The sequence below is a fragment of the Pseudomonas marginalis genome (genome assembly GCF_024169655.1).
Taxonomy (GTDB): domain Bacteria; phylum Pseudomonadota; class Gammaproteobacteria; order Pseudomonadales; family Pseudomonadaceae; genus Aquipseudomonas; species Aquipseudomonas paraveronii.
Map to the genome: position 1 here is coordinate 5,800,548 of NZ_JALJWV010000001.1, position 224,462 is coordinate 6,025,009.

General features: G+C 61.8%; 222 protein-coding genes, 1 other RNA gene, 3 pseudogenes and 1 riboswitch (2 of these 227 cut by a window edge). Of the genes and pseudogenes, 95 read left to right on the forward strand and 131 right to left on the reverse strand.

The features are described 5' to 3' along the window. A protein-coding gene (locus tag J2Y83_RS26825) for a c-type cytochrome (RefSeq protein ID WP_253399858.1) crosses the window boundary here: on the reverse strand, positions 1–138 show its start. The gene continues 312 nt to the left of window position 1, outside the view; the window shows 138 of its 450 coding nt (coding positions 1–138); it begins with the start codon at positions 136–138; its stop codon lies off the left edge, out of view. Positions 139–268: 130 nt separating this feature from the next. On the opposite strand from J2Y83_RS26825, the gene mltA reads away from it, so the two are divergent. Continuing rightward, entirely contained in the window at positions 269–1,453 is a 1,185-nt protein-coding gene (gene mltA, locus J2Y83_RS26830; protein ID WP_253399859.1) for a murein transglycosylase A, read from the forward strand. A 53-nt stretch (positions 1,454–1,506) separates the two neighbouring features. Here mltA and J2Y83_RS26835 read toward each other — a convergent pair whose 3' ends face one another. The 4 genes from J2Y83_RS26835 to J2Y83_RS26850 form a co-directional block, all read right to left on the reverse strand. Beyond that, positions 1,507–1,893 carry an MAPEG family protein gene (locus J2Y83_RS26835; protein ID WP_253399860.1) on the reverse strand — a complete coding sequence of 129 codons (387 nt, stop codon included), beginning with the start codon at positions 1,891–1,893 and terminating at the stop codon, positions 1,507–1,509. 160 nt (positions 1,894–2,053) lie between these two features. Then, on the reverse strand, positions 2,054–2,941 hold the full coding sequence (locus tag J2Y83_RS26840; protein WP_253399861.1) for a formate/nitrite transporter family protein: 888 nt from the start codon (positions 2,939–2,941) through the stop codon (positions 2,054–2,056). 71 nt (positions 2,942–3,012) lie between these two features. Then, entirely contained in the window at positions 3,013–4,947 is a 1,935-nt protein-coding gene (locus J2Y83_RS26845) for a patatin-like phospholipase family protein (RefSeq protein ID WP_253399862.1), read from the reverse strand. Between the two features lie 98 nt (positions 4,948–5,045). Further along, entirely contained in the window at positions 5,046–5,450 is a 405-nt protein-coding gene (locus tag J2Y83_RS26850; protein ID WP_282598561.1) for an acyl-CoA thioesterase, read from the reverse strand. A gap of 198 nt (positions 5,451–5,648) precedes the next feature. Then, positions 5,649–5,755: riboswitch (S-adenosyl-L-homocysteine riboswitch) on the forward strand. Positions 5,756–5,776: 21 nt separating this feature from the next. Here J2Y83_RS26850 and ahcY point away from each other — a divergent pair. The 4 genes from ahcY to J2Y83_RS26870 all read left to right on the forward strand — a co-directional run bounded on the left by ahcY (position 5,777) and on the right by J2Y83_RS26870 (position 11,358). After that, positions 5,777–7,186, forward strand: a complete 1,410-nt coding sequence (gene ahcY / locus J2Y83_RS26855; RefSeq protein WP_253399863.1) for an adenosylhomocysteinase — start codon at positions 5,777–5,779, stop codon at positions 7,184–7,186. A gap of 172 nt (positions 7,187–7,358) precedes the next feature. Beyond that, positions 7,359–8,204 (forward strand): methylenetetrahydrofolate reductase [NAD(P)H], encoded by an 846-nt coding sequence (gene metF / locus J2Y83_RS26860; protein ID WP_253399864.1) that lies wholly within the window; start codon positions 7,359–7,361, stop codon positions 8,202–8,204. A 232-nt stretch (positions 8,205–8,436) separates the two neighbouring features. Beyond that, positions 8,437–9,240 (forward strand): substrate-binding periplasmic protein, encoded by an 804-nt coding sequence (locus tag J2Y83_RS26865; RefSeq protein WP_253399865.1) that lies wholly within the window; start codon positions 8,437–8,439, stop codon positions 9,238–9,240. A gap of 222 nt (positions 9,241–9,462) precedes the next feature. Continuing rightward, positions 9,463–11,358, forward strand: a complete 1,896-nt coding sequence (locus tag J2Y83_RS26870; protein WP_253399867.1) for a DEAD/DEAH box helicase — start codon at positions 9,463–9,465, stop codon at positions 11,356–11,358. Positions 11,359–11,426: 68 nt separating this feature from the next. Here J2Y83_RS26870 and J2Y83_RS26875 read toward each other — a convergent pair whose 3' ends face one another. Continuing rightward, positions 11,427–12,023 carry a YceI family protein gene (locus tag J2Y83_RS26875; protein ID WP_247407210.1) on the reverse strand — a complete coding sequence of 199 codons (597 nt, stop codon included), beginning with the start codon at positions 12,021–12,023 and terminating at the stop codon, positions 11,427–11,429. 32 nt (positions 12,024–12,055) lie between these two features. Further along, the gene (locus J2Y83_RS26880) at positions 12,056–12,607 is read right to left on the reverse strand and encodes a cytochrome b (protein WP_253399869.1); all 552 of its coding nucleotides are present in this window, start codon (positions 12,605–12,607) and stop codon (positions 12,056–12,058) included. A 270-nt stretch (positions 12,608–12,877) separates the two neighbouring features. Between J2Y83_RS26880 and J2Y83_RS26885 the strand changes: the two genes are divergently transcribed. Further along, the gene (locus tag J2Y83_RS26885) at positions 12,878–14,284 is read left to right on the forward strand and encodes an adenosylmethionine--8-amino-7-oxononanoate transaminase (RefSeq protein ID WP_253399870.1); all 1,407 of its coding nucleotides are present in this window, start codon (positions 12,878–12,880) and stop codon (positions 14,282–14,284) included. Positions 14,285–14,323: 39 nt separating this feature from the next. Next, positions 14,324–15,043 carry a 16S rRNA (uracil(1498)-N(3))-methyltransferase gene (locus J2Y83_RS26890; protein ID WP_253399871.1) on the forward strand — a complete coding sequence of 240 codons (720 nt, stop codon included), beginning with the start codon at positions 14,324–14,326 and terminating at the stop codon, positions 15,041–15,043. Between the two features lie 18 nt (positions 15,044–15,061). On the opposite strand, the gene J2Y83_RS26895 is transcribed toward J2Y83_RS26890, so the two are convergent. Continuing rightward, on the reverse strand, positions 15,062–15,964 hold the full coding sequence (locus J2Y83_RS26895) for a transporter substrate-binding domain-containing protein (protein ID WP_253399872.1): 903 nt from the start codon (positions 15,962–15,964) through the stop codon (positions 15,062–15,064). Between the two features lie 34 nt (positions 15,965–15,998). Next, on the reverse strand, positions 15,999–17,240 hold the full coding sequence (locus tag J2Y83_RS26900) for a D-amino acid dehydrogenase (RefSeq protein ID WP_253399873.1): 1,242 nt from the start codon (positions 17,238–17,240) through the stop codon (positions 15,999–16,001). 107 nt (positions 17,241–17,347) lie between these two features. Here J2Y83_RS26900 and J2Y83_RS26905 point away from each other — a divergent pair, with 107 nt between their 5' ends. Next, entirely contained in the window at positions 17,348–18,250 is a 903-nt protein-coding gene (locus J2Y83_RS26905) for a LysR family transcriptional regulator (protein WP_253399874.1), read from the forward strand. 127 nt (positions 18,251–18,377) lie between these two features. Here the strand turns inward: J2Y83_RS26905 and trhA are convergent, their stop codons facing one another. After that, positions 18,378–18,995 carry a PAQR family membrane homeostasis protein TrhA gene (gene trhA, locus J2Y83_RS26910; RefSeq protein ID WP_253399876.1) on the reverse strand — a complete coding sequence of 206 codons (618 nt, stop codon included), beginning with the start codon at positions 18,993–18,995 and terminating at the stop codon, positions 18,378–18,380. 144 nt (positions 18,996–19,139) lie between these two features. Here trhA and J2Y83_RS26915 point away from each other — a divergent pair, with 144 nt between their 5' ends. Then, the gene (locus tag J2Y83_RS26915; protein WP_253399878.1) at positions 19,140–20,060 is read left to right on the forward strand and encodes a LysR family transcriptional regulator; all 921 of its coding nucleotides are present in this window, start codon (positions 19,140–19,142) and stop codon (positions 20,058–20,060) included. A gap of 105 nt (positions 20,061–20,165) precedes the next feature. Here the strand turns inward: J2Y83_RS26915 and madM are convergent, their stop codons facing one another. The 11 genes from madM to J2Y83_RS26970 form a co-directional block, all read right to left on the reverse strand. Continuing rightward, positions 20,166–20,930, reverse strand: coding sequence for a malonate transporter subunit MadM (madM, locus tag J2Y83_RS26920; RefSeq protein ID WP_253399880.1), 765 nt, complete (start codon positions 20,928–20,930; stop codon positions 20,166–20,168). A gap of 1 nt (position 20,931) precedes the next feature. After that, the gene (gene madL, locus J2Y83_RS26925; protein WP_064454526.1) at positions 20,932–21,345 is read right to left on the reverse strand and encodes a malonate transporter subunit MadL; all 414 of its coding nucleotides are present in this window, start codon (positions 21,343–21,345) and stop codon (positions 20,932–20,934) included. A 66-nt stretch (positions 21,346–21,411) separates the two neighbouring features. Continuing rightward, positions 21,412–22,311: a malonate decarboxylase subunit epsilon gene (mdcH, locus tag J2Y83_RS26930; RefSeq protein WP_253399882.1), complete on the reverse strand. Its 900-nt coding sequence runs from the start codon at positions 22,309–22,311 to the stop codon at positions 21,412–21,414. After that, on the reverse strand, positions 22,308–22,904 hold the full coding sequence (locus J2Y83_RS26935) for a malonate decarboxylase holo-ACP synthase (protein ID WP_253399885.1): 597 nt from the start codon (positions 22,902–22,904) through the stop codon (positions 22,308–22,310). Before J2Y83_RS26935 ends, mdcH begins: the two co-directional genes overlap by 4 nt. Beyond that, positions 22,898–23,668 carry a biotin-independent malonate decarboxylase subunit gamma gene (mdcE, locus tag J2Y83_RS26940; RefSeq protein ID WP_253399887.1) on the reverse strand — a complete coding sequence of 257 codons (771 nt, stop codon included), beginning with the start codon at positions 23,666–23,668 and terminating at the stop codon, positions 22,898–22,900. Before mdcE ends, J2Y83_RS26935 begins: the two co-directional genes overlap by 7 nt. Then, positions 23,665–24,507 (reverse strand): biotin-independent malonate decarboxylase subunit beta, encoded by an 843-nt coding sequence (locus J2Y83_RS26945; protein WP_253399889.1) that lies wholly within the window; start codon positions 24,505–24,507, stop codon positions 23,665–23,667. The genes mdcE and J2Y83_RS26945 overlap by 4 nt, the downstream gene beginning before the upstream one ends. Next, complete coding sequence (locus J2Y83_RS26950; protein ID WP_253399891.1) at positions 24,500–24,799, reverse strand: malonate decarboxylase subunit delta; 300 nt, start codon at positions 24,797–24,799, stop codon at positions 24,500–24,502. Before J2Y83_RS26950 ends, J2Y83_RS26945 begins: the two co-directional genes overlap by 8 nt. Continuing rightward, complete coding sequence (locus tag J2Y83_RS26955; RefSeq protein ID WP_253399893.1) at positions 24,799–25,647, reverse strand: triphosphoribosyl-dephospho-CoA synthase; 849 nt, start codon at positions 25,645–25,647, stop codon at positions 24,799–24,801. The genes J2Y83_RS26950 and J2Y83_RS26955 overlap by 1 nt, the downstream gene beginning before the upstream one ends. Further along, positions 25,648–27,318 carry a malonate decarboxylase subunit alpha gene (mdcA, locus tag J2Y83_RS26960; RefSeq protein ID WP_253399895.1) on the reverse strand — a complete coding sequence of 557 codons (1,671 nt, stop codon included), beginning with the start codon at positions 27,316–27,318 and terminating at the stop codon, positions 25,648–25,650. Positions 27,319–27,482: 164 nt separating this feature from the next. After that, positions 27,483–27,863 carry a rhodanese-like domain-containing protein gene (locus tag J2Y83_RS26965; RefSeq protein ID WP_253400451.1) on the reverse strand — a complete coding sequence of 127 codons (381 nt, stop codon included), beginning with the start codon at positions 27,861–27,863 and terminating at the stop codon, positions 27,483–27,485. A 42-nt stretch (positions 27,864–27,905) separates the two neighbouring features. Next, positions 27,906–28,346: a group II truncated hemoglobin gene (locus J2Y83_RS26970; RefSeq protein ID WP_253399897.1), complete on the reverse strand. Its 441-nt coding sequence runs from the start codon at positions 28,344–28,346 to the stop codon at positions 27,906–27,908. Between the two features lie 103 nt (positions 28,347–28,449). On the opposite strand from J2Y83_RS26970, the gene J2Y83_RS26975 reads away from it, so the two are divergent. Then, complete coding sequence (locus J2Y83_RS26975; protein ID WP_253399899.1) at positions 28,450–28,668, forward strand: hypothetical protein; 219 nt, start codon at positions 28,450–28,452, stop codon at positions 28,666–28,668. Positions 28,669–28,787: 119 nt separating this feature from the next. Then, positions 28,788–29,880, forward strand: a pseudogene (locus tag J2Y83_RS26980) (helix-turn-helix domain-containing protein). Positions 29,881–30,039: 159 nt separating this feature from the next. Here J2Y83_RS26980 and J2Y83_RS29950 read toward each other — a convergent pair. Together J2Y83_RS29950 and J2Y83_RS26985 are read right to left on the reverse strand one after the other, a co-directional pair. Continuing rightward, positions 30,040–30,179, reverse strand: a pseudogene (locus J2Y83_RS29950) (DUF6124 family protein); the annotation flags it as partial. Between the two features lie 73 nt (positions 30,180–30,252). After that, on the reverse strand, positions 30,253–30,945 hold the full coding sequence (locus tag J2Y83_RS26985; RefSeq protein WP_253399903.1) for an NBR1-Ig-like domain-containing protein: 693 nt from the start codon (positions 30,943–30,945) through the stop codon (positions 30,253–30,255). Between the two features lie 231 nt (positions 30,946–31,176). On the opposite strand from J2Y83_RS26985, the gene J2Y83_RS26990 reads away from it, so the two are divergent. Further along, complete coding sequence (locus J2Y83_RS26990) at positions 31,177–31,983, forward strand: 2OG-Fe(II) oxygenase (protein WP_253399905.1); 807 nt, start codon at positions 31,177–31,179, stop codon at positions 31,981–31,983. Between the two features lie 22 nt (positions 31,984–32,005). After that, positions 32,006–32,635, forward strand: a complete 630-nt coding sequence (locus J2Y83_RS26995) for a LysE/ArgO family amino acid transporter (protein ID WP_253399907.1) — start codon at positions 32,006–32,008, stop codon at positions 32,633–32,635. 3 nt (positions 32,636–32,638) lie between these two features. Here the strand turns inward: J2Y83_RS26995 and J2Y83_RS27000 are convergent, their stop codons facing one another. The 6 genes from J2Y83_RS27000 to pilG form a co-directional block, all read right to left on the reverse strand. Continuing rightward, positions 32,639–33,094, reverse strand: coding sequence for a chemotaxis protein CheW (locus J2Y83_RS27000; protein ID WP_247403045.1), 456 nt, complete (start codon positions 33,092–33,094; stop codon positions 32,639–32,641). Then, positions 33,087–38,906: an Hpt domain-containing protein gene (locus tag J2Y83_RS27005; protein WP_253399909.1), complete on the reverse strand. Its 5,820-nt coding sequence runs from the start codon at positions 38,904–38,906 to the stop codon at positions 33,087–33,089. Before J2Y83_RS27005 ends, J2Y83_RS27000 begins: the two co-directional genes overlap by 8 nt. A gap of 163 nt (positions 38,907–39,069) precedes the next feature. Then, positions 39,070–41,121, reverse strand: a complete 2,052-nt coding sequence (locus J2Y83_RS27010) for a methyl-accepting chemotaxis protein (RefSeq protein WP_253399911.1) — start codon at positions 41,119–41,121, stop codon at positions 39,070–39,072. Beyond that, positions 41,118–41,642, reverse strand: a complete 525-nt coding sequence (locus tag J2Y83_RS27015) for a chemotaxis protein CheW (RefSeq protein WP_247403676.1) — start codon at positions 41,640–41,642, stop codon at positions 41,118–41,120. Before J2Y83_RS27015 ends, J2Y83_RS27010 begins: the two co-directional genes overlap by 4 nt. A 12-nt stretch (positions 41,643–41,654) precedes the next feature. Then, complete coding sequence (gene pilH, locus J2Y83_RS27020; RefSeq protein WP_253399913.1) at positions 41,655–42,026, reverse strand: twitching motility response regulator PilH; 372 nt, start codon at positions 42,024–42,026, stop codon at positions 41,655–41,657. Between the two features lie 46 nt (positions 42,027–42,072). Next, positions 42,073–42,480 carry a twitching motility response regulator PilG gene (pilG, locus tag J2Y83_RS27025; RefSeq protein WP_003176671.1) on the reverse strand — a complete coding sequence of 136 codons (408 nt, stop codon included), beginning with the start codon at positions 42,478–42,480 and terminating at the stop codon, positions 42,073–42,075. A 239-nt stretch (positions 42,481–42,719) separates the two neighbouring features. On the opposite strand from pilG, the gene gshB reads away from it, so the two are divergent. The 7 genes from gshB (at position 42,720) to J2Y83_RS27060 (ending at position 48,748) form a co-directional block, all read left to right on the forward strand. Beyond that, the gene (gshB, locus tag J2Y83_RS27030) at positions 42,720–43,673 is read left to right on the forward strand and encodes a glutathione synthase (protein ID WP_253399915.1); all 954 of its coding nucleotides are present in this window, start codon (positions 42,720–42,722) and stop codon (positions 43,671–43,673) included. 77 nt (positions 43,674–43,750) lie between these two features. Then, positions 43,751–44,656 (forward strand): energy transducer TonB, encoded by a 906-nt coding sequence (locus J2Y83_RS27035; RefSeq protein ID WP_253399917.1) that lies wholly within the window; start codon positions 43,751–43,753, stop codon positions 44,654–44,656. 197 nt (positions 44,657–44,853) lie between these two features. Next, entirely contained in the window at positions 44,854–45,423 is a 570-nt protein-coding gene (locus tag J2Y83_RS27040) for a YqgE/AlgH family protein (protein ID WP_253399919.1), read from the forward strand. Then, positions 45,423–45,860, forward strand: a complete 438-nt coding sequence (gene ruvX, locus J2Y83_RS27045; protein ID WP_005792259.1) for a Holliday junction resolvase RuvX — start codon at positions 45,423–45,425, stop codon at positions 45,858–45,860. Before J2Y83_RS27040 ends, ruvX begins: the two co-directional genes overlap by 1 nt. A gap of 84 nt (positions 45,861–45,944) precedes the next feature. Beyond that, on the forward strand, positions 45,945–46,451 hold the full coding sequence (gene pyrR / locus J2Y83_RS27050) for a bifunctional pyr operon transcriptional regulator/uracil phosphoribosyltransferase PyrR (protein ID WP_253399921.1): 507 nt from the start codon (positions 45,945–45,947) through the stop codon (positions 46,449–46,451). A 24-nt stretch (positions 46,452–46,475) separates the two neighbouring features. Next, positions 46,476–47,480: an aspartate carbamoyltransferase catalytic subunit gene (locus J2Y83_RS27055; RefSeq protein ID WP_247403688.1), complete on the forward strand. Its 1,005-nt coding sequence runs from the start codon at positions 46,476–46,478 to the stop codon at positions 47,478–47,480. Continuing rightward, the gene (locus J2Y83_RS27060) at positions 47,477–48,748 is read left to right on the forward strand and encodes a dihydroorotase (protein ID WP_253399923.1); all 1,272 of its coding nucleotides are present in this window, start codon (positions 47,477–47,479) and stop codon (positions 48,746–48,748) included. The genes J2Y83_RS27055 and J2Y83_RS27060 overlap by 4 nt, the downstream gene beginning before the upstream one ends. 133 nt (positions 48,749–48,881) lie before the next feature. Here J2Y83_RS27060 and J2Y83_RS27065 read toward each other — a convergent pair whose 3' ends face one another. Continuing rightward, positions 48,882–49,310 (reverse strand): TM2 domain-containing protein, encoded by a 429-nt coding sequence (locus J2Y83_RS27065; RefSeq protein ID WP_253399925.1) that lies wholly within the window; start codon positions 49,308–49,310, stop codon positions 48,882–48,884. Between the two features lie 250 nt (positions 49,311–49,560). Between J2Y83_RS27065 and J2Y83_RS27070 the strand changes: the two genes are divergently transcribed. Continuing rightward, positions 49,561–50,193 carry a C40 family peptidase gene (locus J2Y83_RS27070; protein ID WP_253399927.1) on the forward strand — a complete coding sequence of 211 codons (633 nt, stop codon included), beginning with the start codon at positions 49,561–49,563 and terminating at the stop codon, positions 50,191–50,193. A gap of 76 nt (positions 50,194–50,269) precedes the next feature. Here the strand turns inward: J2Y83_RS27070 and J2Y83_RS27075 are convergent, their stop codons facing one another. Next, positions 50,270–51,304, reverse strand: coding sequence for a type IV pilus twitching motility protein PilT (locus J2Y83_RS27075; protein WP_253399928.1), 1,035 nt, complete (start codon positions 51,302–51,304; stop codon positions 50,270–50,272). A 57-nt stretch (positions 51,305–51,361) separates the two neighbouring features. On the opposite strand from J2Y83_RS27075, the gene J2Y83_RS27080 reads away from it, so the two are divergent. The 9 genes from J2Y83_RS27080 (at position 51,362) to J2Y83_RS27120 (ending at position 57,990) form a co-directional block, all read left to right on the forward strand. Further along, positions 51,362–52,048 (forward strand): YggS family pyridoxal phosphate-dependent enzyme, encoded by a 687-nt coding sequence (locus J2Y83_RS27080; protein ID WP_253399929.1) that lies wholly within the window; start codon positions 51,362–51,364, stop codon positions 52,046–52,048. 33 nt (positions 52,049–52,081) lie between these two features. After that, entirely contained in the window at positions 52,082–52,900 is an 819-nt protein-coding gene (gene proC / locus J2Y83_RS27085; RefSeq protein ID WP_253399931.1) for a pyrroline-5-carboxylate reductase, read from the forward strand. A gap of 39 nt (positions 52,901–52,939) precedes the next feature. Continuing rightward, positions 52,940–53,527 carry a YggT family protein gene (locus tag J2Y83_RS27090; RefSeq protein ID WP_247407939.1) on the forward strand — a complete coding sequence of 196 codons (588 nt, stop codon included), beginning with the start codon at positions 52,940–52,942 and terminating at the stop codon, positions 53,525–53,527. Positions 53,528–53,631: 104 nt separating this feature from the next. Then, positions 53,632–54,771 carry a homoserine O-succinyltransferase MetX gene (metX, locus tag J2Y83_RS27095; RefSeq protein ID WP_253399933.1) on the forward strand — a complete coding sequence of 380 codons (1,140 nt, stop codon included), beginning with the start codon at positions 53,632–53,634 and terminating at the stop codon, positions 54,769–54,771. 7 nt (positions 54,772–54,778) lie between these two features. Continuing rightward, positions 54,779–55,399: a methionine biosynthesis protein MetW gene (metW, locus tag J2Y83_RS27100; protein ID WP_247407941.1), complete on the forward strand. Its 621-nt coding sequence runs from the start codon at positions 54,779–54,781 to the stop codon at positions 55,397–55,399. Positions 55,400–55,420: 21 nt separating this feature from the next. After that, the gene (locus J2Y83_RS27105; RefSeq protein ID WP_253399936.1) at positions 55,421–55,855 is read left to right on the forward strand and encodes a DUF4426 domain-containing protein; all 435 of its coding nucleotides are present in this window, start codon (positions 55,421–55,423) and stop codon (positions 55,853–55,855) included. Next, entirely contained in the window at positions 55,852–56,448 is a 597-nt protein-coding gene (gene rdgB, locus J2Y83_RS27110; RefSeq protein ID WP_253399938.1) for an RdgB/HAM1 family non-canonical purine NTP pyrophosphatase, read from the forward strand. Before J2Y83_RS27105 ends, rdgB begins: the two co-directional genes overlap by 4 nt. Continuing rightward, entirely contained in the window at positions 56,445–57,647 is a 1,203-nt protein-coding gene (gene hemW / locus J2Y83_RS27115; protein WP_253399939.1) for a radical SAM family heme chaperone HemW, read from the forward strand. Before rdgB ends, hemW begins: the two co-directional genes overlap by 4 nt. Positions 57,648–57,666: 19 nt before the next feature. Further along, the gene (locus tag J2Y83_RS27120; protein WP_003176691.1) at positions 57,667–57,990 is read left to right on the forward strand and encodes a DUF3392 domain-containing protein; all 324 of its coding nucleotides are present in this window, start codon (positions 57,667–57,669) and stop codon (positions 57,988–57,990) included. A 157-nt stretch (positions 57,991–58,147) separates the two neighbouring features. Here J2Y83_RS27120 and trmB read toward each other — a convergent pair whose 3' ends face one another. The 4 genes from trmB to J2Y83_RS27140 form a co-directional block, all read right to left on the reverse strand. Further along, positions 58,148–58,873, reverse strand: a complete 726-nt coding sequence (trmB, locus tag J2Y83_RS27125; protein WP_253399940.1) for a tRNA (guanosine(46)-N7)-methyltransferase TrmB — start codon at positions 58,871–58,873, stop codon at positions 58,148–58,150. A gap of 9 nt (positions 58,874–58,882) precedes the next feature. After that, positions 58,883–59,677, reverse strand: coding sequence for a thiazole synthase (locus J2Y83_RS27130; protein WP_017845016.1), 795 nt, complete (start codon positions 59,675–59,677; stop codon positions 58,883–58,885). Positions 59,678–59,726: 49 nt separating this feature from the next. Beyond that, entirely contained in the window at positions 59,727–59,927 is a 201-nt protein-coding gene (thiS, locus tag J2Y83_RS27135) for a sulfur carrier protein ThiS (protein ID WP_253399942.1), read from the reverse strand. Positions 59,928–59,997: 70 nt separating this feature from the next. Further along, complete coding sequence (locus J2Y83_RS27140) at positions 59,998–60,378, reverse strand: DUF423 domain-containing protein (RefSeq protein WP_017845018.1); 381 nt, start codon at positions 60,376–60,378, stop codon at positions 59,998–60,000. Positions 60,379–60,452: 74 nt separating this feature from the next. Between J2Y83_RS27140 and mtgA the strand changes: the two genes are divergently transcribed. Further along, positions 60,453–61,175 carry a monofunctional biosynthetic peptidoglycan transglycosylase gene (gene mtgA, locus J2Y83_RS27145; RefSeq protein WP_253399944.1) on the forward strand — a complete coding sequence of 241 codons (723 nt, stop codon included), beginning with the start codon at positions 60,453–60,455 and terminating at the stop codon, positions 61,173–61,175. A 109-nt stretch (positions 61,176–61,284) separates the two neighbouring features. Here mtgA and rpoH read toward each other — a convergent pair whose 3' ends face one another. The 4 genes from rpoH to ftsY all read right to left on the reverse strand — a co-directional run bounded on the left by rpoH (position 61,285) and on the right by ftsY (position 65,266). Beyond that, entirely contained in the window at positions 61,285–62,139 is an 855-nt protein-coding gene (gene rpoH / locus J2Y83_RS27150; RefSeq protein ID WP_169376087.1) for an RNA polymerase sigma factor RpoH, read from the reverse strand. 129 nt (positions 62,140–62,268) lie between these two features. Continuing rightward, a complete protein-coding gene (gene ftsX / locus J2Y83_RS27155; protein WP_253399946.1) occupies positions 62,269–63,291 on the reverse strand; it encodes a permease-like cell division protein FtsX in 1,023 nt (340 codons plus the stop codon). Further along, positions 63,288–63,959, reverse strand: a complete 672-nt coding sequence (ftsE, locus tag J2Y83_RS27160) for a cell division ATP-binding protein FtsE (RefSeq protein WP_247400282.1) — start codon at positions 63,957–63,959, stop codon at positions 63,288–63,290. Before ftsE ends, ftsX begins: the two co-directional genes overlap by 4 nt. Continuing rightward, a complete protein-coding gene (gene ftsY, locus J2Y83_RS27165; RefSeq protein ID WP_253399947.1) occupies positions 63,956–65,266 on the reverse strand; it encodes a signal recognition particle-docking protein FtsY in 1,311 nt (436 codons plus the stop codon). Before ftsY ends, ftsE begins: the two co-directional genes overlap by 4 nt. Positions 65,267–65,607: 341 nt before the next feature. Between ftsY and J2Y83_RS27170 the strand changes: the two genes are divergently transcribed. The 4 genes from J2Y83_RS27170 to J2Y83_RS27185 are packed head-to-tail and all read left to right on the forward strand — an operon-like array spanning position 65,608 to position 70,116. Then, entirely contained in the window at positions 65,608–66,963 is a 1,356-nt protein-coding gene (locus J2Y83_RS27170; protein WP_253399949.1) for a M16 family metallopeptidase, read from the forward strand. Further along, on the forward strand, positions 66,956–68,443 hold the full coding sequence (locus J2Y83_RS27175; protein ID WP_253399951.1) for a M16 family metallopeptidase: 1,488 nt from the start codon (positions 66,956–66,958) through the stop codon (positions 68,441–68,443). Before J2Y83_RS27170 ends, J2Y83_RS27175 begins: the two co-directional genes overlap by 8 nt. Further along, positions 68,443–69,060: a 16S rRNA (guanine(966)-N(2))-methyltransferase RsmD gene (gene rsmD / locus J2Y83_RS27180; RefSeq protein WP_253399953.1), complete on the forward strand. Its 618-nt coding sequence runs from the start codon at positions 68,443–68,445 to the stop codon at positions 69,058–69,060. Before J2Y83_RS27175 ends, rsmD begins: the two co-directional genes overlap by 1 nt. A gap of 60 nt (positions 69,061–69,120) precedes the next feature. Then, a complete protein-coding gene (locus J2Y83_RS27185) occupies positions 69,121–70,116 on the forward strand; it encodes a hydrolase (protein ID WP_253399955.1) in 996 nt (331 codons plus the stop codon). A 27-nt stretch (positions 70,117–70,143) separates the two neighbouring features. Here J2Y83_RS27185 and J2Y83_RS27190 read toward each other — a convergent pair whose 3' ends face one another. Then, complete coding sequence (locus J2Y83_RS27190; protein ID WP_253399957.1) at positions 70,144–70,998, reverse strand: sulfurtransferase; 855 nt, start codon at positions 70,996–70,998, stop codon at positions 70,144–70,146. 33 nt (positions 70,999–71,031) lie between these two features. Continuing rightward, positions 71,032–71,703: a TetR/AcrR family transcriptional regulator gene (locus tag J2Y83_RS27195; RefSeq protein ID WP_253399958.1), complete on the reverse strand. Its 672-nt coding sequence runs from the start codon at positions 71,701–71,703 to the stop codon at positions 71,032–71,034. A gap of 131 nt (positions 71,704–71,834) precedes the next feature. Here J2Y83_RS27195 and J2Y83_RS27200 point away from each other — a divergent pair, with 131 nt between their 5' ends. The 5 genes from J2Y83_RS27200 to J2Y83_RS27220 all read left to right on the forward strand — a co-directional run bounded on the left by J2Y83_RS27200 (position 71,835) and on the right by J2Y83_RS27220 (position 76,421). Beyond that, positions 71,835–73,277: a coniferyl aldehyde dehydrogenase gene (locus J2Y83_RS27200; RefSeq protein ID WP_307513704.1), complete on the forward strand. Its 1,443-nt coding sequence runs from the start codon at positions 71,835–71,837 to the stop codon at positions 73,275–73,277. 28 nt (positions 73,278–73,305) lie between these two features. Then, positions 73,306–73,851, forward strand: coding sequence for a twin-arginine translocation pathway signal protein (locus J2Y83_RS27205; protein ID WP_253399960.1), 546 nt, complete (start codon positions 73,306–73,308; stop codon positions 73,849–73,851). A 36-nt stretch (positions 73,852–73,887) separates the two neighbouring features. Beyond that, a complete protein-coding gene (locus J2Y83_RS27210; RefSeq protein ID WP_253399961.1) occupies positions 73,888–75,483 on the forward strand; it encodes a GMC family oxidoreductase in 1,596 nt (531 codons plus the stop codon). Positions 75,484–75,586: 103 nt separating this feature from the next. Continuing rightward, positions 75,587–76,066 (forward strand): pantetheine-phosphate adenylyltransferase, encoded by a 480-nt coding sequence (coaD, locus tag J2Y83_RS27215; RefSeq protein ID WP_022641651.1) that lies wholly within the window; start codon positions 75,587–75,589, stop codon positions 76,064–76,066. Between the two features lie 103 nt (positions 76,067–76,169). Next, on the forward strand, positions 76,170–76,421 hold the full coding sequence (locus tag J2Y83_RS27220; protein ID WP_247403809.1) for a YfhL family 4Fe-4S dicluster ferredoxin: 252 nt from the start codon (positions 76,170–76,172) through the stop codon (positions 76,419–76,421). Between the two features lie 122 nt (positions 76,422–76,543). On the opposite strand, the gene mutM is transcribed toward J2Y83_RS27220, so the two are convergent. Together mutM and J2Y83_RS27230 are read right to left on the reverse strand one after the other, a co-directional pair. Next, entirely contained in the window at positions 76,544–77,356 is an 813-nt protein-coding gene (mutM, locus tag J2Y83_RS27225) for a bifunctional DNA-formamidopyrimidine glycosylase/DNA-(apurinic or apyrimidinic site) lyase (RefSeq protein ID WP_253399962.1), read from the reverse strand. A gap of 21 nt (positions 77,357–77,377) precedes the next feature. Continuing rightward, positions 77,378–78,190 (reverse strand): HDOD domain-containing protein, encoded by an 813-nt coding sequence (locus tag J2Y83_RS27230; protein ID WP_253400452.1) that lies wholly within the window; start codon positions 78,188–78,190, stop codon positions 77,378–77,380. A gap of 259 nt (positions 78,191–78,449) precedes the next feature. Between J2Y83_RS27230 and J2Y83_RS27235 the strand changes: the two genes are divergently transcribed. Next, a complete protein-coding gene (locus J2Y83_RS27235) occupies positions 78,450–79,646 on the forward strand; it encodes a class I SAM-dependent rRNA methyltransferase (RefSeq protein WP_253399964.1) in 1,197 nt (398 codons plus the stop codon). A 225-nt stretch (positions 79,647–79,871) separates the two neighbouring features. Then, entirely contained in the window at positions 79,872–81,071 is a 1,200-nt protein-coding gene (locus J2Y83_RS27240; RefSeq protein ID WP_253399966.1) for an MFS transporter, read from the forward strand. Positions 81,072–81,196: 125 nt separating this feature from the next. On the opposite strand, the gene J2Y83_RS27245 is transcribed toward J2Y83_RS27240, so the two are convergent. Beyond that, complete coding sequence (locus J2Y83_RS27245; protein ID WP_253399968.1) at positions 81,197–81,655, reverse strand: REP-associated tyrosine transposase; 459 nt, start codon at positions 81,653–81,655, stop codon at positions 81,197–81,199. Positions 81,656–82,095: 440 nt separating this feature from the next. Between J2Y83_RS27245 and ilvD the strand changes: the two genes are divergently transcribed. Then, positions 82,096–83,937 carry a dihydroxy-acid dehydratase gene (ilvD, locus tag J2Y83_RS27250; RefSeq protein ID WP_057003962.1) on the forward strand — a complete coding sequence of 614 codons (1,842 nt, stop codon included), beginning with the start codon at positions 82,096–82,098 and terminating at the stop codon, positions 83,935–83,937. A gap of 169 nt (positions 83,938–84,106) precedes the next feature. Here ilvD and J2Y83_RS27255 read toward each other — a convergent pair whose 3' ends face one another. Further along, a complete protein-coding gene (locus tag J2Y83_RS27255; protein ID WP_253399969.1) occupies positions 84,107–85,168 on the reverse strand; it encodes a haloacid dehalogenase-like hydrolase in 1,062 nt (353 codons plus the stop codon). A gap of 225 nt (positions 85,169–85,393) precedes the next feature. Between J2Y83_RS27255 and J2Y83_RS27260 the strand changes: the two are divergent. Next, positions 85,394–85,840 (forward strand): annotated as a pseudogene (locus J2Y83_RS27260) (cation:dicarboxylate symporter family transporter); the annotation flags it as partial. Between the two features lie 84 nt (positions 85,841–85,924). Here the strand turns inward: J2Y83_RS27260 and J2Y83_RS27265 are convergent. Continuing rightward, positions 85,925–86,437, reverse strand: coding sequence for a dihydrofolate reductase (locus tag J2Y83_RS27265; protein WP_253399970.1), 513 nt, complete (start codon positions 86,435–86,437; stop codon positions 85,925–85,927). Between the two features lie 90 nt (positions 86,438–86,527). Between J2Y83_RS27265 and J2Y83_RS27270 the strand changes: the two genes are divergently transcribed. Beyond that, positions 86,528–87,907, forward strand: coding sequence for a DUF2868 domain-containing protein (locus J2Y83_RS27270; RefSeq protein WP_253399971.1), 1,380 nt, complete (start codon positions 86,528–86,530; stop codon positions 87,905–87,907). Beyond that, the gene (locus tag J2Y83_RS27275; RefSeq protein ID WP_253399972.1) at positions 87,900–89,267 is read left to right on the forward strand and encodes a DUF3482 domain-containing protein; all 1,368 of its coding nucleotides are present in this window, start codon (positions 87,900–87,902) and stop codon (positions 89,265–89,267) included. The genes J2Y83_RS27270 and J2Y83_RS27275 overlap by 8 nt, the downstream gene beginning before the upstream one ends. Before the next feature lie 9 nt (positions 89,268–89,276). Here the strand turns inward: J2Y83_RS27275 and J2Y83_RS27280 are convergent, their stop codons facing one another. From J2Y83_RS27280 to J2Y83_RS27315, 8 genes are all read right to left on the reverse strand, one after another. Then, positions 89,277–89,816 carry a hypothetical protein gene (locus tag J2Y83_RS27280; RefSeq protein WP_253399973.1) on the reverse strand — a complete coding sequence of 180 codons (540 nt, stop codon included), beginning with the start codon at positions 89,814–89,816 and terminating at the stop codon, positions 89,277–89,279. 92 nt (positions 89,817–89,908) lie between these two features. Further along, positions 89,909–90,466: a phosphonate degradation HD-domain oxygenase gene (locus tag J2Y83_RS27285; RefSeq protein ID WP_253399975.1), complete on the reverse strand. Its 558-nt coding sequence runs from the start codon at positions 90,464–90,466 to the stop codon at positions 89,909–89,911. Further along, positions 90,463–91,596: a TIGR03364 family FAD-dependent oxidoreductase gene (locus tag J2Y83_RS27290; RefSeq protein WP_253399976.1), complete on the reverse strand. Its 1,134-nt coding sequence runs from the start codon at positions 91,594–91,596 to the stop codon at positions 90,463–90,465. Before J2Y83_RS27290 ends, J2Y83_RS27285 begins: the two co-directional genes overlap by 4 nt. Before the next feature lie 126 nt (positions 91,597–91,722). Continuing rightward, positions 91,723–92,745 carry a putative 2-aminoethylphosphonate ABC transporter substrate-binding protein gene (locus J2Y83_RS27295; protein WP_253399977.1) on the reverse strand — a complete coding sequence of 341 codons (1,023 nt, stop codon included), beginning with the start codon at positions 92,743–92,745 and terminating at the stop codon, positions 91,723–91,725. Between the two features lie 18 nt (positions 92,746–92,763). Beyond that, positions 92,764–94,476: a putative 2-aminoethylphosphonate ABC transporter permease subunit gene (locus J2Y83_RS27300; protein WP_253399978.1), complete on the reverse strand. Its 1,713-nt coding sequence runs from the start codon at positions 94,474–94,476 to the stop codon at positions 92,764–92,766. A 1-nt stretch (position 94,477) separates the two neighbouring features. Then, positions 94,478–95,542: a putative 2-aminoethylphosphonate ABC transporter ATP-binding protein gene (locus J2Y83_RS27305; protein WP_253399979.1), complete on the reverse strand. Its 1,065-nt coding sequence runs from the start codon at positions 95,540–95,542 to the stop codon at positions 94,478–94,480. A gap of 235 nt (positions 95,543–95,777) precedes the next feature. Then, complete coding sequence (locus J2Y83_RS27310) at positions 95,778–96,641, reverse strand: LysR family transcriptional regulator (protein WP_253399980.1); 864 nt, start codon at positions 96,639–96,641, stop codon at positions 95,778–95,780. A gap of 16 nt (positions 96,642–96,657) precedes the next feature. After that, complete coding sequence (locus J2Y83_RS27315) at positions 96,658–98,904, reverse strand: heavy metal translocating P-type ATPase (RefSeq protein ID WP_253399982.1); 2,247 nt, start codon at positions 98,902–98,904, stop codon at positions 96,658–96,660. Between the two features lie 85 nt (positions 98,905–98,989). Between J2Y83_RS27315 and cadR the strand changes: the two genes are divergently transcribed. Then, entirely contained in the window at positions 98,990–99,439 is a 450-nt protein-coding gene (gene cadR, locus J2Y83_RS27320) for a Cd(II)/Pb(II)-responsive transcriptional regulator (protein WP_247396859.1), read from the forward strand. A gap of 47 nt (positions 99,440–99,486) precedes the next feature. On the opposite strand, the gene J2Y83_RS27325 is transcribed toward cadR, so the two are convergent. The 3 genes from J2Y83_RS27325 to J2Y83_RS27335 all read right to left on the reverse strand — a co-directional run bounded on the left by J2Y83_RS27325 (position 99,487) and on the right by J2Y83_RS27335 (position 102,033). After that, positions 99,487–100,320: a thymidylate synthase gene (locus J2Y83_RS27325; RefSeq protein ID WP_253399984.1), complete on the reverse strand. Its 834-nt coding sequence runs from the start codon at positions 100,318–100,320 to the stop codon at positions 99,487–99,489. A gap of 52 nt (positions 100,321–100,372) precedes the next feature. After that, positions 100,373–101,185 carry a prolipoprotein diacylglyceryl transferase gene (gene lgt / locus J2Y83_RS27330; RefSeq protein WP_253399987.1) on the reverse strand — a complete coding sequence of 271 codons (813 nt, stop codon included), beginning with the start codon at positions 101,183–101,185 and terminating at the stop codon, positions 100,373–100,375. 65 nt (positions 101,186–101,250) lie between these two features. Then, a complete protein-coding gene (locus J2Y83_RS27335) occupies positions 101,251–102,033 on the reverse strand; it encodes a sulfite exporter TauE/SafE family protein (RefSeq protein ID WP_253399989.1) in 783 nt (260 codons plus the stop codon). Positions 102,034–102,154: 121 nt separating this feature from the next. On the opposite strand from J2Y83_RS27335, the gene J2Y83_RS27340 reads away from it, so the two are divergent. Next, on the forward strand, positions 102,155–102,901 hold the full coding sequence (locus J2Y83_RS27340) for an NRDE family protein (protein WP_253399990.1): 747 nt from the start codon (positions 102,155–102,157) through the stop codon (positions 102,899–102,901). Between the two features lie 167 nt (positions 102,902–103,068). Here J2Y83_RS27340 and ptsP read toward each other — a convergent pair whose 3' ends face one another. Together ptsP and J2Y83_RS27350 are read right to left on the reverse strand one after the other, a co-directional pair. Continuing rightward, complete coding sequence (gene ptsP, locus J2Y83_RS27345) at positions 103,069–105,348, reverse strand: phosphoenolpyruvate--protein phosphotransferase (RefSeq protein ID WP_247396870.1); 2,280 nt, start codon at positions 105,346–105,348, stop codon at positions 103,069–103,071. A 22-nt stretch (positions 105,349–105,370) separates the two neighbouring features. Then, positions 105,371–105,850, reverse strand: a complete 480-nt coding sequence (locus J2Y83_RS27350) for an RNA pyrophosphohydrolase (protein WP_026139795.1) — start codon at positions 105,848–105,850, stop codon at positions 105,371–105,373. Positions 105,851–105,993: 143 nt separating this feature from the next. Here J2Y83_RS27350 and J2Y83_RS27355 point away from each other — a divergent pair, with 143 nt between their 5' ends. Then, positions 105,994–106,650 carry an HAD family hydrolase gene (locus J2Y83_RS27355; protein ID WP_253399991.1) on the forward strand — a complete coding sequence of 219 codons (657 nt, stop codon included), beginning with the start codon at positions 105,994–105,996 and terminating at the stop codon, positions 106,648–106,650. 79 nt (positions 106,651–106,729) lie between these two features. Here J2Y83_RS27355 and J2Y83_RS27360 read toward each other — a convergent pair whose 3' ends face one another. Next, positions 106,730–107,143 carry a DUF2269 family protein gene (locus J2Y83_RS27360; protein WP_253399992.1) on the reverse strand — a complete coding sequence of 138 codons (414 nt, stop codon included), beginning with the start codon at positions 107,141–107,143 and terminating at the stop codon, positions 106,730–106,732. Between the two features lie 40 nt (positions 107,144–107,183). Next, on the reverse strand, positions 107,184–108,698 hold the full coding sequence (gene ilvA, locus J2Y83_RS27365) for a threonine ammonia-lyase, biosynthetic (protein ID WP_253399993.1): 1,515 nt from the start codon (positions 108,696–108,698) through the stop codon (positions 107,184–107,186). Between the two features lie 135 nt (positions 108,699–108,833). Between ilvA and rpiA the strand changes: the two genes are divergently transcribed. Continuing rightward, positions 108,834–109,505, forward strand: coding sequence for a ribose-5-phosphate isomerase RpiA (gene rpiA, locus J2Y83_RS27370; RefSeq protein WP_253399994.1), 672 nt, complete (start codon positions 108,834–108,836; stop codon positions 109,503–109,505). A gap of 31 nt (positions 109,506–109,536) precedes the next feature. Here rpiA and J2Y83_RS27375 read toward each other — a convergent pair whose 3' ends face one another. The 4 genes from J2Y83_RS27375 to J2Y83_RS27390 form a co-directional block, all read right to left on the reverse strand. Beyond that, positions 109,537–110,451 (reverse strand): SdiA-regulated domain-containing protein, encoded by a 915-nt coding sequence (locus J2Y83_RS27375; RefSeq protein ID WP_253399995.1) that lies wholly within the window; start codon positions 110,449–110,451, stop codon positions 109,537–109,539. Between the two features lie 108 nt (positions 110,452–110,559). Next, complete coding sequence (locus J2Y83_RS27380) at positions 110,560–111,498, reverse strand: SdiA-regulated domain-containing protein (RefSeq protein WP_253399997.1); 939 nt, start codon at positions 111,496–111,498, stop codon at positions 110,560–110,562. Between the two features lie 223 nt (positions 111,499–111,721). Continuing rightward, positions 111,722–112,387, reverse strand: a complete 666-nt coding sequence (locus tag J2Y83_RS27385; RefSeq protein ID WP_253399998.1) for a fumarylacetoacetate hydrolase family protein — start codon at positions 112,385–112,387, stop codon at positions 111,722–111,724. A 22-nt stretch (positions 112,388–112,409) separates the two neighbouring features. Continuing rightward, positions 112,410–113,804, reverse strand: coding sequence for an FAD-binding oxidoreductase (locus J2Y83_RS27390; RefSeq protein ID WP_253399999.1), 1,395 nt, complete (start codon positions 113,802–113,804; stop codon positions 112,410–112,412). A 204-nt stretch (positions 113,805–114,008) separates the two neighbouring features. Between J2Y83_RS27390 and serA the strand changes: the two genes are divergently transcribed. Continuing rightward, on the forward strand, positions 114,009–115,238 hold the full coding sequence (serA, locus tag J2Y83_RS27395) for a phosphoglycerate dehydrogenase (RefSeq protein ID WP_247396884.1): 1,230 nt from the start codon (positions 114,009–114,011) through the stop codon (positions 115,236–115,238). 67 nt (positions 115,239–115,305) lie between these two features. Here serA and J2Y83_RS27400 read toward each other — a convergent pair whose 3' ends face one another. Beyond that, entirely contained in the window at positions 115,306–115,746 is a 441-nt protein-coding gene (locus J2Y83_RS27400) for a DUF4399 domain-containing protein (protein ID WP_247396887.1), read from the reverse strand. 133 nt (positions 115,747–115,879) lie between these two features. On the opposite strand from J2Y83_RS27400, the gene J2Y83_RS27405 reads away from it, so the two are divergent. After that, positions 115,880–116,374 (forward strand): transporter substrate-binding domain-containing protein, encoded by a 495-nt coding sequence (locus J2Y83_RS27405; protein ID WP_253400000.1) that lies wholly within the window; start codon positions 115,880–115,882, stop codon positions 116,372–116,374. A gap of 1 nt (position 116,375) precedes the next feature. On the opposite strand, the gene J2Y83_RS27410 is transcribed toward J2Y83_RS27405, so the two are convergent. Both J2Y83_RS27410 and J2Y83_RS27415 read right to left on the reverse strand, forming a co-directional pair. Further along, complete coding sequence (locus J2Y83_RS27410) at positions 116,376–116,876, reverse strand: DUF523 domain-containing protein (protein WP_253400001.1); 501 nt, start codon at positions 116,874–116,876, stop codon at positions 116,376–116,378. Between the two features lie 2 nt (positions 116,877–116,878). After that, entirely contained in the window at positions 116,879–117,511 is a 633-nt protein-coding gene (locus J2Y83_RS27415; RefSeq protein ID WP_253400453.1) for a 2OG-Fe(II) oxygenase, read from the reverse strand. Positions 117,512–117,642: 131 nt separating this feature from the next. On the opposite strand from J2Y83_RS27415, the gene J2Y83_RS27420 reads away from it, so the two are divergent. Then, positions 117,643–118,395, forward strand: a complete 753-nt coding sequence (locus tag J2Y83_RS27420; protein ID WP_253400002.1) for a DUF2059 domain-containing protein — start codon at positions 117,643–117,645, stop codon at positions 118,393–118,395. Positions 118,396–118,500: 105 nt separating this feature from the next. Here J2Y83_RS27420 and J2Y83_RS27425 read toward each other — a convergent pair whose 3' ends face one another. Continuing rightward, the gene (locus J2Y83_RS27425) at positions 118,501–119,442 is read right to left on the reverse strand and encodes an alpha/beta hydrolase (protein ID WP_253400004.1); all 942 of its coding nucleotides are present in this window, start codon (positions 119,440–119,442) and stop codon (positions 118,501–118,503) included. Positions 119,443–119,554: 112 nt separating this feature from the next. Here J2Y83_RS27425 and J2Y83_RS27430 point away from each other — a divergent pair, with 112 nt between their 5' ends. Then, positions 119,555–120,130 (forward strand): DUF6436 domain-containing protein, encoded by a 576-nt coding sequence (locus J2Y83_RS27430; RefSeq protein WP_253400006.1) that lies wholly within the window; start codon positions 119,555–119,557, stop codon positions 120,128–120,130. Between the two features lie 31 nt (positions 120,131–120,161). Continuing rightward, a complete protein-coding gene (locus J2Y83_RS27435; protein ID WP_253400008.1) occupies positions 120,162–122,516 on the forward strand; it encodes a penicillin acylase family protein in 2,355 nt (784 codons plus the stop codon). A 130-nt stretch (positions 122,517–122,646) separates the two neighbouring features. Here the strand turns inward: J2Y83_RS27435 and J2Y83_RS27440 are convergent, their stop codons facing one another. Beyond that, positions 122,647–123,612, reverse strand: a complete 966-nt coding sequence (locus J2Y83_RS27440; RefSeq protein ID WP_253400010.1) for a GlxA family transcriptional regulator — start codon at positions 123,610–123,612, stop codon at positions 122,647–122,649. A gap of 229 nt (positions 123,613–123,841) precedes the next feature. Here J2Y83_RS27440 and J2Y83_RS27445 point away from each other — a divergent pair, with 229 nt between their 5' ends. Continuing rightward, positions 123,842–124,483: an HD domain-containing protein gene (locus J2Y83_RS27445; RefSeq protein ID WP_253400012.1), complete on the forward strand. Its 642-nt coding sequence runs from the start codon at positions 123,842–123,844 to the stop codon at positions 124,481–124,483. 144 nt (positions 124,484–124,627) lie between these two features. Here the strand turns inward: J2Y83_RS27445 and J2Y83_RS27450 are convergent, their stop codons facing one another. From J2Y83_RS27450 to J2Y83_RS27485, 8 genes are all read right to left on the reverse strand, one after another. Further along, positions 124,628–125,512, reverse strand: a complete 885-nt coding sequence (locus J2Y83_RS27450; protein WP_253400014.1) for an ABC transporter permease subunit — start codon at positions 125,510–125,512, stop codon at positions 124,628–124,630. Beyond that, positions 125,509–126,429 carry an ABC transporter permease subunit gene (locus tag J2Y83_RS27455; protein WP_253400015.1) on the reverse strand — a complete coding sequence of 307 codons (921 nt, stop codon included), beginning with the start codon at positions 126,427–126,429 and terminating at the stop codon, positions 125,509–125,511. Before J2Y83_RS27455 ends, J2Y83_RS27450 begins: the two co-directional genes overlap by 4 nt. After that, positions 126,426–127,568, reverse strand: coding sequence for an ABC transporter ATP-binding protein (locus tag J2Y83_RS27460; RefSeq protein WP_253400016.1), 1,143 nt, complete (start codon positions 127,566–127,568; stop codon positions 126,426–126,428). The genes J2Y83_RS27455 and J2Y83_RS27460 overlap by 4 nt, the downstream gene beginning before the upstream one ends. Positions 127,569–127,635: 67 nt before the next feature. After that, positions 127,636–128,730, reverse strand: coding sequence for a polyamine ABC transporter substrate-binding protein (locus J2Y83_RS27465; RefSeq protein ID WP_253400017.1), 1,095 nt, complete (start codon positions 128,728–128,730; stop codon positions 127,636–127,638). Between the two features lie 239 nt (positions 128,731–128,969). Next, on the reverse strand, positions 128,970–130,064 hold the full coding sequence (locus J2Y83_RS27470) for a polyamine ABC transporter substrate-binding protein (protein ID WP_301295230.1): 1,095 nt from the start codon (positions 130,062–130,064) through the stop codon (positions 128,970–128,972). 206 nt (positions 130,065–130,270) lie between these two features. Next, positions 130,271–131,635, reverse strand: a complete 1,365-nt coding sequence (locus tag J2Y83_RS27475) for an aspartate aminotransferase family protein (RefSeq protein WP_253400021.1) — start codon at positions 131,633–131,635, stop codon at positions 130,271–130,273. A gap of 58 nt (positions 131,636–131,693) precedes the next feature. Further along, positions 131,694–133,052, reverse strand: a complete 1,359-nt coding sequence (locus J2Y83_RS27480; RefSeq protein WP_253400023.1) for a glutamine synthetase family protein — start codon at positions 133,050–133,052, stop codon at positions 131,694–131,696. A gap of 88 nt (positions 133,053–133,140) precedes the next feature. Further along, positions 133,141–133,443 (reverse strand): glutamine amidotransferase, encoded by a 303-nt coding sequence (locus J2Y83_RS27485; RefSeq protein WP_253400025.1) that lies wholly within the window; start codon positions 133,441–133,443, stop codon positions 133,141–133,143. Between the two features lie 278 nt (positions 133,444–133,721). On the opposite strand from J2Y83_RS27485, the gene J2Y83_RS27490 reads away from it, so the two are divergent. Next, positions 133,722–135,098 (forward strand): glutamine synthetase family protein, encoded by a 1,377-nt coding sequence (locus J2Y83_RS27490; RefSeq protein WP_253400028.1) that lies wholly within the window; start codon positions 133,722–133,724, stop codon positions 135,096–135,098. Positions 135,099–135,330: 232 nt separating this feature from the next. Further along, positions 135,331–135,972 (forward strand): TetR/AcrR family transcriptional regulator, encoded by a 642-nt coding sequence (locus J2Y83_RS27495; RefSeq protein WP_253400030.1) that lies wholly within the window; start codon positions 135,331–135,333, stop codon positions 135,970–135,972. Between the two features lie 113 nt (positions 135,973–136,085). Here J2Y83_RS27495 and J2Y83_RS27500 read toward each other — a convergent pair whose 3' ends face one another. From J2Y83_RS27500 to argE, 10 genes are all read right to left on the reverse strand, one after another. Next, a complete protein-coding gene (locus tag J2Y83_RS27500; protein WP_003213899.1) occupies positions 136,086–136,301 on the reverse strand; it encodes a TOBE domain-containing protein in 216 nt (71 codons plus the stop codon). 28 nt (positions 136,302–136,329) lie between these two features. Further along, entirely contained in the window at positions 136,330–137,136 is an 807-nt protein-coding gene (ssuB, locus tag J2Y83_RS27505; RefSeq protein ID WP_253400032.1) for an aliphatic sulfonates ABC transporter ATP-binding protein, read from the reverse strand. Beyond that, positions 137,133–137,921, reverse strand: coding sequence for an aliphatic sulfonate ABC transporter permease SsuC (gene ssuC / locus J2Y83_RS27510; RefSeq protein WP_253400034.1), 789 nt, complete (start codon positions 137,919–137,921; stop codon positions 137,133–137,135). The genes ssuB and ssuC overlap by 4 nt, the downstream gene beginning before the upstream one ends. A gap of 9 nt (positions 137,922–137,930) precedes the next feature. Then, complete coding sequence (ssuD, locus tag J2Y83_RS27515) at positions 137,931–139,079, reverse strand: FMNH2-dependent alkanesulfonate monooxygenase (RefSeq protein WP_253400036.1); 1,149 nt, start codon at positions 139,077–139,079, stop codon at positions 137,931–137,933. Positions 139,080–139,104: 25 nt separating this feature from the next. Beyond that, complete coding sequence (locus J2Y83_RS27520) at positions 139,105–140,073, reverse strand: sulfonate ABC transporter substrate-binding protein (protein WP_253400038.1); 969 nt, start codon at positions 140,071–140,073, stop codon at positions 139,105–139,107. Positions 140,074–140,166: 93 nt separating this feature from the next. Then, the gene (gene ssuE, locus J2Y83_RS27525; protein ID WP_247402575.1) at positions 140,167–140,760 is read right to left on the reverse strand and encodes an NADPH-dependent FMN reductase; all 594 of its coding nucleotides are present in this window, start codon (positions 140,758–140,760) and stop codon (positions 140,167–140,169) included. 319 nt (positions 140,761–141,079) lie between these two features. Continuing rightward, positions 141,080–141,718 carry a peroxiredoxin gene (locus J2Y83_RS27530; protein WP_253400040.1) on the reverse strand — a complete coding sequence of 213 codons (639 nt, stop codon included), beginning with the start codon at positions 141,716–141,718 and terminating at the stop codon, positions 141,080–141,082. Between the two features lie 273 nt (positions 141,719–141,991). After that, positions 141,992–143,350 (reverse strand): OprD family porin, encoded by a 1,359-nt coding sequence (locus J2Y83_RS27535; RefSeq protein ID WP_253400042.1) that lies wholly within the window; start codon positions 143,348–143,350, stop codon positions 141,992–141,994. 692 nt (positions 143,351–144,042) lie between these two features. After that, positions 144,043–145,341: an amino-acid N-acetyltransferase gene (gene argA, locus J2Y83_RS27540; RefSeq protein ID WP_253400044.1), complete on the reverse strand. Its 1,299-nt coding sequence runs from the start codon at positions 145,339–145,341 to the stop codon at positions 144,043–144,045. Positions 145,342–145,474: 133 nt separating this feature from the next. Beyond that, positions 145,475–146,623: an acetylornithine deacetylase gene (gene argE, locus J2Y83_RS27545; RefSeq protein WP_253400045.1), complete on the reverse strand. Its 1,149-nt coding sequence runs from the start codon at positions 146,621–146,623 to the stop codon at positions 145,475–145,477. A 158-nt stretch (positions 146,624–146,781) separates the two neighbouring features. On the opposite strand from argE, the gene J2Y83_RS27550 reads away from it, so the two are divergent. Continuing rightward, entirely contained in the window at positions 146,782–148,149 is a 1,368-nt protein-coding gene (locus J2Y83_RS27550) for a CYTH domain-containing protein (RefSeq protein ID WP_253400046.1), read from the forward strand. A gap of 72 nt (positions 148,150–148,221) precedes the next feature. Here the strand turns inward: J2Y83_RS27550 and J2Y83_RS27555 are convergent, their stop codons facing one another. Beyond that, positions 148,222–148,692, reverse strand: a complete 471-nt coding sequence (locus tag J2Y83_RS27555) for an Lrp/AsnC family transcriptional regulator (protein ID WP_253400047.1) — start codon at positions 148,690–148,692, stop codon at positions 148,222–148,224. 127 nt (positions 148,693–148,819) lie between these two features. Here J2Y83_RS27555 and J2Y83_RS27560 point away from each other — a divergent pair, with 127 nt between their 5' ends. From J2Y83_RS27560 to J2Y83_RS27590, 7 genes are all read left to right on the forward strand, one after another. Continuing rightward, complete coding sequence (locus J2Y83_RS27560) at positions 148,820–149,158, forward strand: hypothetical protein (RefSeq protein WP_253400048.1); 339 nt, start codon at positions 148,820–148,822, stop codon at positions 149,156–149,158. A gap of 82 nt (positions 149,159–149,240) precedes the next feature. Then, complete coding sequence (locus J2Y83_RS27565) at positions 149,241–150,923, forward strand: GspE/PulE family protein (RefSeq protein ID WP_253400049.1); 1,683 nt, start codon at positions 149,241–149,243, stop codon at positions 150,921–150,923. Between the two features lie 77 nt (positions 150,924–151,000). Continuing rightward, the gene (locus tag J2Y83_RS27570; RefSeq protein ID WP_046381704.1) at positions 151,001–151,921 is read left to right on the forward strand and encodes an SPFH domain-containing protein; all 921 of its coding nucleotides are present in this window, start codon (positions 151,001–151,003) and stop codon (positions 151,919–151,921) included. 10 nt (positions 151,922–151,931) lie between these two features. Further along, positions 151,932–152,378: an NfeD family protein gene (locus tag J2Y83_RS27575; protein WP_253400050.1), complete on the forward strand. Its 447-nt coding sequence runs from the start codon at positions 151,932–151,934 to the stop codon at positions 152,376–152,378. Positions 152,379–152,447: 69 nt separating this feature from the next. Continuing rightward, complete coding sequence (locus J2Y83_RS27580) at positions 152,448–152,762, forward strand: DUF2388 domain-containing protein (RefSeq protein ID WP_003176799.1); 315 nt, start codon at positions 152,448–152,450, stop codon at positions 152,760–152,762. A gap of 183 nt (positions 152,763–152,945) precedes the next feature. Beyond that, positions 152,946–153,611, forward strand: coding sequence for an outer membrane protein (locus J2Y83_RS27585; protein ID WP_253400051.1), 666 nt, complete (start codon positions 152,946–152,948; stop codon positions 153,609–153,611). A 155-nt stretch (positions 153,612–153,766) separates the two neighbouring features. Next, positions 153,767–154,906, forward strand: a complete 1,140-nt coding sequence (locus J2Y83_RS27590) for a DegT/DnrJ/EryC1/StrS family aminotransferase (protein WP_253400052.1) — start codon at positions 153,767–153,769, stop codon at positions 154,904–154,906. Between the two features lie 42 nt (positions 154,907–154,948). On the opposite strand, the gene gcvH is transcribed toward J2Y83_RS27590, so the two are convergent. The 9 genes from gcvH to J2Y83_RS27635 all read right to left on the reverse strand — a co-directional run bounded on the left by gcvH (position 154,949) and on the right by J2Y83_RS27635 (position 164,294). Beyond that, positions 154,949–155,335, reverse strand: coding sequence for a glycine cleavage system protein GcvH (gcvH, locus tag J2Y83_RS27595; RefSeq protein ID WP_253400053.1), 387 nt, complete (start codon positions 155,333–155,335; stop codon positions 154,949–154,951). Positions 155,336–155,386: 51 nt separating this feature from the next. Then, entirely contained in the window at positions 155,387–156,469 is a 1,083-nt protein-coding gene (gcvT, locus tag J2Y83_RS27600) for a glycine cleavage system aminomethyltransferase GcvT (RefSeq protein ID WP_253400054.1), read from the reverse strand. Between the two features lie 156 nt (positions 156,470–156,625). Then, positions 156,626–158,242 carry an ABC transporter permease gene (locus J2Y83_RS27605; RefSeq protein WP_253400055.1) on the reverse strand — a complete coding sequence of 539 codons (1,617 nt, stop codon included), beginning with the start codon at positions 158,240–158,242 and terminating at the stop codon, positions 156,626–156,628. Positions 158,243–158,324: 82 nt separating this feature from the next. Further along, positions 158,325–159,329 (reverse strand): extracellular solute-binding protein, encoded by a 1,005-nt coding sequence (locus J2Y83_RS27610; RefSeq protein ID WP_253400056.1) that lies wholly within the window; start codon positions 159,327–159,329, stop codon positions 158,325–158,327. 158 nt (positions 159,330–159,487) lie between these two features. After that, positions 159,488–160,705, reverse strand: a complete 1,218-nt coding sequence (locus J2Y83_RS27615; RefSeq protein WP_253400454.1) for a 2-octaprenyl-3-methyl-6-methoxy-1,4-benzoquinol hydroxylase — start codon at positions 160,703–160,705, stop codon at positions 159,488–159,490. Positions 160,706–160,714: 9 nt separating this feature from the next. Then, positions 160,715–161,200 (reverse strand): DUF4442 domain-containing protein, encoded by a 486-nt coding sequence (locus J2Y83_RS27620; protein ID WP_253400057.1) that lies wholly within the window; start codon positions 161,198–161,200, stop codon positions 160,715–160,717. Further along, the gene (ubiH, locus tag J2Y83_RS27625) at positions 161,193–162,380 is read right to left on the reverse strand and encodes a 2-octaprenyl-6-methoxyphenyl hydroxylase (RefSeq protein ID WP_253400058.1); all 1,188 of its coding nucleotides are present in this window, start codon (positions 162,378–162,380) and stop codon (positions 161,193–161,195) included. Before ubiH ends, J2Y83_RS27620 begins: the two co-directional genes overlap by 8 nt. Then, positions 162,377–163,699 carry a Xaa-Pro aminopeptidase gene (gene pepP / locus J2Y83_RS27630; RefSeq protein WP_253400059.1) on the reverse strand — a complete coding sequence of 441 codons (1,323 nt, stop codon included), beginning with the start codon at positions 163,697–163,699 and terminating at the stop codon, positions 162,377–162,379. The genes ubiH and pepP overlap by 4 nt, the downstream gene beginning before the upstream one ends. A gap of 37 nt (positions 163,700–163,736) precedes the next feature. Then, the gene (locus J2Y83_RS27635; protein WP_253400060.1) at positions 163,737–164,294 is read right to left on the reverse strand and encodes a YecA family protein; all 558 of its coding nucleotides are present in this window, start codon (positions 164,292–164,294) and stop codon (positions 163,737–163,739) included. Positions 164,295–164,432: 138 nt separating this feature from the next. Here J2Y83_RS27635 and J2Y83_RS27640 point away from each other — a divergent pair, with 138 nt between their 5' ends. The 4 genes from J2Y83_RS27640 (at position 164,433) to J2Y83_RS27655 (ending at position 165,852) form a co-directional block, all read left to right on the forward strand. After that, positions 164,433–164,642: a TIGR02449 family protein gene (locus tag J2Y83_RS27640; protein ID WP_247405660.1), complete on the forward strand. Its 210-nt coding sequence runs from the start codon at positions 164,433–164,435 to the stop codon at positions 164,640–164,642. After that, on the forward strand, positions 164,639–164,956 hold the full coding sequence (locus tag J2Y83_RS27645; RefSeq protein WP_247405663.1) for a cell division protein ZapA: 318 nt from the start codon (positions 164,639–164,641) through the stop codon (positions 164,954–164,956). The genes J2Y83_RS27640 and J2Y83_RS27645 overlap by 4 nt, the downstream gene beginning before the upstream one ends. Positions 164,957–164,986: 30 nt before the next feature. Continuing rightward, positions 164,987–165,165: non-coding RNA, 6S RNA (gene ssrS, locus J2Y83_RS27650), on the forward strand. A 57-nt stretch (positions 165,166–165,222) separates the two neighbouring features. Then, positions 165,223–165,852, forward strand: coding sequence for a 5-formyltetrahydrofolate cyclo-ligase (locus J2Y83_RS27655; RefSeq protein WP_253400455.1), 630 nt, complete (start codon positions 165,223–165,225; stop codon positions 165,850–165,852). 7 nt (positions 165,853–165,859) lie between these two features. Here the strand turns inward: J2Y83_RS27655 and J2Y83_RS27660 are convergent, their stop codons facing one another. Next, positions 165,860–166,009: a hypothetical protein gene (locus tag J2Y83_RS27660; RefSeq protein ID WP_247405666.1), complete on the reverse strand. Its 150-nt coding sequence runs from the start codon at positions 166,007–166,009 to the stop codon at positions 165,860–165,862. A 195-nt stretch (positions 166,010–166,204) separates the two neighbouring features. Between J2Y83_RS27660 and J2Y83_RS27665 the strand changes: the two genes are divergently transcribed. The 4 genes from J2Y83_RS27665 to J2Y83_RS27680 all read left to right on the forward strand — a co-directional run bounded on the left by J2Y83_RS27665 (position 166,205) and on the right by J2Y83_RS27680 (position 171,600). Then, positions 166,205–166,654: an EVE domain-containing protein gene (locus J2Y83_RS27665; RefSeq protein WP_253400061.1), complete on the forward strand. Its 450-nt coding sequence runs from the start codon at positions 166,205–166,207 to the stop codon at positions 166,652–166,654. A 139-nt stretch (positions 166,655–166,793) separates the two neighbouring features. Then, positions 166,794–167,759 carry an HlyD family secretion protein gene (locus J2Y83_RS27670; protein ID WP_253400062.1) on the forward strand — a complete coding sequence of 322 codons (966 nt, stop codon included), beginning with the start codon at positions 166,794–166,796 and terminating at the stop codon, positions 167,757–167,759. Then, positions 167,756–170,482: a ribosome-associated ATPase/putative transporter RbbA gene (rbbA, locus tag J2Y83_RS27675; protein ID WP_253400063.1), complete on the forward strand. Its 2,727-nt coding sequence runs from the start codon at positions 167,756–167,758 to the stop codon at positions 170,480–170,482. The genes J2Y83_RS27670 and rbbA overlap by 4 nt, the downstream gene beginning before the upstream one ends. After that, complete coding sequence (locus tag J2Y83_RS27680) at positions 170,482–171,600, forward strand: ABC transporter permease (RefSeq protein ID WP_253400064.1); 1,119 nt, start codon at positions 170,482–170,484, stop codon at positions 171,598–171,600. Before rbbA ends, J2Y83_RS27680 begins: the two co-directional genes overlap by 1 nt. A gap of 82 nt (positions 171,601–171,682) precedes the next feature. On the opposite strand, the gene J2Y83_RS27685 is transcribed toward J2Y83_RS27680, so the two are convergent. Further along, a complete protein-coding gene (locus J2Y83_RS27685) occupies positions 171,683–172,090 on the reverse strand; it encodes a flagellar basal body-associated protein FliL (RefSeq protein ID WP_253400065.1) in 408 nt (135 codons plus the stop codon). A gap of 150 nt (positions 172,091–172,240) precedes the next feature. Between J2Y83_RS27685 and J2Y83_RS27690 the strand changes: the two genes are divergently transcribed. After that, entirely contained in the window at positions 172,241–173,218 is a 978-nt protein-coding gene (locus J2Y83_RS27690) for an NADPH:quinone oxidoreductase family protein (protein WP_253400066.1), read from the forward strand. A 257-nt stretch (positions 173,219–173,475) separates the two neighbouring features. Here the strand turns inward: J2Y83_RS27690 and J2Y83_RS27695 are convergent, their stop codons facing one another. Next, positions 173,476–174,129 carry a gamma-glutamylcyclotransferase gene (locus J2Y83_RS27695; RefSeq protein ID WP_247406191.1) on the reverse strand — a complete coding sequence of 218 codons (654 nt, stop codon included), beginning with the start codon at positions 174,127–174,129 and terminating at the stop codon, positions 173,476–173,478. Between the two features lie 282 nt (positions 174,130–174,411). Between J2Y83_RS27695 and J2Y83_RS27700 the strand changes: the two genes are divergently transcribed. Continuing rightward, positions 174,412–174,894, forward strand: a complete 483-nt coding sequence (locus J2Y83_RS27700) for a sn-glycerol-3-phosphate transporter (RefSeq protein ID WP_253400067.1) — start codon at positions 174,412–174,414, stop codon at positions 174,892–174,894. A gap of 40 nt (positions 174,895–174,934) precedes the next feature. On the opposite strand, the gene J2Y83_RS27705 is transcribed toward J2Y83_RS27700, so the two are convergent. The 6 genes from J2Y83_RS27705 to J2Y83_RS27730 all read right to left on the reverse strand — a co-directional run bounded on the left by J2Y83_RS27705 (position 174,935) and on the right by J2Y83_RS27730 (position 182,209). Further along, complete coding sequence (locus J2Y83_RS27705; RefSeq protein WP_253400068.1) at positions 174,935–175,903, reverse strand: CDP-6-deoxy-delta-3,4-glucoseen reductase; 969 nt, start codon at positions 175,901–175,903, stop codon at positions 174,935–174,937. Next, positions 175,903–177,369: a 4-hydroxy-3-polyprenylbenzoate decarboxylase gene (gene ubiD, locus J2Y83_RS27710; RefSeq protein ID WP_253400069.1), complete on the reverse strand. Its 1,467-nt coding sequence runs from the start codon at positions 177,367–177,369 to the stop codon at positions 175,903–175,905. Before ubiD ends, J2Y83_RS27705 begins: the two co-directional genes overlap by 1 nt. A gap of 59 nt (positions 177,370–177,428) precedes the next feature. Next, a complete protein-coding gene (locus tag J2Y83_RS27715) occupies positions 177,429–179,411 on the reverse strand; it encodes an acyltransferase family protein (RefSeq protein ID WP_253400070.1) in 1,983 nt (660 codons plus the stop codon). A gap of 157 nt (positions 179,412–179,568) precedes the next feature. Next, positions 179,569–180,828, reverse strand: a complete 1,260-nt coding sequence (gene rho / locus J2Y83_RS27720; protein WP_003176825.1) for a transcription termination factor Rho — start codon at positions 180,826–180,828, stop codon at positions 179,569–179,571. Between the two features lie 234 nt (positions 180,829–181,062). Then, positions 181,063–181,392: a thioredoxin TrxA gene (trxA, locus tag J2Y83_RS27725; protein ID WP_253400071.1), complete on the reverse strand. Its 330-nt coding sequence runs from the start codon at positions 181,390–181,392 to the stop codon at positions 181,063–181,065. Positions 181,393–181,513: 121 nt separating this feature from the next. Beyond that, positions 181,514–182,209, reverse strand: coding sequence for a FadR/GntR family transcriptional regulator (locus tag J2Y83_RS27730; RefSeq protein ID WP_247398908.1), 696 nt, complete (start codon positions 182,207–182,209; stop codon positions 181,514–181,516). Between the two features lie 255 nt (positions 182,210–182,464). On the opposite strand from J2Y83_RS27730, the gene J2Y83_RS27735 reads away from it, so the two are divergent. Genes J2Y83_RS27735 through J2Y83_RS27750 form a run of 4 tightly spaced genes read left to right on the forward strand, consistent with a single transcriptional unit; the run spans position 182,465 to position 185,311 of the window. After that, entirely contained in the window at positions 182,465–183,250 is a 786-nt protein-coding gene (locus tag J2Y83_RS27735) for a transporter substrate-binding domain-containing protein (RefSeq protein ID WP_253400072.1), read from the forward strand. Between the two features lie 21 nt (positions 183,251–183,271). Then, the gene (locus J2Y83_RS27740; protein ID WP_017736949.1) at positions 183,272–183,940 is read left to right on the forward strand and encodes an amino acid ABC transporter permease; all 669 of its coding nucleotides are present in this window, start codon (positions 183,272–183,274) and stop codon (positions 183,938–183,940) included. Continuing rightward, entirely contained in the window at positions 183,937–184,587 is a 651-nt protein-coding gene (locus J2Y83_RS27745; RefSeq protein WP_253400073.1) for an amino acid ABC transporter permease, read from the forward strand. Before J2Y83_RS27740 ends, J2Y83_RS27745 begins: the two co-directional genes overlap by 4 nt. After that, positions 184,574–185,311, forward strand: coding sequence for an amino acid ABC transporter ATP-binding protein (locus J2Y83_RS27750; protein ID WP_017845136.1), 738 nt, complete (start codon positions 184,574–184,576; stop codon positions 185,309–185,311). The genes J2Y83_RS27745 and J2Y83_RS27750 overlap by 14 nt, the downstream gene beginning before the upstream one ends. On the opposite strand, the gene J2Y83_RS27755 is transcribed toward J2Y83_RS27750, so the two are convergent. From J2Y83_RS27755 to J2Y83_RS27770, 4 genes are all read right to left on the reverse strand, one after another. Next, complete coding sequence (locus tag J2Y83_RS27755) at positions 185,283–185,831, reverse strand: hypothetical protein (RefSeq protein WP_253400074.1); 549 nt, start codon at positions 185,829–185,831, stop codon at positions 185,283–185,285. The genes J2Y83_RS27750 and J2Y83_RS27755 overlap by 29 nt on opposite strands. After that, a complete protein-coding gene (locus J2Y83_RS27760) occupies positions 185,821–188,322 on the reverse strand; it encodes a fimbria/pilus outer membrane usher protein (RefSeq protein ID WP_253400075.1) in 2,502 nt (833 codons plus the stop codon). Before J2Y83_RS27760 ends, J2Y83_RS27755 begins: the two co-directional genes overlap by 11 nt. A 7-nt stretch (positions 188,323–188,329) precedes the next feature. Then, positions 188,330–189,019 carry a fimbria/pilus chaperone family protein gene (locus J2Y83_RS27765; RefSeq protein ID WP_253400456.1) on the reverse strand — a complete coding sequence of 230 codons (690 nt, stop codon included), beginning with the start codon at positions 189,017–189,019 and terminating at the stop codon, positions 188,330–188,332. A 133-nt stretch (positions 189,020–189,152) separates the two neighbouring features. Beyond that, positions 189,153–189,800, reverse strand: a complete 648-nt coding sequence (locus J2Y83_RS27770) for a DUF1120 domain-containing protein (protein WP_253400076.1) — start codon at positions 189,798–189,800, stop codon at positions 189,153–189,155. A 481-nt stretch (positions 189,801–190,281) separates the two neighbouring features. Between J2Y83_RS27770 and ppx the strand changes: the two genes are divergently transcribed. Beyond that, complete coding sequence (gene ppx, locus J2Y83_RS27775; protein ID WP_253400077.1) at positions 190,282–191,784, forward strand: exopolyphosphatase; 1,503 nt, start codon at positions 190,282–190,284, stop codon at positions 191,782–191,784. A gap of 139 nt (positions 191,785–191,923) precedes the next feature. On the opposite strand, the gene ppk1 is transcribed toward ppx, so the two are convergent. After that, a complete protein-coding gene (ppk1, locus tag J2Y83_RS27780; protein ID WP_247398886.1) occupies positions 191,924–194,143 on the reverse strand; it encodes a polyphosphate kinase 1 in 2,220 nt (739 codons plus the stop codon). A gap of 18 nt (positions 194,144–194,161) precedes the next feature. Continuing rightward, positions 194,162–195,175, reverse strand: coding sequence for a porphobilinogen synthase (hemB, locus tag J2Y83_RS27785; RefSeq protein WP_247398884.1), 1,014 nt, complete (start codon positions 195,173–195,175; stop codon positions 194,162–194,164). 207 nt (positions 195,176–195,382) lie between these two features. On the opposite strand from hemB, the gene J2Y83_RS27790 reads away from it, so the two are divergent. Beyond that, the gene (locus tag J2Y83_RS27790; RefSeq protein ID WP_253400078.1) at positions 195,383–196,030 is read left to right on the forward strand and encodes a DedA family protein; all 648 of its coding nucleotides are present in this window, start codon (positions 195,383–195,385) and stop codon (positions 196,028–196,030) included. Here the strand turns inward: J2Y83_RS27790 and J2Y83_RS27795 are convergent. Further along, the gene (locus J2Y83_RS27795) at positions 196,011–197,246 is read right to left on the reverse strand and encodes a sterol desaturase family protein (protein WP_253400079.1); all 1,236 of its coding nucleotides are present in this window, start codon (positions 197,244–197,246) and stop codon (positions 196,011–196,013) included. The genes J2Y83_RS27790 and J2Y83_RS27795 overlap by 20 nt on opposite strands. Positions 197,247–197,361: 115 nt before the next feature. On the opposite strand from J2Y83_RS27795, the gene elbB reads away from it, so the two are divergent. Continuing rightward, a complete protein-coding gene (gene elbB, locus J2Y83_RS27800) occupies positions 197,362–198,027 on the forward strand; it encodes an isoprenoid biosynthesis glyoxalase ElbB (protein ID WP_253400080.1) in 666 nt (221 codons plus the stop codon). Here elbB and J2Y83_RS27805 read toward each other — a convergent pair. The 5 genes from J2Y83_RS27805 to J2Y83_RS27825 form a co-directional block, all read right to left on the reverse strand. Then, a complete protein-coding gene (locus J2Y83_RS27805; RefSeq protein WP_247398861.1) occupies positions 198,024–198,479 on the reverse strand; it encodes a YaiI/YqxD family protein in 456 nt (151 codons plus the stop codon). The two genes, elbB and J2Y83_RS27805, sit on opposite strands and share 4 nt — an antisense overlap. A gap of 2 nt (positions 198,480–198,481) precedes the next feature. Continuing rightward, the gene (locus tag J2Y83_RS27810) at positions 198,482–200,377 is read right to left on the reverse strand and encodes an FTR1 family protein (protein ID WP_253400081.1); all 1,896 of its coding nucleotides are present in this window, start codon (positions 200,375–200,377) and stop codon (positions 198,482–198,484) included. 294 nt (positions 200,378–200,671) lie between these two features. Beyond that, on the reverse strand, positions 200,672–201,304 hold the full coding sequence (locus J2Y83_RS27815) for a LysE family transporter (protein ID WP_253400082.1): 633 nt from the start codon (positions 201,302–201,304) through the stop codon (positions 200,672–200,674). Between the two features lie 88 nt (positions 201,305–201,392). After that, positions 201,393–201,965 (reverse strand): mechanosensitive ion channel family protein, encoded by a 573-nt coding sequence (locus tag J2Y83_RS27820; protein ID WP_247406611.1) that lies wholly within the window; start codon positions 201,963–201,965, stop codon positions 201,393–201,395. Continuing rightward, positions 201,965–203,875: an ATP-binding cassette domain-containing protein gene (locus J2Y83_RS27825; RefSeq protein WP_253400083.1), complete on the reverse strand. Its 1,911-nt coding sequence runs from the start codon at positions 203,873–203,875 to the stop codon at positions 201,965–201,967. Before J2Y83_RS27825 ends, J2Y83_RS27820 begins: the two co-directional genes overlap by 1 nt. Positions 203,876–203,925: 50 nt before the next feature. On the opposite strand from J2Y83_RS27825, the gene J2Y83_RS27830 reads away from it, so the two are divergent. Beyond that, positions 203,926–204,390, forward strand: coding sequence for a TIGR02444 family protein (locus J2Y83_RS27830; protein ID WP_253400084.1), 465 nt, complete (start codon positions 203,926–203,928; stop codon positions 204,388–204,390). Here the strand turns inward: J2Y83_RS27830 and J2Y83_RS27835 are convergent. Further along, a complete protein-coding gene (locus tag J2Y83_RS27835; protein ID WP_253400085.1) occupies positions 204,387–205,463 on the reverse strand; it encodes an AlgP family protein in 1,077 nt (358 codons plus the stop codon). The genes J2Y83_RS27830 and J2Y83_RS27835 overlap by 4 nt on opposite strands. A gap of 192 nt (positions 205,464–205,655) precedes the next feature. On the opposite strand from J2Y83_RS27835, the gene J2Y83_RS27840 reads away from it, so the two are divergent. Continuing rightward, entirely contained in the window at positions 205,656–206,333 is a 678-nt protein-coding gene (locus J2Y83_RS27840) for an FKBP-type peptidyl-prolyl cis-trans isomerase (RefSeq protein ID WP_253400086.1), read from the forward strand. Between the two features lie 53 nt (positions 206,334–206,386). Here J2Y83_RS27840 and rsd read toward each other — a convergent pair whose 3' ends face one another. From rsd to J2Y83_RS27875, 7 genes are all read right to left on the reverse strand, one after another. Next, the gene (gene rsd, locus J2Y83_RS27845; RefSeq protein WP_247406450.1) at positions 206,387–206,845 is read right to left on the reverse strand and encodes a sigma D regulator; all 459 of its coding nucleotides are present in this window, start codon (positions 206,843–206,845) and stop codon (positions 206,387–206,389) included. A gap of 209 nt (positions 206,846–207,054) precedes the next feature. Then, the gene (locus J2Y83_RS27850; protein ID WP_253400087.1) at positions 207,055–207,576 is read right to left on the reverse strand and encodes a disulfide bond formation protein B; all 522 of its coding nucleotides are present in this window, start codon (positions 207,574–207,576) and stop codon (positions 207,055–207,057) included. A 237-nt stretch (positions 207,577–207,813) separates the two neighbouring features. Next, positions 207,814–209,055 carry a heme biosynthesis protein HemY gene (locus J2Y83_RS27855; RefSeq protein ID WP_253400088.1) on the reverse strand — a complete coding sequence of 414 codons (1,242 nt, stop codon included), beginning with the start codon at positions 209,053–209,055 and terminating at the stop codon, positions 207,814–207,816. Between the two features lie 5 nt (positions 209,056–209,060). Next, a complete protein-coding gene (locus J2Y83_RS27860) occupies positions 209,061–210,176 on the reverse strand; it encodes a uroporphyrinogen-III C-methyltransferase (RefSeq protein WP_253400089.1) in 1,116 nt (371 codons plus the stop codon). Positions 210,177–210,194: 18 nt separating this feature from the next. Next, entirely contained in the window at positions 210,195–210,953 is a 759-nt protein-coding gene (locus J2Y83_RS27865; RefSeq protein ID WP_253400090.1) for a uroporphyrinogen-III synthase, read from the reverse strand. Beyond that, positions 210,950–211,891, reverse strand: a complete 942-nt coding sequence (gene hemC, locus J2Y83_RS27870; protein WP_247401897.1) for a hydroxymethylbilane synthase — start codon at positions 211,889–211,891, stop codon at positions 210,950–210,952. Before hemC ends, J2Y83_RS27865 begins: the two co-directional genes overlap by 4 nt. A gap of 127 nt (positions 211,892–212,018) precedes the next feature. Next, on the reverse strand, positions 212,019–212,765 hold the full coding sequence (locus J2Y83_RS27875; protein ID WP_253400091.1) for a LytR/AlgR family response regulator transcription factor: 747 nt from the start codon (positions 212,763–212,765) through the stop codon (positions 212,019–212,021). Between the two features lie 501 nt (positions 212,766–213,266). Here J2Y83_RS27875 and argH point away from each other — a divergent pair. Further along, on the forward strand, positions 213,267–214,661 hold the full coding sequence (gene argH, locus J2Y83_RS27880; protein ID WP_253400092.1) for an argininosuccinate lyase: 1,395 nt from the start codon (positions 213,267–213,269) through the stop codon (positions 214,659–214,661). Between the two features lie 40 nt (positions 214,662–214,701). Here argH and J2Y83_RS27885 read toward each other — a convergent pair whose 3' ends face one another. Continuing rightward, positions 214,702–215,361 carry a glutathione S-transferase family protein gene (locus J2Y83_RS27885; RefSeq protein WP_253400093.1) on the reverse strand — a complete coding sequence of 220 codons (660 nt, stop codon included), beginning with the start codon at positions 215,359–215,361 and terminating at the stop codon, positions 214,702–214,704. Between the two features lie 125 nt (positions 215,362–215,486). Here J2Y83_RS27885 and J2Y83_RS27890 point away from each other — a divergent pair, with 125 nt between their 5' ends. The 3 genes from J2Y83_RS27890 to J2Y83_RS27900 all read left to right on the forward strand — a co-directional run bounded on the left by J2Y83_RS27890 (position 215,487) and on the right by J2Y83_RS27900 (position 219,188). Beyond that, entirely contained in the window at positions 215,487–215,771 is a 285-nt protein-coding gene (locus J2Y83_RS27890; RefSeq protein WP_247401884.1) for a hypothetical protein, read from the forward strand. A gap of 152 nt (positions 215,772–215,923) precedes the next feature. Continuing rightward, complete coding sequence (locus J2Y83_RS27895) at positions 215,924–216,178, forward strand: TIGR02647 family protein (RefSeq protein ID WP_247401881.1); 255 nt, start codon at positions 215,924–215,926, stop codon at positions 216,176–216,178. A 169-nt stretch (positions 216,179–216,347) separates the two neighbouring features. After that, complete coding sequence (locus tag J2Y83_RS27900; RefSeq protein ID WP_253400094.1) at positions 216,348–219,188, forward strand: class I adenylate cyclase; 2,841 nt, start codon at positions 216,348–216,350, stop codon at positions 219,186–219,188. On the opposite strand, the gene rnk is transcribed toward J2Y83_RS27900, so the two are convergent. The 3 genes from rnk to cyaY form a co-directional block, all read right to left on the reverse strand. Continuing rightward, positions 219,185–219,595 carry a nucleoside diphosphate kinase regulator gene (rnk, locus tag J2Y83_RS27905; protein WP_247401875.1) on the reverse strand — a complete coding sequence of 137 codons (411 nt, stop codon included), beginning with the start codon at positions 219,593–219,595 and terminating at the stop codon, positions 219,185–219,187. The genes J2Y83_RS27900 and rnk overlap by 4 nt on opposite strands. A gap of 131 nt (positions 219,596–219,726) precedes the next feature. After that, positions 219,727–219,945 (reverse strand): DUF1289 domain-containing protein, encoded by a 219-nt coding sequence (locus J2Y83_RS27910; protein ID WP_253400095.1) that lies wholly within the window; start codon positions 219,943–219,945, stop codon positions 219,727–219,729. Between the two features lie 2 nt (positions 219,946–219,947). Then, on the reverse strand, positions 219,948–220,295 hold the full coding sequence (gene cyaY, locus J2Y83_RS27915) for an iron donor protein CyaY (RefSeq protein WP_253400096.1): 348 nt from the start codon (positions 220,293–220,295) through the stop codon (positions 219,948–219,950). A 238-nt stretch (positions 220,296–220,533) separates the two neighbouring features. Between cyaY and lptM the strand changes: the two genes are divergently transcribed. The 6 genes in view from lptM to J2Y83_RS27945 are tightly spaced (at most 13 nt apart) and all read left to right on the forward strand, a layout consistent with a single transcriptional unit that may run on beyond the window. Beyond that, positions 220,534–220,701, forward strand: coding sequence for an LPS translocon maturation chaperone LptM (gene lptM, locus J2Y83_RS27920; protein ID WP_048723727.1), 168 nt, complete (start codon positions 220,534–220,536; stop codon positions 220,699–220,701). 9 nt (positions 220,702–220,710) lie between these two features. Next, positions 220,711–221,958 (forward strand): diaminopimelate decarboxylase, encoded by a 1,248-nt coding sequence (lysA, locus tag J2Y83_RS27925; RefSeq protein WP_253400097.1) that lies wholly within the window; start codon positions 220,711–220,713, stop codon positions 221,956–221,958. A gap of 3 nt (positions 221,959–221,961) precedes the next feature. Continuing rightward, positions 221,962–222,792, forward strand: a complete 831-nt coding sequence (gene dapF / locus J2Y83_RS27930) for a diaminopimelate epimerase (RefSeq protein ID WP_253400098.1) — start codon at positions 221,962–221,964, stop codon at positions 222,790–222,792. A gap of 13 nt (positions 222,793–222,805) precedes the next feature. Then, on the forward strand, positions 222,806–223,522 hold the full coding sequence (locus J2Y83_RS27935; RefSeq protein WP_253400099.1) for a DUF484 family protein: 717 nt from the start codon (positions 222,806–222,808) through the stop codon (positions 223,520–223,522). A gap of 2 nt (positions 223,523–223,524) precedes the next feature. Continuing rightward, complete coding sequence (xerC, locus tag J2Y83_RS27940; protein ID WP_046381665.1) at positions 223,525–224,424, forward strand: tyrosine recombinase XerC; 900 nt, start codon at positions 223,525–223,527, stop codon at positions 224,422–224,424. After that, positions 224,421–224,462 carry the 5' end (the start) of an HAD family hydrolase gene (locus J2Y83_RS27945; protein ID WP_253400100.1) on the forward strand. The gene runs 654 nt beyond the window's last position, so only the first 42 of its 696 coding nucleotides appear in the window; the start codon lies at positions 224,421–224,423; its stop codon lies off the right edge, out of view. Before xerC ends, J2Y83_RS27945 begins: the two co-directional genes overlap by 4 nt.

A 224,462-nucleotide genomic window follows, 5' to 3' on the forward strand; every position in this document is an offset into this window, starting at 1 on the left:
ACCCAGGTCTTCGCCGGTCTTGAGCATTTGCTTGAAGATAGCCTTGCGCTGGCCCAGGGGCGAATTCGGATCAACGCCGCCACAGGCGGACAGCGCCAGGCAGGCGAGCAGTACAACAGTCAGTTTTTTAAAAGTCATGGTGGCTTCGAGGTCACGGGAAAACGGCGGCCAGTATCCTCGCCCCACCCGTAAAGACCAATAGCCCTATTAACGATAAGGGTTGCCCAAACGCGTCGGCGCGCGGGCAATCGCTTCAGGAATTGCTTGTATGAATATCGCTTTGAAACCCTGGAGCCGCCGTCTGGCGTGGGCTCTACCGATGATCGCAGTGCTGGCCGGCTGCGATGTGGGCAAGGATGCGCACAAAGATGAAACTATCAAACCCCATGCGGTGGCCACCTATGTGAGCGCTCCGTGGGAAGCGCTGCCGGCGGTGTCCGATAGCGAACTGCTGGCCGGGTTTGAATCCTGGCGCAGCGCCTGCCAACGCCTCAAGGCCGACCCGGTGTGGGGCGCGACCTGCGCGGCGGCAACTGCAGTGCCAGGGGATGCGGCGGCGGTTCGCGGTTTTCTCAAGGAGCGCCTGGACGTATTCGGCCTGCGCTCGGCCGACAACACCCCGAACGGCCTGATCACCGGCTACTACGAGCCGGTCTACCCCGGCAGCCTGACCGAAACCCCTACCGCCCATGTGCCGGTGTACGGTGTGCCGGACGACCTGATCATCGTCAACCTCGAAAGCATCTACCCGGAACTCAAGGGCAAGCGCCTGCGCGGCCGCCTGGAAGGTCGTGTGCTCAAGCCGTATGACGACGCCAGCACGATCAACGGCCAAGGTTCCAGCGCCAAGCCGATCGCCTGGCTGACCGACCCGATGGACCTGCAATTCCTGCAGATCCAGGGTTCGGGCCGAATTCAACTGGCAGGCGGGCGCCAACTGCGCATCGGCTACGGCGACCAGAACGGCTACCCCTACCGCCCTATCGGCCGCTGGCTGGTGGAACAAGGCGAGCTGAAGAAAGAAGACGTGACCATGGGCGCCATCAGCGCCTGGGCCAAGGCGCATCCGCAGCGCATTCCGGAATTGCTGGCGAGCAACCCCAGCTACGTGTTCTTCAGCGCCCGCCCCGACAGCAACGAAGGCCCACGCGGCTCGCTGAACGTGCCGCTGACCGCCGGCTACAGCGTAGCGGTGGATCGCAAGGTGATTCCGCTGGGCAGCCTGTTGTGGCTGTCGACCACACGCCCGGATGGCGCACCGATCGTGCGCCCTGTCGCCGCGCAGGATACCGGCGGCGCAATCACCGGCGAAGTGCGCGCGGACTTGTTCTGGGGCACAGGGGAAGCAGCAGGCGAACTGGCAGGGAATATGAAGCAACAGGGGCAGATCTGGATGTTGTGGCCCAAGGGCGCCGTATTACCCCAGGTGCCGGATGCCCCAGCCGGCACCTGACCGACGCTGATCGACAATGTGGGAGCAAGCCGGCTCCCACACGGCGACAGGCGTTAGATCGAGACGAAGAAGAAACTCGCAATCAGCGCCATGCCCACCGCCCACACCAGCGAGCGCAGGATGGCCCAGTCCGCCAGGTAACAGATGATGTACAGCAGGCGACTGGTGATAAACAACACCGCGAGGACATTGATCGTGACCAGTTCGGCGTTGCCCGCCAGGTGCGCGATGATCACGGCGGCAGCAAACGCCGGGGTCACTTCAAAGCTGTTGAGCTGCGCGTTGTGGGCACGTTTGGCGAAGCCTTCCAGGGTATCGAGGAAGGCACGCGGGTCATGGTTCTGCCGTGGCCCGAACTTGCCGCCGCTGAATTTGGCCACACCTGTACACAGGTAGGGCAGAAAGATTGCGATCAATACACACCAGAAAGCGACAGTCATCACTCATTCCTTTTTTGGTTTTATCAAGACGGCTAGCGTTTTATCACGAACATGCTGGTCAGCCCGCATCCACAGGCGATGGGCCCAACGGCATGGCCCAAAGCACCAAAGCGTAGCTCATCAATACGCACACCCCGGTCGGCGACGGTAGCGCCTCCGTTCACTGATCCTTATTGATCCGCTGCGGATGCCTCGGGTCCGCTGTAGCCTTGCCCGGCAGGCTGCTTTCGCTGCGGATCTGCGCGTGGCTGATCAGCGCAAAGATACAGCTCCCGCCAATGATATTGCCGGCCAGGGTCGGCCCGGCGAATATCAGCCAGAAATCCTTCCATGGCAGTTCACCGGCAAATACCAGGTAAGACACTTCCGCCGAACCGACCACGATGTGGGTGAAATCCCCCAGCGCCATCAGGTAGGTGATCAGGATGATGATCCAGATCTTGGCGCTTTCCATCGACGGGATCATCCACACCATGGTGGCGATCATCCAGCCGGAAACGATGCCCTTGGCGAACATCTGACCGGGGTCGTTTTCCATGACTTTGCGTCCAATTTCAAGGAAGGCCAGGTCGGTCTTGGTATCGAAGATCGGCAGGTGCAGCATCACATAGGCCACCAGCAAAGTGCCGCACAGGTTACCCACCAGCACCACCGTCCACAGCCGCAACAGGCGCCCGGCGTTATTCAGGGTCGGTTTGCTCATCACCGGCAGCACTGCGGTCAGGGTGTTTTCAGTGAACAACTGCTGGCGCGCGAGAATCACCGCCAAAAAGCCCGCGCAATAGCCGAAGCTAGCGATGACTTTGAACCCTTCACCGTCCGGCAGGCGCGAGTTGAGCAGGCCCATGCCCATCAGTGACAGGCCCATAGTCAGGCCCGCCGCCAGCGCCGACCACCACAATGCCGCCACCGTGCGCTCCAGTTCCTGATCGCCCTGGGTGCGGATGATTTCATGCAGCACAGCCGCACGGGGCGGCTGGTTCTTGTCGACGTCGTGCTGCTCTTCCTTCGACAGGTTGGGGGTTTTGCCGTCGTCGTTCGTGTCCATGATGTTCCAGAGTCCAAGAGGTGTCTGTAGCTACGACAGGCTGGAGCAATGGCTGTTCAGTGGCGTGGCAACTAAACCGGTATGCGCCAGGCTTTGGCCATCTCCACCGTGGTCGAGCGGAACGGTTTTGACCAGGGTTTGTTGCGCGCGCCATAGCGCTCGATGATACCGTCGAGCACCCGGTTGAACTCTGCGGGGGTGCTCGCCTTGGCCAAATCCGCTGCAGCGCGTTGCAGCAGCTCGACGTTGGCGTCGGTCTGACCGGGTCGGTACAGCGATGGGTAGATGACCTCGCGGGTGAAGTTTTCGGCCTTTACCGCGATGTCGCGCCGTTTCATTTCGGCGACCGCACTGGCCATGACCTTGGACATCGGCGCGGCGCCCGACGCCTGCTTGGCCGCCACCTGCAACAACTGCTGGAAATTGCGCTGCCCAGCTGCATTCAGGCGCCGCCCCAGCCACTCGACGTGCTCAGGCCGGCTGGCGAGCGCATCCAGGTTACGCAGCGCGGCAGACAGCTCTGGCGTGAAGATCAGGGTGTCGTGGGCCTGGTTCACCTTGGCAATGGCACGGTCCAGGGTTTGCAATGCTTGTTGCGCGCTCTTTCTGAACATCAATACCGCCGTCGCAGCCGGCTCTTTCTGCAAGGTTTCCTGCACACTGGCCAACATCGCATCGTCCATCGCCAGCACCGCGTCATCCAATGAGGCAAACGTGTGACGCTCGCGCACCGTGTCGCGTTGTTCCAAATGCGCCGCCACGGTTTTGCGTGCCTGTGCCTGCAGATGCTGCTTGTCCTCCGCGCTCATGGTGAAATTCACAGTGCCGTTGAGCGTGCCGCGAAAGTCCCCCTTATCCGTCTTCAGCGGCAGGACCACGGTCTGCTCGGCAAACGCCTTGAGCCGCTCATTTTGATAAGCCTCGGCGGACGCATGGGGCGTTCCGGTCAGCTTGTCGACGAGGCTGCTGAAAAAACCGCCGCTTTTTTTCGGCGTTGCAGCGTCTTCGGCTTCAAATTTGACGATCAGAGACTCGTGCTGGCTCAACGGGCTTTCTGCAAACGAGGGCTCGATCACCCCGGGGGCAGGCGTATTGAGCAGCAAGCCACCGTCCTGGAACGCAGTGGCTTCGGCGGTTTCCTGGAAGGCATGCCCCTGCTCGGTAGGGCGCTTGAAAAGCACCGGCAACGACGCCGAAATGTGCGCGGCGCGGGCGATGTCCATGTCCGGGGTCAGGCTGGCGTTGAACGTCACCAGTTGCGGGCGACCGTCGAACATTCCGGTGCCGGTGATATTCAGCGGCTTGATCGCCGGGATGTGTCGGTTCAACACCTCAAGATCGCGAAACGTCGGCGCCCCGCCGGCGCTGAGCCGATCAGCGATTTTCATGACTTCGTCAGGCCGGGTCGCCCTTGGCGTGGCGGCGATATGGGCGAGGATCGATTCGCGTGACTCGTTGCGCAGCAATTGCTCCAGGGGCTGCGCCTCGGTTTGCAGGCGCGGCATCACGCTCAGCAACAATTGGGAGATATTGCCCGCCGGGCCTGGCAAGCGCCCGATGAGTTTGCCCAGACGGGAACTGGCCTCTTGCAGCCAGGCCGTCAACGGGTTGTCGCTATTCAACAGGCTCGGCAGGTCGATGCGGTTCGATAGCGTGCCGAAGGCCTCGGCGTTCATGCCGCTGGCGAGCAACGTGGCAGAGATCGCGCCAGCGGATGAGCCGGAAATAACCTGGATACCTTGCAGCTTCCCGCTGTCCTCCAGCGCCTGGACCATTCCCGGATAGGCAATGCCTTTGGCACCTCCGCCGCTGAGCACCAGATGGCTGGGCGGAGGCGGCGACAACACCACGTCCACCTGGCCGTTACTGTGGCGCGAAAGGCTCAACTTGCGCGGCCCCACCCCCTCAACCAAGGGTGTGTTGACGCCTTGGCTGAGGGAGGATTGCGATGACTGAAGCGAAGGCGGCTGCACCTGATGGGCAGCCGGATTGGAGGACACTTTCATACACAGGCTCTCAATACAGGATGTAGTCCTGAGTGATGAGAACGCCTGAGAAAGATCCACCTGGAATGATTTGGTAAAGCAATCAATCCGGTGAGCGGTTACGCAGGGAGGTTGTCTTCCTTGAACTGGTCCTTCACGTACTTGATCTCGGTCCGGCCGTGCGGCGCGGGCAAACCGTCTTCGCCGAGGTTGACGAAGACCATTTTTTCCACAGTCAGGATGCTTTTGCGGGTGATCTTGTTGCGCACTTCACAGGTCAGGGTGATGGAGGTGCGGCCGAAATCGGTGGCGGTGATGCCCAGCTCGATGATGTCGCCCTGGCGCGAGGCGCTGACGAAGTTGATTTCGGAGATGTACTTGGTCACCACCCGCTGGTTGCCCAATTGAACAATCGCGTAAATGGCCGCTTCCTCGTCGATCCAGCGCAGCAGGCTGCCACCGAACAGGGTGCCGTTGGGGTTGAGGTCTTCAGGTTTTACCCATTTGCGGGTGTGGAAGTTCATGGTCACTCCAAAACGTCTTGCCGAATGATGGGCAACATAATGGCAGAGCCCGGGCTCAAGCTCTATGCGCTATTGCCTATCAACCCCATGCGAGATCTTCATCCCGCCGACAGAAAGGCTTGGGAAGTGCCGCGTACACAGCTATAATCGCCCCCGCTTCAAAACGGTCATCTTCGGTTGATACCGTTCTCCCGCCACCTGTCCGAGGGGCGCTGCAGCAGGTTCAACCTGTCAGGCTCGGATGGGGCGTTGTCCGGCCTGGTTACCCTGGCCTGATACTAAACGCACAACGGCGCCCATTCGCACACTACGAATGGAGGCTCTTCATGAGCGCTGTAATTACGCCTGCAGATTTCAACGACTACAAAGTCGCCGACATGTCCCTCGCTGCCTGGGGCCGTCGCGAAACCTTTATCGCCGAATCCGAAATGCCTGCCCTGATGGGCCTGCGCAGCAAGTACGCCGCTGAGCAACCGCTCAAGGGTGCGAAGATTCTCGGCTGCATCCACATGACCATCCAGACTGCCGTGCTGATCGAAACCCTGGTTGCCCTGGGTGCCGAAGTGCGCTGGTCGTCCTGCAACATCTTCTCGACGCAAGACCAGGCCGCCGCCGCCATCGCTGCCGCCGGTATCCCGGTATTCGCCTGGAAAGGCGAGACCGAAGCAGAGTACGAGTGGTGCCTGGAGCAAACCATCCTGAAAGATGGCGCGCCATGGGATGCCAACATGATCCTCGACGACGGCGGCGACCTGACCGAGTTGCTGCACAAGAAGTACCCGCAGATCCTCGACCGCGTCCACGGCGTGACCGAAGAAACCACCACCGGCGTACACCGCCTGCTGGACATGCTGGCCAAGGGCGAGCTGAAAATCCCGGCCATCAACGTCAACGACTCGGTGACCAAGAGCAAGAACGACAACAAGTACGGCTGCCGTCACAGCCTGAACGATGCCATCAAGCGCGGTACCGACCACCTGCTGTCGGGCAAGCAAGCCCTGGTGATCGGCTACGGTGACGTGGGCAAGGGTTCGTCCCAGTCCCTGCGTCAGGAAGGCATGATCGTCAAGGTCTCCGAAGTTGACCCGATCTGCGCCATGCAAGCCTGCATGGACGGTTTCGAAGTGGTTTCGCCGTTCATCGATGGCATCAACGATGGCAGCGAAGCAAGCATCGACAAAGCCCTGCTGGGCAAGATCGACCTGATCGTGACCACCACCGGTAACGTGAATGTCTGCGATGCCAACATGCTCAAGGCCCTGAAAAAGCGCGCCGTGGTGTGCAACATCGGTCACTTCGACAACGAAATCGACACCGCTTTCATGCGCAAGAACTGGGCATGGGAAGAAGTGAAGCCACAGGTCCACAAGGTTCACCGTACCGGCTCGGGCGATTTCGACCCACAGAACGACGACTACCTGATCCTGCTGGCCGAAGGCCGCCTGGTGAACCTGGGTAACGCCACTGGCCACCCAAGCCGTATCATGGATGGCTCGTTCGCCAACCAGGTACTGGCGCAGATCTTCCTGTTCGGCCAGAAATACGCCGACCTGTCGCCGGCCCAGAAAGCCGAGCGCCTGACCGTGGAAGTGCTGCCGAAGAAACTCGACGAAGAAGTGGCCCTGGAAATGGTCCGCGGCTTCGGCGGCGTGGTGACTCAACTGACCAAGACCCAGGCCGACTACATCGGCGTGACCGTCGAAGGTCCGTTCAAGCCGCACGCTTACCGCTACTAAGTAACCAGCTCCACCTGCTCTAACCTGTAGGAGCGAGCTTGCTCGCGAAAAACCCAAGGGCACCGCGTACAGCCTGTTTGACGCGTTATCGTTGACGTTCTTCGCGAGCAAGCTCGCTCCTACAGGGCAGGTGGGTTGCACAGTCGGCTTCTGAGTTTCCAAGGGTATTACCATGTCCCAAGACCGTCGCTACAGCTTCGAGTTCTTCCCGACCAAGACCGATGCTGGGCATGAAAAACTGATGGCGACTGCCAAGCAGTTGGCCAGCTACCACCCCGACTTCTTCTCCTGCACTTACGGCGCCGGCGGTTCGACCCGTGACCGCACGATCAACACCGTGTTGCAGCTGGAAAGCGAAGTCAAAATTCCCGCCGCGCCGCACTTGTCGTGCGTGGGCGACAGCAAGGCCGACCTGCGCGCCCTGCTGACCCAATACAAGGCCGCCGGGATCAAGCGCATCGTCGCCCTGCGCGGTGACTTGCCATCCGGCATGGGCATCGCCAGCGGTGAGCTGCGCTACGCCAACGACCTGGTGAGCTTCATCCGCGAAGAAAGCGGCGATCACTTCCACATCGAAGTGGCCGCTTACCCGGAGATGCACCCACAGGCGCGCAACTTCGAAGACGATTTGCAGAACTTCGTGCGCAAGGCCAACGCCGGCGCTGACAGTGCAATCACCCAATACTTCTTCAACGCCGACAGCTACTTCTACTTCGTCGAGCGTGTACGGGCCTTGGGTGTGAACATCCCGATCGTGCCGGGCATCATGCCGATCACCAACTACAGCAAGCTGGCGCGCTTCTCCGACGCCTGCGGTGCTGAGATCCCACGCTGGGTGCGCAAACAACTGGAAGCCTATGGCGACGACGTCAAAAGCATCCAGGCGTTCGGCGAACAGGTTATCAGTGAGATGTGCGAACAATTGTTGCAAGGTGGCGCGCCAGGGTTGCACTTCTATACCCTGAACCAGGCTGAACCTAGCCTTGCCATCTGGAACAACCTGAAGCTGCCACGCTAACGCTTGTCCGGCGGTGCCAAGGCCCTCGTCTCTACGAGGGCCTTTGTCGTTTTACATGCTTCACACTGCACCACAATGTGGCGACAAAAAGGCGCAGCAGAATCAGGAACGTCGTCATCCCTGGCGCAGCCCCGCTGGCGCTCGGCAGTTACTACCACGATAAGGTTTCCAAGATGCGGGAATCACCGCGCCAGAGCTTCTCTTTAACCCAGGAGCGTCGTAACCTCAGGCCATGCCCGTGATTTTCAAGCTGTTGACCGCGACACTTTTCACTTGCCTGAGCCTGGCCGCTTACGGCGAGAAACTGCGCATTGTCACCGAGCCGTGGGCGCCCTATGTGTACGACGACAACGGCACCATGCGCGGGCTGGACTATGAAACCACGGTGATCGTGTTCCAGCGCCTGGGCGTCGATGTGGAATGGCAATTCCTGCCATGGAAACGCTGCCTGAACATGCTCGAACAAGGCCACGCCGACGGCGCGCTGGATATTTTCCACAGCCATGAGCGCGATGCCCTGCTGCTGTACCCCAGCGAACCGCTGTCGGAAGTGGAGTTCGTGCTGTTCTACGCCAATGAGCGGCCCCACCCGGTCCTGACCCTCGACGAGCTGCGCAACCTGACCGTCGGCACCTCGCCGGGCTACCTGTATGGCGCGCAATTCAGCGAATCCAGCCTGTTCCATCGCGAGCCGGCGCCGACTCATGAAGCGAACTTCGGCAAATTGATGCTTGGCCGCATCGATCTGCTGGTGACTGACCGCAGGGTCGCTCAGCATGTGATCAAGGCATTGGGCCTGGAAGGCAAGGTCAGCCAGGCGCCCGTCGTGATCAGCCGCCAGCAGCAGTTCCTCGCGGTGCGCCGTGGCGCAGGCATGGACCTGCTGGTGCAGCGCTTTGCCGCTGAACTCAAGCGTTTCAAGCACGAGCCGGCGTACACCGCCTTGAGCGCCAAATATGGTGGTATTCAAACCGCAGCTGTGCCGATTACACTGCCTGAACGCACCGTTGAGCAGCAGGAAAGCAGCGCGCCGTGATTGCTCTGTTATACTGCGGCCTTCCCGCTAGGCTTACGCCCGGCCGCTGAGGTCTTGAAAAAGGCACCCAACCCCGCTACTGCGCAGCTTTCAAGCCCGCGCGAGCCGGTGGAGTGCCCGCCAGACGCAGCAGGACCGGACGGGATTGCGCTCCCCTAAGCGCCATTCACGCCCGGCAAGATTATCCCTTTGGGCCAAGCCCTAACTAGAACAGGATTACTCATGTCCTTTGCTTCCCTCGGTCTCTCCGAGGCTTTAGTCCGCGCCATCGAGGCAGCGGGCTATACCGAGCCTACTCCGGTGCAACAGCGGGCCATTCCCGCCGTGTTGCAAGGTCGCGACCTGATGGTTGCGGCTCAGACAGGTACTGGTAAAACCGGCGGCTTCGCCCTCCCGATTCTGGAGCGGTTGTTCCCCAACGGTCACCCGGACAAGTCCCAGCGTCATGGCCCGCGCCAACCGCGCGTACTGGTCCTGACCCCAACCCGCGAACTCGCCGCCCAAGTGCATGACAGCTTCAAGCTGTATGCCCGCGACCTGAAGTTCGTCAGCGCCTGCATCTTCGGCGGCGTCGGCATGAACCCACAGGTTCAGGCCATGTCCCGTGGCGTTGACGTCCTCGTCGCCTGCCCGGGTCGTCTGCTCGACCTGTGCGGCCAAGGCAGCGTCGATTTGTCCCACGTAGAAATCCTCGTGCTGGACGAAGCCGACCGCATGCTCGACATGGGCTTTGTCCATGACGTGAAAAAGGTCCTCGCCCGCCTGCCGGCCAAACGTCAGAACCTGCTGTTCTCGGCAACGTTCTCCAACGACATCACGGCCCTGGCCGGCAAGTTGCTGCACAACCCGGAACGCATCGAAGTCACGCCGCCGAACACCACGGTCGAGCGTATCGAGCAACGCGTGTTCCGCCTGGCCGCCAGCCACAAACGTTCGCTGCTGGCGCACCTGATCACCGCCGGTGCCTGGGAACAGGTGCTGGTGTTCACCCGCACCAAGCACGGCGCCAACCGCCTGGCCGAGTACCTGGACAAGCACGGCCTCACCGCCGTCGCCATCCACGGCAACAAGAGCCAGAACGCGCGCACCAAAGCGCTGGCCGACTTCAAGGCCGGTGAAGTACGCATCATGGTGGCCACCGATATCGCCGCACGCGGCCTGGATATCGACCAACTGCCGCACGTGGTCAACTTCGAGCTGCCCAACGTCGACGAAGACTATGTACACCGTATCGGCCGTACCGGCCGCGCCGGTCGTTCGGGCGAAGCCATTTCCCTGGTAGCGCCGGACGAAGAAAAACTGCTGAAAAGCATCGAACGCATGACCAAGCAGAAAATCGCCGACGGCAACCTGATGGGCTTCGATTCCAGCGCCGTTGAGGCCGAGAAGCCTGAAGTGCGCGAGCGTCCGGACGTGCGTAACCCGCGCAACCCACGCGGTCCGAAGGGCGATGGCCCGAACGGCGGCGGTGGTGGCGGTGGTCGTCGCGACAAGGGCAAGGACAAGGGCGGCAAGGAAAAAGCGCCAACCAACGGCCGTGGCGAACGCCCGGCCCGCGAGCAGAAACCCCGTGAAGGCACCCCGGCCCGCGAACAGCGTCAGCCGAGCCAGCCAAGCCAGACCCCACGCGCCAGCGCCGACCGCGCGCCGGACGAGTTCCTCGACGACGATGTGGATAACTTCGGTAACCGCGTCGACTACGTGCCCCAGGCCAAACCGGCCCAGGGTCGCGGCCGTCGTCCAGGCGCTCCGGCTCCGGGCGCTGGCACTGGCGCACCCCGTGGCGGCCAGCCACAGGGCGCGCGCCAGAACGGCCCGCGCAACAGCAGCGGCGGCACCACCGGTACGCCACCGGCCAAGCGCAGCGGCCCGCGTAACGGCGCACCGCGTGATGGTCAGGCGCGTCGCGAAGACTCGCGCAGCAACAACCGCCGCCCAGCCCGTGACGACCAGCCACAGTTGTCCGAGCCAGCGGTGCAAAACCCGCGCGGCGGCCCGGCACCGAAAATCATCCACAAGGAGTCGAAAGCCGACCGCTTCCCGACACCCGAGCAGCTGGATCAGTTGCCAGGCCGTCCTCGTGGTGAAAAACCAGCGCTGCTGACCCGCAACCGCTGATTTTCAAAGCGCCAAAAAAAATGCCCCGGATCGTGAGATCCGGGGCATTTTTGTGTAGCGGGCGAAAATTACTTCGCTTTCACACCTTCAAACGTCACGTACAGCTCAACATTGTTGGACGCTGGGCCCAGGTCCATCTGCTTGCCGAAGTCCTGGCGATTGAAGCTGGTGGTGCCTTCAAAACCGGCACGGTAGCCGCCCCATGGATCTTTGCCTTCACCCAGGAAGGTGGCCTTGACAACGATCGGCTTGGTCACGCCGTGAAAGGTCAGGTCGCCGGTCACGTCGGCAGTGACTTGGCCCGCAGCATTTTTACCGGTGGTTTTAACACTGGTGGAGACGAACTTGGCATCGGCAAACTTGCCAACGTCCAGGAAGTCTTTGCTGGAGATGTGCTTGTCACGTTCGGCGTGGTTGGTGAACACGCTGGCGGTACGGACGTTGAACTCAATCTTGCTGTCTTCAGGCTTGGCGGCATCGAAGCTGAACTTGCCGTCCAGGTCCTTGAACGTACCGGTGATGAAGCTGTAGCCCAAGTGGCTGATCTTGAAATCGACGAAGGCGTGCTGGCCTTCTTTGTCGACAACATAGTCAGCGGCCATCACCTGACCTGCGGACAGCAGAGCAGAACCGATTGCCAGAGCGGCGAGTGTCTTTTTCAACATGCTTTCTATTCCTTGTGAGTCGAGGTTGAACATCAGGCTTTGCGCCCCAGCATTCGCGTGAGGGTCGCATCACGATCGATAAAGTGGTGTTTCAACGCGGCCACGCCGTGCAGGCCGGCGAAAACCACCAGCACCCAGGCGAGGTACAGATGCACCACGCCTGCGGTGTCTGCCTGGTCCGGCAAACCGGAAACCAAAGCAGGAATCTCAAACAGGCCAAACACCGGGATACCCACACCGTCTGCGGTGGAAATCAGGTAACCGGCAATCATCACGGCAAATAAGCCGACATAAAGGAACGCATGGCCAAAGGCAGCACCGATTCGCGTCAAGCGGCTGTAGCTGGCCAGCGCCGGCGGCGCCGGGCTGATCAGGCGCCAGACAATACGCACCAGCATCACCGCGAACAGCGTAATGCCGATGCTTTTGTGCAGGTCCGGCGCGTCTTTGCGCCACGTGCTGTAGTAGTCGAGACCGACCATCCACAAGCCCAGGGCGAACAGACCAAACACCACCAGGGCCACGCCCCAGTGCAACACCATGCTGACCCAGCCGTAGCGGGCTGGTGAGTTACGTAGCTGCATGTACTTAATCCCGTAAGAACTGTGCCCAAGACTAACGATTTACCTATCGAATTAAAGCGCAAATTTTTGCTTTGAAATATCGAGAAATATGATCATAAGCCTAGGCACGATACGTTAACGAGGGATTAAGACTATTCCCAAGAAACGTGACAGTCCGTCCTATGTTTACCGCGAATTCCCCACAATGGCTTGTGACACGGGCCTCCATTGCATAGGCTTGCGCGATTGTTTCGCCTGCGAAGATGCAGGACCGCTTCGAGGAGATAGACGATGGGCTTGAACAACCAGTGGATGCAACGCGACCTCGAGGTGCTGTGGCATCCCTGCACCCAGATGAAAGACCACCAGCAACTGCCGCTGATCCCGATCAAGCGGGGTGAAGGCGTATGGCTGGAAGACTTCGAAGGCAAGCGCTACCTCGACGCCGTCAGCTCCTGGTGGGTCAACGTATTCGGCCACGCCAACCCGCGCATCAACCAGCGCATCAAAGACCAGGTCGACCAACTGGAACACGTGATCCTCGCCGGCTTCAGCCACCAGCCGGTGATCGAACTGTCCGAGCGCCTGGTGGCGATGACGCCCGCAGGCCTGACCCGGTGCTTCTACGCCGATAACGGCTCGTCATGCATCGAAGTCGCGCTGAAGATGAGCTTTCACTATTGGCTCAACCGTGGCCTGCCGAACAAAAAACGCTTCGTCACCCTGACCAACAGCTACCACGGCGAAACCATCGCCGCGATGTCGGTGGGCGACGTGCCGCTGTTCACCGAAACCTACAAAGCGCTGCTGCTCGACACCATCAAAGTACCGAGCCCGGATTGCTACCTGCGCCCCGAGGGCATGAGCTGGGAAGAACACTCGCGCAACATGTTCCTGGCCATGGAACAGACCCTCGCCGACAACCACGACACGGTCGCCGCCGTGATCGTCGAACCGCTGATCCAGGGCGCCGGCGGCATGCGCATGTACCACCCGGTGTACCTCAAGCTGCTGCGCGAAGCCTGCGACCGCTACGGCGTACACCTGATCCATGACGAAATCGCGGTGGGCTTCGGCCGCACCGGCAGCATGTTCGCCTGTGAACAGGCCGGCATCCGCCCGGACTTCCTGTGCCTGTCCAAAGCCCTCACCGGCGGCTACCTGCCGCTGGCGGCGGTGGTCACTACCGAAGACGTCTACGGCGCCTTCTACGACGACTACAACACCCTGCGCGCCTTCCTGCATTCCCACAGCTACACCGGCAACCCGCTGGCGTGCGCGGCGGCCCTGGCGACCCTGGATATTTTCGAAGAAGACAACGTCATCGAAAACAACAAGGCCCTGGCCCAGCGCATGGCCACGGCCACCGCACACCTGGTGGACCACCCCCACGTGTCGGAAGTGCGCCAGACCGGTATGGTGCTGGCCATCGAGATGGTCCAGGACAAAGCCACCAAAACCGCCTATCCGTGGCAGGAACGCCGTGGCCTGAAGGTGTTCGAACACGCCCTGGAGCGCGGTGCGCTGCTGCGGCCGTTGGGCAGCGTGGTGTATTTCCTGCCGCCGTATGTGATTACGCCGGAGCAGATCGACTTTTTGGCGGAAGTGGCCAGCGAAGGGATCGATATCGCCACCAACAGCAAGGTGAGCGTTGCCGTGCCCAAAGACTTCCACCCAGGCTTTCGCGATCCAGGTTGATTTGCCCTTCAAGCGTTGTATTTTTTCCAGAGAACAGAAATGAGACTGTCCCGCTTTTTCACCGACACCCCGCTGAGCCTCGGCGAGCATGAATTGCCTGAAGCCCAGGCGCATTACATCAGCCGCGTGCTGCGCATGGGCGAAGGCGATGCCGTGCAACTGTTCGACGGTTCCGGCCAGGAATTTCGCGGCACGTTGCTGGAGGTCGGAAAAAAACGCGTCAGCGTGCAACTGACCGAGCAATTCGCCGGGCAGACCGAATCGCCGCTGCACATTCACCTCGGCCAGGGCCTGTCCCGGGGCGAGCGGATGGATTGGGCGATCCAGAAAGCCACCGAACTGGGCGTCAACGCCATCACGCCGATTTTCAGCGAACGCTGCGAAGTGCGCCTCAAGGACGAACGCGCCGACAAACGCCTGCAGCACTGGCGCCAGGTGGCGATCAGTGCCTGCGAGCAATGCGGGCGTTCGACGGTGCCGGTGATTCACCCGCCGCTGTTACTCGCCGATTGGCTGAAGCAGACCGAGGCGGACCTGAAGCTGGTGCTGCACCCGGTCGCCGAGCCGATGATCAGCCATGCCAAGCCGTCGAGCCTGGCCTTTCTGATCGGCCCCGAGGGCGGCTTGACCGATCCTGAAATCGACACCGCCCAAGGCGCCGGCTTCCATGCCGCCCGCCTCGGCCCGCGCGTGTTGCGCACCGAAACCGCACCGGTTGTCGCGCTGTCGGTCGCCCAACAACTGTGGGGCGACTTCTGACCAACCCGAGGAGAGGGTTTATTCCACCGGATCGCTCACTGGCGTAGCAAAGATCGCCTTCAACTCGGCGCTCATCGGAAACTCCAGGTTCAGGCCCTTCGGTGGGATCGGCTGTTCAAACCAGCGCCGGTAAATCCCATCGATCTCGCCGGTGCGGTACAGATCGCCCAAGGTGTCGTTGACCACCGCGAGAAACTGCGGATCGTCCTTGCGCACCATGCAACTGTAGATCTCCCGCGACTGCTCCTCGCCCACCACCACCCAGCGATGCGGGTCCTTGGCCTTGGCGCGCTCACCGTAGAGCAACGCATCGTCCATATAGAACGCGGCTGCGCGGCCGGTCTCAAGCATCTTGAAGGCTTCGCCGTGGTCCTTGGCGCTGATCACCGACAGGTTGCCGTTGTGCTCGGCGTTGTAACTTTTGAGAAAGCGCTCGTTGGTGGTGCCGGCGGTCGTCACCACGTTTTTGCCCTTGAGGTCGGCGAAGCCTTGGATGCCGCTGTCTTTTGCCGTCAGCAGTTGCCCTTTCACGTAGATAAACCCGTAGGAAAACGCCACTTGCTTCTGCCGCTCGGCGGTCACCCCGGTAGAGCCGCACTCCAGGTCGACGGTGCCGTTCTGCACCAGCGGGATGCGGGTTTGGGAGGTCACCAGGGTGTACTTCACCGCGAGGTTCGCCCCCCCGGTTTTCTGCTGGATGCGTTCGACAATCTTGTTGGCCAGGTCCACCGAATAGCCCATGGGCTTGCCGCTCTGGTCGCCCACGTAGGAAAACGGCACCGATGCATCGCGATAACCCAAGGTAATGGACCTGGCGCTGGCGATCTTGCTCAACGTGCCGTCCAGTGCGGCGTCTGTCGCCTGAACCGGTGTGCCGAACAAAAGCCCCAGGGTGCAGGCGGTCAACAGGATTTTTTTCATTGTTATTCTCCGTTGGTTCTCGGGTGATGACGATTCAAGCGGCGCGAGGCGCCAGGCCCTGCATATCTATCGATGGAACGTGCTCGCCGATCAGTTCGGCCAGCAGTTGGCCGCTGCCGCAGGCCAAGGTAAAACCGAGCGCGCCATGGCCCAGGTTCAGCCACAGGTTGCGATACACGCTGGCGCCGATCAGCGGCACCCCGGTCGGCGTGGCGGGACGCATACCGGCCCATTCGACCGCGTGGGCATAGTCGCCAGCCAGGGGGAGTGTCTCGACCGCCTGGCGTTTGATCAACGCGAGCCGCTTGGGCTCAAGGCCGGCGTCGAAGCCGACGATATCGACCATCGCCGCCACCCGCAATTGCTCGCCAATCCGGGCGTACACAATCTTGCGATCGTAGTCGGTGATGCTCACATTCGGCGCCCGATGCTGCGCGCCAATCGGCACGCTCAGGCTGTAGCCCTTGAGCGGATACAGCGGCAGCGATAACCCCGGCAACCCCAACCCAGCGCTGCGATGCCCGGCGGCAAGGACCAGTTGCTCGACCGGCATCACCGCCTCACCCAACTCGATCGCCTGCACCGCACCGGCGCTATGCCGAATCGCGGTGACCTTGCGCCCCAGCAAGAAGCGGCAACGCCCCGACGCTTGCAACCGCGCCGCCAGGCGTTGGCAGAAAGCGTGACAATCGGCCACTTCCTCGTTCGGCGTGTAGATCCCGCCGACAAACCCACCGCTCGCCAGCGCCGGCTCCAGGCGGGCGCAGTCGGCAGCCGAGAGCACCTGTTGTTGCAGGATGTCCGTGACCTTGCGACGCGCATGCTCGAAGGTCTCGGCGTTGCGAAACGTCACCAGCTTGCCGTTACGCCGCCAGTCGAAACCGTCCAGGCGGTCATCCTCGCGCCATTGCTGCAAGGTGGCCTGGCTCAGCGACGCCAAACGCAGCAAGTGGGCGGCATTGCGCTGGTTCACCGAACCCCGGCAGGCGCCGAGGAAAGCCGCCATCCAGCGCCATTGCTGCGGGTCGAGGCGCGGGCGCAGCTTCAATGGCGAATCACCGCGCAGCAGCCAGCCAAGCGCTTGCAGCGGCACCCCGGCATCGGCCAACGGCGCGACGTAGCGATACGACAACTGCCCACCGTTGGCGAAACTGGTTTCGCAGCCCAGGGTGTCGCGCGCGTCGATCAGCGTCACGTCATGCCCGGCGCGCACCAGCGCGTAGGCGCTCGTCAGGCCGATGACCCCACCACCGATGATACAAACCTGCCTGGCCATTCCCGCTCCTCGCCGTTGAATAAGAGGGCTCAAGCGTAGGGGCAGGTGACAGGCCAGCGACAATGAATAAAGATGGGCCACCTATAAACAAAGGTTATGGACTCGCCATGCGCTTGCGTCATATCGAAATCTTCCAGGCCATCCGTCAGACCGGCTCCATCAGCGCCGCTGCGCAATTGCTGCATGTCTCGCAACCGGCGGTGAGCAAAGTGTTGCAGCACGCCGAGTTGCAACTGGGCTTCCCGCTGTTTCTGCGCGTGCGCGGCAAATTGCAGCCCACGCCGGAAGCCCTGGCGTTGGAACACGAAGTCGAGAAAGTCAGCGAAAGCCTGCAAGGCGTAAGGCGCCTGGCCAAGAGTCTGCGCCGTGCGCCTGCGCAAAGTGTGCGGATCGGTGCGATCCCGGCGCTGGCGCTGTCGTTGCTGCCACCGGCGATTCTGCAGTGGCAACGCGCTTACCCGGACATTGCCTGCGAGCTGTCCAGCGACCATAGCCGCGAGTTGGTGCAGAAGCTGTTGATGCGCGAAATCGACCTGGCGCTGACCCTCAACTTCGCCGGCCACCCGGGGCTCACCACTCAAGTGCTGGCCAACGGAGCCTTGGTCGCGTTGGCGTCCAAGGGCTATTGGACCGAGGCGCAAACCCGCAAGCCGCTGCCGTTGGCGGAACTGGCGGGAGCGCCGTTGATTGGCCTGTCCAGCGCCGACCCCTTGGCGGCAAAGCTCGACAGCTACCTGGAAAAAGTCGACCCGCCGCCACGGGTGAGCCTCTCGGTGCAGACCTACGCCCTGGCCCGCGCGATGGTCGAATCCGGCGCCGGCCTGACCGTCATCGACCCCTTCACCGCCCTCGGCGCGTCGACGGCGACCACCCGCATCCGCACGCTCACGCCGCCGCTGCCGATCACCCTGTACGCCCTGACCCGCGCCAACGAACCGCCGCCGCACATGCTGGCCAACCTGCTGCAGATCTTCGGTGAGCGTGCACGGGAGCTGCTGGAACGCCTGTGAGAACACCGAGGACCATGTGGGAGGGGGCTTGCCCCCGATGGCGGTGGTTCAGCCAGCTTATTTGCCAACTGACACACCGCCATCGGGGGCAAGCCCCCTCCCACATTTTTTTAGACCGCGTCGTGCGTTAGAGCACGTAGTGCATGATCGCCACGAAATGCAGCAAACTGCCGCCGATCACAAACAAATGCCAGATCCCATGGGAATGCCGCAAACGATCCTCCAAGGCAAAAAAGATGATGCCAACGGTGTACAACACGCCGCCCGCCGCCAGCCAGATAAACCCCGCAGTGCCCAGCGCGGCAATCAGCGGCTTGACCGCCACCAGCACGATCCAACCCATCACCGCGTAGATCACGATCGACAGAATCCGCGCCTCGGAACGCGGCTTGATCTCCTGCAGAATGCCGATCACCGCCAGCCCCCACACGATCCCGAACAGCGTCCAGCCCCACGGTCCTCTTAAACTGACCAGGCAAAACGGCGTGTAACTGCCGGCGATCAACAGGTAGATCGAAAAGTGATCGACCTTCTGCATAATCGCTTTTCGCCGCCCCTGCACGCTGTGATACACCGTCGACGCGCTGTACAGCACCATCAGCGTAAAGCCATAAATCGCCACGCTGACGATCTTCCAGGGGCTGCCATCCAGGCTCGCCACCACCAACATCCACACGGCGCCCACACACGCCGCGACTGCGCCGAGCAAATGGCTCCAGGCGTTGAATCGTTCCCCGTGGTACATCTGTCACTGACCCCCTGTAACCGTTAACCGCTGCCTGACAAGCGTCCCGCCTTGCGCATAAGAGTGCAAGGGCCTTATGACGTTCCGGCGACGCCGCGCGGTTTTGCGGGCACAATCGGCCGTATTCGAACAAGAGCCACGGCCATGCTGATCGACGAAGAGTTCACCCTCAAAAAGCTGGAAATCTTCCTGGCGTTCATGCGCACCGGCAACCTGGCCCGCGCCGCCGCCGAGCTGCAAACCAGCAACGTCAGCGTACACCGCGCCATCCATTCCCTGGAAAACGCCCTGCGCTGCCCGCTGTTCAAGCATGAAGGCCGCAACCTCACCCCGCTGGAAAGCGCCTACGTGCTCGAAGAACGCGCGCAAAAGCTGATAGCCGACGTGATCGACAGCGTGCGTCTGACCCGCGAAGCCGCCGGCTTCTCCGCCGAACGCTTCAAGCTCGGCTCGCTGTATTCGCTGACGGTGAAAACCGTGCCGCAACTGATCATGGGCCTGAAAATCCGCCGCAGCGAACTCAACATCGACCTGATCCTCGGCTCCAACTTCGACCTGCTGTACAAGCTCAAAAACATGGAAGTCGACGCGATCCTCATCTCCCTCGACGAACAGGCCAACGATCCCGACTGTGCGCAGATTGCGCTGTTCTCCGACGACATCTTCCTCGCCACGCCTGCCGATTCGCCCTTCGACCGCGAGCAGCAAATCGACCTGGCCGACGTGCGCGACGCCACGTTCATCACCCTCACCCAGGGCTTCGCCACTCATCAGGACGGCAACCGCGTGTTCAAGCAAGCGGGGTTCGAGCCGAAGGTGGCGATGCAGGTCAATGACATCTTCACGCTGCTGAGCATGGTCAGTTCGGGGGTGGGTTATGCGCTGCTGCCGGGAAGGATTGCGGCGGTGTATGAGAACCGCGTGAAGCTGATACCGCTGCAACCCAGGTATCGGTTGCAGCAGCATATCGGGGTGGTGTTCTTGAAGGCCAAGGAGCGCGACCCGAATTTGCTGGCGTTGTTGGCGGAGTGTCGGATGTATGCCAATCGGCAGGTGACAGTCTGACAGACCGCTATCGGGGGCAAGCCCCCTCCCACATTGAAATGCATTCCAAATGTGGGAGGGGGCTTGCCCCCGATAGCGCCAGACCAATCACCGCAAATCCCAAAGTCAGCCGACCAACCCACGCACAATAAAGTACAGCAACGAAGGCCCGAGCAAACACCCAAGCCCGGTGTGGAACGTCGCGGTCAGCGCGCCATACGGCACCAGGCGCCGATCCGTCGCCGCCAGCCCTGCCGTCACGCCACTCACCGTACCGGCCAGTCCACCAAACACCATCGCCGAACGCGGGTTATCCAACCCCATCCAACGCGCCGCGACCGGTGTGCCGACCATCACCAGAATCGCCTTGATCAGGCCGGTGGCGATCGACAGCGCCATCACATCCGAGGTCGCGCCAATCGCCGCGCCGGTCACCGGGCCGACGATGTAGGTCACGGCGCCAGCGCCAATGGTGGTCATGCTGATTGCATCGCGATAACCAAACACCCAGGCCAGGCTCGCACCGACGATAAACGGCAGGATCGTGCCCAGCAGCAGCGCAATCACACCGATCATCCCGGCCTTGCGCGCTTCGGTGGCTTGCACTTCAAACGCGGTGGCGACGATGGCGAAGTCGCGCAGCATCGCGCCGCCCATCAGGCCGATGCCGGAGAACAGCGATAGATCCGCCAGGCCTTTTTGCCCGCCGGTCATGGTGCCGCCAACCCAGGCCAGCACCAGGCCGATCACGATGGCAATCGCCGAGCCGTGAACGCGCCCGAACGTCAGACGCTTGGACAGCACCACGGAAATCCACATCACCACGCCCACAAACGCAAAGGCAGTGACCAGGCCGTTATGTTCCAAGCCTTTTTCGATGAGATCCCACATATCAGCGGCCTCCCACGACAGGTGTCGGCGTGATCAGCGGCTCTTCATCGGGCAACGGTTCGCCCTTGTGCGTGCGGCTGATCAACGCGATGGTGCATCCACACACCACCACCGAACCGATGGCCGCGAGCACCGCGACCGGGCCGCCGTGCAGGGCGGTGACCACGTTTTGTTGCGCGGCCATCGCCACTACCACAGGGATGTACATGGCGCCCCAGAAGCCGACGCCCATTTCGCAGTCCTTGGTCATACCGCCGCGTTTTTGCATCCACAGCCGCGCGCAGATCAGCAGGATCATCGCGATACCCACCCCGCCCACGTTGGATTTAACGCCGAGCAATACGCCAAGCATGTCACCCATGATCACGCCCGCGAGCGTGCAGATCGCCAGCAATGCCACACCGTAAATAATCATTATTGTTGTCCTCAAAGTGCTCGATCGAATTTTTGTTGTTGTGCTTCGAAAGCCTTGGGTAGTGCTTTATCGGTGGCGGCGGTCCTCCTCTTCCAGCAGGGCCTGCAAGGTGTCCAGGCGCGCACCTTCGCAGGCGATCACCGTGCCTTGTTCGAACACGCGGCGTGACAGGCCGGTGAGTACGGCGCCGGGGGGCAGTTCGATTTGCAGGCGCACGCCGCGCTCATAGGCGCTTTGCACGGTGCCACGCCAGTCGACGACGCGGCACATGTTGAAGGCCAGGTCGTCGCGCAACTGCGCAGGGTCGCGGATCGGCCGCGCCCGTGTGCTGCTCAGGTAGGTGATGCGCGGTGCCTTGAGCGTGACGAACGCCTCAGCCAGCGTCTGGGCCGGCCGCTGCAGCAGCGCGCAATGGGACGGCACGCTGACGGCCAGACGCTTGGCGATGCCGTTGCCTTTGACGCGCTGGGCGACGCGCTGCATCGCTTCATCGCTGCCGGCGATCACCGTCTGGTTATCGGCGTTGATATTGGCCAGATACACCGGGGTTTCGGGGCGATGGATTTCGGCCAGCAGGGTTTCGACAGTGGATAAGTCCGGGCCGATCAAAGCGGTCATGCCGTAGCCCTGTGGATAAGCCTGCTGCATCAGTTCGCCACGCAGGCTGACCAGTCTGACCGCGTCGGCAAAGTCCAGGGCTCCGGCAATGACCGCCGCCGGGTAAGCGCCGATGGACAAGCCCGCCACATAGTCCGGCGTGCGCTCCAGCAGGCGCGCATGGGCCACGCCCGCGATCAACAGACACAACTGCACGGCGCGGGTACTGGCCAAGGCCCGCGCCGAATCGAGTTGGCGAACGTCTTCACCCAAGGCCGCGCTGGCTTCGTCCAGCACCGGCGCGGGCACATGCTCAAGCATGCCGGGGCGTTGCGCGCCCTGCCCCGGAAACACCAGCAGGCTGCTCATATCAGCGCCTGCCAAGGATCAATCACCAGATGCGCACCGCTGGCGGCTTTGAGCAGCACGCGGCGTGATGAGCCCGCCCATTCGCGCAAGGCGACGGCGCCAAACGGGGTTTGCAGTTGCAGGTCCACAACGCAGGCTGCCGTGTCCAAGATCGCCAGCAAGTCCCCGGCGTCGCGTCGTTCAAGCGGCTCTGGGGTACGCAGGATCAAATCCAGATCGCTGCTGTCATGCAGCGCTTCAATGCCCGTGGCCAATTCAAAACCCGCACTGCCGCTGACGCCCCAGTCCTTCTGCGCCAGCACTGGCCGCAGTTGAGCGAGGGCGCGCAATGCCGGTAAATCGCGTGGCGAGATCACCTCGCGCAACGCTTCCGGCATCACCCGCCGTTGCACCAGCGCCAGCGGCATTTCGGCGGCGAAACGCTGCTCGCGCAAGCGCCCACGCACGCCGACCGCCACATGACCCGGTTGCGCAATGGCGCGGCGAACCACCACCGGCTGCCCGGCACCGAGCGCCGCCAGCACCCAGGCCGGCGCATCGGCAGGGGCATGCGCCGGGGTCATGCCCCAGAGCAAGTCGTGAGCGTTCACCATTGCGCCCGCAGCAGTTGGCGGACATGGCTGGAGGCAGCACGATTGGTGGCGCCGAGGCGACCGCTCAAATCACGGCCATCGACATCCTTGATCGCATTGACCAGGCAATCGCTGACCCGCGCCACATCGTCCTTCGTCGGCTGTTCAATCTGGCTGACCGACAGGGTCTCCCAGAGCAAACCGAGGCTGGCATAACTGTCGATGTCATAGGCCATCGGCGGCACGCTGGCGGCCAGGGCTTCGAGCTCTTCGACGCTGCGCAGGGTCACCCGCGCCGCCGAGGCCTTGCCCATGGCGTGCACCATCACGCCGGGGTCGCGCAGGGCGATCAAGCGATTGGCCTGGTAACCGTGGGCGAGGAACGCACCGGACATGGCCTTGCCCACCAACAACCCGATCACCGGGTGCCCGGCCAGACGCGCACGGGCGTAGCTGTCGACGGCAGCCGCCAGGGCTTGATGGATGCCGAGGGCTTCTTCGCGACGGCCGTAGGCTTGGCTCGGCACATCGACGATGGCGATCAGTGGGCGTTTGTCGCCCGTCGCGATGGCTTCATCCACGGCTTTGGCCAAGCCCCAGCCTTCGAGCAGGCCGACTTCGCCGTTGCGTGCGCGGGGGAAGCGGTTTTGCACGTCGGGGACCACGGCGATAAAGCGCACCTGGTGTTCACCCAATACGCCATCGGCGACTTTCAGCGAGTTCGGCAACCCGTCCACAGGTTGGGCGCCGGCACTCAATGCGTTGAACCACTGCAAACCTCTCATGAGCGTTCTCCCTGATACAGATCGCGAACCGTCGCCGGGTCGATTTGCGGTTCGGCGTCCAGTTCAGCCAGGCGCGCCAGGTAGAAGTCGGCGCGGCGGCTGCGTTGTTGGGCGGGCAAGCCGAGCTGCAACAACGCGCTGACAGTCTGCTGAATCTGCTCGACATCGTCTGCCACGTAACGGTCGGCCAAGCCGCTGTTGAAGCGTTGCTCGCCGCCGGTCAGGCTCCAGATAAAGGGCCGGTCGCGGGAATCGTATTCGTCCAGGCCGGCTTCCTGCTCGATCACCTGCGGACCGTTCAGGCCCAGGCGCGCTTCGCGGGTCACCAGCAGATAGCTGCACAGCCCGGCGGCGATGGACATGCCGCCAAAGCAACCGACGCTGCCCGCCACCACGCCGATCACCGGCTGATACTGGCGCAGATCGACAATCGCGGCGTGGATATCAGCAATCGCCGCCAGGCCCAGGTTGGCTTCCTGCAGGCGCACGCCGCCGGTTTCCAGCAGCAGCACGGCGCAGGTCGGGATGCCGTTGCGGTTGTCTTCGGCCGCCAGCTCAAGGGCGCCGGCGATTTTTGCGCCGCCGACTTCACCGAGACTGCCGCCCTGGAAGTTGCCTTCGATCGCGGCGATCACCACCGGCTTGCCGGCGATGCGGCCTTTGCCGATCACCACGCCGTCATCGGCCTGGGGCACCACGCCCTGAAGGTCGAGCCAGGGCGACATGACTCGCTGAAACGGGTCGATCAGTTCACGGTAAGAGCCCGCATCCAACAAGGCCTTGGCCCGCTGCCGTGCGCCCAGTTCGACGAAGCTGTGTTTGCTGAGCAAGTCAGTCATGGCCGATCTCCTCGAAGCCCTGCTCCAGGCGCAGACGCACCACGCCGGGGGTGGCGCCGAAGTCGTGGATATCAATGTGCAAGGCTGGCGGCGTCTGCTCCAGAAAGATCCGCTCGAACAGGTGCTGCCAGCGTTGTTCGGCGCCATTCACCGAGGTCTGCACCTGAATGGTCAGGATGCCGGGCGTGCCCGGCTCCAGCAGCACTTCGAGGTCGCCCGAACCGACACACCCCACCAGCGCGCGACCTTTGGGCGGCTGCCCGGCGGGGAATTCAAAGGATAAAGTTTCCATCAAAACGCTCCGTCGAGGCGGTCGATAAACAGGCAGGCGGCCAACAGGTCGGCGGCGCCACCGGGGGAGGCATTCAGGGCCAATAGCTGTTGATCGAGTTCGTGCAGGTGGCGGCGCCCCGCAAGGGTGGCGCTGCCGCCGGCGTCGAGCACCGCTTGCGCGCCGTGTTGCATGGCGTGCAGGCCCGCAGTGCCGGCGCGGTAGAGCACGCAGGTGTCGGCCAGGTCGGTCATGATCGCGAGCAAGGCATCCAGGCGTGCGTTCTGCTCACCGGCCTGTTGCTGGCGGCTTTTGTGCAGTTGCGGCAGGCCGCGTAGCAGCACCGAAGGGAAACCCAGTTGGGCTTCTTCACGCGCACCGCGTGCGCCGTAACGCTGCGCCACCTGCGCGCCGTGGCTCATGGGTTGCGGGGCATAGCGATCGTTGAGCAGGGCCAGTTTTGCCGCGTTTAAGGTCACGGCATTCGGGCTGCAGGATTGCGGCTCCAGTGCCGCTGCGGCGGTGAGTAAGCCGAGGGCCCAGATCGCACCGCGATGGGTGTTCACACCGTGGGTGGTGACAAGCATCGCCTGCTCACCGTCGCGACCGATGCGGCCGAGGGCTTCGCGCAGGGGCAAGCCGACTTCGCCGATGTCGAGGGCGGCTTCGGCCATTGTCTTGAACATCGGCCACAAGGACAGCGCCGAGGCGTGCATCAGGCCCAGGTGCAAGTCGCGGTGGGCGCCGTTGCCACGGCGGTCCACCAGGGCCGGCTTGGGCGACAGGTCGGCTTCGTCGATCAGCGCGTCGACGGCCAGGTCCGCCAGGCGTTCGGCGAGGCTGAGTGGGTGCAGTTTGAGGGCGCGCATTTACCAGCTCCTGAACTTGGCGGGCGGGTTGTACAAACCACCGGACCACTCCACCAGATCGGCCACGCTCTTGGCGGCCAACAACTCGCGGGTGGCGTCGGTGCGGCGGATGCCGAGGTCTTCGGGCAAGGCAATCAGGCCTTCACGGCGCATGCGTGCGGTGTCCTTGGGGTTATGGCGCAGGCCGATGGCGGTCACCCCGGCGACGGCGGCGATCATCGCCTGGCGCTCTTCCAGGGAACGCGCTTTGTACAGGTAGGCGATGCCTTCTTCGGTGAGCAAGTGGGTGACGTCGTCGCCGTAGATCATGATCGGCGCCAGGGGCATGCCGCTTTTGCGCGCCACCTCCACCGCGTCGAGGGTGTTGACGAAGGTCGGTTTGCCGCCCTCCTGGAACGTCTCGACCATTTGCACCACGAGCTTTTTGCCGCGCTCCAAGAGTGCTTCGGGGGCGTCCTCGTGACGCATATCGAGCCAAGCCGGGGTGCCATGGCGGCGACCGCGCGGGTCGTGGCCCATGTTCGGCGCGCCGCCAAACCCGGCGAGGCGGCCACGGGTGACCGTGGAGGAATGCCCGTCGCCGTCCACTTGCAGGGTGGCGCCGATAAACAGGTCCACCGCGTATTGGCCGGCGAGTTGGCAGAACATCCGGTTGGAGCGCATGGAACCGTCGCGGCCGGTGAAGAACACATCCGGGCGGGCGGCGATGTAATTCTCCATGCCCAGCTCGGTGCCGAAACAATGCACGCTTTGCACCCAACCGCTTTCGATGGCGGGAATCAGCGTGGGGTGCGGGTTGAGGGTCCAGTTGCGGCAGATCTTGCCCTTCAGGCCCAGGGATTCGCCGTAGGTGGGCAGGATCAATTCGATGGCGGCAGTGTTGAAACCGATGCCGTGGTTGAGCGACTGCACGTTGTGTTTTTCGTAGATGCCACGGATCGCCATCATCGCCATCAGCACATGCACCGGCTTGATGTGGCGCGGGTCGCGGGTGAACAGCGGTTCGATGTAGAACGGCTTGTCGGCCACCACCACAAAATCCACCCAACTGGCCGGGATGTCGACGCGGGGCAAGTCAGTGACGTCGTCCACCAACTGATTGACCTGCACGATGACAATGCCGTCGCTGAACGCGGCAGGCTCGATCAACGCCGGGGTGTCTTCGGTACTGGCGCCGGTGTAGATATTACCGGCGCGGTCGGCCATGAACCCGGCGGAGAGCACGACGTTCGGGATCAGGTCCACCACCAGCCGGGCATAGAGTTCGATGTAGGTGTGGATCGCGCCGATTTCCAGCAGGCCGTCTTCCAGCAACTGGCTGATGCGCAGGGATTGGGTGCCGGCGAAGGAGAAGTCGAGCTTGCGTGCGATGCCCTTCTCAAACAGATCCAGGTGCTCGGACCGGCCGACACTGGGCATGATCATGTGCAAATCGTGGAGCTTGGCCGGGTCGGTCTTGGCCAGGGAGCGCGAGAGGAAATCCGCCTGCTTCTGGTTATTGCCTTCCAGCACCACGCGGTCGCCGGGGAGGATCAGGGCTTCGAGGGCCTCGACGATTTTGTCGCTGGGCAGCACGGCCCCATCCGCATACTGCTTGACCAGCCCGAGCCGCCGCTGCTTTTCATCGCGCCGCCGCGTCCAGCGCGAGTCGGGGGTAATTATTGTTGTCATGGTCGCTCCACGGGTTTGCTGTCGTGGGCTGTACCTTAGGAGTGATTCAGGGGGGCATCAATCAAGCTGGGCGGCGGATCGTTACGGCTGAAGTAATGAATCAGCAACAAACACGGGGTTAAGCCTAATGGGGAGCAACATGCCCCCCAAAGCAGCCCACGGTGCTACTCGAAGCGAGGTAAATGCGGAACCACAATCGGCTTTTTCGCACTCACCCATGCGTCGAACCCTCCGGTGATCGATGTTACGTGCAGGTAGCCCATATCAAGCAGCGATACAGCCGCGAGCGCAGCGCGACCACCTGTTTTGCAGTACAGCACGACCTTGAGGTCTCGCGAACTGAGCACGGTATCGTTGGTCAGTTTAAATTCCAGCATTCCGCGCGAAGCATGCACAGCGCCCGATATATGACCTGCGGCATACTCGTCGGCTTCACGTACATCAATCAGTACATCCGCATTCTGGATAGCCAGGTCAACGTCTTCGATGGCAACTTCTTCGATACGGGCTTTAGCATCTACTACAAGATCGTGGGCAGTTTTAATCATGGTATTTGGGAGCGTCCAGTTGGGAGAGTGGCCCGACGTTCAAAGCGGCGCCGCAACACCTGCGCGGCGCCCATCGGTATTAATCATGTGGTCGGCCATCTCGGAAAACATGCGCTGCAGCTTCGCATTCAGGGCTGCGTCATCCACCTGCTCGTTGATTGCCTGACGCATGCACAGCATCCATTCGTCGCGCTCGACAACACTGACTGCAAAAGGCGCATGTCGCATGCGCAAACGAGGGTGGCCACGTTCCTGATGGAACAGTGGCGGGCCGCCAAGCCAGCCACTCAGGAACTTGAATAGACTGTCGGCGCTGCCGGCGAGACTCGGTGGGTGCATCTGACGCACTATTCGCGCCTCGACCAGCACCTCCATCAGTTCGTAAAAGCGGTCGACCAGTTTATGGATACCCGCCTCTCCCCCTAACTGGAGATAAGTACTGGTGGTGTTCTTATGTGCGGTACTCAATAGTTCAGTCATATCGTCAGCACTCAATGTTGGAACTTTATCCCGCCGGCAAGCGCATGCGTCACCCAGCACTGCCATTGGCAGATGACGCCGCCGTCGCTTATCGGAACGGGCCATGACCAGGCAGTTAGCACGCGCCATGCCAAGAGCGGAAATGTGTTTTTTATTGATTGATAACAAATACTTAAATATTCGAGCAGGAAGATGGCAGATGCGTTGGCAGCTACATACTCTGCCAATCGGCGATGACGGCAGTGGTTGGCAGTCAGGGGTCGGGCTGAGCATCCAGAGCAACCGGTCATTGAGCGTTTTGCGCGGATTGATTGAGCTCTGAAGACGAGCGCTAACCTGTGTGGGAGGGGGCTTGCCCCGGTACAGACCGGAGACATCCTTTACGTTTGAAACCGGAGACATCGTTTACATGTATTAATCATGGCCAGGAGGTAACTGGCCATGTCATGGAATCGAGAGTCCCCGATGGATCAAAAAGTCAGATTGATAGGCGACTGGCTGTCCGGCGCCTATTCAAAACGTCAACTGGCATTGAGCTACGGCATTAGTCGACCGACCTTGGACAAGTGGCTGCAACGGTATGCCACTGCTGGCCTGGACGGGCTCAAGGACGCCTCACGCCGTCCACTCTCAAGCCCTTTTCAAACGTGCGATGCGCATATTGCTGCTCTAATCGAGCTCAAGCATCAACACCATGACTGGGGCCCCAAAAAGCTGGTCAAGGTCCTTTCCAATCGCTATCCGGAATGTCATTGGCCGGCACCCAGCACGGCAGGGGAATGGCTCAAACGAGCGGGACTGGTTCAAGAGCGGCGCAAGCGCAATCGCCCGCCTACCGGCCCCGTCAAACTTCGCCCGGCAGATCTCCCCAATCAAACGTGGGCCGCTGACTTCAAAGGCGACTTTTTAATGGCGGATGGCCGACGCTGTTACCCGCTGACGCTCACGGATCAGGCCAGCAGATTCATATTGTTGTGTCGTGCGCAGCCCAGTGTGGCTGGGGCCCGCGAGGGTTTTGACTGGGCTTTTCGCGAGTACGGTCTGCCTGATGTCATCCGGACTGACAACGGTTCACCCTTCGCCTCAACCGGTCTCAGCAGGCTCTCGAGTCTGGCCGTCTGGTGGATACGACTGGGTATCTACCCAGAGCGTATTCAGCCGGGGCGACCCGATGGCGTTTGAACGATTTCGACAGGAATTCAATCATGATCGGCCGCACGAGGCGTTAGACATGAAGGTGCCGAACGATCTGTACGATAAATCGCCAAGGATCTATACAGGCTGGGTACCTCCTGCCGAATATGGAGCGGATATGGAGGTACGCAAAGTCAGAACAGACGGGTCAATGAAGTGGAGGGGCAGGATGATCTTTTTGAGTGAGTCACTGGTAGGAGAGGCAGTTGGACTGCGAGAAGTGGACGACAACGTGTGGGACATGTACCTATGTAACTATCCACTGGGTAGGCTAGACAGCGGTGCAAACCGGCTATCCAGCACCCAGAAACGTAAAGGATGTCCCCGGTCTCGTTTGTAAAGGATGTCTCCGTCCGTACACCCGATGGCAGTGGCTCAGTTACAGATACTGAGACTGACACACCGCCATCGGGGGCAAGCCCCCTCCCACATTTGTTCGGTGGTGTCTTTTAAATAGTGGTTCCCAAAAGGGAGTGATCAGTCGCTGTTTGGGAACGTTTCAAGATGCTGGAGAAGGGCTGACTTGCTCCAGCGCTCCGTCGACCAGCAGCTGCCCCGCTGGATTCCGAGCATGATTGCACGCGGGGAAGCGTCCAGGTCGAAGACCAAATGGCAGGTGAGCGCGTTGAGGGAGGGAAGACTAGGCGCGCGGTCTGCGAGCGGCAAGTTCATGCACGGCGCAAAATCTTGCAGGAAAAATCCGACCGAGCGCTCAACGCGCCATGACGTTGACCAACACATGCAAAATGAATGCAGGCCCATAACAAGGTTTTCCCTGCGCATCCTCAATTCTCCAAATTGAAGCCAGCGTGCAGGTTTCCCTGGGTGCTGCAAACTCCACACTGATATGCACGGGCTGACCCGGCAGCGTATCGGCGATGGGAAGTTCACTGTGCAGGCTACGCAGGTGAGCGTCCATCACTACCTCCAACTGGCCCAGTGCATCAGCGCGGCGGGCAATCACATATTCCCCGTCAACACGCACCAGGCGTCGCCCGCGCCAGGGTCGTGTGCCCAGGTTCTGAATCTCCCAGGTTTTCTGAAAAACCTCCCCTGGCATCACGACAGTTTGATCAGGCGTCGTGACATCGGCATTGAACACCGCAACGTCCTCCGGATCATTTATACCGACAGCTCGATTGGTCGCCGCCATCGAGCAAGCATTTGCGGGCGCGCCTGTCAGGTCAGCAAAGTAGCGAAACAGCAACAGAGGAGAAACCTGCAACGCCTTGGCCAGCTTGATCAGCGTGCGTACCGACGGATCCTTAGACGCACCGCCCGCCAGACCGTACAGGTAGGTCCTGGAGATTCCCGCCTCCTTGGCCAACGTAGTCAGGGGCTTGCCCAACTCTCGGCCGCGCCGCGCAATCAGTGACTGGAGGGTATCTCGCGTTTTTATATTCATACGGAGTTTTCAGTTCCCACTTTTAGGTGAACGCCATTTCTTTGTCCGCCAAAAAAGACAACCTGTCCGCCGCCACGTGTCTTGAACCCTGCACAATCGCCACCTGCTGGCGATGTTGTGAAGGACATGGATGGGTCCCTTTTAATCGGTCATATCCAGTGTCGTAGTTTCTCGCATGCTTGCGAACCTAGTGTTTGTTGCATTCCTTTACATCTACCTTTGGATACATCCATGACCCACATCAAAGCGTGCTGTGAATCCATTGCTCGAACAGGCTTTGGCACCCTGCAAATATCAGAAGCGATGCTGCTGGATTACAAAAAAATCGTTGATGGATATTCCGCAATATCGCCAGCCATAAAGGCCTCGTTTTCCTTCGCAAAAGACACCGACGGATTTTTCCCCTTTGGCGCCGAGTACTCGAGCATTCAGGATCAGCCAGATCTGTGTGAGCGATTTTGTTACTGGCCTGCGCATTCATCAAAACGAAAGGCTTTTGAGTTCACACGAAGTGATTTTTTTGCTGCCGTTGATGCTTTTGAACGACAGATCAGCGAGCTTGCACAGGAACTGATGGACGGGGTTTGCGCGGAGTTTGGGGCCACTTCGTTGACCTCTTTGCGTGCAGCGTCCTATCTGCAACTGTGCGTCTATGGGGCTAATTCCGGGTCTGATAAGCGCCAGTTTGCTCAGGACCCTCACGAAGATGGTCATATGTTGTCGTTTATCAAGCCTACTCGTGACGGCCTCGTTCTGGTTCGAGGCAGCTCGCTGGAGCCGGTACGCCTGTTGGAGAACGAGATTGCAATCTTGGCCGGATCGTTACTGACGGAGCTCTCGGACTATGCGATTCCCGCTGCATACCACGCAGTTCTGACGCCTCGAACACCAATGCCACGCAGCTCCCTTATTTACTTCGTCAACCCTGATGCGGAGCAGCAACTGACAGGCTTTTTCCGCCACCAGCCGATCGACTTGAACGCCGCCGTCAATGCGCGCCACACCGGTTTCGGTAATCACCCCCTTCAATTGACCTGATACCCAGGCGACCGAGCACTTCATGACTCCTGACCTCAACGCCCTTTATCTCGAAGGTCTGCTATTGGGCATCGGACTGTTCGCCGCTCCTGGGCCAAAGGACACTCTGGTGATTCGCCAGGGTGTCAGTCGCGGTCCTATCTGGGGGGTGGTGGCGGTATGCGTGTTCGCCGATATCATTCTCATTGGTCTTGGGGTCATGGGGTTGGGTTCGTTGCTCGGCAGTCAGCCCGGTCTGGTGGCGTTCCTGCTGCTATCGGGAGCGGCCTATCTGTTGTGGTTTGGCTGGCAGCGGTTATTGGCTTGCTTGCGTAGCCAGTCGATGCCAGATACTCAAAACAACCTCACCTCACAACAGGGATTGCTGCGCACGGCGGTGATACTTGGATTTGCCAACCCGTATGCCTGGCTTGATACCGTGGTGCTGATTGGCTCTATTGGTGCGGCGAAGCCCGTCAGCCAACAAGCGTCCTTTGCCAGCGGAGCGATGACCGCGTCGCTGGTGTGGTTTGTGGTTTTGGCGTTGGGATGTCAACGGTTGACGGGGCTGTTTCGTTCAGCAAAGGTCTGGCGTTTATTGGACGCGGGTGTGGCGATTTTGATGGTGTACCTGGCGGGAATGCTGATTGCTGATTTTCTGGTGCTGCATTGATCGTCAGGCCAGCCCAGCCTCAACCAGCAGCGCTTCTAACCCCATCAAATCCGGCACCTTCGCCACATGTTCCCCCACTTGCACCGCCGCCAGCTCCAACGCGCACAGTGGCACATCCACATAACTCAACTGGCTATCGAGCTTGTATGAACGTGGAATCCCCTGGATCACCATCGCAATGAACTTCAATGACGGCCGCCCGCCCAGGGCGTTCAGCACGACGATGCGCGAACGCTCGCCGGTCACGCTGGCTTCGCCGCAGGCTGCTTCGAAGCTGATCAGCGGTAATTGCCGGTCCCGCCAGGTCACTTGTCGCAGATACCAGGGCGGTGCGTCACTGGCCGGTTCGCCGCGCTGGAAGTCGATCAGTTCAGCGATGGCGACGTTGGGCAGCACCAAGTGGCGGTCGGCCAGGGGCAGGAGCAGGCCGGTGAGTTGGCTGGTGCGGTGATCAAGCATGGGACTGGCTCCAATAGGCGATACTTTCCAGCAGCACCGACTCCTGATACGGCTTGCCGAGGTAGTCGTTGACGCCGATGGCCATGGCACGGTCGCGGTGTTTCTGGCCGGTGCGGGAGGTGATCATGATGATCGGCAGGCGCATCAGCCGTGGGTCGTTGCGCACCCGGATGGCCACTTCGAAACCGTCCATGCGCGGCATTTCGATGTCCAGCAGCATCAGGTCCGGGGTGTGTTCTTCCAGCACGGCCATGGCGTCGATACCGTCCTTGGCGGTGAGCACGTTCATGCCGTTGCGTTCGAGCAGGCGGCTGGTGACTTTGCGCACGGTGACCGAGTCGTCCACCACCAGCACCAGCAGCGGGCGCTTTTTCAGCGGGACGTTGAGCAGCAGCGGGACGTCCACCACCTGGGCCGGCAAGGCCGGTTGCCGGGCGCGGATGTGGGCGAGCAGGTCGATGATCAAGACCACCCGGCCATCGCCGAGAATGGTCGCCCCGGAGAGCCCCTTCACCCCGGCAAACTGCGGCCCCAGGCCCTTGACCACGATCTCCCGGGTGCCCGCCATGCTGTCCACCTGCACCGCCACGTGCCGTTCGTTGTACTGCACCAGCAGCACCGGCAACGGCTGGTACAGGCCCAGCAGTTTCGGGCGGGCGACGGTGTGCAGCAGGTCGCCGAGGTAAAACAGCTCATAGCGCTGGCCGGCGTATTCATACCGCGGCGGGTCCAGTTGATAGTGCCCTTCCAGCTCATGGGGCAGCACGCGCACCAGGCCTTCGATGGTGTTGAGCGGGATCGCGTATTGATCGTCCGCGCACTGCACCATCAGCGCGCGGTTGACCGAAACGGTGAACGGCAGGCGAATACGAAAATGCACGCCCGCCCCCGACGTCGAATCGATCGACATCGAGCCGCCGAGCTGGCGCACTTCTTCATGCACCACGTCCATGCCCACGCCACGCCCGGAAATCTGGGTGATCTTTTCCGCCGTGGAGAACCCCGGCTGCAGGATGAACTGCAACACGTCGCGGTCGCTGATCTCTTGATCCGGAGCGAGCAAGCCGCGCTTGATCGCCTTGCGCCGCACCGCCTCAAGGGGCACGCCGGCGCCGTCGTCGCGCAGATCGAAGACGATATCGCCGCCTTCGTGGGTCAGGTCCAGGGTGACCCGGCCCTTCTCGGGTTTGCCGGCCAACAGCCGCGCCTCGCGGGATTCCAGGCCGTGATCGACGGCGTTGCGCAGCATATGTTCCAGCGGCGCGACCATGCGTTCCAGCACGTTGCGGTCCATCTCGCCCTCGGCGTTGCCGACCACGAATTCCACGTCCTTACCCAACTCCTGCGCGACCTGGCGCACGATGCGCTTGAGGCGCGGCAGCATGCGTTCAAAGGGCACCATGCGCGTGCGCATCAGGCCTTCCTGCAATTCGGTGTTGATGCGCGCCTGTTGCTGCAACAGGTCGTGCGCATCCTGGTTGCGGCGCTCAAGGGTTTCCTTGAGGTCGAGCACGTCGGAGGCGGACTCGAACAGTGCGCGGGACAGTTGCTGCAACTGTGAATGGCGGTCCATTTCCAGCGGGTCGAATTCTTCGTAGTCCAGGCGCTCGGCTTCGGCCTGCTGACGGCTGAAGAGGCGGCCCTGGGTTTCGGTGTCGAGCCGACGCAGTTGGTCGCGCATGCGCTCGAGGGTGGTCTCCATCTCGTTGAGGGCAACCTGCGCGTCGTTGACCTGCTGTTCGATCCGGCCACGGAAGATCGAGGTTTCGCCGGCCAGGTTAACCAGATCGTCCAGCAGGTCGGCGGAGATTTTCACCATGTCGGCGGTCGGGTCGCTGGCTGTTTCGGCCTTGCCCGTCACTAATGCCACCGGCACCACCGGCTCTTTGCTCGGGTGGACCAGGCTTTTGATGCGCTCGATGAGTTTGTCCACCGAGCCCACCGGCAAGCCCGCCGCCACCGCGTCAATCATTTGCGCCAGGCGGTCGTGACAGCCTTGCAGCAAGGCGAACAACTCGGGGGACGCCACGAGCAAACCGGAGGACAAGCCTTCGTAGAGAAACTCCAGCTCATGGGCCAGATCGCCGATCGGGCCGATCTCGACCATGCGCGCACCGCCCTTGAGGGTGTGCAGGTCGCGCAGCAGGGTTTCGACTTCCTGGCGGTTGTTGGGCTCAGCCTGCCAGCGCAGCAACGCCGCCCCCGAGCTGTCGAGAATGTCGGCGGCTTCTTCGAGGAAGATATCCAGCAATTCCGGGTCGATGCCCAAAGTCTGCGCAGCAGCGGCCTGCGCCGCGGGCGGGCTGCTGTGGCGCAATCCCCGGACGCTGGCGATCAATTCGCTAGAGTCGCTCAACGGCTGATGCTGTTGCAGTTGGTCCAACTGCAACGCCAAGTGCTCATGGCTGGCCATCAGCACCTGGGACAGCTCATGGGAATAGCTGTAGCGACGGTCCACCAGGCCTTCGTAAAGGCCTTCCAGCTCGTAGGCCAGGTCGCCAACAGGCCCGATCTCGGCCATGCGTGCGCCGCCCTTGAGGGTGTGCATGTCGCGCTGCAACGAGGTTAACGGCGCCACGCCCTCGGGTTCCAGCAGCCAGCGTTTGAGGGACTGCCCGGCGCTGTCGAGGATATCCACGGCTTCTTCGAGGAAGATCTCGACGATCTCATCATCCACCACCGCGTGCCGGTCCAGCCGGGCCGTCGCGGCGCCCAGTTCGGAGATGCTCAGCGCACGGCTGCCGTCGCTTTTGATCAGGCCGGTGGCGGACGGATCAAGAGCGCCTTCCAGCAGCTCGCGCAAGGCTTGCATGCGCGCCGGGGCCGGGCTGATTTCCTGGCCGGCAGCCAGTTCGTCGAGCATGTTGATCAGCGCTTCGTGGGCCTGTTCGGCCTCCTGGAAAAACTGCTCGCTGACCGCCAGGCTGCTTTCTTCCACGGCGCCGTACAGGTCAAGCAAGGCTTCGCAGAGTTCGTCGATGGTGTGCAGGTCGGCGAGGTGCGCGCCCTGCCCTAGCGTGGTCAATTCATCCAGCAACGCGGTCAGTTCCTGGCGTTCGCCAGGGTGTTGTTGCCAGCGGCGCAGCAGGCTTTCGGCGTCGAGCAGAATGTCCATGCCCTGGGCCAGGAAGTTGGTGATCAGGTGCGGATCACGCTTGATCCGCAGGCCGGTGCTCGGCGCGTCGAGCTGGGCTTGAAGCTGATGATCGAGCAGGCTTTGGGTGCGGTCGATCAGGTCGGCGGCACCTTTGATCGGTACCAGCGGGTCGCCGTTCAACTGGCGCAAGCCACGTTGGAACAGATCCTCGGCCTCCAGCAGCAGTTCTACTTCATCCAGGTCCAGCGGCAGGCGGTGGGCCTTGTACTCGCGGGTCAGGTGATCGAGCGGGCGCGCCAGTTCGGCGATCGGCAGCACGCCGGCCATATAGGCGCTGCCTTTGAGGGTGTGCAAGGCGCGTTGCAGCTCATCGCTGACTTGCAGCGGCACATGCTCGGCGGCTTGGCGCAGGAAGTGGTTGAGGCTGTCGAGGTGGCTCTGGGCTTCGTTGCGGAAGATCTCCAGCAGCATCGGGTCATGGGGTTCGGCCGCCGGCACGGCGGTACCGCTGGCCAAGGCGTGGGCGCGCGCGGCCAGGGCGTCGACCGCATCCCGTTGGCGCTGGGCGCCGGCGGCGAAGTCGGCGATCAATTCCGGCAGCAGGGCCACCGCATCATCCAGCACGTGTTGCACCTCGGGGCCGGCGGCCACGCTGCATTCCAGCACGCGATTGAGCAGGTTCTCCACGGCCCAGGCCAGTTCCGCCAGCACCAGGGCGCGCACCATGCGGCCACTGCCTTTGAGGGTGTGGAAGGCACGGCGCATTTCGCCGAGGGCGGTTTTATCGACGCCGCTCGGCAGATGGTGGTGCAGCACCTCAAGGACCTCGGCGGTTTCTTCGAGGAACACTTCACGCAGTTCGTCGTCGATCGGCTCTTCACCGGCTGGCGGCGGCAGCAGGCTGCCGGGGCGTTGCAGGGCGGGCGGGTTCAAGCGCGAAGCAGGATTGGCCAGCGCGTCGAACTGGGATTGGCTCGGCGCGATCTCCGTCGACAACGCGCCGTCCGGCGCCACCAGCGCCTGGCGCCAGGGCTTTTCGGCCGGCAGGTAACCCAGCGCGGCCAGGCCCTCGGTGGCCAACTCCAGCACCCGTTCGCCAGCGGCGTCGGGGTCTTGGAGCATGCGTTCCAGGTAGTACTCCAGGCCGCTGATCACGTCGGCGAAATGCGCCAACTGCTCTTCGGACGGCACTGCGTCGTTGATCATCAGTTGTTCATCGACGTAATCGGTGCAACCGCGCATCAGGCTCGCCGCGCGTGGCAGTGGAATCATCGCCAGGGCGCCGCGCACCTGGCTCAACAGTTCCGGCAGGGATTCCAGGCGCTGGCGCTCCCACTGGGCGTCGATGCAGTCGATCACCAACTCTTTGGCTTGCTTGAGGCACTGGCAGGACTCGCGGATCACCAACTGATGAATCTGCGTCAGGTCGGTGGTGGGCAGGCGGCTTTCTTCACGGCCTTGCGGCTCGACCGTGCCGACCATCCCGGCCAACGTCGCTTCGACGTAGAGCAAGGCGCCGGCGACATCCATCAGCACCGCATCGTTAGGTTCGCGCTGGCCCTGGGCCAGGCTCAACACCACGGCAAGCTGGTCGATGATGACTTTGCGCGGCTGCCCAAAGCCCAGCACCGCGAGGGTGTCGGCGATTTGCCGCAGCGGCGCCAGCAGCGCTTCGAGGTCGCTGGTGTGTTGACGGTCGCTGCGCACGAACAGGTCGAGGCGTTCCTTGACCCGCACCAGCTCTTCGCACAACGCGCCGAGCACCGAGCCCATGGCATTGCGGTCCGGCCCGGCCAGGCGCGCGCGTTCGGCATCGACCACGGCGCTGTCGGGCAAGGCTTCATCGAGGCCGTAGCGTTCTTTCAGGCTTTGCATGCGCGGCGTTGGCCGGGTGACTTTGGCGACGTAGAACAGCAGGCTCTTGAGCAGTTCATCCGGCGCCGGCTGGTTGATGCCGCCAATGCCCTGGGCGAGCAGGCGCTTGAGTTGTTTGTCGCTGGCCTTGAGCAGGCTGCGCAGCGCCGGGCTGTTGGCGATCACGCCGGTCAGCATGCCCTCGACCAGCGCCGAGGTGACTTGCCACAGCGGCAACAGCGGCGCGCCCTGGCACAGCGCTTCGAGGCGGGCGAACACCCGCGCCATGTCCTCCAGGTTGCTCGGGCCGTGATCTTCACGCAGCAACCCGGCCAGGGCTTGTTGCAGCAGCAGATGCCACTGGCGCAACTGATCGCTCAGGTCGGGCGGCGCGCGTTGCGCCAGCGTCTCCTCGGGCAACGGCGCAATCGACAGCAATTGCGGGCTGAACAGGCTGGTTTCCGACAACAGGCTTTCACCGCGCGCACTGCGCAGGTCGTTGAGCAGTGGCAACACCACCAGCGGCAAGTCGCGGCGGGCACTGTGGATGCGGTCCAGGTACAGCGGCAATTGCCCGAGGGCCTGTTGCAGCAGGCGGATACTTTCATCGCGCTGGCTGACGCGCCCGGCCTGCAGGGCCAGGACCAGGGCTTCGATTTCTTCGGCGAGCAGCGCGGCACCGTAGAACTCGACCATTTGCAACGCGCCATGCACCTGGTGAATGCACGCCAGGCAGTCGCCGAGGGTCTCGTTGTCAGTGGTTTCGACAAACGCGTCCAGCGCCGAACGGGCCTGTTTCAGGGTTTCGGCAATGTCGCCCTTGACCCATTCGAGGGCCACGTAGTCGTGCCGATCAACCATAACTGCTCCGCTTAGAATTCATGAGTTGCTGGTGTTCTTGAAACAAAGAGAGAGATCACATGTGGGAGGGAGCTTGCTCCCGATGGCAGTGGGTCAGTCAATGAATCAGGTGACTGATACACCGTCATCGGGAGCAAGCTCCCTCCCACATTTGGATTGCATTTCAATCATCAGCCTGCTTGGGCGCCGGCAAGGTGAACCCCGACACCGAGCGGCGCAACTGGCTGGCCATTTTCGCCAGGTTGCCGATGCTCTCGGCGGTGGCGGTCGAGCCCGACGACGTCTGGGTGGTGATTTGCTGGATCACGTTCATGGTCAGCGAGATCTGCCCCGCCGACGACGTCTGTTGCTGCGCCGCGTTGGAAATACTCTGGATCAGCGCCGCCAGGGTTTTCGACACGCCTTCGATCTCTTCCAGCGCCACCCCGGCGTCCTGGGCCAGCCGCGCACCCCGCACCACTTCGGTGGTGGTCTGTTCCATGGAGATGACCGCTTCGTTGGTGTCGGCCTGGATCGCCCGCACCAGGGTTTCAATCTGCCGCGTGGCCGCCGACGAGCGCTCGGCCAGGCGTTGCACTTCATCGGCCACCACCGCAAAGCCGCGTCCGGCATCCCCGGCCATGCTCGCCTGGATCGCGGCGTTGAGCGCGAGGATGTTGGTTTGGTCGGCGATGTCATCGATCAGGCTGACGATGTCACCGATCTCCTGGGACGACTCGCCCAGGCGCTTGATGCGCTTGGCGGTGTCCTGGATCTGTTCGCGAATGTTGTCCATGCCGTGGATGGTGTTGTGCACCACTTCATTGCCCTTGTTGGCGATTTCCACCGAGCGCTCGGCCACCGCCGAGGACTCAGCGGCGTTCGCCGACACCTGGTCGATGGACTGGGCCATCTGTTCGATCGCGGTGGAGGCCTCGGCGATCTGCTGGGCCTGGTGTTCCGAGGCCTGCGCCAGGTGCATGGCGGTGGCCTGGGTGTCCTGCACCGCGCCGGCGACCTGGCCGGCGGTGAGGTTGATGGTGGCGACGAGGTCGCGCAGTTGGTCCACGGAATAGTTGATGGAGTCGGCGATGGTGCCGGTGAAGTCCTCGGTCACCGAGGCGGTGACGGTGAGGTCGCCGTCGGCGAGGTCCTCGATTTCATCCAGCAGGCGCATGATCGCGTTCTGGTTGCGCTCGTTCTTCTCGGCGGTTTCCCGCAGTTGCTGGTTGGTGGCGCGGACCATCACCAGGCCGATCAGGATGATCGAGGCCAGCGCCAGCAAGCCCAGCACATAGCCGCCGATCGTATCGAAACTGCGCCCACTGGCCAGGTTTTCAAAGCCGGTGGCCAGGAGCGAGGCTTCATCGAGCAGGGTTTGCGAGAGGTTGAAAATATTGTTCGCCGAGGCGCGGACCTGGAACAGTTGCGGCGAGGTTTCGAGGATCTCGTCCACGGAGCCTGAGACAAACTCGAACAGCTCGGCGATTTCTGTCAGGCGCGCCCGCGCATCGTGGTCCTCGACCTGGGTGATGCGCAGCCCGGGGTTGCCCTGGAGCATGCCGGTGAGCACCTGGCCGAAGCGGTTGGCATCGCGGCCAAAGGCATCGGCAGCCTGCACGGCAGTTTCGTCACCGGCCAGTACGGTGTTGACCGCCCCCAGGATACGCTCGGCCAGCAACGACTGACGCTGGGCCAGGGCCACCTGGCTGGCCGGGGCGCCGCGTTGCAGCAGGATATCCACGACCTTTTCCGATTCCATTTGCAGTTGCGGCACGGTTTCGGCCAGGGTCGCGGCAACTTGATGCAACGACAGCACGGTCTGTTCGCTGGCGAGGATCGCGTCGGTATTTTTCAGCAGCGCTTCCCAATCGGTCTGCACCGCCCGCATCTCTGTACGTACCGCACTCGGCGCGGCGGGCAGGCCGGTGTCCGGGTCGCCCTTCTTCAGGTAACCCCAGCGCCGGGCAAAGTCATTGCGCGCCTCCGCCAGCAACTTGAACGCGGCGGCCTTGCCGGCGGCCGCTTCGGTGGCGTTCTTGGCGATACGCTGGGACAGCACCCGCAACTCACCGGCGTGGCCGATGTACTGCTTGTCGTAGGTGGACTGGGTGTTGAGGTACGCGAAGTTGGCGAACAGCAACATGATGAATATGATCAGCGCAATAAACAGCACGATGATCTGCGAGCGGCTGCGCGAGACCGCCTGGGGTTTGGGCGTGGTAGCAGTGGTCATGCGGCAACATCCATGAAGCCAGGGGCCTGCGCCAGAGCGAAGGGGCTGAAGACCTGCCAGCGCTGATCAGCGTCGAACTGGCCGCGGATAAAGGACGCGCAGGCGGGGGCGCTGGGCAACAATGCGTCTTGTGCGAAATGCTGCATACCCACCACCTCGTCCACCAACAGCCCGATAAATATGTCTTGGTATTCCACGACCAATACCCGCCGTTGCTTACCTGTCTTGGGCAGCACATGGCCGAGGAAACCGCCGAGATCCATCACCGGCAGCAGGCGCCCACGCAGGTTAGCGACTCCTCTGATCCAGGTCTTGACCCCGGGCATTAAAGTGCAGCGCGGCTCATGCAGCACTTCGGCGACTTCGCCCATGGGCGCGACAAACCACTGTTCGCCCACGCGAAAGCCGATCCCGCTCCAGCCTTGCAGGCGGGTTTCCTGGGATGGCAGGTCGGCGGCCAGCAGGCGACAGCGGCGGTCGATGTCCAGCAGCAGCTCGAAGGCGGTCTGTGACTCGGTCATGATGGCGTGCCGTCAGCCGGCCAACACCTTGTTCAGGGTGGCGATCAGGGTTTCTTCGTCCACCGGCTTTGTCAGGTAATCCCTGGCGCCCTGGCGCTCGCCCCAGATCTTGTCGGTTTCCTGATCCTTGGTGGTAATGATGATGATCGGTATCGAGTTGATGCTCGGATCGTTGTGCTTGCTCAACTGGCGCGTGGCCTGGAAGCCGTTGAGGCCCGGCATGACGATATCCATCAACACCGCATCGGGCTTCTCCCGGGACGCAAGTGCCACGCCGTCGGCGCCATTTTCGGCCTTGAGGACCTGGTGCCCGTGCTTTTCCAGCATGCCGCTCAGCTTGTACATTTCGGTCGGCGAATCGTCGACGATCAGAACACGTGCCATGGTTTTCCCCACTACATTGGTAGACGCACGCCCTTGTGAGGTTGCGTCAGTGTGCTTGTTCTACTGCGGCGAAACCGGGCACGTAGGCCTTGATCGCACTCAGCAGTTCTTCCTTGCTGAAAGGCTTGGTCAAAAACTGATCGACACCGACGATGCGCCCCTTGGCCTTGTCGAACAGGCCGTCCTTGGAGGACAGCATGATCACCGGGATCGACTTGAACGCCGGGTTGTTCTTCACCAGGGCGCAAGTCTGATAGCCATCCAGGCGCGGCATCATGATGTCGACAAAGATAATGTGCGGGTGATGATCCACAATCCGGGCCAGGGCATCGAAACCATCGATGGCCGTGATGACATCGCACCCCACGTTCTTCAACAGGGTCTCGGCGGTGCGGCGGATCGTTTTCGAATCGTCGATCACCATCACTCTCAAGGCGTTGGAATGCTGTTCCATATCTGCTCTACCATCGCCACAGCGAATCGGTTTTCGGTGTGTACTGCCTGATACTGCCCAGAATGAGCGCCAGAAGCCTTGGAATTCAAGGGCCACTGCACCGTGGCAGTCTTTTTAGCACAGTCTCGTGGAGCAATCTATCGAGCGGCCCGCTAGGTGGTTTTTCCTTGACCCACAACAGCCGCAGCGCCACTCTGACGCCACTTTTATGCGCCCTAATTTGCTAGAGGAAATCCCCCATGAGCGTTCGCGTCGGCATTGTCATGGACCCTATCGCCAGCATTTCCTATAAAAAGGACAGCTCGCTGGCCATGCTCCTGGCCGCCCAGGCCCGCGGCTGGAGCCTGTTCTATATGGAACAGCGTGATCTTTACCAGGGCGACGGCCAGGCGCGTGCGCGGATGCGTCCGCTCGAGGTGTTTGCCAACCCTGAAAAGTGGTTCGAGCTGCAAGACGAAATCGACAGCCCCCTGAGCGACCTGGACGTGATCCTGATGCGCAAGGACCCGCCGTTCGACATGGAGTTCGTCTACTCCACCTACCTGCTCGAGCAGGCCGAGCGCGCCGGCGTGCTGATCGTCAACAAGCCGCAGAGCCTGCGCGACTGTAATGAAAAGCTGTTCGCCACGCTGTTCCCGCACTGCACGCCGCCGACCGTGGTCAGCCGCCGCGCCGATGTGCTGCGCGAATTCGCCGCCAAGCACGGCGATGTGATCCTCAAGCCGCTGGACGGCATGGGCGGCACCTCGATCTTCCGCCACCGCGCCGGCGACCCGAACCTGTCGGTGATCCTCGAAACCCTGACCGCCCTGGGCACCCAGCAGATCATGGGCCAGGCTTATCTGCCGGCGATCAAGGACGGCGACAAGCGCATCCTGATGATCGACGGCGAACCGGTGGATTATTGCCTGGCACGCATCCCGGCAGCCGGCGAGACCCGCGGCAACCTGGCGGCCGGCGGGCGTGGCGAAGCCCGGCCTTTGTCGGACAAGGACCGCTGGATTGCCTCCCAAGTCGGCCCGACGCTGCGGGAAAAAGGTTTGCTGTTTGTAGGCCTCGACGTAATTGGTGAACACCTCACCGAAATCAACGTCACCAGCCCGACCTGTATTCGCGAGATCGACAATGCATTTGGCACGAACATCGGCGAAATGCTGATGGCCGCGATTGAACGCAAGCTACAAGCCAAGTGACATAGAACAGCCGGACAGCCACCAACATTGCGTTATCATGCGCCACCTGTGAAACGCGCGATGTTGGTTTTCTTGTCATGACGCTCCCGTCCGATCTGCCCTTCGAACCCTCCCCAAGCGGCGTGCGCCCGGCTGATCGGCTCGGTTTTACCCTGTTTCTCGCGGCATTGATTCACCTGGTGCTGATTCTCGGCGTGGGTTTCACCATGGTCGAACCCAAGCAAATCACCAAGACCCTGGAAATTACCCTCGCCACGTTCAAGAGCGAAAAGAAGCCCGAGAAGGCCGATTTTCTCGCCCAGGACAATCAGCAAGGCAGCGGCACGCTGGACAAGAAAGCCGTGCCCAAGACCACTGAAGTGGCGCCGTTCCAGGACAACAAGGTCAATAAAGTCACCCCGCCGCCGGCCGCCAAGCCCGAAGTCAAGCAGACCGCGCCCAAGCCCGTGGTGACCACCGTCGCGCCGAAACCGCAAAAAGCCCCGACCCAACGCGAAAAATCCAAGACCGAGCCGCAACCCGAGCCCGTCAAGCCGGCGCCGACCTTCGACAGTTCGCAGCTCTCCGACCAGATTTCCAGCCTTGAAGCCGAACTGGCCAATGAGCAACAGCTCTACGCCAAGCGCCCGCGCATCTACCGCCTGAACGCGGCGTCCACCATGCGTGACAAAGGCGCCTGGTATAAGGACGAGTGGCGCAAGAAGGTCGAACGCATCGGCAACCTCAACTACCCGGACGAAGCCCGCCGCCAACAGATTTACGGCAATTTGCGCTTGTTGGTGTCGATCAACCGCGACGGCACGTTATATGAAGTGCAGGTGCTGGAATCGTCCGGCCAGCCGTTGCTGGACCAGGCCGCCCAGCGCATCGTGCGCCTGGCCGCGCCCTTCGCCCCGTTTACCGGCGACTTGAATGACGTGGACCGCCTGGAAATCATCCGCACCTGGCGGTTTGCCAAGGGCGATCGCCTGTCCAGCAACTGATAACCCCAATCAACACCAATCACTGTATGAGCGAGCTTGCTCGCGAAAAACCTCAACGATAACGAAGCGCTCCAGGCAGAACCGCGTCGCTTTCAAGTTTTTCGCGAGCAAGCTCGCTCCTACAGAAAAGCCGACGGCGCTGTATTCGGATCACTCCCAGCTTGTCAGTTCGCCCCTCCAACGCCACACTAGCGGACATGAAAAATGTCAGCCCGACCTACCTCAAGCACCAATTCCTGATCGCCATGCCCCATATGGCCGACCCGAACTTTGCGCAGACCTTGACCTACATCGTCGAGCACACGGCCAATGGTGCCATGGGGTTGGTGGTGAACCGCCCGCAGGAGCTGAACCTGGCCGATATCCTTGAGCAACTGCGCCCGGAGATCGACCCGCCGGCCCGTTGCCAGGGCGTGCCGATCTATATCGGCGGGCCGGTGCAGACCGATCGCGGTTTTGTACTGCACCCAACCGGGCCGAAATTCCAGGCCACGGTGGACCTCGACGGCGTGTCGCTGTCCACGTCCCAGGATGTGTTGTTCGCCATCGCCGACGGCGTCGGCCCCGAGCAGAGCGTGATCGCCCTCGGCTACGCCGGTTGGGAAGCCGGGCAGTTGGAGGCCGAACTGGCCAGCAACGCCTGGCTGACCTGCCCCTACGATGCCGACATTCTGTTCAACACCGCCTGCGAACTGCGCCTGGACGCAGCGGCTGCCAAGCTGCGGGTCAACCTCAGCCTGCTGACCAGCCAGGCGGGGCACGCCTGATGGCCTTGCGTCTGATCCTCGGCTTTGACTACGGCACCAAACAGATCGGCGTGGCAGTCGGCCAGGTCATCACCGGCCAGGCCCGCGAGCTGTGTACCCTCAAAGCCCAGAACGGCATACCGGACTGGAATCAGGTCGAAGCCCTGATCAAGGAGTGGAAGCCCGACGCGGTGGTGGTCGGCCTGCCCTTGAACATGGACGGCACCCCCAGCGACATGTGCCTGCGCGCCGAAAAGTTCGCGCGCCGCCTCAACGGCCGCTACAACCTGCCCTTTTATACCCACGATGAGCGCCTGACGACCTTCGAGGCCAAGGGTGAGCGCCGCGACCGTGGCGGGCAGAAAGGCAGCTACCGCGACAACCCGGTAGACGCCATCGCCGCCGCATTGCTGTTGCAGGGTTGGCTGGATGAAAACACCGCGTTATTTGAATCCTGACTGACGCGGCTTGCCGCGTCTTTTTACGTTTGAGCCCGGACCTTGCAGGCAACCCCTGCCGCGCAAGGCCTTGAAGGAGCGACCATGAGCCTGCCAAACCCCGCCGAACTGATCAGCCAGATGGCGATTCGCCTCAAGGCCCACCTGAAACACCGTGCCATCAGCGAGCCGCGCTTCATCGGCATCCGCACCGGCGGCGTGTGGGTGGCCCAGGCGCTGCTGGAAGAGTTGGGCAGCGATTCGCCGTTGGGTACGCTGGATGTGTCTTTCTACCGCGACGACTTCAGCCAGAACGGCCTGCACCCGCAAGTACGCCCGTCGGCCCTGCCGTTCGAGATCGAAGGCCAGCACCTGGTGCTGATCGACGACGTACTGATGAGCGGCCGCACCATCCGCGCCGCGCTGAACGAGTTGTTCGACTACGGCCGCCCCGCCAGCGTGACCCTGGTCTGCCTGCTGGACCTGGACGCCGGCGAACTGCCGATCAGCCCGGATGTGGTCGGCGCCACCCTGTCGCTTTCAGCCCAGCAGCGGGTAAAATTGTCCGGTCCCACGCCGCTCGTACTCGAACTGCAAGACCTTGCCCTTTAAACCGCCTTGTAAAGAGTCCCCGCGATGACGCCTCTAGATGCCAAGCGCCCGCTGCAGCTCAATGCTCAGGGCCAACTGCAACACTTCTTGTCCCTCGACGGTTTGCCCCGTGAGCTGCTCACCGAAATCCTCGACACCGCCGACTCGTTCCTCGAAGTCGGCGGTCGCGCGGTTAAGAAAGTCCCGCTGCTGCGCGGCAAAACCATCTGCAACGTGTTCTTCGAGAACTCCACGCGCACCCGCACCACCTTCGAACTGGCGGCCCAGCGGTTGTCAGCCGACGTGATCACGCTGAACGTGTCCACTTCGTCGGCGAGCAAGGGCGAAACCCTGCTCGACACCCTGCGCAACCTCGAAGCGATGGCAGCCGACATGTTCGTGGTACGCCACGGCGACTCCGGCGCCGCGCACTTCATCGCCGAGCACGTGTGCCCGCAGGTAGCGATCATCAACGGCGGCGACGGCCGTCACGCCCACCCGACCCAGGGCATGCTCGACATGCTCACCATCCGTCGGCACAAGGGCAGCTTTGAAAACCTCTCGGTGGCCATCGTCGGCGACATCCTGCACTCGCGGGTCGCGCGCTCGAACATGCTGGCCCTGAAAACCCTGGGCTGCCCGGATATCCGCGTGATCGCGCCGAAAACCCTGCTGCCCGTCGGCATCGAGCAGTACGGCGTGAAGGTCTACACCGACATGACCGAAGGCCTCAAGGATGTGGACGTGGTCATCATGCTGCGCCTGCAACGCGAACGCATGTCCGGTGGCCTGTTGCCGAGCGAAGGCGAGTTCTACCGCCTGTTCGGCCTGACCACCACGCGCCTGGCCGGGGCCAAGCCGGATGCCATCGTGATGCACCCGGGGCCGATCAACCGAGGGGTGGAGATTGAGTCGGCAGTGGCCGACGGCAACCAGTCGGTGATTCTCAACCAGGTGACCTACGGCATCGCCGTGCGCATGGCAGTGCTGTCCATGGCCATGAGCGGGCAAACCGCGCAACGTCAATTCGAGCAGGAGAAGGCCCAGTGAAGCTCAGCATTCTCGGCGCCCGCGTCATCGATCCGGCCAGTGGCCTGGATCAAGTCACCGATCTTCATCTGGAAGCCGGCAAGATCATCGCCATCGGCGCCGCGCCCAGCGCTTTCAACGCCACTGAAACCATCGACGCCAAGGGCCTGGTGGCCGCGCCTGGGCTGGTCGATCTGAACGTCGCCCTGCGCGAGCCGGGTTACAGCCGCAAAGGCAACATCAGCAGCGAAACCCGCGCCGCCGCCGCCGGTGGCGTCACCAGCCTGTGCTGCCCACCGCACACCAAGCCGGTGCTGGACACCTCGGCGGTGACCGAGCTGATCCTCGACCGCGCCCGCGAAGCCGGCAATTGCAAAGTGTTCCCCATCGGCGCCCTGAGCAAAGGCCTGGAAGGCGAACAACTGGCCGAACTGATCGCGCTGCGCGATGCCGGTTGCGTGGCCTTCGGCAACGGCCTGGAGAGCTTCCGCAGCACCCGCACGCTGTGCCGTGCCCTGGAATACGCGGCCACCTTCGACCTGACCGTGATCTTCCACTCCCAGGACCACGACCTGGCCGAAGGCGGCCTGGCCCATGAAGGCGCCGTGGCCAGCTTCCTCGGCCTGCCGGGCATCCCGGAGACCGCTGAAACCGTGGCCCTGGCCCGCGACCTGCTGCTGGTGGAACAAAGCGGCGTGCGTGCGCACTTCAGCCAACTGACCAGCGCCCGCGGTGTGGCCCTGATCGCCCAGGCCCAGGCCCGCGGTTTGCCGGTGACGGCAGACGTGGCGTTGTATCAGTTGATCCTGACGGACGAGGCACTGATCGACTTCTCCAGCCTGTATCACGTACAACCTCCGCTGCGCACCCGTGCCGACCGCGACGGCTTGCGTGCCGCGGTGAAGTCCGGCGTGGTGTCGGCGATCTCCAGCCATCACCAACCCCACGAGCGCGATGCCAAACTGGCACCGTTTGGCGCGACCGAGCCGGGTATCAGCAGCGTCGAGCTGTTGCTGCCGCTGGCAATGACGCTGGTGGAGGATGGCTTGTTGGACCTGCCGACGCTGCTGGCACGCCTGAGCACCGGCCCTGCCGAAGCCTTGCGCCTACCGGCGGGCAAGTTGACTGTGGGCGCCGCCGCGGATCTGGTGCTGTTCGATCCAGCCAGCTCGACGATTGCCGGTGAGCACTGGCTGTCCAAGGGCGAGAACTGCCCGTTCATCGGCCATAGCCTGCCGGCGAGCGTGCGCTACACGCTGGTAGACGGACGCATCAGCTACCGGGCCTAAAGCGGGCTCGGTAAAAAATGTGGGAGGGGGCTTGCCCCCGATGGCGGTGGACCAGTCAGCTTATCTGTAGCTGACCCACTGCTATCGGGGGCAAGCCCCCTCCCACATTAGGTTCTCTATAGAGCTTGAGAGATCAGCGCCCGCCTCTTAGCTCGGCGTTACGGATCGAAATCTGCGTATTCAACGTCCAGAAGTCATACAGCACCCCCAGCAGAAACAGACCGCCGGTCAGCAGGTAGAGCAGGCCAGTGATCCATTTGCCCTGGTACATCCGGTGTACACCGAACACCCCGAGAAACGCCAACAGGATCCAGGCCACGTTGTATTCGATCGGGCCGGCGGTAAAACGCAGGTCGGCTTCACGGTCCATGGCCGGAATCAGGAACAAGTCGATCAGCCAGCCAATCCCCAACAAGCCCAACGTGAAAAACCAGATCGTCCCGGTGACGGGCTTGCCGTAATAGAAGCGATGCGCTCCGGTAAAACCGAAAATCCAGAGCAGGTAACCGATCACCTTGCTGTGGGTGTCTTGCTGCGAAACATCCTGTCGATAGGTGTTCATGGAGTACCTCTTTGGCTGCGATAGATAAATTTTTTCACTTTCTTTGTGACTTTTTTACATGCGCCCGACGTATGGCCGATGGTATCTTCCCTCCCCTGAAAGCCTTATGCCACCTGACTTGTGTAGGACAATTGCGGCGATTCGTCGCGCATTTCCTGAGTTTGACCCCAAGGTTCAGTCGACAAACGGCCTGAGAACGACACAAAAAGCTGTTATAAAGTTGCGCGCAAACCCATAAGAGCCACGCCTAATGCGACCATTTTTCAAGACATGGCTAACCATTTGCCTATTAATGCCACTGGCCGCCCACGCCACCAATCGTGAGCAACGACTTCCTAACGTCAACGGTTTCACCCCTAAAGTTCACAGCACGCCCAGCACGGCCAAATCCGTAAAGCCCACCGTCAGCCGCCCGACTCAACTGAGCAAGGCCCACGGTAAGGCAGCACCCGGCCTGATGGCAGGCAACACCAAGCAAAGCGCCGTGCTCAGCCGCGCCGTTAATGTGCTCGGTACACCTTATCGTTGGGGCGGCAGCAGCCCAAGTAAAGGTTTTGACTGCAGCGGCCTGGTGAAATATGCGTTCAACAACGTTGCCGCCGTGGATTTACCGCGCACCTCCAACGCCATGGCCGCCGGCCACGGGCAGAAGGTTGATCGCAAGGACTTGAAACCGGGCGACCTGCTGTTCTTCAAATTGAAGAGCCGCCAGGTTAACCACGTTGCCATCTACCTGGGCAACGACCGCTTTATCCACGCACCGCGTCGTGGCAAGTCGGTCAGCATCGATACGCTGAAGAAGCCGTTCTGGGACAAGAACTACGTGATCGCCAAGCGGGTTCTGCCGAAAGAACAGAACAACCTGCGGATCGTCCAACGCTGATCTGAAGCTGGAATACAGTACCAATGTGGGAGGGGGCTTGCCCCCTCCCACATTTGATTTCATTGCCCACAAGACCTCATATGTCTGTCGGCACCCTCGCCTTCTCCCGCGCCTCTTCCCGGCTGATCACGCCCTCCGTGACCAACGCCTTCAAACTCATATCCAGCGTCTTCATCCCCAACGCCCCGCCGGTCTGCATCGCCGAGACCATCTGCGCCACCTTGTCTTCGCGGATCAGGTTGCGAATGGCCGGTGTGCTCAGCATGACTTCATGGGCCGCCACACGCCCACCGCCGATCTTCTTGACCAGCACCTGGGACACCACCGCCTGCAGCGACTCCGAGAGCATCGAGCGGACCATGGGCTTTTCCCCCGCCGGGAACACGTCCACCAGGCGATCCACGGTCTTGGCCGCCGACGCGGTGTGCAGGGTGCCGAAGACCAGATGCCCGGTCTCAGCCGCCGTCAGGGCCAGGCGGATGGTTTCCAGGTCACGCAGCTCCCCCACCAGAATCACATCCGGGTCTTGCCGCAGCGCCGAGCGCAAGGCTGCCGAAAAACTCTGGGTGTCGCGATGCACCTGGCGCTGGTTGATCAGAGACCGGTTGGGTTGGTGGATAAATTCGATGGGGTCTTCCAGCGTGAGGATGTGCTGGCGCCGATGCTGGTTGAGGTGATCGACCATCGCCGCCAGGGTGGTGGACTTGCCCGACCCGGTGGGCCCGGTCACCAGCACCAGGCCGCGCGGCAACTGGGCGATACGCTGGAACACCGCGCCCAACCCGAGGCTTTCCAGGCTCTGGACCTGCGCGGGGATGCTGCGAAACACCGCGCCCATGCCGCGCGCCTGCTGGAACACATTCACCCGGAATCGCCCCACGCCGGGCAGTTCGAAGGCGAAATCGGTTTCAAGAGATGTTTCGAAATCCTTTTGTTGATAGCGGTTGAGCAAAGGGCTGAGCAAATCGGCCACGTGAGTGGCTGACAGCGCCGGCCCATCCAGGGGCCATACCTCGCCATCCACCCGCAGCATCGGCGCCAGGCCGGCCGACAGGTGCAGGTCGGAGGCGCCTCGGTGCACGCTTTGCGTGAGTAATTCAGTGATATCCATAGGGCTTTCCATTTCCAGTAGAATGCCGCGGACTCCATATCCACGGGCGCATCCTGAATGTCGACGATAGCAGACAACATTGGCCTGGTTAGCCAGCGCATCCGCGCCGCAGCCGACGCCGTGCAACGTGACGCAAACAGCATCCACCTGCTGGCCGTGAGCAAAACCAAGCCCGCGCAAGCCGTGCGCGAAGCCTATGCCGCCGGGATGTGTGATTTCGGCGAAAACTACCTGCAGGAAGCCTTGGGCAAACAGGCCGAATTAACCGACCTGCCCTTGAGTTGGCACTTCATCGGCCCCATTCAATCGAACAAGACTCGCGCGATCGCCGAGAACTTCGCTTGGGTGCACTCCGTGGACCGTCTGAAAATTGCACAACGCCTGTCCGAACAACGCCCGGCCGACCTGCCGCCGTTGAACATCTGCATCCAGGTCAACGTCAGCGGCGAAGCCAGCAAGTCCGGCTGCACGCCCGCCGACCTGCCGGCCCTGGCCCAAGCGATCAGCGCCCTGCCGCGCGTAAAACTGCGTGGCCTGATGGCGATCCCTGAGCCGACGGAAGACCGCGCCGCGCAGGACGCAGCCTTCGCCACCGTCCGCGACCTGCAGGCCAGCCTGAACCTGCCGCTCGACACACTTTCCATGGGCATGAGCCACGACCTTGAGTCGGCCATCGCCCAAGGCGCCACCTGGGTGCGGATCGGTACCGCCCTGTTTGGCGCCCGCGACTACGGCCAGCCGTGAAATGGCTGACCTCCCACTGAATAAGGACCTGTCATGAGCAACACGCGTATTGCCTTTATCGGCGCCGGCAACATGGCGGCCAGCCTGATCGGCGGCCTGCGGGCCAAGGGCCTGCAAGCCCAACAGATCCGTGCCAGTGACCCCGGCGCCGAAACCCGCGCCCGCGTCAGCGCCGAGCACGGTATCGACACCTTCGCCGACAACGCCGAGGCCATCCAGGGCGTCGACGTGATCGTGTTGGCGGTCAAGCCGCAAGCCATGAAGGCCGTGTGCGAAAGCCTGCGCCCGAGCCTGCAGCCGCACCAACTGGTGGTGTCCATTGCCGCCGGCATCACCTGCGCCAGCATGACCAACTGGCTCGGCGCCCAGCCCATCGTGCGCTGCATGCCCAACACCCCGGCGCTGCTGCGCAAAGGCGTGAGCGGTTTGTATGCAACCGCCGAAGTCAGCGCCGAACAGCGCGACCAGGCTCAGACGCTGCTGTCCGCCGTAGGCCTCGCCGTGTGGCTGGAACAGGAGCAGCAACTGGACGCAGTGACCGCCGTGTCCGGCAGCGGCCCGGCGTACTTCTTCCTGCTGATCGAAGCCATGACCGCCGCCGGCGTGAAACTGGGCCTGCCCCAGGACATCGCCGAGCAACTGGCCGCGCAAACCGCCCTGGGCGCCGCGCAGATGGCCGTGTCCAGCGATGTGGATGCCGCCGAGCTGCGCCGCCGCGTGACCTCCCCCGGCGGCACCACGCAAGCCGCCATCGAATCGTTCCAGGCCGGGGGCTTCGAAGCCCTGGTGGAAACAGCACTGGGTGCCGCGGCACATCGTTCGGCCGAGATGGCCGAGCAACTGGGCAAATAGTCGTCCCCAACCTGCAACAGGACTAGATAGGAATCGAACATGCTCGGAATCAATGACGCTGCCATTTTCATCATCCAGACCCTAGGCAGCCTGTACCTGCTGATCGTGCTGATGCGCTTTATCCTGCAATTGGTGCGGGCGAACTTCTACAACCCGCTGTGCCAGTTCGTGGTGAAAGCCACCCAGCCGTTGCTCAAGCCCCTGCGCCGGGTGATCCCTAGCCTGTTTGGGCTGGACATGTCCTCGCTGGTACTGGCGCTGCTGCTGCAGATCCTGCTGTTCGCGGTGATCCTGACGCTCAGTGGCTACCAGGCCTTGACCCTCCTGCTGTTGCCATGGGCGTTGATCGGGGTTTTCTCGCTGTTTTTAAAGATCATCTTCTGGTCGATGATCATCAGCGTGATCCTCTCGTGGGTCGCACCCGGCAGCCGCAGCCCCGGGGCCGAGCTGGTCGCCCAGATCACCGAACCCGTGCTGGCGCCGTTCCGCCGCTTGATCCCCAACCTGGGCGGCCTGGATATCTCGCCGATCTTCGCGTTTATCGCGATCCAGCTCCTGCAAAGCTGGGTGATCCCGCGCCTTGCGTTCTACGCGTTCATGCCCAAAGAGCTGTTCGGGCTGATCTGATTCAACCCCGCTGGTGTGTCAGGGCCGGATAACCTCCGGCCTTTGCTTGCCGCTAGGGGCAGCGGTCTTTAGACTTACGCCTCATTTAAACGAGAGCAGGGTCGATGCCAGCTGCCTTCCCCCCCGATTCTGTTGGACTGGTCGTGCCCCAAGTGGCGCACTTCAGCGAACCGCTGGCCCTGGCCTGCGGCCGTTCGCTGCCAGCCTACGACCTGATCTATGAAACCTACGGCCAGTTGAACGCCACGGCGAGCAACGCCGTGCTGATCTGCCACGCCTTGTCCGGCCATCATCATGCCGCCGGCTTCCACAGCGTCGACGAGCGCAAGCCCGGCTGGTGGGACAGCTGCATCGGCCCCGGCAAACCCATCGATACCAACAAATTCTTTGTGGTCAGCCTGAACAACCTCGGCGGCTGCAACGGCTCGACCGGCCCCAGCAGCCTCAACCCGGAAACCGGCAAGCCCTTCGGCGCCGACTTCCCGGTGCTGACCGTGGAAGACTGGGTACACAGCCAGGCGCGTCTGGCCGACCGGCTGGGCATCCGGCAATGGGCCGCCGTGATCGGCGGCAGCCTCGGCGGCATGCAGGCCCTGCAGTGGACCATCACTTACCCCGATCGCGTGCGCCATTGCCTGGCCATCGCCTCGGCCCCCAAGTTGTCGGCGCAGAACATCGCCTTCAACGAAGTGGCGCGCCAGGCGATCCTGACCGACCCGGACTTTCACGGCGGCTCGTTCCAGGAAGCGGGCGTGATCCCCAAGCGCGGCTTGATGCTGGCGCGGATGGTCGGGCATATCACCTACCTGTCCGACGACTCCATGGGCGAGAAATTCGGCCGTGGCCTCAAGAGCGAGAAGCTCAACTACGACTTCCACAGCGTCGAGTTCCAGGTGGAAAGCTACCTGCGGTATCAGGGCGAAGAGTTCTCCGGGCGGTTTGACGCCAACACCTACCTGCTGATGACCAAGGCCCTGGACTACTTCGACCCGGCGGCCAACTTCGACGACGACCTGGCGAAAACCTTCGCGGGCGCGTCGGCCAAGTTCTGCGTGATGTCGTTCACCACCGACTGGCGCTTCTCGCCAGCCCGCTCGCGGGAACTGGTGGATGCCTTGATGGCGGCGAAGAAAGACGTCTGCTACCTGGAAATCGATGCTCCGCAAGGCCATGACGCCTTCCTGATCCCGATCCCTCGTTATCTGCAGGCGTTCAGTAACTACATGAACCGCATAATTTTGTGAGAACGCCATGAGAGCCGACCTGGAAATCATCCAAGACTGGATACCCGCCGGCAGCCGCGTGCTCGACCTTGGCTGCGGCGATGGCGAACTGCTGAGCTGGCTGCGCGACCACAAGCAAGTCACCGGCTACGGCCTGGAAAACGACCCGGACAACATCGCCCAGTGCGTGGCCAAGGGCATCAACGTGATCGAGCAGGACCTGGACAAGGGCCTGGGCAACTTTGCCAGCAACAGCTTCGACGTCGTGGTGATGACCCAGGCCTTGCAAGCGGTGCATTACCCGGACCGCATCCTCGACGAAATGCTGCGCGTCGGCCGCCAGTGCATCATCACCTTCCCCAACTTCGGCCACTGGCGCTGCCGCTGGTACCTGGCCACCAAGGGCCGCATGCCGGTCTCGGATTTCCTGCCGTACACGTGGTACAACACACCGAACATCCACTTTTGCACCTTCGAAGACTTCGAAGCCCTGTGTAGCGAGCGGGAAGCCAAGGTGATCAACCGCCTTGCCGTCGATCAACAGCACCGCCACGGCTGGGCGAGTAAACTATGGCCCAACCTGTTGGGTGAAATCGGGATTTACCGGGTCAGCAGCCCGGGCCTGACGGACCACAAGATCGCCGTCTAACTATTTTCGAGGAAGACGAATATGAGACGCCTGGCTGTATTTCTACTCACCGCGTGCCTGGGCGTCAGCGCCATGGCCGCCGATGCCATCGACAGTAAGCGCCAGAAAGAATTTGGCGATATCACCGTGCACTACAACACCTTCACTTCCAGCTTCCTGCAACCCGAAACGGCCCAGGCTGTCGGCGTGGTACGCAGCAAGAACAAGGGATTGATCAACGTGGCCGTGGTCAAGGGCGTGACGCCCGTGGCCGCGCAAGTGACCGGCACGATCAAGGACCTGAGCGGTAGGAGCGAAATCCTGACGTTCAAACAGATTACCGAGAAAGGTGCGATCTATTACCTCGCGCCCTACAACGTACCGCAACAGGAAGTACGAGTTTTCACCATCAATGTTGAAACCGGCGGCAAGGCCCATGGTTTCCAATTCAACCAGGAACTGTTTCCGGCAGAATGATGAACCTGACTCAACTCGTGCTGGCCAGCCATAACGCCGGCAAACTCAAAGAACTCCAGGCCATGCTCGGCGAGTCCGTGCAACTGCGCTCGATCGGCGAGTTCAGCCAGGTCGAGCCGGAAGAGACCGGCCTGTCGTTCGTCGAAAACGCGATCCTCAAAGCGCGCAACGCCGCACGCCTCTCCGGCCTGCCGGCGCTGGCGGACGACTCGGGCCTGGCGGTGGACTTCCTCGGCGGCGCCCCCGGCATCTACTCGGCGCGTTATGCCGACGGTAAAGGCGACGCGGCGAACAACGCCAAGCTGCTCGACGCCCTCAAGGACGTGCCGGATGCCGAGCGCGGCGCGCAGTTCGTCTGTGTGCTGGCCCTGGTGCGGCATGCCGATGATCCGCTGCCGATCCTCTGCGAAGGCCTGTGGCACGGGCGCATCCTGCATGCGGCCAGCGGCGCGCATGGGTTTGGCTACGACCCGCTGTTTTGGGTGCCGGAGCGCAATGTCTCCAGCGCCGAACTGAGCCCGGCCGACAAAAACCAGATCAGCCACCGCGCCCGCGCCATGGCTTTGCTGCGCCAGCGCCTGAGCTTGAAATGACCGAGAACACCTCTGCGCAGCCGCTGATCCACGGCGGCGCGCAAACACCCCGTGCGGCCCTGCCCCAATTGCCGCCCCTGGCGCTGTACATCCACATCCCGTGGTGCGTGCGCAAATGCCCTTATTGCGACTTCAACTCCCACACCGCCAGCCCGGCGTTGCCGGAAGAAGAGTACGTCGACGCGCTGCTGGCCGACCTCGATCAGGACCTACACGCCGTTTATGGTCGGGAGCTGAGCTCGATCTTCTTCGGTGGCGGCACGCCGAGCCTGTTCAGTGCCGCCGCGCTGGGCCGCCTGCTCAAGGGTGTACAAGCGCGCATCCCGTTTGCCGACGACATCGAGATCACCCTGGAAGCCAACCCGGGGACGTTCGAGCAAGAGAAATTCGTGGCTTACCGCAAGCTGGGAATCAATCGCCTGTCCATCGGCATCCAGAGCTTCCAGCAGGAAAAACTCGAAGCCCTGGGCCGCATCCACAATGGCGATGAAGCCGTGCGCGCCGCCGGTATGGCGCGCCAGGCCGGGTTCGACAACTTCAACCTGGACCTGATGCACGGTTTGCCCGATCAGTCCCTGGACGACGCCCTGAGCGACCTGCGCCAGGCCATCGCGCTCAAGCCGACGCATTTATCGTGGTACCAACTGACCCTGGAACCCAACACCGTCTTCTGGAACCAACCGCCGACGCTGCCGGAAGACGACACCCTGTGGGATATCCAGGAAGCCGGTCAGGCGCTGCTGGCCGAACACGGTTACGCGCAATATGAAGTCTCGGCTTATGCGCAACCGGGGCGTGCGGCGCGACATAACCTCAATTACTGGAGTTTTGGGGACTTTATCGGCATCGGTGCCGGCGCCCACGGCAAACTCAGCCACCCGGACGGGCGCATCGTCCGTACCTGGAAGACCCGCGCACCGAAGGACTACCTAAACCCGGACAAAAGTTTCCTGGCCGGCGCGAAGGAACTGACCAACGAAGAGCTGCCGTTCGAGTTCCTGATGAACGCCCTGCGCCTCACCGAAGGCGTCGACGCCAGGCTCTACGCCGAACGCACCGGGCTGACCCCGACGAGCCTCGCGCAAGGCCGCACCGAAGCAGAACAAAGTGGCTTAATGCAGGTCGAACCGTCACGCCTGGCGGCGACCGGCCGCGGGCAACTCTTTCTCAATGACCTGCTGCAGAAGTTTTTGAGCTGATCGCTCTTAAGGAAATCGAATGGATTTGGTACTCGACCTGCTCGCCACCGTGTCCCGCTGGAGCCGCAGCAACCTGTCGGAAATCTCCCTGGCCCTCGTCGGCTGCCTGTTGGTGCTGTTCGGCGCCGATATCAAAGGCTGGGTCGAAGCCCGCCTGGGCAGCATCGCCGGCGCCTTGCGCGTACCGTTGATGGCCCTGCTGTGCATGATCGGCAGCGGCGCGGCGCTGATCTACGCCACCCCGTGGATTGTGCGGGGGTTGAGCCAGTTCAATAACTACAGCCTGGCGCCGGTATTGGTGGTGGTGCTGGTATTGATCGGCGTCGTCGCCGACCGCCGCTGATCCCAAACCCAACACAGATACAAATGTGGGAGGGGGCTTGCCCCCGATAGCGGTGGGTCAGCCATAGAGTGGTTGACTGACACTCTGCTATCGGGGGCAAGTCGAATCGTCGCACCGCCCCTCCCACATTTTTATCGCATTCCAAGCCAATGACTTGTCAGTCGACTTTCTCGAACTTCAAATCCCACACCCCATGCCCCAACCGCTCGCCGCGGCGTTCGAACTTGGTGATCGGGCGCTCCGTCGGGCGTGGCACGCATTTGCCGTCTTCGGCCAGGTTGCGGTAGCCGGGGGCGACGTTCATCACTTCCAGCATGTATTCCGCGTAGGGTTCCCAGTCGGTGGCCATGTGCAGGATGCCGCCGACTTTCAGCTTGCTACGCACCAACTCGGCGAAGGACGCCTGGACGATGCGGCGCTTGTGGTGACGGCTTTTGTGCCATGGGTCCGGGAAAAACAGCATCAGGCGGTCGAGGCTGTTGTCGGCGATGCAGCGGTTGAGCACTTCAATCGCGTCGCAGTCGTACACCCGCAGGTTGGTCAACCCCTGAGTCAGTACGCCATTGAGCAGCGCGCCGACACCCGGGCGGTGGACTTCCACACCGATGAAATCCTGTTCCGGTGCGGCGGCGGCCATTTCCAGCAGGGAGTGGCCCATGCCGAAGCCGATTTCCAGGGAGCGCGAGGCCGAACGGCCGAACACTTGGTCATAGTCCACCGGCGCATCGGCCAGGGGCAGGACGAACAGCGGCGTGCCTTGCTCCAGGCCCTTTTGCTGGCCTTCGGTCATGCGACCGGCGCGCATCACAAAACTCTTGATGCGGCGGTGCTTGGACTCGTCGCCCTGTTCCACGGTGTTCGGCGTTTCGTTTGATTCAGTCATCAATGGCTCTTACTTGATCAGACCATCCAGCGGCGAGGAGGCGCTGGCGTAGAGTTTTTTCGGCATGCGCCCGGCGAGGTAGGCCAGGCGGCCCGCGACGATGGCGTGTTTCATGGCTTCGGCCATCATGATCGGCTGTTGGGCATTGGCGATGGCCGAATTCATCAGCACCGCTTCGCAGCCCAGTTCCATGGCGATGGTGGCGTCGGAGGCAGTGCCCACGCCGGCATCCACCAGCACCGGGATCTTGGCTTCTTCGAGGATGATCTGCAGGTTGTACGGGTTGCAGATCCCAAGGCCAGTGCCGATCAGCCCGGCCAGCGGCATCACGGCAATGCAGCCGATTTCGGCCAGTTGGCGAGCGATGATCGGGTCATCGCTGGTGTAGACCATCACGTCGAAGCCTTCCTTGACCAGGGTTTCGGCGGCCTTGAGGGTTTCGATCACGTTGGGGAACAGGGTTTTCTGGTCGGCCAGCACTTCCAGCTTCACCAGGTTGTGGCCGTCAAGCAGCTCACGGGCCAGGCGGCAGGTGCGCACGGCTTCGATGGCGTCGTAGCAACCAGCGGTGTTCGGCAGGATGGTGTAGCGGTCCGGCGGCAAGATATCCAGCAGGTTCGGTTCGCCCGGGTTCTGGCCGATGTTGGTGCGGCGCACGGCCACGGTCACGATCTCGGCGCCCGAGGCTTCGATGGCCAGGCGGGTTTCTTCCATATCGCGATACTTGCCGGTGCCGACCAGCAGACGGGACTGGTAGGTACGACCGGCCAGGACGAAGGGCTTGTCGCTACGAACGATGCTCATGGGAAATCCTCGATAGGGGGATGAGGTTCTGCAGAATTCAGACGGGCGACTAGCCGCCGCCGATGGCTTGGACCACTTCGACCCGATCACCCTCGGTGAGCGCGGTCTCGGCGTGTTGGCTACGCGGGACGATATCCTGGTTGAGTTCCACTGCGACGCGACGCCCGGTCAGGTCCAGACGGGTCAGCAGGGCCGCGACTGTGCCGCCGTCGGGCAGTTCATAGGGTTCGCCGTTCAACTGAATGTGCATGCCATGGGCCGCCATCGTTTTTAGGGGCAAGCATTCTAGCCCGATTGGGGCCGGAGGTCAGCTCCAAGCGTCAGGCGGCCTGTTGCAAACGCCAGGCGGCCAGCCCCAACAAGAACCAGCCCAGCAGGAAGGCCAGGCCGCCAAATGGCGTGATGATACCGAGCTTGCTGATGCCGGTCATCGTCAGCACGTACAGGCTGCCGGAGAACAGCAGGATGCCGACGACAAACGACACACCCGCCCACGTGACCAGGCGCCCAGGCAGGTGCGCGGCGAGCAGCGCCACGCCGAACAGCGCCAGGGTGTGGACCAATTGGTAGGTCACGCCGGTATGGAAAATCGCCAGGTACTCGGCGCTCAGGCGGTTTTTCAGGCCGTGGGCGGCGAACGCACCGAGAGCGACACCGGTGAAGCCGAAAAAGGCAGCCAACATCAGAAAGCCACGCAGCATGAGGAACTCCAGTCAGACTCATTGGGCAGGGTCTGTATAATGGCCCGCTCAACGGGTTCGGCCAAGCCATCTCTATGCTGCGTGTCCTCTTCAATCGTTTTCTCAAAGCCGTGAAATGGTTTGCCATCGGCAGCGTGCTGCTGGTGCTGCTGTTTCGTGTCGTACCGCCGCCGTTCACCGCGCTGATGGTGGAGCGCAAGATCGAGTCCTGGTTTGACGGCGAGCCGATTGACCTGCAGCGCACCTGGGTGCCGTGGGATGAGATCTCCGACGACCTCAAAGTGGCGGTGATGGCGGGTGAAGACCAGCGCTTTCCCCAGCATTGGGGCTTCGATTTCGGCGCGATCCAGGCGGCGATCCTGCATAACGAGCGCGGCGGCTCGATCCGTGGCGCCAGTACGCTGAGCCAGCAGGTGTCGAAGAACCTGTTCCTGTGGGCCGGCCGCAGTTATCTGCGCAAAGGCCTGGAGGCCTGGTTTACCGGGCTGATCGAAGTACTGTGGCCCAAGCAGCGGATTCTTGAGGTGTACCTCAACAGCGTGGAATGGGATGAAGGGGTGTTCGGTGCGCAAGCGGCGGCGCAGCATCACTTTGGGGTGAGTGCCAAGGGACTTTCTCGGCAGCAGGCCAGCTACCTGGCGGCGGTGCTGCCCAATCCGCGAGTGTGGAGCGCTAGCCATCCGACGGCCTATGTGGCGCGGCGGGCAGCGTGGATTCGCCAGCAGATGGGCCAGCTAGGTGGGGATGGTTACTTGATGGAGCTGAACAACTCGCGCAAGGCGCCCTGGTCCAACTGACACAACACAGAAATAAATGTGGGAGGGGGCTTGCCCCCGATAGCTGAGTGTCAGTCGACATCAAGGTGACTGATCCATTGCTATCGGGGGCAAGCCCCCTCCCACAGTTTTAAGCGGCGATCGACAGCTTCAGCTTGTTCATCGCGCTTTTCTCAAGCTGACGAATCCGCTCGGCCGACACGTTGTACTTCTGCGCCAAGTCGTGCAGCGTGGCTTTTTCTTCGGCCAGCCAGCGCTGGTAGAGGATGTCACGGCTGCGGTCGTCCAGCACTTCCAGCGCTTCGTGCAGGTTGTGGTTGGAGTTGTCGCTCCAATCGGCATCTTCGAGTTGACGCGCCGGGTCGTACCGGTGGTCTTCCAGATAGTTGGCCGGCGATTGGAAGGCGCTGTCGTCGTCCGCTTCAGCGGCCGGGTCGAAGGCCATGTCATGGCCGGTCAGGCGGCTTTCCATCTCGCGCACTTCACGCGGTTCCACACCGAGGCTTTCGGCCACGCGGTGGACTTCCTCGTTGTTCAGCCACGCCAGGCGTTTTTTCTGGCTGCGCAGGTTGAAGAACAGCTTGCGCTGGGCCTTGGTGGTCGCGACTTTCACGATGCGCCAGTTGCGCAGGATGAACTCGTGGATTTCCGCCTTGATCCAATGCACGGCGAACGACACCAGGCGCACACCCATTTCCGGGTTGAAGCGCTTCACAGCCTTCATCAGGCCGACGTTGCCTTCCTGGATCAGGTCTGCCTGGGCCAGGCCGTAGCCGCTATAACTACGGGCGATATGTACGACAAAACGCAGGTGGGCGAGCACCATCTGCCGAGCCGCCCCCAAATCCTGCTCATAATAGAGACTCTCGGCCAGTTCACGCTCCTGCTCCGGCGTCAGCAATGGAATGCTGTTAACCGTATGCACATAAGCCTCAAGGTTCGCACCCGGGGCCAAGGCATAGACAGGTTGCAAAGAAGTGGTCATACGAAAAAACCTCCGACTCACATAACTCGTGCAGTTCAGCACTGCGAAAATTGACCGGGAACCGTAAGACAAGTTCCCTAAACCACTGATACGGTCAATACAAACGAAACCACATTAATCTGACATTAACTACTTCGGTGCCAGCTCACGTAAATGCCGTGCGACCGCAATCCAAGCACCGATATACCCCAACAAGACCGCGCCAAGCAAGAGCGACAGACCATCGGCGACCGGCACTCCGGCCAGGGCGAAATCACTGCCGTACAAGCCGGCCAGCCCGATGACTGCGTCGTTCAGCCAGTCCAGGCCGAACGCCAATAAACCCCAGGACAAAATCCCCGCACCGAAGCCATAAAGCGCGCCCATGTACAGAAAAGGCCGACGCACATAGCTGTCCGTGCCGCCGACCAGTTTAATCACTTCTATCTCGGTGCGGCGGTTTTCAATATGAAGACGAATGGTATTACCTATCACCAAAAGTAATGCAGACACCAACAATACCGTCAGGCCGAACACAAAGCGGTCACCCAGCTTGAGAATCGCCGCCAGGCGCTCCACCCAGACTAGATCAAGTTGCGCCTGTTGCACCTTGGGCATCTCTGCGAGTTTTTGTCGCAGGGCTTCCAGCGCTGGCTTGTCGACTTCATTGGGCGTCACCAGCACCACGCCCGGCAGTGGGTTCTGCGGCAGCTCTTTGAGCGCCTCACCCAAGCCCGACTGTTGCTGGAATTCCTCAAGGGCCTGATCGCGGCTGATGTACTCGGCATCCGCCACGCCCGGCAGGTTCTTGATCTCTTCGCGCAAGGCCTCGCCATCTTTGGCGCTGGCATCCAGGTTCAGGTACAGCGAAATCTGCGCTGCGCGCTGCCAGGAACCGCCAAGGCGCTCCACATTATTAAGCAGCAGTGACAAGCCCATCGGCAGGCTCAAGGCCACGGCCATCACCATGCAGGTGAAAAAGCTGCCGATTGGTTGCTTGCCCAGGCGGCGCAGGCTGTCGAGCAGGCTGGCACGGTGGTTTTCAACCCAGGCGCGCAGCAGCGTGGCGAAGTCCGGGCCATCGTCTTCGTCGTGTTTTTTCTTTTTCGGTTGCGGGTCGGCCGGTTTCGGCGCCACGCGCTCGGAAACCTTGGGGCTGCGTGTCGCACTCATACGCCGGCCTCCCCGTCACCGATCAGGCGACCGCGTTGCAGGGTCAGCATGCGATGGCGCATACGCGCGATCAGTGCCAGGTCGTGACTGGCGATCAGCACGCTGGTGCCCAGACGATTGATGTCTTCGAACACGCCCATGATCTCGGCCGCCAGGCGCGGGTCGAGGTTACCGGTGGGTTCGTCCGCCAGCAGCAAGGCCGGGCGGTGGACGATGGCGCGGGCAATGCCGACGCGCTGTTGCTGGCCGGTGGACAGGTCGCCGGGATAGAGGTCAGTCTTGTCCGACAGCGCCACGCGCTCCAGGGCCGAGTCCACACGCTTGATGATTTCGGCCTTGGACAGCCCGAGGATCTGCAACGGCAACGCAATGTTATTGAACACCGTGCGATCGAACAGCAACTGGTGGTTCTGGAACACCACGCCGATCTGGCGGCGCAGGAACGGAATCTGCGAATTGCTGATGGTGGCCAGGTCCTGGCCGGCCAGCAGCAGTTTGCCGGTGGTCGGGCGTTCCATGGCCAGCAGCAGGCGCAACAGGGTACTTTTGCCGGCACCCGAATGGCCGGTGACAAACAAGAATTCGCCGCGACGCACTCGAAAGCTCAGCTCATGCAAGCCGACATGCCCGTTGGCGTAGCGCTTACCGACCTGTTCGAATCGAATCATGAACGCTCCCGCTCGGCAAACAGTGCCTGGACAAAGGGTTCGGCTTCAAAGGTGCGCAGGTCGTCGATACCTTCACCGACGCCGATATACCGAATCGGCAACCCGAACTGCTTGGCCAGGGCGAAGATCACGCCGCCCTTGGCCGTGCCGTCGAGCTTAGTCAATGCCAGGCCGGTCAGTTGCACCGTCTGGTGGAATTGTTTGGCCTGGCTGATGGCGTTCTGGCCCGTACCGGCGTCGAGCACCAGCAAGACTTCGTGCGGAGCCTCGCCGTCGAGCTTGCCGATCACGCGGCGCACTTTCTTCAGTTCTTCCATCAGATTGTCTTTGGTGTGCAGGCGACCGGCGGTATCGGCGATCAGCACATCAATGTTACGGGCCTTGGCGGCTTGCACGGCATCGAAGATCACCGAAGCGGAATCGGCGCCGGTGTGCTGGGCGATGACCGGGATCTTGTTGCGCTCACCCCAGACCTGCAGCTGCTCGACGGCGGCGGCGCGGAAGGTGTCGCCGGCGGCGAGCATGACTTTCTTGCCTTCCAGTTGCAGCTTCTTGGCCAGTTTTCCGATGGTCGTGGTCTTGCCGGCGCCGTTGACGCCGACTACCAGGATCACGAACGGTTTTTTCGGAGTGATCACCAGCGGCGCTTCGACCGGCTTGAGCATCGCGGCCAGCTCGGCCTGCAGGGATTTGTACAGCGCATCGGCGTCGGTCAACTGCTTGCGCGCGACCTTCTGGGTCAGGCTCTGGATGATCACGGCGGTGGCTTCGACGCCCACGTCGGCGGTCAGCAGGCGAGTCTCGATGTCTTCCAGCAGTTCGTCATCGATGGTCTTTTTGCCCAGGAACAGGCTGGCCATGCCTTCGCCGATGGTCGCGCTGGTTTTGCTCAGGCCTTGCTTGAGGCGGGCGAAGAACCCGGTTTTGCTCGGTTCGGCGGCAACAACGGGCTCGGCAGGCGGCTCGATCACGGTGGGCGCGGCGACCACAACAGGCGCGGGAGTCGGCTCGACCGCCACCGGTTCAACCAGCGGAATCGGCGGCGTCACATGCTCGGCCTGCACATCGTCGACCAGTGCCACGGGCTCTTCGGCCACCGGCAGTTCCAGCCACGGCTTGTGCTCGGGCTCGGCTTGCACCACCGGCGCCGGCGGTGCGGCGTCTACGACGGGCTCAGGGATCGGCTCAGATTGAACCTGCGGCTGTTCGACGACGGTTTCCTGCGGCTTTTTGCGCAGCCATCCGAACAGGCCTTTTTTCTCGCCAGCCGCAGCTGGGCTCTTCTTGTCGTCGTTGGAACCAAACATGGAGGACGGCTATCTCAAGGTAGCGACGCGCCAAGGGCGCCTCGGTAAATAAAAATTCGATGCAGAACAGACTGTTTTAACGCCCGCTCGTTCATGCGCAACATTTTGTAAGGCGTAAATAAGCGCCTCAACAAATCGATTCAATATGGAATTGAAGCGACAACATCGGCGAAAAGCTGAAGATTGTCGGGGAAAACCGTAGCAAACCTCAAAATTCCTACAACTGAATCCAGAACGGTATGACGACCGCAGTGGCCGTCCCCAAATCGGATCAGTATCCTAGCACCTCCTCGCCCGCCGACGCTAAGACCAAGCGGGCAGCCCAACAGGTTTAAAAACGAATGAATGCTCTAGCCCGCCGCGCCGCAGGCCTGCTGCTCAGCACAGTTTGTCTGCCCCTCTCAGCCTTGGCTGCCGACCCACAACCCACCCATGAATTCACCCTGGATAACGGCCTCAAAGTGGTCGTGCGCGAAGATCATCGCGCGCCGGTGGTGGTTTCCCAGGTCTGGTACAAAGTCGGTTCGAGCTACGAAACCCCGGGCCAGACCGGCTTGTCCCACGCCCTGGAACACATGATGTTCAAGGGCAGCGCCAAGGTCGGCCCCGGCGAAGCCTCGCTGATCCTGCGCGACCTGGGCGCCGAAGAAAACGCCTTCACCAGCGACGACTACACCGCCTATTACCAGGTGCTGGCGCGTGACCGCCTGGGTGTCGCCTTCGAACTCGAAGCCGACCGCATGGCCAGCCTGCGCCTGCCGGCCGACGAGTTCAGCCGCGAGATCGAGGTAATCAAGGAAGAACGCCGCCTGCGCACCGACGACAACCCGATGTCCAAGGCCTTCGAGCGCTTCAAGGCCATGGCCTTCCCGGCCAGCGGCTACCACACGCCGACCATCGGCTGGATGGCCGACCTGGAACGCATGAAGGTCGAAGAGCTGCGCCACTGGTACCAGTCCTGGTATGTGCCGAACAACGCCACCCTGGTAGTCGTGGGCGACGTGACCCCGGACGAGGTGAAGAACCTGGCCCAGCGCTACTTCGGCCCAATCCCCAAGCGTGATGTGCCGCCGGCCAAGATCCCGCTGGAACTGGCCGAGCCCGGCGAGCGCTTGCTGACCATGCATGTGCAAACCCAACTGCCGAGCGTGATCCTGGGCTTCAACGTGCCCGGCCTGGCCACCGCGCCAGACAAACGCTCGGTACAAGCCCTGCGCCTGATCTCGGCCCTGCTCGATGGCGGCTACAGCGCCCGTATTTCGGAACAGTTGGAACGCGGTGAAGAGCTGGTATCCGCCGCCTCCACCCACTACGACGCCTACACCCGCGGTGACAGCCTGTTCACCCTGAGCGCCACGCCGAACCAGCAGAAGAAAAAGACCATCGCCCAAGCCGAAGCCGGCCTGTGGCGGCTGCTGGAGGAACTCAAAGCCAAGCCGCCGACCGCCGAAGAGCTGGAGCGTATCCGCGCTCAGGTCATCGCCGGCTTGGTCTACCAGCGTGATTCCATCACCAGCCAGGCCACCGCCATCGGCTCCCTGGAAACCGTCGGCCTGTCCTGGAAACTGATGGACACCGAACTGGCCGACCTGCAAAGCGTGACCCCGGACGATATCCAGAAGGCCGCACGTACTTACTTCACCCGCGAACGTCTCAGCGTCGCCCATGTCCTGCCTGAGGAGACCGCTCATGAGTGATCGCAAACGCAGCCTGATCCTGCCCGGCCTGATCGCCGTCACCTTGATCGCGGCGAGCGCCGTGTACTTCCTGCGCCCCAGCGAATCCGTCGCCAGCCCGGCCCTGGAAAAAGCCCAGTCGGCCAACACGCTGCAATCCCTGGCGGAACTGGACGGCAAGGCGCCGACCAACCGCAAGCTCGACGTGCAAACCTGGAACACCGCCGAAGGCGCCAAGGTGCTGTTCGTCGAAGCCCACGAATTGCCGATGTTCGACATGCGCATCCTGTTCGCCGCCGGCAGCAGCCAGGACGGCGACGTCCCGGGCGTGGCGCTGATGACCAACGCCATGCTCAACGAAGGCGTGCCAGGCAAGAATGTGAGCCAGATCGCCAGCGGCTTTGAAGGCCTCGGTGCAGACTTTGGCAATGGCGCTTTCCGCGACATGGCACTGGTCTCCCTGCGCGGTCTGAGCGACAGCGACAAGCGCGACGCCGCCCTGGCGCTGTTTGACCAGGTGATCGGCAAACCGACCTTCCCCGCCGACTCCCTGGCGCGCATCAAGAACCAGATCCTCGCCGGCTTTGAGTACCAGAAGCAGAACCCCGGCAAACTGGCGAGCCTGGAGCTGTTCAAGCGCCTGTACGGCGACCACCCGTATGCTCACCCGAGCGAAGGCACGGCCGAGAGCGTTCCGAAGATCACCCAGGCACAGTTGCAGGCATTCCACGCCAAGGCATATGCCGCGGGTAACGCGGTGATTGCTGTGGTGGGCGACCTGACCCGCGCCGAGGCCGAAGCCATGACCGCCAAGGTCTCTGCATCACTGCCCAAAGGCCCGGCCCTGGCGAAGATCGCCCAGCCGACCGAGCCCAAGGCCGGCTTGAGCCATATCGAGTTCCCATCCAAGCAGACGCACCTGCTGTTCGCCCAACTGGGCATCGATCGCACCGACCCGGACTACGCCGCCCTGTCCCTGGGCAACCAGATCCTCGGCGGCGGTGGCTTCGGCACCCGCTTGATGAGTGAAGTCCGCGAGAAGCGCGGCCTGACCTACGGCGTCTACTCCGGCTTCTCACCGATGCAGGTGCGCGGCCCGTTCATGATCAACCTGCAGACCCGCGCGGAAATGAGCGGCGGCACCCTGCGCCTGGTGGAAGAGGTGCTGGCCGACTACCTCAAGACCGGCCCGACGCAAAAGGAGCTGGATGACGCCAAGCGCGAGCTGAGCGGCAGCTTCCCGCTGTCCACCGCAAGCAACGCCGATATCGTCGGGCAGCTGGGCGCCATGGGTTTCTACAACCTGCCGCTGAGCTATCTGGAAGATTTCATGAAACAATCCCAGGCCCTGACCGTAGAACAGGTCAAAGCGGCTTTGAACAAACACCTGAGCGCCGACAAGATGGTCATCGTGACCGCCGGCCCGACGACTGCGCAAAAGCCACTACCGCCCCCCACTGATAAACCTGCCGAGCAGCCGCTCGGGGTTCCGGAGCATTAATGGCCAGTTCATCTCGCCCGAAAAAACCTGTCCACAACGTGCATAACGGTGTGGGCCAACTGCGCATCATTGGCGGTGAATGGGGCAGCCGCAAGCTCAGCTTCCCCGACGTCGTGGGCCTGCGCCCAACGCCGGATCGCGTGCGTGAAACCCTGTTCAACTGGCTGGCGCCGTACATCGCCGGGGCCAAGGTACTCGACCCGTTTGCCGGCAGCGGCGCGCTGTTCCTCGAGGCGTTGTCCCGTGGCGCGGCCCAGGCACAGGCGCTGGATGCCAGCAATGTGGCGGTGTCCAGCCTCAAGGAACACCTGGGCACCCTGCGCTGCACCAACGGCCAGGTGCAGACCGCCGACGCGTTGCGCTACCTGGAAACCCAGGCCGCCAGCGAATACGACGTGGTGTTCCTCGACCCGCCGTTCAACCAGAACCTGCTGCCGACCGTGTGCGCGTTGCTGGAAGAGCGCCAATGGCTGGCGCCGGACGCGTGGATCTACACTGAAAGCGAAAGTGCGCCATCCAGCCTGGGCCTGCCCGGGAGCTGGCGCCTGCACCGGGAACAGAAATCCGGGCGGGTGTATTACGCGCTGTGGCAGCGCTCGGTACAGCCAGCGGCCTAAACCTGTGGCGAGCGGGCTTGCTCGCTCGCCACAGTGTGTTCGCGTGCCACAGAGAGTGTCATGACCCCTTCTTCAGACCTGTTCAAACCCGCCTTCGGCCTCGGCAATCCACACCTGCAAACGCTGTGGGGCCCGCTGTGGCGCCCCACGACGCACCTTGAGCGCCCACGCGAACGCCTATGGCTGGACGACGGTGACTTTCTCGACCTCGACTGGCATGGCCCCCATGACGCACTTGCGCCGCTGGTACTGGTGCTGCATGGGCTGACCGGCTCGTCCAATTCGCCTTACGTGGCCGGCCTGCAAAAAGCCCTCGCCGCCCAAGGCTGGGCCAGTGCAGCCTTGAACTGGCGCGGTTGCTCAGGCGAGCCAAACCTGCTGGCGCGCAGCTACCACTCGGGCGCCAGCGAAGATTTGGCGGCAGCGATTGCCCATCTGCGCGCCACGCGGCCGTTGGCGCCGCTGTATGCGGTGGGTTATTCCCTCGGCGGCAATGTGCTGCTCAAGCATTTGGGCGAAACCGGCGCGAATTCGGGGCTGCAAGGTGCGGCGGCGGTGTCGGTGCCGTTTCGCCTGGATCAGTGCGCCGATCGCATCGGCCTGGGCTTTTCGCGGGTGTATCAGAAGCACTTCATGCGCGAGATGGTCGCGTATATCCGCGTCAAACAAAGCCGTTTTTTACAGGATGGTCGTGCTGAAGGGCTTAAAACCCTGGAGTCACTCGGGTCTCTGGAGAAGATGCGCACGTTCTGGGACTTCGACGGCCGGGTCACCGCGCCGCTGCATGGTTTCCTGAGTGCCGAAGACTATTACCGCCGCGCGTCGAGCCGTTACTACCTGGGCGATATCCGCACGCCAACCCTGATCATCCACGCGGCCGATGACCCGTTTGTGTTCACCCATAGCCTGCCCGAAGCCAGTGAATTGTCGGATTGCACTGAGTTCGAATTGCTGGCCAAGGGTGGGCATGTGGGGTTTGTCGACGGCTCCCTGAAGCGCCCCGGTTACTACCTGGAGCGGCGGATTCCGCAATGGTTGCTGACACAACCCCGTTAAACCATGTGGGTTTACGCGCCGAACAACTTAGTCGCCGGTCGCGATTTCCCGCGCCGGATCGGTAATCCACTCGCTCCACGATCCCGCATACAACTTGCCCAACGGGTAACCCGCCAGGCTCAGGGCGAACAGGTTATGGCACGCCGTCACGCCCGAACCGCAATACGCCACCAATTCATCCGGCGAACGGCCTTGCAACTGGGCGGCGAAGCGCTGCCTGAGCTGCTCGGCCGGCAGGAAACGCCCGTCGCTGCCGAGGTTTTCGGTGAACGCCGCACATTGCGCACCGGGAATGTGCCCGGCAATCGGATCGATAGGCTCGACATCGCCGCGAAAGCGCGGCTGGGCGCGGGCGTCGATCAGGGTCAGGCCCGGCTGGCCCAGGCGTTTTTGCAACTGCTCGGCATCCAGCAGCAGGCGATTGTCCGGCGCGCCGACCAAGGTGCCGCGCTCGATCACCGGCGCATCCAGACTTAACGGGAAACCGGCTGAATGCCAGGCCTTCAAGCCACCGTCCAGGATAAACACGCCGTCGCGCTTGCCCAGCCAGGCCAGCAACCACCAGGCGCGGGCCGCGTAGGCACCGGGGCCGTCGTCGTAGAGCACCACATCGGTATCGGCATTCACGCCCCAGGCGCGCAATTGCTCGGCCAACGCCTGCGCCTGCGGCAACGGGTGACGCCCGGTCACGCCCTTGGCCACCGGCCCGCTGAGATGACGCTCCAGGTCGGCATATTGCGCGCCCTCGATATGTCCTTCGGCATAGCTGCACAGCCCGTAGTCCGGGTCTTCCAGGGCAAAGCGGCAGTCAAGTAGCACCAGAGCCCCACGTTGTTGGCGCTCGGCCAGTTGCTGGGGGCTGATCAGTTGGGCAAGCGGCATGACGGACTCCTGTGAACAGATTCGGGAAAGACCCTACTTCACTTCTTCCAGTGCCTGGTTCAACGGCACATAAAACTCTTTGAACAGTGCATCCACCTCTTTTTTTGCCTGCGGCGTGACAAACCCCGCCTCCAGCACCAGCACCTGATACACCCCGCGCTTGATCGCTTCGGCGCTCAAATGCGTGGACTTTTCATTGGTGGTACACAAAAACCGCACCCAGGAGGTGAGGATGATCCAGGCATTGAGGGTCAGCGCCTCGGTTTGCACCGGGTCCATATTGAGAATGCCGGCATCGACAAACCCTTGGTAGATAGCACCACCCTGAATCAGGCAACGCTGGGAAAAACGCCGGTAGCCGGTGGCCAATTCCGGGTCGCTCTCCAGCAGGTGTTCGAGGTCACGGTGCAGGAAACGGTAGCGCCACATGCCGGCCAGGACCGCCTGCAGGTAGAAGCGCTTGTCATCCACCACCATGGCGCGACCTTGGGGCGGGCGCAGGAAACTGTCCACCAGGGCTTCGTATTCGCGAAACAGCATGGCGATGATCGCCTGCTTGTTGGGGAAGTGGTAGTACAGGTTGCCCGGCGAAATTTCCATATGGGCGGCAATATGGTTGGTGCTGACACTGCGCTCGCCCTGCTGGTTAAAAAGCTCCAGGCTGGTTTGCACAATGCGCTCGCTGGTCTTTACTCGTGGTGCCATAGGGGATCAGCTTCTGTACACGTGATCGGCCATCTTACGGCCTAACCTTGTCGGGATAAATCCAGTTGTTGCTGCAATGTTATTTGACAATTTAGAGCAATGACTCTAAAAACTCAGGCAGACCAATAACAATCTGGAACTGCGCCATGTCTGCCAACGTTGCTTACCTGCAAAATTCCCAGACACTGGATCAACTCCAGAGCCTGTTCGACGCCCAACGCCGCGCCTATGCCGCCAACCCGATGCCGCCGGCCGCGCAGCGCCAGCAATGGCTCAAGGCCTTGCGCGAAGTGCTCAGCGACGAACGCCAGGCGCTGATCAACGCGATCAGCCAGGACTTCAGCCACCGCAGCCCCGACGAAACCCTGTTCGCCGAACTGATGCCCAGCCTGCATGGCATTCACTATGCGAGCAAACACCTCAAGGGCTGGATGAAACCTTCCCGCCGCGCTGTAGGCATTGCCTTCCAGCCAGCCTCGGCCAAAGTCATCTACCAACCGCTGGGCGTGGTCGGGGTAATCGTGCCCTGGAACTACCCGCTGTACTTGGCCATCGGGCCATTGGTGGGTGCGTTGGCCGCGGGCAACCGGGTGATGCTCAAACTCAGCGAATCGACCCCGGCCACCGGCGAACTGCTCAAGACCCTGCTGGCGAAGGTTTTCCCCGAAGACCTGGTGTGCGTGGTGCTGGGCGAGGCCGAAGTCGGTATCGCGTTTTCCAGCCTGCGCTTCGACCACCTGCTGTTCACCGGCGCCACCAGCGTCGGTAAACATGTGATGCGCGCGGCCGCCGAGCATCTGACCCCGGTCACCCTGGAGCTGGGCGGCAAATCGCCAGCTATTGTTTCCGCCGATGTACCCCTCAAGGACGCCGCCGAACGCATCGCCTTCGGCAAAGCCTTGAACGCCGGGCAAACCTGTGTGGCGCCGGACTACGTGCTGGTGCCGGAAGATCGCGTCGAGGGTTTCGTCGAGGCCTACAGCAAAGCGCTTCGCGGGTTTTACCCGACGCTGGCCGACAACCCGGACTACACCGCCATCATCAACGAGCGGCAACTGGCCCGACTCAATGCCTACGTAAAAGACGCCACCGACAAGGGCGCCACCCTGATCCCTCTGTACGACCAGGGCCAGGCACGCCGCATGGCCCACAGCCTGCTGTTGAATGTCAGCGACGAAATGACGGTGATGCAGGACGAAATCTTCGGCCCGGTACTGCCGATCGTGCCTTATCGCGGCATCGATCAAGCCTTTGCCTACATCAATCAGCGGCCTCGCCCACTGGCCCTGTACTACTTCGGCTACAACAAGCGCGAACAGAACCGCGTACTCCACGAAACCCACTCCGGCGGCGTATGCCTGAACGACACGTTGCTGCATGTGGCTCAGGACGACATGCCCTTCGGCGGCATCGGCCCGTCGGGCATGGGCCACTACCACGGCCATGAAGGGTTCCTCACGTTCAGCAAGGCCAAGGGCGTGCTGGTCAAGCAACGCCTGAACGCCGCGAAGTTGATCTACCCGCCCTACGGCAAAGCAATCCAGAAGTTGATCCAGAAGCTGTTTATCCGCTGATACCGCCACCCTCGGGATAACCATAACAATGAACCCAAGCCTGACTGATTCACCCGCGCTGTCGCGGCGCGGCGTCCTGAAAATCGGCCTGTGCGCCAGCGCCTTCCTGGCCACCGCCGGGCTGGGCGCCAGCCTCAGCGGCTGCTCCAGCAGCACCCCGGCCAGCGGCTTTGCGTTGCTGCGGGCCAGCGATTTGCCGTTTCTGCGCGCGGTGATCCCGGTGTTGCTGGAAGGCGTGGCCAGCGCCCAGGAAGTCGCCAGCGGGATTGAAGACACCCTGAAAAAACTCGACTACAGCCTGCAGCACCTGTCGCCGGAGATGTTCAAGCTCACCCAGCAACTGTTCGACGTGCTGGGCATGGGCATCACCCGCGGCCCACTGACCGGGATCTGGGGCAGTTGGGAAAACGCCAGCGCTGAACAAATCCGCAACTTCCTGCACCGCTGGGAAAACAGCTACCTGAACCTGCTCCGCATGGGCCAGGGCTCGCTGCTCAAACTGGTGATCATGGCCTGGTACTTCCGGCCGGCGTCCTGGGCCCATTGCGGCTACCCCGGACCACCGAAGATCTGATTCGCATCCCCCCAATAAAAACAAGAGACGACCCTGATGCCCGTACCCGATCTGTTCCGCGACGGCCTGGCCCGTGGCTGGAAAACCCACAACGGCGCCGCCCTCGACCGCGACCTGACGCTGGAAGCCGACGTAGCGATCATCGGCAGCGGCGCCGGCGGCGGCACCACCGCCGAAATCCTCAGCGCCGCCGGCTACAAAGTGCTGCTGATCGAAGAAGGCCCGCTCAAGACCAGCAGCGATTTCAAGCTGCTCGAAGACGAGGCCTACGCCAGCCTGTATCAAGAAGGCATCGGCCGCATGAGCAAGGACGGCGCCATCACCATCCTGCAGGGCCGGGCGGTGGGCGGCACCACGCTGATCAACTGGACCTCCAGCTTCCGCACCCCGGACGCCACCCTCAGCCACTGGGCCAGCGAGTATGCGGTCAAGGGCCACAGCAGCGCGGACATGGCGCCGTGGTTCGAAAAAATGGAACAACGCCTGGGCATCGCCCCCTGGGCCATGCCGCCCAATGCCAACAACGACGTGATCCGCAAAGGCTGCGAACAGCTTGGCTACAGCTGGCATGTGATCCCGCGCAACGTGCGCGGCTGCTTCAACCTGGGCTATTGCGGCATGGGTTGCCCGGTCAACGCCAAGCAGTCGATGCTCGTGACCACCATCCCCTCCACCCTGGAGAAAGGCGGCGAGTTGTTGTACCTGGCCCGCGCCGAACGCCTGAAATACAGCGGCGACCGCATCAGCAGCCTGGAATGCGTAGCGATGGACGAACGCTGCGTCGCCCCCACCGGGCGCACCATCACGGTCAAGGCCAAACACTATGTGCTGGCCGGTGGCGGCATCAACAGCCCGGCGCTGCTGATGCGCTCGGCCGCCCCCGACCCGCATTCGCGGCTGGGCAAGCGCACCTTTTTGCATTTGGTGAATTTCTCCGCGGCGCTGTTCGACGAGGTGATCAACCCGTTCTATGGTGCGCCGCAGTCGATCTATTCCGATCACTTCCAATGGCAGGACGGCACCACCGGCAGAATGTCGTACAAGCTGGAGGCACCGCCGCTGCACCCGGCGCTCGCCAGTACGCTGCTCGGCGGCTACGGCACACAAAACGCCCTGGACATGAGCCAATTGCCGCATACCCACGCGATGCTCGCCCTGCTGCGCGACGGCTTCCACCCCGACAGCCCGGGCGGCAGCGTTGAGTTGCGCGGCGACGGCACGCCGGTGCTCGATTATCAGGTTTCGCCTTACGCCTGGGACGGCCTGCGCCGCGCGTTCCACAGCATGGCCGAGATCCAGTTCGCGGCGGGCGCCAAGTCGGTCAAGCCGCTGCATCACGATGCGCGCTACGTGAAGACCCTGGCCGAAGCGCGCAGCCTGATCGACGGCCTCAACCTGGAATTGCACCGCACCTGCCTGGGCAGCGCCCACGTGATGGGCGGCTGCGCCATGGGCGAAGAGCCGAAAAACGCCGTGGCCGACAGCCTCGGCCGCCATCATCAACTGCGCAATCTGTCGATTCATGACGGCTCGCTGTTCCCCACCAGCATTGGCGCCAACCCGCAATTGTCGGTGTACGGATTGACCGCGCAACTGGCGAGCGCATTGGCCGAACGTCTGAAAACAGCATGAAAAAACCGGGTATTTCGCGCGTCTATTCGTATAAGTCGACTTGGCCGACCGGGATGGCTGCGATACCATCCGGTTCCCCAACGGACTCCGCCAGGACGACGCGATGAACCGAGTGTTGTACCCAGGTACCTTCGACCCGATTACCAAAGGCCATGGCGATCTGGTCGAACGCGCCTCGCGCTTGTTCGACCATGTGATCATCGCGGTCGCGGCCAGCCCCAAGAAAAACCCGCTGTTTCCCCTGGAACAGCGCGTGGAGCTGGCGCGTGAGGTCACCAAGCACCTGCCCAACGTAGAAGTGGTGGGTTTCTCGACGCTGCTGGCGCATTTCGCCAAAGAGCAGAACGCCAATGTATTCCTGCGTGGCCTGCGCGCGGTGTCGGACTTCGAATACGAATTCCAACTGGCCAACATGAACCGCCAACTGGCGCCGGACGTGGAAAGCCTGTTCCTCACGCCGTCGGAACGTTATTCGTTCATTTCCTCGACGTTGGTCCGTGAAATCGCCGCTTTGGGCGGAGATATCACCAAGTTCGTGCACCCGGCCGTGGCCGAGGCGCTGACCCTGCGCTTCAAGAAGTAAGACCGCTCACTCGGCGCCCGCTCGCACTGCGGGCGCCAATGCGGCACAATTGCGCGCATTAGTTTTTCAGATGCCTTGGCTGACTGCCCTGGCAGGAGTTTCCATGTCCCTGATCATCACCGACGATTGCATCAACTGCGACGTCTGCGAACCCGAGTGCCCGAACGCCGCGATTTCCCAAGGCGAAGAGATCTACGTGATCGACCCCAACCTCTGCACCCAGTGCGTCGGTCACTACGACGAACCGCAGTGCCAGCAGGTGTGCCCGGTGGATTGCATTCCACTGGATGAAGCGCATCCGGAAACGCAAGAGCAATTGATGGTGAAGTACCGGAAGATTACCGGTAAGGCTTAAGTCTGGTGGCGCCTGTCAGGGCCTCATCGGGGGCAAGCCCCCTCCCACATTTGAATGTATTCACACATCAAAGTGTGGGAGGGGGCTTGCCCCCGATGGCGATATCAGCCATCACACAACAGTCAGCTCTGACACTTCGGGCAAAACACACTCGCCCGCTGCCCCAACACCACACTGCGCAACTCGCTCCCGCAGACCTTGCACGCCTCGCCCCCACGGCCGTAGACGAACAGCTCCTGCTGGAAATACCCCGGCTGCCCGTCGCCGCCGATAAAGTCGCGCAACGTGGTGCCGCCGCGTTCGATGGCGGCCGCCAGAATGCGTTTGATCTCGATCGCCAGCTTCAAATAGCGCCCGCGTGAAATGCCACCCGCCTCGCGGCGTGGATCGATCCCCGCCGCGAACAACGCTTCCGTCGCGTAGATATTGCCCACGCCCACCACCACCGCGTTGTCCATGATGAACGGCTTCACCGCCATCGAACGCCCACGGGACAGTTTGAACAGGCGCTCGCCATCGAACAGCTCGGTCAACGGCTCCGGCCCCAGGCGAATCAGCAATTCGTGGTTGTGCGGGTCCAGGCTCCAGAGCATCGCGCCGAAACGCCGAGGGTCGGTGTAGCGCAGGGCCAGGCCCGACTCCAACTCGATGTCCACATGCTCGTGCTTCGCCGCCGGCAGGCCGACTTCCAGCAGGCGCAGGTTGCCCGACATACCCAGGTGACTGATCAGGGTGCCCACTTCGGCATTGATCAACAGGTATTTGGCCCGCCGCTCCACCAGCACGATGCGCTGCCCGGACAGGCGCACATCGAGGTCTTCCGGGATCGGCCAGCGCAGGCGCCGCTCACGCACTACGACGCGGCTGACCCGCTGGCCTTCCAGGTGCGGCGCAATCCCGCGTCGAGTGGTTTCGACTTCTGGTAACTCGGGCATGTGTACCTCGTGAGAAAAGGGTCAGTGCGCGCCCAGTTCGCGGATCGACAACTTCATGCTTTGGAAGTCGTAATCCGACAGGCCCACGTAGTCCAGCACCAGATGGCCAATCGCATCCCACTCATGGTCAACCGCCTGGTTGCCCAGCACCCGGTACGACGAGCAGATGTGCTCGGCCATTTTCAGGATCGCCAGCAGGTTCTTGAGTTGCGAATTGCGCGACGACTCATCGCTGAAAATCGCCAGGGCGTTGTGGTGGTTGGCAATGGCGTCGGTCACATGCTCCGGCAGGCGCCAGGACTTGGCGGTGTAATAGCCGACCACCGCATGGTTGGTGTTGAACGCGTTGTTTTCGGTGTCGACCACACGGCAGTCGGCGCCGGCATTGGCGTAGGCCTCCTCGAGCACCTCCATGTAATTGGGGAAGCGCTTGAGCATCAGCGGTACGCCGCAATCGTGGAACAGCCCCAGGGCATAGGCTTCGTCTACCGCCTGGGCGCCGGTGCGCTTGGCCAGGGTCAGGCAGGTCATGGCCACATCCTGGGCGGTGTCCCAGAAACGGTTGAGGGTGACGATGGTGTCGTCGCTCATCTCGCCTTTGATCGACAGGGCGTTGATCAGGTTGATGATCGAGCGGCTGCCCAATAGGTTCACCGCGCGCTGGATCGAGGCGATCTTGTTACTCAGGCCGTAATACGACGAGTTGACGATCTTCAACAGCGCGCCGGACAGGCCCGGGTCCTGGGAGATCAAGCGCGCGATCACTTCCAGGTCCGGGTCGGGCATGTACTGCTCCATCTGCAAATCCACCATGATTTGCGGCTGGGGCGGCACGCTGATGCCTTGCAGGGCCTGCTGGATCTGTTCGGCGGAAAGCTCTTGGGACATAAGTACACACTCTGGGCGAGAAAGGGATTCTAACCCCGATGGGAAGCTGACCGACACCTCAAAAAGCCAATGGCACGCCCATCAAATGGGCACTGCTTGCTATGGCGAGGACGCTTGCTCCCGCTGACCCCTACAGCCCATCAGGCCAAGCCGCGAAATTTCATGTAACACGGTATACTCCCGCTCTTTTTTCCGGAGCGACGTCATGTCCCTGCCAAGCCTGCGTCTCAAAGCCAATGCCGATCGTCGTTTGCGCAACGGCCACCTGTGGGTCTACAGCAACGAAATCGACGTGGCCGCCACCCCACTTCACGGCTTCCAGGCAGGCGACCAAGCCATCCTGGAAGCGGCCGGCGGCAAGACCCTGGGCATCGTGGCCATGAGCCCGAACAACCTGATCTGCGCGCGCCTGCTGTCGCGCGACATCAAGTTGCCTTTGGACAAGTCGCTGCTGGTACACCGCCTGAACGTCGCCCTGTCCCTGCGTGATCGCCTGTTCGACAAGCCGTTCTACCGCCTGGTCTACGGCGATTCCGACCTGCTGCCGGGCCTGGTGGTCGACCGTTTCGGCGACATCCTAGTGGTACAGATCGCCTCGGCGACCATGGAAGCGCATAAAGAAGACGTGGTCGCCGCCCTGACCCAAGTGCTCAAGCCAAGCGGCATTCTGTTCAAGAATGACTCCGCCGCGCGTGACGCCGAAGGCCTCAACCGCTACGTCGAAACCGTGTTCGGCCTGGTGCCGGAGTGGGTCGCGCTGGAAGAAAACGGCGTGAAATTCGAAGCCCCGGTGATCCAGGGCCAGAAAACCGGCTGGTTCTACGACCACCGCATGAACCGCGCACGCCTGGCCCCGTATGCCAAAGGCAAGCGCGTCCTCGACCTGTACAGCTACATCGGCGGCTGGGGCGTGCAAGCGGCGGCCTTCGGCGCCACTGAAGTGTTCTGCGTCGACGCCTCGGCCTTCGCCCTCGACGGCGTCGAGCGCAACGCCGCGCTGAATGGCGTCGCCGAGAAAATGACCTGCATCGAAGGCGACGTCTTCGAAGCCCTGAAAGAACTGAAAGCCAGCGAAGAACGCTTCGACGTGATCGTCGCCGACCCACCGGCCTTCATCAAACGCAAAAAAGACATGAAAAACGGCGAAGGCGCCTACCGCCGCCTCAACGAGCAAGCCATGCGCCTGCTCAGCAAGGACGGCATCCTGGTCAGCGCCTCGTGCTCGATGCACCTGCCGGAAGACGACCTGCAAAACATCCTGCTGACCAGCGCCCGTCACCTGGACCGCAACATCCAGATGCTCGAACGCGGCGGCCAGGGGCCGGATCATCCGGTACACCCGGCGATTGCCGAGACGCGCTACATCAAGAGCATTACGTGCCGGTTGTTGCCAAATAGCTAAAGACCAAAACCGTCCCCCTGTAGGAGCGAGCTTGCTCGCGAAAAACGCATAGACGACGCGGGCTACCTGATAGCACTGCGTCATCGTTGACGTGCTTCGCGAGCAAGCTCGCTCCTACAGGGGCGGCGTACACCATTACGGGACGCTTCGCACAATAGATTTGATTGAATTCCATTTTTCGCAGACTAGTATCGGTTTCTGGTTTTACTCCGGAAATGACCACTCATGTCTGAGCCCTTCTGCTCTCCCGCCCTCAGTGGCGAGGTAAAACGCCAACAACTTTCCCGCTTCATCCTGATCACCTGCATTGCCCTGATCAGCTTCTTCCCGATCAATATTCTCCTGCCGTCGTTCCCCGCCCTGGCCGCCCAATTCGACACTCCGACGGCCGACGTCGCGCTCTCCATCAGCCTGTTCACACTGGTCTTCTCCATCTCCCAACTGATCGCCGGCCCGTTGTCGGACAAATGGGGGCGCAAGGAAGTGCTGCTCGGCTGCATCACGCTGTCGATTCTTGGCGCAATAGGCTGTGCACTGGCGTCGGACTACCTGACCTTCCTGCTGTTTCGCACGGTGCAGGCCATGGGCTGCGGCTTCTTCGTCCTGGGTCACGCCCTGGTGGAAGACCTGTTCGACGCACAGGACCGGGCCCGGGTGCGCCTGTACTACATGACCCTGAGCGGTTCGTTTGTCGCGCTATCCCCGCTGATAGGCTCCTGGCTGCAAACCACATTCGACTGGCAAGGCAGCTTCTATGGATTCGCGGCGATGGCGCTGGGCATGTTGATCCATGCGTTCTGCATCCTGCCGTCCAAATCCGCCAGCCCCCATCGCGCGCCAGTATCCATCATCGCCACACTGAAAGCCGTCGCCGGCAATCGCGATTTCCTGCGCTACTGGTGGATCGCCGCGCAGGTGTTCGCCTGCTACTTCGCCTTGATCAGCGTGACGCCGCTGATTTTCATGGACGCGCTGAAGCTTTCCGAATATCAGTACGCGCTGGTGCTGATGGTGTACGGCACGGCTTATCTCCTCGGCGGGGTGGCAGCCTCGTACCTGCAAAAACGTATCGCGCTGTCCCGGCAAATCAATATCGGTCTTGGGTTGTTGCTGGTCGCGGGTGTGCTGCTGGCGCTGATTATCATCTTTGACGCCATTACCACGGTGACCCTGCTCATCCCGATGCTGATCAGCGCACTGGCGGTCACCCTGGTTCGTCCCGCCGCAATTTCGGCGGCGATGCTGTTGTTTTCAAGCAGCGCGGGCACAGCAGCGTCAGCAGGAAATAGCATCATGTTCTTCACCGCCGCCGTCAGCAGCGCAGCGCTTGCACAAACCGGCAGTCATTTGCTGATGACGATTGCCGTGAGCTTTATCATTTTCAGCCTGTGGGGTTGGCTGACCAATGCGCGGGTCGGACACTGACCCTTCCCCCCTTGTAGGAGCGAGCTTGCTCGCGAAAAACGTCAACGATAACGCAGCGCTATCAGGTAGCCCGCGTCGTCTATGCGTTCTTCGCGAGCAAGCTCGCTCCTACAAGGGAGAAGAGGTTACAACCAGATGGCGTCCCATAGCGGGTACTGGCCGATATGCTCGACCAGCCCTGCACGCAAGGGATTGGCCACGATATAGCGGGCCATTGCTTTCAAATCTTCCTCCCGACGCAGCGCGCGGTCGAAGTAGCCTTTTTGCCATAGGGTCCCGAACGAACACCTGGCCTGGTTGATGGCACGGGCACTTCGCGACTTGGTGATTCGCATCAGCCTTGGCAAGTCGCCGTTATGCAACTCGACCAGCCAATGGAAATGGTCAGGCATGACCACCCAGGCCAGTGAAGTCGCCTCACCCTCGTCCTGAGCCTGCCTGAACTCACTGACAAGCAGGCGGCCGATGCGCCAGTCCTGAAAGACCGATTGCCGTTGATGGGTAACCGCAGTGATCAGGTAAATACGGCCCGACTCCGAACAGCGCCCGATGCGCAGCCGATGTGCATGTTGCTGGGTGGACATTCCTTCGTCCTCTTCTGTGAGTGGAAGAGAAACGGTAGGCGCAGCGACGTCAACCGGCCTCTAAACAGTGGTTCTGAATATGTCCCCCCTGTAGGAGCAAGCTTGCTCGCGAAAAGCGTCAACGATAACGCCGTACTATCAGGAGGCCCGAGTCGCCTGTTCGTTTTTCGCGAGCAAGCTCGTTCCTACATCAGATTGGTTGATCCGGGCGTGCGTCGCCACGGCGCTTTTCGCCATTCCCTCCAGCCGCCAGCGGTGTAGAATCGGCCTATTCATCGCCAGTCATCCCCCGGCGGGTTTATGAGCTCAAGGCCACTGCGCACGGCGATCCCGTAACGTTTGCGGCAACTTCCGGACACCAGTGCCATTTTTCGGGTGTTCCAGACGTCCATAGAAGCTCACTCCCCTTTGACATCTGATTAGCCGCCCGGAGTGCTCCAATGCCAGATTACCGCTCGAAAACATCCACCCACGGCCGCAACATGGCCGGCGCCCGCGCACTGTGGCGTGCCACGGGGATGAAAGATGACGACTTCAAGAAGCCGATCATCGCGATTGCCAACTCGTTCACCCAGTTCGTCCCCGGCCACGTCCACCTCAAGGACCTGGGCCAACTGGTCGCCCGCGAGATCGAACGCGCTGGCGGTGTCGCCAAAGAATTCAACACCATTGCCGTGGACGACGGCATCGCCATGGGCCATGACGGCATGCTGTATTCCCTGCCGAGCCGCGAGATCATCGCCGACTCCGTGGAGTACATGGTCAACGCCCACTGCGCCGACGCCATCGTGTGCATCTCGAACTGCGACAAGATCACCCCCGGCATGCTGATGGCCGCCCTGCGCCTGAATGTCCCGGTGATCTTCGTCTCCGGCGGCCCGATGGAAGCCGGCAAGACCAAACTCGCCTCCCACGGCCTGGACCTGGTCGACGCCATGGTCATCGCCGCCGATTCCAGCGCTTCTGACGAGAAGGTTGCGGAATACGAGCGCAGCGCCTGCCCGACCTGCGGTTCGTGCTCCGGCATGTTCACCGCCAACTCGATGAACTGCCTGGTGGAAGCCCTGGGCCTGGCCTTGCCGGGCAACGGTTCGACACTGGCCACCCACAGCGACCGCGAGCAGTTGTTCCTGCAGGCCGGTCGCACCATTGTCGAACTGTGCAAGCGCTACTACGGCGAGAACGATGAGTCGGTGTTGCCGCGCAACATCGCCAACTTCAAGGCGTTCGAAAACGCCATGACCCTGGACATCGCCATGGGCGGTTCCACCAACACCATCCTGCACTTGCTGGCCGCCGCCCAGGAAGCCGAGATCGATTTCGACCTGCGCGACATCGACCGTCTGTCCCGTCATGTGCCGCAACTGTGCAAAGTCGCGCCGAACATCCAGAAGTACCACATGGAAGACGTCCACCGCGCCGGCGGGATCTTCTCGATCTTAGGTTCCCTGGCCCGTGGCGGCCTGCTGCACACCGACCTGCCGACCGTACACAGCAAGTCCCTCGCCGAAGGCATCGCCAAGTGGGACATCACCCAGACTGACGACGAAGCCGTACACACCTTCTTCAAGGCCGGCCCGGCGGGCATCCCGACCCAGACCGCGTTCAGCCAGTCGACCCGTTGGGACACCCTCGACGCCGACCGTGAAAACGGCTGCATCCGCAGTGTCGAGCACGCCTATTCGAAAGAAGGCGGCCTGGCCGTGCTGTACGGCAACATTGCCCTCGACGGCTGCGTGGTGAAAACCGCCGGTGTGGATGAGTCGATCCACGTGTTCGAAGGTCGCGCCAAGATCTACGAAAGCCAGGACAGCTCGGTACGCGGCATCCTCGCCGACGAAGTCAAAGAAGGCGACATCGTGATCATCCGCTACGAAGGCCCGAAAGGCGGCCCGGGTATGCAGGAGATGCTCTACCCAACTTCGTACCTGAAATCCAAGGGCCTGGGCAAAGCCTGCGCCCTGCTGACCGACGGCCGTTTCTCCGGCGGCACCTCGGGCCTGTCCATCGGCCACGCTTCGCCTGAAGCCGCTGCCGGCGGCGCGATCGGCCTGGTACAGGACGGCGACAAGGTACTGATCGACATTCCGAACCGTTCGATCAACCTGTTGATCAGCGATGAAGAACTGGCTGCACGCCGGGTCGAGCAGGACAAGAAGGGCTGGAAGCCGGTGGAGAAGCGTCCACGCAAGGTGACGACTGCGTTGAAGGCTTATGCGTTGCTGGCGACCAGTGCCGACAAGGGTGCCGTGCGTAACAAGGCGATGCTGGACGGGCTGTAAGGCCTAATCCATACGCATAAAAATGCCCCGCCAAGTGCGGGGCATTTTTTTGCCTGGGACAAAACCTCAATAACCATGAGGATCAAATGTGGGAGGGGGCTTGCCCCCGATGGCAGAGTGTCAGTCAATACATCCACAGCTGACCCCCCGATAAGCAAGCGACTCGGTCTTACTGGATCTCATCCGGCTTGACGATCACCCAGTTCTTGTCCGCCGTCACCGGCAAGCCTTCCTTGGCCTGGGCGGCCGCGTGCTTGACCATCATGCCGTTGAGTTGGGTCATGTATTTGTCCTTGCGGTTGATCCACAGGTGGATGCCGCCCTTGGCCACGTCCACATCGTGGAACAGCATGTAGCCGTCGCTGGTAGGGGTATCGCCGCCGACGATTACCGGCTTTTTCCATTCGTCGATGTAGGTCAGGATCGCGGCGTGCTTGCCGGCCATCCAGGTCGCCGGGGTCCACAGGTAGGGGGTCAATTCCAAACCGAGGTTGGCTTTTTCGTCGTATTTACCGGCCGTGATCTGCTTGCGCGCGGTGGTCAACTCGCCGGTCTTGCGGTCCTTGAGCAGGGTGCTCACGCCGATGACGTTCTGCGGTTTGACGTTGTAGCCGTACTTCGGATCGGCGGCGACCATACGCACCAGCTCTTCCGACGCGGCGGTCATCACATACACCTCGATGCCGTTTTCCATCAGCTTGTTGTACAGCTCGGCCTGGCCGGTGAAGACCTTCGGCGGTTGCACCTCGGAGTTCTTCACCACGTCGCCTTCGAAATAGCTGACCGGCACCGGCTTGCCGGACGCCATCAGCTCATCGACCTGGACCTTGAGTTCCTTGAGGGTAAAACCTGCAAACACCTGGGCCACCCACGGGTAGCAGACCATGTCGTCCACTTCGCAGAGGCGATAGTAGTAACTGAACAGGCTTTCCTTATGCTCGGCGGTGTCTTTGAAGGGCATAAGCTTGAGCGACGGGTCGAGGCTGTCGCGGGTGATCAGGCCCTTGTTTTCCATGTAGGGCAGCAGGGATTCTTCGAGGTCGTAGCGGTAGCTGGTGTTGTCCATGTCGAACACCGCGAAGTTACCCTTGTTGGCGTTGGCGGTGATCATTTCGTTCAGTTGCTTGGCGGCCGGCGCCGGCCAGTGTTTCAACTCGGTGGCGGCGAACGCCTGGCTGGCGAGCCCGAGGCAGAATGCGGCGGATACGAGTAGTTTCGGCGCGAGCTTCATAGGCGTTGTCTCCCTGAGTGAAAGACATCGACGCTAACAAATCCCTGTGACAGTTTTCGCCCGGTCGCGACCGCTTGCGTTCTGATTCCGCCATTGCCATGCGCCAGAGCGCCAACCACTTATTCCAAAAACGACAGACACCATTCCATATCGGTATTAAATCAATATATATCAAGCTGTTAGGCTTTCCGGTTCGCAATCGCAGGCTCACGCGATTGGCAGCACTCTCAACGGAGCCAGACACGTCGCCTGGGCATCCCGCACGCCATCGCCGGTTTCGCCGCCTCGTTCGGCGCGACCATCGGCCAGAACGGTTGCGCCGGTCTCTACCCGGCAATGCTGGCGGTGATGGTCGCGCCGACGGTCGGCATCAACCCGCTGGACCCGCTGTGGATCGCGACCCTGGTGGCGATTGTGACCCTGAGTTCGGCGGGCGTTGCCGGCGTGGGCGGCGGTGCGACGTTTGCCGCGCTGATCGTGCTGCCGGCGATGGGCTTGCCGGTGTCACTGGTGGCGCTGCTGATTTCCGTGGAGCCGCTGATCGACATGGGCCGTACTGCGCTGAACGTGAACGGTTCGATGACGGCGGGGGCGATTACCAGCCAGATCATGCGGCAGACGGATAAAGAACGGCTGAATGCGGATGAGCATGCCGAATTAGCGCAGGCCTGATAGACCGCTATCGGGGGCAAGCCCCCTCCCACATTTGACCGAGTGAACGCGGTCAGTGTGGGAGGGGGCTTGCCCCCGATGCTTTTAGGCTTTTTCCCAGACTTCAAAGTTGTAGGCCGGCTTGTCACCTTCGGCCGGGTTCTGCAGATTGGAAACCAACTTCCACTGGTTCGCATCAAACGCCGGAAACCACGCATCCCCTTCCGGGCTCAGCGCCACCCGCGTCAGGTACAGGCGATCGGCCTGCTCCAGACCCTGTGCATACAGCTGCGCGCCGCCGATCAGCATCAGCTCGTCCACGCCCTGCTCCAGCGCCCAGGCTTCAGCCCGCGCCACGGCGGCATCGAGCGACGGAAAAACTTCCGCACCTTCCAGCGCAAGATCGGTCTGACGGCTAACCACAATGTTCAAGCGCCCCGGCAGCGGTCGGCCCAGGGAGTCCCAGGTCTTGCGCCCCATGATGATCGGCTTGCCGAGCGTGGTGGCCTTGAAATATTTGAAATCCCCCGGCAAATGCCAGGGCATGCTGTTGTCGACGCCGATCACACGGTTTTCACCGAGGGCTGCGATCAGGCTTAAAGGGAGAGTTTTTTTCATGGCGACGAGAATACCAGAGCCACGCGAAGCGTACCCCAACCGGCTGCACAGCGGTTATGCTCCAGGCTCACTGACACAACAGGACAGCGCGTGACCGCACTGAACCCCCTACACAAACTCTGGCTGACGGAAACCGTGCGCCTGCGCGAAGAACACGCCGGCCCGCTGGAAGACCTGGAAGCCAATCGCCTGGCCCGCACGGCCGGCGGCGACCTGCCGACGCGCATTCAACAGCGCGCCCTGCACCTGGCCGAGCGCGATGGGCTGACAACCGCCCTCATCCGCTGGCTGCAAGGTGCGCGTTTGGCCCTGATACTGCTGGCGATAGTCGCGGTGATCAGTGGCGCAGGCCTGGCCTTTGCTGCGCTGGGTAACGGCTTGACCCCGGTGAATGTGTTCTGGGCCCTGGGCAGCCTGCTCGGCTTGAACCTGATCCTGCTGATCAGTTGGGCATTGGGCCTGCTGTTTGCCGGAGAACACAGCGCCAGCCTCGGCCGGCTGTGGTTGTGGCTCAGCGAAAAACTCGCGCGTGACGCCAAGGCCGCGCAACTGGCGCCGGCGTTGCTGCTGCTATTGCAGCGCCAGAAGCTCAATCGCTGGGCCGTCGGGGTGCTGGTCAACAGCCTGTGGTTACTCGCATTGCTCAGCGCGCTGGCGATCCTGCTGACACTGCTCGCCACCCGGCGCTACGGTTTTGTGTGGGAAACCACCATCCTCGGCGCCGACACCTTCGTCGCCGTGACCCAAGCCCTCGGCGCCCTGCCCGCCCTGTTTGGTTTCAACGTCCCCACGGTGGAGATGATCCGCGCCAGCGGCGATTCCGCCCTGAACATCGACAGCGCCCGCCAGGCCTGGGCTGCCTGGCTGGTGGGCGTGCTGCTGATCTACGGCCTGTTGCCGCGGTTGATCCTCGCCCTGCTGTGCCTGTGGCGCTGGAAACGCGGACGCGCCGCCCTGCGCCTGGACCTCAACCTGCCCGGCTACAGCCAACTGCGCGAACGCCTGATGCCGAGCAGCGAGCGGCTTGGCGTCAACGATGCGGCACCGGAGCAGTTGCACGCCGTCAGCGGCGGCGTCAGCGAACAGCACAGCGACGGCGCGCTGTTGGTCGCCATCGAACTCGACGACCAGCACCCGTGGCCGCCGAAACTGCCGGGCAACGTGCAGAACGCCGGCATCCTCGACAGCCGCGAATCGCGCCACAAACTGCTGGAACAACTGACCCGCTTCCCGCCCGCACGCCTGGCCATCGCCTGCGACCCGCGCCGCTCACCCGACCGTGGCAGCCTGGCGCTGATCGCCGAACTGGCGCGCAGCGCCAGCGCCACCCGCGTGTGGCTGCTGCAAGCGCCGCCCGGCCAGGCGCTGGACGCCGAGCGCCTGGGCGATTGGCACGCGGCGCTGCAACAACTGGAGCTGCCCTTCGCCGATTGCGCGCCGTTGAACTGGCTGGAGAGCGGTCATGACTAAACCCCTGAAACTCGCCGTGGTCGGCCACACTAACGTCGGCAAAACCTCGCTGCTGCGCACGTTGACCCGCGATGTCGGTTTCGGCGAAGTCTCCCATCGCCCCAGCACCACGCGGCATGTCGAAGGCGCACGCTTGTCGGTCGAGGGCGAAGCCCTGCTGGAACTCTACGACACCCCCGGTCTGGAAGACGCCATCGCCCTGCTCGACTACCTGGAACGCCTGGATCGCCCCGGCGAACGCCTCGACGGCCCGGCACGCCTGGCGCGTGTTCTGGAGGGCAGCGAAGCCCGCCAGCGTTTCGAACAGGAAGCCAAGGTGCTGCGCCAACTGCTGGCCTCCGACGCCGGCCTGTATGTGATCGACGCCCGCGAGCCGGTGCTGGCCAAATACCGCGACGAACTGCAAGTGCTGGCCAGTTGCGGCAAGCCGTTATTGCCCGTGCTCAACTTCGTCAGCAGCAGCGAGCATCGCGAACCGGACTGGCGCGAAGCCCTGGCCCGCCTTGGCCTGCATGCCCTGGTACGGTTCGACAGCGTCGCGCCGCCGGAAGACGGCGAACGCCGCTTATATGAAAGCCTCGCCTTGCTGCTGGAAAATGCCCGGCCCCAACTGGAACGGCTGATCCTCGACCAGCACGCCCAACGCCAGGCCCGCCAGCAAAGCGCTGCGCGGCTGATCGCCGAACTGCTGATCGACTGCGCCGCGTGCCGGCGCAACGTGGTCACTGAAGAGGAACCGCAAGCCATCGGCGATTTGCGCAAGGCCGTGCGCCAGCGCGAGCAGCGTTGCGTGGAAGCCTTGCTCAAGCTGTTCGGCTTCCGCCCGCAGGACGCCGCCGCCAGCGACTTGCCATTGCTCGACGGGCGCTGGGGCGATGACCTGTTCAACCCGGAAACCCTCAAGCAACTCGGCGTGCGCGTCGGCGGCGGGATTGCCGCCGGCGCGGCCGCCGGTGCCGGGGTCGACCTGCTGGTGGGTGGGTTGACCCTTGGCGCCGCCGCGCTGGCGGGCGCCATTGCCGGTGGCGCGCTGCAAACCGCGCGCAGCTATGGCGGGCGCCTGCTGGGCAAGATCAAGGGCCAGCGCGAGCTGACCGTCGACGACAGCGTGCTGCGCCTGCTGGCCCTGCGCCAACGCCAATTGCTCAAAGCCCTGAACCTGCGCGGTCATGCGGCGATGCACAGCATCAAGGTCGACACGCCCCAGGACAAGACCTGGCGCGAAGGCAAGCTGCCCGATGCCCTGCACAAGGCCCGCGCCCATCCGCAATGGTCGTCCCTCAACCCCCACGCCAAATTGAGCCAGGCCGAGCGTCAGGAACAGGTCGAAGCCTTGGCCGCCCGGCTCGACGAAGCGTGACCGCGCTTATTAGTGTGCGTACCACTCAAAGCCCAGAAAGGTCGTACACAACGTGCGGATCAGCTCTTTATCGGCCTTGTCCGCAATACCGTCGCGGTCGATGTCACTGTTGGTAAACGATTCCAGCACCCCGTCGCCATCGCCGTCATAGGCGGCCGCCTTGTAGATCAGCGAACCCTTGCACTGCGGCGCCGTGCGCTCATGGAAGTCCAGCTTGACCGCGTTGGGCGTGCCTGTTTTGCCGTAATGATCGACGTACATCGTCAGCGTGCGCTGCCAGTGGCTGCGCCGATTGAACCAGTTCAACTTCAAAAAGCTGTCGGCGAAGGTGTCCACCCGGTGTTTTTCCAGCATGCCGGGCCGGGTGGCCGGGCTCAGATCGTCTGCCCATTGCAAGTCGACCTTGCCATCCGCGCTCATGTCCACGGCGAAAATCTCGTGGATCAGTTCATCGGGACAGCCAGCCCGCTGCTCATAGAAGTGCAGGATGACCGTGTCCGCCCGACCGTTGCCGCTCATGTCCTGGGCCGTCACTTTTAAGTAGCGCATCAGCGTTGCTCCTTGGATTGAAGAAGCAAGCACCTTAGTGATCCGAGCACCCAGGCTCTAGGCGGCGCATCTGCGTTTGGCGTAAGGCCAATCTACGCAGCCAGTAGCCGTGCGGCCTTGGCCTTGAGTGCCTGCAGATCGAGCACCGGCACATGTGGTTGCTTGGCCTGTTCGTCCCAGTGACGCAGACGCAGGCTGACCGCGTAGAGCGGGTCTTGCTCGAAAGCCCGCGCTTCGTCAGGCGTCATCACTCCACCTTGATAAGCCAGCGTGCGGCGGCTGGCTTCGCTCAACCGGGCGTAGTAGTCCGGCTGGCTGAAGGTCAGGTAGCGCTTGGCCTGGACGTGATATTCCACCAGCCTGGCCAGGCGCTCGCCGAAGCCGGCGCGGCGCAGGTAATCGGCGCCCAGCCGCTCATGGCTGACCACGCCATAACCCCCCATGTTCGCCCCGCCCTGGCCGCAGAGATGGCCGATATCGTGGAAAAACGCCGCCAGCACCACTTCATCGTCGAAGCCTTCGGCCATGGCCCACTGCGCGGCCTGGGACATGTGTTCGAGCTGCGATATCGCCTCGCCGATGTAATCCGTCGTGCCGTGCTGCTCGTACAGGCCGAAGACCTCGGCAATCACCTGTTCCGGGTTCTTCATGCCTCACCCCAGAGTGCGCTGATATTGCGCTCGGCCAACGCCGGGCCGACGCTCATGCCCACGCCGGTGTGCATCAAGGCGGCGCTGACGCCGGGCGCCACGCGCAGGCACGAGAACGGCGCCGGCCCGCGTGCGCCATAGACGCCCTGCCAGCGCTCGACCACCTGGACCTTGCAACCCAGGGTCTGCTCGGCCAGTTCGAGCATCCAGTCATCGACCTGCTCGGCATTGAACGGCGACGCCTCGCGGCCGTAGTCGTGGGAGTCGCCGATGATCAGTTCGCCATGGGGCGTCGGGCTGATCAGCAGGTGAATCCCGTGCTCATGCAGGTGCGGTGCCTCGTGCAGGATCTGCGCCTGCACCGCCACCGCTTCCGGCAGGTCGGCAAAGGCGCCATAATGCACGCAACTGAGGCCGGTGAGCAAGGCGTGTTGCAGGTTCAGGTTAACCGCCGGCCGCGCGCGCAGCATTTGCAGGCGGCAGACATGCGGGTTGAGTTCGGCAATCGCCTCGGCCAGCAGGGTTTGGTAGTCGTGGCCCGAGCAGACGATGATCTGCGCGCCCCGGAAACTGCCCGCCGTGCTGTGCAACTGGCCGGGCTCGACGTCGCGCACCAGGGTGGAAAAGTGAAACTCCACCTGCAATTCCTCGCGCAGGTAGTGGATCAGCGCCGGGATCGCCTCGCGCGAATACAGTTGCTGATCGTCCTTGCCGTGCAACGCCGCACGGTGATGACGGAACTGGCCGCCGTACAGATCCCTCAACGCTGCGCCTTGCAGCAACTCGACGTTGTAGCCGTGCTCCAACGCGCGGCCGGCGCAGAAGGCTTCCAGTAGATGTTCTTCGGCTTCGCTGCGGGCGAACAGGTACGAGCCGTTGCGCTTGAGCTGCAAGCCGGCCAGCCGCGCCCATTCGCCCCAGATATCGCGGCTTTGCCGCGCCAGGTCGAGCATCGGGCCTGGCGGTTGGCCGGTGACCAGGGCCTGGCCGAAGTTGCGTACCGAGGCGCCCAACGGCGTGGCGCTGCGCTCGAACACCTTGACCTTGAGCCCGCGCTTGGCTGCTGCGTAGGCGTGGGACAGGCCGAGGATGCCGGCGCCGATGATCAGCAGGTCGCTGTGGTGTGTCATTTAGTGATGTCCTGTTTTCAAGACCGCTATCGGGGGCAAGCCCCCTCCCACATTTGAATGTGTTCACAAACCAAACGTGTGGGAGGGGGCTTGCCCCCGATGAGGCCATCAGCCCAAACGGAGTACTTACTGACCCGCCACCTTCTCCGACTTGCCGTCATAGCGCTTGCGCCATTCAGTCAGAATGCTGTCGCGGTTTTTCGAGGCCCAGGTGAAGTCGTTCTTGATCAGCCGCTGCTCGTAGTCCGCCGGCAATTCGGTCTGCGGCTTGGCGATGCCCGGCTGGGCGAGCACGGCGAAGTTGTCCTTGTACAGGTCCATCGCGGCGGTGCTGGCGGAGAAGTCGGCGAGTTTCTTCGCCGCGTCAGCGTGGGCGCTGCCCTTGATCACGGCGGTCGCCTCGATGTCCCAGCCCAGGCCTTCTTTCGGCAGGATGATGTCCAGCGGCGCGCCCTGGCGCTTCAACTGCACGGCCGGGTATTCGAAGGAAATACCGATCGGGAACTCACCCGAAGCCGCCAGCTTGCATGGCTTGGAACCGGAGTGAACGTACTGGCCGATGTTCTGGTGCAGGTCGTCCATGTACTGCCAGCCCTGCTTCTCGCCGAAGGTCTGCAGCCAGGCACTCACATCCAGGAAACCGGTGCCCGACGACGCCGGGTTAGGCATCACGATCTTGCCCTTGTACTCAGGCTTGGTCAGGTCTTGCCAGCTCACCGGCTTGGTCAGCCCCTGCTTCTCGGCTTCGACGGTATTGAAGCAAATCGTCGCGGCCCAAACGTCCATGCCGACCCAGGCCGGTGGGTTGGCGGCGTCGCGGTAGTGTTTGCCGATCTTGTCCAGGTCCTTGGGCGCGTAACTCTCAAGCATGCCCTGCTGGTCGAGGATCGCCAGGCTCGAAGCCGCCAGGCCCCAGACCACGTCGGCTTGCGGGCGGTCTTTTTCCGCGAGCAGCTTGGCGGTGATGATGCCGGTGGAGTCACGTACCCATTTGATTTCGATATCGGGGTTGGCTTGTTCGAAGGCTTTTTTGTAGGTCTTCAATTGCTCGGCTTCGAGGGCCGTGTACACGGTCAGTTCGGTCTTGGCGAAGGCATTCAGGCTGAATGCAGTGAGTACGGCAGCGACCAGCGCCAGGGGCTTGAACATGGAATACCTCCTTCAGGGTTATTGGCCCGGCGCGGTCTGGCGCCAGGCTTGGGAGCGGCGCAACACGCCACGTGAGGCCCACGCCAGCAGCAGCGAGACGCTGGCCGAAGTGAACAGGATCAAGGTGGACATGGCCGCCGCACCGCCCACATTGCCGGCGTCGTCCATGTTCAACACGGCGACGGCGGCGAGGATGGTGTCGGGGCTGTAGAGGAAGATCGCGGCCGAGACGGTGGTCATCGCCGACACAAACAGGTAGCGCACGATGTCCAGCAGCGCCGGCAGGCAGATCGGCACGGTCACGCGCAGGTAGTGGCGGTACAGCGGCGCCTTCAGCGACAGTGCTGCGGCTTCGAACTCGGCGTCCAGTTGGCGCAGCGCGGTGGTGGCGGTCATCTGCGCGGTGGTCAAATAGTGCGCAATGGTGCACACCACCAACAACGTCATGGTGCCGTAGAACACATGCAGCGGGTTGCCGCGGAGGTTGAAGAAGAAGACGTAGCCCAGGCCCAACACCAGGCCCGGCACGGCCATTGGCACAAAGCTGAGCATGCGCAGCGCCAGGTTGAGGCCCTTCTGGCCCTGGGTCTTTTCCATCAGGTAGGCGCCGGTGAAGATCAGTACGCTGCCGATCAAGGCTGTAAACAGTGCCAGGGTCAGGCTGTTGCGGTACGCCAGCCAGCCGCCGCCGGCCGTGTCTTCGAACTGGTAGTGGTTGAGCGACAGCAACAGGTTGTAAGGCCAGAATTTCACCAGCGACGAGTACACCGCCATGCCGAACACCAGTAGCAACACCGCGCAGATCAGCAGCACGATGGCCAGGTAACAGGCATCGCGCCGCCGCGATGGGGCCGGCTGGAACACCTGGGCACGGCCGCCCATGGCATCGCCCTGACGCCGACGCAGCCAGGCGTCGACACCAAAGCTGAACAGCGCCGGTAGCAGCAACACCATGCCGATCAACGCCCCGCGCCCGAACTGTTGCTGGCCGACCACGGCCTTGTAGGCTTCCAGCGCCAGCACCTGATAATCGCCGCCGACCACCACGGGTACGCCGAAATCGGTGATGGTCAGGGTGAACACCAGGCAGAACGCGGCGAACACCGCCTGGCGTGTGGCCGGCCAGGTGATGCTGCGAAATGCCCGGGCCGGGCTGGCGCCCATGCTTGAGGCCGCATCGAACAAGCGCGCATCCGCCAGGGAAAGCGCCGACAACAGGATCATCAAGGCGTGTGGGAAGGTGTAGATCACTTCGCCGAGGACAATGCCCCAGAAGCCGTAGATGTTGTCCGACAGCAAACCGCGCAACAGGCCCTGGTTGCCGAACAGATAGACCAGCGCGATCCCCGGCAGCATCGACGGCGCCATCAGGGGCAGCAACGACAGCCCGCGCCAGATCGCCTTGGCCGGGATCAGCGTGCGTTGCAGTGCGTAGGCAAACAGATACGCCAGCGGTACGACGATGGTCGCCACGCTGAGGGAAACTTTCAGGCTGTTACCGAGCAGCCAGTGGAAGTTGGCGCTGCTGACCAGTTCCCGTGCCGCCACCAGCCCGCCGCCCTGCCCGGCTTCGCTGCTGAAGCCACGCCAGAAGATCGCCAGCAGCGGCAGCAACACCGCGACGCCCAGCAAGCACAGCCACAGCCATTTGCCGCCCAGCACAAAAAGGCGGTCGCCCAACTCGGCACGGGATGCCCGGCGCGCCATCGGCAGTGTCATGACCGCCGCCATCTCAGGCAAACACCTGCAGGCTGCGCGGCGGCAACGCGACCCAGATGTCCTGGGCGCCCAGGCGCGGCATGGCTTCCGGGGCCAGTTCGGCCAGCAGCGGATGACCGGGCAGTTGCGCCAGTTCAAAGCTCATGCGGCAACGGTTGCCGAGAAAGGTGATCTCGCGGACCTTGGCCGCAAACAGGTTCTCTTCATGCACCGGCGGGTTGACGCTGATCGCTTCCGGGCGGCAGAACAAGCGCCCGGAGGTGGCCGCGCCGGCATCCTCGGCCAGGCGCATGTGCATCCCGCCGACCTGGGCGTGGCTCGCGCTGCTGCGGCTGAACGGCAGCCAGTTGCCCTGGCCGACAAACTCCGCCACGAACGGCGTGGCCGGGCGGTCGTAAATCTCTTGGGGCGTGGCGTATTGCTCGACCTTGCCGTTGTTCATCACGGCAATGCGGTCGGCCATCAACATGGCTTCGTCCTGATTGTGGGTGACCATCAGCGTGGTGATGCCCAGGCGCCGCTGCAGTTGGCGCAGTTCGGTACACAGGTGCTCACGGACGCGGGCGTCGAGGGCCGACATCGGCTCATCGAGCAGCAACAGCGAGGGTGCCGGCGCCAGGGCGCGGGCCAGCGCGACCCGTTGTTGCTGGCCGCCGGAGAGTTGGCCGGGGTATTTCTTTTCGCTGCCGAGCAAGCCGACCAGTTCAAGCATCTGGCCGACGCGCTTGCGCACTTCATCGCGACCGCTGCCGGTGAGGCCGTAGCCGATATTCGCTTCGACGGTGAGATTGGGGAACAGCGCGTAGGACTGGAACAAAATGCCGTAGTCCCGCGCCTGGGGCGGCAGCAGGGAAACATCCCGTTCGCCCAGGTAAAGCTCACCGCTGTCCTGGCGCTCCAGGCCGGCGATGCAACGCAGCAGCGTGGTCTTGCCGCAACCGGACGGGCCCAGCAGGCACACCAGCTCGCCGGCGGCGACGTCCAGGGACACGTTGTCCAGCGCGGTAAAGGCGCCGAAACGTTTCTGGATACCGCGCACCTTCATTGGCGCGCCGGGTTGGGTCAGGGCTGTGTTCATGAAGGCACCTCATCAAACGAATGAGGGCCATGCTAGGCAGGCAATGCGTCCCTGGTGTGGCAGAAAGGCAAAACGTGGCGATAGTGGTATTGGTGGATTTGGGTAGTGGGGTGCCAGGTCTGGCGCTATCGGGGGCAAGCCCCCTCCCACATTTTGACCGCATTCTCATGTTGGAACTCGGTCAAGTGTGGGAGGGGGCTTGCCCCCGATTGGCCCTCAAGGTCACCACCAGATTTCAGATCGGCGACATTTCCTGCGCCAACCCAAGAAAAGCAGCCGGCAGGCGCGCGCCTTTTCTTTCCTTGAGGCAGTAGAGGTACTCAGCAATCTGCGGCGCATTCTCGATGCTCAGCACCCGCAACTGCGGATCATGGGGCACTTCCTGACGCGCAATGATGCTGATGCCGATATTGCGCAGCACCGCTTCACGAATCGACTCGCGGCTGCCGATTTCCAGCAGCGGCCCGTAACTCACGCCGGCGCCCTGCAGCATCTGTTCGGTCAGGCGTCGTGTGGTGGAGCCGGCTTCACGCATCAACAGCGTATGCCCGGCAAGCGCGGTCAACGGCACATGATCGAGCGTCGCCAGCGGGTGGTTGCGATGCACCGCCAGCACCAGCGGATCGGTGCCCAGCACACGGCGAATCAGGCGTGGGTCTTCCAGCAACTGCGAGGACGCCGCGACGTCGACGCGGTAATCATCCAGGGCTTCGAGCACCTGTTGGGAGTTGCCGATTTCCACCGACACCTCCACCTGGGGCAGGCGCTCGCGGAAGGCTTTGACCAGGTCGAGGATGTAATACGGCGCCGTCGCGGCAATCCGCAATGTGCCCTGGACCTGACCACTGTTACGCAGGAAAAACTCAATGTCCGCTTCCTGCTGTAACAGCGTCTTGACCATCGGCAGCAGGCGCGCGCCTTCGTCACTGACCGTCAAGCGGCGGCCACCGCGATAGAACAACTCGACGCCGTACTGGCTTTCCAGGTTGCGAATCTGCGTGGTGACGGTGGGCTGGCTCAGGCCGAGTTTTTTCGCCGCCTGGGTGATGCTGCCCAGGCGGGCGACCATAAAAAACGCCTTCAACTCGGCACTCAGCACACCACCCTCACATCATCTATTTGCGCAGCAGGCGCAGGCCATTGAACACCACCAGCAGGCTCACGCCCATGTCGGCGAACACCGCCATCCACATGGTGGCCATGCCCAGGAAGGTGACCGCGAGGAAGATCGCCTTGATCACCAGCGCCAGGGCGATGTTCTGCTTGAGGATACTCGAGGTTTGCCGCGACAACCGAATGAAAGCCGGAATCTTGCGCAAATCATCGTCCATCAAGGCCACGTCGGCGGTCTCGATGGCGGTGTCGGTGCCTGCGGCGGCCATGGCAAAACCGATCTCGGCGCGGGCCAACGCCGGGGCGTCGTTGATGCCGTCGCCGACCATGCCCACGCGCCGGCCTTGGCCGTAGAGCGCTTCAATGGCTTGCAGTTTGTCGGTGGGCAACAGGTCGCCCTGGGCCTGGTCGATACCGACCTGAGCCGCAATCGCCTGGGCGGTGTGGGTGTTGTCGCCGGTGAGCATCAGGGTTTTGATGCCCAGCTCGTGCAACTGCTGGATGGCTTCGCGGCTGCTGTCCTTGACCGTGTCGGCCACGGCGAACAGCGCCAGCGGGCCGGACTTGTCGAGCAGCAGCACCACGGATTTGCCTTGTTTCTCCAGGGCGAAGAGTTTGTCTTCGAGCTCGGGCGAGCACAGGCCGAGTTCTTCCACCAAGCGGTGGTTACCCAGGTGGTAGGTTGCGCCGTTGATATCACCGCGCACACCGCGACCGGTCAGGGCGGTGAAATTATCCACAGCGTGGCGCGCCAGGTTTTTATCCACCGCCGCGTTGGCGATGGCCAGCGATACCGGGTGGTCGGAACGCCCGGCGAGGGCGGCGGCCAGGGCCGGTGCGTGCTCTTCGATATTCGGGAACAGCGCCAGGTAATCGGTTTGCACCGGCTTGCCGTGGGTGATGGTGCCGGTCTTGTCGAGGGCCAGGTAGTCGAGTTTGTAACCGCCCTCCAGGTACACGCCGCCCTTGATCAGGATGCCTTTGCGCGCCGCCGCCGCCAGGCCGCTGACGATGGTCACCGGGGTGGAAATCACCAAGGCGCAGGGGCATGCCACTACCAGCAGCACCAGGGCGCGGTAGATCCAGTCGAACCACACACCGGCCATGAACAGCGGCGGGATCACCGCCACGCCCAGGGCAAACAGGAACACCGCCGGGGTGTAGATCTTCGCGAAGCGGTCGACAAAGCGCTGGGTCGGCGCGCGTGCGCCCTGGGCCTGTTCCACGGCGTGAATGATCCGCGCCAGGGTGGAATTGTTGGCGGCCGCCGTGACTGTGTATTCCAGGGAGCCGGCCTGGTTGATGGTGCCGGCGAAGACTTTATCGCCCACGGTTTTTTCGATCGGCAGGCTTTCACCGGTGATCGGCGCTTGGTCGATGGTCGACTGACCAGCGGTGACTTCGCCGTCCAGGCCGATGCGCTCGCCGGGACGAACCCGCACGATGGCGCCCAATTCGACACTTTTCACTTCTCGTTCGATCCAACTTCCGTCGGCCTGCTGCACCGTGGCCTGTTCCGGGGTCATCTGCATCAAGCCGCTGATGGCATTGCGCGCACGGTCGAGGGACTTGGCTTCGATCAATTCGGCCACGGTGAACAGGAACATCACCATCGCCGCTTCCGGCCATTGGCCAATCAGGATCGCGCCGGTCACGGCGATGCTCATCAGCGCATTGATGTTCAGGTTGAGGTTTTTCAGGGCGATCCAGCCCTTTTTATAAGTGGTCAGGCCGCCGCTGAGGATCGAAACCAGCGCCACCAGGGCAATCACCCAGGTCGGGGCCGCGTTGGTGAAGTGGATCACTTCAGCCGCCAGGGCGCCGACGCCGGACAACGCAAGCGGCCACCAGTGTTTCTTGGCCGGCGGCTCGGCGGCCGGGGTGCCCTCTTCGATCGGATCGGCCTGCATGCCCAGGGACTTGATGGCGTCGATGATCGGCGCAGTGCTCGGCAGGTCATGGGTGACGCCGAGGATGCGGTTGATCAGGTTGAATTCCAGTTGCTGCACACCGGCGAGCTTGCCCAGTTTGTTCTGGATCAGCGTCTGCTCGGTGGGGCAGTCCATGGCTTCGATGCGGAAGGTGCTCAGGCGCGAATCGGCGCTGGGCGCGGCGCTCAGTTGCACCAACGCCGGGGCTGGCGTGCCGGAGCAGCAGGCACCGGCGTGGCCGTGGTCATGCACCGGCGTCAGTTTTTTCGGCGCATGATCGTGGTCATGCGTGTGCGGGGTGTGATGGGAGTCGCTCATCGGGTTGCGTCCGTAAAGGTGCCTGTTGCCAAGTAAAGACCCTGTAGCCACTATAGGGTCAAGCACCCTTTTGGAGATTGCTGCAATGAAGATCGGCGAATTGGCCAAATTGACCGACTGCCCGGTGGAAACCATCCGTTATTACGAGAAGGAAGGCCTGCTGCCGCCACCGGCACGCACCGAGGCCAACTACCGCGTGTACACCCAGGCGCACACCGAGCGGCTGGTGTTTATCCGCAACTGCCGCAGCCTGGACATGACCCTGGAAGAAATCCGCAGCCTGCTCGACCTGCGCGACAGCCCGCAGGACCAATGCGAAAACGTCAACGCGTTGATCGATGAGCATATCCACCATGTCAAAGCGCGGATCGACGGGCTGTTGGCCTTGCAGGAACAGTTGATCGACCTGCGCCAGCGCTGTGGCAGCGGGCCGGAGCTGGATCAGTGCGGGATATTGCAGCGGCTGGAGGTCAGCGGCAGTGTTGCCGCCAGCGAGGCTGAGCCTTCGCATGTGGGCAGAAGCCATGGCCATTGATTCAGCCCCCTCCCACACAAGCCCACACATTGGGACCGAGACCGAGTTTAGATGGCGACGTCGGCCTTGATGCTTGGGTCGGCGTCGTAGCCCACGATCTCGAAATCTTCGAACTTGTAGTCATAGATCGACGCGGGCTTACGCTTGATCAGCAATTCCGGCAGTTTTTTCGGCGTGCGCGCCAACTGGGTCTGGATCTGTTCCATGTGGTTGCTGTAGGCGTGGGTGTCGCCGGTGGTGACGATGATCTCGTGGGGGATCAGGTCACACTGTTGGGCCAGCATATGGGTCAGCAACGCCAGCGCGGCGGTGTTGTATGGCAGGCCGAGGAACACGTCGGAGCTGCGGATATACAACTGCATCGACAGATGACCGTCATGCACGAACGCCTGGTACAGCAGGTGGCACGGCGGCAGGGCCTGCTTGCCGTTGCGCGCATTTTCCTGGGGGCTCTTGGTCTCGTCCGGCAGGTACTCGACGTTCCAGCCGTGGAACAGGATGCGGCGGCTGTTGGGGTTGGTCTTCAGCGTCTGGACCATATAGTCGATCTGATTGATCTTACCGCCGTCCTTGGTCGGCCAGGCAGTCCACTGCTCGCCGTACACCGGGCCCAGATCACCGTCTTCGGTGGCCCACTCGTCCCAGATGCGCACGCCGTTCTCGTTCAGCCACTTGATGTTGGTGTTGCCGCTCAACATCCAGATCAATTCGTTGGCGATGCTTTTGAAGTGAAGCTTCTTGGTGGTCAGCAGCGGGAAGCCGTCGGCCAAGTTATGCCGATACTGACGGGCAAACACGGCCTTGGTGCCGGTGCCGGTGCGATCGCCCTTGGTCAGGCCATTGGTCACGACGTCGTTCAGTAGTTCGAGATATTGCTTCATGTCATTACCCGTATCGTTGCAGCCGAGACCTTGCAGGCCTCGGCATTCGAATTTAAAGCGCGGTGTTCTTCAACGGTTGCGGACGGTTGTACGCCCACCACAGCAGGCCCAGGCCGGCGACGATCATCGGCAGGCTGAGGATCTGGCCCATGGTCACCCAACCGAACGCCAGGTAGCCCAGTTGCGCATCCGGTACGCGCACGAACTCGACGACAAAACGGAAGATCCCGTAGAACAACGCGAACATACCCGACACCGCCATGGTCGGCCGCGGTTTGCGCGAGAAGAGGTACAGAATGAGGAACAGTGCCACACCTTCCAGGGCGAACTGGTAGAGCTGCGACGGATGGCGCGGCAATTGCGCCGGGTCGCTGAACGGCGGGAACACCATCGCCCACGGCACGTCGGTCGGCTTGCCCCACAGTTCGGCGTTGATGAAATTACCGATACGCCCGGCGCCGAGGCCGATCGGCACGAACGGCGCAACGAAATCCATCAGTTGGAAGAATGACTTGCCGTTGCGGCGGCCAAACCACCAGGCGGCAATCATTACGCCGACAAAGCCACCGTGGAACGCCATGCCGCCCTTCCACACCTCGAAGATCAGCGTCGGGTTGGCGATGTAGGCCGACAGGTCGTAAAACAGCACATACCCCAGGCGCCCACCGACGATGACCCCCATCGACAACCAGAAAATCAGGTCGGAGAGCTTTTCCTTGGTCCAGGTCGGGTCGAAACGGTTCAGGCGCCGGGACGCCATAAACCAGGCACCGCCGATGCCGATCAGGTACATCAACCCGTACCAGTGGATTTTCAGCGGACCGATGGCCAGGGCCACCGGGTCGATCTGCGGGTAAGGCAGCATTGCGACTCCTCGTTAAATCATTCGTTATGGCGACCGGACCTTGCCCGGGCGCGATTAAGCCTTCGTTACAGCAAGAAATTCAAACCCACGCAAAACAGCAGCGCGGCAAACAGCCGTTTCAGCAAACGCGGCGACAAGCGGTGCGCCAGGCGTGCGCCGAAGCGGGCAAACACCATGCTGGTCAGGGCAATGCCCAGCAGCGCCGGCAAATACACGAACCCTAGACTATGAGCGGGCAGCAGCGGGTCATGCCAGCCCAGAATCATGAAACTTAATGCACTGGCCAGCGCAATCGGCAGCCCGCAGGCCGACGAGGTGGCCACCGCTTGCTGCATCGGCACGCTGCGCCAGGTCAAAAACGGTACGGTCAGCGAACCGCCGCCTATCCCGAAAATCGCCGAGGCCCAACCGATCACCGTGCCGGCCACGGTCAAACCAAGCTTGCCCGGCACCGTTCGACTGGCCTTGGGCTTGACCTCCAGCGCCAGTTGCACAGAGATGATCAGCGCGAACACGCCGATGATCTTCTGCAAGTGGGGGCCGGAAATCGCCTCGGCGGTCAGCGCGCCAAAGCCGGCGCCGATCAGGATGCCCACGGTCATCCACACAAAGATCGGCCAGCGCACCGCGCCTAGTCGGTGGTGCTCACGCACGGCATTGATCGAGGTAAAGATAATCGTCGCCAGGGACGTACCCACGGCCAGATGGGTCAGCACCTGCGGGTCGAAACCCTGCAAGGTGAAGCTGAACACCAGCACCGGCACGATAATGATCCCGCCACCCACGCCAAACAGCCCGGCGAGCACGCCAGCACAGGCGCCCAGCAGCAAATACAGCAGAAATTCCATGGGAGCCCCCAAACCAAGTCCGGCATGTTAACGGATGGAAGGCATGCGACCCAACTGGATACGATGGAACGCCCGCGCCAGTGTCGGTAGAGTGGCCAAACACACAAAAGGGGATCGCCTTATGTGCTTGATAGTTTTCGCCTGGCGGCCGGGCCATGCCCAACCGCTGATCGTCGCGGCCAACCGTGATGAGTTCTACGCCCGCCCCAGCCTGCCGCTGGCCCAGTGGCCGGATGCGCCTGCCGTCTATGCCGGCCGCGATCAGGAAGCGGGCGGCACCTGGCTGGGGGTGAATGCCGATGGGCGGTTTGCCGCCCTGACCAATATCCGCGACCCGCACCAGCCGCCGGCACGCAAGTCGCGCGGGGAACTGGTGGCGCGTTTTCTCAGCGGTTCGCTGCCGCTTGAGCAGTATTTGGCGGAGATCAACGGCCGTTCGCTTGAATATGCCGGGTTCAACCTGTTGGTGGGCACGCGGGAGCAGCTGTGGCACTACAACGCCCGCGACAGCATGCCTACGCAACTGCCCGCCGGGGTGTATGGCCTGTCCAATGCTGGGCTGGATACGCCGTGGCCGAAGCTGGTGAAGGCCAAGACGGCGTTGAGCGCGGTGCTGGAGAACCCGCAGCCGGAGGCGTTACTGGAGATTTTGAGCGACCCGCAGACGGCGCCGTTTGCCGAGTTGCCGGATACCGGCGTGGGCTTGGCGACCGAGAGTTTGCTATCAAGCGTATTTATCGCCAGCCCCAGTTATGGCACGCGGGCGAGTACGGCGCTGATTGTGAATGCCGATGGGACGCGGCGGATGGTGGAGCGCAGTTTTGGGCCGCATGGTGGGCGGCTCGGCGAAGTCGAACTCAACCTGTAGGAGCGAGCTTGCTCGCGAAAAACGCCAACGATGACGCGCCCCCCCTGAATGCACGCAGTACCCTCAGGTTTTTCGCGAGCAAGCTCGTGTGCTGACTGACACTCCGTAATCGGGGGCAAGTCGAATCGTCGCACCGCCCCTCCCACATTTTTGATCAGCGCCAGGCTTTAGAGGGTTTTGGCAGAGGCCGGATTGATCATCCGCGTCAACCCCAGGTTCTTCAGCGCCAGTTGCAGCGAGCTGTGGATAACTTGCGGGTTGTCGATGGTCATCAGCTCGGCCAGCAGTTCCTTGGCCATGCTCAGGTTGACCTGGCGCAGCAGCCACTTCACCTTCGGCAAGTTGGTGGCGTTCATCGACAAGCTGTCAAAGCCCATCGCCATCAGCAGCACCGCCGCCGCCGGGTCGCCGGCCATTTCACCGCAGATGCTCACCGGCTTGCCTTCGGCATGGGCGTCGCGCACCACATGTTGCAGCGCTTGCAGCACCGCCGGGTGCAGGTAGTCGTAGAGGTCGGCCACCCGTGGGTTGTTGCGGTCCACGGCCAGCAGGTATTGGGTCAGGTCGTTGGAGCCCACCGACAGGAAGTCCACCTGCCGCGCCAGTTCCTTGGCCTGGTACACCGCCGCCGGGATTTCGATCATCACGCCGATCGGCGGCATCGGAACGTCGGCACCTTCGTCGCGCACTTCGCCCCAGGCGCGGTGGATCAGGTGCAGGGCTTCTTCCAGCTCATGGGTGCCGGAGATCATCGGCAGCAGGATGCGCAGGTTGTTCAGGCCTTCGCTGGCCTTGAGCATGGCGCGGGTTTGTACGAGGAAAATTTCCGGGTGGTCGAGGGTCACGCGAATGCCACGCCAGCCGAGGAAGGGGTTGTCTTCCTTGATCGGGAAATACGACAGTGACTTATCGCCGCCAATGTCCAGGCTGCGCATTGTCACCGGCAACGGGTGGAAGGCGGACAGTTGCTCGCGATAAATCGCCAGTTGCTCCTTCTCACTCGGAAAACGCTGGTTGATCATGAACGGCACTTCGGTGCGGTACAGCCCGACCCCTTCGGCGCCGCGTTGTTGCGCGCGGGCCACATCGGCGAGCAGGCCGGTGTTGACCAGCAGTGGCACGCGATGCCCGTCGAGGGTCACGCAGGGCAGTTCGCGCAGGGCGTCGAGGCCCTGGGACAGCTGGCGTTCTTCTTCCACCACCTCGGCGTATTGCTTGCGCAGAATTTCACTGGGGTTGGTGAACACCTCACCACGGTTGCCGTCGACGATCATGGCGATGCCGTCGACCTTGGAGTACGGCAGGTCCACCAGGCCCATCACCGTCGGAATACCCATGGCCCGGGCCAGGATCGCGACGTGGGAGTTGCCCGAACCGAGCACCGAGATCAGGCCCACCAGTTTGCCTTCCGGCACTTCGCCGAGCATGGTGGCGGTCAGTTCTTCACTGATCAGGATGGTGTTGTCGGGGTAGACCAGGTTGGTGGAGCGGTCTTCCTGCAAGTAGGCGAGCAGACGGCGACCAAGGTCGCGCACATCCGAGGCCCGCTCACGCAGGTAGGCGTCGTCCATCAATTCGAAACGGTTGACGTGATCGGAAACCACCTGGCGCAGCGCGCCCTGGGCCCACTGGCCGGTCTTGATCACGGTCTTGACTTCGTTACCCAGCGACGCGTCATCCAGCATCATCTGGTACACCTCGAACAGCGCTCGCTCTTCGGGGCGCAGTTGGGTGGCGAGCTTGTTCGACAGGTTGCGCATGTCGGCGCGCACGCCTTCCAGGGCAGTCTTGAACAGTTTGATTTCGGCGTCGATGTCGCTGACCGTCTTGTCCGGCACCACATCGAGGTCGGCCGGCGGCAACATGACCACGGCCGTACCGACGGCAGCACCCGGCGAACCCGGTACGCCGACGAACTTGGCCTCCTGGATGCCTTTGCCCTGGCGCCCCAGGCCGCGAATCGAGCCGGTGGCTTCAGCGTGGGCGATAACCCCGGCCAACTGCGCGCTCATGGTCACGAGGAAGGCTTCTTCACCTTCGTCGAACTGGCGCCGCTCTTTCTGTTGGATGACCAACACGCCGACAACGCGGCGGTGGTGAATGATCGGTGCGCCGAGGAACGAGGCGTAGCGCTCTTCGCCGGTTTCGGCAAAGTAGCGATAACGCGGGTGATCAGCCGCGTGCTCAAGGTTCAGGGGTTCTTCACGCGTCCCTACCAAGCCCACCAGACCTTCATTGGGCGCCATGCTGACCTTGCCGATGGAGCGCTTGTTCAAGCCCTCGGTCGCCATCAGCACAAAACGGTTGGTCTCGGGGTCCAGCAGGTAAACCGAGCAGACCTGGCTGCCCATGGCTTCCTTGACGCGCAACACAATAATCCCCAACGCCGCCTTGAGATCCTTGGCGGAGTTAACTTCCTGGACGATCTTGCGCAGCGTATTGAGCATGGCTCGGGGTCGAACTCCGTCGTCAGTCGCGCGTTAAAAGGCGCGGGGCAAGCTCTTTGAGAGCGCGACGATAAACTTCGCGCTTGAATGTCACCACCTGGCCCAACGGATACCAATAACTGACCCAGCGCCAGCCATCGAACTCCGGTTTACCGGTCAAATCCATCCGCACCCGCTGCTCGTTGGAGATCAGGCGCAGGAGAAACCATTTCTGCTTCTGGCCGATACACAGCGGTTGGCTGTGGGTACGCACCAGGCGTTGCGGCAAACGATAACGCAACCAGCCACGGGTACAGGCCAGAATTTGTACATCTTCGCGCTCAAGTCCGACTTCTTCGTTCAACTCGCGGTACAAGGCGTCTTCAGGGGTTTCGTCAGGGTTGATGCCACCTTGAGGAAACTGCCAGGCGTCTTGGTTGATTCGGCGAGCCCATAGGACCTGTCCAGAATCATTCGTAAGAATAATCCCGACATTAGGACGGAAACCATCGGGGTCGATCACGGCAACAACCTCGCAAACGCATGTCGTCGCATTGTTCCACAAAGGTTGTTCCAGCGGCAACGAGGCTTCTTAGCTTATGTGCACTCTTGTGAAAAGACCGTATTCTGGACGCCTTTTTACAGACTTTTCAGCGGGTAACTGTAATGCGCCTGGCTTTATTCGACTTGGACAACACGCTTCTTGGGGGTGACAGCGATCACGCCTGGGGTGATTACCTCTGTGAACGCGGGATTCTCGACCCGGTGGCCTACAAGGCTCGCAACGACGAGTTCTACCAAGACTACCTGGCCGGCCGGCTGGATAACGCGGCCTACCTGAATTTTTGCCTGGAAATCCTCGGCCGCACCGAGATGGCCCAACTGGACGCGTGGCACAACGACTATATGCGCGACTGCATCGAGCCGATCATGCTGCCGCAGGCCGCGGAACTGCTGGCCAAGCACCGCGCCGCCGGCGACAAGCTGGTGATCATCACCGCGACCAACCGTTTCGTCACCGCGCCAATTGCCGCACGTCTGGGCGTGGACGCCCTGATTGCCACCGAATGCGAGATGGAAAACGGCCGCTACACCGGGCGCAGTACGGATGTACCGTGCTTTCGCGAGGGCAAGGTAACGCGCCTGAACCGCTGGCTGGAAGAAACCGGGCATAGCCTGGAAGACAGCTACTTCTATAGCGATTCGATGAATGACTTGTCGCTGTTGGAGCAGGTGACGCATGCGATCGCGGTAGATCCGGATCCGAATCTGCGGGCTGAGGCTGAAAAACGCGGCTGGCCGGTGATTACGCTGCGTGGCTGATGGCCCTATCGGGGGCAAGCCCCCTCCCACCAATGTGGGAGGGGGCTTGCCCCCGATGCAGACAACTCGGTGTAACGCCTTAAACCGGCTTGGCCCCCATCAACCCCGCAATCGCCACAAACCCCACCAGGCTGACCACCGCCAATGCCAAGGTGAAATTCAGGCTACCGCCCTCGCCCTTGCGCAGGCGATTGAGCCGCGCCACCAGCCAGAACCAGCACAGCGCCGCAACGGTGTAGAGCAGGCTGGAACCCAGGATCCAGGCTTGCCCCAGCGGCCAGCCGACCAGATGCACCAGCCACCAGCCGGTAAACGGCATGCTGATCAGGCAGATCCCCATCAACAACCACACGAACACCCACGGGCGCTGCACGGTGATCGCCGGGCCGGCGCTGCGTTTGCGCCAGGCCAGCAGCGCCAGGCCGAGGCCACTGAGCAGCAACAATACAGTGGCCGCCATGTGGATAACTTTGAGGGTGGTCAGGGTTTCCATGTGTCGTCTTCCTTAAAGGTCGCCCAATCAGCGTAGTCGCTCAACCGAGGAACAGTTTGTAAGCCGGGTTATCGCTTTCATCCCAGTATGGGTAGCCAATGGCTTCAAGGGCTGCCGACACCAGGTGACGCTCGTCCGCCGGAACCTGCAGGCCGGCGACCACACGGCCGTCGGCTGCGCCGTGGTTGCGATAGTGGAACATCGAGATGTTCCAGCGCCCGCCTAATTTGTTAAGAAAGTTGAACAAAGCGCCTGGCCGCTCCGGGAATTCGAAGCGAAACACCACTTCATCGCTGACCTTCGCCGCGTGCCCGCCGACCATGTGGCGGATGTGCAACTTGGCCAGTTCGTTCTCGGTCAGGTCGAGCACCGGGAAACCCTGGCTGGTCAGGCTGGCGATCAACGCGCTGCGCGGATCGTTTTCCGGATGGGTCTGCACGCCAACGAAAATGTGCGCCTCCCGGCCGGAGTGGTAGCGGTAGTTGAATTCGGTGATCTGACGCTTGCCCACAGCCTCGCAGAACGCCTTGAAGCTGCCCGGTTTCTCGGGGATGGTCACGGCGATGATGGCTTCGCGCCCTTCACCCAGCTCGGCGCGCTCGGCCACATGGCGCAGACGGTCGAAGTTGACGTTGGCGCCCGAGTCGATGGCCACCAGGGTTTGCCCGGTAACACCACGGGTTTCCACGTATTTCTTGATGCCCGCCACACCCAAGGCGCCCGCAGGCTCGGTGATGGAGCGGGTGTCGTCATAGATGTCCTTGATCGCCGCACAGATTTCATCGGTGCTGACGGTAATCACTTCATCCACATAGTCCTTGCAGATGTCGAAGGTGTACTGGCCGATCTGCGCGACCGCCACGCCATCGGCAAAAAGGCCCACGGTCGGTAGTACCACGCGCTCGCCAGCGGCCATGGCGGCCTGCAGGCAGTTGGAGTCGTCCGGCTCGACACCGATGATCTTGATCTCCGGGCGCAAGTACTTCACATAGGCGGCGATGCCGGCGATCAGCCCGCCGCCGCCGACCGGCACGAAAATCGCGTCCAGCGGCCCCGGATGCTGGCGCAGGATCTCCATCGCCACGGTGCCCTGCCCGGCAATGGTGTGCGGATCATCGTAGGGGTGAATGTAGACGTAGCCTTTTTCGTCGACCAGTTTCAGCGAATAGGCCAGGGCTTCCGGGAAAGAATCACCGTGTAGCACCACTTTGCCGCCACGGGAACGCACGCCTTCGACCTTGATCTCCGGAGTGGTCTTGGGCATCACGATAGTGGCCTTGACCCCCAGCACCTTGGCCGCCAGGGCCAGGCCCTGGGCATGGTTGCCCGCCGAAGCGGTGACCACGCCGCACGCGCGCTCTTGCGCCGTCAACTGGGTCAGCTTGTTATACGCACCGCGAATCTTGAACGAGAACACCGGCTGTAAGTCTTCCCGCTTGAGCAAGACCTTGTTGCCCAGCCGCTCGGAGAGCTGGCGGGCGGGCTGCAATGGGGTTTCTACGGCAACGTCGTAAACGCGCGAGGTGAGGATCTTTTTGACGTACTGTTCAAGCATCGGCAGGCATCACTGGGCGGGTTGGGCAGGGCCAACGAGTCTAACTCAGCGTTTGGCCGGGCGACCACACGAATCCAAAGGTTTTGATGGGTTATACTCGCGCCCTCTCTACTCCCCGCCCGTTCCGGAGCCCGCATGACCCAGGATCAACTCAAACAGGCAGTGGCCCAGGCCGCCGTCGATTTAATCCTTCCTAAACTCGATGACAAGAGCATCGTCGGCGTCGGCACCGGCTCCACCGCCAACTGCTTCATCGATGCGCTGGCCAAGCACAAGGGCGCATTCGACGGCGCCGTGGCCAGCTCCGAAGCCACCGCTGCGCGCCTCAAGGGCCATGGCATTCCGGTGTACGAGCTCAATACCGTGAGCGACCTGGAGTTCTACGTCGACGGCGCCGATGAAAGCGACGAGCACCTGAACCTGATCAAAGGCGGTGGCGCCGCCCTGACCCGCGAGAAGATCGTCGCGGCCGTGGCCAAGACCTTTATCTGCATCGCCGACGCCAGCAAGTTGGTGCCAGTACTCGGCACCTTCCCGCTGCCGGTGGAAGTGATCCCGATGGCCCGTAGCCACGTGGCCCGCGAGCTGGTGAAACTGGGCGGCGACCCGGTGTACCGCGAAGGTGTGCTGACCGACAACGGCAACATCATCCTCGACGTGTACAACATGCAGATCACCAACCCGGTGGAGCTTGAAACCCGGATCAACGCCATCGTCGGCGTGGTCACCAACGGCCTGTTCGCCGCGCGCCCGGCTGACGTGTTGCTGCTGGGCACCCCGGAAGGCGTGAAAACCCTCAAGGCCTGATGCACAACCAAATGTGGGAGGGGCGGCGTTTTCAGGATTCTGCTTTCTTGAACACGTAGAACAGGTTCGGCTCACTGACCAGGTACAAGTTGCCCGCGTCATCCATGGCAACTCCCTCGGCCTGAGGCACACGCCTGCTCAGGCCATGGCGCCCGCCCAGCAGGGACAGACTGCTCAGCGGGCGACCGTCGATATCCAGTTCCAACACCAGGAACGACTCATCCGACAACGCCAGTAAATGGCCGCTGCGCTCGTCGTATTGCAGGCTCGACAGGTCGCGCACGAATAGCCCGGCATCGCGCTTGGGGTTGTTGATGACGTGGACCGAGTAGGTTTTTTCCGGTTTGAAATGGGGAAAGCCGTGGACCTCGTAGATCACCATCGGGTCGCGTTCCTTCGCCACGAACAGGCGCTTGCCCACCGAGTCGTAGGCAAGGCCTTCAAACCCCTTGTTGCCCCCCACATGCACACCCAGGGTCATCTGCTCCGCATCGGCGGCGTCGAGGAATTGGGTATCGTCATCCACATGCACCTTGATCAGGCGCTGTTGGCGTTCATCGCTGATGACGTAGATGTTGTCGCTGATGAACTCCACAGCCTCGGCGTCACCGAAGCCGACCAGGGGAATCCGTCGCAGGATCTTGCCTTCAAGGGACAGCTCGACCAGCTCGGCGTTTTTGTTGGTGACGGTAAACAGGCTTTTACGCACCGGGTCGTAGGTCAGCGCGGAAACGTCATCATCCAGCCCTTCGATCACCCGGCCCTCCACGCTGACCCGGTAATCCGCCAGGCCAATGGAGCGTTCGTCGGCAGGCTGGCCCCACGCCTGCCAGTTGAACCAGGCACGTTCGAACAGGCGAAACTGTTGCGCGACAACGCCCGCGCCGATCAAGGCGATCAGCACCAGTATGAAAAAAGCAGGCTTGGGGCGGGCAAGTCGACGCATCGGGCGGGCTCAAAGTCAAAAGTGGCGAATAAATATCACGCCCATCTGAATCTAAACTTAAACGCGCCCGGTGTGTGGCGTATGCCGCGGATAGCAACGTATCCGACGTTATCGGTCTGCTATGGCTGTTTTTTCGAAACGATAGAACAGGTTCGGCTCACTGACCATGTACAGGTTGCCGTTCTCGTCCAGGGTCACGCCTTCGGCACGGGGGATCGTGTTCTTGAGGCCGTTGAAGCCGCCGAGCAAGGTCATGAAGCTGACTTGTTCGCCATTTTCATCCAGTTCCAGCAGCAGGTGGGAGTCGGCCGACAGCGCCAACAGGTGCCCGGTACGCGGGTCGATGGCCAGGGCCGAGAGGTTGCGCATGTCCAGCCTGGTATCGGCGAGCTTTTGCTTGTCACCGACCAGGGTCTGGCTGCCGTCGCTTTTCCAGGTGAACAGCGCCGCCGGGCGTTCTTCGCCGAGCACGAGCTGCTGATTGCGCTTGTCCCAGGTGATGGCTTCAAAGGCTTTGTTCTGGTCTTTGGACGGGCCCAGGTCGTAACTCGGGAAGTCGGCCTTGTTCAACGCCGTGGTGCCGGCATCGATCTTGATGAGGGTCAGGCTGTGCAGGCGCTCGTCGACCACGGCCATCAGGCCGTTTTCCATCACCGTCACACCTTCCGGGTTGCTCCAACCGTTAAGGGGCATCTTGCGCAGCACATCGCCTTGCAGGCTCAACTCGACGAGGAAGGCATTTTTGCCCATGACGGAAAACAGGGTTTTCGTCTGTGGGTTGTAGGACAGGTCCGAGGCCTCGTCCTTCTCCATGCCGGGCAGCAACTTGGCATCAATGACCACGAGATAGTCCGGCAGCCAGACGCTCTCCTGGCGTTCGACCGGGCTTTCAAAGCGCTCCGCCACCCACAACACAGCGCGGTCGTCCCAGTGCATGGCCCAGGCAACGCCATACACAATCGCCCCGACCAGAAACAACCAGGAATACCAGCGCAGAGCAAAACGAGAGCGTGGCTTGGGCGTGTGGGCAGGCAGGGGGAGGGCCATTGGGCACGTTTTTCCGAGAAGTCAGCATTGGGTGATAGCGCAGGAATAACCGGCCCGTGCGCTGGAGGCTGAAGATTATCCGGATGGAGTGTGAAAAAAATGCAAACAACCGAAACCTGTGGCGAGGGCGCTTGCTCCCGCTGGGCCGCGAAGCAGCCCTGAAAATCGGACTGCTACGCTGTCCAGCGGGAGCAAGCTCACTCGCCACAGGGTTCTGCTGACGTTAGCGGACGCTGCTTTCGAAACGGTTCACACCGGACAATTCCAGCACCAGCTCGTCACCGACATTCAGCGGGCCCACGCCGGCAGGGGTGCCGGTGAGGATCACGTCGCCGGCTTGCAGCGAGAAGCAGCCGGCCATGTACTGGATCATCGGGATGATCGGGTTGAGCATGACCGCGCTGTTGCCATCCTGGCGCACTTCGCCGTTGATGGTCAGGCGAATGCCGATATCGGTCAGGTCCGGGAAGGTGCTGCCGACCACGAACGGCGCGATCACCGCCGCGCCGTCGAAGGACTTGGCGATTTCCCACGGCAAGCCCTTGGCTTTCAACTCGGCCTGTTTGTCGCGCAGGGTCAGGTCGAGGGCCGGGGCGAAGCCGGAGATGGCGTCGAGTACTTCTTCACGGCTGGGCTTGGTCGACAGGGGTTTGCCAATCAGCACCGCGATTTCCGCTTCGTAATGCACCGAACCGCGTTCGGTCGGAATGCTGAAACCGCCTTCCAGCGCCACCACGCAGCTGCCCGGCTTGATGAACAGCAACGGTTCGGTCGGTACCGGGTTATCCAGTTCCTTGGCATGTTCGGCGTAGTTACGCCCGATACACACCACTTTTCCCACAGGGAAGTGGATGTTGGTGCCGTCGACATACTTGTGCTGGTAGCTCATGGAACGACTCCTTCAGGGGCGGTTAAACAGCGAAGATCTTGCCGGGGTTCATGATCCCGTTCGGGTCGAACACCGCTTTGACGGCCTTCATGTATTCGATTTCAACCGGCGAGCGGCTATAGGTCAGGTAATCGCGCTTGGTCATGCCCACGCCGTGTTCGGCGGAGATCGAGCCGTTGTACTTCGCGACGGTTTCGAACACCCACTTGTTCACGGTGGAGCACTTGGCGAAGAACTCGTCCTTGCTCAGGTTTTCCGGCTTGAGGATGTTCAGGTGCAGGTTGCCGTCGCCGATATGGCCGAACCAGACGATTTCGAAGTCGGGGTAGTGTTCGCCGACGATCGCGTCAATTTCCTTCAAGAATGCCGGCACTTTCGATACCGTCACCGAAATGTCGTTCTTGTACGGCGTCCAGTGGGAAATGGTCTCGGAGATGTACTCGCGCAGCTTCCACAGGTTGTGCAGCTGGGTTTCGCTCTGGCTCATCACACCGTCCAGCACCCAGCCCTGCTCGACGCAGTGCTCGAAGGTTTCCAGGGCGTGGTTGGCGACTTCTTCGGTGGTGGCTTCGAATTCCAGCAGTGCGTAGAACGGGCATTCGGTCTCGAACGGCGCCGGCACGTCACCACGGCCGAGGACTTTGGCCAGGGCCTTGTCGGAGAAAAACTCGAAAGCGGTCAGGTCCAGCTTGCTCTGGAACGCGTGCAGCACCGGCATGATCGCGTCGAAGTCGGTGGTGCCGAGCACCATGGCGGTGAGGTTTTTCGGCGCACGGTCCAGGCGCATGGTGGCTTCCACGACAAAACCCAGGGTGCCTTCGGCGCCGATGAACAACTGGCGCATGTCGTAGCCGGTGGCGTTCTTGATCAGGTCGCGGTTCAGTTCCAGCACGTCGCCTTTGCCGGTGACGACCTTCATGCCGGCGACCCAGTTACGCGTCATGCCGTAGCGAATTACCTTGATCCCGCCGGCATTGGTGCCGATATTGCCGCCAATCTGGCTAGAACCGGACGAAGCGAAGTCCACCGGGTAGTACAAACCGTGCTCTTCGGCGGCGTTCTGCAATTGCTTGGTGACCACGCCCGGCTGGCACTTGGCGGTGCGGTCGGTGAGGTTCACGTCCAGGATCTGGTTCATATAGTCGAACGAGACGACCACTTCACCATTGGCCGCAACGGCGGCGGCCGACAGGCCGGTACGCCCACCGGACGGCACCAGCGCGACCTTGCGCTCATTGGCCCAGCGCACGATCGCCTGCACTTGCTCAATCGTCTTGGGAAACACGATGGCAGTCGGGGCCGGCGCGAAGTGCTTGGTCCAATCCTTGCCGTAAGCCTCCAGGGAGTCGGCGTCGGTCAGCACTTTGCCGGGCTCAACCAGGGTCTTTAGCTCATCAATCAGGGCAGGATGGGTCATCGACAGAACTCTCGAACAATTCATGGTCATCCTGAGAACGCTTCACGTCGCAGGAATAGGTGTTTAGCGGGGCGCATATGCTAGCATACCGCCCCCGCAGGACAGAGCCCAAGGGCGTTCTGCGGTGACGGCTTTCCTGCCGTCCGGGTCAGCTTAAGCGATCCGATTCCCTGCCATTTTTCTCCGGGATACAGGTTTACGCAGATGAGCAAGACTTCTCTCGATAAGAGCAAGATCAAGTTCCTTCTTCTGGAAGGCGTCCACCCATCGGCCGTCGAGGTTCTGAAGGCCGCCGGGTATACCAGCATTGAGTACATCACCAGCTCTCTGCCAGACGCCCAGCTCAAGGAAAAGATCGCCGACGCGCACTTCATCGGCATTCGCTCCCGCACTCAGTTGACCGAAGAGGTCTTCGATCACGCCAAGAAACTCGTGGCGGTCGGCTGTTTCTGCATCGGCACCAACCAGGTCGACCTTAATGCAGCGCGCGAGCGCGGCATCGCGGTGTTCAACGCACCGTACTCCAACACCCGTTCCGTCGCGGAGTTGGTGCTGGCCGAGGCCATCCTGCTGCTGCGCGGCATTCCGGAGAAAAACGCCTCCTGCCACCGTGGCGGCTGGATCAAGAGCGCGGCCAACTCCTTCGAAATCCGCGGCAAGAAGCTGGGTATCGTCGGTTACGGCTCGATCGGCACTCAACTGTCGGTCCTGGCCGAAAGCCTGGGCATGCAGGTGTTCTTCTACGACACCCTGACCAAGCTGCCACTGGGCAACGCCACGCAAGTGTCGAGCCTGACCGAGCTGCTGGGCATGTCCGACATCGTCACCCTGCACGTGCCGGAAACCGCTGAAACCCAGTGGATGATCGGCGAGAAGGAAATCCGCTCGATCAAGAAAGGCGGCATCCTGATCAACGCCGCACGCGGCACCGTGGTCGAGCTGGACGCCCTGGCTGACGCGATCAAGGACAAACACCTGATCGGCGCCGCCATCGACGTGTTCCCGGTGGAGCCACGCTCCAACGACGACATCTTCGAAAGCCCGCTGCGTGGCCTGGACAACGTGATCCTGACCCCGCACATCGGCGGCTCCACCGCTGAAGCCCAGGCCAACATTGGCCTGGAAGTCTCGGAAAAGCTGGTCAAGTACAGCGACAACGGTACGTCGGTGTCCTCGGTCAACTTCCCGGAAGTGGCCCTGCCGGCTCACCCTGGCAAGCACCGCCTGCTGCACATCCACCAGAACATCCCGGGTGTGATGATGGAGATCAACAAGGTCTTCGCGGAAAACGGCATCAACATCTCCGGTCAGTTCCTGCAGACCAACGAGAAGGTCGGCTACGTGGTAATCGACGTCGACGCCGAGTACTCGGACCTGGCGCAACAGAAGCTGCAGCACATCAACGGCACGATTCGTTGCCGCGTGTTGTTCTAACGCTTCAAACGCCCTACGAAAAATGGGAGACCCACAGGGGTCTCCCATTTTTTTGTCTGAACAAATCTTACTTGACGTTAACCGTGATCACTTTCGAGGCTACAGTCGGGTTGAACTGCATGTGCAACTTGTCGCCGGCGACCAGTTGCAAGGTGTGCTTGCCAGGGGTGAGGGTCAGTTCGGTTTCGGTCTGGGCCTTGCCGTAGTGGATCACGGTGTCAGTGGCCGGGATCGGCACGCTGGCGTCCGGCAACGCTTTCTGGTCGACCAGCAGGTGATGGTGGCCGGTGCCTGGGGCCTGTTCGGTGGCCGGAGCCAGCTTCAGGCCTTCCATGCCGAATTTGACGGTGAAGGTTTTATCGACGGTGGCGCCGTCTTTCGGCGAAACGATAAACACTTTCGCACCTTCAGGTGGCGCGCTGCGCGGGATGCCGTCTGCGGCAGTCACCAACATCGAAGCACCCAGCAGCACGCTGGCAATCGTTGCACGAGACAAAAGGGCTTTCATTCGTTTCTCCACTTATCTATGAAATGTGTAGGGTTATGACAACTTAGCGACAAATTGCTGTCCAAGGCACTCAACACCATAACAAAGCGATGCTGAACCGCGCCTCGCACATTCGAATTCTTTAGGAGTGACCATGCGCTTTTCGCCTGGCCTGTTACTGCTGCTTCCCCTGATCAGCCCTATGGCTCACGCCGAACTGATCGATGACGTGTTTGATCGCGGCGAGCTGCGCATCGCCCTCGAGGCCAACACCCCGCCCTTCAACTTCAAGGACGGCGAGAAACTCAGCGGTTTTGAAGTTGAGCTGGGTGAACAACTGGCCAAAGAGATGGATGTGCGCCCCTCGTTCATCACCACCGACGACAGCGACATGCTACCCGGCGTGGCAACCGGCAAGTACGACGTGGCCATCAACCATATCGCTATGACTGCCGAGTTGCAGGATCGGTTCGATTTCAGTGAACCTTATCGCGACAATCCGGAGTTGGCCATTCCGTTCCAGAAGGGCAACCCGGCGTTCAAGGCGAGCCTGGACAAGGCGCTGCAACGGGTGAAGGCCGATGGACGGTTGAAGGCGCTGGCGCAGAAGTGGTTCGAAAGCGACACGGCGGAAGTCAAAGCACAGTAAATCAAAATGTGGGAGGGCTTGGGAGACGGGCCAGGGCTTGCGCCGCCTCAAGCAACTCCAGCTCACTGAACACCAACACCCCATGGCGTTTGAGCAGCGCCGCCGTGACGCCCTCGCCGCTCACCTTCACACCGCTGAAGCTGCCGTCATAGGTCAGCACATTGCCGCAGGACGGGCTATTGGCCTTGAGCACGGCGACGCGGATATTGTGACGCTGCACCAGCGCCAACGCCTGGCGGGCGCCGTCGAGGAAGGCGGCGCTGAAGTCCTCGCCCGCTGCGGTCAGCACCTGGGCGCGGCCCTCCCACACGTCGATACCCTGCCCGCCTGGAATCTCGGCGGAAGGCCTAGGCGTGGGCAAACCGCCCGACACTTCCGGGCAAATCGCAACCACACGGCCTTCGGCCTGCCACGCCGCCAGTTGATCGAACGGCCCGCTGGCGCCGCCGTCGTAGCGTACTTTGTGCCCGAGCAGGCAGCGGCTGACGAGAATTTTTTGCATGCTTAAAACGGCTCGTTACCGCGCCGACGAAACCAGCCGGTCAGCGACAGGCGCTCGCGGGTGGCGGGCAGGACTTCGTGGGGCACTTCTCCAGACAGGAACACCACCAGGCAACCGCCGCTGGGCACCACGTCATGTTCGACGCCATCCTTGAGGTACATGCGCAACTGGCCGCCGTGTTCCGGCAGCCACTCGTCGTTCAGGTAGATCACCGCCGAGACCGAGCGCCGGTCATCGTCGCGAAACCGGTCCAGGTGCCTGAGGTAAAACGCCCCCGGCGGGTACATCGCGAAGTGGCCTTCAAAATCTTCCAGGCCGAGGAACAAGCTGCGGTTTATCGCCAGGCGCAAGCTATCCAATACCGCCATATAGCGGTCACAGACGGCGGAGTCGCCCTGCTCCAACCACTGGATATGGTCGCCGCGAATGCCCTCGCGAATCTCCTGGGCCGGCCCGCGCCCGACCGCCGCCGGCGCCAGCTCACCTTCAGCCGCACGTTTACGGCACTCAGCCGCCAGTTCCAGGGTCAGAGCCTGGGGCAGGAAGCCGTTCTGCTGCGACCAGCCCTTTTCGGCCAGGTCGTCGACAATGCGTTGCAGCGATGGGTGTTCGAGGGGTATTTGCATGGCCCGCATAGTATCCATACGCCTGTGAATCCAACAGGGCCGTTGAGCATCTGAACGCACTTTAGTCAGGTGACTGATAGGATTTCTCGACAAATCCTACGCCCGACACGGACAATAGTGGCCGACTGACAGGAGTCCATATGCGTCGTTTGTTTTTTTCCTTGCTGATGTTCTGCGTTTTGCCCGCCTGGGCAGACGGCCATGACCAGTTGTACAAGGTCGCCGGCTGGGCCGAACAACGTGCGCATTTCAATGACGCCCTCAGTGCCGCCCAGCAACGCTACCGCAATAGCCTGCCGCCGGCGGTGTACCAGGCGCTGGTCGACAACAGCAACAAACGCTTCGCCGCCCAGGCCATGGACCGGCGCGCCGAAGCCCAATTGCGCAAGCGCCTGGCGGACCCAGCGCCAGCCCTGGCGTTTTTTCAATCGCCGCTGGGGCGCAAGATCGTCGCCGCCGAACTGCTGGCCACCCGCCGCGACCAGTTGGCAAAAAATGCCCAAGGCCTGCCGCACATCGAAGCCGACGCCACCCGCAGCCTGATCATCGGCCACCTGGCCCAGGCCCTGCCTGCCCGTGAAGCCGGCGCCGAAGTCAGCCTGGCAATCGCCGGCGTGGCGGCCGACAGCTTGAGCCAGATGATCCCCGGCCTGTTGGGCGGCGGCCAGGCCCAGGGCATGTTGGATGGGCAACGCGAGCGGCTGATGCAACAGATCGGCAATGACCTGAACAACACGCTGCTGTACGTCTATCGGGATTTGTCCGACCCGGAGCTGGAAGAATTCGCTACGTTTGCCGAGTCGCCGCAGGGGAAGGCGTATTACCAGGCGGCGTTGGCCGCGGTCCGCGCAGGCTTGGCGGTCGGCCAAAGCACCTCAAGCCTGGCGCAGTAACAAAATGTGGGAGGGGGCTTGCCCCCGATGGCGGTGGGTCAGTATCAGATGTGCTGACTGACACCCTGCTATCGGGGGCAAGCCCCCTCCCACATTTGGTCTGTGTTATTTCAGGTGGTCGGTGAGGTACTTGAAGTATTCCTGGCGAATCTCCGGGATCTCATTGGCCAGATGATGCCGGCCACGCTTGAGCATCAACACCTCAGGCTGATCGAATTTGCCCCGCAGCATCTTCAGGTTGTGCTGCCAATCCACCGTCATATCCTCTTCGCCCTGCACAATCAGCGGCCGCCGCGGGCTGCGCGGTGCGGCTTCGATTTGCTTGATCCAGCGCGCCAGAGCCCCCACCCAGGCGGTCGGCAGTTGGCGCGGCTGCAAGGGGTCGGCTTCGAGGAACGGCTTGAAGGCCGGGTCATTGGTGTTTTCGCTGAACCGCCGGGCGATGCCTTTGACGAACGGCCGCAGCAGGTAATAGCTGACCTGCGACCAGCCCCACCCACGCGGGCGCACCAAGGGTGAAAGCAGAAACGTCTTACCCTGGGCCGGGCTGTCGACGCCATGGTTGAGCAAGTGATCCACCACCACCGCGCCGCCGGTGCTTTGCCCGAACAGGTGCCAGGGCCGGGGCAGGTGCAGCGCTTCGGCCTGCACGAACAGCGCCTGCACCACGTCCTGGTACACCGCAAAATCATCGATGCTGGCCCGCGCGCCGCTGGACAAACCATGACCCGGAAGATCGCAGGCGATCACCACAAACCCTTGGTCCAGCGCCCAGTCGACCACGTGGCGGTACAGCCCCATATGGTCGTAGAACCCGTGGAACATAAACATCGTCGCCACCGGCACGGGCGGCCACCACACCTGGGCGACCACCTCGAACCCATCAACCCCGAAACGGCCAAGGCGGCTCACCGCCGGCACCTTGCGCGCGCTCAGGTCCAGCCCATAAAAACGCTGGTAGACCCGCGCCTCGGCGCTGAGCGGCTGCGCATCCACCAGGGGCCGCAAGCTATCGCGCAGATGATCGGGGTCAAAGGTAACGGGCATAAGAGGTTCCAGACTTGGGGGCTTCACGCGCTGCGCAGATGAATATCGAGCTGCGATATTCATCTGTCGGGGCAAGCATGGCAAGCTACGCGTCCTTCGAGGATTGATCTGAATGCGACAGCCCTACCGCACCACCTTGTTCGCCAGCCTGGTGCTGCTCCTCTGCGCCGGCGTGTTATGGGCCGCGTATGACTGGTTCCAGGGCCGCTACCTGCGCGCCTTCAGCGAACACACGGCGGTGTTTTCCGGCGACGCCCTGCGCCTGCCCGACGACCTCGCCGGCCCCGGCCCGATCCGCCTCGTGCATTTCTGGGACCCGGCCTGCCCGTGCAACGTCGGCAACCAGCAACACCTGGGCGAGTTGATCGAGCACTACGCGCCCCAGGGCGTCGAGTTCTACGCCCTGCAAAAACCCGGCAGCCACGGCCAGTTGCCCGACAACCTGCGCCAGATGAAAATCCTCAGCAGCCTGCCCGGCGCCGATCAAATACCGGCGACCCCGGCCGTGGCGATCTGGGATCGCACAGGCAAGCTCGCGTATTTCGGGCCGTACAGCGAAGGGCTGACGTGCAACGCCAGCAACAGTTTTATCGAGCCGATCCTCAAAGCCCTTGAAGCGGGACGCGCGGTGAATGCCACTCACACCCTGGCGGTGGGCTGCTATTGTTCGTGGCCAACCGGTTCGTAGCCCGCCGCCCCACTCTTGGTAAGGAATGTTCATGAAGCGCGTCTTGCAGGTTCTCGCGGTGCTGCTGGCGCTGGTTGCCGTCGGTGCCGGCTGGTACGTCTACAGCAAGCAACCCACCCGCCAGGGCGCCGTGACGCTGGCGAACCTGCAAGGTTCGGTCACGGTGCGCTACGACGACCGTGGCGTGCCGCATATCCGCGCCGAGAACGAGACCGACCTGTACCGTGCCTTGGGCTACGTGCATGCCCAGGACCGGTTGTTCCAGATGGAAATCATGCGGCGCCTGGCGCGCGGCGAATTGGCCGAAGTGCTCGGCCCCAAGCTGCTGGACACCGACAAACTGTTCCGCACCCTGCGCATTCGCGAACGGTCCGCCACTTATGTCGCGCAGCTGGACCATGAGTCGGCGCACTGGAAGGCCCTGCAAGCCTATCTGGACGGAATCAACCAGTATCAGGACAACCACGCCAGCCCGATGGAGTTCGACGTGCTGGGCATCCCCAAGCGGCCGTTCACCGCAGAGGACACCATCAGCGTCGCCGGGTATATGGCCTACAGCTTTGCTGCGGCGTTTCGTACCGAGCCATTGCTGACGTATGTGCGCGACCAGTTGGGCAGCGACTACCTGAACGTGTTCGACCTCGCCTGGCAACCCAAGGGCGCGCTCAACCTGGCCGCCAGCGACTGGCAGCGCCTCGGCGCCATTGCATCCCTGAGCGAACAGGCCCTGGCCGATAACGGCTTGCCGCAGTTCGAGGGCAGCAACGCCTGGGCCGTCAGCGGCAGCCGCACCATGAGCGGCAAACCGTTGCTGGCGGGTGACCCGCATATCCGCTTCTCGGTGCCGTCGGTGTGGTACGAAGCGCAGCTGTCGGCGCCGGGCTTTGAACTGTATGGCTATCACAACGCGCTGGTGCCGGTGGCGTTCCTGGGGCACAACCTGGATTTCGGCTGGAGCCTGACGATGTTCCAGAACGACGACCTCGACCTGATCGCCGAGAAGGTCAATCCGCAAAACCCCAACCAGGTCTGGTACCGCGGCCAATGGGTCGACATGAGCAGCAGCGAGCAACAGATCGCGGTCAAAGGCCAGGCACCGGTCACCTTGACCCTGCGCCAGTCGCCCCATGGCCCGATCATCAATGACGTGCTCGGCGAGAACGCCGGCAAGACGCCGATCGCCATGTGGTGGGCGTTCCTCGACACCCAGAACCCGATCCTCGAAGGTTTCTACCAGCTCAACCGCGCCGACACCCTGGCCAAGGCCCGCGCCGCAGCAGCCAAGGTCTCGGCACCGGGCCTGAACATCGTGTGGGCGAATGCCAAGGGCGATATCGGCTGGTGGGCGGCGGCGCAGTTGCCGATCCGTCCGGCGGGCGTCAACCCCGGGTTTATCCTCGACGGCAGCACGGCCCAGGCCGACAAGCTGGGCTTCTACCCGTTCAGCGCCAACCCCCAGGAAGAAAACCCGGCGCGTGGCTATGTGGTATCGGCCAATGCGCAGCCGGTGTCGCCCAGCGGCATGGAAATCCCCGGCTATTACAACCTGGCCGACCGCGGCCAGCAGTTGAATGCGCAATTGAGCGACAAAAGCGTGAAGTGGGATGTGAACAACAGCCAGGCCCTGCAACTGGGCACCGCCACCGCCTTCGCCCCGCGCCTGTTGGCGCCGCTGTTGCCGGTGCTGCGCGAAGTGGTCAAGGACCCGGCGCAGTTGCAACTGGTGGAACAACTGGCGACCTGGAAAGGCGATTACCCGCTGGACTCCACCAGCGCCACGCTGTTCAACCAGTTCCTGTTCAACCTCGCCGACGCGGCCTTCCACCCGAAACTCGGCGACGCCATGTTCAAGACTCTGCTCAGCACGCGGGTGATCGACGCCGCGTTACCACGCCTGGCCGCAACCGCAGATTCACCCTGGTGGAACGGCAAGCGCGCCGACACCGTCAAGCTCGCCTGGGACAACAGCCTCGCGCACCTCAAGGCCACCTTCGGCGATGACCCGGGCCAATGGCAGTGGGGCAAGGCCCATACGCTGACCCACGGCCACCCGCTGGGCTCGCAGAAACCGCTGGACCGGATCCTCAACGTCGGCCCCTTCCCCGCGCCGGGCAGCCACGAAGTGCCGAACAACCAGTCGGCCAATATCGGCCCGGCGCCATGGCCGGTGACCTACGGCCCGTCGACCCGACGCCTGATCGACTTCGCCGACGTGCCCCACGCGCTGACCATCAACCCGGTGGGGCAAAGCGGTGTGCCGTTCGACAAGCACTATGGGGACCAGGCGGAGACGTATATCGAGGGTGGCTATGAGCAGGCGCATTTCAGCGATGAGGAAGTCACGGCCAATACGCGCGGCACGCTGAAGCTGCTGCCAGCCCGCTGACCGCCTGGAACGCGGTCAAAATGTGGGAGGGGGCTTGCCCCCGATAGCGGTGGTTCAGTCATATATGCATCGACTGACACACAGCTATAGGGAGCAACCCCCCTCCCACCTTGTATCTGCGGTGTTGCGCCTACACCGGCGCGGCGAAGTTGAGTCGGAACTGTTGCGGCGTCACCCCCAGCCGGCGGTTGAATACGCTGCGCATGTGCTGGGCATCGCGAAACCCGCATTGATAGGCCACGGTCTTGAGCGGCGCGTGGCTGCTTTCGAGCATCACCCGCGCCGCGTCCACCCGCGCCCGCTCGACAAACTCCGCCGGGGTGATCCGCGCTTCACGGGCGAACACCCGGGAGAAGTTGCGCGCGCTCATATTGGCCGCCTTGGCCAGGTCCGCGATGGTCAAATCGCCGGTCAGGTTGGCCAGCACATACACCTGCACCAGCGCCACCGCCGAGGTGGCTTCGGCATGGGGCGTGAGGAACGGGCTGAACTGCGACTGCCCGCCCGAGCGCTGGGTGAACACCACCAGGCGCTTGGCCACGCTCAGCGCCACTTCCGGCCCGTGGTCCTGGGCCAGCAAGTACAGCGACAGGTCGATACCTGCCGTGACCCCGGCCGAGGTGTAGAGGTTGCCGTCCTGCACGTAGAGACGGTCGGCCTCGACCCGAGTGGCCGGGCACAGGCGCGCCAGGTCGGCGGCATCGCCCCAGTGCGTGGTGACCGTGCGGGCGTCGAGCAAACCGGCGCGAGCGAGTATGAAGGCGCCGTTGCAGATCGAGCCGAAGCGCCGCGCCCTGGCGGCGGCACTGCGTAGCCAGTCATCGAAGTCGGGGCCGAAATCCTCGAACGGCAGCTGCGGGCCACCCGCCACCAGCAGCAGGTCATAGGCTTGCAGGGCCTCGCGGTAATGCCGATGAGCTTGCAACGACAAGCCGTTGGAGGCCGCCATCGTGCCGTGGCCGATACCGATCACTTCCAGTTGGTAGTGGTCTTCAGGCACGAGAAAACGGTTCGCCTCGCAGAACACATCCATCGGCCCGGTCACGTCCAGTGACTGGACGCCGGGGAAGATCAGGATGGCGACGGTTTTGCTCATGAACAGGCACACCTTTACCTAACTGGATAAACACAGAACCCCTCCCTCCTTTGGATTTTCGCAGGCTGGGAGGGTGATATTGCCTGCAACACCCTAGCCGATTTTCACTTGGCACGATGTAGCGGCACATTGGCCGACATCGCACCCTCGCTGCGATAGCCCCTCCCCAGTCACGCGACCAGACTGGCTTCCTCGGCGCCACCCCGGCGCTTTCTTGCGGAGAACGACCATGAGCACCACCATCGCCGGCATCAAGATCCCGGACAGCGCCCTGGCCAAGGCCGCCACCGACTATATCCGCGACGTCGAGTCCGACCTGCTCTACCACCACTCGCGCCGGGTGTTTCTGTTCGGCGCGTTGAGCGGTGAGCGCAGGCAACTGGCCTACAACCCGGAGCTGCTCTACGTCGGCGCGATGTTCCATGACCTGGGCCTGGTGCAAGGCCACCGCAGCGATGACCAGCGTTTCGAAGTCGACGGCGCCAACGCGGCGGCGGACTTCCTCAAGCCGTATGGGCTGAGCGACGACGATATCGAACAGGTGTGGCTGTCCATCGCGCTGCACACCACGCCGGGTGTGCCGCAACATCTGCGCCCGACCGTGGCGCTGGTCACCGCCGGCGTCGAGATGGACGTGCTGGGCATGGACTACGCCGCGTTTACCCCCGTGCAGCGCGAAGCCGTGGTGCATGCGCATCCACGCGGTGAAGGGTTCAAGGAGTGCATCATCTGCGCCTTCGCCGACGGCTTGCGCCATCGCCCGCAGACCACGTTTGGCAACGTGAAGACCGATGTGCTGGTGGATCAGGAGCCGGGGTTCAAGCCGATGAACTTTGTCGAGGTGATTCGCCAGTCGCCGTGGGCTGCGTAATCAACCTGGAATGCGGTCCAAATGTGGGAGGGGCGGTGCGACGATTCGACTTGCCCCCGATAGCAGAGTGTCAGTCACTGAAACTGTGACTGATCCACCGCCATCGGGGGCAAGCCCCCTCCCACACTTTGACCTCTCAGGCCGTTAGACCGGCGCAGGCGCCCGACGCTTGTCCGGCTGCTGCCAGCCATCGGCGGCCGCTTCTTCGATCGCTTGCTGGATGGCTTTCTTGCGCAGGTCTTCGGCACGACGGCTGAAGAACCACACCAGGAAGGTCACCAGCGACACCGCCAGCAAAATCAGGCTGGCCACGGCGTTGATCTCGGGTTTAACCCCAAGGCGCACGGCCGAGAAGACTTCCATCGGCAAGGTGGTCGAGCCCGGGCCGGAGACGAAGCTGGCAAGTACCAGGTCATCGAGGGACAGCGCGAAGGACATCATCCCACCCGCCGCCAACGACGGCGCGATCATCGGGATGGTGATCAGGAAGAACACCTTCCACGGCCGCGCGCCCAAGTCCATCGCCGCTTCTTCGATCGACAGGTCCAGCTCACGCAAACGCGCCGACACCACCACCGCCACATACGCCGCACAGAACGTGGTGTGGGCGATCCAGATGGTGACGATGCCACGCTCCTGGGGCCAACCGATCATCTGCGCCATGGCCACGAACAGCAGCAACAACGACAGACCGGTGATCACTTCCGGCATGACCAGCGGCGCGGTCACCAGGCCGCCGAACAGCGTGCGGCCCTTGAACTGACTGATGCGCGTCAGCACGAACGCCGCCAATGTACCCAGCGCCACCGCCGCGATGGCCGTGTAGCAGGCGATTTCCAGCGAGCGTGCCACCGAGCCCATCAATTGGGAGTTGTCCAACAGGCCCACGTACCACTTGATCGACCAACCGCCCCACACCGTCACCAGCTTGGATTCGTTGAACGAATAGATCACCAGGATCAGCATCGGCAGGTAGATGAACAACAACCCCGCCACCAGCATGAAGCTTGAGAAACTGACGCGCTTCATATCTTGCCCTCCATCTCTTTGGCTTGGCTGCGGTTGAACAGGATGATCGGCACGATCAGGATCGCCAGCATCACCACCGCCAGAGCAGAAGCCACCGGCCAGTCACGGTTATTGAAGAATTCTTGCCACAACACTTTACCGATCATCAGGGTTTCCGGGCCGCCCAGCAGTTCCGGGATCACGAACTCGCCGACCACCGGAATGAAGACCAGCATGCAACCGGCGATGATGCCGTTCTTGGACAGCGGCACGGTGATCTTCCAGAAGCTGTTGAAGGTGCTCGAACCCAGGTCCGAGGCGGCTTCCAGCAGGCTCTGGTCGTGCTTCACCAGGTTGGCGTACAGCGGCAGGATCATGAACGGCAGGTACGAATAGACCACACCGATATACACCGCGATGTTGGTGTTAAGGATCTGCAGCGGCTCGTTGATCAGCCCCATGGACATCAGGAAGCTGTTGAGCAAGCCGTTGTTGCTGAGGATGCCCATCCACGCATACACGCGGATCAGGATCGCGGTCCAGGTCGGCATCATGATCAGCAGCACCAGCACCGTCTGCATCTCTTTGCGCGCGGAGGCAATGGCGTAGGCCATCGGGTAACCGATCAGCAGGCACAGCAAAGTGCTGAAGAACGCCATCTTCAGCGAACCCAGGTACGCGGCGATGTACAACTCGTCGTCGCCGAGCATCGCGTAGTTGGCCAGGTTCAGCACCAGTTGCAGCTTCTGCTCAACGAAGGTGTAGATCTCGGTGTAAGGCGGGATCGCCACGTCGGCTTCGGCAAAGCTGATCTTCAGGACGATGAAGAACGGCAGCATGAAGAACAGGAACAGCCAGAGGAAAGGGATCCCGATGACCACATGCCGGCCACCGGGGGTTATTCGTTGCAGCTGGCGCTTGAATTTTTTCATGTTCATGAGCGAAGTACCACGCCGCTGTCGTCTTCCCACCACACGTACACCTGATCACCCCAGGTTGGGCGCTGGCCACGGCGCTCGGCGTTGGCGACGAAGGACTGCACCAGTTTGCCGCTCGGCAGCTCCACGTAGAACACCGAGTGCCCGCCGAGGTAGGCGATGTCGTGGACCTTGCCGCTGGACCAGTTGTGCTCGCAGGTCGGCATTTCGGTGGTGACCAGCAGTTTTTCCGGGCGGATAGCGTAGGTCACCGACTTGTCTTCCACCGCAGTGGCGATGCCGTAGCCCACATAGATGTCGCGGTCCAGGTCCGGGCACTTGAGCACCGCGTGACCTTCGGCGTCGTCGACCACCTGGGTGTCGAAGATGTTGACGTTGCCGATGAATTCGCACACCAGGCGGCTGGTCGGCGTCTCGTAGATGTCGACAGGGCTGCCGATCTGCGCGATCCAGCCCAGGTGCATGATCGCGATGCGCTCGGCCATGGTCATGGCCTCTTCCTGGTCGTGGGTCACCATCACGCAGGTCACGCCGACGCGCTCGATGATTTCCACCAGTTCCAGTTGCATCTGCGAACGCAGTTTTTTGTCCAGCGCCCCCATCGGCTCATCGAGCAGCAGCAGTTTCGGGCGTTTGGCCAGGGAACGGGCCAGGGCCACACGCTGGCGCTGGCCACCGGACAACTGGTGCGGCTTGCGCTTGGCGTACTGGCTCATCTGCACCAGCTTGAGCATCTCGGCCACGCGGGCGTCGACTTCGGCCTTGGGGATCTTGTCCTGTTGCAGACCAAACGCGATGTTCTGCGCCACGGTCATGTGCGGGAACAGGGCGTAGGACTGGAACATCATGTTGATCGGCCGCTCGTAGGGCGGCATGTCGGTGATGTCCACACCGTCGAGGTAGATGCGACCCTCGGTTGGACGCTCAAAACCTGCGAGCATGCGCAACAAGGTGGATTTGCCCGAACCCGAACCGCCGAGCAAGGCGAAGATCTCGCCTTTCTTGATTTCCAGGGACACATCGTCCACGGCAATCGTCTCGTCGAACTTCTTCGTGACCCGGTCGATTTTGACCAGCACCTTTTTCGGTGTCTGGTCGCCCTCGAGGGCTTTCTTATAGGCGCCGGAGGCAACTGCCATTTACGAAACTCCCGAAAAAAAAGGGTGCAGTTCGCCCGAGGCGGGCGAACCCAGGATAGTTTGAGCCTTACTTGCCCGTCTTGACCTTGGTCCAGCTACGGGTCATCAAACGCTGCACGTTCGGGGGTAGCTCGACGTTGACAAATGTCCGGTCGAGAACCGCCTGCGGTGGGTAAACCGCTTCGTCGGTGCGTATCGATTGTTCCATCAGTGTGTCCGCCCCTGGGTTAGGGTTGGCATAACCGACGTAATCACTGACCTGAGCGATAACCTCAGGTTGCAGTAAATAGTTGATGAAGGCGTGGGCCTCTTTGACGTTGGTCGCGTCCTTGGGGATCGCCAGCACGTCAAACCACAGGTTGCCGCCTTCTTTCGGAATCGCGTAGGCGATATTCACGCCCTTGCCCGCCTCGCTTGCGCGGGCCTTGGCCTGGAACACATCGCCGGAGAACCCGGCCGCCACGCAGATGTTGCCGTTGGCCAGGTCGGAGATGTATTTGGAAGAATGGAAGTAGGTCACATAAGGCCGCACTTTCAGCAGTTTCGCTTCGGCCTTCTTGTAGTCTTCGGGGTTCTCGCTGTTGGGGTTCAGGCCCATGTAGTTGAGCACCGCCGGGAGCATTTCATCTGCCGAGTCCATGAAGGACACGCCGCACGTCGCGAGCTTCTTCATGTTTTCCGGCTCGAACAGCACGGCCCAGGAATCGATCTTGTCGACGCCCAGCACTTCTTTGACTTTATCGACGTTGTAACCGATGCCGTTGGTGCCCCACAGGTACGGCACGGCGTATTGGTTGCCCGGGTCGTTCTTTTCCAGACGCTTGAGCAGCGCCGGGTCGAGGTTGGCGTAGTGGGTCAGCAACGACTTGTCGAGCTTCTGGAACGCCCCGGCCTTGATCTGTTTGCCGAGGAAGTGATTGGACGGCACCACCACGTCGTAACCGGTACGTCCGGCCAGCAACTTGCCTTCCAGGGTTTCGTTGGAATCAAACACGTCATACACCGGCTTGATACCGGAGGCCTTTTCAAAGTTGGCCAGGGTGTCGGGGCCGATGTAGTCCGACCAGTTATAAACATGCACCGTCGATGCGGCCTGCACGCTGATGGCCAGCGTGACACCTGCACCTACCAGCAAGGCTTTGCGAAATAAAGAAAATGGCAAGTGGAGGTCCTCTTAAATAGTTGGGCCAAAAGTTGTTGCCCGGCAACAAAACCGGCGCGCAACTTACCCTCGATAAACCGATCCGGCAAAACTTTCTGTCATTTAATTACTGTACGGTTGCCGCTCTTTGTAGGAGCGGGCTTGCTCGCGAAGAACTCACAGGCAACGCGGGCGACCAGAGGCGCTGCGTTATCGTTGACGATTTTCGCGAGCAAGCTCGCTCCTACAGGTTTCCTCGCTTACTTACCCGATTTGATTTTGGTCCAGCTACGGGTCATTTCACGCTGCGTCGTCGCCGGCAAGTCGGCAATGGCATACAGCTTGGCTTGCACATCCGCTGGCGGGTAGATGCCTGGGTCGCTGGTGATGTCTTTGTCGACCAATGCGGTGGCTTTCTCGTTACCGTTCGGGAAACGCACGCTGTTGGTGATCGCAGCCATGACTTTCGGCTCGAGCAGGTAGTTCATGAACTTGTAGGCGGCTTCGACGTTTTCGGCATCTTTAGGGATGGCGACCATGTCATAGAAACTACCGGCGCCTTCCTTCGGAATGTCATACGCCACTTTGACCTTGCCACCGGCTTCAGCCGCGCGGGACTTGGCCTGCTGGATGTCACCCGAGTAACCCACGGCCACGCAGATGTTGCCGTTGGCCAGGTCGGAGATGTACTTGGAGGAGTGGAAGTAGCCGATCGAAGGACGGATCTTCAGGAACAGGTCTTCGGCTTGCTTGAGGTCAGCCTTCTTCTGGCTGTCGGTCGGCAGGCCCAGGTAATGCAGCGCGATCGGCAACATTTCGGTTGGCGAATCGAGGAAGCTCACGCCGCAGCTCTTGAGCTTGGCGATGTTTTCCGGCTTGAGCAGGATGTCCCACGAATCGATCTTGTCGATGCCCAGCGCGGCCTTGACCTTCTCCGGGTTGTAACCGATGCCGATCGAACCCCACATGTACGGGAACGCGTGCTTGTTGTCCGGGTCGCTGACCGACACGGCCTTGAGCAGCGACGTGTTCAGGTTTTCGTAGTTGGACAGCTTGGATTTGTCCAGCTCCTGGTAGACGCCGGCCTTGATCTGCTTGGCGAGGAAGTTGTTCGACGGTACAACGATGTCGTAACCGGACTTGCCTGCCAGCAACTTGGCTTCAAGGGTCTCGTTGCTGTCGAATACGTCGTACACCACTTTGATGCCCGACTCTTTTTCAAAGTTGGCGATGGTGTCCGGAGCGATATAGTCGGACCAGTTGTAGACGTGCAGCACTTTATCGTCTGCCTGGGCCGCGCCCGCCATTGCACCCATCAGGGACAACGCGAGGAGGGTCTTGCCAGCGTTCTTCAAACCTAATGCCTTCATTTGGTGATGCTCCGATTTTCTTTTTTGGACCGCAACATACTTCATCGATCTACAGCTGTTTGGCCGCCCGTCGAAGGGCAGCAAAACAGGACAACAGTCTGGCAAGTTAGGGGGCCGGCTTTCAACTAACCCCCACATTTATAACTGCCCGAACGCAGCGCCCAAGAGCCACTGCGTTCTGAGCCTAGCACTTAGCCCTGCAATGCCGCCAAAGTCAGGTCCAGGCAATGACGAGCCTTGGTCACCAGCTCGTCAATTTCGGTCTTGCTGATTACCAGCGGCGGCGAAATGATCATGGTGTCACCCACGGCGCGCATGATCAGGCCATTCTCGAAGCAGAAGGTTCGGCAAATCATGCCAACACCACGGCCTTCGTAACGCTTGCGCGTCGCTTTGTCCTGAACCAGTTCAATCGCACCGAGCATGCCAACACCGCGCACTTCACCCACCAATGGATGATCAGCCAGCTCCCTCAGACGTTTCTGCAAATAGGGTGCCGTTTCGTCATGCACACGCTTAATAATTTGCTCATCGCGCATGATGCGGATGTTTTCCAGGGCCACCGCTGCTGCCACCGGGTGACCGGAGTAGGTGAAGCCGTGGTTGAAATCGCCGCCTTCATTCAGCACCGCAACCACCTCGTCGCGCACGATCAGGCCACCCATCGGGATGTAACCCGAGGTCAGGCCCTTGGCGATGGTCATCATGTCGGGCTTGAGGTCGTAGAAATCGCTGCCGAACCACTCGCCGGTACGGCCGAAACCGCAGATCACCTCATCGGCGACGAACAGAATGTCGTACTTGGCGAGGATTTCCTTGATGCGCGGCCAGTAGCTATCAGGCGGCACGATCACACCACCGGCGCCCTGGATCGGCTCGGCAATGAAGGCACCGACGTTGTCCACGCCCAGTTCCAGGATCTTCTCTTCGAGCTGGTTGGCGGCCCACACACCGAACTCTTCGGGGCTCATGTCGCCGCCTTCGCCAAACCAGTAAGGCTGGGCGATGTGGACGATACCCGGGATCGGCAAGTCGCCCTGCTCATGCATATAGGTCATGCCGCCGAGGCTGGCGCCGGCCACGGTGGAGCCGTGGTAGCCATTCTTGCGGCTGATGATGACTTTCTTGTTCGGCTGGCCCTTGATCGCCCAGTAGTGGCGGACCATGCGCAGCATGGTGTCGTTGCCTTCGGAGCCGGAGCCGGTGAAGAACACGTGGTTCATGCCGGCCGGTGCGACGTCGGAGATCGCCTTGGCCAGTTCCAGCACCGGCGGGTGAGCGGTCTGGAAGAACAGGTTGTAGTACGGCAGTTCTTTCATCTGCTTGGCGGCGGCATCAGCCAGTTCATCGCGACCGTAACCGATCGCCACGCACCACAGGCCGGCCATGCCGTCGAGGATCTTGTTGCCTTCGCTGTCCCACAGGTAAACGCCGCGGGCTTTAGTGATGATCCGTGGGCCTTTCTCTTTCAACTGCTTGAAGTCGCTGAACGGCGCCAGGTGGTGATCGCTGCTCAAGGCTTGCCATTCACGGGTTTGCGGGTTGTTGCTGGACATACCAATCTCCTAGACTTTTCGGTGAAGGGCGCACCGTTTAAAGGGCGCGCCCGGCGCATCAGACGGCGAAGAGCAGAAATTCCCGCTCCCAAGAACTGATCACGCGCTTGAAGTTTTCATGCTCGGCCCGCTTGACCGCGACGTAGCCAGTGATGAATTTGTGACCCAGGTATTTCTCGACGGTCTTGCTGTTTTCCATGCGCTCCAGGGCGTCTTCGATGGTCAACGGCAGGCGCAGGTTGCGCCGTTCGTAACCACGGCCGACGACCGGCGCGCTTGGGTTGTGCCCTTCGACCATGCCGATGTAGCCGCACAACAGGCTGGCAGCGATTGCCAGGTACGGATTGGCGTCAGCGCCCGGCAGGCGGTTTTCCACACGACGGTTCTGCGGGCCGGCATCCGGTACGCGCAGGCCGACGGTGCGGTTTTCTTCGCCCCACTCCACGTTCACCGGCGCGGAAGTGTCCGGCAGGAAGCGGCGGAACGAGTTCACGTTGGGGGCGAACAGCGGCAGCAATTCAGGGATGAATTTCTGCAGGCCGCCAATGTGGTTGAGGAACAGCTGGCTCATGGTCCCGTCTTCATTGGAGAAGACGTTCTTGCCGGTGGCGATGTCGATGATGCTCTGGTGCAGGTGCATCGCGCTGCCGGGCTCGCCGGTCATCGGCTTGGCCATGAAGGTGGCGGCCACGTCGTGCTTGAGCGCGGCTTCACGCATGGTGCGCTTGAACACCAGGATCTGATCGGCCAGGGACAGGGCGTCGCCGTGACGGAAGTTGATTTCCATCTGCGCCGTGCCGTCCTCGTGGATCAGGGTGTCGAGGTCCAGCTCCTGCAGTTCGCACCAGTCGTAGACATCTTCGAACAGCGGGTCGAATTCGTTGGCCGCTTCTATAGAGAAGGACTGCCGGCCGGTTTCCGGACGGCCGGAACGGCCAATCGGCGGTTGCAGCGGGAAGTCCGGGTCTTCGCAGCGTTTGGTCAGGTAGAACTCCATCTCCGGCGCCACGATGGGCTGCCAGCCTTTGTCGGCGTAGAGCTTGAGGACTTTCTTGAGCACGTTGCGCGGCGACAGCTCGATCGGGTTGCCTTGCTTGTCGTAGGTGTCGTGGATCACCTGGGCGGTGGGCTCGATGGCCCACGGCACCAGGAACACCGCGTTCTGGTCGGGGCGGCAGATCATGTCGATGTCGGCCGGGTCGAGCAATTCGTAATAGATGTCGTCTTCGACATAGTCGCCGGTCACGGTCTGCAACAGAACGCTCTCGGGCAGGCGCATGCCTTTCTCGGCGATGAACTTGTTGGTCGGCGAGATCTTGCCCCGGGTGATGCCGGTGAGGTCGCCAATCATGCATTCGACTTCTGTGATCTTGTGGTTTTTCAACCAATCGGTGAGCTGGTCGAGGTTGTTACTCATAAATGCCTCTGGGCTGGGTTTCCTGACGTCCATTAAAGGTCAGGCTTTGGTTGACGCATCGGCGTCGCTGGTTCATCAGAGTGGGAGCTTAACCGCCATTTGGGGTGCCGTTGCACTCCTTAAGCAAAAGGCTTGCCTCCCGTGCAGGATAATGAGCGGCAACCGCAAAAAAGGCCGGACCGGCGTCATGGAAAGGGCGGGTATAAAAAAATGAACGGGGAACGCGAACAGCATCCTGGCCGTCAAGAATAATGACCGGATCGAGGGGATTTATCGGGGATTGAATAGTCAACGGGAATGCGCGTTCGCAACATTCGAGATAGCGGTGAAAAGCATGCAGACCGACCTGTTTCGAGCAGGTGGTGATGCCGATTATCGGCAGGCCAGACATGAAGCACCCCGGTATTATTGCTGTTATGGGTTTTAATCGAGCTTAGCCTTGTTCATTTTTTTACACAACACCCCCGTAAAAAATACAACACGGCCCGCTCAAGCCTGCTAGTCCCGAGCCAGTCAAACCGACAAAACCGCCCCAAAAAGCCCCAAAAAAGCCCACCAGGCGCTTTTTTGGGGCAAAAAAGGCCTCGCTTGACTTCGGCATGCGGTTCGGGTTGACTGAAACCAGAAAAGATCAATGATTGATATTTTTAACAACAAAGGTGTTGCATCATGTCGGTACCCCCGCGTGCCGTTCAGCTTAACGAAGCGAACGCGTTCCTTAAGGATCATCCTGAGGTTCTGTACGTAGACCTTCTAATTGCGGATATGAATGGTGTGGTGCGCGGTAAGCGCATCGAACGCACCAGCCTCCACAAGGTTTACGAGAAAGGCATTAACCTGCCTGCCTCTTTATTTGCCCTGGATATCAACGGCTCAACGGTGGAAAGCACCGGCCTGGGTCTGGACATCGGTGATGCTGACCGAATCTGTTATCCAATCCCCGACACCCTGTGCAATGAACCTTGGCAAAAGCGCCCCACCGCGCAACTGCTGATGACCATGCACGAAATTGAAGGTGAACCTTTCTTCGCCGATCCGCGCGAAGTGCTCCGACAAGTTGTGAGCAAATTCGACGAACTCGGTCTGACCATCTGCGCTGCCTTCGAGCTTGAGTTCTACCTGATCGACCAGGAGAACGTGAACGGTCGCCCACAACCGCCCCGCTCGCCAATCTCCGGCAAACGCCCGCACTCGACACAGGTCTACCTGATCGACGACCTCGACGAATACGTCGACTGCCTCCAGGACATCCTGGAAGGTGCCAAAGAGCAAGGCATCCCGGCTGACGCCATCGTCAAGGAAAGTGCCCCGGCGCAGTTCGAAGTGAACCTGCACCACGTGGCCGACCCGATCAAGGCCTGCGACTACGCGGTACTGCTCAAGCGCCTGATCAAGAACATCGCCTACGACCATGAGATGGACACCACCTTCATGGCCAAGCCTTACCCAGGCCAGGCAGGCAACGGTTTGCACGTACACATTTCGATCCTGGACAAGGACGGCAAGAATATCTTTGCCAGTGAGGATCCCGAGCAGAACGCCGCATTACGTCACGCGATCGGCGGTGTGCTGGAGACCCTACCCGCCCAAATGGCGTTCCTGTGCCCTAACGTCAACTCCTACCGTCGTTTCGGCGCACAGTTCTACGTGCCGAACTCGCCGTGCTGGGGCCTGGACAACCGCACCGTCGCCATCCGCGTGCCGACCGGCGCGGCTGACTCCGTGCGTATCGAACACCGCGTAGCCGGTGCCGATGCCAACCCCTACCTGCTGATGGCTTCGGTCCTCGCAGGCGTACACCACGGTCTGACCAACAAGATCGAACCGGGTGCGCCAGTGGAAGGCAACAGCTACGAGCAGAACGAACAAAGCCTGCCGAACAACCTGCGCGATGCCCTGCGCGAGTTGGACGACAGCGAGGTGATGGCCAAGTACATCGATCCTAAATATATCGATATCTTCGTCGCCTGTAAGGAAAGTGAGCTGGAAGAGTTCGAACACTCCATCTCCGACCTTGAGTACAACTGGTACCTGCATACCGTGTAAGCGCTGGTTGCACTGAAAAAACGTCGCAGGCCTTTGGTCTGTGGCGTTTTTTTATGGGTTGCTTTTGGTAGACCGAGTTGGCCGCCATCGGGAGCAAGCTCCCTCCCACAGTTGAACGAGTTTTCCTGAAGAAACCGGTTCGAGTGTGAGAGGGGGCTTGCCCCCGATGGCGGCTTGGCAGACAACACCAGTTCCTGCTCATACAATGCCCGCTGCCTTGTAGGAGACTTCCATGACTACCCGCCCCGCCGCCCCTCGCAAACCCCGCGCCCGCAGCCAGGCCCGGATCGACGCGATCCTCGACGCCGCCCGCACGTTGCTGGCGTCCGAAGGCGTGGCCGGTTTGTCGATCTACAGCGTGGCCGAGCGCGCACAGATTCCGCCGTCGTCGGTGTATCACTTCTTCGCCAGTGTGCCAGCACTGCTGGAAGCGTTGACCGCGGACGTCCATGCGGCATTCCGCGCCGCAATCCTGGCGCCCATCGAGCATGATTCACTCAAGTATTGGCGCGACCTGTCTTACATCGTCGAACAACGCATGCTCACCATCTACAGCAACGACGCCGCCGCCCGCCAACTGATCCTGACCCAGCACGGGTTGACCGAAGTGAATCAGGCCGACCGCCAGCACGATCTGGAGTTGGGTGACTTGATGCTGGCCGTATTCAACCGGCATTTCGAAGTGCCGACCCTGCCCACCGATGTGGACGTGTTCGCGCTGGCGCTGGAATTGAGTGATCGCGTGTATGCGCGTTCGGTGCATCAGCATGGGCTGATCACGCCGCGTATGGCTGAGGAAGGCATGCGGGTGTTCGATGCGTATGTGGGGCTGTATTTGCCGGCGTATTTGCCCAAGCGCGGCGTCACTGTCTGATGGATGTGTTGTCTGGCAAGGCCTCATCGGGAGCAAGCTCCCTCCCACATTCTGATCTGTGAATACATTCAAAATGTGGGAGGGAGCTTGCTCCCGATAGCGGCCTCAAGCGATCACAACTTGGCGATCGACACCTCGGTGGATTTCACAAAGGCAATCACCTCGCTGCCGATCACCAGCTCCAGCTCCTTGACCGAACGGGTGGTGATCACCGACGTCACGATGCCGGACGCGGTCTGCACGTCGATTTCCGAGAGCACGTCGCCTTCGACGATTTCCTTGATGGTGCCTTTGAACTGGTTACGCACGTTGATGGCTTTAATAGTCATGTCGTTTTTCCTTCAGGGGACAAGTGAGTTATTGCGCCCAACGCAATTGCGTAGGCAGCGGTGAAACAGGTTCGGGTTCCGGCGGGCTACCGGGCAGCGACAGCACACGGTTGAGCACTTGTGCTTCGAGCGCGGCCAGGCGATGCGAGCCGCGGGCGCGTGGACGCGGCAGGTCGACGATCAGGTCGAGGCCGATTTCGCCGTCTTCGATCAGGATCACCCGGTCGGCAATGGCCACGGCTTCGCTGACGTCATGGGTCACCAGCAACACGGTGAAACCGTGCTTCTGCCAGAGGTTTTCGATCAGTTGCTGCATCTCGATGCGGGTCAACGCATCCAGCGCGCCCAACGGCTCATCGAGCAACAGCAGACGCGGCTGGTGAATCAGCGCACGCGCCAGGGCCACACGCTGCTTCTGGCCACCGGACAAGGCCGCCGGCCACTCATTGGCACGCTCGGCCAGGCCGACCGCTTCCAGCGCCTCCAGCGCCTTGGGGCGCCAGTTACCCTTGAGGCCGAGGCCGACGTTGTCGATGACCTTTTTCCACGGCAGCAGGCGCGCTTCCTGGAACATCAATCGCGTGTCCTCAATCGCCTCGCTCAGCGGCGCGGCGCCGGCCAGCAGCTCACCGCTACTGGCTTTGTCCAGGCCGGCCAGCAGGCGCAGCAAGGTACTTTTACCGCAGCCACTGCGGCCGACCACAGCGACAAACTGGCCCGCCGGAATGTGCAGGTCGATGCCCTTGAGCACTTCCCGCGACCCAAAGGCCTTGCGCAACTGGCGCACCGCCAGCGGAATGCCCTTCAGCAGGCGCGGAGGTTGTTGAGCGGTCATACCGCACCTCCTTTATTCACTTGATAGGCCGGATGCCAGCGCAGCCACACACGCTCCAGGCCACGCGCCGCCAGGTCGGCCAGCTTGCCGAGGACCGCGTACATAACGATGGCCAGCACCACCACGTCGGTTTGCAGAAATTCACGGGCGTTCATCGCCAGGTAACCGATGCCGGAACTGGCCGAGATGGTTTCCGCCACGATCAACGTCAGCCACATAAAGCCCAGGGCAAAACGCACACCCACCAGAATCGACGGCAGCGCGCCGGGCAGGATCACCTGGCGGAACAGACTGAAGCCGGACAAGCCGTAGCTGCGCGCCATTTCCACCAGCGCCGGGTCGACGTTGCGGATGCCGTGATACGTGTTGAGGTAGATCGGGAACAGCGTGCCAAGGGCGACCAGAAAAATCTTCGCGGTCTCGTCAATGCCGAACCACAGGATCACCAACGGAATCAGCGCCAGGTGCGGCACGTTGCGGATCATCTGCACCGAGCTGTCCAGCAGGCGCTCGCCCCACGCCGACAACCCGGTGATAAAGCCCAGGGCCAGACCGATGCTGCCACCGATCACAAAGCCCAGGCCCGCACGCCAGCCACTGATAGCCAGGTGCGTCCAGATTTCGCCGCTGCGCACCAGGCTGACCCCGGCCTCAATCACCGCACTCGGCGCCGGCAAAATGCGCGTCGACAACCACCCCGCCGACACCGACAACTGCCACACCGCCAGCAGCAACACCGGCAGCACCCAAGGCGCCACGCGGTGGCTCAGTTTTTCCAGATTCATGGCGCCGCCTCAGCTCTGTGACGCAGCTTTGGGAAGGATATCGTTGGCGACCATTTCGCCGAACGGGCTGACGTACCCAGAGCTTTTCGGCAACTCGGGACGTTCGATATCCAGGTGCGGGAACAGCAACTCGGCGACGCGATACGACTCTTCCAGGTGCGGATAACCGGAGAAAATAAACGTGTCGATGCCCAGCGCCGCGTACTCCTTGACCCGCGCCGCAACCGTCGGGCCATCGCCCACCAGCGCGGTGCCGGCACCGCCACGCACCAGGCCGACGCCGGCCCACAGGTTGGGGCTGACTTCGAGGTTGTCGCGGTTGCCGCCATGCAAGGCCGCCATGCGCTGCTGGCCGACCGAATCAAAGCGCGCCAGGGAGGCCTGGGCGCGGGCGATGGTGTCGTCGTCCAGGTGCGAGATCAGCTTGTCGGCGGCTTTCCAGGCTTCATCGTTGGTTTCGCGCACGATCACATGCAGACGAATGCCGAAGCGCACGGTACGCCCGAGTTTCGCGGCCTTGGCCCGCACCTGTTCGATCTTTTCCGCGACCGCGGCCGGTGGCTCGCCCCAGGTCAGCACCATGTCCACCTGTTCGGCCGCCAGGTCCTGGGCGGCTTCGGAGGAACCGCCGAAGTACAGCGGCGGACGCGGTTGCTGGATCGGCGGGTAAAGCAATTTGGCGCCTTTGACGCTGATGTGTTCGCCGTCGTAATCCACGGTTTCGCCTTCCAGCACGCGACGCCAGATGCGGGTGAACTCCACCGAGGCCTGGTAGCGCTCCTCGTGACTGAGGAACAAACCGTCGCCGGCCAGTTCTTCCGGGTCGCCGCCGGTCACCAGGTTGAACAGCGCACGGCCGCCGGACAGGCGATCGAGGGTCGCGGCCTGACGCGCGGCCACCGTCGGCGAAATGATCCCAGGGCGCAGCGCGACCAGGAATTTCAGACGCTGGGTCACCGGGATCAGCGAAGCGGCCACCAGCCACGAGTCTTCGCAGGAACGCCCGGTGGGGATCAACACCCCGCCGAAGCCAAGGCGGTCGGCCGCCTGGGCCACTTGCTGCAGATAACCGTGGTCGACGGCGCGAGCGCCTTCGGCGGTGCCAAGGTAATGGCCGTCGCCGTGGGTAGGCAGGAACCAGAAAATAGTGAGGCTCATGGAGTTGTCTCCTGAAGAAGTCGGATTACGGCGCTTTGGCCACAGCAGCGGGTGGCGTCCAGATCACGTCCTTGATGCTCAAGGGTTTGGGGATCAATTTGAGTTGGTAGAAGCTGTCGGCAATCTTCTGCTGCGCGGCGACCACGGCCGGGGTCAGGAACAGCGCGCCGTAGCCCTGGCGTTTCACCGAGGTCAGGGTGATGTCCGCCGGCAGGCCGAGCAGCGGCGCGACTTGTTCGGTGACTTCCTGCGGGTTGGCCTTGGACCACTCGCCCACCGCGCGCACTTCTTCCACCAACGCCTTGATCACTTCGGGATGTTTTTCCGCGTAGGGCTTGGTGGCCAGGTAGAACTGATGGTTGTCGGCAATCCCGCTGCCGTCACGCAGGGTGCGGGCTTGCAGTTGTTTCTCGGCGGCGGCCTGGTACGGGTCCCAGATGACCCAGGCGTCTACGCTGCCACGCTCGAACGCGGCACGCGCATCGGCGGGCGGCAGGAACACGGTCTGCACGTCGGTGTATTTCAGGCCGGCATCTTCCAGGGCGCGCACCAGCAGGTAGTGAACGTTGGAGCCTTTGTTGAGCACGACTTTCTTGCCCTTGAGCTCGGCCACCGATTTGATCGGCGAGTCTTTCGGCACCAGGATCGCTTCACTGGTCGGCGCCGGCGGTTCGTAGGCCACGTAGAGCAGATCGGCGCCGGCGGCCTGGGCGAATACCGGCGGGGTTTCGCCGGTGACGCCGAAGTCGATCGAGCCGACGTTCAGGCCTTCGAGCAATTGCGGGCCGCCCGGGAACTCGGTCCACTGCACCTGCACACCGTCGGCAGCCAGGCGCTTTTCCAGGGTGCCCTTGGCCTTGAGCAGCACCAGGGTGCCGTATTTCTGATAGCCGATCCGTAGGGTTTCGGCGGCGTGGGTTTGAACAATGGCGCCGAAGGACACAGCCGCAGCAAACAGTGCGACCAGACCACGACGCAAGATGACAGTGCGCATGGCGCTCTCTCCAAAAATGCGATGGGGGGGTTGGCTGCACCTGCTTGGCCGTTGGCGGCTGAGTAAGGTGAGTACTTCTTGAATCGGTAAGGCTTAAATGCTCCAGCGAGCACTCAACAAACGTTCATTCAACACATGCGGGTCCAGCGGTTTCGGGCGACGGGCCATGGCGGCGTAAAACGTTTCCAGGGCCTCGTTCAAGCGTTGTTCGAGGATCGGCACCAGTTGCGCCTGGGCACTGCCTTCGCCGTAGGCGATCTGGCTGTCTTCGGCAAAGATCCCGTGGAGCAATTCCTGGGCTTTCAACGCCGACAGTACCGGCTTCAACGCGTAGTCCACCGCCAGCATGTGGGCGATGCTGCCGCCGGTGGCGATGGGCAATACCACCTTGTGGGCCAGGGCGCGTTCGGGCAGCAGGTCGAGCACGGTTTTCAGCGCGCCCGAGAACGAGGCCTTGTACACCGGCGTGGCGATCACCAGGCCGTCGGCATTGGCCACTTGTTGCAACAAGTCGATGACTTTGGGGCTGTCGAAGCGCGCATGCAGCAAGTCTTCGGCCGGGAAGTCCCGTATCTGATAACTCACCACTTCCACGCCCTGCTGTTGCAGCCACTGACGGGTTTTATCCAGCAAGACCCCGGAGCGGGAACGCTGGCTGGGACTGCCTCCAAGTGTTACGACCAGCATGTAGGAAATTCCTTTAGCAAGTGTCGGCGGTTCGCTGTGTGGCGATGGCGCCAAGATGGAACAGACCTTATCAGTAGATTTATATATCTATAAATCTTATTTATTCATTTGTTTATTCTTTAAAAGAATATAAGACCAATCAATCGCCAGGCGAAAAAAAAGGCCGTCGAAACGGCCTCAAAACCCCTGCCATGTGAGTACACAGCGTCTATCTGTAGGAGCGCGCCTGCTCGCGAAAACCGTCAACGATGACGCAGGCTTTCTGGATGTCCGCAGTAACCGCGCATGCTTCGCGAGCAAGCTCGCTCCTACAGGTAATTCAGCGATTGGGTTGCGGTGTCAGCCGCAGATACGGCTTCACCGCCCGATACCCTTTGGGAAAGCGTTTCTTGATTTCTTCCTCGTCCTTGAGCGACGGCACGATCACCACTTCATCACCGTCCTGCCAGTTGGCGGGTGTGGCGACTTTGTAGTTGTCGGTCAGTTGCAACGAGTCGATGACCCGCAGGATTTCGTGGAAGTTGCGCCCGGTGCTGGCCGGGTAGGTGATGGTCAGGCGGATCTTCTTGTGCGGGTCGATCACGAACAAGGAGCGCACGGTGAGGGTGTCACTGGCGTTCGGGTGGATCAGGTCGTAGAGGTCCGAGACCTTGCGGTCGGCGTCGGCCAGGATCGGGAAGTTGACGATCGTGTTCTGGGTTTCGTTGATGTCTTCGATCCACTTGTGGTGCGAGTCCACCGGGTCTACCGACAGGGCGATGGCCTTGACGCCGCGCTTGGCGAATTCGTCCTTGAGCTTGGCGGTGAAGCCCAGTTCGGTGGTGCACACCGGCGTGAAGTCCGCCGGGTGGGAAAACAGCACACCCCAGCTATCGCCCAGCCACTCGTGGAAACGAATCTTGCCGGCGCTGGAGTCTTGTTCGAAATCGGGGGCGATGTCGCCCAGTCTTAGGCTCATGGTGTGGCTCCTGATGAGTGCTTATGGAGCCCACTGTGCATGGATTACAGATTATTTAAAAAGAATAAATATCGATTTATTTAGACGATATAGGAATATTAAAAATGTGTTCACTGGACCTTGAAACAGGCGAGAGTCAACATTCCGTCCAAGGTTCGAGAAGGCCTTGAGACGCTGTAAAAAGAGGGGTTCAGGAAGGGCTTGCGGGGGTTGAGCCCGACTTGAAAAGCAAGACACCTTGCCCGGCATTGCGCCGGGCAAGGTTTTACGCTGTTACTTGAACGCGTAGCTGTAGCTGACGATTACACGGTTTTCGTCTTGATCGCGCGCGGCAGCGATATCGTTGCGCCACATAGCGTTTTTCCAGGCAACGCCCAGGTTCTTGAGCGGACCTTGTGGAATCACGTAGGCAACGCTGATGTCGCGTTCCCACTCGGATTGACCGGTGAACTCGGCACGAGAGGCGTTGACGGTGTCGATGTCAGTACCTTTGAGGTACACAACACCAGCGGTCAGGCCAGGAACGCCAACCGCGGCGAAGTCGTAAGCGTAGCGAGCCTGCCAGGTACGCTCGCCGGCACGGGCGAACTTAGCGATCTGCATGTCAGTGGTCAGGTAAGCCGACGAACCGTCGCCTTGGTTCAACCAAGGGAAGTCGCTGCTACCGTTGCTGACTTGGTAACCGCCACCGAAGGTGTGACCGGCAACGCTATACAGGAACAGGCCGCTGTACAGGTTGTTATCGACCTTGCCGCGACCGGAGTTGACGCCGCTGTAGTTGCCCGACGAGAAGTAAGCGGACTGGTTACCGTTGTTACCGTCATCGGAGCTGTTGAAGTAACGCAGGTCAGATTTCAGTACGCCAGGACCGATGGCCCAGTTGTGGGTCAGGCCCAGGAAGTGCTGCTTGTAGAAATCTTCCAGGTTGCCGTAGTAGTACTGGGCAGTCAGATCCTTGGTGATCTTGTAGTCACCACCAGCGAAGTAGAACTTGTTGCTGTCACGCCAGTTCGCGCCACGGCTGTTGGCACCCGCGATGGACAGGTTGTCTACGTTACTGGAGTTACGACCTTTGGCCTTTTCGATCTGACCGGCAACCAACGTCAGGTCCTTGATATCGTTAGACGTGATCTGGCCACCCTGGAAGGTCTGCGGCAACAGACGACCATCGTTGGTCACGATAACCGGCAGTTTAGGTTGCAGCGTACCCAGCTTCAGTTCGGTCTGGGAGATCTTGGCCTTGGCGGTCAGGCCCAGGCTCGAGAAGTTATCAACGGCTTCGCCATTGGACTTGCTCGGGAACAGAGTGCCGCCGTAGGACGACGAAGTGGCGCCGTTGGTTCCGCCGCCGGAATCCAGCCGAACACCCAACAGGCCGATGGCGTCGAGACCGAAACCTACGGTGCCTTGGGTGAAACCGGAGATGAAGCGCAGGTCAAAGCCTTGGCCCCATTCTTCGTTCTTGCTCTGAACACCAGATGCGGTGCGAGCAGCCGAGTCGCGGTTGTCGGTGTTGATGTAAAAGTTACGCAGACCCAGGGTGACTTTGCTGTCATCGATAAAACCGGCGGCGCCTGCTTGCTGGGCGATTGCCCCCAAAGCGACAGCCAATGCCAAGGTAGACTTCTTCATGTACCGCTCCTCTCATTTCTAATTTTTGTATTTCTTTGGTCTCGGGTCTAACGCCCGAGATCCACAGATGCGCGATTAGCGCCAGATAGTGACCGCCAAGTCAATCGTAACCTTGTATGTCTACTACCTTCGTCTAATCGCAGTTTATTTGGTCCCTGCAGGGTAATGAGTTTTTCATACACCCAAAAAGAATTATTTCATTCTTTTTCATACTATTTTGGAATAAGCCTTTGCATGAAGCGGGGCACGTCAGAATAGACGAACCGCCACATAAGCTAATTCCTAAAGGGTATTTGTTGGCCGCTTTTCAGATCTTTTAGGCTGAACGCACCGTTACATACGTCACCCAGGATCAAAAAGGCGACGCCACCATGGCCAAACGCCCATCTTCCCGTCAATTTGTTACAGTTTTTGTATCGCTAATATTTCATGGCGCTGTCAGAGCCGCCGACCGTGCCGTCTGACAGCGGCAATTTCATACAATTTACCCATTGCCGCCCTGATCATATCGGCTGAGATCAAGATTTCTAAAACTTTAGTAGGGGGGTGGCAGGCACATTGACGCACCCTTCGCCCGTGGGGCGTAGCGATATTCGAAGTGGGGGGCTGGTTTGGCTGCGATAGCGTTACGTCTGCATCGCAGGCAAGCCAGCGCCCACAGGAGTCAGCTCAGTGGCTGGGAGGGCGGGGTTTTACAGGGCTTTCTCGAAAATCTTCGAATTACGCTGATAGTTGTACAGCGATGCCCGCGCCGATGGCAGGCGCTCCACACTGCTGGGCACAAAGCCGCGCTCGCGGAACCAGTGCGCCGTGCGTGTGGTTAGCACGAAGAGCGTCTTCAACCCCTGCGCCCTGGCGCGGGTCTCGATGCGCTCCAGCAGCTCATCGCCGCGTCTGCCGTGGCGGTACTCCGGGTTGACCGCCAGGCACGCCAGCTCCCCCGCATCCGAATCGGCGATCTGATACAGCGCCGCGCAGGCGATGATCATGCCTTCGCGTTCGACCACGCTGAACTGCTCGATCTCACGCTCCAGCACTTCCCGCGAACGGCGCACCAGAATGCCCTGTTCCTCCAGCGGGCTGATCAGGTCGAGCAAGCCGCCAACGTCCTCGATCGCCGCCTCGCGCACCAGCTCGAATTGTTCCTGGGCCACCAGCGTACCGCCACCGTCCCGGGTGAACAGTTCGGTGAGCAAGGCGCCGTCTTCGGCGTAGCTGACGATATGGCTACGCGCTACGCCGCCACGGCACGCCTCGGCGGCTGCATCGAGCAATTCCGCCTGGTAGTTGCTGCCCAGGCGTTGCAGGTGCGCCGGCACTTGTTGCGGACGCAGTTCGCGCACCAGGCGACCATTTTCATCGATAAGGCCAGGATCAGCGCCGAACAGCAGCAGTTTGTCGGCGGCCAGGTCGATGGCGGCGCGGGTGGCGACGTCTTCGCAGGCCAGGTTGAAGATCTCGCCGGTGGGCGAATAACCCAGAGGCGACAGCAGCACGATGGAGCGCTCGTCCAGCAGGCGATTGATGCCTTTGCGGTCGACCCGACGCACTTCGCCGGTGTGGTGGAAGTCCACGCCTTCGAGCACGCCGATCGGGCGCGCCGTCACCAGGTTGCCGCTGGCCACGCGCAAGCGCGAGCCCTGCATCGGCGACGAGGCCATGTCCATCGACAGGCGCGCTTCAATGGCGATGCGCAGATGGCCGACCGCATCGATCACACACTCCAGCGTGGCGGCATCGGTGATGCGCAGGCCGTCGTGGTAAACCGGGTTGAGCCCGCGCGCTTCAAGGCGCGCTTCAATCTGTGGGCGCGAACCGTGGACCAGCACCAGTCGCACACCCAGGCTGTGGAGCAGCACCAGGTCGTGGACGATATTGCCGAAGTTCGGATGATCCACACCATCGCCGGGCAGCATGACCACAAAGGTGCAGTCGCGGTGGGCGTTGATGTAGGGCGAAGCGTGACGAAGCCAATTGACGTAGTCGGGCATGGAACCTGGGCCTGTAATAAAAAGCAGCCAAAAAAGGATGAGTCGTGAAAACGCACAGCAGGCTGATGGTTATCGTCGGAACAGGCTTGGCAACACGCTCGCTCTCCTTATGTACGCATGGGCAGGGATTAATTTATGCAGGTGTCAGGCAGTAATGCTCGATCAGTTCCCGCAATAGACGCACTGTAGGCGTCAAGCGTGACATTTCGAGGTATTCGCCCGGCTGGTGGGCGCAGGCGATATCGCCAGGGCCAAGCACCAGGGTTTCACAACCAAGGCGCTGAAGATAAGGCGCTTCGGTGCCGAACGCTACTGCTTCGGCGCGATGACCGGTCAATCGTTCCGCGACCCGCACCAGCTCCGCGTCTTCGGCCTGCTCGAACGGCGGCACTTCGGCGAACAGCGGCGCATAGTCGATCTTCACCTTATGGCGCTCGGCCACCGATTCGAGCTTCTGCCGGATCGCCGCGCGCAGCACCTGCGGGTCCATGCCGGGCAAGGGCCGCAGGTCGAACTCCAGGGAACACTGGCCGCAGATGCGGTTGGGGTTATCGCCGCCGTGGATGCAGCCGAAATTCAGGGTCGGTTGCGGCACGCTGAACTGCGGGTTGCGGTACTCGCGCTGCCAGGCCAGGCGCAGGCCGCGCAGTTCGCCGATGGCGTCGTGCATGGCTTCCAGCGCGCTGTGGCCCAGGCTCGGGTCCGACGAGTGGCCGCTGCGACCGAGAATGTCGATGCGTTCCATCATCACGCCTTTATGCAGGCGGATCGGCTTGAGGCCCGTCGGCTCACCAATCACGGCCGCACGCCCCAGCGGGCGCCCGGCCGCCGCCAATGCACGGGCGCCGGACATGGAGCTTTCTTCATCACAGGTGGCGAGAATCAGCAGCGGCTGCTTGAACGGCTGGTCGAGCAGTGGCAATACCGCTTCGATGGCCAGCGCGAAAAAACCCTTCATGTCGCAGCTGCCCAATCCTACCCAGCGACCGTCGACCTCCGTCAGCTTGAGAGGATCGGTCTTCCACAGCGCAGCGTCATACGGCACGGTATCGCTATGGCCGGCCAACACCAGGCCACCGGGGCCCGTGCCGAAACTGGCGAGCAGGTTGAACTTGCCGGGGCTGACAGGCTGGATGTCGATGGCGAAGCCCAGGTCGCCCAGCCAGCCGGCGAGCAGGTCGATCACCGGACGGTTGCTCTGGTCGAGAGACGCCTGGGTGCAACTGACCGACGGCGTGGCAATCAAGGCGGCGAATTGCTCTTTCATGGACGGTAACGGCATGCGCGGTCTCCCTACTTCCCGGATGAATCTCACTATAGAGGCATCTGCACGACACAATAAACCGTTGCGGCGCGTTGCCGGGCTCAGTCCTGTACACTGCACGACCTTGGCAGCCACTCTTTTTCCCGGCTGCGCTCCCGATCCTGGATTTTCCGGCCATGCAGAAAGAAACCGAAATCAAGCTCCGCGTCAGCCGCGAAACACTCGCCGCGCTACGTGAGCACCCGCTACTGAAAAAACGCAACAAAAGTGGCTGGGAACACCTTGAGTTGATGAACCAGTACTTCGACACCCCCGAGCGCGACCTGGCCCAGGCCAAAGTCGCCCTGCGTTTACGCAAGGACGGTGACACCGTGATCCAGACCCTCAAGACCCGCGGCCAAAGCGTCGCCGGTTTGTCGGAGCGTAACGAGTACAACTGGGAACTGCCCAAAGCCAAGCTCGACGTGAAAAAACTCGACGGCGAATGCTGGCCCGAGGAACTCGCCGAGCTGGACAAAAAGACCCTCAAGCCGATCTTCACCACCGACTTCGTGCGCGAACGCGCCGAAATCGCCTGGGGCCGGGGCAAGACCAAGGTGGTGATCGAAGCCGCACTGGACCTGGGCCATGTGGTGGTCGGCAAGCAGAAAGAAGAAATCTGCGAGCTGGAACTGGAACTGCGCGAAGGTGAACCGGCCGCCCTGCTGGAACTGGCCGCCGAACTGGCCGCGACCCTGGCGTTGATGCCATGTGACATCAGCAAGGCCGAACGCGGCTACCGCCTGTATGACGCCAGCAGCTATTCCCTGAGCCTGCCAGCGCCGCAATTGCACGCCGAAATGCCGCTGGACGATGCCTTCGCCGCGATCATGTGGCACCTGCTCGGCAGCAGCCAGCGCCTGGCCGAGCAATACCGTTTCAATGGCCACTGGCGCCTGCTGCAGGACTGGGTCGACAACCTCGGCGAGTTACGCGCCCTGCTCGGCAGCCTCGGCCAGGCCGCGCCGCGTCAATCCACCAGCGAACTGCGCAGCGCACTCGATGCTCTGCTGGAAGACTGGCGCCCGCTGGTCCAGGCCGGTGACGACGATGAAGACATTCGCAAAGCCGCGCCGGAGCAATTCGCCGAGGAATTGACCGACGTGCGTTGGGGCCTGTTCTCGCTGAACACCTCCCGCTGGTTGCTGAACCGCACCTGGACCGCCGACCGCAACGTGCGCGGCAACCGCCAGGGCGCTGCGCAAATCACCAACTGGCTGCCACGCCTGCTGGCCGAAGATGCCGTCGCCCTGCAACTGCCGCGCTATCAGCAGCAACCGGAAGACCTGGCCGAGCAACTGCCGCGCATCGAACGCATCCAGGCCTGGCTGCACCACGCACGCCAGGTGGTAGACATCCCGGAACTCGACCGCCTGTACGGTGAATTGAACAAGCTGGTGCAACTGGCCAACCAGCCGATCACCGATGAATCGCTGGATGCGCGCATGCACCAGGCGATTGCGGTGTATCAGAACCGTGCCTGGAAGACCCTGCTGCGTCTGTAATATCGCCATCGGGAGCAAGCCACTTCCCACTCCAATGTGGGAGGGGGCTTGCCCCCGATGAGGCCAGCCCTGTCAGCCCAATACTGGCAGGCTAGTGGTGGACTTGATCTCCGACAACGCCACGATCGAATTGACCTCCTGAATCCCCGGCACCATCGACAACTTCTCGAAGAAAAACCGCTCATACGCCTCGATATCCGACGTGACGATGCGCAGCAGAAAATCCACCGCCCCCATCAGCACATAACACTCCAAGACTTCGGGAAACCCACGGATCGCCTCGGTGAACTCGGTGAAGTTGGAGCGCCCGTGGGCATTGAGTTTGACCTCGGCAAAAATCTGCGTATTGAGGCCGATCTTCTTGCGGTCCAGCAGCGTGACCTGGCCGCGGATCACGCCCTCCTCCTTCAGCCGCTGGATTCGCCGCCAGCATGGCGATTGAGACAGGCCGACCTGCTCGGCGATCTGCGCGCTGGAGAGCGAGGCGTCCTCTTGCAGCAGGGCCAGGATACGGCGGTCGTAGACGTCCAGCTCGCTGTGCATAGAAATACCTATTACTGTGGTTATCTTGAATTAATTTGTGCATTTTTCGACGAATCAGGCTCATCTTAGATAAGAAATCTCCGCTGGCGAATGTAAAAATTTCTTCAGTCAAATCTGGAGAGTCAGCATGCACGCCGTCGAAACCACCTACCCCGCTACCCGCGTCGATGCGTGGGCCGTCAATAGCGCCCATTGCCAGGCCCATTACCAGATCGTCGCCGAGGCCGAACCCGATGTGCTGTGCCGGGTGCTCAACTATTTCGCGCTGCAGTTCCTGACGCCCCGGCAGGTGGTTGTGAATCGCCAGGAAGACTTGCTGACCCTCGATATCGTGATCGATGGCGTGAGCTGGCACCGCGCCCAGGTGATCGGTGAAAAGATTCGAAACCTGATCAGCGTGTGCTCGCTGGAGATGTGGGCGCCTGATTCCGTGCGGCCTCAGGCGGTGGTCGCAGGCGCCCGGTAAAAGCCTGCAATACACACTGGGAGGCAGCGGGTCAGAGGCTGACTAGCCTGGGAATACACCCGGCGCCCCCAGGAAAACCTCGATGCCTGTTGATCAGCGATTGGAATTGCACACGTTGTTACCGGCCCTGGTCAAACAAGGCATGGTCACATTCGATGTGGCTCAGCGCTTGTCGACGCTGGCGCCCGCACCTAACCAGCATCCCCTGGAGTGCATCGCGGCCCAGGGGCCTTGCCTGGAAACCCTGACGCAATGGCTGGCGCAGCGTAGCGGGCAACCTTACCTGCGTATCGACCCGCTGAAGATCGATGTGGCGACGCTGGTGCCACTGATGTCCCACGCGTTCGCCCAGCGCCACGGCATTCTTGCGGTGGCCGTGGATGCGCAGAGCGTCACGGTCGCCAGCGCCGAGCCTTATGTCTGCGCCTGGGAAGCCGGGCTGGCGCAGGTGCTCAAACGCTCGATCAAGCGCGTGGTCGCCAACCCCCAGGCCATCCAGCGCTGCATAGGGGAGTTTTACCGATTGGCGAAGTCGGTCAGCGGCGCCGATCAAACAACGCCGGCGCCGGGCCATTTCGACCTGCTCAACCTCGGCACCGGCGACCAGGCGCCGGATGCCAACGACGCGCATATCGTCAATATCGTCGACTGGCTGTTGCAGTACGCGTTCGGCCAGCGGGCCAGCGATATCCACATCGAGCCGTGTCGCGACCAGGGCCGCGTGCGTTTTCGCATCGATGGGCTGCTGCATGACGTCTATCAGTTTCCGCCCCAGGTCACGATGGCGGTGGTCAGCCGCCTGAAAAGCCTGGGCCGGATGAACGTGGCGGAAAAACGCAAGCCGCAGGACGGGCGGGTCAAGACCAAAACCCCGGCGGGCGCGGAGGTTGAATTGCGCCTTTCAACTTTGCCCACGGTGTTTGGCGAGAAACTGGTGATGCGGATTTTCGACCCCCAGGTACTGCTCAGGGACTTCGACCAGCTTGGCCTCTCGGCCCAGGACCAGGAGCGCTGGCACAGCCTGACCCGCCAGCCCCACGGCATCATCCTGGTCACCGGCCCCACCGGCTCCGGCAAGACCAGCACCCTCTACGCCACCCTCAAGCGCCTGGCGAGCCGTGAGCTCAACCTGTGTACGGTGGAAGATCCGATCGAGATGATCGAACCGGCGTTCAACCAGATGCAGGTGCAGCACAATATCGACCTGACCTTCGCCAGTGGCATCCGCGCACTGCTGCGCCAGGACCCGGACATCATCATGATCGGCGAGATTCGCGACCAGGAAACCGCCGAGATGGCGATCCAGGCCGCGTTGACCGGGCACCTGGTGCTGTCGACCCTGCACACCAACGATGCGCCGAGTGCGATCAGCCGTTTGCAGGAACTTGGAATTGCTCATTATTTGATCAAGGCCACATTATTGGGCGTGATGGCGCAGCGCCTGGTGCGACTCTTGTGTCCCGACTGCAAACGCACGACGAGCGGCAAGCACACCACAGCGACCGGCTGCGCGGAGTGTCGTGACAGCGGTTATCGCGGGCGCGCTGGGGTCTACGAAATCATGGTGCTGGACGACGCGCTCAAGTCGCTGATCACCCCAGGTACCGACGTGCAGGCCTTGCGCCAGGCGGCGCGCCGACAAGGTATGGGCAGCCTGCGAATGGCCGGTATGCACAGGGTTGAAGCCGGGCAGACCAGCCTGGTGGAAGTCTTACGGGTCACGCCTGGGGATTCAGAAACAAATCCGTTGGCGGTCGGGCGGTGAAATCCTTCTTATCGCAGACAACCCCGCTACAATCGGCCGAACGTCGTTTTACTGACATCTTCAGATAGGGAATCGCTATGCAGATCGGAACCGTACTGCTTCTTTTCGTGGGATTGGCCATCGCCATCCTCTTCATGGGCTTCAAAGTCGTGCCCCAGGGCTATCAGTGGACGGTCGAGCGCTTTGGCCGCTACACCAACACGCTCAAGCCCGGTCTCAACATCATCATCCCGGTCATGGACCGCATCGGTCGCAAGATCAACGTGATGGAAAGCGTGCTGGATATCCCGCCCCAGGAAGTGATCACCGCCGACAACGCCACCGTGCAGATCGACGCCGTGTGCTTCTTCCAGGTGGTCAACACCGCCCAGGCCGCTTATGAGGTGAACAACCTCGAACATGCCATCCGCAACCTGTTGCAGACCAATATCCGTACCGTACTCGGCTCCATGGAACTGGATGCGATGCTCAGCCAGCGTGACGGCATCAACGAAAAACTGCTGCGCACCGTCGACGAAGCCACGGCGCCGTGGGGTATCAAGATCACCCGGATCGAGATCAAGGACATCAGCCCACCTGCGGACCTGATGGCCGCCATGTCGGGCCAGATGAAAGCCGAGCGGATCAAGCGTGCACAGATCCTCGAAGCCGAAGGCCTGCGGGCGTCGGCGATCCTGACCGCCGAAGGCAAAAAGCAGGCGCAGATCCTCGAAGCCGAAGGCGGACGCCAAGCTGCGTTCCTGGAGTCCGAAGCCCGCGAGCGTCAAGCCGAGGCAGAAGCCCGCGCTACCCAAGTCGTGTCCGAAGCGATCGCCACCGGTAACGTGCAGGCCATCAACTACTTCGTCGCACAGAAATACATCGACGCGCTGGGCAAACTGGCTTCCGCCAACAACAGCAAGGTGATCCTCATGCCGCTGGAAGCCAGCCAGGTGATCGGCGCTGTGGGCGGTATCGGCGAAATCGTCAAAGCGACTTTCGACAACAAGAAAGGCTGAGGCCATCGCCATGTGGGATTTCCTGCAGCATTTATCGTTTTGGGATTGGCTGGCGCTGGGGACGGTGCTGCTGATTCTGGAGGTGTTCGGCGCAGGTGGTTACCTGTTGTGGATGGGGATTGCCGCCGCTGCCGTGGGCGTGATCAAGTTCCTGGTGCCGCCGCTCGGGCTGGAATGGCAACTGCTGCTGTTCGCGGTATTGTCGATATTGACGGCGGTGTACTGGTGGAAGCGCCAGCGCAGCAGCGCCAAGGCCAGCGACCAACCGGGGCTCAACGAGCGGGGGTCGGAGCTGATCGGCCACACGTTTATCGTGCATCAGGCGATTGTGGATGGCCGCGGCAAAATAAAAGTCGGTGACGGCGTGTGGATGGTGACCGGACCGGACACCCCCGTAGGCGCTCATGTACGCGTGATTGCACAGGATGGAACGACTTTGCAGGTTGAAACTGTTTAGTCAGTGATGGAACTCGATTGGGCTAACTACAATCATAGAGTACAGATAACCCACCCGGAGTCACCCGCCATGCGTCTCAAATATGCTGTCGCCACCCTCGCCGTGCTTTCCCTACCTGTCGGTTCAGCCATGGCCGACAGCTTCTGGCGCAATGTCATCTCGTCGGGCGCCACGACCGGCTCGACGTACCTGACCTTCAAGGACCACAAGCTGGTGGTTGCCGCCCAAGACGACGCAGGCAGCTTTGTTGCCAGCGACGGCGGCATCCGCGGCCCGTACCTGGAAGCCGCCATGCAGAAAGTCCGCGCCGACAACCCTGGCCTCCAAGCCACGGACATGGAATTGGCCAACGCCATCCTCGCGAAAAACGCTGTCACCGAGTAATACTCGGCCCAAAAAGAATGCCGCTTCTCAGCGGCATTTTTTGGGGTCATTTCCTACAGTCATCACCCCTGGGCACTACGCAGATAGTCTATTTTTTCCAGCCGCGGGCGGAGAAGTCCTATCGAGCCCTCAAGGGCCAGGCAACAAGCTAAGGATTCCTTTTCCATCAAGCGAATTCCTTCCATGCAAAAACTCGCCTACGCGCTGCTGCTCTCTGCGTTCTTTGCCCCCTACACCCATGCAGAAAACTGGTACGGGTCGTTGAAGCTCAACCACGCCCGCCAGAATCTCTCCAGCGCTCTGCTAACCAGCCCACGCGTCACCGAACGGGTGGAGGCGCCCGATAGCAGCAAGTCCATCGTCGCCTCTTTCGCCACGGGTTATGCCTTTGCCGATGGCTGGCGCCTGGAAGGGGAATACACCATGCCGAAGAATTCGGCCTTCAAATCCTACTGGGCGCCCTTCAATGCCAACGTCAACAACCTGCAGGTCCATAGCCAGCGCTTGATGCTCAATGGCTACAAGGACATCCCGATCAATGATTGGCTGTCGTTTTACGGCATGACCGGGGTGGGGGTGGCGCGGATTAGCGCCGAGGGCTACCAAACCAACGAGACCCGGCGTTTTGCCAGCAACCGCCAGCACAATTTCGCCTACAGCGTCGGCATGGGGCTGGAGGCCAAGATCAGCGAACAACTCACCCTCGGCGCCGGCTATCGCTATATCGCCATGGGCGATGTGGAAACGGGCTACAACACCTTCGCCAACCGCGTGAACGCACGGGATGAGCAGCTCAAAGGCAAGCTCAAAGAGCAGAATATGTTTCTGGAGGCGCGCGTTTCCTTCTGACTCGCAGCAGAAAATGCCGCTCTCAACGCGGCATTTTCCCCGTTTGGGTGACGTTTCATTCACAGATGACAGGCTATATTCAGTCAAGCCGTGCAACCATGCCGGTACTGATATGCCTTCTCTCATCGTCTACCGAAACGGATGCCTTCGCCGTCATGAGCCAACAGCCTTTTCTGCCATTTTCCAAACCTACCATTGATGAAGCCACCATCTCGGCGGTCGGTGATGTACTGCGTTCGGGCTGGATCACCAGCGGGCCGAAAGTGCAGGCGTTCGAAGCGCAGTTGTCGGAATACTTTGGCGGGCGACCGGTACGCACCTTCAACTCGGGCACCTGCACCATGGAGATTGCCCTGCGCATCGCCGGTATCGGGCCGGGCGATGAAGTCATCACCACGCCGATCTCCTGGGTCGCCACGGCCAACGTGATTCTGGAAGTCGGCGCCACGCCGGTGTTTGCCGATATCGACCCGGTAACCCGCAATATCGACCTGGCCCAGGTCGAAGCGGCCATCACCCCGCGCACCAAAGCGATCATCCCGGTGTACCTGGCCGGCCTGCCCGTGGATATGCCGATGCTTTACGCACTGGCCAACAAGTACAACCTGCGTATCGTTGAGGACGCCGCCCAGGCCCTGGGTTCGAGCTGGGACGGTGAGCGGATCGGTGCCACCGGCGACTTCGTGTCGTTCAGCTTCCAGGCGAACAAGAACATCACCTCTTCCGAGGGCGGCTGCCTGGTGTTGAACAACGCCGACGAAGCACGCCTGGCAGAGAAGTACCGCTTGCAGGGCGTCACCCGCACCGGCTTCGACGGCCTGGACGTGGATGTGCTGGGCGGCAAGTTCAACATGACCGACATCGCCGCCGCCATCGGCCTGGGGCAATTTGCCCATATCCAGGAGATCACCGCCCATCGCCAGAACCTGGCGCGGCACTACTTCAAGTGCTTCGGCAGTGATTTTGAAGAGCAATACGGTGCACAACTGCCACCGGCAGATTTCGAAAACAGCAACTGGCACCTGTTCCAACTGGTCCTGCCGGAGCGCCAGGACGGGCTGCCCGCCCGTGCCACCTTCATGGAGCAGATGCAGGCCCATGGCGTCGGCATTGGCTATCACTACCCACCGATCCACCTGTTGAGCCTGTATCGGGCACGCGGGTTCAAGGAAGGCATGTTCCCGGTAGCGGAGCGTGTTGGGCGTTTGATCGTGTCGTTGCCGATGTTCACGGCGATGACAGAGACGGATGTGGAACGCTCGGTAGCGGCGGTGAAGGCCGTGCTGCAGCGCTGAAAGGCGGTTGCAGGAGCCGGATGACCGGCTCCTGCAGCGGGATCACTCGCCGATGTAGGCCTTGTAGCCGGCGGCATCGAGCAGTTTGGCCAGGTCGGCGTCAACGCTGCTTGGCTTGAGCTTGAAGATCCAGGCACCGTAAGGGTCGGTGTTCAGCAACTCAGGGCTGCCACCCAGTTCTTCGTTAACCGCAATCACTTCGCCAGCAACTGGCGAGTAGATATCAGAAGCCGCTTTAACCGACTCCACGACACCCGCCGTTTCACCCGCCGCAAACACTTTGCCGACTTCGGCCAACTCTACAAACACCACATCACCCAAGGCTTCCTGGGCATGGTCGGAGATCCCGACGGTGACGGTGCCGTCAGCTTCCAAACGGGCCCATTCGTGACTTTCGGCATAACGCAGGCCGGCAGGGATATCGCTCATAGTCTATGTCCTCAAGAAGAAATGTCAGCGGCCATTGGCCTGCCGGAATAGTTAGATCAAGGTTTTACCATGGCGCACGAAGGTCGGTTTGACCACTCGAACCGGATACCACTTGCCGCGGATTTCCACTTCGGCCCGATCGGCGGTTGCCGTCGGTACACGCGCCAAAGCAATGGATTTACTCAGCGTAGGAGAGAAACTACCACTGGTGATCTCCCCTTCGCCAACATTGGCGATACGAACCACCTGGTGAGCGCGTAAAACCCCACGTTCTTCCAGCACCAAACCGACCAATTTGGTCTGCACCCCGGCCGCCAGTTCGGCTTCCAGCGCGGCACGACCGATGAAACGGCGCTCGGCCGGTTCCCAGGCAATGCTCCAGGCCATGTTGGCCGCCAGGGGCGAAACGTCCTGGTGGATATCCTGGCCATACAGGTTCATGCCGGCTTCCAGGCGCAGGGTGTCGCGGGCGCCGAGGCCGATGGGTGAAATACCCGCACCTACCAAGTCGTTGAAAAAGCCCGGGGCCTGATCGGCCGGCAGGATAATTTCCAGGCCGTCTTCGCCGGTGTAGCCAGTGCGGGCGATAAACCAGTCACCGTCGGCCTGGCCTTCGAAGGGCTTGAGCTGGTGGATCAGGGTGCCGCGCGACTGGGTCACCAGTTCGGCGATTTTCTGCCGGGCGTGGGGGCCTTGGATAGCGAGCATGGACAGTTCGGAGCGCTCGTGCAGTTGCACCTGATAAGTGCCCAACTGCGCGTGCATCCAGGCCATGTCCTGGTCACGGGTGGCGGCGTTGACCACCAACCGATAACCGGCTTCGGTACGGTAGACGATCATGTCGTCCACCACCCCGCCGTGCTCGTTGAGCATGGCGCTGTACAACGCACGGCCGCAGCCGTGCAAACGGTCGACGTCATTGGCCAGCAGGTACTGCAGCCATTCCTTGGCCTGGGGGCCGGTGACATCGATCACGGTCATATGAGATACATCGAACACCCCGCAGTCGCGTCGCACCTGATGGTGTTCTTCCACTTGCGAGCCGTAGTGCAGAGGCATATCCCAACCGCCAAAATCGACCATTTTCGCGCCGAGGGCGAGATGCAGGTCATACAGAGGCGTACGCTGTCCCATGGGTTTCTCCTTCCGGGCTTGGCGAAGGTACGCAGGGCTGCGGGATGGGCTGAACACCTTGAATTAAAAGGCCTGCCGCCACATCCAACGAGCCGGTCCGAAACACGGAGCGTACCGAATGCCGCGCATTGTAGCCTCAAGCCGTAGGACTGGCACCTAACCGATTTGTCGTGCGGAGCGTCGTATCAGTCCAACCACCGGCAACAGGCCGACCAGCACCAAGGTCAAGGCCGGTAACGAAGCCCGTGCCCACTCCCCTTCACTGGTCATCTCAAAGATCCGCACCGCCAGGGTGTCCCAGCCAAACGGGCGCATCAGCAGGGTCGCCGGCATTTCCTTGAGCACGTCGACGAACACCAGCAACGCGGCGCTCAGGGTGCCCGGCAGCAACAACGGAAGATACACTTTGCAAAACAGTCGTGGGCCGCTCACCCCAAGGCTGCGCGCCGCTTCGGGCAACGATGGACGAATGCGCGCCAGGCTGTTTTCCAGCGGCCCGTAAGCCACTGCCAGGAAGCGCACCAGATACGCCAGCACCAAGGCCGACAAACTGCCCAGCAACAAGGGCTTGCCCGCGCCGCCGAGCCAGCCCGACAACGGCACCACCCACTCACGGTCCAGGTAACTGAACGCCAACATGATCGACACCGCCAGTACCGAGCCCGGCAAGGCATATCCGACGTTGGCCAGGCTGATGCCAGAGCGAATCGCCCGGGTCGGCGCCAGACGGTTGGCGAAGGCCAGGATCAAGGCGACGCTGACAGTGACCAGCGCCGCGATACCGCCCAGGTAGAGGGTGTGGATGATCAGACCCGTATAGCGCTCGTCCAGATCGAAGCGGCCGCGCTGCCAGAACCAGGCGATCAGTTGCAGCATCGGAATGACAAAGGCACAGGCAAACACCAGGGCGCACCAACCACTCGCCGCCACCGCCTTCCACCCGCGTAGGTGATACAACGCCTTGGCGCGCGGCCGCTCATTGCTCGGCCGACTGGCACCGCGGGCACGACGCTCGCCGTAGAGCACCAGCATCACCACCAGCAGCAACAGGCTGGCCAGTTGGGCCGCGCTGGACAGGCTGAAAAAGCCGTACCAGGTCTTGTAGATCGCGGTGGTGAAGGTATCGAAGTTGAACACCGAGACCGCACCGAAATCCGCCAGGGTCTCCATCAGTGCCAGGGCCACCCCGGCGCCAATCGCCGGCCGCGCCATGGGCAGGGCCACGCGCCAGAAGGCTTGCCAGGGCGATTGCCCGAGCACGCGCGCCGCCTCCATCAGGCCCTTGCCCTGGGCCAGGAATGCCGTGCGCGCCAGCAAGTAGACGTAGGGATAGAACACCAGCACCAACACGATGACCACCCCACCGGTGGAACGCACGCGGGGCAGGCGCAAGCCGCTGCCGAATGCTTCACGCAGCAGGGTTTGCACCGGCCCCGAGAAGTCCAGCAGGCCGACAAATACAAACGCCAGCACATACGCGGGGATCGCGAACGGCAACATCAGCGCCCAATCGAGCCAGCGCCGCCCGGGAAATTCGCAGAGGCTGGTCAGCCACGCCAGGCTTACACCCAACAGGGTCACACCGACGCCAACGCCGAGCACCAGGGTCAAGGTATTGCCCAACAGGCGCGGCATCTGGGTTTGCCACAGATGGGACCAGATCTGCGCATCGATGCTTTGCCAGGACAGCAACAGCACGCTCAGCGGCAGCAACACCAAGGCGGCGACGCTGAAGACCGGCAGGTACCAGCGGCGTTGGGCGGGGTGGGCCAAGAGCAAATTCCCTGGGAATGGATGATCTACAGACAGACACAAAACCGTGTGGGAGGGGGCTTGCCCCCTCCCTCATACACATTCAGTTCCAGCCGGCCCGATCCATCAAGCGAATCGCCTCGGCCTGACGCTTGCCCGCGATTTCCACCGGCAAGGTGTCTGCCACGAACTTGCCCCAACTGGCCACTTCAGCCGACGGCGCCACCGTGGGGTTGGCCGGGAACTCCTGGTTCACGTCGGCAAAAATCTTCTGCGCCTCGGGTGTGGTCATCCATTCCACCAGCGCCTTGGCCGCTTCGGGGTGCGGCGCGTATTTGGTCAGGCCGATGCCGGACAGGTTCACATGCACGCCACGGTCGCTCTGGTTCGGCCAGAACAACTTCACCGCCAGGTCCGGCTTCTGCTTGTGCAGGCGGCCGTAGTAGTAAGTGTTGACGATGCCCACGTCGCACTGCCCGGCGTTGATCGCTTCGAGCACGGCGATGTCGTCGGAGAACACATCGGTGGACAGGTTATTGACCCAACCCTTGACGATTGCTTCGGTCTTGGCCGCGCCATGGGTTTCGATCAGGGTGGCGGTCAGCGACTGGTTGTAGACCTTTTTCGCCGTGCGCAGGCACAGGCGGCCTTCCCATTGTTTGTCGGCCAGGGCTTCGTAGGTGGTCAGCTCGCCGGGCTTCACCCGGGCGGTGGAGTAGGCGAGGGTCCGCGCACGCAGGCTCAAACCGGTCCAGGCGTGGGTGGACGAGCGGTATTGCAGCGGAATATTGGCGTCGATCAGCTTGGAGGTGAACGGTTGCAGGATGCCCATCTGCTCGGCCTGCCAGAGGTTGCCGGCGTCGACGGTGAGCAGCAGGTCGGCGGTGGCGTTCTCGCCCTCGGCCTTGATGCGCTGCATCAGCGGGGCTTCCTTGTCGGTGATGAACTTCACCTGCACCCCGGTTTTCTGGGTGTAGGCATCGAACACCGGCTTGATCAGTTCGTCGATGCGCGAGGAGTAGACCACAACTTCATCGGCCGCCTGCGCGGTGGTGCTGCCGATGAGGGTGAGTGCCAGGGCAGTCAGGAGGCGCTTGGGTGCCGACATGGGTGCGGTCTCTCGTGGACAAAAGAGTACAAATGATAAGGACTCACATTTAGCATCTCAATCAATCACTCGAGTGAGGCGTTACGAGATGTTGCGAGGCCACCTTCGGCAGTGCGACGTATCGCCTCATCGCGGACAAGCCCGGACTGCCGGGTGTATCAGGGTTTGGCCAGTTCCGGTAGATCCCCGCTCAAGCCAAGGGCCTGGCGCACGAAGATCGCCTTGGCTTCCGGCATCTGGTCGACCACCTTCAAGCCGGCATTGCGCAGCCAACGCAGCGGCAGTTGGTCGGCCTGGAACAAGCGCTCGAAACCTTCCATCGCCGCCATCAGCGCCAGGTTATGCGGCATGCGCCGGCGCTCGTAACGGCTCAGCACTTTCACATCCGCCAGGCGCTCACCACGTTCGGTCGCCGATAACAGCACCTCGGCCAGCACGGCCGCGTCGAGAAAACCCAGGTTCACGCCCTGCCCCGCCAACGGGTGGATCACATGGGCCGCGTCACCGATCAACGCCAGGCCTTCGGCCACATAACGTTTGGCGTGGCGCTGGCGCAATGGCACGCACACGCGCGGGTCGGCGCTGAGCACCGTGCCCAGCCGCCCTTCGAAGGCGCGTTCCAGCTCGCGGCAGAAGTTTTCGTCATCCAGTGCCATCAGGCGTGCGGACTCAGCCGGCGTGGTCGACCAGACGATCGAACACCAGTCCTCCTGCCCATCGCGCACCAGCGGCAAAAACGCCAGCGGGCCGGTGTCGGTAAAGCGTTGCCAGGCTGTGCGCTGGTGCGGTTGGCTGCTGCGCACGCTGGTGACGATAGCGTTATGCAGGTAATCCCATTCGCGGGTCGCGGTGCCGGTCAAACGGCGCACGGCGGAGTTGGCGCCATCGGCGGCGACCACCAGCGGCGCACGCAACGTGCGGCCATCGGCCAGGGTCAGCAGCCAGTCATCGCCGGAGCGGCGCATCTGTTCCAGGCGCGCATTGGCCAGCAGGCCCAGGTCGCAGTCGTGCAGGCGATCGAGCAAGGCATCCTGGACCACGCGGTTTTCGACGATATGCCCGAGCACTTCGGCATGCACGCTGGCCGCCGAAAAATGGATCTGCCCGGTGCCGCTGCCGTCCCACACCTGCATCTCGCCATACGGGCTGGCGCGCCGTTCGACGATACCGTCCCACACGCCAAGGCGCTCAAGGATGCGCTGGCTGGCGGCCGACAAGGCGCTCACCCGTGGTTCAAAGGCGGCGTCACGCTCGAACGGCTTGACGCTCAGCGGGCCGCCATCCAGCAGCAGCACCTGCAGGCCACTGCCCTGCAACGCCAGCGCCAGGGCGCTCCCGACCATTCCGGCCCCGACAATCAGCACATCTGCGCGCATGTCCATGCTTTAAGCCTGTCTCGCTGGCGGCTTGCGCCGCACGTAAAGGGTTTTGTCGACCCGCGCCACCAGGGTGCCGGAGCCGTCATGAATCTGGACCTTGAGGTGGGGCAAGTACTTCTCGCCGCCCTCGGTCTGTCGACGAATCTCATCCAGCAAGGCGTCGTCGATGGAAAATTCGGCATACACCGGGCCTTTGCCCGGCGAGATGAAGTCGATGCTGGCGGACTTGTCCCAGACGATGTAGTCGCGGCCCAGGTTCTCCATCAGCATCAACATGTAGAACGGGTCGACCATCGAATACAGGCTGCCGCCGAATTGCGTACCGACGTAGTTACGGTTGTACCAGCCCAGGCCCATGCGCACTTTGACATGCCGGAAATCCGCGCTCATCTGCCGCACGCGGACCCCAGCGCCCAAATACGGTGGGTACACACTCATGACCCAACGCAACAAGCGCGCTTTGCCCAGACGGGCGATCAGCCACTTACGCATCCGGACGCGTGCCCAGGCCCATGGCTTGACGGGCGAACCAGCGTTTGGCCGGCGGTAGCAAATCCAGGCCCAGCAAGCCCATGTTGCGCCCCAGCGCGACCAACGGCTGAGCGCTGCCGAACAGGCGCGTGACCTGATCGGAGAAGCCCACGGTCAGCTTCTGATCCATGCGCTGACGCTCGCGATACGCCTGCAGGGTCGCCAGGTCACCCGGCACCGCTGGCCCGGCCAGCAAGGCCTCGGCCAGGGCACTCGCATCGCGCAGGGACAGGTTGAAACCCTGCCCGGCAATCGGGTGCAGGCTGTGGGCGGCATTGCCGAGGATCGCCAGGTGCGAGCGTACTTGTTCTTCGGCTTCCACCAGGGTCAACGGGTACAGATGCCGCGCGCCGACTTGCTTCAAGGTGCCCAGGCGGTAGCCGAACACGCCCTGCAATTCACTGAGGAAACTGCGTTCATCCAGGTTGGCCAGGCGCTGCGCGTCCATGCCGGCACGGGTCCAGACCAGCGCGCAGCGGTTGTCCGGCAGCGGCAGCAGGGCCATCGGGCCTTCGTCGGTGAAACGCTCGAAGGCTTCGCCGTTGTGGGCTTCGCTCGGGGTGATATTGGCGATCAGCGCGCTCTGGTTGTACGGGCGGGCTTTCACGGCGATACCCAATTGCTCACGCAGGCCGGAGCGACCGCCGTCGGCCAGCACGGCAAGGTCACACTCGAGCACGGTTTCGTCGTTTAGGGTCAGGCGATAGCCGTCGGGCAGCGGCTCCATGCGCGTGACTTCAGCCGGGCAGCGCCAACTGACCACGTCCTTATCCAGGCCTTGCCACAGGCATTGGCCGAGCCAGGCGTTTTCCACCACGTAGCCGAGGGCCGGCACGCCCTCTTCCATGGCGGATAAACGGGCGGTGGAAAAGCGCCCACGGTCCGACACATGAATCTGCTTGATCGGCTCGGCGCGGCGGGAGATGGCCTGCCACAGGCCCAAACGCTGATAAATCTGCCGTGCGCCATAGGACAGCGCCGAGGAGCGCGCGTCGTAGCTCGGCTGGTAGCTGTCGCCCGGCGCGAAGGGTTCGATCAGTAGGATCTTCCAGCCCCGCGCCTTGGCCCCGGCCTGCAACGCCAACGCCAGGCTGGCGCCCACCAGGCCGCCGCCGATAATGGCCAGGTTGACCCGGCTCATCGGGCGGCAGCCATCAATGCTTCGATGTCGACGACGGTCTTGGGCACGCCGCCGGTCAGAATCTCACAGCCTTGTTTGGTCACTACCACGTCGTCCTCGATGCGCACGCCAATGCCACGCCATTTCTTTGCCACGTTCTGGTTGTCCGGCGAAATATAGATCCCCGGCTCTACGGTCAACGCCATGCCGACTTCCAGCACACGCCATTCACCGCCGACTTTGTACTCGCCGACATCATGCACATCCATCCCCAGCCAGTGGCCGGCGCGGTGCATATAGAAAGACTTGTAGGCCTCGCTGGCGATCAGTTCGTCAACGTCACCTTGCAGCAACCCCAGTTTCACCAGCCCGGCGGTGATGACCCGCACGGTGGCCTCATGGGCCTGGTTCCAATGCTTGTTCGGTGCAATCTCGGCGAAGGCGGCTTCCTGGGAGGCCAGCACGACTTCATAGATCGCCTTTTGCTCGGGCGAAAACGTGCCGTTGACCGGCCAGGTGCGGGTGATGTCGCTGGCGTAGCAGTCGATCTCGCAACCGGCGTCGATCAGCACCAGATCACCGTCCTTGAGCAGCGCGTCATTCTGCTGGTAATGCAGGATGCAGCTGTTGCGCCCGGCGGCGACGATGGAGCCATAGGCCGGCATCTTCGCGCCGCCTTTGCGGAACGCGTAATCCAGCTCGGCTTCGAGGCTGAACTCATGCAAGCCAGCGCGGCTGGCCTGCATGGCCCGCACGTGGGCCGCGCAGGAAATTCGCGCAGCTTCGCGCATCACCTTCACTTCCGCCGCCGATTTATACAGGCGCATGTCGTGGAGCAGATGATCCAGGGCAACGAATTCGTTCGGCGGCTGGGCGCCCAGGTGCGCTTTAGAGCGGATGACGTTGATCCACTCCATCAGGTGCCGGTCGAACTCGGCATTGCTGCCCATGGCCGAATACACCCGGTCGCGGCCTTCGATCAGGCCGGGGAGGATGTCGTCGATATCGGTGATGGGGAAGGCATCGTCGGCGCCGAAATCACGCACCGCGCCTTCGGTGCCGGCGCGCAGGCCGTCCCACAGTTCGCGCTCGGCATTGCGTTCGCGACAGAACAGCACGTACTCGCCGTGCTGGCGACCGGGCATCAGCACGATCACCGCCTGGGGCTCGGGGAAGCCGCTCAGGTACTGGAAATCGCTGTCCTGGCGGTAGACATGTTCGACATCGCGGTTGCGGATGGCCACGGCAGCGGCCGGTAGAATCGCGATGCTGTTAGGCACCATCTGCGCCATGAGCGCCTTGCGGCGACGGGTGTATTCCGCTTTCGGGATATGGATCATGGGCAGATGGGTTTCCTTTCTTGGTGCAGTGACAGCCTTAGTGCAACGACGGCTTGGCCGCGACCGGTTCAGCGGGCTTGCGGGTCTCGGTGAACAGCAGCAACGGCGCGACGCGCAGGTACTCCATGACTTCCATGTAGTCGCCTTCACCGTCTTCGGATTCTTCCAGGGCATCTTGCACCTGGGCGATGGCGGCCAGGTCCTGCAGCACTTCCTTGGCGTCGGTGCTCAGCTCCAGGCCGCCGGCGTTCACGCCAAAACCATGGAGGAAGCCCTGGCACCATTGGCCCAGCGCGGCAGCGCGCTCGGTGAGCGGTGCATCGTCGGTCGGCAGCAGCAGGACCACGGTGACGTCATCACCGGTCAGCTCGCCCTTGACCATTTCCTGCAGGCCGATCAGCGCGTTGCGCACGTTATCGTTGGGTTCTGTTTCCAGCAGTTCGGCCACATCGGCCAGCCAGTTGTCGGCGTCAAAGCCGACACCGGTGCAACTGCGGCCCAGCAACACGCCGTGCAGTTCGGCAGGCGAGCAAGGATGACCGCTGGTGCTCAGCAGTTTGGTAAAAGCATCATACGGGGAGTTCTGAATGGGCATGGTGAGCTAGGCGCCAGACGGCGCAATGTCTAGAATGGAGCGCTGTATCCTAGCACCGGCAGACGTACCAAGACTATCAAGGGCGTCAGATCGTTTATCCTGCAGTTGCCATTCATCAGACAAATCCAGTGGAACCCAATGGAAGACACCGACCTGCAAGCGCTGATGGCCAGATTCGAATTGCTAATTGATCGGGTCGAGCAACTAAAGAGGCAAAACGGACTCCTATTAGCTCAGGAAAAGACCTGGCGCGAGGAACGCGCTCACCTCATTGAAAAAAACGAAATCGCCCGGCGTAAGGTCGAATCGATGATTTCGCGCCTTAAGGCCCTGGAGCAAGACTCATGAGTTCAAGCAATAGCGTCACCGTGCAGATTCTCGACAAAGAATATTCGATCATTTGCCCCCAGGAAGAGCGCAGCAACCTGGTGAGCGCCGCCCGTTACCTGGATGGCAAAATGCGTGAAATCCGCAGCAGCGGCAAAGTGATCGGCGCCGACCGCATCGCCGTGATGGCCGCGCTGAATATCACCCACGATCTGCTGCATAAGCAGGAGCGGCCTGACGTACAGGCCAGCGGCTCGACGCGCGAGCAGGTGCGTGACCTGCTGGAGCGTGTGGACCTGGCACTGTCCAACGATTCCGAGGCACCCAAGGGCTGATTGCCGCGCCCGTTTAAGGTATACTCGCCCCACTCCCTGGCGTGCTTGCCAGTCGGCGATGTCCCGGAGCCGATTCGCACTACCCTGGAAGTTGCACGTTTGGCTGGTGTGCATGTCCGCTAGACGGAAAGCCTTAAAGCCTACTGCATCTTCCACCTTGAACTTTCGGGTTCAAGGGCTTAGTCGACAGCGGTTCTGTCGGGGAGCCTGAATCCCAAACTCAATGCCAGTCCCAGGACTGGCATTGTTTTATGAGCCGAAAAACCATGACCGAACCTGCGCCGCTTTCTCGTCCGCAACTTCGACGCATGTTGCGCAACGCCCGCCGCGCCCTCACGCCGAGCGAGCAACGCAAAGCCGCCCAAGGCGTGTATCGGCAACTGGCACAGCACCCGCTGTTTCGCCGGGCCAAGCATATTTCCCTGTATCTACCGACGGACGGTGAAATCGATCCGCGCTTGCTGCTGCGTGCGGCCCAGCGTCGGGGCAAGGCCACCTACCTGCCGGTGCTCAGCGCCTGGCCACGGACCAAGATGGCGTTCCAGCGTGTGCGGCCTGGGGAGAAGCTGCTGCCCAATCGCTTTCGCATTCTTGAACCACGGACGAATGTGCGCCGCCAGCGCAAGGTCTGGGCGCTGGATCTGGTGCTATTGCCGTTGGTTGGGTTCGATGACGCGGGGGGGCGCCTGGGCATGGGCGGCGGTTTTTATGACCGCAGCCTGGCTTACCTGGCACGCCGTCAGCACTGGCGCAAGCCGACGTTGTTGGGCCTGGCCCATGAATGTCAGAAAGTCGAACGACTGGTGCAGGCGAGCTGGGATGTGCCGTTGGCGGGCACCGTCACCGATAAGAAATGGTATATCGCGCAGGCGTCGCTGGAACCCGCGACGCCCTGAAGAAGGGTTAACGCTTGAACGGTTGAGTCTGCTGCTGAGTCAGCTCAATGGGCGCATCGGTCTTGTTCGACCACAAGCTCTGCGCATACCCGGTGGTCACGACGCCCAGACCAAACAAAATAACCAATATCCATAGTAAATCCGGTTTACGTTGCATCGATTGCCCCCCTTCAGGCACCTCGTACACGATGACAACAACGTTCCAAAGTAGTCCGTTGCAGCTGCGTCAAGCTTAAAATCCCGGCATTCTGCGTTAACGTGAACCAACACGCAAACCTTGACGCCAACCGACCGTCGGTTTGTCATGTAATTGCCCGACAACCTGTCCAACGCCTTTTTCAGGAGCCGCCCAATGGCCTACTGGCTGATGAAATCCGAGCCCGACGAACTTTCCATCACCGGCCTGGAACACCTCGGCGAAACGCGATGGGACGGGGTTCGCAACTATCAGGCGCGCAACTTTCTGCGCGCGATGGCGGTGGGCGATGAGTTTTTCTTCTACCACTCCAGTTGCCCGGAGCCTGGCATTGCCGGCATCGGCAAAATCGTCGCGGCGGCGTATCCAGACCCCACCGCGCTGGACCCTTCCAGCCACTATTTCGACGCCAAGGCCAGTCCGGACAAAAACCCGTGGAGCGCGATCAACGTGGCCCACGTCCAGACGTTTCCCAAGCTACTCGGCCTGGGCTATCTGAAGCAGCAAACCGCCCTGGCCGAACTGCCGCTGGTGCAAAAAGGCAGCCGTCTCTCGGTGATGCCGGTGACCGCCGAGCAATGGTCAGCGGTACTCGCGCTGCGCTGAACGGCAGAACCTTACAGTCACGCGCCCAATGCATGCATCTGCAACGCAACCGGGTTAGGCTTGCGCTTCATTTGACCCGCATCAAGCGCCCTCGGGCCGAACCCGTCAGACTAGGACGCTAACACCGCAGGAAGCATCTATGTCCACGAACCACCGCACCTCCCAGTTGTTTGCCACCCTCCTGATTGTGTTACTGCTCGCCGCCGGCGGTTTCGGTTACTGGAAATCCACCCAGGACCGCCTGCCCGAAGGCTTGAGCATGGGCAACGGCCGCCTGGAATCGACCGAAGTGCAGATTGCCGCCAAGATCGCCGGGCGGCTGGACGAAGTGCGGGTGGATGAAGGCGACAAGGTCCTCAAGGGCCAACTGCTGGCGCGCATGGACACGCGCACCCTGGAAGCCCAGCGCGCCCAGGCCGAAGCCGAAGTGCTGCGGGCCAGGGAAAACCTCGCCGCCGCCGAAGCCAATGTGCAATTGCGCCAGAGCGAACAACTGCTCGCCCACCAGGAACTCAAGCGAACCCAGGAGCTGTACAAGCGTGGCTTCGCCAGTGGCCAACTGATCGACCAACAACAGTCGCGCCAGAACACCGGGAATGCGGCCGTGGTCGCCGCCCAGGCCCAGGTCAATTCGGCCAAGGCCGCCATCGGTGCCGCCCAGGCCCAAGTGGCACAGCTCACCAGCGAAATCGACGACAGCAGCCTGCGCGCGCCCATCGACGGCATTATCCAACTGCGCCTGGCCGAGCCGGGCGAAGTGCTCGGCGCGGGCGGCCGCGTCTTGCTGCTGATCGATCCCGAAGATCAATACATGAACCTCTACCTGCCCGCCTCGGTGACCGGCGCCCTGACCGTCGGCAGCGACGCACGCATCCTCCTCGACGCGCTCCCCGGCCAATCGCTGCCGGCCAAAATCAGCTTCGTCGCGGCCAAATCGCAGTTCACGCCCAAAGAGGTGGAAACCCGCGATGAACGCCAGAAATTGGTGTTTCGCGTCAAACTGCGCCTGACCCAACCCAGCGCCGTGCCGCAGGCCAAACCGGGCATGCCCGGCGCCGGCTACGTGCGCACGGCTGACATCGACTGGCCGGCTAACCTGCAATGACCGATCTGGCGCTGCACGCCACGGGCATCCAGCACCGCTACGGCAAGCAACAGGCGCTGGTCGATATCGCCTTCAGCCTGCCTGCGGGCACGCGCTGCGGGCTGATCGGCCCGGATGGCGCGGGCAAGTCGAGCCTGCTGGGCTTGATCGCCGGGGTCAAAAAACTCCAGGACGGCCAACTGGAGGTGCTCGGCGGCTCCATCGCCGACCGCCGCCACCGCAACAGCCTGTACCCGCGCATCGCCTTCATGCCCCAAGGCCTGGGCGGCAACCTGTACCCCGAACTGTCCATCAGCGAAAACATCCGCTTCTTCGCGACGCTGTTCGGCCTGACCAAAGCCGATTGCGACCAGCGCATGCACAGCCTGCTGCTGGCCACCGACCTTGAGCGCTTCGCCGACCGCCCGGCCGGCAAACTCTCCGGCGGGATGAAGCAGAAACTCGGCCTGTGCTGCGCGCTGATCCATGAACCGGACCTGCTGATCCTCGACGAGCCCACCACCGGCGTCGACCCGCTGTCACGTCGGCGCTTCTGGGAACTGGTCGAAACCGTGCGCAGCGAGCGCCCACAACTGACGCTGCTGGTGGCCACGGCCTACATGGAAGAAGCCGAGCAGTTTGAACATTGCCTGATGCTCGACCGTGGCAAACTGATCGCCGACGGTTTGAGCAGTGAGCTCGCCGCAGCAACCCCAAGCGGCAAGCTGGATGAGGCCTTCACCCACTTCCAGGGCGACAGCGCCCATGACAACCAGCCGCTGGTCATCCCACCGCGCGCAAGCAACAGCGCCGATATCGCCATCGAAGCCCACGACCTGACCCTGCGCTTTGGCGACTTCACGGCAGTCGATAAAGTCAGCTTTGCCATCGGCCGCGGCGAGATTTTCGGTTTCCTCGGCTCCAACGGTTGCGGCAAGACCACCACCATGAAAGTCCTCACCGGCCTGATGCCGGCCACTGAGGGCACTGCCACGCTGCTGGGCAACCCGGTGAACGCCAAGGACCTAGCCACCCGCAAGCGCGTGGGCTTCATGTCGCAAAGTTTTTCGCTGTACGGCGAACTCAGCGTGCTGCAGAACCTGGTGCTGCACGCGCAGTTATTCGATTTGCCCAAGGCCGACAGCGGCAAGCGGATCGATGAGCTGATCCAGCGTTTCGACCTCGGCGAGGTGGCCGAGCAGCCATCGGGCGAGTTGCCCCTCGGCCTGCGTCAGCGCTTGTCGTTGGCCGTGGCGGTGCTGCATCGTCCCGAAGTGCTGATCCTCGATGAACCGACCTCGGGGGTCGACCCGGCGGCGCGGGATGACTTCTGGCGGCTGCTGATCGAACTGTCGCGCGAACAAGGGGTGACGATCTTTCTGTCCACCCACTTCATGAACGAAGCCCAGCGTTGTGACCGCATCTCCCTGATGCACGCGGGCAAGGTGCTGGCCTGCGACACGCCCGACGCGCTGCAGCAGCAATTCCACGGCGACACCCTCGAAGCCGCGTTCGTCACATGCCTGGAGCAAGCCCAGGGCGAAGCCGAACCCGCCGCGCCCAACGCGCCCACCGCTACCGTCAGCGAAACCAGCCCACCGCCCGTGAGCAGGCGCGGGTTCAGCCTGTCGCGCCTGTTGGCCGTGGCCAGCCGTGAAGGCAAGGAACTGCTGCGCGACAAGGTGCGCATGGCCTTCGCCCTGCTCGGGGCGATGTTCATGATGGTGATCTTCGGCTACGGCATTTCCCTGGATGTGGAAAACCTCGCCTTTGCCGTCTACGACCAGGACCAGACCCCACAAAGCCGCACCTATCTGGAAGCGTTTCGCGGCTCGCGCTACTTCGCCGAACAAACGCCGATCCAGGATGCCAACGAACTGCACCGGCGCCTGCAACGCTCGGAAATCAAACTGGCCCTGGAAATCCCGCCCGGTTTTGGCCGTGACCTCTACGCCGGCCGCCAACCCAGCGTGGCCGCCTGGCTCGACGGCGGCATGCCGTTTCGCGCAGAAACCAGCCGTAACTATGTAGAGGCGGTCCACCAGGCCAACCTGCAGCAACTGTCCGAACTGAGCAGCCAGCCGCAGAGCAGCCAAAGCGCGGCCAAGCTCGAAACCCGCTTTCGCTACAACCAGGATGTGGTCAGCGTGAACGCCATCGGCCCAGGCGTGATGGCACTGATCCTGGCCTTTATCCCGGCGATGCTGACTGCGCTCGGTATCGTGCGCGAGAAAGAGCTGGGCTCGATCACCAACTTCTATGCCACGCCCCTGACCCGCCTTGAATTCCTGCTGGGCAAACAGACGCCGTACCTGGCCGTGAGCCTGATCAACCTGGCGGTGCTGGTCGCGATGAACCGCTGGCTGTTCGGCGTGCCGTTCAAGGGCAGCGCCCTGACCCTGGCGTTCGGCGGCCTGCTGTACGTGCTCGCCACCACCAGCATGGGCCTGCTGATTTCCGCATTCACCCGCACCCAGATCGCGGCGATCCTCGGCACCATGATCATCACCAGCCTGCCGACCATTCAGTTCTCCGGGCTGATCGTGCCGCGTTCCTCCCTGGAAGGTGCTGCGGCGGTGATGGGCACACTGTTTCCGGCGGGGCACTTTCTCGATATCGCGGTGGGCACGTTCACCAAGGCCCTCGACCTGCGCCAACTGTGGCCGCAATGCCTGGCGCTGTTCGGGTTTTTCCTTGGGTTTACCGGGCTTAGCCTGATCATGCTGAAGAAGCAGGAGGCTTGATGCATAAGTTCGCGCACATCCTGCGCCTGGGGATCAAGGAACTGACCAGCCTGCGCCACGACAGCGTGCTGCTGTTGTTTCTGTTCTACGCCTTCACGGTCGCGATCTATATGCCTGCGGCCGGCTCGGTGATTGGTGTGCATAACGCCAGCGTGGCGTTTATCGACGAGGACCACAGTGCGCTCTCGCGGCAGATGGCCGAGGCGTTGCAGCCGCCCGAGTTCCAGTCACCCGTGCCGTTGGCGTATGACCAGTTGGATAAGGTCATGGACAGCGGCCAGTACACGTTCGTGATCAACGTACCGGCGAATTTCCAGGCCGACCTGTTGGCCGGTCGCGAGCCCGGCGTGCAGGTGAACGTCGATGCTACGGCGATGAGCCAGGCGTTCATGGGCGCCGGCTACATCGGGCGGATTTTCCAACGCGAGCTGCTGACCTACAGCGGCCAGGCCGACTCCGCCAGCAAAGCACCGGCGCTGCTGACGACGCGGGCGCTGTTCAATACCAATCTGGAAGGTGGCTGGTTCCTCGCGGTCATCCAGATCGTCAACAACATCACCATCCTCGCCATCGTGCTTACCGGCACCGCGCTGCTGCGCGAGCGCGAACACGGCACCCTCGACCATTTGCTGGTACTGCCGCTGACGGCGCTGGAAATCATGCTGGCGAAAATCTGGAGCAACATGCTGGTGGTGGTGCTGTGTACCTGGCTGTCCCTGGAAGTGGTGGTCAAGGGCATGCTCGGCGTGCCGCTGGCCGGGTCGCTGAGCCTGTTTCTATTCGTGACCGCGCTGTACCTGTTTGCCAGCACCGCCCTGGGGATATTCCTCGCCACCCTCGCCCGCTCGACGCCGCAGTTCGGCTTGCTGGCAATCCCGGTGATCATCCCGATGCTGTTGCTCTCCGGCGGCAGTACGCCGCTGGACAGCATGCCCGAGTGGTTGCAATGGGTGATGCAGGGCTCGCCGTCGACGCACTTTGTGAGCCTGAGCGCGGCGATCCTGTTCCGCGATGCGGGCGTGAGTGTGGTGTGGCCGGATTTGCTGGCGCTGGCGGGGATTGGCTTGCTGTTCTTTTTGGTGGCGCTGGCGCGGTTCCGCAAGAGCCTGGCGTCTTGACACTGCCGCAGGCAAGCCCGCTCCCACAGGTGAAACGCATTCCCTGGTGGGAGCAGGCTTGCTCGTGATCGTCGCGCCGCGACTATTGGATGATCAGGTTGTTGAACAACAGGTCTTCCACCACCGGCTTGCCGGTTTCGTCGTTCATCACTTGCTGGGTCTGCTTCAGGGCTTCCTGGCGCAGTTTTTCCTTGCCTTCAACGGTGCTCATGCTCTCGTTGGTTTGCTGGGTGAACAGCGCCACCAGTTGATTACGAATCAACGCATCGTTGGCTTTGACGGCGGCAGCCGCTTCGGTGCCGGTCACGCGCAGGGCGATATCGGCCTTGTACACCTTGAGCTTGGCCGTGCCATCCAGGCCATAGTTGCCCACGAGCGGCGGGGCCAGGCTGATATAGCTGACCTTCGGCGCCTCGCCTTCTTTCGCCTCTTGGGCCTGGGCCGCCATCGGCAAGGTCAGGGCGAGCATCAACAAAATCCACGCTTTCACAGTTCATTCCTCACATTCTGTTGCCCAGTAGCATAACGCTAGCAGGGCAGAGCACAAGCTTATGGCGACTTATCAGGCCCGGGCATGCTTGTTGACCCACGGGCGCACCCTCCTACACTTATCGGCCACGACGCCAAAAGGAATAGTCCGATGAAAGCTGTGCTGTGCAAAGCCTTCGGCCCCGCCGAAACCCTGGTGCTGGAAGAGATCGCCAGCCCGGCGATCAAGAAGAACGAAATCCTGCTGGACGTGCATGCCGCCGGGGTCAACTTTCCGGACACGCTGATCATCGAGGGCAAGTACCAGTTCAAGCCGCCGTTCCCGTTCTCGCCGGGTGGCGAAGCGGCGGGGGTGGTCAGCGAAGTGGGGGAAAAAGTCAGCCACCTGAAGGTCGGTGACCGCGTGATGGCGCTGACCGGCTGGGGCAGTTTTGCCGAGCAGGTCGCGGTGCCCGGCTATAACGTACTGCCGATCCCGCCCAGCATGGGCTTCAACACCGCAGCCGCGTTCAGCATGACCTATGGCACCTCGATGCACGCCCTGAAACAAAGGGCCAACCTGCAACCCGGCGAAACCCTGCTGGTCCTCGGCGCCTCCGGCGGCGTGGGCCTGGCCGCCGTGGAAATCGGCAAGGCCATGGGCGCCCGCGTGATCGCCGCCGCCAGCAGCGCCGACAAGCTGGCGGTGGCCAAGGCCGCCGGCGCCGATGAGCTGATCAACTACAGCGAAACCAGCCTGAAAGATGAGGTCAAACGCCTGACCGACGGCAACGGCGCCGACGTGATCTACGACCCGGTGGGCGGCGACCTGTTTGACCAGGCCATCCGCGCGATCGCCTGGAACGGCCGCCTGCTGGTGGTGGGTTTTGCCAGCGGGCGTATTCCAGAGCTGCCGGTGAACCTGGCACTGCTCAAAGGTGCGGCCGTGGTCGGGGTGTTCTGGGGCGCGTTCGCCCAGCGCCAGCCGCAGGACAATGCGGCGAACTTCCAGCAGCTGTTTGGTTGGTATGCCGAGGGCAAGTTGAAACCGCTGGTGTCGCGGGTGTATCCACTTGAGCAGGCCGCCCAGGCGATCAATGACCTGGGGCAGCGCAAGGCCGTGGGCAAGGTGGTCGTGCAAACCCGCTAACCAATATGAAATGCGCTCAAATGTGGGAGGGGCGGTGCGACGATTCGACTTGCCCCCGATGACAGTGGATCAGTTAATACATCTGTTGACTGAACCAGCGCCATCGGGGGCAAGCCCCCTCCCACATTTTGATATCCAGCGTCCTGCAGACGCCAACTGCGACCGACCGGTATCGTGTTCATGGCGCTGGTGACCGTAGCGACCCTGGTGTACTGGCTCAACCCGATGGGGCACACCAACAGTGTCAGCTCGGCGCGTTAATCGCCTGAGCAATCCTTGGCACAACGCTTGAGCCGCGCCTCCAGGTTTTTGTCTGGCATGGCGTGGCTACGCAGGGCGTTGACGGTCTGCTCGACATAATCGCGCGTAGTGCCGTAACGCCCGCAAGCGCTTTGCAGCACGTGGCTGAGCACGATGTCGGGCAGATTGCCGGCGTAGCTCGGCAGGTGCCGCTCCAATACAAACCCCAGCGCCTGCACCCGACTGCCATCTTCCAGACGGCAACTGAGCCAGTGCGGCCGATAGGAGGGGTAAGGCATTTCGCGCTGCCACAAGGCGTAAAGCGAGGCCTCCAACTGGTCTTCCGGCAGGCGGTAGGCAAAGCCGCTGCACGAACCACCGCGATCCAGGCCGAAGACCAATCCGGGTATTTCCGGCGTACCCCGATGCTCGTGGGACCACAGGTACAAGCCGCGGTGATACCCGTGGATTCGTGCCCGCACCCGCTCGGTCGACGAACACTCAGGCCGCCAGATCAGCGAACCGTAAGCGAATAGCCAGACCGGCCCACCCTTATGCCGGGCCATGGTGGCCTGCATTGAGCTCATCAACTGTTCGTGAGTGAGTTGCGGCCCCAGATCGAGCTGCGGAGGGTAAGCCAATTGCAAAAGATCGGATTCAATGGCGGTCATGGCGGATCGCTGAGGTCTCCTGTGCAGCTACGAAAATCTATTACCAATTGTAAGTAACTTTACCGTAATAGAACCCGCCGCTGTAACCGTATGACGAAAAAGTGCTAATCGGCCGAGTTGCCCCGGGGCTGGGGCGTGGTTCCATCCGTTCGTCAGGATTCAGGGCGCCAATCCCGCTACTGTCAGCCCCGGTTCAGCCTGGGTGCACACGTAACCTTCAAACTAGCGCGCACATCACGACCCACCTAGCCGCCCCTCATACCGACTAATCGAGGTCACCCCATGAAAAAAATTCGACTGTCTGGCCTGCTGTTCCTGGCCCAGGCCACCACTGCCCTCGCGGCCGAAGCCCCGCCTACCGACAATGACAAGGGCTTCTGGTATGCGCAGACCAGCGTCTACACCCGGCACTTCGCGCCGGACCCCGAGCATAACAACCATCAGGATTTGCTCGGCCTGGAGCGCAATGAGGCGTCAGGCCTGGTGTATGGCGCGGCGACGTTTCGCAACTCGTTCAGCCAGCGGTCCTACTACGTCTATGCGGGAAAACGCTATGACATGACCGACTATCCGGTCTATTTGAAGCTAACAGGCGGGGCGATTCAGGGCTATCGCGGCAAGTACCGCGACAAGATCCCGTTGAACCGTTTCGGCGTGGCGCCGGTGATCATTCCGTCCGTAGGCACCCATTACGGGCCAGTGGCGGCGGAGCTGGTGCTGCTGGGGTTCAATGCGGCGATGATCACGACCGGCGTGCGTTTCTGACCGCGACGCCAGCGCCCCCATTAGAAGCCAGCGTAGGGCTTCAGGGCCGTGGGGCGTAGGCGAATACGTCGGCACGCATCTGATGTGCATCCATGCCGGCATCCACCAGCGCATCCAATGTGCCGTAGATCATCGCCGGTGAACCGCTGGCGTAGACATACACGCCTTTGAGGTCGTGGATGTCTTCGCACACCGCTTCATGCAACAGCCCACAGCGCCCTTCCCAGCCGCACAGGTCGCTGACCACTTTGTGCAGGAACAGGTTGGGCAGTTGCAACCATTGATCCCAATGTTCGATCTCGTAGAAATCTTCCGGGCGTCGCACGCCCCAATACAGGTGCACCGGGTGCTTGAAGCCGGACGCGCGGCAATGCTCGATCAGGCTGTGCATCTGCGCCATGCCGGTACCGGCGGCGATCAATACCAGCGGCCCATCGGGCAACTCGGCCAGGTGGGTATCGCCAAACGGCAGCTCGATGCGGGCCATCCGGTTGCGCTGCAACTGTTCGAGCAGGTTGCGCGCGCTGTCTTCGCGAGCCAGCACGTGCAGTTCCAGCTCACGTCCGGAGTGAGGCGCCGAGGCCAGGGAAAACGCCGACTTCTCGCCGTTTTCCCGTTCAATCATCAGGTATTGCCCGGCGTGGTAACGCACGGCCTTGCCGGCCGGGGCGAGCAAGCGCACGCGCCAGACATCGCCACCGACTTCCACACACTCACTCACTTGGCACGACAACTTGCGCAACGGCAACTCTCCCGGCGCCAGCACGCCATCCCACAACACCACACAATCTTCCAGCGGCTCGGCGATGCAGGTGTAGAACTCACCATGGTCGCGCACCTCACCGGCCTGCTGCACCCGGCCTTCCACCAACAGCGCCGCACACACATGGCACACGCCATTGCGGCAGGCTTGCGGGCATTCGTAGCCCAGGCGGCGCGCACCTTCGAGGATTCGCTCGCCAGGGTCCAGCGCCAATACGGCGCCGGAAGGTTGCAGGGTTACACGCATCAATCTATTCCCAACTCTTTCCAGATCGCATCGACACGCGCCGTCACGGCTTCGTCCTTGACGATCACCCTGCCCCACTCGCGGGTGGTCTCACCCGGCCATTTGTGCGTGGCATCCAGGCCCATCTTCGAGCCCAGGCCCGAGACCGGCGAGGCGAAATCGAGGTAGTCGATCGGCGTGTTGTCGATCATCACCGTGTCGCGCTTGGGGTCCATGCGCGTGGTGATGGCCCAGATCACGTCGTTCCAGTCGCGGGCATTGATGTCATCGTCGGTGACGATAACGAACTTGGTGTACATGAACTGTCGCAAAAACGACCACACGCCGAGCATGACCCGCTTGGCATGGCCTGGGTACGACTTCTTCATGGTCACGATGGCCATGCGGTACGAACAGCCTTCCGGCGGCAGGTAAAAGTCGGTGATTTCCGGGAACTGCTTCTGCAGGATCGGCACGAACACTTCGTTCAGCGCCACCCCGAGAATCGCTGGCTCATCCGGCGGACGGCCGGTGTAGGTGCTGTGGTAGATCGGCTTGATCCGATGAGTGATGCGCTCGACGGTGAACACCGGGAAGCTGTCGACTTCGTTGTAGTAGCCGGTGTGGTCGCCGTAGGGGCCTTCGTCGGCCATTTCGCCGGGGTGGATCACGCCTTCGAGGATGATTTCCGCCGTGGCCGGCACTTGCAGGTCGTTGCCACGGCACTTCACCAGCTCGGTGCGGTTGCCGCGCAGCAGGCCAGCGAAGGCGTATTCGGACAGGCTGTCAGGCACCGGGGTCACGGCGCCGAGGATGGTCGCCGGGTCGGCGCCCAGGGCCACGGAGACCGGGAACGGCTGGCCGGGGTGCTTTTCGCACCATTCACGGAAGTCCAGCGCGCCGCCACGGTGGCTCAGCCAACGCATGATCACCTTGTTGCGGCCGATCACTTGCTGACGGTAGATACCGAGGTTCTGGCGATCCTTGTTCGGGCCTTTGGTGACGGTCAGGCCCCAGGTGATCAGCGGGCCAACGTCGCCGGGCCAGCAGGTCTGCACCGGGAGCATGCCCAGGTCGACGTCATCGCCTTCGATGACGACTTCCTGGCACGCCGCGTCCTTGACCACCTTGGGCGCCATGGCAATGATCTTGCGGAAGATCGGCAGCTTCGACCAGGCGTCCTTCAAGCCCTTGGGTGGCTCGGGCTCTTTGAGGAAGGCCAGCAACTTGCCGATCTCGCGCAGTTCGCTGACCGACTCGGCGCCCATGCCAAAGGCCACGCGGTCGGGGGTGCCGAACAGGTTGCCGAGCACCGGGATATCAAAACCGGTCGGGTTCTCGAACAGCAGCGCCGGGCCCTTGTTGCGCAGGGTACGGTCGCAAATCTCTGTCATTTCCAGCACCGGCGAAACCGGCACCTGGATACGTTTCAACTCTCCGCGCTGCTCAAGTTGCTGCACGAAATCCCGAAGATCCTTGAATTTCATTAACCATGCCACCCGTAAAATAGGCGTACATCCTACCTGCTATGAGGGCGGCTGGCAGCTTAATTGGCCGTCAGCCCCCGTGATTGCAGCGAACTGAACAGCGGCTCCAGGAAGGCTTCGATGTGCCGCGCGCCGACGTCGGAGAGGTGGTTATCGTCGGTATACAGCGCACGGCCATCGCGCTCGACCCGGCACAGACCGTCGGCGCCACACAGCAGGGGCGCGGGGTCGAGCACCACCACGCCGCTGTCGGCCGCCGCCAACGCGTTGAATAGCTGAGTAATGAAGGCCTGGCGCTGTTCATGCTCGGCCACGGGAAGCCCTTCCCCTTCAACCGGGCGGTGCATCATGGCCAGGCGACTGAGGCGGTAAGGCACGATGATTTTCTGCAGCGGGACCTCCTTGACCAGCCACACGCGATGCCCGGCGGCGCGCAACCCTCTGATGCGCTCACGCAGGCCCTCGGCGAAGCGCTGCTCCGCCACGGCGCGCGCGTACTCACCGGTACTCGGGTCCTTGAGCGCGAGCTCCTTATCGCCCGACATTTGCCCATAAAGGTACAGGCTCCAGCGCGCCGCCAGCACTACATCGCTGAACGACTGTTCGGCCAGGGCCTTCTCGACGCGCTGGTTGAAATGCGCGCACTGGGTGATGTTCTCGAGACCGTCCAACGGCATGCAGCCGGCAAAACTGGCCTGGACCAGACTGATATCGTGGCGTTTGGCCGCGTCCTTCAGCGCCGGAATCAAGACTGTGGCGTGGCTGTCGCCCCAGACCAGCGTGGACACCGAGCGGCTTTGTGGGCCGAAATGGCAAAACAGCCGCTCATCCGGGGTTTTCTGGTCCGCCAGGCAGGCCGTCAGTTCCGGGCTCCACTTCTTCGCCTGGGCATAACGCAATGCCTGTTCGGACAGGCGCCAAGGCACGCCATTGGTTTCACGTAATGCCAGGCCGGTGATGCCGAAGCACAGGATGCCGGCTGCGGCAGCAACCAGGATCGCCTTGCGCCCGGCCAGCAGACGTTTTTCCCGAAACGGCGCCTCCACGAAGCGCCAGGACAAATAACCCAGCACCAGGCTCAGCAGTATCAACCCGCCCAATTGCGCCACGTTCAAGCCATCAACCGCGGCGTAGTTGGCGTACACGAACACCGGCCAATGCCACAGGTACCAGGAATAGGAAATAAGCCCCACGCCCACCATCAGCCGCGAACTCAGCAGCCGCCCGACCCAGGTCACTTGCTGCCCATTGGCCCAGATCAACCCGACCGTGCCCAGCACCGGCAACAAAGCCGCCGCGCCTGGGAACGGTGTATGTCGGTCAAAACCGAATATGGCGGTCAGGATCAATCCCAGGGAGACCAGGCTGACCCCTTGCGCCAGGCGCGTTGAAGCGCGCCACTCATACCTGGGCATGACCGCCAGCACGGCGCCGGCCAGCAATTCCCAGGCACGCAAGTGCAGCAGGTAGAACGCTTTCTGCGGCTGATGGGAAACCGCCCAGACACTCATGCCAAATGACACCAGCAACACCGCGAACAACGCCAGACGCCAGTGTTTCAAACGGCTTGAAAGCAGGGTCAGCAGGAATGGAAAGAGGATGTAGAACTGCTCTTCTACCGCCAGCGACCAGGTGTGCAGCAAGGGTTTGATGTCGGAGGCCATATCGAAATAGCCGTGCTGGCGGGCAAACAAGAGGTTGGAGGTGAACGTCACCTGATAGTGCGCAGAGCGCCCCAGCGCTTCATAGTCCTTGGGCGCCAGCAAAAACCAGCCCACTGCCAGTGTCGCGGCCATCATCACAAACAATGCCGGCAAGATACGCCGCGCACGGCGCGCCCAGAAGTTCACGAAGCTGAAACGCCCGGCCTGGCGTTCGCGCCAGATAATCGAGGTGATCAAGAAGCCTGAAATCACAAAGAACACGTCGACGCCGACAAAGCCGCCGGTGACGCCCGGAACCCCAAAATGGAACAGCACGACAGCAAGGACAGCGATAGCACGCAGGCCATCAATGTCTCTTCGATAAGCAAGAGTGGTCATAAGAATGGTGGTCAATCTGATACGAATGGGAGCTGAAGTAAGCGCATGTTTACTTTTTGTTACTTAACCGACACTTATGACATAAAACGCACTTATTTTCGACGTAAAAAAAATGGCGCCCCGAAGGGCGCCATTTTTTTGGACCTGAAACGTCGTATTACTTACGCTTCATCGACAGGAAGAACTCGTCGTTGGTCTTGGTGGTTTTCAGCTTGTCGATCAGGAACTCGATGGCGGCGACTTCGTCCATCGGGTGCAGCAGCTTGCGCAGGATCCACATGCGCTGCAGTTCGTCGTCGGCCGTCAGCAACTCTTCACGGCGGGTGCCGGAACGGTTGATGTTGATGGCCGGGAACACACGCTTTTCAGCGATACGACGGTCCAGGGGCAGTTCCATGTTGCCGGTACCCTTGAACTCTTCGTAGATCACTTCATCCATCTTCGAGCCGGTTTCAACCAGCGCGGTAGCGATGATGGTCAGCGAGCCGCCTTCTTCGATATTGCGCGCGGCGCCGAAGAAACGTTTCGGTTTCTCCAGGGCGTGGGCATCGACACCACCGGTCAATACCTTGCCGGAGCTCGGGATCACGGTGTTGTAGGCACGGGCCAGACGGGTGATGGAGTCGAGCAGGATCACCACGTCTTTCTTGTGTTCGACCAGGCGCTTGGCCTTCTCGATCACCATTTCGGCAACCTGCACGTGGCGGGTTGGCGGCTCATCGAACGTCGAGGCAACCACTTCGCCGCGCACGGTGCGCTGCATTTCGGTCACTTCTTCCGGACGTTCATCGATCAGCAGCACGATCAGGTGAACTTCAGGGTTGTTACGCGCGATGTTCGCTGCAATGTTCTGCAGCATGATGGTCTTACCGGCTTTCGGCGGTGCGACGATCAGGCCACGCTGGCCCTTGCCGATCGGGGCGCACAGGTCGATCACACGACCGGTCAAGTCTTCGGTGGAACCGTTGCCGGCTTCCATCTTCATGCGCACGGTCGGGAACAGCGGGGTCAGGTTCTCGAAGAGAATCTTGTTTTTCGCGTTCTCGGGACGATCGAAGTTGATCGTGTCGACCTTGAGCAGGGCGAAATAACGCTCGCCTTCCTTCGGAGGGCGGATCTTGCCAACGATGGTGTCACCGGTGCGCAAGTTGAAGCGACGGATCTGGCTCGGCGAGACATAGATATCGTCTGGGCCGGCGAGATAGGAAGCGTCCGCAGAGCGGAGGAAGCCGAAGCCGTCCTGGAGAATCTCCAGCACGCCATCACCGGAAATTTCCTCGCCGCTTTTCGCGTGCTTTTTGAGCAGGGAGAAAATCACGTCCTGCTTGCGCGAACGGGCCATATTTTCTATGCCCATCTCTTCGGCCAATTGGAGCAGGTCGGTAATCGGCTTTTGCTTGAGTTCAGTCAGATTCATATAGGAATGACGTAATCATTTATGGAGGGGGGAAATTAAGCTTTTGGCTTAATGAGGCCGCGCCGCAGAGAAGGCGACATGATCGCGTACTAATCGAAAAGGAATGCGTCGGCGACGGCTTGCAGGGGGCAGTGGAGAAACCAGTGCGGGGCCGAATGTACCACCTGAATTTCGGAGCGTCTAGCCCTGTTTCACGAAAAAGCCCCGCAAATTGCGGGGCTTTTTTGACGACGCTTAGATGTTCGCGTCGAGGAATGCCGCCAACTGGGACTTCGACAGCGCGCCCACTTTGGTCGCTTCCACGTTGCCGTCCTTGAACAGCATCAGCGTCGGAATACCACGCACGCCGTGCTTGGCCGGGGTTCCCTGGTTTTCGTCGATGTTCAACTTGGCAATGGTCAGCTTGCCAGCGTAGGTGGTTGCAATCTCGTCCAGAACCGGAGCGATCATTTTGCAAGGGCCACACCATTCAGCCCAGTAGTCAACCAGCACCGGGCCAGTTGCCTTGAGTACTTCGGCCTCAAAGGTCGCGTCAGTGACGTGCTTGATAAGATCGTTGCTCATGGATGTCTCCGGATTGTAAGCAAAAAAAACGTGGCCCATCATAGCTGCCCTTCCCCCGTTCAGGAAGCCGCCTCTGATTGAGTCTTGCTATGGTGTTGCATGAGTTTGGGTATCGCCCCGCTCACGGAGACACCGGCGTCACAAAGGCAATCCCCGTGCGCAACGCCGCATTGCGCACGTGCTCCTGCATGCTTTTCTGCGCCGCCGCACTGGCGCGACGGGCCAGCGCGCGCAGAATTCTACGGTGCTCCTGCCAGGTTTCCATGGCCCGTTCCGGCCGGATGAACGGTAGCTTCTGGCTCTCCAGGAACACCTCGGCGCTGGCACTCAGGATGCTGACCATCGCCTGATTGCCACTGGCCAGGAGGAGGCGCTGGTGGAATTCGAAGTCCAGCCGGGCGGCGGCTTCGAAGTCGCCGGCCTTGAGCACCTTGCGCATGGCCTCGACATTATCTTCCAGGCGGTCCAGCTCATCGATGGTCAGCGTGACGGCCGCCAACCCCGACGCAAACCCCTCCAGGGCATAGCGCAACTGGAAGATATCCAGCGGCGTCGCCTGGGCCGCGAAGGGCCACGCAAACCCCGGCGAGTCTTGCGCCTCTTGTACGAACACGCCTTTGCCCGGCTGCACGCTGACCACCCCCAAGGCACTGAGGGACGACAACGCCTCGCGCAATGACGCCCGGCTCACGCCCAACTGCAGCGCCAGGTCGCGCTGGGATGGCAGTGCGTCGCCCGGCCCGAAGCCTTGCTCCTTGATCAGTTTGCGGATGGCCTGCAAGGCCGCTTCCGGTACCGCTTGGGCGATGGAATTCATAAAAAACTCAAGGTTTCAGACAACTGAGCGCGTAGTTGTAAAGCTATTCGCGCCTGGCGGCAAGCCACGCCCCAAAGGGGCTCGCGCGGTTTTGCCGGCGCTCGAAAACGGTGCGAAAACCGCGCTCACTGTTCAGACCAGTAAGACCACCACAACGCAACAAATCCCGGCCTTGCGGACAATCCGAGCAGTCATGGCATGGGCTGTGCACTGGGCAAAAACAGAATGTCCCTTCGCCCTTCTCGGAGAGTTCCCATGACCAAGCGCTACAGCGCCCTGCTCACCGCCCTGTTTGCCAGCCTGATGCTGAGCCAGGCTCCCGCCCAGGCCAACGGTCTGGACGATATCGTTGCCCGCGGCACCTTGAAGGTCGCCGTGCCCCAGGACTTCCCGCCGTTCGGCTCGGTCGGCCCCGACATGAAACCACGCGGCCTGGACATCGACACCGCCAAGCTGCTGGCCGACCAGCTCAAGGTCAAACTGGAGCTGACCCCGGTCAACAGCACCAACCGCATCCCGTTCCTCACGACCGGCAAGGTCGACCTGGTGATCTCCAGCCTGGGCAAGAACCCCGAGCGGGAAAAGGTCATCGACTTCTCCAAGGCCTACGCGCCCTTTTACCTGGCCGTATTCGGCCCGCCTGATGCCGCCATCAGCAGCATCGACGACCTCAAGGGCAAGACCATCAGCGTGACCCGTGGCGCCATCGAAGACATCGAGCTGACGGCCGTTGCGCCCAAGGAAGCCACGATCAAGCGCTTCGAAGACAACAACTCGACCATCGCCGCCTACCTGGCCGGCCAGGTCGACCTGATCGCCAGCGGCAACGTGGTGATGGTTGCGATCAGCGAGCGCAGCCCGAAACGCGTGCCGGCGCTGAAAGTGAAGCTCAAGGATTCGCCGGTGTACGTGGGCGTGAACAAGAACGAGCCGGCGCTGCTGGAGAAGGTCAACCAGATCCTGGTCGCGGCCAAGGCCGACGGCAGCCTGGAAAAAAACGCGCTGCAGTGGCTGAAAGAACCCCTGCCTGCTGATCTCTGAAGCCTGCGACGGAGCTGATTCATGGCCTATCAATTCGACTTTGTGCCGGTGCTGGCCAATACCGACCTGCTGTTGCGCGGCGCCCTGTTCACCCTTGAACTGACGGCGATCGGTGCGATCCTGGGGGTCGCCCTGGGCACCGTCGGCGCAGTGGTGCGGGCGTGGAAAATCCAGCCGTTCGCCTGGTTCTTCGGGGTGTATGTCGAGTTGATCCGCAACACGCCATTTCTGGTGCAGTTGTTTTTCATCTTCTTCGGCCTGCCTTCCCTGGGGCTGAAAATCACCGAATGGCAAGCGGCGGTATTGGCAATGGTGATCAACCTGGGCGCCTATTCCACCGAAATCATCCGCGCCGGCATCCAGGCGATCCCCCGTGGCCAGCTAGAGGCCGCCGCCGCGTTGGCGATGACGCGCTTCGAGGCGTTCCGCCATGTGGTCCTGCTGCCGGCGCTGGGCAAGGTGTGGCCGGCCCTGAGCAGCCAGATCATCATTGTGATGCTCGGCTCGGCGGTGTGTTCGCAGATCGCCACCGAAGAGCTGAGTTTTGCCGCTAACTTCATCCAGTCGCGCAACTTCCGCGCCTTTGAGACCTATGCCCTGACCACCCTGGTGTACCTGTGCATGGCGCTGATGATTCGCCAGTTGCTCAACTGGATCGGTCGCCGGTTTGTGATGAGGAACAGCCGATGAGTGATTTTTCCTTCTGGGACATCGTGCGCAACCTGCTCATCGGCCTGCAATGGACGCTCTTGCTGTCGCTGGTGGCGTTTGTAGGCGGTGGCCTGATCGGCCTGCTGGTGATGACGATGCGCATCAGCCGCAAAGCCTTCCCGCGCAATGTCGCCCGCACCTATATCGAACTGTTCCAGGGCACGCCGCTGTTGATGCAGCTGTTCCTGGTGTTTTTCGGCATTGCCCTGCTTGGGGTGGATATCTCGCCCTGGCTGGCGGCGGCGATTGCCTTGACCTTGTTTACCAGCGCCTACCTCGCCGAGATCTGGCGTGGCTGCGTCGACTCCATCGCCCACGGGCAGTGGGAAGCCTCGGCCAGCCTGGCCCTGAATCCGCTTGAACAGCTGCGCTACGTGATCCTGCCCCAGGCCCTGCGGATTGCCGTAGCACCTACCGTGGGGTTCTCGGTGCAAGTGGTCAAAGGCACTGCCGTGACCTCGATCATCGGCTTCACCGAACTGACCAAGACCGGCGGCATGCTCGCCAACGCCACGTTCGAGCCTTTTATGGTCTACGGCCTGGTGGCCCTCGGTTACTTCCTGCTCTGTTACCCCTTGTCCCTCAGTGCGCGCTACCTGGAAAGGAGACTGCATGCCTCTGCTTAGAATTTCCGCCCTGCATAAGTATTACGGCGATCACCACGTGCTCAAGGGCATCGACTTGACCGTTGAAGAAGGCCAGGTCGTCGCGATCATCGGCCGCAGCGGCTCGGGCAAGTCGACCTTGCTGCGCACCCTCAATGGCCTGGAGTCGATCAACGACGGTGTGATCGAAGTCGACGGCGAATACCTCGACGCCGCCCGCGCCGACCTGCGCAGCCTGCGACAAAAAGTCGGCATGGTGTTCCAACAGTTCAACCTGTTCCCGCACCTGACGGTGGGCGAAAACGTCATGCTCGCGCCGCAGGTAGTGCAGAAAGTGCCCAAGGCCAAGGCCGCCCAATTGGCGCGGCAGATGCTGGAGCGGGTCGGCCTGGGCGAGAAGTTCGACGCCTTCCCTGATCGCCTGTCCGGCGGCCAGCAGCAACGCGTCGCCATAGCCCGCGCACTGGCCATGTCGCCCAAGGTGCTGCTGTGCGACGAGATCACCTCGGCGCTGGACCCGGAACTGGTCAATGAAGTACTCAGCGTGGTGCGCCAACTGGCCAAGGACGGCATGACCCTGATCATGGTGACCCACGAAATGCGTTTCGCCCGCGAAGTCGGGGACAAGCTGGTGTTCATGCACCAGGGCAAGGTGCATGAAGTAGGCCCACCCCAGGCGCTGTTCGCCAACCCCAGAACGCCCGAACTGGCCAACTTCATCGGCTCAGTGGGACAGCCGGGCTGACCAGCTCAAAGGTGCCCTGCCCCTCCAGCCGCGTCTGACTGCGGACCTGCAGGGCATCGGAAGGCAGGTCGATATCGACATCGACCTGGGCGGTCAGTCGCTGGCCGAGCATTGTTTGGCCTGCTGCGCGTGCCACCAGGACCTGGCCCGGTAACAACTGCCCGCTGACGGTTTCACCGGGCAGATGCGCCACTTCCCACTCCACGGCGCGCCCATCCACCTGAGCATGCCTGAGATGCATACGCATACGCCCCTGGCGATCAAACCGGAAACCTTGCCCGTCCGCCGCACCGATGAACCGCAACGCCATCACCGAAGGCTGCGCACACGCGACGTTCAGATGCAGCGTGCGGGTGCCAAGGGCCAAGGTGGTGCTTTCGACAAGGGCCTCCCGGCGAATGACCCCATAGTCGATGCGCGGCTGGCTCACGGACAACCGGCAGTTTTCAGCGCGCACGCCCTGGGCCATCAACACCGTGCAGAACAGGGCGACGCCCGTACTTTTCCACTTACCGGCCATGGCACACCGCCGTCGTGGTCTCATAGAACTTGTCATGATCAGGCTTGGTTCCGGGGTCAAGGCTTAGCAGGCAGGTGGAAGAGTCCGGCAACGAAACCCGCAGGCTTTGCGACTCATTGACGTCATTCAGGAAAATCATGCCCTCGCCCGCCACGCTGGTCAGGAAGCGGTCATCCTTGCCGAACACCGAAGCGCCCTGGGGCAACGGCCGACCGTGCTGATCACTGGCGGTGAGTAGCACGCGGCGCACTGTCACCACATCGAACGCGACGGTATTGAAGGACCCGCGACCGGCGGCGAGCACCTGGGTGCCGTTCCTCAGGTCAACCCGTCTGGGCAACGACTGCGTCTGCACTTCGACGCGGCTATTGGCATACGCGGGCAAGCCGGCAATCACCGCCTGCCCGGTGAAGTCAGTCCACACCGGACCCTGCGGGGTTTCGACTTTTGCAGAACCGATATCCCCCACCGAAACGATGCCAAACGTGTCCTGCACGGCATAGGGCGAAAATGTCAGGCCGTTTTCGTGCGCGACGATGCCGCCTTGCAACTGCCCCGTATAACCGGTGCCCAGCGCATCCCGGCTGACGCCCAGGCCGACGCGGGTGTAGCGTGGCAGCAAGTCCACATGGCCGTGAACCGACTGCTCGCGGGCGCTAAGGTCGCGTTCGACGCCCACCTCGTAATTCACATACTCATTGACCCGCTCACTGAGCGCCGTACCGACGCGGGACTGGTCGCCACGCCGACTGACGTAGCTGTTCACACGACGATCACCGCCCAGCGGCACGCTGATCTGCAGCCGTACCGACAGATCATTGTCCTCCGCGCTATCGCGCCGGTCGCCGGCAGCGGCGGCATCACGGCGAGGCCGTGTACCGCCCACCTGCGAATCGGCGATCAATGCGACATCGACGTAGCTGAACGACTTGTTCCACGAAGCAAACACGTGTTCGGCCGTGTGCCGGTCAAATTGCGCACTGCGCGAATAGCCCAGGGAGAACACGCCCAGGGTTGGGTCGGCCCAGCTCATGCCCGCCGTGTACTGGTTCTTGAAGCGCGAATCCAGCTCGTCGGCCTTGAACGAGCGGCCCGCTTCAAGGACCTCGCGATACCCTCGGGTCTGGGTGGTGGCGCTGAAGTTCACGTCCATATTGGCGTAGACCGGGCTGCTCGCGGACACGCTGCTACGCGAACCCGACACGGCGTTACGGCTGTCTCGGGACACATTGTGACGAGCGCCAACGGCTACCCGCTGGAAAAACACGCTGCTCAGGGTGCCGCCTGCCGACCAGTATTCTTCGGTACTCAATACGCCAAACCCCGCCGACGATTCACGCCCCAGGCCCCAGGTGCCACTGCCCATGGCGACCACCGGTGACGGAGCCTGCGCGTCGATATTTTCGCGCACCTTGCCGAGGGAAAAGTAATAACCGGGCGCCGCCGGGGCCGCTCCCGCGAATGATGCCGCCGGCACCACGAAACTGCGCTTGGCGCCGCGCACATCGATCACGCTGACGTCGAGGTCGCTGGTGCCATTGAGCAAAGGCAACCCCGTCAGCCGGAAGGGGCCTTCGGGCACCAGCGTGCTATGGATCAGCACGCCGGACTGGCGCACTTCAATCCGCGACTGACTCTGGGCCAGACCTTCGACGACTGCGTTGTTGCTGCCCGCCGGCGCCCGCGACTGACCATCGGGGGAAAACTGGATGCCGGACAACTGGATACCACCAAACAGCGGGTTGTTGCTGGAGAGCTGGCCCATCTGAAAAGTCGATTGCAACGCGGCGATATCCCGCTGGGCGTAGGCATACAGGTGTTCGGTACGGGCTTCACCATTGTCAGACACATAAAACTGGCGGCTGCGCACAATCCAGTCGCCCAGGTTGAAGCCCGCTTCGGTGTAGGCCGACACGAACCGGCTGGGCCCACTGCGCGAACGGCTGTCGAAACCCAGCACGTCATAGTTGAACATCGCCGCCGCGCCGCCCTGGGCAAAGTGCCCGGCCTCCCACTGGGGTTCATGCAATGCCTGGGTCGGCACCACCAGTGCCACCTCATCGATGCCGGGCCGGAGCCGAACCATCGTCGTCGGAAAGGCCCCCAGGAAGTCATGGCAGGCCTGGTCCGGTGAGGCGCCTTCGCGGACAACGGCGCGGGGCTGCACCAACCCGGCTTTCTCGAGCAAGCCCGGGGTGAAACACAATTGCCCTTGGGCGTCGAACCGCGCATCGACTGACCCGAGCGGGTTCCCGTTGACCCGCAGCCCCACCACCTGGACGCCTTCGCGAAAACGCGCCGCACTGCGGAAGTAGTCGGAGACCTTCGGGTCAATGCCGTGGGTGGTCAGTGCCGCGAGGTCGAAACCCTCGCCCAACTCCAGCGCCGGGGCCAGGCCGGGCAAGCTCCACAGCGTCGCAAACCCAATGAGCAGCGTGGGGCGGCGAGGCCGGATAAAAATCGTAGATTTGTTACTCGACAGGTTTGTCATGAGCCGCTCAATCCCCTTCGGCACTGATCGGGGCGCGGTAGCTGTCCACTGAAAACCCGTAGACCGTGGCGGGCTGGATCTCGACTTCAGCCAAGCCGTCCAACGTTCCGTCAACCTTCGCCGTCAACGCCTCCCCCGGCAAAATGTAGGTACGCGGCAACGTCGCCAGGACCTGCTGCGGAAGTAGCTGCACCTGGGGCGCCAACCGCACCACGTAGGCGCTGTCGTTGTGAACCGTTAGACGCGACCCGGCCCGCTTCCAGGTGAGCAGCTCCCAGGGTGCTTGATGCCGCGGCAGGCTTTTGGGATGCAGAATCAGCGGCAAATTCTGTCGCAGGGTGATACCGATCGTCGCACCGCCTGCGGCACGCGCCTGGGGAATCCCCTCGAAAGATACGCGCTTCAACCGCTGGGTCTTCAGCGGTTCCTTCAAGGTACTGATGAAGCGCACAAGCTGCGTTTCGCCCGCCTCCACGCGGGTGATGGGAGGCGTGACAATTAATAACGGTTCCGGATCCTCGGGCACATTTTCCACTACTGAATGAAGTAACGCCGGCCCTGAATCGGTATTCCTGATATTTATTGTGGCCTCGCCATCTTCCTCATAAAGCACCACCACTGTGGTTTCCGGCTGCATGCCGTCCGCTACTGCAACAGTGGCAAAACAGAGACATGCACTTACACTCCATGACAGCACACTATTTATTATTGAAAGACTACGCACTCGGTATTCCCCGTGACCATGACGTTGAGCAAATGGCAACTGACCGCTCACATGAAAACAGCCGATAAGAAATAGTTAGTTTCTTGATCGGCTGCTGTTGGGTCGCTTAGATGTAACTCAGTTCAAGGGTGGCGCGCCCATCAAGGGTAATGTCGCGGCTCAGGTCCAGGTCCTGGCCTTTGTTGATCACTGCCTTCACCGCGATGGTGCCAGTCAGCTGAGAGATTGAAGCCGGTGTAACCGTGGTGCTGCTGCGCCAGGAATACTGGGTAGGGGCTTGAGTAACTTTGCCATCACTGTTCTGCCAGGCACCGGTGCCGACACGCATGATTGGAAACAGCGCGGTGCTCGACGACCGAAGGTCCCTGAGAGTGACCGAATAGCCACCGGTTCGCCGGCCCGAGACCAGACCCAAGCCATAGTTCTGTGCTTCAGTGAAACCCGCACCGAGAATGCCCGTCACCTTGCTGCCAGCCTGCAGATCGGTGAGTTTCAGCCCGAACTTGGCAGGGGTAGTGCCGCAACTGACGGACAGGGAGGTGGTTTTCTCCTCTCGCGGGTTGAACGCGGTCTGGGACAGTTCGCCGGAGCGGATGGTGCCGTAATCGATAGTGCCACTCCCGGTCAGGCTGAGGTTGCAGGCAGCGGGTGTAATCGTGCCCCTGACGGACAACTGGGCAACGGTAGATGCCTGTGCGCTGATGGCCGCAGCCAGGCAAGCGAGACCGAGAGTCAATCCAACAATTTTTTTCATATTTGACCTGTCACTGAAAGTTATCAGGCGTTCTTTATTTTCTTCTTAGCAAGCCCAGCGCCGAACGGCTTATTTCTCTGGACCTGCACGACTATAAATAAATAACACCCAGGCAATATTGCCGAGTGACAGTCTGTCGCTTTGGCCCCTCATTAAAGAATCAGATAACACATCAATTAGTGTGGGAGCTGTAAAAACAAAGAGTCGCCTTTACCCGAATACGAGGTAGTCCCAAACAAAAAAACCAAAGGTTTTCAAACAACAACCCTGTAGGGAAAATCACAAAAAGTTTTACAACGACAACTAGTTAAAAAATCCTACGAAACTAAAACTTCATTCAGGGCAAATTTAAAAACCCGCCCTACATTTCCCACAAGAGTTCCTCACAGACAGTCATAGGAAAATTAGCGAAGCGCTACGCGTTGGCTCCAGCGGTCGATCGTGGCACGATGGTCAGGTTATCGACCGAGACCCCCTAACCATGCCGCAATCCCAAGCCAAGAATCTGTCCCTGATCGCCGCCATCGACCTGGGCTCCAACAGCTTTCACATGGTCGTGGCCAAGGCCCAGAACGGCGAAATCCGCATCCTTGAGCGGCTAGGCGAGAAAGTCCAACTGGCTGCCGGAATCGACGACGCGCGCCAACTCAATGAAGAATCCATGCAGCGAGGGCTCGATTGCCTCAAACGTTTTGCCCAATTGATCAACGGCATGCCCCTGGGCGCTGTGCGAATCGTCGGCACCAACGCGTTGCGCGAAGCCCGTAACCGTGGCGAATTCATCCGCCGCGCCGAGGAAATCCTCGGGCACCCGGTGGAAGTCATCTCCGGACGCGAAGAAGCGCGCCTGATCTACCTCGGCGTGTCCCACACCCTGGCCGACACCCCTGGCAAGCGCCTGGTGGCGGACATCGGCGGCGGCAGTACCGAGTTCATCATCGGCCAGCGCTTTGAGCCGCTGCTGCGCGAAAGCCTGCAGATGGGCTGCGTCAGTTATACCCAGCGTTATTTCAAGGACGGCAAGATCACCCCGGCGCGCTATGCACAGGCCTATACGGCGGCGCGGCTGGAGATCATGAGCATCGAGCACGCGCTGCATCGCCTGACCTGGGATGAAGCCATCGGTTCGTCCGGCACCATCCGTGCCATCGGCCTGGCCTTGAAAGCCGGCGGCTATGGCACCGGCGAGGTCAACGCCGAAGGCCTGGCGTGGCTCAAGCGCAAGCTGTTCAAACTGGGCGATGCCGAGAAAATCGACTTCGACGGCATCAAGCCTGACCGCCGCACAATTTTCCCGGCGGGCCTGGCGATTCTCGAAGCGATCTTCGACGCCCTCGAACTGCAACGCATGGACCACTGCGACGGCGCCCTGCGCGAAGGCGTGCTCTACGACCTGCTCGGCCGTCATCACCACGAGGACGTGCGTGAGCGCACCCTCAGCTCGTTGATGGAGCGCTATCACGCCGATCTGGAACAAGCGGCCCGCGTGGAACGCAAAGCCCTGCATGCCTTCGACCAGGTGGCTGCGGACTGGGACCTGGAAGACGGTGTATGGCGCGAACTGCTGGGCTGGGCGGCCAAGGTGCATGAAGTGGGCCTGGATATCGCCCACTACCATTACCACAAGCACGGCGCCTACCTGATCGAGCACTCCGACCTGGCCGGTTTCTCCCGGGAAGACCAGCAGATGCTCGCACTGTTGGTACGCGGCCATCGCCGCAATATCCCCAAGGACAAGTTCGCCGAATTCGGTGACGAAGGCATCAAGCTGATCCGCCTGTGCGTGCTGCTGCGCTTTGCGATCCTGTTCCACCACATCCGTGGCACCCAGGAAATGCCCCAGGTGACCCTGCGCGCCAGCGGCGACAGCCTCGACGTGGTGTTCCCGGAAGGCTGGCTGGAGGAAAACCAGCTGACCCAGGCGGACTTCGCCCAGGAAGCGGAATGGCTGACGCGGGTGGGCTTCAGCCTGAATGTGCACTAACTCGATCTAGACAGCACCGAAAAACAAATGTGGGAGGGGGCTTGCCCCCGATGGCGGTGTGTCAGTCAAGGATGAGTTTGACTGAACCACCGCCATCGGGGGCAAGCCCCCTCCCACATTGGATCAGAGCCAGCCTGGGTTAATTCACCGCGAGAATCGGGCTACCCAGTTTCTCCAGCAGCGTCGCCTGGGCGCTGCGCGGGTTCTGGTTGCCGGTCGGCGTGTTGCGCACGTAGCGGCCGTCCGACTGCAGGCTCCAGCTGTGGGTGTTATCGGTGAGATAACTTTCCAGCTCTTTCTTGACCCGCATGATCAGCTTCTTGCCTTCCACCGGGAAGCACGTCTCCACGCGCTTATCGAGGTTGCGCTCCATCCAGTCGGCGCTGGAGAGGTACATCTGCTCTTCGCCGCCGTTGAGGAAGTAGAACACCCGCGTGTGCTCCAGGAAGCGCCCGATGATCGAGCGCACATGGATGTTGTGCGAGACCCCGACGATGCCCGGCCGCAGGCAGCACATGCCGCGCACCACCAGATCGATGCGCACGCCGGATTGGCTGGCCTTGTACAGCGCGCGGATGATCTTCGGATCGGTCAACGAGTTGAACTTGGCGATGATGTGCGCCGGTTTGCCGTCGAGGGCGAACTGGGTCTCGCGGGCGATCATGTCGAGCATGCCCTTCTTCAGGGTGAACGGCGCATGCAGCAGCTTCTTCATGCGCAACGTCTTACCCATGCCGATCAACTGGCTGAACAACTTGCCGACGTCTTCACACAAGGCGTCGTCGGAGGTCAGCAGGCTGTAGTCGGTGTAGAGCTTGGCGTTGCCGGCGTGGTAGTTGCCGGTGCCCAAGTGCGCGTAACGCACGATCTCACCGGCTTCGCGGCGCAGGATCAGCATCATCTTGGCGTGGGTCTTGAACCCGACCACGCCGTAGATCACCACCGCGCCGGCCGCTTGCAGGCGGCTGGCCAGTTGCAGGTTGGACTCTTCGTCGAACCGCGCACGCAGTTCGATCACCGCAGTAACTTCCTTGCCGTTACGCGCAGCGTCCACCAGCGCATCGACGATTTCCGAGTTGGCGCCGCTGCGGTACAGGGTCTGGCGGACCGCCAATACATGCGGGTCCTTGGCGGCCTGGCGCAGCAGGTCGACCACCGGGGTGAAGGACTCGAACGGGTGCAGCAACAGGATGTCCTGTTTGCTGACCACGCTGAAGATGTTCTCGCTGTTTTGCAGCAGTTTCGGGATCTGCGGCGTGAACGGCGTGTATTGCAGCTCCGGGTGGCTGTCCAGGCCGGTGATGCTGAACAGACGCGTCAAGTTGACCGGGCCGTTGACCTGGTACAGCTCGCTCTCGCCGAGGTTGAACTGCTTGAGCAGGTAGTCCGACAGGTGTTTCGGGCAGGTGTCGGCCACTTCCAGGCGCACCGCATCGCCGTAGCGCCGCGAGAACAGCTCACCGCGCAGGGCGCGGGCCAAGTCTTCGACGTCTTCGGAGTCCAGCGCCAGGTCGGCGTTACGGGTCAGGCGGAACTGGTAGCAGCCCTTGACCTTCATGCCCTGGAACAGGTCATCGGCGTGCGCGTGGATCATCGACGACAGGAATACATAGTTATCGCCAGCGCCCCCCACCTCTTCCGGTACCTTGATGATCCGTGGCAGCAGACGCGGTGCCGGGATGATCGCCAGGCCGGAATCGCGACCGAAGGCGTCGATACCCTCCAGCTCAACGATGAAGTTCAGGCTCTTGTTGACCAGCAACGGGAACGGGTGAGTCGGGTCGAGACCGATCGGCGTGATGATCGGCGCGATCTCGTCGCGGAAGTAGCGACGCACCCAGGTCTTGATCTTGGTGGTCCAGTGACGGCGACGGATAAAGCGGACCTGATGTTTTTCCAGTTCTGGCAGCAGGATGTCGTTGAGGATTGCGTATTGGCGATCCACATGCCCGTGTACCAGATCGCTGATGCGTGCCAGGGCTTGATGCGGTTGCAGGCCATCGGCGCCGGCTTGTTCACGGGCGAAGGTGATTTGTTTCTTGAGACCGGCGACGCGGATCTCGAAGAACTCGTCCAGGTTGCTGGAGAAAATCAGCAGGAATTTCAGGCGTTCCAGCAACGGGTAGGACTCATCCAGCGCCTGCTCCAGCACGCGGATGTTGAATTGCAGCTGTGACAGCTCGCGGTGGATGTACAGGCTGCTGTCATCCAGGTTGGTCACCACGACGGGCGCGGGCGCCGGAGCAGGCGCTTCGGCGACCACCACAGGCGGTTCCAGCTCCGGCGGGGTTTCGGCGACTTGTTCAACCACCGGGTGGGCGTCTTTTACGGCAACTTCTGAGAGTCCTTCGGTATTCATCGAGTGTTCCTGTGAGGGCTATTGTTGCTCTCTAAGCAATTGGGCAGCGCGGGCGGCGAAGTAGGTCAGAATGCCATCAGCGCCGGCACGTTTAAAGGCTGTCAGGGATTCGAGGATCACCCCTTCACTCAACCAACCATTCTGGATCGCGGCCATGTGCATCGCGTATTCACCGCTGACCTGATAGACAAAGGTCGGCACCTTGAATTCTTCTTTGACCCGATAAAGGATGTCCAGGTAGGGCATCCCGGGCTTGACCATCACCATATCGGCACCTTCGGCCAGGTCGGCGGCCACTTCGTGCAGGGCTTCCTGGCTGTTGGCCGGGTCCATCTGGTACGAGGCCTTGTTGGCCTTGCCCAGGTTCAGCGCCGAGCCCACCGCATCGCGGAACGGGCCGTAGTAGGCGCTGGCGTATTTGGCCGAATAAGCCATGATTCGCACATTGACGTGGCCGGCCAGCTCCAGGGCTTCGCGGATCGCCTGGATGCGGCCGTCCATCATGTCCGACGGCGCGACCACCTGAGCCCCGGCTGCAGCATGGGACAGGGCTTGTTTGACCAGCGCGTCGACGGTGATGTCGTTTTGCACGTAGCCTTCTTCATCCAGAATGCCGTCCTGCCCGTGGGTGGTGAACGGGTCCAGGGCCACATCGGTGATTACCCCCAATTCCGGGAAGCGCTCACGCAAGGCGCGGGTGGCGCGTTGGGCGATCCCTTGCGGGTTCCAGGCTTGGGCAGCATCGAGGGACTTGAGTTCCGCAGGCGTCACCGGGAACAGCGCCAGCGCCGGAATCCCCAGTTCGACCCAGTTCGCCGCCTCTTCAAGCAGCAGATCAATGCTCAAGCGCTCAACACCCGGCATCGACGCCACGGCTTCCCGACGATTTTCCCCGTCCAGCACAAAGACCGGCAGGATCAGATCGTTCGTGGTGAGTACGTTTTCACGGACCAGACGGCGAGAAAAATCATCACGACGGTTGCGGCGCAGACGGGTGGCGGGGAACAGGCGATTGGCAGGGGTAAAGCTCACGACAGACTCCTGAGCCCGCATTTACGGACGAGTGTTGCAGTTATAAGCGGCCATTATGACGAAGGAATGACAGTTGTGCTTATCCATGCGACCTGTAGTCGCATTCGGCGTTTATGTAGGAAATGTTCACTTCGAGACACATTTCGATACTTTCATGAATGTTCACGAAGGCGTAGGCTGCGCGTTCATTTCGCCAGCACCCAGACCATGCTTCAACAATTTCTGCATGACTTCGGCTACTTTGCCCTCTTCCTAGGCACGTTCTTCGAAGGCGAAACCATACTGGTTCTCGCAGGCTTCCTGGCGTTCCGTGGGTATATGGATATCAACCTGGTGGTGGTCGTTGCCTTTTTCGGCAGCTACGCCGGCGACCAGCTTTGGTACTACATGGGGCGCAAACACGGCCGCAAACTGTTGGCGCGCAAGCCGCGCTGGCAATTGATGGGCGACAAGGCCCTGGAACATATCCGCAAGCACCCGGATATCTGGGTGCTGAGCTTCCGCTTCGTCTACGGATTACGCACAGTGATGCCCGTGGCGATTGGCCTGTCCGGCTATCCGCCCTTGCGCTACCTGGTGCTCAACGGCATTGGCGCGGCGGTGTGGGCGGCGGCGCTCGCCGCGGCGGCGTACCATTTTGGCGCGGTTCTGGAAGGCATGCTGGGCAGCATCAAGAAGTACGAGCTGTGGGTGCTGGGTGCTTTGTTACTGCTGGGCCTGGCTCTCTGGCTGCGGCGGCGGTTCAAGAACGCGCGCATCGCCCGTCAAGCCTGTGCCGATGCAAAGGCCCAACTGGCCGCCACACACACGGGCGAGACCAGCCCGGTCGAGCCGACTAAGACGCCAGCCGAGTAAGCCGGCCTCTGCAACAGTAGAGGCCCATCAGGCTCAGCAAGCTGTAGCTCAAAAGGCCCAGCCAGCCCAGGTGGCTGGCCGGCCATAGCCCGGCCAGCGGCGCCAGCCATACCAGCGGCACATTCAGCCCCAGGCGCACCAGCTCCGCCCTCAACGCCCACGGGCGGTTCTCCAGGGCGACGCCCAAGCTAAACAAGCCCAGCGCCATCGCACTCCAGCCCAGCACCAGTGCCGTCGTGGGCAGCCCGTCCCCGACATTCATCAGATAACTGCCAAACCCCACATACACCGCAAATTGCAGGGCGACGTACACCTGTTGCCGCGTATCCAGCGGCACCTCGAATTTGCGGAACTGGCTCAAATCCGGCTTGGCCAACGGGTAGTTGGCCTTCACATCGGCCGGCCGCCAACCGGTGCGCATGAACCAGATACGCAGCTTGTCCCAGCGGCTTTGCGTGCGTCGCGCATCACTCCACAACTGCGCATAGAACTGCAGGTTGGCCCACAGCGGGTTCCAACTGGCCAAGGGGGTGGTGACGCCAAAGATCACCGGCTCGTTAGCGTCCTCTTCCTGGAACGAACCAAACAGTCGGTCCCAAATAATGAACACCCCGCCGTAGTTGCGATCCATGTAGAGAGCGTTCTGTGCATGGTGAGCCCGATGATTGGACGGTGTGACGAAGAACCACTCGAACCAACCGAGCTTGGGCACGTGGCGGGTGTGGACCCAGAATTGATACAGCAGGTTGAGCGAGGCTACGCTGATAAACACCAGCAGCGGCACGCCGAGCACGGCCAGGGGCAGGTAGAAGATCCAGCTCAGCAGAAAGCCGGTGCTGGTCTGGCGCAAGGCGGTGGTGAGGTTGTAGTCCTCGCTCTGGTGATGCACCGAGTGCGCGGCCCACAGGATATTGCGCTCATGCCCGCAGCGATGCAGCCAGTAGTAGCAGAAGTCGTAGAACACAAAGGCGAACACCCAGGTCCAGACGCTCTGGGCCGACAGCTCAAGCAGCGCCAGGTGCTTGAGGGCGAACGCGTAGGTCAGCAGCCCCACGCCCTTGGTCAGCAGCCCGGTGGTGGTGGACAGCACGCCGGTGCTGAGGCTGTTGATGGCATCCGCCACCCGGTAGTTACGCTCCCCGCGCCAACGGTCGGCGAGCAGTTCAACCACGATCAAGGCGATGAAAAACGGCACCGCGTAAGGCACGAAGTCCATGGGCTAGTCCGGTCTGTTTTTATTGCATCAAGATTAGGTGCTGCGGCGGGAGTTCCCATTGGCAACAGATGACAAATTAGTAGACATTTAACGCCATGAATCAGGAGAAATGCCCATGAGCAAAAAGATTGCAGTGATCCTTTCCGGCTGTGGCGTGTACGACGGCGCAGAAATCCACGAAAGCGTGATCACGCTGCTGCGCCTGGATCAGCGCGGCGCTCAGGTCCAATGCTTTGCCCCCGACATTGCGCAGTTGCACGTGATCAACCACCTCACGGGCGAAGAAATGCCCGAGTCGCGCAATGTGCTGGTGGAGTCCGCCCGCATTGCTCGGGGCGAGGTGAAGGACATTGGTGAAGCCAACGCCGAGGACTTCGACGCGTTGATCGTGCCTGGCGGATTTGGCGCGGCGAAGAACCTGTCGAACTTTGCCAGTGAAGGTGCCGGTTGCAGCCTCAACCCGCAGGTATTGGCGCTGGCCGAAGCCTTTGTCGAAGCGGGCAAGCCGCTGGGGCTGATCTGCATCTCGCCGGCCCTGGCCGCGAAGATCTATGGCCCGGGCGTGACCTGCACCATCGGCAACGATACCGACACCGCCGCCGCCCTGGACAAGATGGGCGCCCACCACCAGGAATGTACGGTGGAGGATATCGTCGAAGACACGGCGCGCAAGCTGGTCAGCACGCCGGCCTATATGCTTGGCAAGAACATCAGTGAAGTCGCATCAGGCATCAACAAGCTGGTGGATCGGGTGCTTGAGCTGACCCATGAGAACGACTAATCGGCCCGCATCAAGCGCGTAAGGAGGCGGTCGAGTGAGTTGGCAAACGCTTGCTTGTCCTTTTCCCCATGGGGCGGTGGACCACCGCCCATCTGGCCTTGCTCACGCAGATCGGTGAACAGGTTGCGTACCGCCAACCGCTCACTCATGTTCTGCGGGCTGAACTCCTTGCCACGCGGGTCGAGCGCCGTCACGCCGTTCTTCACCAGGCGGTCGGCCAAGGGTACATCGCTGCAGATCACCAACTCGCCGGGCACCGCGTGCTCCACCAGGTAGTCATCCGCTGCGTCCGGGCCGCTGGGCACCACGATCAGCTTCACGCAGGCAAAGCTCGGCTTGATCTGGCTCTGCCCGGCCACCAGCACCACCTCGAACTGACGCTTGAGGGCGAACTTCACCACCTGGTCCTTGGCCGCCCGCGGGCAGGCGTCGGCGTCGATCCATACGCGCATGCCTATGCCGCCAACCGGCGCTTGTCGGCGATCCGACTGCGGCCGTACATCACCACAATCGCCAGAATCGCGACAACCTGCGCACTCAACGAGTAGGCATCGGCGTGGATACCCAGCCAGTCGAAGTCAAAGAATGCCACCGGCCGCGTGCCGAAGATGCCGGCTTCCTGCAACGCCTTCACGCCGTGCCCGGCGAACACCACCGACAACGCACACAGCAACGCCGCGTTGATCCCGAAGAACAGCGCCAATGGCAGCTTCGCCGAACCGCGCAGGATCACCCACGCCAGGCCCACCAGCAGCACCAGCGCCGTGGCGCCACCCGCCAGCACAGCGTTGTGCCCGGCCGGGCCGGCTTGCAGCCACAGGGTTTCGTAGAACAGGATCACTTCGAACAGCTCGCGGTACACCGAGAAGAACGCCAGCAGCGCGAAGCCGAAACGCCCACCGCCGCCCACCAGGCTGCTCTTGATGTAGTCCTGCCAGGCCGCTGCGTGGCGGCGGTCGTGCATCCACACGCCGAGCCACAGCACCATCACACTGGCAAACAACGCCGTGCAGCCTTCGAGCAATTCGCGCTGGGCGCCACTCACATCGATCACATAGGCGGCCAACGCCCAGGTGGCCAAGCCGGCCACCAAGGCCAAGCCCCAGCCGGTGTTCACGCTGCGCACCGCCGATTCCTGGCCGGTGTTACGCAGGAAGGCGAGGATCGCCGCCAGCACCAGGATCGCTTCCAGACCTTCGCGCAGCAGGATCAGCAAGCCTGAGATAAAACTCAACGACCAGCTCAGGCCATCGCTGCCCAACAAGCTGGCAGATTCGCTGAGCTTGCCCTTGGCCGCGTCCAGGCGCTGCTGCACCTGTTCGAGCGGCAAGCCGTCCTGCAACGACTGCCGGTAGGCCATCAGGGCCTTCTCGGTGTCCTTGCGCACGTTGGCGTTGACGTTGTCCAGGGAGCTTTCCACCAGCTCGAAGCCTTCAAGATACGCCGCTACCGACAGGTCGTAGGCTTGCTCGTGATCGCCGTTGCGGAACGCCGCAAGGCTCTTGTCGAGGGTCGCGGCGGTGTAGTCGAGCAACTGCGCCGGGCCGCGCTTGACCTGCGGCGGCTGGGCACGCTGGGCGCGGAACGTCGCCGCAGCGGCTGGGCCGTTGGCGGCCAGCACTTCATTCGGGGTCTGACGGGCCAGGTCGGCGAGGTTGAAGGGCTGCGCGCTTTTCGCGGCAGCCGGGTCGGCCGTGAAGCTGGCGATATAGGTGGCCAGGTCCCAGCGCTGGCGGTCGTCGAGTTGGTCGGCGAAGGACGGCATGTCCGTGCCTTCGACGCCCAGGCCCAGCGCGTTGTAGATCGCATAAAGGCTCAGGCGGTCCAGGCGCTCAGCGTTCTGCAGGTTCGCCGGCGGCGGCGTCATCCCCACACCCGCCGGGCCATCACCGGCTCCGGCCGTGCCGTGGCAGACCGAGCAGTGCTGCGCATACAGCGGTGCGCCGCGTGTCGGGTCGGGCGTAATCGCCGGGGCCTGGCTGACTTCATATGCCGCCGCCAGCTTGGCGCCCAACTGCCGGGACTGGCGGGCCACACTGGCGCCGTCCTGACGAGCGGTCACGGCGGCGACCAGTTCATCGACCCCTTTGACCAGTTCTGCGCGCTCGGGCTTGGAAGGTAGCTCAGCCACCAGGCCCTGCAACACCCCCAGAAACTCCACCTGTTCACGGTATTCCGACTCATCGATGACCTTGCCCGCCGCTACCGTCGGCGGGTAATCCGCGCCGATGTAGTCCAGCAAATGCAGGGCTTTCGTGGCGCCCTCGGCAGGTGCAGCCAACAGGTTGAAGCTGCACGACATCAACGCCGGCAATAGCAGCCAGGCGAAAAAACGGAAGGGGGCAGTCATGAATGAATCTCAAAGAGAAATACGAAGTAACACATTGTTGAGCTTTATTAGGTTTGACTCAAGGTGTAAGTGATTTGTATTTGGAGTAACGGAGCCGATTCAGCGGCGGCAATGGCGCCAGGCCCGACGATTTTGCGCTGAACTCAACGCGCACAGACAACGCAAAACAAATGTGGGAGCGGGCTTGCTCGCGATAGCGGTGGGTCAGCCGACTGACTCGGTGACTGACACTCCGCTATCGCGAGCAAGCCCGCTCCCACATTGTCGATTCGGTTTCTTCAGCCCGGTCCGGGTTCAAGCCGTTGCGCGATGCAAACTGGCCAGGAAACCCGCTGCGCCCACGAACAACCCGGCAAACGTGCGGTTCATGCGTTTTTGCTGCTTGGGCGTGCGCAACAGGCGCAAGACTTTCGACGCCAAGCCGGTATAGCCCGCCATCACGATCATATCGACGCTGATCATCGTCGCGCCGAGGATCAGGTACTGGGTCAGCAGCGGGGCCTGCGGGTTCACGAACTGCGGCAACACCGCGAGCATGAACACCAGCGCCTTGGGGTTGCTGGCGTTGACCAGAAACCCCCGGAACATCATCGCCATCGGCTTGCCGATCGGGCGCACGGCGCCGTCATCGGTCATGTCCATGGGCAGCGCGCGCCACTGCTTGACGGCCAGGTACACCAGGTACGCCACGCCAAACCATTTGATCGCATAGAACGCGGTGGACGACGCCGCCAGAATGGCCCCCAGCCCGCCCGCCACCACGGCAATCTGCATCGCCAGGCCGATTTGCAGGCCGATGGCGTTCCAGTAACCGCGCAGGAAACCGTATTGCAGGCCGCTGGACATCGAGGCGATGGCGCCTGCGCCAGGGGAAAGGGAAATGATCCAACTGGCGAGGAAAAAGGCCAGCCATGTGTCGAGTGCCATTGCACACCTCAGCAGCGAGTTTGCGGTTGTGCCTTAAGCTAACTCTGCCGACCGAATGCTGGCTATAGATTTTTACAAGATGTGAACGCTAGCGCTCGCCCGGCATCACCGCACTGTCGCGCCAGCGTCGCACCGAGCGTTGGAAGAACAGGCTATTGGGCACCTGCACCGTCACGCCGCCGGTCCCCGCCTCTTCCACTTCGATCAGCGTGGTGTAAAGCAGATTGATCGCCACGACGCGGCCCTTCACACCCGGTTTGTCGACGGTGTCCACCAACTCGACGATGTCACCCAGGCGGAACGGCCCGACGGTGAAGATCAGGATCGCGCACAACAGGTTGGACAACACCGACCACATGGCGAAGAACGCCACCGCCGCCACCGCGACGAACCCCGACAGCGCGGTCCACAACACCGTGGCGGACACGCCCAGGCGGCCCAGCACGAAGATCAGCGCACTGCCCATGATCAGCCAGCGCAAGCCGCCGCGCAGCGGCATCAACAATTGCGGCGGGAAGGGATAGCGCTCACCCAGTCGGGTCAGGCCCTTGGCGACAAACCGCTGGGTAAGGTAGCCCGCCAGCAGGATCAGCAGGACTTGCACGCTGATCCACACAGGCTCGACCCATTGCGCCGGCAGCGGCAGTTGCAGCGCCTCCATCAGGACAGCGCCTCCAGCTCCGCTTGCAGGCTTTCGAGCAGTTCGAGGGCTTCCATCCAGCTTTCCTCCAACTGGCCTTCACGGACCTTGAGCTTGGCCTGCTCGGCCAGCAGATCGCGCAGCTCATCCTTGCGTGCGGCTTCGTACACGGCACTGTCGCCCAGGCTGGTCTCGATCTTGGCCAGACGTTCGTGGACCTTGCCCAACTCGGCTTCCAGCTTGTCAGCGTCGCGCTTGTGCGGCGCCAACTGCTGGCGCAGGGCGGCAGCGGCCTGGCGCTGGGCCTTCTTGTCGGTTTTGTCCGGGTTGACCGGCGTGTTGCTGGTCGGCGCGTTGCGCAGGCGGTAATCCGTCAGCCAGCGTGCGTAGTCTTCGAGGTCGCCGTCGAACTCTTCGACTTTGCCATCGGCCACCAGCAGGAAGTTGTCGGTGGTGCTCTTGAGCAAGTGGCGATCGTGAGACACCACCAGTACCGCACCACTGAATTCCTGCAACGCCATGGTCAGCGCCAGGCGCATTTCCAGGTCGAGGTGGTTGGTCGGTTCGTCGAGCAGCAACAGGTTCGGCCGGCCCCAGGCGATCAGCGCCAGGGCCAGGCGGGCTTTTTCGCCGCCGGAGAAGTTCAGCACCGGCTCATCGATGCGCGCACCACGGAAGTCGAAACCGCCGAGGAAGTCGCGCAGAGTCTGCTCGCGCTCGGTCGGCGCCAGGCGCTGCAAGTGCAGCAACGGGCTGGCCTTGGCGTCCAGGGAGTCCAACTGATGCTGGGCGAAGTAGCCCACCACCAGGTTCTCGCCACGGGTCAGGCGACCGGCCAGGGGTTGCAGCTCGCCCGACAGGTTCTTGATCAGCGTCGACTTGCCCGCGCCGTTCGGTCCGAGCAGGCCAATACGCGCGCCCGGCGTGAGTTGCAGTTTGACCTTCTCGAGGATGGTTTTATCGCCATAGCCCAGGCGTGCATCGGACAGATCGAGCAACGGGCTGGAGATTTTCACCGATTCGCGGAACACGAAATCGAAGGGCGAATCGACGTGAGCCGCCGACAGTTCTTCCATGCGTTCCAGCGCCTTGATCCGGCTCTGGGCCTGGCGGGCCTTGGTGGCCTGGGCCTTGAACCGGGCGATGTAGCTTTCCATGTGCGCGCGCTGCGCCTGCTGCTTCTCGAACGCCTGCTGTTGCTGGGCCAGGCGTTCGGCGCGGGCGCGCTCGAACGCACTGTAGCCGCCACGGTAGAGGGTGATTTTCTTCTGTTCGACGTGGGCGATGTTGTCGACCACGGCGTCGAGGAAATCCCGGTCGTGGGAAATCAGCAGCAAGGTGCCTTGATAGTTCTTGAGGAAATCCTCCAGCCACAGGATCGCATCGAGGTCCAAGTGGTTGGTCGGTTCGTCGAGCAACAGCAAGTCCGAGGGGCACATCAGTGCCTGGGCCAGGTTCAGGCGCATGCGCCAGCCGCCGGAGAAGTCGGCGACCGGGCGGTCCATCTGTTCGTTGGTAAAGCCAAGGCCGGCGAGCATCTTGCGCGCACGGGCGTCGGCGGTGTAGCCGTCGGCGCTGTCCAGTTCCGCGTGCAGGCGAGCCTGAGCGGCGCCGTCCTGGGCTTTCTCGGCCGCGGCCAGGTCGTGTTGCACCTGGCGCAGACGCAGGTCGCCATCGAGCACGTAGTCGATCGCGATGCGGTCCAGGGTGTCGATCTCCTGGCGCATATGGGCGATGCGCCAGTCGGCCGGCAGCAAGCAGTCCCCGGAGTCCGGGGTCAGCTCACCCAGCAACAGGGCGAACAACGTGGATTTGCCGGCGCCATTGGCACCGATCAGGCCGGCTTTGTGACCGGCGTGCAGGGTCAGCTCGGCGTCTTCAAGAAGACGTTGCGGGCCACGCTGTAATGTTAGGCTTTGAAGTCGGATCATAATGGCGGCGGAGTCTACCAGCTTCGTTGGCCGCTGGCTTGGGTGTGAATATGTGCGCTGACCTGTGGAGCTTTGCCCTCTCGACTTACGCCCGCCCGGGCGTCGAGGCCGCGTGCCTGCGTTTGCAGGAACAAGGCGCGGATGTGTGCCTGTTGCTCTGCGGGGCGTGGCTGGAACGGCGCGGCGTGGCGCTGACGCTTGAACGCACGCAGGCGCTGAGGCAAATCGCCGAGCCGTGGCAATCGCAAGTCGTTGAACCGTTGCGACAGGTGCGTAGGCAATGGCGGGCCGTGGCGCAGCAGGATCAGCCCTTGGCGGCGTTACGGGAGCGGGTCAAGGCCCTGGAGCTGGAGGCGGAACGCGAGTTGCTGACACGCCTGGCAACGCTGGCAACAGCATGGCCGACAGGCGAAGTGATGGGTCAACGATGGCTGGAAGGACTGGCGGCCGAGGGAGCCGCCAACCTTGACCACGACGCGCTGCAGCAGATGCGCGTCGCAGTCACCGGCGCTTAGGAAGCGCTGGTTGGGGTGTTGCTTGGCGCGACCGGTGCAGGGGCGCTGCTGGCCGATGCGGTTGGAGCGACGGACGCTGCCGGGGTAGCAGCCGATGCTGCCGGAGTGGCTGGCTTGGCCGGTGCCGGTTTTGCAGCAGCCGGTTTAGCGACTGGCTTAGCGACTGGTTTTGCAGCAGCGGCTTTGGCAACTGGCTTAGCGACTGGTTTTGCAGCAGCGGCTTTAGCAACCGGCTTGGCGGCTGGTTTTGCAGCAGCGACTTTAGCAACTGGCTTGGCGGCTGGTTTTGCAGCAGCGGCTTTGGCAACTGGCTTGGCGGCTGGTTTTGCAGCAGCGGCTTTGGCAACTGGCTTGGCGGCTGGTTTTGCAGCAGCGGCTTTAGCAACCGGCTTGGCGGCTGGTTTTGCAGCAGCGGCTTTAGCAACTGGCTTGGCGGCTGGTTTCGCAGCAGCGGCTTTGGCAACTGGCTTGGCGGCTGGTTTTGCGGCAGCAGCTTTAGCAACTGGCTTGGCGGCTGGTTTTGCGGCAGCGGCTTTAGCAACCGGCTTGGCAGCTGGTTTTGCAGCAGCAGCTTTAGCAACTGGCTTGGCGGCTGGTTTCGCAGCAGCAGTTTTGGCAGCTGGTTTGGCAGCGGCCTTAGCCGGCGTCTTCGCTGCAACGGCTTTTACCGGCGCACGAGCGCCCAGCACTTTCGATACAGCTTCCTTCACACGACCAACGCCCTGGGCCAGTTTCAGGCTTTCTTGAGCATCTTTTTTGAGTTGGGAAATGTAGGTGCGGGTTTCGGCCTGGCGATCCTTGAGGGCGTCCAGCAGGTCCTCAAGTTCTTTGACTGCGTCTTTGGCTTTGGCTTGAGCCTTGGCCTTGCCGGCAGTGGCGGCGTCTTGCAGTTTGATGCGGGACTTGTGCAGTTTTTCTTGCGCTTTACCGCGTTGTTTTTCCAACTTGGCGAGCAGTTTTTCTGCATCAGCCAAGGCTTGGGAACACGCGCTTTCCAAATGTTCGAGCAGGCTGCCCGAGAGTTGTTGGAGTAAGTGCAACGGGGTATTTACAGGCTTCTGTTTGGCCGACATGGTTTACCTCCTGGCTGACGTGGGTGCGGCTCATACTAGCCCTCTGCTCTTACCGCCGCTAGCGCATGTTGACAGTATCGTTTGCCTTGCGTTGCACCGTGCGAAAAATCTTATCGATATAACGAAAAACCACGCCACTTTTTACCCACTCACACTGGCATAATCCGTCGCACTTTCGGCTGGAGAAGACCCATGTCGCGTTACCTTTTTCTTGCGCTTGGTTTGGCGATTTCCGTGGCCAATGCAAGCGAGCCTTCGCCGTCCAAAACCACTGCGCCAGACGCGCACGACCTCGCGTACAGCCTGGGCGCCAGCCTCGGTGAGCGGCTGCGACAGGAAGTCCCCGACTTGCAGCTCCAAGCCTTGATCGATGGCCTCAAGCAAGCCTATCAAGGTAAACCGCTGGCGCTGGATAACGCGCGCATCGAACAGATCCTGGCGCAGCATGAAGCGCAGGACGAAGCCGATACTCAAGTGCCGCAAAGTGAAAAAGCCCTGACGGCCGAACAGCAGTTTTTGACCCAGGAAAAAGCCGCGAGCGGCGTGCGCGAATTGGCCGATGGCGTTCTGCTCACGGAGTTGACGCCCGGGACCGGCAATAAACCGTTGGCCAATGATGAGGTTCAGGTGAAATACGTGGGGCGATTGCCCGATGGGACGGTGTTCGATCAAAGCACCCAGGCGCAATGGTTTCGCCTAGACAGTGTGATCAGCGGCTGGAGCAGCGCGCTGCAACAGATGCCGGTGGGCGCGAAATGGCGCCTGGTGATTCCGTCAGCACAGGCCTATGGCGCCGACGGTGCCGGTGCGTTGATCCCGCCTTACACACCCCTGGTATTCGAGATCGAATTGCTCGGCACCCGGCATTGACCCAATAAAAAACGGTGCGTCATGCGCACCGTTTTTTTATCTCACACCAAGGGTCAGGCCTGAGCGACAGCCACATCCCGGTGAGCATTGTGCAGCACTTCGATCAGGCAATCCTCAAGCTCGAAACGCTCATGGAGCAGGCCACCCAGCTCTTTGAATTTTTCCGCAACACACTTGCCGGCATCACACAGGTCATTGAACGCCAGCAGCTTCTCGGTGATCACATCAATGCGTGGGTAGAGGGTATCGGCCAATTCAAGACCGCGCTGATCGTCGAAGGCTTCAGCCTCCTTGGTCAGTTGCTCGTAGATGCCGAAATGACCGGCAGACACGTAGTCCACCAACACACCGCAAAATGCCTGCAACGGCTTGCGATTCTTCGTCAATGCTTCGGGCTTCGCGCCGAGAGCATCAAACGCCCGAACCAGTTCGTGGCGTGCCTTCAGCCAGCTATCGATCAGCTTGTGCACCCCACCCCAGCGTTCCTGAGCATTCTGACAACTTTCCAGCATGATGATCTCTCTTCCCTATAGGGGGCGCTGCCGCTGTGTGCCCGCGCAATACTTCAAAGATAAAGCGGCAGCCGGACAAAGCCGTATCTGACAACGGTTTCAATAACGCATGCGGGCCAGATTATGCCCGCATGACTATGGCTTCAAGGTACGCAGGAGAGAAAGTTCATACAAGTGTTTAATCCCGTCCTACAACCTGCGACCGGTTTTCAGCGTCTCGACAGGCGCAACGGTTGGCTGAATATCAGCCGTGAAAATTGCATGAAGCCCAGGATCAGCATCGCCACGAAAAACAACAGACTCCACTCCGGAAGGCTCAAATCGAACAGGGTCCAAGTGATTTCCACGCAGTCGACGGTGCCGTTGAAGATCGAGCGCAGCGCCTGCGAAAAAGACAGGTTTTCGAGCATGTACTGCAAGCTGGGCCAACAATCGCTGGCCTGATCCGCCGTGGTGTTCTGCAATAACACCTGGCGCACGGCGGTAATTGCGCCAAGCGCGGCACAGCCTGTGCTCGCCAGCCCATACCCATAGACGCCGTAGCGTTTGGGGTTATGCACAGCCGCAACCAGGTTGATCAACGTAAAGGTGGCGAGGAATAGCCGTTGTACCTGGCACAGAAAGCAGGGCCGCAGCAGCGCGCCATATTCCAGGTAGAAAGACGCACCCAACGTCAGCGCACCGGCCATGAACGCCAGGAAAAACAAGGAGCGTGAGGGGGCCAAAGACATTGTTTATCCGTACCGCGAGAGATAGGCCGTTACGGTAGAGGAAAGGCCTGACCCCTTTCAATACGCGTTAGAGCAGACGATTCCGCGAAAACGTAGGGACATCCCGCCAGAACTTGGAGGACATAACCTGACGCAACGTAGGAATGTATTACACACCCAGTTAAACCGAGTCTTTACACAGAACCAAAAGGTTGGCTGTCGGACGCATCCGAGCCAACCCTCGCATCACTTCCTACTTCAACCCTGCGCCGGCACGGGTAACGGTGAGGCGAGCAAACGGTTGTCCAGCAGGCCCAAGCCTTCCTGGAACAACTGGTTGCTGCGCTCGGTGTCACCCAACTGGGCCAGCAGGCGTGCCAGTTCGGCACACGCCTCGGGGTTGCGCTGCACCTGCAGGCTGCTTTCCAGGTAGTCCCGCGCCTTGCCCCACAGACTGTTTTGCAGACACAGGCGACCCAGGGTCAACAGCAAGCTGGCATCACCGGGATGATCCTTGAGCCAGCCCTCGGCAAACTTCAACTGGCGGGCCGGGTCACTGCCGCGCAACAGGCCATACAGGCGGATCAGATGGCTGTCATAGGCCCGCTTGATCGCGCCACGCAACACTTCCTCGGCCTTGGCATCAGCGCCCAACTGGCGCAGTTGCTCGGCGTAGGCCACCACCAATTGCGGCTCCTGGCGTTGGGCGGACGTCAGTTGTTGCCAGGCGCGCTCAAGCGCCTGCAAACCCGCTTCGCCCTGCTCTTCACGCTGGACGGCCAGGCTCAGGTTTTCCCCCCAGGCACGACGCTCCAGCTCGGCCAATTCGCCGGCCGGCAACACTTTGTCCTTACGCAGCTCAGGCAACAGACGAATCACTGACGACCAATCGCCCCGCTGCTGATGCAAGCGTTGCAACTGGCGCAGCACTTGGGCGTTATGGGGATGCCGCTCGTGCATGGCCTGCAAGGTGATCAGCGCGCCGTCGGTATCGCCACGGTCCATCTGCAATTGCGCATGGCTCAAGGCAACCGCCAGTTCGGCCTGGGGCTGACGCTCGAGGGCACGCTCGAGCAAACCGTCGCACGCTTCATATCGCCCTTGCTCATTCGCCGCCCGGGCCGCGCCAAGGTAATACAGCAACGGCTGGCGTTCGGCTTCGGCGGCACGATGCAGGTGGCGTTCGGCACTGGCCCAGCGGCCTTCGGCGAGGTCCATCTGGCCCTGTTCGATCGCGATCTGCACGCGACGGCTGCGGTTACGCCGCGACCACGGGTTGACCACGCCGCCCGAGGTGCTCAGCAGGCTCAACAGGACACGAATCAGGTAGATCGCCAGGCCGATGACAAACACCGCCACCAGGGTGGCCCACAGACTCGACTCGTAATGCAGCAGATGGGGATAGGTAATCAGCACGTAGCCGGTGTGTTTCGAAATGCCCACAGCCAGCGCCAGGGCGATCGCAATCGCCAGCACCAGGATCACATAGAAACGCTTCATCGGCTCTACTCCTGGCTCGCCGGCGTGCCAGCCGAAGCCTTGGCTTCGTCGGCAGGCGAGTGACGACGTTCAAGGTATGCCTGCACGGCGGCCAGGCTGGCAGCCAGGTCCGGGGTCACGACCGAGACAGCCTTGGGCTCAAGCTCGGCGATACGCGCCAGCATCGCTTTGCTCTGTGGGTTGTCCTGGTTGAAGTTGTCCTGCAACACGCTGCGCGCCTCACCCAGCGAACGGCTGTACACCGCCGACTCACCATTGAGCGCAGCCCACTGCGCTTGCTCGAGGGCCAGGCTCAGGGCCAGGCGCACCTGGTTCAGGCCTTGGCCGGCGAGCAGCGGGCGAATGTTGTCATCCGGGTTGAAGTCGATACGGAAGTAACGCGAGAGCTGCTCCCACCATTGGCTCAAGCGGTTTTCCGTATCGGTCGTCGGACGCCCTTGGGGCGCCGGTTCCTGAAGCTGGTACTCCGGCGCGATCGCCGCCAGTTGCACGACTTGATCACGCAAGGCCGCAAGTTGCAGGTATAGCCCGGTACGGTCCGGTTGTTCGGTACTGCGCAACGCGGCAAGGCTCTTGGCCAATTGCTCGCGCGCGGCGTAGGAACCCGGATCGCTCTGCTCGCGAAGAATCTCGTCGGCGCCCTGGACCAGCGACTGCGCGCTGTTGATATCCTGCAGGGCAGACAAGCGCAAACTCGCTAGACGAATCAAGTGTTCGGCTTCAGCCAGGCGCCAGTCCTTGCGGCTGGCTCCCAGTACGGTTTCCAGGCGCTGGCCCAGACGCTGCTGATCGCCCTGCAACTGCGCCACCAGGCGGCGGCGCTCTTCCAGCTCGTCGGCACCCGGCAGTTGCGCCAGGCGTGCCGCCAACTGTTGCTGGCTTTGCTTGAGGGTCTGGGACTGGTCGTCGAGGGTCTGTACCTGGCTCAGCTGTTGCTGGCTGCTGGCTTGCAGGGCGCGGACCTGCCAGATCCCCCAGCCGCCGGCGGCAACGCCTGCGGCGCCCAGCAGCAAGGCGACGATTGCCAGGCCATTGCCACGGCGCGGCGCGGTGTCCGGTGTCTGGCCCGGCGCATCGAGCGCGGGCTGAGCTTCATCTTTAGGCAAGGCTGTTTCGCTCACGTATCCATCCTTTGCGTATCAGAGAGTGGGAACGGAATGGCTCCGTAACGCCACTAACAAAGCCGCGGCACTCGCGCCGCGACAATCCACAACTTTTTCTGCGCCAGCGGCCCGCGCCATCTCATAGACTCGCGGGCTGGGCACGAACAGCGGCAGCCGCACCACCTGTGGCCAATCCGGGCCGGCCAGGGCTTGCAGGTGTAATAAACCCTGCCCACTGCTGACCACCAGGCCGTTCAAGCGTTCCAACTGGATGCGCTGCATCAGTACCCCCGGGTCGTAGGCCGGAAGGAAACGGCGATACAACTCCAGATAGTCGACACTAGCACCTTGCTCGCGCAAGCGCTCCGCCAGCAGCTCTCGCCCGCCCTCGCCGCGCAGGATCAACACCCGTGCATCGGCAGGTGCAATAGCCTCGCGCAAGGCGGGCAAGGCAAGCAAGGCCTCGCTGTCGTCGCCGCTGGGGGGATAATGAACGTCCAGGCCCTGATCGGCGAGGACCTGCGCGGTGGCGGCCCCCACGCTGAACCACGGCAACTGCGGCCAGCATCGATCCAAGCATTGCACGCCAAGGCGCGCCGCCGGTTTGCTCACCACAATGACCGCGCAATAGCGGCCCAGGTCAGCAAACACCGCCTGCTGCGCAGGCGTGACCGGCAAGGCTTCGATCTCCAGCAACGGCAGGCTGCTGCTGAAAATCCCGACCTCGGACAACGATGCCGCCAACAGCGCAGACTCCTCGGCAGGCCGCGTCAGCAGCACACGCCAATCGGTCACTGCGGGCCGGCCTCGCCGTAGACTTTTTGCAGAATGACACCGGCGCCCTTGTCCAGCAGCGCTTCGGCGACCTGAATACCCAGCGCCGTCGCATCACGCTGCGGCCCGCGCACTTGCGCGGTGATCAAGTTACCGCCGTCAGGGTCACCCACCAGGCCACGCAGCCACAGGTTTTCGCCTTCAAGCACGGCGTAGCAGGCGATCGGCACCTGGCAGCCACCGTTGAGGTGTTTGTTCAGGGCGCGTTCGGCGGTGACACGGACGTCGGTGTCGTGGTGATCGAGCGGCTTGAGCAAGGCGTGGATTTCACTGTCGGCGGTGCGGCATTCGATGCCCACTGCGCCCTGCCCGCCGGCGGGCAAGCTGTCTTCGACGCTGATGACCGAGGTGATGCGGTCTTCGAAGCCGAGCCGGATCAAACCGGCCGCCGCGAGAATGATCGCGTCGTATTCACCGGCATCCAGCTTGGCCAGGCGGGTATTGACGTTGCCGCGCAGGAAGCGGATCTGCAAATCCGGGCGACGCGTCAGCAACTGGGCCTGACGCCGCAGGCTGGAAGTGCCGACAATACTGCCCAACGGCAGCTCATCCAGGGACGCGTAGGTATTGGACACGAAGGCGTCGCGCGGGTCTTCACGCTCGCAGATGCAAAACAGGCCCAGGCCTTCGGGGAAGTCCATGGGCACGTCTTTCATCGAATGCACGGCGATGTCGGCTTCGTTTTCCAGCAGCGCGGTTTCCAGTTCCTTGACGAACAAACCCTTGCCGCCGATCTTCGACAGCGGCGAGTCCAGCAGCTTGTCGCCGCGACTGACCATGGGCACCAGGGACACCTGGAGACCAGGGTGGGCCTGCTCGAGGCGTGCTTTGACGTATTCGGCCTGCCACAAGGCCAGGGCACTTTTACGGGTGGCGATGCGGATTTCGCGAGAGGACATGGATCAATCCGTACTGAATAGATACGGCAGATAATAACAGCTCAGGAAAATTCGCTTTGATTTGAATCAGCAAGTGCGGGGGCCTCCCTGGCCGCAGCGCACCGCGATCACCGCTACAGCCCTTGGGCTAAAGCTGCTGCATCATCTTGCGCACGCCGGCAACATGGCGCCGGCTGACGATCAAGGCATCGCCGTTAAGCCCTTTCAGGAATAACTGAAAGTGCCCCAAGGGCGTGCGCTGCAGGCGTTCGATGCGCTCACGAGCCACCAGCGCGTTGCGGTGGATGCGCACGAAACGGTCGCCGAATTCATCCTCAAGGGCCTTGAGCGGCTCATCGAGCAGCACTTCGCCAGCCTCGTGACGCAGGGTCACGTACTTGTGATCGGCGATGAAATAGACCACCTGGCTCAGGGGGATCAGCTCGATACCTTTACGGGTGCGCGCACTGATATGGCTGCGCGGCCCGTTACCGCTCTGGGCGGCGGGCTGGGTCAGGGCGGCAAGCTGGATGCGATTGGGGCGCTCGGCCTTTTTCAATGCCTTGAGCAACGCCTCGGCAGTCACTGGCTTGACCAGGAAGCTGACACCGCTGGCTTCCAGGGTTTCGGCCGGGAACTCTTCCTCGGCGGCACACAACACCACGGCCGGTGGCGATTCGCGCTCACTCAGGCGGGCGGCGACTTGCAGGCCATCCAGGCCCGGCATGCGGATATCGAGCAGCACCACATCCGGCTTGAGGCTGTCGATCAACGTCAACGCCTCCTCGCCCGTGGCGGCGCTCGGTTCAAGGACTGTATAACCCTCGAGTTCACTGACGAGACGGCTCAGTCGCTCGCGGGCTTGGGGTTCGTCATCAACGATCAGGACATTCATATTGCGCTGGATTCCTGCGTGAGTCTCGCACAAGGATAGCGTAGACAGGTGCGGTGACTTGCGTCACAGCGATCCACGCTAAGACTAGCGCGAGCGGCAAAAAGTGCCCCGAGAGCGACACTCATATTTATCCGGACCTGTTCAATAGCGCCCAAAACCTGCCGCCCTTGGGCATCGTCGTAGGGTTTGCTGATCACAATCCGAATACCCCCCTTGTTTAATGGTAGTCAGGGTTATGACCGCATCACCTGACTTTGGTGCATTCACACACTATCAGTCCAACTGTAGACGCTCGCCGAGACGACACTGCTCATTCGTCAAATATCGTTTCAATAAGCACCTTTGCCCAGTCTCTTCCCGGACGCGGTCGGCGGCAAGGCACTTAGCCATCCTTTACACAAATAAAAATGCCGACCACCCGCAGCACCGCCTCCACGGGCAACCCTGTTATTATCGGCGTCACACCTCCACGCCTCTTTTAAGCAGATCACGAGCGAATCCATGAGCACCGACAAGACCAACCAGTCCTGGGGCGGCCGCTTCAGTGAACCCGTCGACGCCTTCGTCGCCCGCTTCACCGCCTCCGTCACCTTCGACCAGCGCCTGTACCGCCACGACATCATGGGCTCGATCGCCCACGCCACGATGCTGGCCAAGGTCGGCGTGCTGACCGACGCCGAGCGCGACAGCATCATCGACGGCCTGACCACCATCCGTGGTGAGATCGAAGCCGGTACGTTCGACTGGCGCGTCGATCTGGAAGACGTGCACATGAACATCGAGGCGCGCCTCACCGATCGCATCGGTGTGACCGGCAAGAAACTGCACACCGGACGCAGCCGTAACGACCAGGTGGCCACCGATATCCGCCTGTGGTTGCGTGATGAAATCGACCTGATCCTGGCCGAAATCACCCGCCTGCAAAAAGGTTTGCTGGAACAGGCCGAGCGTGAATCGGACACCATCATGCCCGGCTTCACCCACCTGCAGACCGCACAGCCCGTGACCTTCGGCCACCACCTGCTGGCCTGGTTCGAAATGCTCAGCCGCGATTACGAGCGCCTGGTGGATTGCCGCAAGCGCGCCAACCGCATGCCGCTGGGCAGCGCCGCACTGGCCGGCACCACGTACCCGATCGACCGCGAGTACACCGCACAACTGCTGGGTTTTGACGCCGTGGGCGGCAACTCTCTGGACGGCGTGTCGGACCGCGACTTCGCTATCGAATTCTGCGCCGCCGCGAGTATCGCGATGATGCACCTGTCGCGTTTCTCCGAAGAACTGGTGCTGTGGACCAGCGCGCAATTCCAGTTCATCGACCTGCCCGACCGCTTCTGCACCGGCAGCTCGATCATGCCGCAAAAGAAAAACCCCGACGTGCCCGAGCTGGTACGTGGCAAGAGCGGCCGTGTATTCGGCGCGCTGATGGGCCTGTTGACCCTGATGAAAGGCCAACCCCTGGCCTACAACAAGGACAACCAGGAAGACAAGGAACCGCTGTTCGACGCTGCCGATACCCTGCGCGATTCGCTGCGTGCCTTTGCCGACATGATCCCCGCGATCAAGCCCAAGCACGCGATCATGCGGGAAGCGGCGCTGCGCGGGTTCTCCACTGCGACCGACCTGGCGGACTACCTGGTACGCCGTGGCCTGCCGTTCCGTGACTGCCACGAAATCGTCGGCCATGCCGTGAAATACGGCGTGGAAAGCGGCAAGGACCTGGCGGAAATGAGCCTGGAAGAACTGCGCAAATTCAGCGACCAGATCGAGCAGGACGTGTTTGCCGTGCTGACCCTGGAAGGCTCGGTGAATGCCCGCGACCACATCGGCGGCACTGCGCCGGCGCAGGTCAAGGCAGCCGTCGTGCGCGGCCAGGCCCTGCTCGCCAGCCGCTAAACGCATCAATGTGGGAGGAGCAAGCCCCCTCCCACATTGCTTACTTCTTCGCCGCAATCATCGCCATGAACGCCGGCATCGCCGCTTCCCTGTCCGCCGCCACCTTCAAGGCGTTAGGCATGGCGTGCAAGCGCTCCAGCAACGCCTTGGCCGCCGGCAATTCTGCCAGCAAATCCAGGCCAAACAGTTTCTCGCCCACGCCGCAGGCGAGGTTCAGGCTGTACATGAAATACAGATCGGCAATCGTAAAGCTCTCCCCCGCGACATAGGGCGCGAACTTGCCGTGCCGAGCTAAAGACCCCACCCCCAGCAGCAACTCGGCCCGGGCTTTGTCCTTGATCGCCTCCGGCACCGGCATGCCGAAAAACGCTTCGGCGAAACAGGCGCGTGCGGGTAGCTCGATGTACAGCTCGATTTCCCTGCACAATGCCAGCACCTGGGCGCGCTGAAACGGCTCCGCCGGCAACAGTGCAGGGCCTTCCTGGGTTTGCTCGATGTATTCGAGGATCACACTGGTTTCGTTGATAAAGCCCTGTTTGACACCCAGCACCGGCACCTTGCCCCGCGGGCTGATCGTCAGGGCTGCAGGCGTTTGCCCGGCAAAAAAAGGCACCTCTTCGAACGTCAGACCTTTCTCCAGGAGCGCCAGCTTGACCATGTTGTAGTAGTTACTGACCGAAAATCCGTACAGTTTGAGCATCGCAAAGCCTCCAGGCCGTGTGCGGGGTTGGCTGCATGAGTTATAGATCCGCCCGACCAACCTGGCTAGCAGCATCACCTGCCTGAATGGAGGTAGACTGGCGCCCTTTCCTTAAGGAGCCTGCCATGAGCGAGCCGACCGATATCGACAACGACGAAGAAGAGTTCACCGAAAGCACGCTGACCCAGGCCATCGAAAACCAGATCGAAAGCGACAATCCGCCTGCCGCCAAGGCCACGTTCAACAAGCTGACGCTGGTGGGTTACGAGCGCGAAGAGATTTTGAATCTGATGGCCCATGTGCTGGCCGTGGAAATCGACAAGATGCTCGACGAAGACCGCGCCTTCAATACCGACTGGTATGAAACAGCCTTGCGCGCGCTGCCCGAACTGCCGCCTGAAAACGCCTGAACCGGCCGCCTGCGTGGCCGGGAAGCCTGCTTCCTCGCCACAACACTGCGCCATATCAACACCCGCGAGTTTCCCACTGGACAGCCCGCCAAAGTACGTTCACCTTAGGGCCTGCTAGCCTCTAACAAATTCTTAGAAAGTCTGGAGTCCCTATGTCGTATACCCCTGAGTTGGTTGCCGAACTGGAAATCCTTGCACTCTTCAACCTGGGCAGCTCCCAGGAAGGTCTGAAAGTCCATCAGACTGCCGCACCGACCGCTATCGCCGCCGCCAAACGCCTGTTCGAGAAAAAACTGATCGACCAACCGGACGGAGGTTACCTGACCAGCCTTGGCCGGGACGCCGCAGAACAAGCCCAATCCCTGCTGACCATCCTGACCACCACCACGACCAAAGAAGCTGCCTGATTCCGGATACTGCCCATGGGGTCCGCCTGCCGCGGATTCCTAGGGCGTTGCCGTGGGCTGGATAAAATTCTGACGCCAAAAAGCGCTTCCCCTCTAAACCTCCTACGCTTCTGACTGTAAACTCCTACACGGCCGCCCATGTCGGGCCTTGCACGCCGCCGAGTTCGACATGACCCGCACCCATGAAATCCGCCCCGACCTGGACGAAGGCATCGACCGCAAGGTGCTGGCCCAGTTGCGCGCGCGCTTCATGGCACTTAACGAAGGGCGTATGGCCCGGGCCATCGAAGGGCTGACGCCACGCCAGCAAAGCGTATTGACCCTGCTGCCGCTGTTTTTTCACGTCAATCACCCGCTATTGCCCGGTTACGTGTCAGGCAGCACCCCGGCCGGGCTGTCGAATTTCGAACCCGACGCCCAGGCCCTGAGCGAAGCCCAGCGCCTGACCCGTTCGTTTTCCTACAAGCCGCGCCACGGCAAACCGCCGCAGCCGATCCATGGCCTGTTCCTGATGGGCAGCCTCGGCACCCTGGCCCAGGCCGATCAAAGCGACATGGACGTATGGGTATGTCACGCCCCCGACCTGGGCGACAACGAACTGGTCGAGCTGCGCAAGAAATGCCAGTTGCTCGAAGCCTGGGCCCTGAGCATGGGCGCCGAAGCGCATTTTTTCCTGATCGAGCCGAGCCGTTTTGTATTGGGCGAGCGCGACACGCAACTGAGCTCCGACGACTGCGGCACAACCCAGCACTATTTGTTGCTGGATGAGTTCTATCGCACCGCGATCTGGCTCGCCGGCCGCACGCCGATCTGGTGGCTGGTGCCGGTGTACGAAGAAATCCGCTACGCCGAGTTCACCCATACGCTGATTTCCAAACGCTTTATCCGCGCCGATGAAACCCTCGACCTCGGTCATCTGGCGCGCATCCCGCCCGGCGAATTCATTGGTGCCGGGCTGTGGCAATTGTTCAAGGGCATCGAATCGCCCTACAAGTCGCTGCTCAAGCTGCTGCTGACCGAGGTCTACGCCAGCGAGCACCCGAACGTGCAGTGCCTGAGCCTGCGCTTCAAGCGGGCGGTGTTCGCCAACAAGATGGACCTGGACGAGCTGGACCCGTATGTCGTGGTCTATCGCCGCATCGAGGAATACCTCAACGCGCGCAACGAGCCGGAACGCCTGGAACTGGTACGGCGCGCACTGTATTTGAAGGTCAACCGCAAGCTCAGCGCCGGCCAGCGCACCCTCGGCTGGCAGCACCTGTTGCTGGAGCGCCTGGCCCGTGAATGGGGCTGGGACCAGCGTCAACTGGCCCTGCTCGACAGCCGCAGCCAGTGGAAAGTGCGCCAGGTGGCCTCCGAGCGCCGCGCCCTGGTCAATGAGCTGAACTACAGCTATCGCTTCCTGACCCAGTTCGCCCGCACCGAGCAGACCGTCAGCCTGATCAACAAGCGCGACCTCAATGTGCTTGGCCGCCGTCTCTACGCGGCATTTGAACGCAAGGCGGGCAAGGTCGAATTCATCAACCCCGGCATCGCCCCGGACCTGGCCGAAGACACCCTGACCCTGGTGCAATCCCCCAACCGCAAGGAACCGGACCAGCATCATTGGGGGCTGTACAACGGCAGCCTCACCGCTCAGGAGTCGGAGCACTTCGCGCCGATCAAGCGCAGCCGCGACCTGCTGGAAATGCTCACCTGGTGCCACCGCAACGGCGTGATCGACAGCAGCACCCGCCTGGCGCTGCACCCGGGCGTCAGCGACATGACCGAATTCGAACTGTTCAACCTGCTGGGCAGCCTGCAACAGACCATCGCCCTGCCCCTGCCCAGCGTCGATGAAGATCGCCTGCTGCGCTCGGCGGTGCCGGAAGACGTGCTGCTGCTGATCAACGTCGGTGTCGACCCGCTCAAGCACCACCGCGACCTGAACATCCTGATGACCACCGAGCGCACCGACTCGCTGAGTTACGCCGGCGTGCGTGACAACCTGGTGCTGACCCTCGACCAGGTCACGCTCAACAGTTGGAACGAGGTGATGGTCAGCCGCTACGACGGCCCCCATGCCCTGCTCGATTGCCTGCGCGACTACCTCAACCAATTGCCGTCGGACCACCTGCCACGCCTGCGGGTACGCTGCTTCTGCCACAACCGCGCGCAGTTCATTGCCCGGCGCGTGGAAGAAATCTTCGACACCGCGCAGAACCTGCTGCTGGGCCAGGGCAACCACCGCTACCTGCTGCAGGTGCAGCAGCACTATCACGTGATGGAGCTGATGCCAGGCCAGGCGACCCACGTATCACTGGCGACCCAGGACGCACTGATCGCCTACCTCAGCGAAGAACTGGCCAGTTACAGCCCGTTGCACCTGGACGCGATGGCCCTGGAAGACCACGACCTGGCGTTGCTGCTACCGATGGGCATGGCCGATTGCGTGCAGGTGTTTTACCGGGTCAACGAAGGCTTCGCCGAGCTGTATGTGCTGGATGAGTTCAATGCGCTCTGGCAACAACGCTTGCCGTTCCACGATGAACAGAGCTTGTTGGCGCCGTTGCAGCGCTTTCTGCAGTCGATCATCTATCGCCGGGACGCGTTGTCGCCCGTGGACCCGCAAGAACCGCTGGGTGCGGTGCAAACCCTGTATTACCAACTGCTGCCATCGGGCAGCAACCGCGCACGCAGCATCGAGTCTCGGCCGGCGCCGCAAAACCCGGCCAACAAGCCGTTTTATGACGTGCAGGCGATTATCGGCAAGGCGACGCCGGGCCAGGTGGGGATTACCCTGTACTGCAATCAGCGGGAATTTTCCGAACTGGAATTTGGCGACCAGCTGTTTGCAGTGGTCGCCCAGGAGATCGTCGGGCAGCGCCGGGAAACCGAGCGCTACCGCTGCTATATCACTGATCTTGACCTGTCGGGTCTGCTCGGTGATGTGCAAAGCCCGAGCAATTTGTACCTGCGTTACAAGGCCGAGCTGGAACAGGCGCTCAATGAAGCGCTGAGCCGGACCTAAAGCGAGAAGGCACCGCCGTCTTTGGGCTGGTTTTCTACACTGAGCAGTTCGAGCTTGAGGGTCTTGCCGCCGGGCGCAGGCCAGTCGATGTGCTGGCCCACTTTCAGGCCGAGCAACGCGCTGCCCACCGGTGCCAGGATCGAAATCTTGCCTGCGTCGGCGTTCGCATCCTTGGGGTAAACCAGGGTCAGGTGATAGTCCTTGCCGCTGCCTTGCTCGCGGCAATGCACGCTGGAGTTCATGGTCACGACATCTGCAGGCACTTCATCGTGGCCAACCACTTCTTCGGCGCGGTCGAGTTCGTGCTGCAGGGCTTCTACGCCCGGCGAGTTCTCGCCGACACGGTCGATCAATTGCTCAAGACGCTGCACGTCGAGACGGGTAAGAATGATGGAAGGTGCGGTCATGATTCAGGCAGACTCCTTTTTTCTGCACAAAAAAGCAAAACCCCGCCAGGAAAAGGCGGGGTTCTCACGGACCTCGATGAGTTGAGGTGTACCCGGACACTACCACAGCACCGCAAATAAACAAGAAGGGCTCAAGGCGCGACTTTGCGTCGCTCGGCCTGGGCCACGATCACTCGCCGCCGATGATCGTCGGCGGAGCGCCATTCACGGATGTCTTCCACATGGCGAAAGCAGCCAAGGCAGACTTTTTGCTCGTCCAGCCGACATAAGCTGATACAAGGTGACGGCACCGCCGCGCTGACATTACTGAACAACGGCTTGGGCGGACGTACAGGCGCGGGCTGGTTCACGATCAGTTCTCGTCGGGGTTCAACTCATCGAAGCCCAACTCGACGCCGGCCTGTTCCTGAGTGATACGCGCGAGCATTTCGCTGAGCAGCTCATCGCTGGTATCGCACTGCCAATTGCAGTCTTCTTCGTTGTAATCGAAGTGAAAACCGCCGGAACGTGCTGCCAGCCACAGTTGGCGCAACGGTTCCTGGCGACTGAAGATCAGTTGAGTGCCGTTCTCGAACTTGACGGTCAGCACCCCGGCCGAGTTTTCCAGGTCCACATCCAGGCCGCTCTCGTCGAAAATATCTTCCAGCGCGTGCTGGGTCGAATCCACCAGGTCGTGAAAACGGGCTTCGGTCAAACTCATTGCGGCAACCTCAAAAGTGTCTGGTTTTGCTCAAGCGCCGCACGATACGGTCGCGCTCCGCCGATTGCAAAGGATACCGAGTTCGTTACCGATGACGGTAAGAAATATCCCCAGTTACCGTAAGCCGCTTCGCTACTATCTCGGCAAACCCCCGCCGGACGGGTATTCCGGCGCATAGGCAAGCTGGCGGGTGGTCGGTATACTCGGGCGCAATTAATGCATATTCAAGGATTTCGCCATGAAGCGCCTGATCTCTTCCCTTGCTGCGCTCGTCGCGGTCGCTTGCCTCGTTAGTGCCTGTGGTCAAAAAGGCCCGCTGTACCTGCCCGATGACAGCAAAGACCCAAATGAACAGGCGCAATCGTCGCAGAAACCGCAAAAAGCGCACAAGCACGACACTTACTAAGGGAAACCCATGGACGCTTTTAACTACCGGAACGGCGAGCTGTTCGCGGAAGGCGTGGCGCTGTCCGCAATTGCCGAGCGCTTTGGCACCCCGACCTATGTGTACTCGCGCGCGCATATCGAAGCCCAATATCGCTCTTTCACCGACCCGCTGAACGGCGTGCCGCACCTGGTGTGCTACGCGGTCAAGGCCAACTCCAACCTGGGCGTGCTCAATGTCCTGGCGCGTCTGGGCGCCGGTTTCGACATCGTCTCCCGTGGCGAGCTGGAACGGGTTCTGGCCGCTGGCGGCCAGGCTGACAAAATCGTCTTCTCCGGCGTCGGCAAGAGCCGCGAAGACATGCGCCGTGCCCTGGAAGTCGGCGTGCATTGCTTCAACGTCGAATCCACCGACGAGCTGGAGCGCCTGCAAGTGGTCGCCGCCGAGATGGGCGTTCGCGCGCCGATCTCCCTGCGCGTCAACCCGGACGTCGACGCCGGCACCCACCCGTACATTTCCACCGGTCTCAAAGAGAACAAGTTCGGCATCGCCATCGCCGACGCCGAGGACGTGTACATCCGCGCCGCCCAACTGCCGAACCTGGAAGTGCTGGGTGTCGACTGCCATATCGGCTCGCAACTGACCACCCTGCCGCCGTTCCTGGATGCCCTCGACCGCCTGCTGGCGCTGACCGACCGCCTCGGCGAGTGCGGCATCTACCTGCAGCACATCGACCTCGGTGGCGGCGTGGGCGTGCAGTACCGCGATGAAGAGCCGCCGCTGATCGGCGACTACATCAAAGCCGTGCGCGAACGCCTGGAAGGCCGCGGCCTGACGCTGATGTTCGAGCCGGGCCGCTACATCGTCGCCAATGCCGGCGTGCTGCTGACCCAGGTCGAGTACCTCAAGCACACCGAGTACAAGGATTTCGCCATCGTCGATGCGGCGATGAACGACCTGATCCGCCCGGCGCTGTACCAGGCCTGGATGAATGTCACCGCCGTAACGCCTCGCGACAGTGCAGCGCGTGCCTATGACGTCGTCGGCCCGATCTGCGAAACCGGCGACTTCCTGGCCAAGGATCGTCAGTTGGCCCTGGAAGAAGGCGACCTGCTGGCCATTCATTCGGCCGGTGCCTACGGGTTTGTCATGAGTTCCAACTACAACACCCGCGGGCGTGCCGCCGAGGTGCTGGTGGACGGTGATCAAGCGTTTGAAGTGCGTCGCCGCGAGACGGTAGCCGAGTTGTATGCTGGCGAAAGCCTGCTGCCGGAGTAAGCCATGCTGTTGCGTTTTACCAAGATGCACGGGCTGGGCAATGACTTCATGGTCCTTGACCTGGTCAGCCAGCATGCGCACATTCTGCCCAAGCACGCTAAACAGTGGGGCGACCGCCATACCGGCATCGGTTTCGACCAGTTGCTGATCGTTGAGGCGCCCAGCAACCCGGAGGTGGATTTCCGTTACCGGATCTTCAACTCCGACGGTTCCGAAGTGGAACAGTGCGGCAACGGTGCGCGCTGCTTCGCCCGCTTTGTGCTGGACAAGCGCCTGACCGCCAAGCGGCAGATTCGCGTCGAGACCAAGAGCGGCGTGATCGAGCTGGATGTCCGCAGCGACGGCCAGATCAGCGTCAACATGGGCGCGCCACGCCTGGTGCCGGCGGATATTCCGTTCCAGGCCACCGAGCAGGCCACCTGCTACACCGTCGATGTCGACGGCCAGGCTGTCGAACTGGCGGCCGTGTCCATGGGCAACCCCCATGCGGTGCTGCGCGTCGACGACATCAATAGCGCGCCGGTGCATGAGCTGGGGCCGAAAATCGAACATCACCCGCGCTTTCCGGCACGGGTCAATGTGGGCTTCCTGCAGGTGATCGACCGCTCCCGCGCGCAATTGCGTGTATGGGAGCGCGGCGCCGGTGAAACCCAGGCCTGCGGCACCGGTGCTTGCGCCGCTGCCGTGGCCGCGATCAGCCAGGGGTGGATGGATTCGCCGCTGCTGATCGACCTGCCCGGCGGACGCTTGTCCATCGAATGGGCAGGCCCCGGCCACCCGGTGATGATGACCGGGCCGGCCATGCGCGTATACGAAGGACAGGTCCGTCTATGAGTGAGCCAAGCAAATGACCGATAAGCCTCAAGTACCCGCACAAGCATCCCCGAGCGACAGCCTGGAGGCCGCTGCTGTCGCGGCGTACCTTGAGGCTAATCCGGACTTCTTCGTCGAGCACGAAGAACTGCTGCCGGCCCTGCGCATCCCCCACCAGCGCGGCGATACCGTGTCGCTGGTGGAGCGGCAGATGAAGATCCTGCGCGAGCGCAACATCGAAATGCGCCATCGGCTCTCGCACTTGATGGACGTAGCCCGCGATAACGACCGCCTGTTCGACAAGACCCGGCGCCTGATTCTGACGCTGATGGACGCCACCAGCCTGGAAGAAACGGTGATCGCCGTGGAAGACAGCCTGCGCCAGGACTTCCAGGTGCCCTTCGTCAGCCTGATCCTGTTCAGCGACAACCCGATGCCGGTAGGCCGCTGGGTCAGCGGCGGCGAAGCGCAAACGGCGATTGGCGGCCTGCTTTCCGAAGGCAAGACCATCAGCGGCACCTTGCGCGAACATGAGTTGGACTTTTTGTTTGGCGCCGAGCAGCGCAAGCAGATCGGCTCTACGGCGGTGGTCGCCCTCAGCCATCAAGGCCTGCATGGGGTACTGGCCATCGCCAGCCGTGACCCTGCGCACTACAAAAGCTCGGTGGGCACGCTGTTCCTGACCTACATCGCCGAAGTGCTGGGCCGCGTACTACCGCGCTTCACCACCGCCCTGCGCGCGGTGCGCTAACCATGGAACGGCAACTGGACGCTTACTGCGCTCACCTGCGCAGCGAGCGCCAGGTGTCGCCCCACACCCTGGAAGCCTACCGGCGGGACTTGAACAAGGTTCTGGCCTACTGCGAAAAGCAGCAGATCCCCAGTTGGAAAGCCCTGGATATCCAGGGGCTGCGCAGCCTGATCGCGCGCCTGCACCAGCAGGGCCAATCTTCGCGCAGCCTCGCACGCCTGCTGTCGGCGGTGCGCGGCCTGTATCACTACCTCAACCGCGAAGGCCTGTGCGACCACGACCCGGCCAATGGCCTGGCCCCGCCCAAAGGCGAGCGGCGGCTGCCCAAGACTCTCGACACCGACCGCGCCCTGCAATTGCTCGATGGCGCCGTCGAGGATGATTTCCTGGCCCATCGCGACCAGGCGATCCTGGAGCTGTTCTATTCTTCGGGCCTGCGCCTGTCGGAACTGACCGGGCTGAACCTCGATCAACTCGACCTGGCCGACGGCCTGGTGCAAGTGCTCGGCAAGGGCAGCAAGACCCGCGTGCTGCCGGTGGGTAGAAAAGCCCGGGAAGCCTTGCAACTGTGGCTGCCCCTGCGCGCCCTGACCAACCCGGCGGACGACGCCGTGTTCGTCAGCCAGCAGGGCCGGCGCCTTGGCCCGCGGGCGATTCAGCTGCGAGTCAAGGCGGCCGGCGAGCGCGAACTGGGGCAGAACCTGCATCCGCACATGCTGCGGCACTCGTTTGCCAGCCATTTGCTGGAGTCGTCCCAAGACCTGCGCGCGGTGCAGGAACTGCTCGGCCACTCCGATATCAAGACCACGCAGATCTACACCCACCTGGATTTCCAACACCTGGCAACGGTGTATGACAGCGCCCATCCACGGGCCAAACGCATCAAGGGCGGCGACTCATGAGTATCAAGCTGATCACCTTCGACCTGGACGACACCCTC

Coding starts and splice junctions, on each gene's coding strand:
- mltA (WP_253399859.1), top strand. CDS start 269: ATGAATATCGCTTTGAAACCCTGGAGCCGCCGTCTGGCGTGGGCTCTA.
- J2Y83_RS26835 (WP_253399860.1), bottom strand. CDS start 1,893: ATGACTGTCGCTTTCTGGTGTGTATTGATCGCAATCTTTCTGCCCTAC.
- J2Y83_RS26840 (WP_253399861.1), bottom strand. CDS start 2,941: ATGGACACGAACGACGACGGCAAAACCCCCAACCTGTCGAAGGAAGAG.
- J2Y83_RS26845 (WP_253399862.1), bottom strand. CDS start 4,947: ATGAAAGTGTCCTCCAATCCGGCTGCCCATCAGGTGCAGCCGCCTTCG.
- J2Y83_RS26850 (WP_282598561.1), bottom strand. CDS start 5,450: ATGAACTTCCACACCCGCAAATGGGTAAAACCTGAAGACCTCAACCCC.
- ahcY (WP_253399863.1), top strand. CDS start 5,777: ATGAGCGCTGTAATTACGCCTGCAGATTTCAACGACTACAAAGTCGCC.
- metF (WP_253399864.1), top strand. CDS start 7,359: ATGTCCCAAGACCGTCGCTACAGCTTCGAGTTCTTCCCGACCAAGACC.
- J2Y83_RS26865 (WP_253399865.1), top strand. CDS start 8,437: ATGCCCGTGATTTTCAAGCTGTTGACCGCGACACTTTTCACTTGCCTG.
- J2Y83_RS26870 (WP_253399867.1), top strand. CDS start 9,463: ATGTCCTTTGCTTCCCTCGGTCTCTCCGAGGCTTTAGTCCGCGCCATC.
- J2Y83_RS26875 (WP_247407210.1), bottom strand. CDS start 12,023: ATGTTGAAAAAGACACTCGCCGCTCTGGCAATCGGTTCTGCTCTGCTG.
- J2Y83_RS26880 (WP_253399869.1), bottom strand. CDS start 12,607: ATGCAGCTACGTAACTCACCAGCCCGCTACGGCTGGGTCAGCATGGTG.
- J2Y83_RS26885 (WP_253399870.1), top strand. CDS start 12,878: ATGGGCTTGAACAACCAGTGGATGCAACGCGACCTCGAGGTGCTGTGG.
- J2Y83_RS26890 (WP_253399871.1), top strand. CDS start 14,324: ATGAGACTGTCCCGCTTTTTCACCGACACCCCGCTGAGCCTCGGCGAG.
- J2Y83_RS26895 (WP_253399872.1), bottom strand. CDS start 15,964: ATGAAAAAAATCCTGTTGACCGCCTGCACCCTGGGGCTTTTGTTCGGC.
- J2Y83_RS26900 (WP_253399873.1), bottom strand. CDS start 17,240: ATGGCCAGGCAGGTTTGTATCATCGGTGGTGGGGTCATCGGCCTGACG.
- J2Y83_RS26905 (WP_253399874.1), top strand. CDS start 17,348: ATGCGCTTGCGTCATATCGAAATCTTCCAGGCCATCCGTCAGACCGGC.
- trhA (WP_253399876.1), bottom strand. CDS start 18,995: ATGTACCACGGGGAACGATTCAACGCCTGGAGCCATTTGCTCGGCGCA.
- J2Y83_RS26915 (WP_253399878.1), top strand. CDS start 19,140: ATGCTGATCGACGAAGAGTTCACCCTCAAAAAGCTGGAAATCTTCCTG.
- madM (WP_253399880.1), bottom strand. CDS start 20,930: ATGTGGGATCTCATCGAAAAAGGCTTGGAACATAACGGCCTGGTCACT.
- madL (WP_064454526.1), bottom strand. CDS start 21,345: ATGATTATTTACGGTGTGGCATTGCTGGCGATCTGCACGCTCGCGGGC.
- mdcH (WP_253399882.1), bottom strand. CDS start 22,311: ATGAGCAGCCTGCTGGTGTTTCCGGGGCAGGGCGCGCAACGCCCCGGC.
- J2Y83_RS26935 (WP_253399885.1), bottom strand. CDS start 22,904: ATGGTGAACGCTCACGACTTGCTCTGGGGCATGACCCCGGCGCATGCC.
- mdcE (WP_253399887.1), bottom strand. CDS start 23,668: ATGAGAGGTTTGCAGTGGTTCAACGCATTGAGTGCCGGCGCCCAACCT.
- J2Y83_RS26945 (WP_253399889.1), bottom strand. CDS start 24,507: ATGACTGACTTGCTCAGCAAACACAGCTTCGTCGAACTGGGCGCACGG.
- J2Y83_RS26950 (WP_253399891.1), bottom strand. CDS start 24,799: ATGGAAACTTTATCCTTTGAATTCCCCGCCGGGCAGCCGCCCAAAGGT.
- J2Y83_RS26955 (WP_253399893.1), bottom strand. CDS start 25,647: ATGCGCGCCCTCAAACTGCACCCACTCAGCCTCGCCGAACGCCTGGCG.
- mdcA (WP_253399895.1), bottom strand. CDS start 27,318: ATGACAACAATAATTACCCCCGACTCGCGCTGGACGCGGCGGCGCGAT.
- J2Y83_RS26970 (WP_253399897.1), bottom strand. CDS start 28,346: ATGACTGAACTATTGAGTACCGCACATAAGAACACCACCAGTACTTAT.
- J2Y83_RS26975 (WP_253399899.1), top strand. CDS start 28,450: ATGACCAGGCAGTTAGCACGCGCCATGCCAAGAGCGGAAATGTGTTTT.
- J2Y83_RS26985 (WP_253399903.1), bottom strand. CDS start 30,945: ATGAATATAAAAACGCGAGATACCCTCCAGTCACTGATTGCGCGGCGC.
- J2Y83_RS26990 (WP_253399905.1), top strand. CDS start 31,177: ATGACCCACATCAAAGCGTGCTGTGAATCCATTGCTCGAACAGGCTTT.
- J2Y83_RS26995 (WP_253399907.1), top strand. CDS start 32,006: ATGACTCCTGACCTCAACGCCCTTTATCTCGAAGGTCTGCTATTGGGC.
- J2Y83_RS27000 (WP_247403045.1), bottom strand. CDS start 33,094: ATGCTTGATCACCGCACCAGCCAACTCACCGGCCTGCTCCTGCCCCTG.
- J2Y83_RS27005 (WP_253399909.1), bottom strand. CDS start 38,906: ATGGTTGATCGGCACGACTACGTGGCCCTCGAATGGGTCAAGGGCGAC.
- J2Y83_RS27010 (WP_253399911.1), bottom strand. CDS start 41,121: ATGACCACTGCTACCACGCCCAAACCCCAGGCGGTCTCGCGCAGCCGC.
- J2Y83_RS27015 (WP_247403676.1), bottom strand. CDS start 41,642: ATGACCGAGTCACAGACCGCCTTCGAGCTGCTGCTGGACATCGACCGC.
- pilH (WP_253399913.1), bottom strand. CDS start 42,026: ATGGCACGTGTTCTGATCGTCGACGATTCGCCGACCGAAATGTACAAG.
- pilG (WP_003176671.1), bottom strand. CDS start 42,480: ATGGAACAGCATTCCAACGCCTTGAGAGTGATGGTGATCGACGATTCG.
- gshB (WP_253399915.1), top strand. CDS start 42,720: ATGAGCGTTCGCGTCGGCATTGTCATGGACCCTATCGCCAGCATTTCC.
- J2Y83_RS27035 (WP_253399917.1), top strand. CDS start 43,751: ATGACGCTCCCGTCCGATCTGCCCTTCGAACCCTCCCCAAGCGGCGTG.
- J2Y83_RS27040 (WP_253399919.1), top strand. CDS start 44,854: ATGAAAAATGTCAGCCCGACCTACCTCAAGCACCAATTCCTGATCGCC.
- ruvX (WP_005792259.1), top strand. CDS start 45,423: ATGGCCTTGCGTCTGATCCTCGGCTTTGACTACGGCACCAAACAGATC.
- pyrR (WP_253399921.1), top strand. CDS start 45,945: ATGAGCCTGCCAAACCCCGCCGAACTGATCAGCCAGATGGCGATTCGC.
- J2Y83_RS27055 (WP_247403688.1), top strand. CDS start 46,476: ATGACGCCTCTAGATGCCAAGCGCCCGCTGCAGCTCAATGCTCAGGGC.
- J2Y83_RS27065 (WP_253399925.1), bottom strand. CDS start 49,310: ATGAACACCTATCGACAGGATGTTTCGCAGCAAGACACCCACAGCAAG.
- J2Y83_RS27070 (WP_253399927.1), top strand. CDS start 49,561: ATGCGACCATTTTTCAAGACATGGCTAACCATTTGCCTATTAATGCCA.
- J2Y83_RS27075 (WP_253399928.1), bottom strand. CDS start 51,304: ATGGATATCACTGAATTACTCACGCAAAGCGTGCACCGAGGCGCCTCC.
- J2Y83_RS27080 (WP_253399929.1), top strand. CDS start 51,362: ATGTCGACGATAGCAGACAACATTGGCCTGGTTAGCCAGCGCATCCGC.
- proC (WP_253399931.1), top strand. CDS start 52,082: ATGAGCAACACGCGTATTGCCTTTATCGGCGCCGGCAACATGGCGGCC.
- J2Y83_RS27090 (WP_247407939.1), top strand. CDS start 52,940: ATGCTCGGAATCAATGACGCTGCCATTTTCATCATCCAGACCCTAGGC.
- metX (WP_253399933.1), top strand. CDS start 53,632: ATGCCAGCTGCCTTCCCCCCCGATTCTGTTGGACTGGTCGTGCCCCAA.
- metW (WP_247407941.1), top strand. CDS start 54,779: ATGAGAGCCGACCTGGAAATCATCCAAGACTGGATACCCGCCGGCAGC.
- J2Y83_RS27105 (WP_253399936.1), top strand. CDS start 55,421: ATGAGACGCCTGGCTGTATTTCTACTCACCGCGTGCCTGGGCGTCAGC.
- rdgB (WP_253399938.1), top strand. CDS start 55,852: ATGATGAACCTGACTCAACTCGTGCTGGCCAGCCATAACGCCGGCAAA.
- hemW (WP_253399939.1), top strand. CDS start 56,445: ATGACCGAGAACACCTCTGCGCAGCCGCTGATCCACGGCGGCGCGCAA.
- J2Y83_RS27120 (WP_003176691.1), top strand. CDS start 57,667: ATGGATTTGGTACTCGACCTGCTCGCCACCGTGTCCCGCTGGAGCCGC.
- trmB (WP_253399940.1), bottom strand. CDS start 58,873: ATGACTGAATCAAACGAAACGCCGAACACCGTGGAACAGGGCGACGAG.
- J2Y83_RS27130 (WP_017845016.1), bottom strand. CDS start 59,677: ATGAGCATCGTTCGTAGCGACAAGCCCTTCGTCCTGGCCGGTCGTACC.
- thiS (WP_253399942.1), bottom strand. CDS start 59,927: ATGCACATTCAGTTGAACGGCGAACCCTATGAACTGCCCGACGGCGGC.
- J2Y83_RS27140 (WP_017845018.1), bottom strand. CDS start 60,378: ATGCTGCGTGGCTTTCTGATGTTGGCTGCCTTTTTCGGCTTCACCGGT.
- mtgA (WP_253399944.1), top strand. CDS start 60,453: ATGCTGCGTGTCCTCTTCAATCGTTTTCTCAAAGCCGTGAAATGGTTT.
- rpoH (WP_169376087.1), bottom strand. CDS start 62,139: ATGACCACTTCTTTGCAACCTGTCTATGCCTTGGCCCCGGGTGCGAAC.
- ftsX (WP_253399946.1), bottom strand. CDS start 63,291: ATGAGTGCGACACGCAGCCCCAAGGTTTCCGAGCGCGTGGCGCCGAAA.
- ftsE (WP_247400282.1), bottom strand. CDS start 63,959: ATGATTCGATTCGAACAGGTCGGTAAGCGCTACGCCAACGGGCATGTC.
- ftsY (WP_253399947.1), bottom strand. CDS start 65,266: ATGTTTGGTTCCAACGACGACAAGAAGAGCCCAGCTGCGGCTGGCGAG.
- J2Y83_RS27170 (WP_253399949.1), top strand. CDS start 65,608: ATGAATGCTCTAGCCCGCCGCGCCGCAGGCCTGCTGCTCAGCACAGTT.
- J2Y83_RS27175 (WP_253399951.1), top strand. CDS start 66,956: ATGAGTGATCGCAAACGCAGCCTGATCCTGCCCGGCCTGATCGCCGTC.
- rsmD (WP_253399953.1), top strand. CDS start 68,443: ATGGCCAGTTCATCTCGCCCGAAAAAACCTGTCCACAACGTGCATAAC.
- J2Y83_RS27185 (WP_253399955.1), top strand. CDS start 69,121: ATGACCCCTTCTTCAGACCTGTTCAAACCCGCCTTCGGCCTCGGCAAT.
- J2Y83_RS27190 (WP_253399957.1), bottom strand. CDS start 70,998: ATGCCGCTTGCCCAACTGATCAGCCCCCAGCAACTGGCCGAGCGCCAA.
- J2Y83_RS27195 (WP_253399958.1), bottom strand. CDS start 71,703: ATGGCACCACGAGTAAAGACCAGCGAGCGCATTGTGCAAACCAGCCTG.
- J2Y83_RS27205 (WP_253399960.1), top strand. CDS start 73,306: ATGAACCCAAGCCTGACTGATTCACCCGCGCTGTCGCGGCGCGGCGTC.
- J2Y83_RS27210 (WP_253399961.1), top strand. CDS start 73,888: ATGCCCGTACCCGATCTGTTCCGCGACGGCCTGGCCCGTGGCTGGAAA.
- coaD (WP_022641651.1), top strand. CDS start 75,587: ATGAACCGAGTGTTGTACCCAGGTACCTTCGACCCGATTACCAAAGGC.
- J2Y83_RS27220 (WP_247403809.1), top strand. CDS start 76,170: ATGTCCCTGATCATCACCGACGATTGCATCAACTGCGACGTCTGCGAA.
- mutM (WP_253399962.1), bottom strand. CDS start 77,356: ATGCCCGAGTTACCAGAAGTCGAAACCACTCGACGCGGGATTGCGCCG.
- J2Y83_RS27235 (WP_253399964.1), top strand. CDS start 78,450: ATGTCCCTGCCAAGCCTGCGTCTCAAAGCCAATGCCGATCGTCGTTTG.
- J2Y83_RS27240 (WP_253399966.1), top strand. CDS start 79,872: ATGTCTGAGCCCTTCTGCTCTCCCGCCCTCAGTGGCGAGGTAAAACGC.
- J2Y83_RS27245 (WP_253399968.1), bottom strand. CDS start 81,655: ATGTCCACCCAGCAACATGCACATCGGCTGCGCATCGGGCGCTGTTCG.
- ilvD (WP_057003962.1), top strand. CDS start 82,096: ATGCCAGATTACCGCTCGAAAACATCCACCCACGGCCGCAACATGGCC.
- J2Y83_RS27255 (WP_253399969.1), bottom strand. CDS start 85,168: ATGAAGCTCGCGCCGAAACTACTCGTATCCGCCGCATTCTGCCTCGGG.
- J2Y83_RS27265 (WP_253399970.1), bottom strand. CDS start 86,437: ATGAAAAAAACTCTCCCTTTAAGCCTGATCGCAGCCCTCGGTGAAAAC.
- J2Y83_RS27275 (WP_253399972.1), top strand. CDS start 87,900: ATGACTAAACCCCTGAAACTCGCCGTGGTCGGCCACACTAACGTCGGC.
- J2Y83_RS27280 (WP_253399973.1), bottom strand. CDS start 89,816: ATGCGCTACTTAAAAGTGACGGCCCAGGACATGAGCGGCAACGGTCGG.
- J2Y83_RS27285 (WP_253399975.1), bottom strand. CDS start 90,466: ATGAAGAACCCGGAACAGGTGATTGCCGAGGTCTTCGGCCTGTACGAG.
- J2Y83_RS27290 (WP_253399976.1), bottom strand. CDS start 91,596: ATGACACACCACAGCGACCTGCTGATCATCGGCGCCGGCATCCTCGGC.
- J2Y83_RS27295 (WP_253399977.1), bottom strand. CDS start 92,745: ATGTTCAAGCCCCTGGCGCTGGTCGCTGCCGTACTCACTGCATTCAGC.
- J2Y83_RS27300 (WP_253399978.1), bottom strand. CDS start 94,476: ATGGCGGCGGTCATGACACTGCCGATGGCGCGCCGGGCATCCCGTGCC.
- J2Y83_RS27305 (WP_253399979.1), bottom strand. CDS start 95,542: ATGAACACAGCCCTGACCCAACCCGGCGCGCCAATGAAGGTGCGCGGT.
- J2Y83_RS27315 (WP_253399982.1), bottom strand. CDS start 98,904: ATGAGCGACTCCCATCACACCCCGCACACGCATGACCACGATCATGCG.
- cadR (WP_247396859.1), top strand. CDS start 98,990: ATGAAGATCGGCGAATTGGCCAAATTGACCGACTGCCCGGTGGAAACC.
- J2Y83_RS27325 (WP_253399984.1), bottom strand. CDS start 100,320: ATGAAGCAATATCTCGAACTACTGAACGACGTCGTGACCAATGGCCTG.
- lgt (WP_253399987.1), bottom strand. CDS start 101,185: ATGCTGCCTTACCCGCAGATCGACCCGGTGGCCCTGGCCATCGGTCCG.
- J2Y83_RS27335 (WP_253399989.1), bottom strand. CDS start 102,033: ATGGAATTTCTGCTGTATTTGCTGCTGGGCGCCTGTGCTGGCGTGCTC.
- J2Y83_RS27340 (WP_253399990.1), top strand. CDS start 102,155: ATGTGCTTGATAGTTTTCGCCTGGCGGCCGGGCCATGCCCAACCGCTG.
- ptsP (WP_247396870.1), bottom strand. CDS start 105,348: ATGCTCAATACGCTGCGCAAGATCGTCCAGGAAGTTAACTCCGCCAAG.
- J2Y83_RS27355 (WP_253399991.1), top strand. CDS start 105,994: ATGCGCCTGGCTTTATTCGACTTGGACAACACGCTTCTTGGGGGTGAC.
- J2Y83_RS27360 (WP_253399992.1), bottom strand. CDS start 107,143: ATGGAAACCCTGACCACCCTCAAAGTTATCCACATGGCGGCCACTGTA.
- ilvA (WP_253399993.1), bottom strand. CDS start 108,698: ATGCTTGAACAGTACGTCAAAAAGATCCTCACCTCGCGCGTTTACGAC.
- rpiA (WP_253399994.1), top strand. CDS start 108,834: ATGACCCAGGATCAACTCAAACAGGCAGTGGCCCAGGCCGCCGTCGAT.
- J2Y83_RS27375 (WP_253399995.1), bottom strand. CDS start 110,451: ATGCGTCGACTTGCCCGCCCCAAGCCTGCTTTTTTCATACTGGTGCTG.
- J2Y83_RS27380 (WP_253399997.1), bottom strand. CDS start 111,498: ATGGCCCTCCCCCTGCCTGCCCACACGCCCAAGCCACGCTCTCGTTTT.
- J2Y83_RS27385 (WP_253399998.1), bottom strand. CDS start 112,387: ATGAGCTACCAGCACAAGTATGTCGACGGCACCAACATCCACTTCCCT.
- J2Y83_RS27390 (WP_253399999.1), bottom strand. CDS start 113,804: ATGACCCATCCTGCCCTGATTGATGAGCTAAAGACCCTGGTTGAGCCC.
- serA (WP_247396884.1), top strand. CDS start 114,009: ATGAGCAAGACTTCTCTCGATAAGAGCAAGATCAAGTTCCTTCTTCTG.
- J2Y83_RS27400 (WP_247396887.1), bottom strand. CDS start 115,746: ATGAAAGCCCTTTTGTCTCGTGCAACGATTGCCAGCGTGCTGCTGGGT.
- J2Y83_RS27405 (WP_253400000.1), top strand. CDS start 115,880: ATGCGCTTTTCGCCTGGCCTGTTACTGCTGCTTCCCCTGATCAGCCCT.
- J2Y83_RS27410 (WP_253400001.1), bottom strand. CDS start 116,876: ATGCAAAAAATTCTCGTCAGCCGCTGCCTGCTCGGGCACAAAGTACGC.
- J2Y83_RS27415 (WP_253400453.1), bottom strand. CDS start 117,511: ATGCGGGCCATGCAAATACCCCTCGAACACCCATCGCTGCAACGCATT.
- J2Y83_RS27420 (WP_253400002.1), top strand. CDS start 117,643: ATGCGTCGTTTGTTTTTTTCCTTGCTGATGTTCTGCGTTTTGCCCGCC.
- J2Y83_RS27425 (WP_253400004.1), bottom strand. CDS start 119,442: ATGCCCGTTACCTTTGACCCCGATCATCTGCGCGATAGCTTGCGGCCC.
- J2Y83_RS27430 (WP_253400006.1), top strand. CDS start 119,555: ATGCGACAGCCCTACCGCACCACCTTGTTCGCCAGCCTGGTGCTGCTC.
- J2Y83_RS27435 (WP_253400008.1), top strand. CDS start 120,162: ATGAAGCGCGTCTTGCAGGTTCTCGCGGTGCTGCTGGCGCTGGTTGCC.
- J2Y83_RS27440 (WP_253400010.1), bottom strand. CDS start 123,612: ATGAGCAAAACCGTCGCCATCCTGATCTTCCCCGGCGTCCAGTCACTG.
- J2Y83_RS27445 (WP_253400012.1), top strand. CDS start 123,842: ATGAGCACCACCATCGCCGGCATCAAGATCCCGGACAGCGCCCTGGCC.
- J2Y83_RS27450 (WP_253400014.1), bottom strand. CDS start 125,512: ATGAAGCGCGTCAGTTTCTCAAGCTTCATGCTGGTGGCGGGGTTGTTG.
- J2Y83_RS27455 (WP_253400015.1), bottom strand. CDS start 126,429: ATGAACATGAAAAAATTCAAGCGCCAGCTGCAACGAATAACCCCCGGT.
- J2Y83_RS27460 (WP_253400016.1), bottom strand. CDS start 127,568: ATGGCAGTTGCCTCCGGCGCCTATAAGAAAGCCCTCGAGGGCGACCAG.
- J2Y83_RS27475 (WP_253400021.1), bottom strand. CDS start 131,635: ATGTCCAGCAACAACCCGCAAACCCGTGAATGGCAAGCCTTGAGCAGC.
- J2Y83_RS27480 (WP_253400023.1), bottom strand. CDS start 133,052: ATGAGTAACAACCTCGACCAGCTCACCGATTGGTTGAAAAACCACAAG.
- J2Y83_RS27485 (WP_253400025.1), bottom strand. CDS start 133,443: ATGTCTGGCCTGCCGATAATCGGCATCACCACCTGCTCGAAACAGGTC.
- J2Y83_RS27490 (WP_253400028.1), top strand. CDS start 133,722: ATGTCGGTACCCCCGCGTGCCGTTCAGCTTAACGAAGCGAACGCGTTC.
- J2Y83_RS27495 (WP_253400030.1), top strand. CDS start 135,331: ATGACTACCCGCCCCGCCGCCCCTCGCAAACCCCGCGCCCGCAGCCAG.
- J2Y83_RS27500 (WP_003213899.1), bottom strand. CDS start 136,301: ATGACTATTAAAGCCATCAACGTGCGTAACCAGTTCAAAGGCACCATC.
- ssuB (WP_253400032.1), bottom strand. CDS start 137,136: ATGACCGCTCAACAACCTCCGCGCCTGCTGAAGGGCATTCCGCTGGCG.
- ssuC (WP_253400034.1), bottom strand. CDS start 137,921: ATGAATCTGGAAAAACTGAGCCACCGCGTGGCGCCTTGGGTGCTGCCG.
- ssuD (WP_253400036.1), bottom strand. CDS start 139,079: ATGAGCCTCACTATTTTCTGGTTCCTGCCTACCCACGGCGACGGCCAT.
- J2Y83_RS27520 (WP_253400038.1), bottom strand. CDS start 140,073: ATGCGCACTGTCATCTTGCGTCGTGGTCTGGTCGCACTGTTTGCTGCG.
- ssuE (WP_247402575.1), bottom strand. CDS start 140,760: ATGCTGGTCGTAACACTTGGAGGCAGTCCCAGCCAGCGTTCCCGCTCC.
- J2Y83_RS27530 (WP_253400040.1), bottom strand. CDS start 141,718: ATGAGCCTAAGACTGGGCGACATCGCCCCCGATTTCGAACAAGACTCC.
- J2Y83_RS27535 (WP_253400042.1), bottom strand. CDS start 143,350: ATGAAGAAGTCTACCTTGGCATTGGCTGTCGCTTTGGGGGCAATCGCC.
- argA (WP_253400044.1), bottom strand. CDS start 145,341: ATGCCCGACTACGTCAATTGGCTTCGTCACGCTTCGCCCTACATCAAC.
- argE (WP_253400045.1), bottom strand. CDS start 146,623: ATGCCGTTACCGTCCATGAAAGAGCAATTCGCCGCCTTGATTGCCACG.
- J2Y83_RS27550 (WP_253400046.1), top strand. CDS start 146,782: ATGCAGAAAGAAACCGAAATCAAGCTCCGCGTCAGCCGCGAAACACTC.
- J2Y83_RS27555 (WP_253400047.1), bottom strand. CDS start 148,692: ATGCACAGCGAGCTGGACGTCTACGACCGCCGTATCCTGGCCCTGCTG.
- J2Y83_RS27560 (WP_253400048.1), top strand. CDS start 148,820: ATGCACGCCGTCGAAACCACCTACCCCGCTACCCGCGTCGATGCGTGG.
- J2Y83_RS27565 (WP_253400049.1), top strand. CDS start 149,241: ATGCCTGTTGATCAGCGATTGGAATTGCACACGTTGTTACCGGCCCTG.
- J2Y83_RS27570 (WP_046381704.1), top strand. CDS start 151,001: ATGCAGATCGGAACCGTACTGCTTCTTTTCGTGGGATTGGCCATCGCC.
- J2Y83_RS27575 (WP_253400050.1), top strand. CDS start 151,932: ATGTGGGATTTCCTGCAGCATTTATCGTTTTGGGATTGGCTGGCGCTG.
- J2Y83_RS27580 (WP_003176799.1), top strand. CDS start 152,448: ATGCGTCTCAAATATGCTGTCGCCACCCTCGCCGTGCTTTCCCTACCT.
- J2Y83_RS27585 (WP_253400051.1), top strand. CDS start 152,946: ATGCAAAAACTCGCCTACGCGCTGCTGCTCTCTGCGTTCTTTGCCCCC.
- J2Y83_RS27590 (WP_253400052.1), top strand. CDS start 153,767: ATGAGCCAACAGCCTTTTCTGCCATTTTCCAAACCTACCATTGATGAA.
- gcvH (WP_253400053.1), bottom strand. CDS start 155,335: ATGAGCGATATCCCTGCCGGCCTGCGTTATGCCGAAAGTCACGAATGG.
- gcvT (WP_253400054.1), bottom strand. CDS start 156,469: ATGGGACAGCGTACGCCTCTGTATGACCTGCATCTCGCCCTCGGCGCG.
- J2Y83_RS27610 (WP_253400056.1), bottom strand. CDS start 159,329: ATGTCGGCACCCAAGCGCCTCCTGACTGCCCTGGCACTCACCCTCATC.
- J2Y83_RS27615 (WP_253400454.1), bottom strand. CDS start 160,705: ATGCGCGCAGATGTGCTGATTGTCGGGGCCGGAATGGTCGGGAGCGCC.
- J2Y83_RS27620 (WP_253400057.1), bottom strand. CDS start 161,200: ATGCGTAAGTGGCTGATCGCCCGTCTGGGCAAAGCGCGCTTGTTGCGT.
- ubiH (WP_253400058.1), bottom strand. CDS start 162,380: ATGAGCCGGGTCAACCTGGCCATTATCGGCGGCGGCCTGGTGGGCGCC.
- pepP (WP_253400059.1), bottom strand. CDS start 163,699: ATGATCCATATCCCGAAAGCGGAATACACCCGTCGCCGCAAGGCGCTC.
- J2Y83_RS27635 (WP_253400060.1), bottom strand. CDS start 164,294: ATGCCCATTCAGAACTCCCCGTATGATGCTTTTACCAAACTGCTGAGC.
- J2Y83_RS27640 (WP_247405660.1), top strand. CDS start 164,433: ATGGAAGACACCGACCTGCAAGCGCTGATGGCCAGATTCGAATTGCTA.
- J2Y83_RS27645 (WP_247405663.1), top strand. CDS start 164,639: ATGAGTTCAAGCAATAGCGTCACCGTGCAGATTCTCGACAAAGAATAT.
- J2Y83_RS27655 (WP_253400455.1), top strand. CDS start 165,223: ATGACCGAACCTGCGCCGCTTTCTCGTCCGCAACTTCGACGCATGTTG.
- J2Y83_RS27660 (WP_247405666.1), bottom strand. CDS start 166,009: ATGCAACGTAAACCGGATTTACTATGGATATTGGTTATTTTGTTTGGT.
- J2Y83_RS27665 (WP_253400061.1), top strand. CDS start 166,205: ATGGCCTACTGGCTGATGAAATCCGAGCCCGACGAACTTTCCATCACC.
- J2Y83_RS27670 (WP_253400062.1), top strand. CDS start 166,794: ATGTCCACGAACCACCGCACCTCCCAGTTGTTTGCCACCCTCCTGATT.
- rbbA (WP_253400063.1), top strand. CDS start 167,756: ATGACCGATCTGGCGCTGCACGCCACGGGCATCCAGCACCGCTACGGC.
- J2Y83_RS27680 (WP_253400064.1), top strand. CDS start 170,482: ATGCATAAGTTCGCGCACATCCTGCGCCTGGGGATCAAGGAACTGACC.
- J2Y83_RS27690 (WP_253400066.1), top strand. CDS start 172,241: ATGAAAGCTGTGCTGTGCAAAGCCTTCGGCCCCGCCGAAACCCTGGTG.
- J2Y83_RS27695 (WP_247406191.1), bottom strand. CDS start 174,129: ATGACCGCCATTGAATCCGATCTTTTGCAATTGGCTTACCCTCCGCAG.
- J2Y83_RS27700 (WP_253400067.1), top strand. CDS start 174,412: ATGAAAAAAATTCGACTGTCTGGCCTGCTGTTCCTGGCCCAGGCCACC.
- J2Y83_RS27705 (WP_253400068.1), bottom strand. CDS start 175,903: ATGCGTGTAACCCTGCAACCTTCCGGCGCCGTATTGGCGCTGGACCCT.
- ubiD (WP_253400069.1), bottom strand. CDS start 177,369: ATGAAATTCAAGGATCTTCGGGATTTCGTGCAGCAACTTGAGCAGCGC.
- J2Y83_RS27715 (WP_253400070.1), bottom strand. CDS start 179,411: ATGACCACTCTTGCTTATCGAAGAGACATTGATGGCCTGCGTGCTATC.
- rho (WP_003176825.1), bottom strand. CDS start 180,828: ATGAATCTGACTGAACTCAAGCAAAAGCCGATTACCGACCTGCTCCAA.
- trxA (WP_253400071.1), bottom strand. CDS start 181,392: ATGAGCAACGATCTTATCAAGCACGTCACTGACGCGACCTTTGAGGCC.
- J2Y83_RS27730 (WP_247398908.1), bottom strand. CDS start 182,209: ATGAATTCCATCGCCCAAGCGGTACCGGAAGCGGCCTTGCAGGCCATC.
- J2Y83_RS27735 (WP_253400072.1), top strand. CDS start 182,465: ATGACCAAGCGCTACAGCGCCCTGCTCACCGCCCTGTTTGCCAGCCTG.
- J2Y83_RS27740 (WP_017736949.1), top strand. CDS start 183,272: ATGGCCTATCAATTCGACTTTGTGCCGGTGCTGGCCAATACCGACCTG.
- J2Y83_RS27745 (WP_253400073.1), top strand. CDS start 183,937: ATGAGTGATTTTTCCTTCTGGGACATCGTGCGCAACCTGCTCATCGGC.
- J2Y83_RS27750 (WP_017845136.1), top strand. CDS start 184,574: ATGCCTCTGCTTAGAATTTCCGCCCTGCATAAGTATTACGGCGATCAC.
- J2Y83_RS27755 (WP_253400074.1), bottom strand. CDS start 185,831: ATGGCCGGTAAGTGGAAAAGTACGGGCGTCGCCCTGTTCTGCACGGTG.
- J2Y83_RS27760 (WP_253400075.1), bottom strand. CDS start 188,322: ATGACAAACCTGTCGAGTAACAAATCTACGATTTTTATCCGGCCTCGC.
- J2Y83_RS27770 (WP_253400076.1), bottom strand. CDS start 189,800: ATGAAAAAAATTGTTGGATTGACTCTCGGTCTCGCTTGCCTGGCTGCG.
- ppx (WP_253400077.1), top strand. CDS start 190,282: ATGCCGCAATCCCAAGCCAAGAATCTGTCCCTGATCGCCGCCATCGAC.
- ppk1 (WP_247398886.1), bottom strand. CDS start 194,143: ATGAATACCGAAGGACTCTCAGAAGTTGCCGTAAAAGACGCCCACCCG.
- J2Y83_RS27790 (WP_253400078.1), top strand. CDS start 195,383: ATGCTTCAACAATTTCTGCATGACTTCGGCTACTTTGCCCTCTTCCTA.
- J2Y83_RS27795 (WP_253400079.1), bottom strand. CDS start 197,246: ATGGACTTCGTGCCTTACGCGGTGCCGTTTTTCATCGCCTTGATCGTG.
- elbB (WP_253400080.1), top strand. CDS start 197,362: ATGAGCAAAAAGATTGCAGTGATCCTTTCCGGCTGTGGCGTGTACGAC.
- J2Y83_RS27805 (WP_247398861.1), bottom strand. CDS start 198,479: ATGCGCGTATGGATCGACGCCGACGCCTGCCCGCGGGCGGCCAAGGAC.
- J2Y83_RS27810 (WP_253400081.1), bottom strand. CDS start 200,377: ATGACTGCCCCCTTCCGTTTTTTCGCCTGGCTGCTATTGCCGGCGTTG.
- J2Y83_RS27815 (WP_253400082.1), bottom strand. CDS start 201,304: ATGGCACTCGACACATGGCTGGCCTTTTTCCTCGCCAGTTGGATCATT.
- J2Y83_RS27820 (WP_247406611.1), bottom strand. CDS start 201,965: ATGGAGGCGCTGCAACTGCCGCTGCCGGCGCAATGGGTCGAGCCTGTG.
- J2Y83_RS27825 (WP_253400083.1), bottom strand. CDS start 203,875: ATGATCCGACTTCAAAGCCTAACATTACAGCGTGGCCCGCAACGTCTT.
- J2Y83_RS27830 (WP_253400084.1), top strand. CDS start 203,926: ATGTGCGCTGACCTGTGGAGCTTTGCCCTCTCGACTTACGCCCGCCCG.
- J2Y83_RS27835 (WP_253400085.1), bottom strand. CDS start 205,463: ATGTCGGCCAAACAGAAGCCTGTAAATACCCCGTTGCACTTACTCCAA.
- J2Y83_RS27840 (WP_253400086.1), top strand. CDS start 205,656: ATGTCGCGTTACCTTTTTCTTGCGCTTGGTTTGGCGATTTCCGTGGCC.
- rsd (WP_247406450.1), bottom strand. CDS start 206,845: ATGCTGGAAAGTTGTCAGAATGCTCAGGAACGCTGGGGTGGGGTGCAC.
- J2Y83_RS27850 (WP_253400087.1), bottom strand. CDS start 207,576: ATGTCTTTGGCCCCCTCACGCTCCTTGTTTTTCCTGGCGTTCATGGCC.
- J2Y83_RS27855 (WP_253400088.1), bottom strand. CDS start 209,055: ATGAAGCGTTTCTATGTGATCCTGGTGCTGGCGATTGCGATCGCCCTG.
- hemC (WP_247401897.1), bottom strand. CDS start 211,891: ATGTCCTCTCGCGAAATCCGCATCGCCACCCGTAAAAGTGCCCTGGCC.
- J2Y83_RS27875 (WP_253400091.1), bottom strand. CDS start 212,765: ATGAATGTCCTGATCGTTGATGACGAACCCCAAGCCCGCGAGCGACTG.
- argH (WP_253400092.1), top strand. CDS start 213,267: ATGAGCACCGACAAGACCAACCAGTCCTGGGGCGGCCGCTTCAGTGAA.
- J2Y83_RS27885 (WP_253400093.1), bottom strand. CDS start 215,361: ATGCTCAAACTGTACGGATTTTCGGTCAGTAACTACTACAACATGGTC.
- J2Y83_RS27890 (WP_247401884.1), top strand. CDS start 215,487: ATGAGCGAGCCGACCGATATCGACAACGACGAAGAAGAGTTCACCGAA.
- J2Y83_RS27895 (WP_247401881.1), top strand. CDS start 215,924: ATGTCGTATACCCCTGAGTTGGTTGCCGAACTGGAAATCCTTGCACTC.
- J2Y83_RS27900 (WP_253400094.1), top strand. CDS start 216,348: ATGACCCGCACCCATGAAATCCGCCCCGACCTGGACGAAGGCATCGAC.
- rnk (WP_247401875.1), bottom strand. CDS start 219,595: ATGACCGCACCTTCCATCATTCTTACCCGTCTCGACGTGCAGCGTCTT.
- cyaY (WP_253400096.1), bottom strand. CDS start 220,295: ATGAGTTTGACCGAAGCCCGTTTTCACGACCTGGTGGATTCGACCCAG.
- lptM (WP_048723727.1), top strand. CDS start 220,534: ATGAAGCGCCTGATCTCTTCCCTTGCTGCGCTCGTCGCGGTCGCTTGC.
- lysA (WP_253400097.1), top strand. CDS start 220,711: ATGGACGCTTTTAACTACCGGAACGGCGAGCTGTTCGCGGAAGGCGTG.
- dapF (WP_253400098.1), top strand. CDS start 221,962: ATGCTGTTGCGTTTTACCAAGATGCACGGGCTGGGCAATGACTTCATG.
- J2Y83_RS27935 (WP_253400099.1), top strand. CDS start 222,806: ATGACCGATAAGCCTCAAGTACCCGCACAAGCATCCCCGAGCGACAGC.
- xerC (WP_046381665.1), top strand. CDS start 223,525: ATGGAACGGCAACTGGACGCTTACTGCGCTCACCTGCGCAGCGAGCGC.